This window comes from Pantoea sp. Ft-CA_14 (genome assembly GCF_024520875.1).
GTDB lineage: Bacteria > Pseudomonadota > Gammaproteobacteria > Enterobacterales > Enterobacteriaceae > Pantoea > Pantoea agglomerans.
This window is the reverse complement of the sequence record NZ_JALNPM010000001.1, coordinates 1-230,686: the sequence shown is the minus strand read 5'-3', so window position 1 is coordinate 230,686 and position 230,686 is coordinate 1. Positions and strand designations below refer to the sequence as shown.

The 230,686-nt window shown below is 53.1% G+C and carries 215 protein-coding genes, 4 pseudogenes and 2 riboswitches (1 of these 221 cut by a window edge); of the genes and pseudogenes, 113 read left to right on the top strand and 106 right to left on the bottom strand.

The window, feature by feature from the left end:
• From NR195_RS01100 to NR195_RS01090, 3 genes are all read left to right on the top strand, one after another.
• On the top strand, positions 1-1,633 hold the 3' portion of the coding sequence (locus tag NR195_RS01100; RefSeq protein WP_256843924.1) for a tyrosine-type recombinase/integrase. Its footprint begins 494 nt before the window's first position; only the last 1,633 of its 2,127 coding nucleotides appear in the window; its start codon lies off the left edge, out of view; the stop codon is at positions 1,631-1,633.
• Positions 1,634-1,761: 128 nt separating this feature from the next.
• The gene (locus NR195_RS01095) at positions 1,762-2,253 is read left to right on the top strand and encodes a GNAT family N-acetyltransferase (protein ID WP_256843923.1); all 492 of its coding nucleotides are present in this window, start codon (positions 1,762-1,764) and stop codon (positions 2,251-2,253) included.
• Positions 2,254-2,387: 134 nt separating this feature from the next.
• A complete protein-coding gene (locus tag NR195_RS01090) occupies positions 2,388-3,548 on the top strand; it encodes an IS30 family transposase (RefSeq protein WP_187495536.1) in 1,161 nt (386 codons plus the stop codon).
• Positions 3,549-3,587: 39 nt separating this feature from the next.
• Here NR195_RS01090 and NR195_RS01085 read toward each other — a convergent pair whose 3' ends face one another.
• Positions 3,588-4,208, bottom strand: coding sequence for a LysE family translocator (locus tag NR195_RS01085; protein WP_256843922.1), 621 nt, complete (start codon positions 4,206-4,208; stop codon positions 3,588-3,590).
• A gap of 5 nt (positions 4,209-4,213) precedes the next feature.
• Here NR195_RS01085 and umuC point away from each other — a divergent pair, with 5 nt between their 5' ends.
• The gene (gene umuC / locus NR195_RS01080) at positions 4,214-5,383 is read left to right on the top strand and encodes a translesion error-prone DNA polymerase V subunit UmuC (protein WP_256843921.1); all 1,170 of its coding nucleotides are present in this window, start codon (positions 4,214-4,216) and stop codon (positions 5,381-5,383) included.
• A gap of 383 nt (positions 5,384-5,766) precedes the next feature.
• Positions 5,767-7,020 (top strand): hypothetical protein, encoded by a 1,254-nt coding sequence (locus NR195_RS01075; RefSeq protein ID WP_256843920.1) that lies wholly within the window; start codon positions 5,767-5,769, stop codon positions 7,018-7,020.
• 635 nt (positions 7,021-7,655) lie between these two features.
• Here NR195_RS01075 and NR195_RS01070 read toward each other — a convergent pair.
• The 3 genes from NR195_RS01070 to NR195_RS01060 all read right to left on the bottom strand — a co-directional run bounded on the left by NR195_RS01070 (position 7,656) and on the right by NR195_RS01060 (position 9,539).
• Positions 7,656-8,153, bottom strand: a complete 498-nt coding sequence (locus NR195_RS01070; protein WP_256843919.1) for a type II toxin-antitoxin system VapC family toxin — start codon at positions 8,151-8,153, stop codon at positions 7,656-7,658.
• A 38-nt stretch (positions 8,154-8,191) separates the two neighbouring features.
• Positions 8,192-8,908 carry a hypothetical protein gene (locus NR195_RS01065; protein ID WP_256843918.1) on the bottom strand — a complete coding sequence of 239 codons (717 nt, stop codon included), beginning with the start codon at positions 8,906-8,908 and terminating at the stop codon, positions 8,192-8,194.
• Positions 8,909-9,311: 403 nt separating this feature from the next.
• Positions 9,312-9,539 (bottom strand): DUF333 domain-containing protein, encoded by a 228-nt coding sequence (locus tag NR195_RS01060; protein WP_256843917.1) that lies wholly within the window; start codon positions 9,537-9,539, stop codon positions 9,312-9,314.
• Positions 9,540-9,806: 267 nt separating this feature from the next.
• Here NR195_RS01060 and NR195_RS01055 point away from each other — a divergent pair, with 267 nt between their 5' ends.
• From NR195_RS01055 to NR195_RS01040, 4 genes are all read left to right on the top strand, one after another.
• On the top strand, positions 9,807-10,046 hold the full coding sequence (locus NR195_RS01055; RefSeq protein WP_256843916.1) for a DNA polymerase V: 240 nt from the start codon (positions 9,807-9,809) through the stop codon (positions 10,044-10,046).
• Position 10,047: 1 nt separating this feature from the next.
• A complete protein-coding gene (locus tag NR195_RS01050) occupies positions 10,048-10,371 on the top strand; it encodes a phage repressor protein (protein WP_256843915.1) in 324 nt (107 codons plus the stop codon).
• 147 nt (positions 10,372-10,518) lie between these two features.
• Positions 10,519-11,259, top strand: a complete 741-nt coding sequence (locus NR195_RS01045; protein ID WP_022624518.1) for a nitroreductase family protein — start codon at positions 10,519-10,521, stop codon at positions 11,257-11,259.
• A 166-nt stretch (positions 11,260-11,425) separates the two neighbouring features.
• Positions 11,426-12,628 carry an MFS transporter gene (locus NR195_RS01040; RefSeq protein WP_256843914.1) on the top strand — a complete coding sequence of 401 codons (1,203 nt, stop codon included), beginning with the start codon at positions 11,426-11,428 and terminating at the stop codon, positions 12,626-12,628.
• Between the two features lie 63 nt (positions 12,629-12,691).
• Here the strand turns inward: NR195_RS01040 and NR195_RS01035 are convergent, their stop codons facing one another.
• On the bottom strand, positions 12,692-12,907 hold the full coding sequence (locus NR195_RS01035; RefSeq protein ID WP_010246960.1) for a YdgH/BhsA/McbA-like domain containing protein: 216 nt from the start codon (positions 12,905-12,907) through the stop codon (positions 12,692-12,694).
• Positions 12,908-13,016: 109 nt separating this feature from the next.
• Positions 13,017-13,934 carry a LysR substrate-binding domain-containing protein gene (locus NR195_RS01030; protein WP_256843913.1) on the bottom strand — a complete coding sequence of 306 codons (918 nt, stop codon included), beginning with the start codon at positions 13,932-13,934 and terminating at the stop codon, positions 13,017-13,019.
• A 161-nt stretch (positions 13,935-14,095) separates the two neighbouring features.
• Here NR195_RS01030 and NR195_RS01025 point away from each other — a divergent pair, with 161 nt between their 5' ends.
• On the top strand, positions 14,096-14,776 hold the full coding sequence (locus NR195_RS01025) for a type 1 glutamine amidotransferase domain-containing protein (RefSeq protein WP_256843912.1): 681 nt from the start codon (positions 14,096-14,098) through the stop codon (positions 14,774-14,776).
• Between the two features lie 1,081 nt (positions 14,777-15,857).
• Here NR195_RS01025 and NR195_RS01020 read toward each other — a convergent pair.
• The gene (locus tag NR195_RS01020; protein WP_256843911.1) at positions 15,858-16,370 is read right to left on the bottom strand and encodes a LysR substrate-binding domain-containing protein; all 513 of its coding nucleotides are present in this window, start codon (positions 16,368-16,370) and stop codon (positions 15,858-15,860) included.
• A gap of 398 nt (positions 16,371-16,768) precedes the next feature.
• On the opposite strand from NR195_RS01020, the gene NR195_RS01015 reads away from it, so the two are divergent.
• Positions 16,769-17,293, top strand: a complete 525-nt coding sequence (locus NR195_RS01015; RefSeq protein WP_256843910.1) for a phenolic acid decarboxylase — start codon at positions 16,769-16,771, stop codon at positions 17,291-17,293.
• A gap of 19 nt (positions 17,294-17,312) precedes the next feature.
• On the opposite strand, the gene clcA is transcribed toward NR195_RS01015, so the two are convergent.
• The gene (clcA, locus tag NR195_RS01010) at positions 17,313-18,641 is read right to left on the bottom strand and encodes a H(+)/Cl(-) exchange transporter ClcA (protein ID WP_085978741.1); all 1,329 of its coding nucleotides are present in this window, start codon (positions 18,639-18,641) and stop codon (positions 17,313-17,315) included.
• 154 nt (positions 18,642-18,795) lie between these two features.
• Complete coding sequence (locus NR195_RS01005) at positions 18,796-19,104, bottom strand: YicS family protein (protein WP_033768839.1); 309 nt, start codon at positions 19,102-19,104, stop codon at positions 18,796-18,798.
• Positions 19,105-19,269: 165 nt separating this feature from the next.
• Here NR195_RS01005 and NR195_RS01000 point away from each other — a divergent pair, with 165 nt between their 5' ends.
• Together NR195_RS01000 and NR195_RS00995 are read left to right on the top strand one after the other, a co-directional pair.
• The gene (locus NR195_RS01000; RefSeq protein ID WP_033768841.1) at positions 19,270-20,496 is read left to right on the top strand and encodes an FAD-dependent oxidoreductase; all 1,227 of its coding nucleotides are present in this window, start codon (positions 19,270-19,272) and stop codon (positions 20,494-20,496) included.
• A 152-nt stretch (positions 20,497-20,648) separates the two neighbouring features.
• On the top strand, positions 20,649-22,415 hold the full coding sequence (locus tag NR195_RS00995) for an EAL domain-containing protein (RefSeq protein WP_033760659.1): 1,767 nt from the start codon (positions 20,649-20,651) through the stop codon (positions 22,413-22,415).
• A 42-nt stretch (positions 22,416-22,457) separates the two neighbouring features.
• Here the strand turns inward: NR195_RS00995 and NR195_RS00990 are convergent, their stop codons facing one another.
• The 6 genes from NR195_RS00990 to ascF all read right to left on the bottom strand — a co-directional run bounded on the left by NR195_RS00990 (position 22,458) and on the right by ascF (position 28,824).
• The gene (locus tag NR195_RS00990) at positions 22,458-23,393 is read right to left on the bottom strand and encodes an ABC transporter substrate-binding protein (protein ID WP_256843909.1); all 936 of its coding nucleotides are present in this window, start codon (positions 23,391-23,393) and stop codon (positions 22,458-22,460) included.
• A gap of 23 nt (positions 23,394-23,416) precedes the next feature.
• Positions 23,417-24,178, bottom strand: coding sequence for an ABC transporter permease (locus NR195_RS00985; RefSeq protein ID WP_089414733.1), 762 nt, complete (start codon positions 24,176-24,178; stop codon positions 23,417-23,419).
• The gene (locus NR195_RS00980; protein ID WP_033768848.1) at positions 24,175-24,915 is read right to left on the bottom strand and encodes an ABC transporter ATP-binding protein; all 741 of its coding nucleotides are present in this window, start codon (positions 24,913-24,915) and stop codon (positions 24,175-24,177) included. Before NR195_RS00980 ends, NR195_RS00985 begins: the two co-directional genes overlap by 4 nt.
• The gene (locus NR195_RS00975) at positions 24,912-25,613 is read right to left on the bottom strand and encodes a TenA family protein (protein WP_033768850.1); all 702 of its coding nucleotides are present in this window, start codon (positions 25,611-25,613) and stop codon (positions 24,912-24,914) included. The genes NR195_RS00980 and NR195_RS00975 overlap by 4 nt, the downstream gene beginning before the upstream one ends.
• Before the next feature lie 68 nt (positions 25,614-25,681).
• A riboswitch (TPP riboswitch) is annotated at positions 25,682-25,784 on the bottom strand.
• Between the two features lie 106 nt (positions 25,785-25,890).
• On the bottom strand, positions 25,891-27,321 hold the full coding sequence (locus tag NR195_RS00970; protein ID WP_256843908.1) for a 6-phospho-beta-glucosidase: 1,431 nt from the start codon (positions 27,319-27,321) through the stop codon (positions 25,891-25,893).
• Positions 27,322-27,357: 36 nt separating this feature from the next.
• Positions 27,358-28,824, bottom strand: a complete 1,467-nt coding sequence (gene ascF, locus NR195_RS00965; RefSeq protein WP_033787124.1) for a PTS cellobiose/arbutin/salicin transporter subunit IIBC — start codon at positions 28,822-28,824, stop codon at positions 27,358-27,360.
• Between the two features lie 256 nt (positions 28,825-29,080).
• Here ascF and NR195_RS00960 point away from each other — a divergent pair, with 256 nt between their 5' ends.
• On the top strand, positions 29,081-30,100 hold the full coding sequence (locus NR195_RS00960; RefSeq protein ID WP_062758927.1) for a LacI family DNA-binding transcriptional regulator: 1,020 nt from the start codon (positions 29,081-29,083) through the stop codon (positions 30,098-30,100).
• On the opposite strand, the gene NR195_RS00955 is transcribed toward NR195_RS00960, so the two are convergent.
• Complete coding sequence (locus NR195_RS00955; RefSeq protein WP_172608619.1) at positions 30,097-30,846, bottom strand: DNA-binding transcriptional regulator YciT; 750 nt, start codon at positions 30,844-30,846, stop codon at positions 30,097-30,099. The two genes, NR195_RS00960 and NR195_RS00955, sit on opposite strands and share 4 nt — an antisense overlap.
• Before the next feature lie 76 nt (positions 30,847-30,922).
• Positions 30,923-32,185: a DUF1479 domain-containing protein gene (locus NR195_RS00950; protein WP_129063325.1), complete on the bottom strand. Its 1,263-nt coding sequence runs from the start codon at positions 32,183-32,185 to the stop codon at positions 30,923-30,925.
• Positions 32,186-32,440: 255 nt separating this feature from the next.
• Here NR195_RS00950 and NR195_RS00945 point away from each other — a divergent pair, with 255 nt between their 5' ends.
• Positions 32,441-33,262: a Cof-type HAD-IIB family hydrolase gene (locus tag NR195_RS00945; RefSeq protein ID WP_139016403.1), complete on the top strand. Its 822-nt coding sequence runs from the start codon at positions 32,441-32,443 to the stop codon at positions 33,260-33,262.
• A 29-nt stretch (positions 33,263-33,291) separates the two neighbouring features.
• Here NR195_RS00945 and NR195_RS00940 read toward each other — a convergent pair whose 3' ends face one another.
• A complete protein-coding gene (locus NR195_RS00940; protein WP_010246990.1) occupies positions 33,292-33,684 on the bottom strand; it encodes a helix-turn-helix domain-containing protein in 393 nt (130 codons plus the stop codon).
• 111 nt (positions 33,685-33,795) lie between these two features.
• Here NR195_RS00940 and NR195_RS00935 point away from each other — a divergent pair, with 111 nt between their 5' ends.
• A complete protein-coding gene (locus NR195_RS00935) occupies positions 33,796-34,845 on the top strand; it encodes an NAD(P)-dependent alcohol dehydrogenase (protein ID WP_158132367.1) in 1,050 nt (349 codons plus the stop codon).
• 220 nt (positions 34,846-35,065) lie between these two features.
• Here NR195_RS00935 and NR195_RS00930 read toward each other — a convergent pair whose 3' ends face one another.
• The 3 genes from NR195_RS00930 to NR195_RS00920 all read right to left on the bottom strand — a co-directional run bounded on the left by NR195_RS00930 (position 35,066) and on the right by NR195_RS00920 (position 36,315).
• Complete coding sequence (locus tag NR195_RS00930; protein ID WP_256843907.1) at positions 35,066-35,752, bottom strand: hypothetical protein; 687 nt, start codon at positions 35,750-35,752, stop codon at positions 35,066-35,068.
• A gap of 93 nt (positions 35,753-35,845) precedes the next feature.
• On the bottom strand, positions 35,846-36,088 hold the full coding sequence (locus NR195_RS00925) for a hypothetical protein (RefSeq protein ID WP_033768865.1): 243 nt from the start codon (positions 36,086-36,088) through the stop codon (positions 35,846-35,848).
• Positions 36,089-36,090: 2 nt separating this feature from the next.
• Complete coding sequence (locus NR195_RS00920) at positions 36,091-36,315, bottom strand: hypothetical protein (protein WP_010246998.1); 225 nt, start codon at positions 36,313-36,315, stop codon at positions 36,091-36,093.
• Positions 36,316-36,545: 230 nt separating this feature from the next.
• Here NR195_RS00920 and NR195_RS00915 point away from each other — a divergent pair, with 230 nt between their 5' ends.
• Positions 36,546-36,854, top strand: coding sequence for a hypothetical protein (locus NR195_RS00915; RefSeq protein ID WP_010247001.1), 309 nt, complete (start codon positions 36,546-36,548; stop codon positions 36,852-36,854).
• Between the two features lie 202 nt (positions 36,855-37,056).
• Complete coding sequence (locus tag NR195_RS00910; RefSeq protein WP_256843906.1) at positions 37,057-38,151, top strand: diguanylate cyclase; 1,095 nt, start codon at positions 37,057-37,059, stop codon at positions 38,149-38,151.
• Between the two features lie 36 nt (positions 38,152-38,187).
• On the opposite strand, the gene map is transcribed toward NR195_RS00910, so the two are convergent.
• Both map and NR195_RS00900 read right to left on the bottom strand, forming a co-directional pair.
• Positions 38,188-38,973, bottom strand: coding sequence for a type I methionyl aminopeptidase (gene map / locus NR195_RS00905; RefSeq protein WP_256843905.1), 786 nt, complete (start codon positions 38,971-38,973; stop codon positions 38,188-38,190).
• The gene (locus NR195_RS00900; protein WP_033780321.1) at positions 38,970-39,215 is read right to left on the bottom strand and encodes a ParD-like family protein; all 246 of its coding nucleotides are present in this window, start codon (positions 39,213-39,215) and stop codon (positions 38,970-38,972) included. The genes map and NR195_RS00900 overlap by 4 nt, the downstream gene beginning before the upstream one ends.
• 340 nt (positions 39,216-39,555) lie before the next feature.
• Here NR195_RS00900 and NR195_RS00895 point away from each other — a divergent pair, with 340 nt between their 5' ends.
• Positions 39,556-39,972 (top strand): cell envelope integrity TolA C-terminal domain-containing protein, encoded by a 417-nt coding sequence (locus NR195_RS00895; protein WP_256843904.1) that lies wholly within the window; start codon positions 39,556-39,558, stop codon positions 39,970-39,972.
• Positions 39,973-40,497: 525 nt separating this feature from the next.
• On the opposite strand, the gene NR195_RS00885 is transcribed toward NR195_RS00895, so the two are convergent.
• Positions 40,498-41,034 (bottom strand): hypothetical protein, encoded by a 537-nt coding sequence (locus NR195_RS00885; protein ID WP_256843903.1) that lies wholly within the window; start codon positions 41,032-41,034, stop codon positions 40,498-40,500.
• Between the two features lie 31 nt (positions 41,035-41,065).
• On the opposite strand from NR195_RS00885, the gene NR195_RS00880 reads away from it, so the two are divergent.
• Positions 41,066-41,740, top strand: a complete 675-nt coding sequence (locus NR195_RS00880) for an SOS response-associated peptidase family protein (RefSeq protein ID WP_256843902.1) — start codon at positions 41,066-41,068, stop codon at positions 41,738-41,740.
• Between the two features lie 109 nt (positions 41,741-41,849).
• Positions 41,850-42,371, top strand: coding sequence for a GNAT family N-acetyltransferase (locus NR195_RS00875; RefSeq protein WP_372340737.1), 522 nt, complete (start codon positions 41,850-41,852; stop codon positions 42,369-42,371).
• A 28-nt stretch (positions 42,372-42,399) separates the two neighbouring features.
• Here the strand turns inward: NR195_RS00875 and NR195_RS00870 are convergent.
• A pseudogene (locus NR195_RS00870) lies at positions 42,400-42,678 on the bottom strand (GrpB family protein); the annotation flags it as partial.
• 299 nt (positions 42,679-42,977) lie between these two features.
• On the opposite strand from NR195_RS00870, the gene NR195_RS00865 reads away from it, so the two are divergent.
• On the top strand, positions 42,978-44,552 hold the full coding sequence (locus tag NR195_RS00865) for a methyl-accepting chemotaxis protein (protein WP_033787102.1): 1,575 nt from the start codon (positions 42,978-42,980) through the stop codon (positions 44,550-44,552).
• A gap of 276 nt (positions 44,553-44,828) precedes the next feature.
• Here the strand turns inward: NR195_RS00865 and NR195_RS00860 are convergent, their stop codons facing one another.
• Genes NR195_RS00860 through NR195_RS22930 form a run of 3 tightly spaced genes read right to left on the bottom strand, consistent with a single transcriptional unit; the run spans position 44,829 to position 46,687 of the window.
• Positions 44,829-45,335 (bottom strand): YrhA family protein, encoded by a 507-nt coding sequence (locus NR195_RS00860; protein ID WP_256843900.1) that lies wholly within the window; start codon positions 45,333-45,335, stop codon positions 44,829-44,831.
• Between the two features lie 7 nt (positions 45,336-45,342).
• Positions 45,343-46,398, bottom strand: a complete 1,056-nt coding sequence (locus NR195_RS00855; protein ID WP_256843899.1) for an HNH endonuclease signature motif containing protein — start codon at positions 46,396-46,398, stop codon at positions 45,343-45,345.
• A gap of 34 nt (positions 46,399-46,432) precedes the next feature.
• Positions 46,433-46,687 (bottom strand): helix-turn-helix domain-containing protein, encoded by a 255-nt coding sequence (locus tag NR195_RS22930; protein WP_364109869.1) that lies wholly within the window; start codon positions 46,685-46,687, stop codon positions 46,433-46,435.
• A gap of 792 nt (positions 46,688-47,479) precedes the next feature.
• Here NR195_RS22930 and NR195_RS00850 point away from each other — a divergent pair.
• From NR195_RS00850 to NR195_RS00830, 5 genes are all read left to right on the top strand, one after another.
• The gene (locus tag NR195_RS00850; RefSeq protein WP_033768877.1) at positions 47,480-48,040 is read left to right on the top strand and encodes a fasciclin domain-containing protein; all 561 of its coding nucleotides are present in this window, start codon (positions 47,480-47,482) and stop codon (positions 48,038-48,040) included.
• 61 nt (positions 48,041-48,101) lie between these two features.
• Positions 48,102-48,650, top strand: coding sequence for a sigma-70 family RNA polymerase sigma factor (locus NR195_RS00845; protein WP_033760614.1), 549 nt, complete (start codon positions 48,102-48,104; stop codon positions 48,648-48,650).
• Complete coding sequence (locus NR195_RS00840) at positions 48,647-49,324, top strand: anti-sigma factor domain-containing protein (protein WP_033760611.1); 678 nt, start codon at positions 48,647-48,649, stop codon at positions 49,322-49,324. The genes NR195_RS00845 and NR195_RS00840 overlap by 4 nt, the downstream gene beginning before the upstream one ends.
• 115 nt (positions 49,325-49,439) lie before the next feature.
• The gene (locus NR195_RS00835) at positions 49,440-49,880 is read left to right on the top strand and encodes a GNAT family N-acetyltransferase (protein WP_256843898.1); all 441 of its coding nucleotides are present in this window, start codon (positions 49,440-49,442) and stop codon (positions 49,878-49,880) included.
• A gap of 445 nt (positions 49,881-50,325) precedes the next feature.
• On the top strand, positions 50,326-51,750 hold the full coding sequence (locus tag NR195_RS00830) for a trehalose-6-phosphate synthase (RefSeq protein WP_256843897.1): 1,425 nt from the start codon (positions 50,326-50,328) through the stop codon (positions 51,748-51,750).
• A gap of 99 nt (positions 51,751-51,849) precedes the next feature.
• On the opposite strand, the gene bla is transcribed toward NR195_RS00830, so the two are convergent.
• Complete coding sequence (gene bla / locus NR195_RS00825) at positions 51,850-52,689, bottom strand: class A beta-lactamase (RefSeq protein WP_370873667.1); 840 nt, start codon at positions 52,687-52,689, stop codon at positions 51,850-51,852.
• A gap of 197 nt (positions 52,690-52,886) precedes the next feature.
• Here bla and NR195_RS00820 point away from each other — a divergent pair, with 197 nt between their 5' ends.
• Complete coding sequence (locus NR195_RS00820) at positions 52,887-53,756, top strand: LysR substrate-binding domain-containing protein (RefSeq protein WP_187495041.1); 870 nt, start codon at positions 52,887-52,889, stop codon at positions 53,754-53,756.
• A gap of 5 nt (positions 53,757-53,761) precedes the next feature.
• Here NR195_RS00820 and NR195_RS00815 read toward each other — a convergent pair whose 3' ends face one another.
• A complete protein-coding gene (locus NR195_RS00815; protein ID WP_256843896.1) occupies positions 53,762-54,688 on the bottom strand; it encodes a LysR family transcriptional regulator in 927 nt (308 codons plus the stop codon).
• Positions 54,689-54,769: 81 nt separating this feature from the next.
• Between NR195_RS00815 and NR195_RS00810 the strand changes: the two genes are divergently transcribed.
• The 3 genes from NR195_RS00810 to NR195_RS00800 all read left to right on the top strand — a co-directional run bounded on the left by NR195_RS00810 (position 54,770) and on the right by NR195_RS00800 (position 57,347).
• Complete coding sequence (locus NR195_RS00810; RefSeq protein ID WP_172608628.1) at positions 54,770-55,723, top strand: MBL fold metallo-hydrolase; 954 nt, start codon at positions 54,770-54,772, stop codon at positions 55,721-55,723.
• A 187-nt stretch (positions 55,724-55,910) separates the two neighbouring features.
• Positions 55,911-56,375: a cytochrome P450 gene (locus NR195_RS00805; protein WP_229518700.1), complete on the top strand. Its 465-nt coding sequence runs from the start codon at positions 55,911-55,913 to the stop codon at positions 56,373-56,375.
• 174 nt (positions 56,376-56,549) lie between these two features.
• A complete protein-coding gene (locus NR195_RS00800) occupies positions 56,550-57,347 on the top strand; it encodes a hypothetical protein (RefSeq protein WP_256843895.1) in 798 nt (265 codons plus the stop codon).
• Between the two features lie 106 nt (positions 57,348-57,453).
• Here NR195_RS00800 and NR195_RS00795 read toward each other — a convergent pair whose 3' ends face one another.
• Positions 57,454-58,662 carry an MFS transporter gene (locus NR195_RS00795; protein ID WP_052271364.1) on the bottom strand — a complete coding sequence of 403 codons (1,209 nt, stop codon included), beginning with the start codon at positions 58,660-58,662 and terminating at the stop codon, positions 57,454-57,456.
• Positions 58,663-58,835: 173 nt separating this feature from the next.
• Between NR195_RS00795 and NR195_RS00790 the strand changes: the two genes are divergently transcribed.
• Both NR195_RS00790 and NR195_RS00785 read left to right on the top strand, forming a co-directional pair.
• Positions 58,836-59,456 carry a TetR/AcrR family transcriptional regulator gene (locus tag NR195_RS00790; protein ID WP_052271365.1) on the top strand — a complete coding sequence of 207 codons (621 nt, stop codon included), beginning with the start codon at positions 58,836-58,838 and terminating at the stop codon, positions 59,454-59,456.
• Between the two features lie 223 nt (positions 59,457-59,679).
• The gene (locus tag NR195_RS00785) at positions 59,680-59,832 is read left to right on the top strand and encodes a DUF1232 domain-containing protein (protein ID WP_306278135.1); all 153 of its coding nucleotides are present in this window, start codon (positions 59,680-59,682) and stop codon (positions 59,830-59,832) included.
• Positions 59,833-59,993: 161 nt separating this feature from the next.
• Here the strand turns inward: NR195_RS00785 and NR195_RS00780 are convergent, their stop codons facing one another.
• Positions 59,994-60,920, bottom strand: coding sequence for a LysR family transcriptional regulator (locus tag NR195_RS00780; RefSeq protein WP_033760602.1), 927 nt, complete (start codon positions 60,918-60,920; stop codon positions 59,994-59,996).
• 192 nt (positions 60,921-61,112) lie between these two features.
• Here NR195_RS00780 and NR195_RS00775 point away from each other — a divergent pair, with 192 nt between their 5' ends.
• Together NR195_RS00775 and NR195_RS00770 are read left to right on the top strand one after the other, a co-directional pair.
• Entirely contained in the window at positions 61,113-62,276 is a 1,164-nt protein-coding gene (locus NR195_RS00775; RefSeq protein WP_050679309.1) for a mandelate racemase/muconate lactonizing enzyme family protein, read from the top strand.
• Positions 62,277-62,757: 481 nt separating this feature from the next.
• A complete protein-coding gene (locus NR195_RS00770; RefSeq protein WP_256843894.1) occupies positions 62,758-64,101 on the top strand; it encodes an MFS transporter in 1,344 nt (447 codons plus the stop codon).
• Positions 64,102-64,263: 162 nt separating this feature from the next.
• On the opposite strand, the gene NR195_RS00765 is transcribed toward NR195_RS00770, so the two are convergent.
• On the bottom strand, positions 64,264-64,611 hold the full coding sequence (locus NR195_RS00765) for a hypothetical protein (protein ID WP_256843893.1): 348 nt from the start codon (positions 64,609-64,611) through the stop codon (positions 64,264-64,266).
• A 1,315-nt stretch (positions 64,612-65,926) separates the two neighbouring features.
• Between NR195_RS00765 and NR195_RS00760 the strand changes: the two genes are divergently transcribed.
• From NR195_RS00760 to NR195_RS00685, 16 genes are all read left to right on the top strand, one after another.
• Positions 65,927-67,903 carry an alkyl/aryl-sulfatase gene (locus tag NR195_RS00760; RefSeq protein ID WP_256843892.1) on the top strand — a complete coding sequence of 659 codons (1,977 nt, stop codon included), beginning with the start codon at positions 65,927-65,929 and terminating at the stop codon, positions 67,901-67,903.
• Positions 67,904-67,969: 66 nt separating this feature from the next.
• On the top strand, positions 67,970-68,761 hold the full coding sequence (locus NR195_RS00755) for a hypothetical protein (RefSeq protein WP_256843891.1): 792 nt from the start codon (positions 67,970-67,972) through the stop codon (positions 68,759-68,761).
• A 115-nt stretch (positions 68,762-68,876) separates the two neighbouring features.
• Complete coding sequence (locus NR195_RS00750; RefSeq protein WP_256843890.1) at positions 68,877-69,170, top strand: YicS family protein; 294 nt, start codon at positions 68,877-68,879, stop codon at positions 69,168-69,170.
• A gap of 32 nt (positions 69,171-69,202) precedes the next feature.
• A complete protein-coding gene (locus tag NR195_RS00745; RefSeq protein ID WP_256843889.1) occupies positions 69,203-70,387 on the top strand; it encodes an OmpP1/FadL family transporter in 1,185 nt (394 codons plus the stop codon).
• 107 nt (positions 70,388-70,494) lie between these two features.
• Positions 70,495-72,078 carry an arylsulfatase gene (locus NR195_RS00740; protein WP_182686921.1) on the top strand — a complete coding sequence of 528 codons (1,584 nt, stop codon included), beginning with the start codon at positions 70,495-70,497 and terminating at the stop codon, positions 72,076-72,078.
• Between the two features lie 54 nt (positions 72,079-72,132).
• Positions 72,133-73,425: an anaerobic sulfatase maturase gene (locus tag NR195_RS00735; protein ID WP_256843888.1), complete on the top strand. Its 1,293-nt coding sequence runs from the start codon at positions 72,133-72,135 to the stop codon at positions 73,423-73,425.
• A complete protein-coding gene (locus tag NR195_RS00730) occupies positions 73,425-74,423 on the top strand; it encodes a MoxR family ATPase (protein ID WP_256843887.1) in 999 nt (332 codons plus the stop codon). Before NR195_RS00735 ends, NR195_RS00730 begins: the two co-directional genes overlap by 1 nt.
• Positions 74,423-75,349: a DUF58 domain-containing protein gene (locus NR195_RS00725; protein WP_256843886.1), complete on the top strand. Its 927-nt coding sequence runs from the start codon at positions 74,423-74,425 to the stop codon at positions 75,347-75,349. Before NR195_RS00730 ends, NR195_RS00725 begins: the two co-directional genes overlap by 1 nt.
• Entirely contained in the window at positions 75,330-75,767 is a 438-nt protein-coding gene (locus NR195_RS00720) for a DUF4381 family protein (protein WP_256843885.1), read from the top strand. Before NR195_RS00725 ends, NR195_RS00720 begins: the two co-directional genes overlap by 20 nt.
• On the top strand, positions 75,760-76,737 hold the full coding sequence (locus NR195_RS00715) for a VWA domain-containing protein (RefSeq protein WP_256843884.1): 978 nt from the start codon (positions 75,760-75,762) through the stop codon (positions 76,735-76,737). Before NR195_RS00720 ends, NR195_RS00715 begins: the two co-directional genes overlap by 8 nt.
• The gene (locus NR195_RS00710) at positions 76,734-78,260 is read left to right on the top strand and encodes a VWA domain-containing protein (protein ID WP_256843883.1); all 1,527 of its coding nucleotides are present in this window, start codon (positions 76,734-76,736) and stop codon (positions 78,258-78,260) included. Before NR195_RS00715 ends, NR195_RS00710 begins: the two co-directional genes overlap by 4 nt.
• Positions 78,257-79,273 (top strand): oxygen tolerance domain protein, encoded by a 1,017-nt coding sequence (locus NR195_RS00705; RefSeq protein ID WP_256843882.1) that lies wholly within the window; start codon positions 78,257-78,259, stop codon positions 79,271-79,273. Before NR195_RS00710 ends, NR195_RS00705 begins: the two co-directional genes overlap by 4 nt.
• Entirely contained in the window at positions 79,273-80,286 is a 1,014-nt protein-coding gene (locus NR195_RS00700) for an HAD family phosphatase (RefSeq protein ID WP_256844102.1), read from the top strand. The genes NR195_RS00705 and NR195_RS00700 overlap by 1 nt, the downstream gene beginning before the upstream one ends.
• Positions 80,287-80,334: 48 nt before the next feature.
• Positions 80,335-80,619: a YicS family protein gene (locus NR195_RS00695; RefSeq protein WP_256843881.1), complete on the top strand. Its 285-nt coding sequence runs from the start codon at positions 80,335-80,337 to the stop codon at positions 80,617-80,619.
• A 61-nt stretch (positions 80,620-80,680) separates the two neighbouring features.
• The gene (locus tag NR195_RS00690; RefSeq protein WP_256843880.1) at positions 80,681-81,478 is read left to right on the top strand and encodes a hypothetical protein; all 798 of its coding nucleotides are present in this window, start codon (positions 80,681-80,683) and stop codon (positions 81,476-81,478) included.
• A 64-nt stretch (positions 81,479-81,542) separates the two neighbouring features.
• The gene (locus NR195_RS00685; RefSeq protein WP_143990797.1) at positions 81,543-83,150 is read left to right on the top strand and encodes a mechanosensitive ion channel family protein; all 1,608 of its coding nucleotides are present in this window, start codon (positions 81,543-81,545) and stop codon (positions 83,148-83,150) included.
• A 31-nt stretch (positions 83,151-83,181) separates the two neighbouring features.
• Here NR195_RS00685 and NR195_RS00680 read toward each other — a convergent pair whose 3' ends face one another.
• From NR195_RS00680 to NR195_RS00670, 3 genes are all read right to left on the bottom strand, one after another.
• Positions 83,182-84,264 (bottom strand): membrane-associated sensor domain-containing protein, encoded by a 1,083-nt coding sequence (locus NR195_RS00680; protein WP_372340735.1) that lies wholly within the window; start codon positions 84,262-84,264, stop codon positions 83,182-83,184.
• 418 nt (positions 84,265-84,682) lie between these two features.
• Positions 84,683-85,285, bottom strand: coding sequence for a glutathione S-transferase (locus tag NR195_RS00675; RefSeq protein ID WP_256843879.1), 603 nt, complete (start codon positions 85,283-85,285; stop codon positions 84,683-84,685).
• Between the two features lie 4 nt (positions 85,286-85,289).
• The gene (locus tag NR195_RS00670; protein WP_256843878.1) at positions 85,290-86,141 is read right to left on the bottom strand and encodes an alpha/beta fold hydrolase; all 852 of its coding nucleotides are present in this window, start codon (positions 86,139-86,141) and stop codon (positions 85,290-85,292) included.
• A gap of 101 nt (positions 86,142-86,242) precedes the next feature.
• Here NR195_RS00670 and NR195_RS00665 point away from each other — a divergent pair, with 101 nt between their 5' ends.
• Positions 86,243-87,106, top strand: coding sequence for a LysR family transcriptional regulator (locus tag NR195_RS00665; protein WP_256843877.1), 864 nt, complete (start codon positions 86,243-86,245; stop codon positions 87,104-87,106).
• 179 nt (positions 87,107-87,285) lie between these two features.
• On the opposite strand, the gene NR195_RS00660 is transcribed toward NR195_RS00665, so the two are convergent.
• Positions 87,286-88,074 carry a helix-turn-helix domain-containing protein gene (locus tag NR195_RS00660; RefSeq protein WP_256843876.1) on the bottom strand — a complete coding sequence of 263 codons (789 nt, stop codon included), beginning with the start codon at positions 88,072-88,074 and terminating at the stop codon, positions 87,286-87,288.
• 115 nt (positions 88,075-88,189) lie between these two features.
• Between NR195_RS00660 and NR195_RS00655 the strand changes: the two genes are divergently transcribed.
• Positions 88,190-89,146, top strand: a complete 957-nt coding sequence (locus tag NR195_RS00655; RefSeq protein WP_256843875.1) for a DMT family transporter — start codon at positions 88,190-88,192, stop codon at positions 89,144-89,146.
• A 64-nt stretch (positions 89,147-89,210) separates the two neighbouring features.
• On the top strand, positions 89,211-89,453 hold the full coding sequence (locus NR195_RS00650; protein ID WP_256843874.1) for a hypothetical protein: 243 nt from the start codon (positions 89,211-89,213) through the stop codon (positions 89,451-89,453).
• A gap of 194 nt (positions 89,454-89,647) precedes the next feature.
• Here NR195_RS00650 and NR195_RS00645 read toward each other — a convergent pair whose 3' ends face one another.
• Positions 89,648-90,259 (bottom strand): TetR/AcrR family transcriptional regulator, encoded by a 612-nt coding sequence (locus NR195_RS00645; RefSeq protein ID WP_256843873.1) that lies wholly within the window; start codon positions 90,257-90,259, stop codon positions 89,648-89,650.
• A 52-nt stretch (positions 90,260-90,311) separates the two neighbouring features.
• Between NR195_RS00645 and NR195_RS00640 the strand changes: the two genes are divergently transcribed.
• Entirely contained in the window at positions 90,312-91,151 is an 840-nt protein-coding gene (locus tag NR195_RS00640; RefSeq protein WP_033773437.1) for an N-acyl homoserine lactonase family protein, read from the top strand.
• 120 nt (positions 91,152-91,271) lie between these two features.
• On the opposite strand, the gene NR195_RS00635 is transcribed toward NR195_RS00640, so the two are convergent.
• The 5 genes from NR195_RS00635 to NR195_RS00615 form a co-directional block, all read right to left on the bottom strand.
• A complete protein-coding gene (locus tag NR195_RS00635) occupies positions 91,272-92,267 on the bottom strand; it encodes a serine hydrolase (RefSeq protein ID WP_256843872.1) in 996 nt (331 codons plus the stop codon).
• 393 nt (positions 92,268-92,660) lie between these two features.
• Positions 92,661-93,044 carry a lysozyme inhibitor LprI family protein gene (locus NR195_RS00630; protein WP_256843871.1) on the bottom strand — a complete coding sequence of 128 codons (384 nt, stop codon included), beginning with the start codon at positions 93,042-93,044 and terminating at the stop codon, positions 92,661-92,663.
• Positions 93,045-93,145: 101 nt separating this feature from the next.
• Positions 93,146-94,333 (bottom strand): major royal jelly family protein, encoded by a 1,188-nt coding sequence (locus tag NR195_RS00625; RefSeq protein ID WP_256843870.1) that lies wholly within the window; start codon positions 94,331-94,333, stop codon positions 93,146-93,148.
• A 74-nt stretch (positions 94,334-94,407) separates the two neighbouring features.
• Positions 94,408-94,719: a putative quinol monooxygenase gene (locus NR195_RS00620; RefSeq protein ID WP_061703181.1), complete on the bottom strand. Its 312-nt coding sequence runs from the start codon at positions 94,717-94,719 to the stop codon at positions 94,408-94,410.
• A 122-nt stretch (positions 94,720-94,841) separates the two neighbouring features.
• The gene (locus NR195_RS00615; RefSeq protein ID WP_124890611.1) at positions 94,842-95,843 is read right to left on the bottom strand and encodes a zinc-binding alcohol dehydrogenase family protein; all 1,002 of its coding nucleotides are present in this window, start codon (positions 95,841-95,843) and stop codon (positions 94,842-94,844) included.
• Between the two features lie 171 nt (positions 95,844-96,014).
• Between NR195_RS00615 and NR195_RS00610 the strand changes: the two genes are divergently transcribed.
• A complete protein-coding gene (locus NR195_RS00610) occupies positions 96,015-96,932 on the top strand; it encodes a LysR family transcriptional regulator (protein WP_256843869.1) in 918 nt (305 codons plus the stop codon).
• Between the two features lie 201 nt (positions 96,933-97,133).
• Here the strand turns inward: NR195_RS00610 and NR195_RS00605 are convergent, their stop codons facing one another.
• Positions 97,134-98,306, bottom strand: a complete 1,173-nt coding sequence (locus tag NR195_RS00605; protein WP_163763429.1) for an EAL domain-containing protein — start codon at positions 98,304-98,306, stop codon at positions 97,134-97,136.
• Between the two features lie 817 nt (positions 98,307-99,123).
• Here NR195_RS00605 and NR195_RS22890 point away from each other — a divergent pair.
• The gene (locus NR195_RS22890) at positions 99,124-100,302 is read left to right on the top strand and encodes a PAS domain-containing protein (RefSeq protein ID WP_010247031.1); all 1,179 of its coding nucleotides are present in this window, start codon (positions 99,124-99,126) and stop codon (positions 100,300-100,302) included.
• 524 nt (positions 100,303-100,826) lie between these two features.
• On the opposite strand, the gene NR195_RS00590 is transcribed toward NR195_RS22890, so the two are convergent.
• A complete protein-coding gene (locus NR195_RS00590) occupies positions 100,827-101,426 on the bottom strand; it encodes a hypothetical protein (protein ID WP_033768909.1) in 600 nt (199 codons plus the stop codon).
• A 304-nt stretch (positions 101,427-101,730) separates the two neighbouring features.
• Between NR195_RS00590 and NR195_RS00585 the strand changes: the two genes are divergently transcribed.
• From NR195_RS00585 to fetB, 4 genes are all read left to right on the top strand, one after another.
• Positions 101,731-103,089 (top strand): esterase-like activity of phytase family protein, encoded by a 1,359-nt coding sequence (locus NR195_RS00585; RefSeq protein ID WP_256843868.1) that lies wholly within the window; start codon positions 101,731-101,733, stop codon positions 103,087-103,089.
• A gap of 430 nt (positions 103,090-103,519) precedes the next feature.
• Complete coding sequence (locus NR195_RS00580; RefSeq protein WP_010670403.1) at positions 103,520-104,008, top strand: hypothetical protein; 489 nt, start codon at positions 103,520-103,522, stop codon at positions 104,006-104,008.
• A gap of 296 nt (positions 104,009-104,304) precedes the next feature.
• Entirely contained in the window at positions 104,305-104,973 is a 669-nt protein-coding gene (gene fetA / locus NR195_RS00575) for an iron ABC transporter ATP-binding protein FetA (RefSeq protein ID WP_256843867.1), read from the top strand.
• The gene (fetB, locus tag NR195_RS00570; RefSeq protein WP_061902155.1) at positions 104,960-105,739 is read left to right on the top strand and encodes an iron export ABC transporter permease subunit FetB; all 780 of its coding nucleotides are present in this window, start codon (positions 104,960-104,962) and stop codon (positions 105,737-105,739) included. The genes fetA and fetB overlap by 14 nt, the downstream gene beginning before the upstream one ends.
• Before the next feature lie 205 nt (positions 105,740-105,944).
• Here fetB and NR195_RS00565 read toward each other — a convergent pair whose 3' ends face one another.
• Positions 105,945-106,346 carry a VOC family protein gene (locus tag NR195_RS00565; RefSeq protein WP_256843866.1) on the bottom strand — a complete coding sequence of 134 codons (402 nt, stop codon included), beginning with the start codon at positions 106,344-106,346 and terminating at the stop codon, positions 105,945-105,947.
• 201 nt (positions 106,347-106,547) lie between these two features.
• Here NR195_RS00565 and NR195_RS00560 point away from each other — a divergent pair.
• A pseudogene (locus tag NR195_RS00560) lies at positions 106,548-107,000 on the top strand (ABC transporter permease subunit); the annotation flags it as partial.
• A gap of 153 nt (positions 107,001-107,153) precedes the next feature.
• Here the strand turns inward: NR195_RS00560 and NR195_RS00555 are convergent.
• Both NR195_RS00555 and NR195_RS00550 read right to left on the bottom strand, forming a co-directional pair.
• Positions 107,154-107,453: a hypothetical protein gene (locus tag NR195_RS00555; RefSeq protein ID WP_256843865.1), complete on the bottom strand. Its 300-nt coding sequence runs from the start codon at positions 107,451-107,453 to the stop codon at positions 107,154-107,156.
• Positions 107,454-107,487: 34 nt separating this feature from the next.
• A complete protein-coding gene (locus NR195_RS00550; RefSeq protein ID WP_256843864.1) occupies positions 107,488-107,667 on the bottom strand; it encodes a hypothetical protein in 180 nt (59 codons plus the stop codon).
• Positions 107,668-107,988: 321 nt separating this feature from the next.
• Between NR195_RS00550 and NR195_RS00545 the strand changes: the two genes are divergently transcribed.
• On the top strand, positions 107,989-108,300 hold the full coding sequence (locus tag NR195_RS00545) for an antibiotic biosynthesis monooxygenase (RefSeq protein ID WP_256843863.1): 312 nt from the start codon (positions 107,989-107,991) through the stop codon (positions 108,298-108,300).
• Between the two features lie 171 nt (positions 108,301-108,471).
• Positions 108,472-109,110 (top strand): TetR/AcrR family transcriptional regulator, encoded by a 639-nt coding sequence (locus tag NR195_RS00540; protein WP_256843862.1) that lies wholly within the window; start codon positions 108,472-108,474, stop codon positions 109,108-109,110.
• 354 nt (positions 109,111-109,464) lie between these two features.
• Here NR195_RS00540 and NR195_RS00535 read toward each other — a convergent pair whose 3' ends face one another.
• Together NR195_RS00535 and NR195_RS00530 are read right to left on the bottom strand one after the other, a co-directional pair.
• Positions 109,465-109,686, bottom strand: coding sequence for a hypothetical protein (locus NR195_RS00535; RefSeq protein ID WP_010247042.1), 222 nt, complete (start codon positions 109,684-109,686; stop codon positions 109,465-109,467).
• A gap of 291 nt (positions 109,687-109,977) precedes the next feature.
• Positions 109,978-112,152 (bottom strand): TonB-dependent siderophore receptor, encoded by a 2,175-nt coding sequence (locus tag NR195_RS00530; RefSeq protein WP_187496395.1) that lies wholly within the window; start codon positions 112,150-112,152, stop codon positions 109,978-109,980.
• Between the two features lie 306 nt (positions 112,153-112,458).
• On the opposite strand from NR195_RS00530, the gene NR195_RS00525 reads away from it, so the two are divergent.
• On the top strand, positions 112,459-113,565 hold the full coding sequence (locus tag NR195_RS00525; RefSeq protein WP_122889398.1) for a site-specific integrase: 1,107 nt from the start codon (positions 112,459-112,461) through the stop codon (positions 113,563-113,565).
• Positions 113,566-113,583: 18 nt separating this feature from the next.
• Here NR195_RS00525 and pagP read toward each other — a convergent pair whose 3' ends face one another.
• Positions 113,584-114,153: a lipid IV(A) palmitoyltransferase PagP gene (gene pagP / locus NR195_RS00520; protein ID WP_033760546.1), complete on the bottom strand. Its 570-nt coding sequence runs from the start codon at positions 114,151-114,153 to the stop codon at positions 113,584-113,586.
• A gap of 443 nt (positions 114,154-114,596) precedes the next feature.
• Between pagP and fhuE the strand changes: the two genes are divergently transcribed.
• Together fhuE and NR195_RS00510 are read left to right on the top strand one after the other, a co-directional pair.
• The gene (fhuE, locus tag NR195_RS00515; RefSeq protein ID WP_256843861.1) at positions 114,597-116,819 is read left to right on the top strand and encodes a ferric-rhodotorulic acid/ferric-coprogen receptor FhuE; all 2,223 of its coding nucleotides are present in this window, start codon (positions 114,597-114,599) and stop codon (positions 116,817-116,819) included.
• A 170-nt stretch (positions 116,820-116,989) separates the two neighbouring features.
• Positions 116,990-117,400, top strand: a complete 411-nt coding sequence (locus NR195_RS00510) for a type II toxin-antitoxin system HigA family antitoxin (protein ID WP_167423156.1) — start codon at positions 116,990-116,992, stop codon at positions 117,398-117,400.
• A 114-nt stretch (positions 117,401-117,514) separates the two neighbouring features.
• Here NR195_RS00510 and NR195_RS00505 read toward each other — a convergent pair whose 3' ends face one another.
• The 13 genes from NR195_RS00505 to NR195_RS00445 all read right to left on the bottom strand — a co-directional run bounded on the left by NR195_RS00505 (position 117,515) and on the right by NR195_RS00445 (position 134,284).
• Positions 117,515-118,360 carry a VOC family protein gene (locus tag NR195_RS00505; RefSeq protein WP_256843860.1) on the bottom strand — a complete coding sequence of 282 codons (846 nt, stop codon included), beginning with the start codon at positions 118,358-118,360 and terminating at the stop codon, positions 117,515-117,517.
• Between the two features lie 20 nt (positions 118,361-118,380).
• Positions 118,381-119,520, bottom strand: coding sequence for an amidohydrolase (locus tag NR195_RS00500; protein ID WP_187484798.1), 1,140 nt, complete (start codon positions 119,518-119,520; stop codon positions 118,381-118,383).
• 2 nt (positions 119,521-119,522) lie between these two features.
• The gene (locus tag NR195_RS00495) at positions 119,523-120,623 is read right to left on the bottom strand and encodes an alkylhydroperoxidase domain protein (protein ID WP_256843859.1); all 1,101 of its coding nucleotides are present in this window, start codon (positions 120,621-120,623) and stop codon (positions 119,523-119,525) included.
• Positions 120,620-121,627, bottom strand: a complete 1,008-nt coding sequence (locus NR195_RS00490; protein WP_191938768.1) for a putative FMN-dependent luciferase-like monooxygenase — start codon at positions 121,625-121,627, stop codon at positions 120,620-120,622. The genes NR195_RS00495 and NR195_RS00490 overlap by 4 nt, the downstream gene beginning before the upstream one ends.
• Positions 121,624-123,243, bottom strand: coding sequence for an ABC transporter ATP-binding protein (locus NR195_RS00485; protein WP_256843858.1), 1,620 nt, complete (start codon positions 123,241-123,243; stop codon positions 121,624-121,626). Before NR195_RS00485 ends, NR195_RS00490 begins: the two co-directional genes overlap by 4 nt.
• Positions 123,240-124,091, bottom strand: a complete 852-nt coding sequence (locus tag NR195_RS00480; RefSeq protein ID WP_256843857.1) for an ABC transporter permease — start codon at positions 124,089-124,091, stop codon at positions 123,240-123,242. The genes NR195_RS00485 and NR195_RS00480 overlap by 4 nt, the downstream gene beginning before the upstream one ends.
• Positions 124,088-125,029 carry an ABC transporter permease gene (locus tag NR195_RS00475; protein WP_062758882.1) on the bottom strand — a complete coding sequence of 314 codons (942 nt, stop codon included), beginning with the start codon at positions 125,027-125,029 and terminating at the stop codon, positions 124,088-124,090. The genes NR195_RS00480 and NR195_RS00475 overlap by 4 nt, the downstream gene beginning before the upstream one ends.
• A gap of 12 nt (positions 125,030-125,041) precedes the next feature.
• Positions 125,042-126,676 carry a TIGR04028 family ABC transporter substrate-binding protein gene (locus NR195_RS00470; RefSeq protein ID WP_062758880.1) on the bottom strand — a complete coding sequence of 545 codons (1,635 nt, stop codon included), beginning with the start codon at positions 126,674-126,676 and terminating at the stop codon, positions 125,042-125,044.
• 347 nt (positions 126,677-127,023) lie between these two features.
• Positions 127,024-127,449, bottom strand: coding sequence for a nucleoside triphosphatase NudI (gene nudI / locus NR195_RS00465; protein ID WP_022624355.1), 426 nt, complete (start codon positions 127,447-127,449; stop codon positions 127,024-127,026).
• Positions 127,450-127,767: 318 nt separating this feature from the next.
• The gene (locus NR195_RS00460) at positions 127,768-128,994 is read right to left on the bottom strand and encodes an MFS transporter (RefSeq protein WP_062758879.1); all 1,227 of its coding nucleotides are present in this window, start codon (positions 128,992-128,994) and stop codon (positions 127,768-127,770) included.
• 77 nt (positions 128,995-129,071) lie between these two features.
• Entirely contained in the window at positions 129,072-131,426 is a 2,355-nt protein-coding gene (locus tag NR195_RS00455; protein WP_256843856.1) for a GNAT family N-acetyltransferase, read from the bottom strand.
• Between the two features lies 1 nt (position 131,427).
• Positions 131,428-132,720, bottom strand: coding sequence for a lysine N(6)-hydroxylase/L-ornithine N(5)-oxygenase family protein (locus NR195_RS00450; RefSeq protein WP_256843855.1), 1,293 nt, complete (start codon positions 132,718-132,720; stop codon positions 131,428-131,430).
• 10 nt (positions 132,721-132,730) lie between these two features.
• On the bottom strand, positions 132,731-134,284 hold the full coding sequence (locus NR195_RS00445; protein WP_187515507.1) for an aspartate aminotransferase family protein: 1,554 nt from the start codon (positions 134,282-134,284) through the stop codon (positions 132,731-132,733).
• 440 nt (positions 134,285-134,724) lie between these two features.
• On the opposite strand from NR195_RS00445, the gene NR195_RS00440 reads away from it, so the two are divergent.
• Positions 134,725-135,036 (top strand): type II toxin-antitoxin system HigB family toxin, encoded by a 312-nt coding sequence (locus NR195_RS00440; RefSeq protein ID WP_010247063.1) that lies wholly within the window; start codon positions 134,725-134,727, stop codon positions 135,034-135,036.
• Positions 135,033-135,446 carry a type II toxin-antitoxin system HigA family antitoxin gene (locus tag NR195_RS00435; protein WP_256843854.1) on the top strand — a complete coding sequence of 138 codons (414 nt, stop codon included), beginning with the start codon at positions 135,033-135,035 and terminating at the stop codon, positions 135,444-135,446. Before NR195_RS00440 ends, NR195_RS00435 begins: the two co-directional genes overlap by 4 nt.
• Before the next feature lie 115 nt (positions 135,447-135,561).
• Here NR195_RS00435 and NR195_RS00430 read toward each other — a convergent pair whose 3' ends face one another.
• Genes NR195_RS00430 through NR195_RS00420 form a run of 3 tightly spaced genes read right to left on the bottom strand, consistent with a single transcriptional unit; the run spans position 135,562 to position 137,745 of the window.
• The gene (locus tag NR195_RS00430) at positions 135,562-136,935 is read right to left on the bottom strand and encodes a PTS ascorbate transporter subunit IIC (RefSeq protein WP_033773374.1); all 1,374 of its coding nucleotides are present in this window, start codon (positions 136,933-136,935) and stop codon (positions 135,562-135,564) included.
• Positions 136,936-136,974: 39 nt separating this feature from the next.
• The gene (locus NR195_RS00425) at positions 136,975-137,247 is read right to left on the bottom strand and encodes a PTS sugar transporter subunit IIB (protein ID WP_010247066.1); all 273 of its coding nucleotides are present in this window, start codon (positions 137,245-137,247) and stop codon (positions 136,975-136,977) included.
• A gap of 48 nt (positions 137,248-137,295) precedes the next feature.
• A complete protein-coding gene (locus tag NR195_RS00420; RefSeq protein ID WP_256843853.1) occupies positions 137,296-137,745 on the bottom strand; it encodes a PTS sugar transporter subunit IIA in 450 nt (149 codons plus the stop codon).
• A gap of 576 nt (positions 137,746-138,321) precedes the next feature.
• Here NR195_RS00420 and NR195_RS00415 point away from each other — a divergent pair.
• The 15 genes from NR195_RS00415 to NR195_RS00345 all read left to right on the top strand — a co-directional run bounded on the left by NR195_RS00415 (position 138,322) and on the right by NR195_RS00345 (position 154,136).
• Complete coding sequence (locus tag NR195_RS00415) at positions 138,322-139,056, top strand: GntR family transcriptional regulator (protein WP_010247068.1); 735 nt, start codon at positions 138,322-138,324, stop codon at positions 139,054-139,056.
• Positions 139,057-139,609: 553 nt separating this feature from the next.
• Positions 139,610-140,608, top strand: a complete 999-nt coding sequence (locus tag NR195_RS00410; protein ID WP_033780263.1) for an MsnO8 family LLM class oxidoreductase — start codon at positions 139,610-139,612, stop codon at positions 140,606-140,608.
• Positions 140,609-140,631: 23 nt separating this feature from the next.
• Positions 140,632-141,783 (top strand): amidohydrolase, encoded by a 1,152-nt coding sequence (locus NR195_RS00405; RefSeq protein WP_256843852.1) that lies wholly within the window; start codon positions 140,632-140,634, stop codon positions 141,781-141,783.
• Positions 141,784-141,863: 80 nt separating this feature from the next.
• A complete protein-coding gene (locus tag NR195_RS00400; protein WP_033760494.1) occupies positions 141,864-143,177 on the top strand; it encodes an LLM class flavin-dependent oxidoreductase in 1,314 nt (437 codons plus the stop codon).
• An 11-nt stretch (positions 143,178-143,188) separates the two neighbouring features.
• Entirely contained in the window at positions 143,189-144,130 is a 942-nt protein-coding gene (locus NR195_RS00395) for an ABC transporter substrate-binding protein (RefSeq protein WP_010247072.1), read from the top strand.
• Positions 144,131-144,140: 10 nt separating this feature from the next.
• Positions 144,141-144,659, top strand: a complete 519-nt coding sequence (locus NR195_RS00390; protein WP_010247073.1) for a GNAT family N-acetyltransferase — start codon at positions 144,141-144,143, stop codon at positions 144,657-144,659.
• 9 nt (positions 144,660-144,668) lie between these two features.
• Positions 144,669-145,595, top strand: coding sequence for an amino acid ABC transporter permease (locus NR195_RS00385; protein WP_010247074.1), 927 nt, complete (start codon positions 144,669-144,671; stop codon positions 145,593-145,595).
• Entirely contained in the window at positions 145,579-146,373 is a 795-nt protein-coding gene (locus NR195_RS00380; protein WP_010247075.1) for an amino acid ABC transporter ATP-binding protein, read from the top strand. The genes NR195_RS00385 and NR195_RS00380 overlap by 17 nt, the downstream gene beginning before the upstream one ends.
• Positions 146,370-147,269, top strand: a complete 900-nt coding sequence (locus tag NR195_RS00375) for an ABC transporter substrate-binding protein (protein WP_256843851.1) — start codon at positions 146,370-146,372, stop codon at positions 147,267-147,269. Before NR195_RS00380 ends, NR195_RS00375 begins: the two co-directional genes overlap by 4 nt.
• A 156-nt stretch (positions 147,270-147,425) precedes the next feature.
• A complete protein-coding gene (locus NR195_RS00370; RefSeq protein WP_010247077.1) occupies positions 147,426-147,986 on the top strand; it encodes a non-canonical purine NTP pyrophosphatase in 561 nt (186 codons plus the stop codon).
• On the top strand, positions 147,983-148,777 hold the full coding sequence (locus tag NR195_RS00365) for an SIR2 family protein (protein ID WP_010247078.1): 795 nt from the start codon (positions 147,983-147,985) through the stop codon (positions 148,775-148,777). The genes NR195_RS00370 and NR195_RS00365 overlap by 4 nt, the downstream gene beginning before the upstream one ends.
• A gap of 158 nt (positions 148,778-148,935) precedes the next feature.
• Positions 148,936-149,280 (top strand): YebG family protein, encoded by a 345-nt coding sequence (locus NR195_RS00360; protein ID WP_022624344.1) that lies wholly within the window; start codon positions 148,936-148,938, stop codon positions 149,278-149,280.
• Between the two features lie 615 nt (positions 149,281-149,895).
• Complete coding sequence (licT, locus tag NR195_RS00355; protein ID WP_010247080.1) at positions 149,896-150,729, top strand: BglG family transcription antiterminator LicT; 834 nt, start codon at positions 149,896-149,898, stop codon at positions 150,727-150,729.
• A gap of 137 nt (positions 150,730-150,866) precedes the next feature.
• Complete coding sequence (bglF, locus tag NR195_RS00350) at positions 150,867-152,729, top strand: PTS beta-glucoside transporter subunit IIABC (RefSeq protein ID WP_256843850.1); 1,863 nt, start codon at positions 150,867-150,869, stop codon at positions 152,727-152,729.
• Between the two features lie 12 nt (positions 152,730-152,741).
• Positions 152,742-154,136, top strand: coding sequence for a glycoside hydrolase family 1 protein (locus NR195_RS00345; protein WP_191924041.1), 1,395 nt, complete (start codon positions 152,742-152,744; stop codon positions 154,134-154,136).
• Between the two features lie 68 nt (positions 154,137-154,204).
• Here the strand turns inward: NR195_RS00345 and NR195_RS00340 are convergent, their stop codons facing one another.
• Entirely contained in the window at positions 154,205-155,332 is a 1,128-nt protein-coding gene (locus NR195_RS00340) for a Fic family protein (RefSeq protein ID WP_191924040.1), read from the bottom strand.
• 522 nt (positions 155,333-155,854) lie between these two features.
• Between NR195_RS00340 and NR195_RS00335 the strand changes: the two genes are divergently transcribed.
• On the top strand, positions 155,855-157,795 hold the full coding sequence (locus tag NR195_RS00335) for a methyl-accepting chemotaxis protein (protein ID WP_187506794.1): 1,941 nt from the start codon (positions 155,855-155,857) through the stop codon (positions 157,793-157,795).
• A gap of 468 nt (positions 157,796-158,263) precedes the next feature.
• Here NR195_RS00335 and NR195_RS00330 read toward each other — a convergent pair whose 3' ends face one another.
• The 5 genes from NR195_RS00330 to NR195_RS00310 are packed head-to-tail and all read right to left on the bottom strand — an operon-like array spanning position 158,264 to position 163,293.
• A complete protein-coding gene (locus NR195_RS00330; RefSeq protein ID WP_187506795.1) occupies positions 158,264-159,346 on the bottom strand; it encodes an ABC transporter ATP-binding protein in 1,083 nt (360 codons plus the stop codon).
• Between the two features lie 2 nt (positions 159,347-159,348).
• Positions 159,349-160,296, bottom strand: coding sequence for a carbohydrate kinase family protein (locus NR195_RS00325; protein WP_033768974.1), 948 nt, complete (start codon positions 160,294-160,296; stop codon positions 159,349-159,351).
• Positions 160,297-160,298: 2 nt separating this feature from the next.
• Positions 160,299-161,138 carry a carbohydrate ABC transporter permease gene (locus NR195_RS00320; RefSeq protein WP_022624335.1) on the bottom strand — a complete coding sequence of 280 codons (840 nt, stop codon included), beginning with the start codon at positions 161,136-161,138 and terminating at the stop codon, positions 160,299-160,301.
• Positions 161,128-162,036: a carbohydrate ABC transporter permease gene (locus NR195_RS00315; RefSeq protein ID WP_061703478.1), complete on the bottom strand. Its 909-nt coding sequence runs from the start codon at positions 162,034-162,036 to the stop codon at positions 161,128-161,130. The genes NR195_RS00320 and NR195_RS00315 overlap by 11 nt, the downstream gene beginning before the upstream one ends.
• Positions 162,037-162,045: 9 nt before the next feature.
• Complete coding sequence (locus NR195_RS00310; RefSeq protein WP_010247091.1) at positions 162,046-163,293, bottom strand: extracellular solute-binding protein; 1,248 nt, start codon at positions 163,291-163,293, stop codon at positions 162,046-162,048.
• Between the two features lie 297 nt (positions 163,294-163,590).
• Between NR195_RS00310 and NR195_RS00305 the strand changes: the two genes are divergently transcribed.
• A complete protein-coding gene (locus NR195_RS00305) occupies positions 163,591-164,760 on the top strand; it encodes an ROK family transcriptional regulator (RefSeq protein WP_010247093.1) in 1,170 nt (389 codons plus the stop codon).
• A 42-nt stretch (positions 164,761-164,802) separates the two neighbouring features.
• Here NR195_RS00305 and NR195_RS00300 read toward each other — a convergent pair whose 3' ends face one another.
• From NR195_RS00300 to NR195_RS00290, 3 genes are all read right to left on the bottom strand, one after another.
• Positions 164,803-166,077, bottom strand: a complete 1,275-nt coding sequence (locus tag NR195_RS00300) for a Glu/Leu/Phe/Val dehydrogenase (protein WP_010247095.1) — start codon at positions 166,075-166,077, stop codon at positions 164,803-164,805.
• A gap of 465 nt (positions 166,078-166,542) precedes the next feature.
• The gene (locus tag NR195_RS00295) at positions 166,543-166,932 is read right to left on the bottom strand and encodes a DUF1090 domain-containing protein (protein ID WP_010247098.1); all 390 of its coding nucleotides are present in this window, start codon (positions 166,930-166,932) and stop codon (positions 166,543-166,545) included.
• Between the two features lie 122 nt (positions 166,933-167,054).
• Entirely contained in the window at positions 167,055-167,825 is a 771-nt protein-coding gene (locus NR195_RS00290; protein WP_256843849.1) for a MerR family transcriptional regulator, read from the bottom strand.
• Positions 167,826-168,186: 361 nt separating this feature from the next.
• Here NR195_RS00290 and NR195_RS00285 point away from each other — a divergent pair, with 361 nt between their 5' ends.
• On the top strand, positions 168,187-168,582 hold the full coding sequence (locus NR195_RS00285; RefSeq protein WP_010247102.1) for a hypothetical protein: 396 nt from the start codon (positions 168,187-168,189) through the stop codon (positions 168,580-168,582).
• Between the two features lie 45 nt (positions 168,583-168,627).
• Here the strand turns inward: NR195_RS00285 and NR195_RS00280 are convergent, their stop codons facing one another.
• A complete protein-coding gene (locus tag NR195_RS00280; RefSeq protein ID WP_256843848.1) occupies positions 168,628-169,101 on the bottom strand; it encodes a nuclear transport factor 2 family protein in 474 nt (157 codons plus the stop codon).
• A gap of 55 nt (positions 169,102-169,156) precedes the next feature.
• Positions 169,157-169,591 carry a 6,7-dimethyl-8-ribityllumazine synthase gene (locus tag NR195_RS00275; RefSeq protein ID WP_033768985.1) on the bottom strand — a complete coding sequence of 145 codons (435 nt, stop codon included), beginning with the start codon at positions 169,589-169,591 and terminating at the stop codon, positions 169,157-169,159.
• Between the two features lie 390 nt (positions 169,592-169,981).
• On the opposite strand from NR195_RS00275, the gene NR195_RS00270 reads away from it, so the two are divergent.
• Complete coding sequence (locus NR195_RS00270; protein WP_256843847.1) at positions 169,982-170,689, top strand: phage antirepressor KilAC domain-containing protein; 708 nt, start codon at positions 169,982-169,984, stop codon at positions 170,687-170,689.
• Between the two features lie 132 nt (positions 170,690-170,821).
• Here the strand turns inward: NR195_RS00270 and NR195_RS00265 are convergent, their stop codons facing one another.
• Positions 170,822-171,619: a MetQ/NlpA family ABC transporter substrate-binding protein gene (locus NR195_RS00265; RefSeq protein ID WP_187506797.1), complete on the bottom strand. Its 798-nt coding sequence runs from the start codon at positions 171,617-171,619 to the stop codon at positions 170,822-170,824.
• Between the two features lie 284 nt (positions 171,620-171,903).
• On the opposite strand from NR195_RS00265, the gene NR195_RS00260 reads away from it, so the two are divergent.
• Positions 171,904-172,287: a cupin domain-containing protein gene (locus NR195_RS00260; protein ID WP_010670360.1), complete on the top strand. Its 384-nt coding sequence runs from the start codon at positions 171,904-171,906 to the stop codon at positions 172,285-172,287.
• 151 nt (positions 172,288-172,438) lie between these two features.
• Positions 172,439-173,020, top strand: a complete 582-nt coding sequence (locus NR195_RS00255; protein ID WP_256843846.1) for a DJ-1/PfpI family protein — start codon at positions 172,439-172,441, stop codon at positions 173,018-173,020.
• A gap of 70 nt (positions 173,021-173,090) precedes the next feature.
• On the opposite strand, the pseudogene NR195_RS00250 reads toward NR195_RS00255, so the two are convergent.
• Both NR195_RS00250 and NR195_RS00245 read right to left on the bottom strand, forming a co-directional pair.
• A pseudogene (locus tag NR195_RS00250) lies at positions 173,091-173,777 on the bottom strand (molybdate ABC transporter substrate-binding protein).
• Positions 173,777-174,826 (bottom strand): ABC transporter substrate-binding protein, encoded by a 1,050-nt coding sequence (locus NR195_RS00245; protein WP_256843845.1) that lies wholly within the window; start codon positions 174,824-174,826, stop codon positions 173,777-173,779. Before NR195_RS00245 ends, NR195_RS00250 begins: the two are co-directional and overlap by 1 nt.
• Before the next feature lie 288 nt (positions 174,827-175,114).
• A riboswitch (guanidine-I (ykkC/yxkD leader) is annotated at positions 175,115-175,213 on the top strand.
• Between the two features lie 60 nt (positions 175,214-175,273).
• On the opposite strand from NR195_RS00245, the gene NR195_RS00240 reads away from it, so the two are divergent.
• The 6 genes from NR195_RS00240 (at position 175,274) to uca (ending at position 183,098) form a co-directional block, all read left to right on the top strand.
• A complete protein-coding gene (locus tag NR195_RS00240; protein WP_010247121.1) occupies positions 175,274-176,329 on the top strand; it encodes a putative urea ABC transporter substrate-binding protein in 1,056 nt (351 codons plus the stop codon).
• Between the two features lie 24 nt (positions 176,330-176,353).
• Positions 176,354-177,169 carry an ABC transporter permease gene (locus NR195_RS00235; protein WP_010247123.1) on the top strand — a complete coding sequence of 272 codons (816 nt, stop codon included), beginning with the start codon at positions 176,354-176,356 and terminating at the stop codon, positions 177,167-177,169.
• Positions 177,166-177,951 (top strand): ABC transporter ATP-binding protein, encoded by a 786-nt coding sequence (locus NR195_RS00230; protein ID WP_256843844.1) that lies wholly within the window; start codon positions 177,166-177,168, stop codon positions 177,949-177,951. Before NR195_RS00235 ends, NR195_RS00230 begins: the two co-directional genes overlap by 4 nt.
• Complete coding sequence (locus tag NR195_RS00225) at positions 177,948-178,676, top strand: urea amidolyase associated protein UAAP1 (protein ID WP_256843843.1); 729 nt, start codon at positions 177,948-177,950, stop codon at positions 178,674-178,676. Before NR195_RS00230 ends, NR195_RS00225 begins: the two co-directional genes overlap by 4 nt.
• 10 nt (positions 178,677-178,686) lie before the next feature.
• Entirely contained in the window at positions 178,687-179,322 is a 636-nt protein-coding gene (locus NR195_RS00220) for an urea amidolyase associated protein UAAP2 (RefSeq protein ID WP_010670353.1), read from the top strand.
• A 164-nt stretch (positions 179,323-179,486) separates the two neighbouring features.
• Positions 179,487-183,098 (top strand): urea carboxylase, encoded by a 3,612-nt coding sequence (gene uca, locus NR195_RS00215; RefSeq protein ID WP_256843842.1) that lies wholly within the window; start codon positions 179,487-179,489, stop codon positions 183,096-183,098.
• Positions 183,099-183,196: 98 nt separating this feature from the next.
• Here the strand turns inward: uca and NR195_RS00210 are convergent, their stop codons facing one another.
• The gene (locus NR195_RS00210; protein WP_256843841.1) at positions 183,197-184,105 is read right to left on the bottom strand and encodes a LysR substrate-binding domain-containing protein; all 909 of its coding nucleotides are present in this window, start codon (positions 184,103-184,105) and stop codon (positions 183,197-183,199) included.
• A gap of 99 nt (positions 184,106-184,204) precedes the next feature.
• Between NR195_RS00210 and NR195_RS00205 the strand changes: the two genes are divergently transcribed.
• A complete protein-coding gene (locus NR195_RS00205) occupies positions 184,205-184,978 on the top strand; it encodes a 2OG-Fe(II) oxygenase family protein (protein WP_050679353.1) in 774 nt (257 codons plus the stop codon).
• A gap of 2 nt (positions 184,979-184,980) precedes the next feature.
• Here the strand turns inward: NR195_RS00205 and NR195_RS00200 are convergent, their stop codons facing one another.
• The 3 genes from NR195_RS00200 to NR195_RS00190 form a co-directional block, all read right to left on the bottom strand.
• Positions 184,981-186,054 carry a DUF2817 domain-containing protein gene (locus NR195_RS00200; RefSeq protein ID WP_256844100.1) on the bottom strand — a complete coding sequence of 358 codons (1,074 nt, stop codon included), beginning with the start codon at positions 186,052-186,054 and terminating at the stop codon, positions 184,981-184,983.
• A 37-nt stretch (positions 186,055-186,091) separates the two neighbouring features.
• Positions 186,092-186,862: a transporter substrate-binding domain-containing protein gene (locus NR195_RS00195; RefSeq protein WP_256843840.1), complete on the bottom strand. Its 771-nt coding sequence runs from the start codon at positions 186,860-186,862 to the stop codon at positions 186,092-186,094.
• 452 nt (positions 186,863-187,314) lie between these two features.
• On the bottom strand, positions 187,315-188,226 hold the full coding sequence (locus tag NR195_RS00190; RefSeq protein WP_256843839.1) for a LysR family transcriptional regulator: 912 nt from the start codon (positions 188,224-188,226) through the stop codon (positions 187,315-187,317).
• Between the two features lie 126 nt (positions 188,227-188,352).
• On the opposite strand from NR195_RS00190, the gene NR195_RS00185 reads away from it, so the two are divergent.
• Together NR195_RS00185 and NR195_RS00180 are read left to right on the top strand one after the other, a co-directional pair.
• The gene (locus NR195_RS00185) at positions 188,353-189,732 is read left to right on the top strand and encodes an MFS transporter (RefSeq protein WP_256843838.1); all 1,380 of its coding nucleotides are present in this window, start codon (positions 188,353-188,355) and stop codon (positions 189,730-189,732) included.
• Complete coding sequence (locus NR195_RS00180; protein WP_167423179.1) at positions 189,729-190,121, top strand: DUF4440 domain-containing protein; 393 nt, start codon at positions 189,729-189,731, stop codon at positions 190,119-190,121. Before NR195_RS00185 ends, NR195_RS00180 begins: the two co-directional genes overlap by 4 nt.
• A 318-nt stretch (positions 190,122-190,439) precedes the next feature.
• Here the strand turns inward: NR195_RS00180 and NR195_RS00175 are convergent, their stop codons facing one another.
• Both NR195_RS00175 and NR195_RS00170 read right to left on the bottom strand, forming a co-directional pair.
• A complete protein-coding gene (locus NR195_RS00175) occupies positions 190,440-190,700 on the bottom strand; it encodes a type II toxin-antitoxin system ParD family antitoxin (protein ID WP_256843837.1) in 261 nt (86 codons plus the stop codon).
• A gap of 317 nt (positions 190,701-191,017) precedes the next feature.
• Positions 191,018-192,226 carry an aldose 1-epimerase family protein gene (locus tag NR195_RS00170; protein ID WP_256843836.1) on the bottom strand — a complete coding sequence of 403 codons (1,209 nt, stop codon included), beginning with the start codon at positions 192,224-192,226 and terminating at the stop codon, positions 191,018-191,020.
• A 368-nt stretch (positions 192,227-192,594) separates the two neighbouring features.
• On the opposite strand from NR195_RS00170, the gene NR195_RS00165 reads away from it, so the two are divergent.
• From NR195_RS00165 to NR195_RS00150, 4 genes are all read left to right on the top strand, one after another.
• Positions 192,595-193,152, top strand: coding sequence for a peroxiredoxin (locus NR195_RS00165; protein ID WP_010670341.1), 558 nt, complete (start codon positions 192,595-192,597; stop codon positions 193,150-193,152).
• A gap of 24 nt (positions 193,153-193,176) precedes the next feature.
• Positions 193,177-194,418, top strand: a complete 1,242-nt coding sequence (locus NR195_RS00160; RefSeq protein WP_033769013.1) for a protein-disulfide reductase DsbD — start codon at positions 193,177-193,179, stop codon at positions 194,416-194,418.
• 71 nt (positions 194,419-194,489) lie between these two features.
• Entirely contained in the window at positions 194,490-195,044 is a 555-nt protein-coding gene (locus NR195_RS00155) for a sigma-70 family RNA polymerase sigma factor (protein ID WP_256843835.1), read from the top strand.
• Positions 195,031-195,672: an NrsF family protein gene (locus NR195_RS00150; RefSeq protein WP_033787002.1), complete on the top strand. Its 642-nt coding sequence runs from the start codon at positions 195,031-195,033 to the stop codon at positions 195,670-195,672. Before NR195_RS00155 ends, NR195_RS00150 begins: the two co-directional genes overlap by 14 nt.
• A gap of 82 nt (positions 195,673-195,754) precedes the next feature.
• On the opposite strand, the gene NR195_RS00145 is transcribed toward NR195_RS00150, so the two are convergent.
• Positions 195,755-196,906 (bottom strand): MFS transporter, encoded by a 1,152-nt coding sequence (locus NR195_RS00145; protein ID WP_256843834.1) that lies wholly within the window; start codon positions 196,904-196,906, stop codon positions 195,755-195,757.
• Positions 196,907-197,026: 120 nt separating this feature from the next.
• Here NR195_RS00145 and NR195_RS00140 point away from each other — a divergent pair, with 120 nt between their 5' ends.
• Complete coding sequence (locus NR195_RS00140; protein WP_256843833.1) at positions 197,027-197,797, top strand: DeoR/GlpR family DNA-binding transcription regulator; 771 nt, start codon at positions 197,027-197,029, stop codon at positions 197,795-197,797.
• Positions 197,798-198,053: 256 nt separating this feature from the next.
• Here the strand turns inward: NR195_RS00140 and NR195_RS00135 are convergent, their stop codons facing one another.
• A complete protein-coding gene (locus NR195_RS00135) occupies positions 198,054-198,983 on the bottom strand; it encodes an alpha/beta hydrolase (protein WP_256843832.1) in 930 nt (309 codons plus the stop codon).
• 121 nt (positions 198,984-199,104) lie between these two features.
• Here NR195_RS00135 and NR195_RS00130 point away from each other — a divergent pair, with 121 nt between their 5' ends.
• Complete coding sequence (locus tag NR195_RS00130; protein WP_089414791.1) at positions 199,105-200,013, top strand: LysR family transcriptional regulator; 909 nt, start codon at positions 199,105-199,107, stop codon at positions 200,011-200,013.
• A 93-nt stretch (positions 200,014-200,106) separates the two neighbouring features.
• On the opposite strand, the gene NR195_RS00125 is transcribed toward NR195_RS00130, so the two are convergent.
• Positions 200,107-201,315, bottom strand: a complete 1,209-nt coding sequence (locus tag NR195_RS00125) for an MFS transporter (RefSeq protein WP_187515524.1) — start codon at positions 201,313-201,315, stop codon at positions 200,107-200,109.
• A 171-nt stretch (positions 201,316-201,486) separates the two neighbouring features.
• The gene (locus NR195_RS00120; protein ID WP_031590654.1) at positions 201,487-202,389 is read right to left on the bottom strand and encodes a LysR family transcriptional regulator; all 903 of its coding nucleotides are present in this window, start codon (positions 202,387-202,389) and stop codon (positions 201,487-201,489) included.
• A 491-nt stretch (positions 202,390-202,880) separates the two neighbouring features.
• Here NR195_RS00120 and NR195_RS00115 point away from each other — a divergent pair, with 491 nt between their 5' ends.
• Positions 202,881-203,291: a GFA family protein gene (locus NR195_RS00115; RefSeq protein ID WP_256843831.1), complete on the top strand. Its 411-nt coding sequence runs from the start codon at positions 202,881-202,883 to the stop codon at positions 203,289-203,291.
• 16 nt (positions 203,292-203,307) lie between these two features.
• Here the strand turns inward: NR195_RS00115 and NR195_RS00110 are convergent, their stop codons facing one another.
• Both NR195_RS00110 and fdhF read right to left on the bottom strand, forming a co-directional pair.
• Positions 203,308-203,793, bottom strand: a complete 486-nt coding sequence (locus NR195_RS00110; RefSeq protein ID WP_060679143.1) for a DUF1641 domain-containing protein — start codon at positions 203,791-203,793, stop codon at positions 203,308-203,310.
• The gene (gene fdhF / locus NR195_RS00105; RefSeq protein WP_256843830.1) at positions 203,793-206,765 is read right to left on the bottom strand and encodes a formate dehydrogenase subunit alpha; all 2,973 of its coding nucleotides are present in this window, start codon (positions 206,763-206,765) and stop codon (positions 203,793-203,795) included. The genes NR195_RS00110 and fdhF overlap by 1 nt, the downstream gene beginning before the upstream one ends.
• An 821-nt stretch (positions 206,766-207,586) precedes the next feature.
• Between fdhF and NR195_RS00100 the strand changes: the two genes are divergently transcribed.
• Positions 207,587-208,207 carry a response regulator transcription factor gene (locus NR195_RS00100; RefSeq protein ID WP_033760375.1) on the top strand — a complete coding sequence of 207 codons (621 nt, stop codon included), beginning with the start codon at positions 207,587-207,589 and terminating at the stop codon, positions 208,205-208,207.
• 29 nt (positions 208,208-208,236) lie between these two features.
• Here NR195_RS00100 and NR195_RS00095 read toward each other — a convergent pair whose 3' ends face one another.
• The 5 genes from NR195_RS00095 to NR195_RS00075 are packed head-to-tail and all read right to left on the bottom strand — an operon-like array spanning position 208,237 to position 215,434.
• Positions 208,237-213,777 carry an AAA family ATPase gene (locus NR195_RS00095; protein WP_256843829.1) on the bottom strand — a complete coding sequence of 1,847 codons (5,541 nt, stop codon included), beginning with the start codon at positions 213,775-213,777 and terminating at the stop codon, positions 208,237-208,239.
• On the bottom strand, positions 213,777-214,160 hold the full coding sequence (locus NR195_RS00090; protein ID WP_010670332.1) for a response regulator transcription factor: 384 nt from the start codon (positions 214,158-214,160) through the stop codon (positions 213,777-213,779). Before NR195_RS00090 ends, NR195_RS00095 begins: the two co-directional genes overlap by 1 nt.
• Positions 214,161-214,203: 43 nt before the next feature.
• Positions 214,204-214,458, bottom strand: a complete 255-nt coding sequence (locus NR195_RS00085) for a XapX domain-containing protein (protein WP_010247172.1) — start codon at positions 214,456-214,458, stop codon at positions 214,204-214,206.
• Positions 214,459-214,460: 2 nt separating this feature from the next.
• Complete coding sequence (locus NR195_RS00080; protein ID WP_256843828.1) at positions 214,461-214,682, bottom strand: XapX domain-containing protein; 222 nt, start codon at positions 214,680-214,682, stop codon at positions 214,461-214,463.
• A 59-nt stretch (positions 214,683-214,741) separates the two neighbouring features.
• The gene (locus NR195_RS00075; protein WP_010670331.1) at positions 214,742-215,434 is read right to left on the bottom strand and encodes a hydrolase; all 693 of its coding nucleotides are present in this window, start codon (positions 215,432-215,434) and stop codon (positions 214,742-214,744) included.
• A 287-nt stretch (positions 215,435-215,721) separates the two neighbouring features.
• On the opposite strand from NR195_RS00075, the gene NR195_RS00070 reads away from it, so the two are divergent.
• From NR195_RS00070 to NR195_RS00055, 4 genes are read left to right on the top strand one after another with little or no spacing between them, the layout of a single operon-like run.
• Entirely contained in the window at positions 215,722-217,599 is a 1,878-nt protein-coding gene (locus tag NR195_RS00070) for an amidohydrolase (protein WP_022624300.1), read from the top strand.
• A 2-nt stretch (positions 217,600-217,601) separates the two neighbouring features.
• Entirely contained in the window at positions 217,602-218,024 is a 423-nt protein-coding gene (locus tag NR195_RS00065; protein ID WP_033769030.1) for a DoxX family protein, read from the top strand.
• Positions 218,011-219,639, top strand: a complete 1,629-nt coding sequence (locus NR195_RS00060; protein ID WP_256843827.1) for an MFS transporter — start codon at positions 218,011-218,013, stop codon at positions 219,637-219,639. Before NR195_RS00065 ends, NR195_RS00060 begins: the two co-directional genes overlap by 14 nt.
• A 47-nt stretch (positions 219,640-219,686) precedes the next feature.
• Positions 219,687-220,508, top strand: a complete 822-nt coding sequence (locus NR195_RS00055; protein WP_010247190.1) for an alpha/beta fold hydrolase — start codon at positions 219,687-219,689, stop codon at positions 220,506-220,508.
• A 41-nt stretch (positions 220,509-220,549) separates the two neighbouring features.
• On the opposite strand, the gene NR195_RS00050 is transcribed toward NR195_RS00055, so the two are convergent.
• The 5 genes from NR195_RS00050 to NR195_RS00030 form a co-directional block, all read right to left on the bottom strand.
• On the bottom strand, positions 220,550-221,275 hold the full coding sequence (locus tag NR195_RS00050; RefSeq protein ID WP_010670327.1) for a pirin family protein: 726 nt from the start codon (positions 221,273-221,275) through the stop codon (positions 220,550-220,552).
• Between the two features lie 164 nt (positions 221,276-221,439).
• Positions 221,440-222,420 (bottom strand): LacI family DNA-binding transcriptional regulator, encoded by a 981-nt coding sequence (locus NR195_RS00045; protein WP_256843826.1) that lies wholly within the window; start codon positions 222,418-222,420, stop codon positions 221,440-221,442.
• A 54-nt stretch (positions 222,421-222,474) separates the two neighbouring features.
• The gene (locus NR195_RS00040; protein WP_256843825.1) at positions 222,475-223,536 is read right to left on the bottom strand and encodes a sugar phosphate isomerase/epimerase; all 1,062 of its coding nucleotides are present in this window, start codon (positions 223,534-223,536) and stop codon (positions 222,475-222,477) included.
• A gap of 26 nt (positions 223,537-223,562) precedes the next feature.
• Positions 223,563-224,792: an MFS transporter gene (locus NR195_RS00035; protein WP_062759246.1), complete on the bottom strand. Its 1,230-nt coding sequence runs from the start codon at positions 224,790-224,792 to the stop codon at positions 223,563-223,565.
• A 144-nt stretch (positions 224,793-224,936) separates the two neighbouring features.
• A complete protein-coding gene (locus NR195_RS00030) occupies positions 224,937-225,848 on the bottom strand; it encodes a DMT family transporter (RefSeq protein WP_010247205.1) in 912 nt (303 codons plus the stop codon).
• A gap of 231 nt (positions 225,849-226,079) precedes the next feature.
• Here NR195_RS00030 and NR195_RS00025 point away from each other — a divergent pair, with 231 nt between their 5' ends.
• A complete protein-coding gene (locus NR195_RS00025) occupies positions 226,080-227,096 on the top strand; it encodes a lipoate--protein ligase A (protein WP_010247208.1) in 1,017 nt (338 codons plus the stop codon).
• A gap of 179 nt (positions 227,097-227,275) precedes the next feature.
• On the opposite strand, the gene cspA is transcribed toward NR195_RS00025, so the two are convergent.
• Positions 227,276-227,488 (bottom strand): RNA chaperone/antiterminator CspA, encoded by a 213-nt coding sequence (cspA, locus tag NR195_RS00020; protein ID WP_003855207.1) that lies wholly within the window; start codon positions 227,486-227,488, stop codon positions 227,276-227,278.
• 424 nt (positions 227,489-227,912) lie between these two features.
• A complete protein-coding gene (locus tag NR195_RS00015; RefSeq protein WP_033760352.1) occupies positions 227,913-229,109 on the bottom strand; it encodes an MFS transporter in 1,197 nt (398 codons plus the stop codon).
• A gap of 294 nt (positions 229,110-229,403) precedes the next feature.
• Here NR195_RS00015 and NR195_RS00010 point away from each other — a divergent pair, with 294 nt between their 5' ends.
• A complete protein-coding gene (locus NR195_RS00010; protein WP_045140127.1) occupies positions 229,404-230,153 on the top strand; it encodes an NAD(P)-dependent oxidoreductase in 750 nt (249 codons plus the stop codon).
• A gap of 141 nt (positions 230,154-230,294) precedes the next feature.
• Here NR195_RS00010 and NR195_RS00005 read toward each other — a convergent pair.
• Positions 230,295-230,534: pseudogene (locus tag NR195_RS00005) on the bottom strand (hypothetical protein); the annotation flags it as partial.
• Between the last annotated feature and the right edge of the window lie 152 nt (positions 230,535-230,686).

Sequence of the window (230,686 nt, the reverse complement as noted above, 5' to 3'; positions counted from 1 at the left end):
TCAGAAACACAACCTGTCAGGTATGCTGGGTGTTCTGATGCTGATGAACAACGATCCGCGTCTTGAAACGTTCACGGCAGACCTGCTGTGGCGGGGGCAGAACTGCCACGACCGGGGGATCGCAAGAGTGACAGGAAAAATATCCTATGCACTGGCTGCTATGGGAATTATAAAAAGTCCCCTGAGAATGCGTAACTATCAGGAATGGCATGAAAAGCCAACAGAAGGTATCGCGCCTGACTGGGCCCGGTGGTGCCGGAAGTGGCGGGAAACGTCGGTACTCCGCCCCCGCTCCAGAGAAACGCAGTACAGTTTCATTCTCCGCTGTGGCCTGTGGCTTGCCCGTGAAAAACCGGAAATATGCGAGCCGTCTGACTGGACAATGGAAACCTGCGCCAGCTTTATTGCAATGGTCGGCAGCCTGAAAGTGGACGGGCTGTCACTGGAAACCGTTAAAGGGGGCCGGCGTTCAAACCGCTCAGGAGAGCCCCTGATGCCGCATTCCCGCAGCCGTTTTGTTTATGCCGTTCGCCGTTTTATGCTTGATTATGAAAGCTGGGGGTGGGGCCGGTTAAAGTTCAGTCCGGCCCGTCATCTGTCCACGCCGGACACGCCGCTGTTTCGTCAGGGCGTGAGTCCCCGTGTCATTGATGATCCGGTCTGGCTGAAACTGGTCTGGGCAAGCCTGAATCTGCGTCAGGAAGATCTGCTGAGCGAAATTCATTACCCCCTGTCTATGCTTCAGGCTATGGCGGTTATCTGGACACATGCCGGGCTGCGACAGAACGAACTGATGCGCCTGACAATCAGCTGCGTTACTTCGCAGGCGGATGACATTCCGCAGGAATACGGCAGCGCTATCCCGGCCGGCACCCTGTGCTATCTCAGCGTGCCGGCCGGCAAAACGTCTAAAGCTTTTGTTAAGCCGGTCTCGTCTGTTGTGAAAAAATATGTCGATATCTGGCTCAGTGAGCGTCCTCAGGAGCAGGCAGCACTTACGGATGAACGCACCGGTGAAAAAGTTCGTTATCTGTTTCAGAACCGGGGTAAACCGGTGGGAAGAAATATAGTAAACCTCACTGTCATTCCGCTTCTCTGCGCCAGAGCAGGAATGCCTGCAGAAGATTCACGTGGTCCCATTACAAGCCATCGGGGCCGTGCTTCTGCCGTGACAGCGCTGGCCAGTGTTGCCGGGGGTATGTCTTTACATGAGCTGATGCAGTGGTCAGGTCACTCATCCGCACAGTCGACAATGCATTATATCCGCATCCGCCCGACTCAGCTGGCAGCATCGTTCGTAAAAGCAGACAGGGTCACCCAAATGATAAGCGTGCTGATTGACCACGATCCGGAAGCTGCGAGTCTGACCGGCCCCGCGACGTACTATGATCTGGGTGACTCATACTGCACGAATCCCTTCTGGAGCAGTTGTCAGCACCGCATGGCCTGCATCGGTTGCGATTTTAACCTGCTGAAGGAGAGCGCGCGCGGGCTGGTACTGGAAAGCAAAGCCTCAGTCAGACGTTACCTTGAAGAAGTTCCGCTCACACCCGATGAGAGAGCCATAGTGGAACAGGACGCAGAGAAAATCGAACAGGCTCTTGAAAGATTGCCCCTAAAACCCGAAGGGTAAAAAGGACCACTTTGTGCCAACAGCGGACAGTGCTAATTTCTTACCATTTTGATGCGCGAAGGAGTTGGTCATCATGACCTTGTTCTTATGTTAAATTTGGGTGGCATGCTTACAGTAAAAGGATAAGTATGAGAATCGAGATCTGCGAGGTTTCGGATATTCCCGATCTAGCGAAGGTTTTTGTCGAAATGGAATCTTATTATTTCGGTAATGAGGCTGCCAGCTATGAAGATATGCTTTCTTATGTGACCCACAGGGTTTTTTCCATCTATTCCGGGGTAAGCGTCCTGGGGGCATGGAAAAACGGAGTCCTCGTCGGATTTGCCACGTTCACACTGATGTACCCTGCGCCAAAGTGCTCCGGTCAGGCATATATGAAAGATCTCTTTACCTCATCGGCGGTGAGAGGTCAGGGAGTTGGTAAATCACTTATGCGATTTATTGCGGCTTTCGCCGTTGAACATGGATGCACGCGATTTGACTGGACTGCTGAAACTACCAACCCGAAAGCTGCCGAATTTTACTTGTCCCTTGGGGCTTCCCTCATCAAAGAAAAGCAGTATTTCCGATTGGATCATCAGCGTTTAGCTGCGTTTGCTATGCAGGATGCACATTCCTGAAGCCTATCCCTGCTGCCATGAGTGAGAGTCTGCTGTTCGCTCAGAGCGGACATTGATCTATGCATCAGTCCGCTTTGTGCTGTGAGTTCAATGGCTCGATGCAACGCTATCCTTAATCAAGGGGGGACGTTGTCATGAAACGAAGAACTCGGATTAACTACACGCCAGAGCAGAAGGCGATTATCTGGGACAGATATAAGCAAGGTGATTCTCTGCATGATATCGCCAGAATGTTCGACAGATTTCATTCTTCCATCATGCCCACAATCCACCAGACAGGGGGCTACCGTCCTCCCGTTCGAAAGCGGCATCGATTAGCGCTTACGCTTGATGAAAGAGAGGAGATCTCCAGAGGACTGGTAGCAAAACTCAGTATCAGGGACATTGCTGCCAACTTATCAAGAGCACCCTCAACGATTAGCCGCGAGGTCAGGAGGCACGGAGGTGCCAAGCAATACCGTGCAGCAAAAGCCGATACTGCTGCGTGGGAAAATGCTCTGAGACCAAAACCTTGCAAGCTAATTGAAAGCCCCACATTGTGTAAAATCATTGCAGAGAAGATGCATCAGGACTGGTCGCCGGAACAGATCGCCGGTTGGCTGAAACGCTGTTATCCGGATAATCAGGAAATGCATGTGTCACACGAAACGATTTATAAAACGCTTTTTATACAAACCCGGGGGGCATTAAAAAAAGAGCTGCAGCAATGCCTCAGAAGCGGAAGAGCGGTTCGTAGATCCCGAACGTCATCACTTAAAGGGAAAGGGTTAGGGAAAATCCCGAATGCGATACCTATCAGCGAAAGGCCACCGGAAGCCTCAGACAGAGCCATCCCTGGTCACTGGGAAGGTGATCTGATCCAGGGCTCGAAAAATTCCTATATTATCAACCTCGTAGAACGCCATTCCCGCTTTGTTATGTTAGCCAAAATCAGGGACAACAAGACCATAACGGTTATATCTGCACTCATCAGACAAGCCCGGGAATTACCTGTTGAGCTATATAAAACATTAACCTGGGATCGGGGAGCTGAAATGACCAGCCACACCCGGTTTACTGTAGCAACAGACATCCAGATTTACTTCTGTGATCCTCAATCTCCCTGGCAACGTGGCTCAAATGAAAATACGAACAGGTTGCTAAGACAATATTTTCCAAAGGGAACTGACTTATCGGTTCACAGTCAGCAGAGACTAAACAGCGTTGCCAGACAGCTCAACGAAAGACCGAGAAAAACGCTAGACTATGAATCACCCGCAGAACGGTTCAATAAGTGTGTTGCGTCCATCAGTTGAACTCACAGCCAGAAGCGAACGTTTACAGTTAGCCCAAGGCTATCTCGTGCTCATAGCAAGTTTAGCCGCAAAGCATAAAAATAAGCCCCCTGTTGCTCTGTCCATCACCCGAACAACGCGACTTTTCTTCAATACGGCTGACGCAAAATGCGTGGATAAAATGAGTGTGACTGACCATACAGTCCCGATCGCAACGTGGATGCTGACCAGTATAAAAGTCCATATCAAAGGTGAGTGACCGGCAGGTATGAACTGTGGCAAAAAAGAGACATAGAAAATGCCCATTTTAGGATTGAGCACATTCCCCAGCATTCCTCTGATAAACCAGTTCCCCTGAGAACCATTGTCATCATCGCCATTACTGAAAGATGATCGGGGACGTATCAGAAGTTGTAAGCCCAGCCAGCTCAGGTAGACCGCGCCACAAACTTTGAGCACAGTGTAAGCCATCTCTGAAACCGCCAGAATAGCACCAAGACCTAACGCAACCAGCGTGCCCCATACAAAACAGCCAGCATCAATGCCAAGCGCCGCGTGAAAAGCCTTTTTGCCGCCCTCAGCACAAGCAGTGCGCAGAATAAGTGCCGTATCAAGGCCTGGAGTCAGGGTAAGTAACAGGGCTGCGAGGGAGAATGCGAAGAGGGAATCGTTAACAGTCATTTTCTTTGTCCGAAAGAGCAGATGCTAATCATTTAGTTCCCTGCAATCAATCTATCAAATATAACTTTTTAAATGTCCGCTCCTCGCTCATAGCGGTCATTCAAATTCGAACTAATCCTGTAGATTTTCCATTCCACATAAACGGGGATATGTCAGCACGCATGATGGCCATACTGGGTGAGATGGCTGCGGGTCAGGAAGTCTACTCCATTGATGAGTCTTTTCTGGACGTTACCGGGATTGGCAACATTATACCGCTTGAGACATTCGGGCAGCAGATGCGCGAGCGTATCCAGAAGGAAACCGGGCTAATAATCGGTGTGGGATTTGCGCCTACTAAAGCGCTGGCCAAACTTGCCAATCACGCGGCCAAGAAGTGGACACAGACTAACGGAGTCGTGGATTTGTCTGACAGAAGCCGGCAGCTAAAGCTCCTGCATCTGACAGATGTCAGCGATATCTGGGGAATTGGTCAGCGCATCAGTAAGCGGCTGAACCAGCTGGGAATAACGACTGCTCTGCAGCTGGCAGACAGCAACATCAGCATGATACGGAAAAATTTTGACGTTGTTGTTGAGCGTATTATGCGTGAGCTGAATGGCGAGTCCTGCATCGCGCTCGAGGACGCGCCGCCGCCGAAGCAACACATACTGAATTCGCGGTCATTTGGCGAGAGAGTCACAAAACTGGAAAACATGCAGCAGGCTATCGTGCTGTATGCCACACGTGCGGCGGAGAAGCTCAGGGAGCAGAATTCGCGCTGCCGCCATATCAGTGTGTCAGTTGCTACCGGCAGGCACGGCGATGAGCCGCGATATTCGAATACTGCATCATGCATGCTTGACTATCCGACCAATGATACGCGGGACATTATCGAATCTGCTCTTCATGGTCTTGGTACTATCTGGCAGGACGGCTACCGGTATGCCAAAGCGGGGGTTATGCTGGGTGATTTTTACCAGTCAGGCATGACGCAGTTTGACATGTTCAGTGAACAGCAACCGCGTGCGAATGCAGACTCTCTAATGGCAGCGCTGGACGGTATCAATCGATCCGGTAAAGGCAAGATCTGGTTTGCAGGGCAGGGAGAGCGTGACAGCTTATGGCAGATGAAGCGTGAAATGCTTTCTCCTCGCTATACAACCAGATTGAAAGATATTCCAATAGTAAAGTGAGTTCAAAGGCTCAAGTTAACATATGGTCGGTATACTTATAGTTAAGAGTAAAATTCATGCCAAAAGCGGAAGTTAGCAGACCTTTAAATTTTGAGATATGGTTACTTCAGCATTTTTCTAAGGAATGGCACTGTATGTATTTACAGTTTTTATGTGATTGAGCAAAAAAATTGGGATACGGACGTTAAAACTGTAATATATTTTTCAACAATGTTGAATTGATTACTAAATGGGGTTAGCTTGTATCTATTCCAATATAGATTGCATCAATCCAATTTTTAATAAAAGCATATTAATTTATTTGCCAGTCAGGTGGTGATATTCCATTATGCTATTAAAAATTTAAAACATATAGCCTGTTATCTTCATTAAAAGGAAAGTTAATGTCTAAGAACCTCCCGATTTTATTAAGCTCACCATCAAGAACTAATTTTCCAGCAACTGTTAATACAGAAATAGAGTTTCTTTCGCAAGCTAGAAGGTTGTTAGATTCTGGTTTCCCTGATCATGCTCTTTTAGATATATGGAATGCAGCTATTCATAATCTTAGGCGGCGAGTTGAGGCTTATGGGCTGGACTTATTCTTATCAGCAATCAAGGATGATAGTGGTCGTAAAAAATATGACAAAGATGGTGAAACATTAAATGAGCGATGGTCAGGCGTGGATGATTTAGTGTTAATTAGCGGATCAACCAAGCTAGGGGTGTTGCATAAAAAAGCTGGAAAATCATTAGAAATGATCAATTGGATGAGAAACCATGCCTCTCCAGCCCATGCTAGTGACAGTAAAGTAGATGCAGAGGATGTGTTTGCTTTAGCTCTTATGCTCCAGAAGAATTTGTTCGAGTCTGAGATGCCAGATCCGGGACACTCACCATCTGGATTATTTGAACCAATAAAAAAATCTGAATTATCAATCGAAAGTATTGATTTACTCAAAGATCAAATCAGAGCATTCAAGCAAGGCGATATAAGAATAACATTTGGATTTTTATTGGATTTAATTACCAAGGGTGAAGGCCCGGCTTATGGTAATGCTAGCAAGTTATTTGAAGAGGTTTGGGAAAAATCAAATGATGACCTCAAAAAATCAGCGGGAGAGAGATATTACTCATTCATGCTTGAGCCTGAATCTGACACCAGTGAGGACAAAGGAGCAAAAATAAGAATACTTGAAACTTTAGTAAAGGTTGAAGGTGTAAAGTTTATACCAGATGCTGCAAGGGCGAGCTTATACAGGCATGCAATTAAACAACTAGCTAAGGCTAAGAATACATCATACGGTTGGAATGATGAAGAAAAAGCTGCTAAGGCATTGATGCAGTTTGGGCCTCATGTCCCATCCATTGCTTTTGAAGATGTATATCAAGAAATACTTACTGTTTGGGTTGGGAATTACTGGGGAAGATCTAATGCACATTTAATACTTAAACCATTTTTAGATATATTAAATAGTAATCAGTTAATGGCCCTCTCAAGGTTGTTTATAAATAATGAAAGAGCAAATTCAGAACTGATATCAGCAAAACCAAAAAGAAGAGCAATCGAATTGCTTGAAACCATAAAAGACAATCTAACAATTCAAGCAAGTATTGATGAAGTCGATAAAATAATTGAAGAAATAGATGAGATGTAATGCAATATGATTTAATCAGGAGTTTTTTTGAAATGTATTATTTTTACTTAATTTAATCTGAGGATATAAGGGCATTGCGATTTATCAGTTTATCTTAGCGATTTTTTTAAATTTTGTCCCAAGGGCGTTTCTCGCTCTAAATGGACCTAAACAACTATAGAATAAAGCCCCGGCGACGGGGCGGATTTTAAACCTCGCTGAACTCAGCGGGCTATGGGGTGGTTTTATCAGATTAGAATGCTGCTGAAATGACAGCCAAGCGACAGGCGAAAAAAGCCCGCTCAGTAGCGGTCTCTTAGCTTTTAGAGATTAATTTGAGTATTTGTCGGAGTTCATTACTAGCTTTCCAGATGTCGTCATGAGTGTCGCCATCCCATTCGGGTGTCATTGCTCTCTCTGCCTGAAAATACCGTAATCTGATGTGTATCTCTGCGATTTCGTCCCGCCTGCATTTAGCAGCGATTCGGTGAAGACCCTCAATGGGTGTTGGCTCCCAAGGCTTCAAGTTTGGTCTTTCTCGCCTGAATAGTAGTGATAGTTTTTTGTTCATAAGGCATATTTAAAAAGCCCACTCAGTGGCGGACTATATTTGTCGCAGGCATGAAAAACCCGGCGCTGTAGCCGGGTTGCTTGGGTTAGTGCAATTCTGAAGAACTATCATGTTCCATATTAATTAATACTTGAATTGGAGCAGGGGTTATATCTGCAAGAGACTTAACTGTCATTCCCATTTCTTTGCAACGTTTAAACACACCAACATCGTGTGTCCAAATCTCGTCCACGTTTAATGATTTTGCAATAGAAATTATTTGCCTATCGAATTTAACTTTGTTAGCGGTATCCGATGACATCATAGCTTTCAATTCTTTAATAGAAGGCATCTGAGCACATTCGATCGCAGCAATTTCATCGAAACTGGCTATTTCAAAACATGATTTTTTTTGAATAATATTTAGGTGATTCTGGTGATCTTTCTTATCGACGCCTACGAGATACTCGGCCAAAACCGGGGTGGGAATTACTATAGAGCCACCACAAGATTCAACCACGTCAACTAATGCTTCAATTCTTCGTTTCGGATCAGGTATCTCTTTTCCATTCTCAGGGTCGGTGAGCTTATAACCTTCCCGCATGCCAGTCATTGCTTGTATGAGAATGTTCGTATCGAATATTATTCGCAATTTAGCGTCCTCAATGCCTTCAAGATGGCTTGCGCATCATCTTCATCTTTCCATTGATTGCCAGGGGCATTTTGAAGTGCTGTGAAAGCGGCCCTTACGTTGGACTTCTCAAGGACTTCATAAGATTCAATTACTAGCTTTTTGAGTTTCCATTTTTCATCTTTTTTAATCCACTCGCTATCACCAGATACTCTGATATACCTGAAAAGTAGAGATCCAAGTTTTGCTGCTAATTCTGGAGTGGCTTCACAATGATAAGTTTCGCCGTTTGGGCCTTCAAGCTTGACTGGTGCCGATTCATCCTTGCCGCCAACGTTATAAAGTTTGCCTTGGACTTTACCCTTCTTTCTAATAACTAAGGGGGTGGGTTGAACTAAAGATGGAAACTCAAGGATAGTGACCTTATTGTGGTTGATTATTTTAGCTTCAAAGCCATCCTGAGCAAGAAGAGTGACCAGTTTCATGTAGGAGGTGCCAGAGCTGGCAGCCTGAGAAATGGATCGCTCAATTACAGCGTTGTATGCGGCTTGACTATCAACCCAAGTGTTAAGACATGCTGACCCTTCGCTCACATCTTTAAAGTGAACGGCATCTTCCGATCCATAAAGACCAGATAATGCAGATAGATACTTCCCCAGACGATGCATAGGCAGCTCATCAGGACTAGTTCCATCAAGTTTTAGGGTCAGGCAGTTGTCTTTGCCCATTTCGAATTATTGCCTCAGAATTTGTAAAAAGTGATAGTGAAAACATATTCATTGTTGTTCACGATAGATCCGCAGTCAACGCGTTTATGACTGAATTTGCGCATCATCTCACCCAAACGTGTCTTCCGGCCATTAGCCTGAAGTAATCGCGATCACAGCATTCACTACTCCAGCCGCTAACAGAACAAAGCTCGGAATCAGGTAGTTTTTATCCCGCTTTTTGCCGGCCAAGTAGAACATTACGAACGCAATGCATAACATCGGAATCGATGTCTTCGCAAAAACTGACATGCCATCTCCTTCGCTACAATCGTCTTCCTGCTATCTAGACATAAACCAGCCGCATCTTTGTCTCGATCGGCTACACCCAGTACCTTACAGTTACCATTGTTCGGCCATTAGCCTACTTGTTATCTCTTCGGTACAGCGCCCATTCCTCTATAAACTCTCCACTTGGTAGGGTGCAGTAACCTGATTCACCATCTGGGCCTTTAACTATGTCCAGTTTGCCATCCATTTTTTCACAATAAACTGAGGCAGGATTAGCCTTGACTATCCGCTGGGGCTTGTCAGTCTGGGCTGAGCAGGCTGCCAGTAACGCAGTGGAAGCAATTAGAGTGATAACTTTCATAACGGTCCTTATACCTAAAATCTATGGGCTGAGCTTAACCTGAGCTTTAAACCTACCTGCTAGTGTGGATTTACATGAGGGATTACTGCAAGAGCAGGCTAGGCTACGGAAAAGTAATTTGAGATTAGCCATATGCCCTCCAACCCGCCAAGCTAAAAATCCCGCATCCTCAGCGACTTTACAAATTTCCCCACCGCCTCGCCTTGATCAAAACCACCATGAGCTACTACTGTTTATCCATACAGTATTTGTAATAGGGGATTTATCATGCCGCGCGACTATGAAATCAAACATTCATTTATGAACGCTATGAGGCGGAAGCCAGGGCAGGGTGTCATCGTTACTACGCAGGAATTCGTGCGCCAGTTGGAGTTACTTAACTGGCACTTCAGCCAGCGGGAGGCCAACCAGTGGATCAGGGCTAACACTGTAACGTTCCGCGACGCCTCGACCGAGGAAGGTGAAGCTAAAACCTACTGTCAGTTCAACCCGAACGGGGGAATCTGACATGGCATTTCCATCACCAGCGCAGGACCACATCGAACAGCGCATTGACCTGAACAAAATCCTGATGCCTCACACGGTTCATATGCTGATGATTGAGACGCCGTCTGGATTCGCTATTGTGGACAGAACGGTTTCAGGCAAGCCGGGCGACAAAGTGGCATTCCAACTCGGCAATTACTCTCAGCTGGGGAAACTGTTCAGTACAGGGATTATTACCCATGATGGAGAGACGATTGACGGGGAAGGGCTGGAGGGGATCATCGTGCTGGGAAAAGTGACCGCCACGATTGTAGCGGTATACGATCCGTTTAGGCCTACAATTTAAATCCAGCGACTTTCACCCGTAGATTTCAGAAGTGTACATATACGTGTACATAATAAAAAGCAGTTACAAAAGTCCGCCCAAAAACCCTCGAATTACCAAGCATGTGTGCACTGTACTGTTATAGTTGCGCTTTATATGGGAGGAACCATGAGCGAACTGATTGATATTTTTACAAGTCATAAAAGTGAACGTAGTTTCACTGAGCAACCTGTCGATGAAGCTGTGCTGGATCGGATTATCAGTACCGCTTATCGCGCACCGACATCAGTAAACTCGCAGCAGGTTTCTGTGGTGATCACGCGTGATGCCGGACGTCGCGCACAGATCGCCGCCATTGCAGGCGGTCAGCCGTGGATTGCCAAAGCACCGGTGTTTATCACCTTTGTGCTGGATATGCATAAATCAGCCGTGGGAATGGCCGCTGTCGATCAGCAGCAGATCGCCCATCAGAGCATTGAGAGTATCGTGTCGGGTTCTACTGATATCGGTATCGCGCTGGGATCGGTAATGGCGGCTGCGCGTGCCGAAGGTCTGGGGATTGTGCCCATTGGCGGTATCCGTCGCGACCCGCAGGCGATGATTTCACTGCTGGAGCTGCCGCCACTGACCTTCCCGGTAGCGGGTGTGGTAATCGGTCACGTAGACGAACCGGCTCATCAGAAACCACGTCTGCCTCTGGCAACGTTCCGCCATGATGAGACTTACCAGACGCAGGGTCTGGAGCAGCAGATTGCAGCCTACAACGATGAGATGGTTCAGCACTGGAAGACGATTGGTCGTAATGACGGTGAGAGCTGGAGCGAAAGCGTCAGCGGTTACTATAAAAACATCTACTTCCCGAATGTACTGCCAGCACTGCTGAAGCAGGGTTTTGGCACAGATAAATAGTTCGCTCTCGTTATTGAGTGAATAGAAAAAGGCCATCCGTAGCGTTTACGGGTGGCCTTTTTCATTTTGTTACTATAACGAAAGGTGACTTTCCACGTCGTAACACATAATTTCCCTTTTAACCGAAGCGCAACTGCCTCTAACACTTACCTTCCAGGGAAATAACATGTCTCAGCGTTCACTCTACGCGCTCTGTTTAATGAGCTTTTTTCTGGCCGATGTCCGCGACGGCCTGGGGCCATTTCTGGGCATCTTTCTTACGGAGCGACACTGGCAACCCGACGAAATCGGTCTGGTCATGACCTGTGGCGGTATCGCCGGATTACTTGCCACGCTACCGGCAGGGATCGCCGCCGATGCGACCCGTCATAAAAAAATCATTGTGCTGCTGGGCTGTCTGGTGATTACCGTTGCCACACTGCTGCTGTGGTACAGCAATCAGACCTGGACGGCGATGGTCTCTCAGGTTGTAGCAGGCCTGGCTGCGGCGTTTATCGGTCCGACTGTGGCGGGGATCACCTTAGGGCTCACGGGTCAGCGCGGCTTTAACCAGCAGATGGGACGCAACGAGGCGTTTAATCATGGCGGGAATACGATTGCTGCATTGCTGGCCGGTTTTTCAGCCTGGTACTGGGGCATGGGTGCCGTTTTCATTCTTATGACGGTAATGGCGATTTTCGCTGCTTTCGCTACGCTGGCAATTCGCGGAAATGAGATCGATAACGATGTGGCGCGCGGTTATGAACCGCATGAAGAGCGTCAGCCAGCGCTGCACTTATCAATGTTGTTGCGAAACCCGGCGCTGATGATCGCCGGTTTGACGCTGCTGCTGTTTCATCTTGCCAATGCCGCGCTGCTGCCGATGCTGAGCATGCGCGTCGCCTCGGCAGGCGGCCAGGCGGCGATCAGTCCGGGCCTTTACGCGGCGGCAACGGTGGTGATTTCCCAACTGGTGATGATCCCGGTCGCGCTGTGGGTATCTAAACGCGTTGATACGCACGGCTATCGCCTGTTTATCATGATCGCCCTGATGATATTACCGCTGCGCGCGGTTCTCGCCGCCGGCTTTGCCGGGCCGATTTTTGTCATTCCGGTTCAGGTTCTGGATGGTATTGCGGCCGGGATTCTCGGTGTGGCGGTGCCAGGCTATATTGTCTCCCTGCTGAGGGGTACGGGTCATGTTAACGCCGGGCAAAGCGTTATTATGCTGATGCAGGGCGCAGGTGCCGCGCTGAGTCCCGCCATGACGGGCATGATCGCCGCACGTTATTCTTACAGCACCGCGTTTGCGGTACTCGGCGCAATTGCGCTGGCAGCGCTGATTCTATGGTGGCGCACCGGTAGCGCCCCAGCCGCCCGTCTGGCCTGATCGGACACAAAAAAGGCTGCCCATTGGGCAGCCTCTTCTGGCAAATCCGTTTGCGACCATCCGTTATTTATACAGTTCTGCGGTCATGTGAACACGGTTGTTGGTGTTCGCTTCCGTAATTTTATACTGCGCACCCTGTTCCTGAGCCTGAGCAGCAATTTTTGATTCTGCGCCATCCAGTGTGGATGAGGTGACAGAAACGCTCTCGGCAAAGCTGCCAAAAGAGATCAGAGAAAGAGTTGCGAGTGCGGCGATTGAAAGTGCTTTTACGTTTTTCATGGTCATATTCCTGAGTTATGAATTGGGAGGATGTTTGCCTCCGATGAGAATAATAGTAACTCAGGTTATGATATCAATATTAACTATTAGTGCGGCAATGGTGATCGTGCTAATTGTTTATCTGGGGATCAGACAGCGACTGTGCCGTCTCTGTAATCAACGTCCTGAACCAGCGATGGGCAGGATCGTCGCGATAGCGTGCATGCCAGCCCATTTCAACCGGAAAGGTGCCCAGGTCAACCGGCGCGGGAATGATTCTGAGCCGCTGATCGCGTGAAAGGTGCTGACAAATCAAACGCGGCAGGGTCGCGCAGTAGTCCGTGACCGCAATCATTTCCGGCACGGCCAGAAAGTGGGTGACGGAGACTGCAACCTGACGACGCAGGCCCCGCTGCTCAAGCGCCTGATATAACCCGGCGCGCATACGGCCAGGCGGCAGAACGTTGACGTGCTTTAACTGCTCATATTGCTCTGCGCTGAGGTTTTCGCCCACCAGCGGATGATCGGCGCGTATTACGCAGGCCAGACCTTCATTCATCAGGTGCTGAACGACGAGATTGTCGGGCGGCTCCACGATACGGCCCAGCACCATATCGGTATTACCTGAAATCACACCGGTTTCAGTGACGTCATTGCCAAAAGGAGTGAGGCGGAGTCGGATGCCGGGCGCACAGCTCCTCAGACGAGCCACGATGGCAGGCATCATGATGAATTCGACATAGCTGTTAGGCGCAAGCGTGAAGAGCCGGGTGGCATTAAGTGGATCAAAGTCCTGCTGGCCAAGAATAACTTTGTCGATCGATGACAGCGCAGCACCGACCACCTGGGCCAGCTGTTCCGCTTTCGGCGTCGGTCGCATCCCGTAACGCTCGCGGATAAATAGCGGATCGTTGAGCGTTTCACGCAGCCGGTTTAATGCATTAGAAAGCGCCGGCTGGGTTATGCCAAGCCGTTCCGCTGCGCGGGTAACGTTGCGCTCTTCCATCATGACCAGCAAAACTGGCAGTAAATTCAGATCGTATTTCATTAAGCTATAATGCTATGTGAATAACTGAAATTGAAGAAATAAATTTCATAAATATTCGTAACCCCGCCATGATTAACGGGTCAACGCAGAAGATAGCGGCTCAGACGCTGGTTCTGGCTATCCTTACACCTGAAACCGACTAACTGTTATATGGAGCGGAAATGAAAATTTTAATGGTTTTGACCTCGCATGATGAGTTGGGCACCACTGGCAAGAAGACCGGTTTCTGGCTGGAAGAGCTTGCGGCACCTTACTATGCATTTCTTGATGCGGGCGTAGAGATTACCCTGGCTTCACCGAAGGGCGGACAGCCTCCACTCGATCCAAAAAGTGATGAACCCGATTCTCAGACTGATGAGACCCGCCGCTTCCATGCCGACTCTGCTGCTCAGGCAGTACTGGCCTCGACCGTCAAGCTTGATACTGTTGATCAGGCAGCGTTTGATGCCGTTTTCTACCCAGGCGGCCATGGTCCTTTATGGGATCTGGCAAACGACAAACACTCCATTTCGCTGATTGAGCAAACCCTGCAGGCGGGCAAACCGGTTGCGCTGGTCTGTCATGCTCCAGGTGTCCTGCGTGATGTGAAAAATGCTGATGGCATGCCTCTGGTCAAAGGAAAGAAAGTTACTGGCTTTACGAACAGTGAAGAAGAGGGCGTTGGCCTGACTGACGTGGTGCCGTTCCTGGTTGAAGATGTGCTAAAACAGAACGGCGGCCTTTACTCACGCGGTGATGACTGGCAATCCTATACGGTTCAGGATGGTTTGCTAATTACCGGTCAGAACCCAGGTTCTTCAGCCGAAACCGCGAAGGTTTTACTGGCAAGCCTGGCGAAATAAAGATCTTTACAGCATGCTGAGTGATAAGGGCGCCTGCGGGCGCCTTTTTTATTCCTACCTCTAAGTGCCAGGGCAGATAGTGACCTGCTTAATTATTCAGGTTGAATAGATTAGGGCTCAATTTTTCTTAACATTGATAATAAATTTACGGGCGTTTCAGAGCTAAATTATTGCCTGAAAAATTCACTGCAAATATAAACATGTTTTTAAAACCAGTGTTGACATCGTTTTTTATATCCGTAAAGTAGGACTCATCAGCGGCGTGCAGTTGCCCTGATAGACTGAAAACCAAAGGTGTTTTGTGTTAAAGGTGCCGACAAGTGTTTGAGTTGAAGTTGTCGGTGGTTCTGTTAAACATTGTTCTTTAAAACTGTTCGTTAGTTAAGATAACCCTGTTAAATGGAGTCGAAGTAAGTCTTTAAGAAGTATGTAGTATCGCGTCGCGATGATGTAAGGCCTCGTAGTTCTGAACGTTACGTTACGACAGGATACGATTGCGGTTTAAACGTCGTAATGAAAGTAAGGCAACGCATCAAAGAGTATATATCGCGATGGGGGTGTGCAGATTTATACGGGCCTGACCTGTCTTTGTCTCCTGAAAGACTATCAGGTGGTTGAAACCGCTAATAATAGTGACATTTCAGTATCGTGATCATTATTATCCGCAGGATCTGTTCATAAATAGCAGTACCGAAGTAGTACCTATCAATTAAGTTAGTTAATGGTAAACGTAAAATCTGTAGTACCTTAAAAGCCCTGGCTATTTCAGTCAGGGCTTTTATCATTTTACGTTGTCTGTCAGTTCTTTTCAGAACGTAAATATGAGTAATTAACATTATCAAAGCAGCTTTTATTGATAATATTTAAAGTGATTCACGCGCGATTTATTCTCCTGCTATTTTTTCCTCAGCTCAACACTCTCTTTCCTGAATTCCCCAGCATCAATTTTTACCCCGCTATCGACATAGCAAAGCGCGATTTTGCCTTTTCGACGTCGGACAGAATGCGATATAACGCCCCGTTATCCTGTCTGTTGCTTAAACAAAATCGCAAAACAGTGAGCCGGAGTCCGCTATCCCTGTTAATACACCACCGTTTTAGCCACGGACGCCAGTCGTTCACGCAGCCACTCATGCCCTTTGTGATGATGGGTTCGGTCATGCCAGGCCATGATTTTACTGAAGCCGGGGATGACCAGCGGTGGCGGCAACATGACCAGACCCGTGGTGTCGACCGCCAGTCGTTTCGGTACCACGCTTACCAAATCAGTGACGCGCAAAATTTCCGGGAGCACAAGAAAACTGCAAACTGAGAGCGTTACCCGGCGGGCCCGGCCAATCGCAGCCAAAGCCTGATCGGTAATCCCTTGAAAATTTCCACCGGGCCACGAAACCAGCGCATGATCCTGCGCACAGAACTCACCCAGCGACAGCGTCGCACTGCCCGCCAGAGGATGATATTCACTCAGCAGACAAACATATTCTTCATTGAACAGTTGCTGCGTATGCAATGTCGGCGGCGTGGTCTCTGGCGTCAGCAACGCCACATCAACGTCCCCATGTTCAAATTGTCCTGACAGGGTCTTATCTGGCAAAGTAATGATGAAAACATAATCAACCCAAAAAAGGAAAATACATCCGTTATAAATTTTTAAATTATTGAAAAATAAGCTCTATATCCAAAATATACTGAAGAAAGACTTACTCAGCATAGTGATAGATGACTGATAGATATCTCACATCAAAACTATTCATCTATAAGATTTAATTAGTAATTTATATGAAAATATCTCTTTTCTGGAGTCTATAGCCTTCAGGGAGCCGGGAAGGGTTTTTTAATGGATTTTTAATTTACCCATCGCAAACCTTTTCCGTTTCAAATGGCAAAAAAATCAATCTGCGTCATAGTCAATATTCATCGAGTTATTGCGCTATAGCTTTCTTTTGAAATTCATCTGCGCCTGTTAAGTGCGCTATTCAAACAGAGGTTAAAATGTCTGCAGAATCTGCAGAGAATATCTCCAGCGATCTTTCACAGTTCGTCGGTACGCATTTTGTCTATACCTACGATAATGGCTGGAAATATGAGTGGTACGCTCGCAATGAAACCACCTGCGACTACCGCATTCATCAGGGATTGGTAGGTGGCCGCCGGGTGACCAACCAGAAAATGCATGCGATTCAGTTCGCCCCTGGCATCTACAAAGTAGACTGGCATGAGCCCACCGGCACCTGCGTCAGCCTGCTGTTTGATCTGAATCGCACCCTGGTTCACGGCACAATTTTCTTCCCGCAGTGGATTGCCGGTGAAGGTCAGCATCCGGAAAAAACGATCTGTTATCAGAATGACTTCATTGAAGATATGCACCGCTTCCGCGATGAAGGGCCGGCCTATCCGTATGTGATCATTCCAGAGTTTGCGAAAGTGACCTATATGAAGAATGAAGGTCCAGATAACGATGAAGTGATTAATCAGGCACCTGGACAGATGCCTGCTGACTATTTTGATGGTAAGTAATTAAGCCGGTCACCCGCCCCTACGGGCGGGTAGCTTCTGCCTGACGCGCCAGCGTGCGGGCGAGGATTGATGAGTAGAGTGGTTTCCCTCCCAGAAACTGCGCCAGTAGCGTAGCGCCCAGACAGGTAATAATCATCGGCAATATCAGCTGATAGTTATCGGTCATCTCCAGCACCAGTACGATACCGGTCAGCGGTGCCCTTACCGACGCCGCAAACAGTGCTCCCATCCCCGCGATAGCAAATGTGCCCGCTTCCAGATGATAAAACGGGAACAGGTCCGACATGGCCACCCCAAAGGCTGTGCCGAGCAGCGTACCCAGCGCCAGCATCGGCGCAAAAATACCGCCCGGCGCACCTGAGCCAAAACAGAGCAGGGTGGTCACCAGCCTGACCAGAAAGATGATCAGCAGCAGGGTGAACGGAAAGACGCCATGGACCGCCTGTGGAATCAGTTCTGAACCGCCGCCTGCGCCAGGTGCAAACAGCAGAGCCAGAATACCGCAACCGCCGCCCAGCAATGCACCGGCCAGCACCACGCGTGCCGTTTTACCGGCATAAAAGCGCGCAAAAAGGTCCTGCGTGATAAATATCAGGCGGTTAAACAGGACGCCGACCATACCGATAATCATCCCGAGCACCAGATAGAGCCACAGCGTCTGCACGGGCGCATCAGCCAGCTTGCCGACGGAGATCACCGCCTGTTCGCCGTTGAAACAGCGGAACACAATGCTGGCCATAATCACACCGGTAAACACGGCTTTAATTGAAATCAGGTTATAGCGGAATTGCGGACGCATCTCCTCGATGATAAACAGGATGCCCGCCAGCGGCGCATTAAACGCCGCCGCCAGACCGGCCGCCGCGCCGGTTGCCAGCAGCGTATGACGTGCCTCATTGCTGCGCATCCCCAGAATATCAATGACCATGCGGCCAATGTTCCCGCCCAGCTGCACTGTCGGGCCTTCCCGGCCCAGCACCATACCGGCACCCAGCGTGCCCATGCCGCCAAAGAACTTCACCGGAATCACCCGCCACCAGCGCACAGGCCTCAGCTCTTCCAGCGCCCCTTCAATTTCAGGGATACCGGAGCCACCCGCTTCGGGAGCAAAGCGCCTGACGAGAAAATAGCCCACCATCGCCAGCAGAGCCGAGATGGCAAAGGCGGCGGCGTAGAGCATCCAGCCCTGAAACTGCGATGGTATAAGCGTGTCAGCACGCCACTGCTGTATTGTTTCAACGGCCCGGGCAAACGCTACGCCCGCCAGGCCAACCAGCGTACCGACCAGCGCGGCACAGAACAGCATCGCCAGCGGCGTTTTATCACGATAGAGCAGGGCGCGAAACATCCGGCTGCGCGCCGCGATGGAGCGGGGAACATAAACCGGCTGCGGTGATTCTTCATTCATTGAGAGACATTCTTGTTCAACCAGACCAGCGCCTCAGTTTACTGAGTGATAAGGTGAAAACAAACGTCAGGATCAATTTCATCGGGGTAAAGGGTTAATTCGTCTGTGGTGGACAAACCACTTGCGCCATGCGTTCGCGGTAGGCTGGATCATCCTGGTTTTTCAGCGCCTGAGCCGCCGCGGTCAGCGTGACCTGATTCTGCTTCTGGTTCTGCTTATCGTTAAGAAACGTCTGACGCAGTTTTTCATCGGAGATGGCTGGTGATAACTGGCACTTCTGGCGCAGATCGTCAGTTATCTGCTGCTGACGCAGCGCAAACTTCAGCGTGTCGTAGGGTGCGGCTGCCACAATCTGCGGGCTTAACAGCGGCAGAATAAACAGCGTGTTGCGGATCACGTTCATGATGGTCTCCTGACTGCTGAGGACAGGATCGGGTCTTCGGCAGTTTTCAGTTGATATTAATCGCATTGAGTGATTAGCCTGAGCACAATATTCCCGACCGACTGCGGCAATGTCGCCACGGTCGACGCAATAATCATAGCAATACTGGCGTGACAGGGAGCTGACATGCAGCCACATTCCACTGAAATTCTCACCGCTGACTGTTGTATCGTCGGCGGTGGCCCGGCCGGATTAATGCTGGGTTATCTGTTCGCCCGCGCAGGCCTGCGCGTGGTGGTGATCGAAAAGCACGCCGATTTTCTCCACGATTTTCGCGGTGACACCATCCATCCCTCGACGCTGGAAATTATGCATCAGCTCGGTCTGCTGGAATCTTTCCTGACGCTGCCGCATCAGCGTGCTGAAAAGCTGGAGGCGGAAATCGGCGGACAGAGTATTACGATGGCCGATTTCTCACGCCTGCCGGTTCAGTGCCGTTTTATCGCCTTTATGCCGCAGTGGGATTTCCTGAACTATATGGCTGAACAGAGCGCCCGGTATTCGGGCTTCAGCCTGCTGCAGTCGACCTCTTTTGAGTCGCTGAATGTTGAAAATGGCAAGGTCAGTGGTGTGATCGCTTCCCGCGGGAATCAGCAACTGCACATCCGCTGTAAACTGGTGGTCGGTGCAGATGGCCGCCATTCACGCGTACGCGAAGCGGCAGGACTGACCGGACAGGAATTCGGCGCAGCACGCGATGTCATCTGGTTCCGCTTAAGTAAACAGCCGCAGGATCCCGATTTGGGTATGGGGCATAAAGGGCCACGCCAGAACTTTATTGTTATCGACCGCGGCGACTACTGGCAGTGCGGACTGACTATTCCGAAAGGGGAGTTTGAAGCGAAACAGGCCGCCGGACTCGACGCATTTAAAGCGGAAGTTGCCGCACTGTCGCCGTTCGGGCCTGCGCGCATGGCGGAAATCGAGAGCTGGGAGGCGTTCAAACTGTTGACGATACGTATCGACCGCCTGGACAAGTGGGCGAAACCAGGTGTGCTCTGCATTGGTGATGCGGCGCATGCCATGTCGCCGATTGGCGGGGTTGGCGTAAATCTGGCGATTCAGGATGCGGTAGCGACGGCGAATCTTTTGACCGATCCTCTGAAGCGAGGAGAACTGCAGCTGCGCGACCTGGAAAAAGTGCAGAAGCGCCGTCAGTTCCCTACCGTCGCCACACAGTTTTTGCAGATCAAAATGAGCCGCAGCAAAGCAAAAAGAAAACCTACGGGAAGCAGCAAGGTTCCCGTGATTATCCAGCGCCTGCCGTTTCTGCGTTTTGTACTGGGACGCCTGATCGGTCTGGGCTTCAGGACGGAGTCGCCGCAGGTTGCGCACATGAAAGAAGAGCGTTAAATGATTTCGACAGCGATCAGATATCATGCGACACTGTTTCACTGTGAAAGTACTGTCAGATTGAGCCGCTATTTATCTGATAATTGGGCGCTAATTGAGCATTCCTGAGCTAAATTATTTTCGATTTTTGCGCCTGCATAGGAGAGGTTTCAGTGCATAACGAGCAAAATGGCAGCGACGTAAAACGTCTGAGTGCGATCAAGGCACTTTTGTCCCCGGATGAAGCCCGGGATAAGGTGCTGGAAAGATTCGTTAATCTCGCCAGCCAGGTGCTGGGTATTTCTGGCAGCTTCATTTCAATTATTGACGATCATAACCAATATATTAAAGCGTCCCGCAACTTCGATCTTAAGCAATCGACCCGTGATGAATCTCTTTGCCGCCACGTCATTGATGGTGAGGGACATCTGGTGGTGTATGACACCTTACTGGATGAGCGCTTTGTCACGCACCCGTTTGTGAAAGGCGATCCGCATATTCGTTTCTACGCCGGTGTCTCGCTGCAGAACCTCGACGGCGCGGTGCTGGGCACGCTCTGCGTCACCGACACCCAGCCACATCCCTTTACGGATGAGAAACTCGCTACGCTGCGCTCACTGGCTACGCTGGTCACCTCATTTCTGGATGCCTGGAACAATGCGGGTTTTGCCGACGTCATTACGCACCTGCCGAATCGCCCACGTCTGATTCGTGATATTCAGCAACTGACCCTTGTCGCACCACAGAGCCGCTTTCGCCTGATTCTTATCGACTGCCTCGACATCATTCGCGCCTATGAGCTTTCCCGTGCGGTGGGCATTGCGCCGATGGAGAAACTGCTAAAGCAGATGGCGCAGGATGTCGCTCACCGGCTCAATCTTCCGGAGAATGAAACGCTCTATACTTTCGCCCCAGGCCGTTTTGCCATTGTTCAGCCCTACTCGGGTCGTTATACCGCACATAACATGATCGACCTGTTTAAGGGCATGAAGGCCGATCTGGCGGAAAATATCACGCTCGACCTGGATGTCTTTACCGGTGAAACAGAGTTTGTACCGGGCCAGATGGATGCCAATGAAACGGTGCGACAGGCCGTGAGCGCGCTGCATGAAGCGGTTGATGAGAACATCAGTGCAATGTGTTTTGAAGAGAGTTACGACTCGCGGCGCACCGATGACTTTATGATCATGAACGATCTGGCTCAGGCGCTGAATAAAGACGAAGAGCTTTACCTGGCCTGGCAGCCTAAAGTGTGTCTCAAGAGCGGTAAAACGGTCGGGCTGGAGGCGCTTATCCGCTGGAATCATCCTGAGCGGGGCGAGCTTTTCCCATCAGAATTCATTCCGTTAGCGGGTAAAACCAACCTGATTTCCGATCTGACCAACTGGGTTATCGATCACACCATTGAGCAGCTTGCGCGCTGGGATCGCGAATACGATCTGATTCCGGTTTCGATCAACGTCAGCGAACGCGACTTCGCAAAGCCCGATTTTGCCGATCGGCTGGTGGCAAAATTAGCGGCGGCTCAGTTACCCAATTCTATTCTGGGCATTGAGTGCCTGGAGAATGAACTGATCACCAAAACCAATGTGGCGATCAGCGGGCTGGAAGCGCTGAAATCACACGGTTTTGTGATCTCGCTGGATGATTTCGGCACCGGTTACAGCAACATCAGCTATCTGCAGGATATCCCGCTGGATGTGATTAAGATCGACCGATCCCTGATCTCGCGTATGGGTGAGGATGATGCATCAAAAATCATCGTCAGATGCATTATTCAGATGCTGAAAGAGCTGAACTACACCGTGCTGGCCGAGGGCGTTGAGACGGAAGCCACCCTGACGTTGCTGAAAACTTACGGTTGCGATCAAATCCAGGGCTACTTCTTTTCAAAACCGCTGCCAGCCAGCGATATTGAACACTGGCTTTATCAGAAGTGATGCCAGGAATATGGCCCGCAGCGATCGTTGCGGGCTCTCTTATTACTCACTGCCGGTGGCGTAGCGCTCAACCGGCGTGATGCTTTTAATCAGCTTGTTATCAAACAGAAATTGCTCGTAAGCCTGATAGCGTGCGCGATCCAGTTTTGCCGGATCGGCAGCGAACAGCGGCAGGGTAGCACGCCATGCCTGATGATTCAGCGGCGTGTTCAGCTCCGGATGCGCGCGGGCAAAAGCCTGCCAGCTCTCCTCCGGGTGCGCCTGCAACTGCGCATTACCCTTCTTCAGTGCCCGCAAAAACTTTTTGATTTTCTCCGAGTGAGCTTCATCACGGTTGGCGACGATGATCAGTTCGTCATAGGCTGGAACACCATAATCCTCGACGTTGAAGACTACCGGGTTTTTACCGTGCTGTTTCATCTCCAGCGCTTCGATATTGCGATAGCCGCCGATAACGGCATCCACCTGCCCGGTCATCAGGGCACTGGTGAGCTGGAAATTGACGTTAACCAGCTTAACCTGATCGGCCTTAACGCCATCATGGTTCAGCATGGTCGCCAGCGTCGCCTGTTCAATGCCGCTGACCGAATAGCCGATACGTTTCCCTTTTAAATTGGCCGGTTTTTTTACCGTTTCGTCTAACGTCATCAGCGTATTCAGCGGACTGTTAATCAACGTCCCCACCCGCATCAAGGGCAATCCCTGATCGGCGAAGAAATGCAGCTGCGGCTGATAGGTAATCGCTAAGTCCGCCTGCCTGGCTGCCACCAGACGCGGCGGCAGCGCCGGATCGGAAGGCGGCATAATGTTAACCTCCAGCCCTTCTGCCGCAAACGCGCCGGTCTGCTGGGCCACCATAATGGGTGCGTGATCGGGGTTGATATACCAGTCGAGCACCAGTGTCAGTTTCTCCATCGCCTGAGCCTGTGTGGCTAAGATGGCGCTGAACAGCAGGGTAAACAGAGGCATTTTTGTCATGGGTTGTCTCATTGGTTTAGTCATTAATGTGTCTCGGGTGCCCAGGTAATCAGGCGGCGTAGCAGGATGTCGAGGGTCAGCCACAGGGCCAGCGTCATCAGCACCAGAATAAACAAGGCGGCGAAACAGAGGTCGCTCTGCATCCGGGCGTTGGCATTCAGCATCACGTAGCCCAGCCCTTCGGCCGAGCCGACCCATTCACCGATGATTGCGCCTATTGGCGCGACGGCTGCCGCCATCCGCAATCCTGAGCCCAGGGCGGGCAGCGCGGCTAACAGCCGGACATGGCGCAGTTGCGCTGCAGGTGATGCGCCCAGCGTGCGAGCCAGATCGAGATAGCCGGGCGTGACGCGACGCAGGCCATCAAAAAAGGCGGAGGTCACCGGGAAGAAGATTACCAGGACAGCCATCGCGACTTTGGCGCCCATGCCGAAACCAAACCAGAGCACCAGCAGCGGCGCCAGGGCAAAAACCGGAATCGCCTGGCTGGTGATCACCAGCGGCATCATCCAGCGCTGCAGCCATGGCGAAAAGGTCATGCCCAGCGCCAGCACACTCCCCAGCAGCACGCCGAGGGCCATGCCGCTGACGATCTCGGTCAGGGTAATCAAAGTGTGATGGCCGAGATAACCTGCGTTTAGCCACAGTGCGATGGCGACCGCAGCGGGTGAGGGCAGCAGAAAGGCCGGAACCGAAGTCAGTGTGGCGAGCCACCACAGCGCAATCAGTCCGGCAAACAGCATCACTCCACGGTGAAGACCGGCAAAACCTTTGTGTAATCTCATCCCGCTATCCTGCTCAGCTGCTTCAGCAATCCGGCCTGACTCTGCAATACCTGTATGTCGTCTGCAGCCCGCGGTGGCTGGCCCGCCAGGGGCGGGCAGGTTTCAATTCCCGCAGAACCGATCACCAGCATGTGGTGACTGAGCCGACAGGCTTCAGCGGCGTCATGGGTAATCAGCAGCACGGTGTGTCCGACCAGCACTTCTGCGGCCAGCGTCTGGATCTGAGCGCGGGTGAGTGCATCCAGTGCGGAGAAGGGCTCATCCATCAGCACAACGGGCTGACGGGTGTAGAGGGTGCGGGCCAGCGCGGCGCGCTGACGCATCCCGCCGGAAAGAGTCGCGGGTCGCGCATTTGCAGAATGGCTCAGACCTACCCGCATCAGCAGATGCTGCGCCCAGTCGCGATCGGCCCTTTCACCTTTCAGGCGACTGGCGAGGCAGACATTTTGTTCAACCGTCAGCCACGGATAGAGCAGATCCTGTTGCCCCATCCAGGCGGTGCGTCCGGTCAGTGGCAGGCCGTCGCTGCCGCTGACTTGCCCGGCGGTGGGTGGCGTCAGACCAGCAATGACCCGCATCAGGCTGCTTTTTCCGACGCCGCTGGCACCCAGTAAAGCGGTAAAAGCACCGCCCGCGATCTCCAGATCAAGCTGGCTGAAGAGTGGCTGCTGGCCATAATTCAGGCTGAGCTGGCGAATTGAAATGCCTGGCGGCACCGGACTGCACGGCAGGTTCATGAGCTGATCCGCTGGGCGGCAGCATGGTTGAGACCCATCTGCCAGAAAGCGGCTTCCAGCCGGGTTGCAGTGGTAAAGATCTCCGCCAGCGGGTTAAACCGGTGTTCACCGGCGCGCTGCCGGGCCAGGGTTTCAAACAGTGAAAGTGAGGAGCGAACGCCAGCCAGATAGGCTTCGTCGCCGTAATTTTCTATCCATGCCGCGTAAGGGTTCCCCTCAAAGCGGGTTGCGGGATCATGCAGTAGTGTCAGGCCAATTTCAGCGTAACCGGCAACGCACGGCATCAGCGCGGTCAGCAGCTCCAGCGCATCCCCGGTGTGACCCACGTCCAGCACGTAGCGGGTGTAGTTGAGCGTTTCCACTGCCTCGGGTTCACTCGCCATAGCCGCCTCGCTGATACCCCATTGCTGGCAGTAAGCCTGGTGAAGTGGCAGTTCGCTGACGATGGCGTTAAGCGATGCCGTTGCGCTGCGTAAGGCTGCTGGCTCGGAAAGTTTGCTGATCAGCAGGCCCCAGGCACGGGCGAAGTGCAACAGAAACAGATAATCCTGGGTGAGATAGTGGCGGAAGGCGGCGGGTGGCAGGGTGCCCTGACCGAGTTGCCGCACAAAATCGTGCCCGATATAGGCGTGCCATTGACTGCCCGCCTGCTGGCGCAGACGACCATAAAAGCCGGTGTCGAAAAGCGGATGTGACATAGGATCTCCAGTAACAGGGAGATCCGGGCATACGGTCTGGAACAGGGAATGTTGCAGGAGATGACGCAGAAAATCTGCCGACCCGTCCCTTCGCTGGCATGACCCAGATCAGGTTCAAAGGGTTCGGCTTACGCCATCTCAGCCCATTACAGGACACCCCTCGGAGACATTGGTTATACGATAATTACTGCCGGAGTACAACGGCAGAAATAAGCGTTCTGTTCCGGTGTGGTTGTCGCGCCAGTAACAGCATGACGATAGATCTTAAGTGACGTTGTCACTCAAGATCCGCGCCATTACTGCCGATGACTTTTTTGTACCACCAGAAGGATTTCTTCCGCGTGCGCGCCAGCGTGCCGTTACCCAGGTCGTCGCGGTCAACATAGACAAATCCGTAGCGCTTGCTCATTTCACCCGTTGAGGCGGCAACCAGATCGATACAGCCCCAGCTGGTGTAACCCATCACTGGCACGCCATCCTCAATTGCGTCGCCCATGGCGCGGATATGTTCGCGCAGATAGCTGATGCGGTAATCATCGTTGATCTCGCCATTTGATTCGATCTCATCGCGCGCGCCCAGGCCATTCTCCACCAGAAACAGCGGCTTCTGATAGCGGTCATACATCATATTCATCGTGATGCGTAAGCCGAGCGGATCGATACCCCAGCCCCACTCACTGCGCGGTACATGGGGATTGGTCAGGGATTTCACCACATTGGCGGCGCTGCTGTTCTGCTCGTTCATCTCGGCCGAGGCGCAACGTGAGGCGTAGTAGCTGAACGAGACAAAATCGACGCTGTTTTTCAGAATGTCGTCATCGCCGTCAGCGATCTCAAGCGTCACACCTTTTTCACGGAATACGCGGGCGGCGTAGGCCGGATAGGCCCCACGCGCCTGCACGTCAATAAAGAACAGGTTTTCGCGATCCTTTTCCAGCGCAGCCCAGACATCTTCCGGCTTGCTCGACCAGGGATAGAAGTTGCCGCCTGCCAGCATGCAGCCGACCTGGTTCATCGGATTCACTTCATGCGCGATGCGCGTCACCAGCGCGCTGGCGACCAGTTCATGATGGGCCGCCTGATACTTTACCTGATCCTTGTTCTCACCGGGTTCGAACACCAGACCGGCGCCGGAAAAGGGGCTGTGCAGCAGGATATTAATCTCATTGAAGGTCAGCCAGTATTTCACCAGGCCATCAAACGCCTCAAAGCAGCTGCGGGCATAGCGGGCAAAAAAGTCGACCATTTTGCGATTGCGCCACGAGCCATATTCAGTCACCAGATGCATCGGCACATCAAAGTGACAGAGCGTGACCAGCGGTTCGATATTATATTTCCGGCACTCCTCAAAGACCGCGCGGTAAAAGGCGATGCCTTGCGGATTGGGCGTCAGTTCATCGCCATTGGGATAGAGACGGCTCCAGGCAATCGACGTGCGGAACACGCTGAACCCCATCTCCGCCATCAGCGCAATGTCTTCCGGATAGCGGTGATAAAAATCGATGGCTTCATGGCTGGGATAAAATTCATCGTCACGCAGGGTAAAACGCTTTTCCAGACCGAGTTTGACCGGCATACGGTGCAGGCCATGTGGAATCATGTCGACGGTGGTTAAGCCCTTTCCGCCTTCACGAAAGCCGCCTTCACTCTGGTTGGCGGCCAGTGCGCCGCCCCATAAAAATCCTTGCGGAAACCTTGAATCAGACATGCAATCCTCTTTTCCGGGTCAGCGTGACCCTTTCCTTTAGTGGCTATTAATCGCGTTAGCGCGTTCGGTAACGGGCGCAGGTTGCGTTGCGCTTTCGGGTGCGGTGTTGGTTTCGGGCTCGGTTTCAGGAATATCTTCAAAACCTAACAGCAGCGTCAGCACAAATGAGAGCACCACAGACAACACCATGACCGCACCGACCCAGACAATACTCATGGGATTGGTGGGATCGAAGAACTGTACGCTGGTAAACAGGCCGGGAGAGGCCATGGAGTGGCTGGCCAGCCCGCCAATGCCCGCGACCGCGCCACAGATAAAACCACTGATCAGACAGGCGATCAGCGGTCGTTTTAAACGGACCGCAACGCCATACAGCGCCGGTTCTGAAATGCCGGCAATAATCGCTGATGCCGCCGCTGCCAGCGCGGTCTGGCGCAGTTCACGGTTTTTGGTCCGGAACGCCACCGCCAGCGACGATCCCCCCAGCGAGAGGTTGGCACCAATCTCTGACGGCATCACCATGCCCTCTTTGCCGGTTTCGGCAATGGTCTGGATGATGGTGGGGGTGAACACCCGATGCATCCCGGTCATCACCAGCAGCGGCCAGATTGCGCCCATAATCGCGACGGAAAGCCAGCCAAGATAGCCATGCACGGTGTAGACCAGCGCGGAGATGCCGCTGCCGATCCAGATACCAATCGGACCAATCAGCACAATCGCGATGGGTGCCGCAATCAGCACAATCAGCATCGGTTTCAGGAAGTTTTTAGTGACGGCAGGGGTAATACGATCCACGCCGCGCTCGATGTGCGACAGGATCCAGGTCATCACCAGCGCCGGGATTACGGTGTAGGTATATTTCACCGCGGTCACCGGGATGTAAGCAAATTCCACCGCCTGACCCTGTGCCGCTTTCGCCATCAGTTCAACAAAGTTGGGATGAACCAGTACACCGGCAATGGCGATCGCCAGCGACATGTTCGTTTTGAATTTCAGCGCCGCAGAGGCGGCCACCATGATCGGCAGGAAGAAGAATGCGCCATCGCCAATCACGTTGAGGATGACCAGCGTTGATGAGCCTTTCTCAAACACGCCCGCCATATCCAGGATCATCGCCAGCAGCTTAACCATTGACCCGCCAATAATGGCCGGAATCAGCGGCGACATGGTGCCCACCAGCGCATCAAGAATACCTGCACCGATGCCTCGCAGCGTGATTTTACGTTTCACGGGTGCAGTTGATGTCGCTGCGGGCGATCCCAGCTCCAGCACCGCCTGATAAGCCTGTGACACGTTGTTACCAATGATCACCTGGCATTGAGTGTCGTTGTGCACCACGCCCATAACGCCATTGATCGCCTTGAGCCGGGGATAGTCGACCTGAGCTTCATCTTTCAACACAAACCGCAGGCGGGTCATGCAGTGGGTTACGGCTTCGATATTGGTGAGGCCGCCTAGCGCATCGACGATGGCGCGTGACACCTCGGCATAATTTCTGGGCATGATCGCTCTTCTCTGTAGGGTAAATCGGTTAAAGTTTTTATGTTTTTGCGCCTGCGGGCAGGCAAATAGGAAACCGGTTTCACAAAATCATGAAGTGCTTTCATGGCGCCGACAAGCGCCAAAATCATCAAGATCTCTTTTTTGTGAACTCCATCACCTGATGGTGCCAGGTAACTTCGCGCAAGGGCGGGGTAAATATTTCCAAGATTGAGAGGCTTAGGTAGACTGCAGGACGACGCAGCAAAGGAGCATCACCATGGCAACGATTCAGGAAGTGGCAAACAGGGCGGGCGTCTCAAAAGCGACAGTGTCACGTGTGCTCTCGGGCAATGGCTATGTCGGGCAGGAAAAGCGTGAAAAAGTACTGAAGGCGATTGCCGAAACCGGATACCGGCCCAATCTGCTGGCGCGCAACCTGGCGACAAAAACGTCTCAGACCATTGGACTGGTGATCACCAATACGCTCTACAGCGGCAGCTACTTCACTGAACTAATGGCACACTCCGCGCGCATACTGGAGCAGCAGGGCCGCCAGCTGATTCTGGCGGACGGCAAACACACCGCTGAGCAGGAAGAGGCGGCGATTCAGTTTCTGCTCGATCTGCGCTGTGACGGCATCATTATCTATCCGCGCTTCCTGAGCATTGACGCGCTGGATGCGATTATCTCCCGGCACAAACAGCCGATACTGGTGATCAACCGGCGGCTGCGCGTCAACCATAGCTACTGCATTTACAGCGATCAGCACGCCAGCAGCGCCACGGCGGTGAGCCATCTGCTGAATCAGGGGCATCGCGAGATCGCGTTTATCACCGGTTCACTCGATTCGCCGACCGGCGTCGAGCGACTTTCCGGCTATCACGCTGCGCTGGCCGCACAGGGCATTGAAGCCGATTCCCGGCGAATCGTGACCGGTAAATGGACGGCGCAGAGCGGTATGGCGGCCGTGGACCAGCTGCTGGAACGCAGGGTGACATTCAGCGCGCTGGTGGCGAGTAATGATGAGATGGCGATTGGTGCCATCAAACGTCTGACTGAATGCAACATCGCGGTACCCGGGCAGGTTTCGGTGATTGGCTTCGATGATATTCCGCTGGCGCCCTTCATCACGCCGTCGTTATCCAGCATGAAACTGCCGGTCACCGAGATGATCGATGAGACGATTAACCGCCTGCTGAACATGCTTGATGGCGGAGACTGGCATACTCAGGCACCCTTCACGGCCAGCCTGATGCTGCGGGACTCCGTTACTAAAGGCCCCGGCCGTTCTGCTTAACCTGCGGCGATCTGTATCACCTCTATCGCCTGTTCCCTGAGCTGCGCTGCCGCCGCCGCATCCAGCGTCTCATCGGTAATCACGTGCCCGACCTGATAACCCGATGAAAGCGGATAAGGGTGAATCTGACCAAACTTGGAGGCGTCGGTCAGGGCATAGCTCTCAGCGCCTTTCGCCAGCACGGCATCCACCACATCACAGCGCAGCATGTTGCGGCCGGTAAAACCGGTCTCCGGATGCCAGCCATCCACGCCAACAAATGCCCGGTGAAAATGGACCTGCTGGATGGAATACCGCGTCAGCGGGCCGACTACCGACTCACTGCTTTTCTGCAGCAGGCCACCGAGTACAATCACCTCACAGGTGGCTTCCCGAAGAAGCTGGGCAATATAGTGACTGACGGTAATCAGCGTAAGATCGGCGCGGTCAGCCAGCGCACGCGCCAGCAGCGCATTGGTGCTGCCGCCTTCGATGAAGACCGATTCACCCGCCTGAACCAGGCTGGCCGCATGTCGTGCCAGCGCCTGCTTGATGGGATAGCGGGTATTCATGCGGGTGCCGACGTTATCGCTGTCCAGCGCCAGCGCGGAACCGTGAACCCGCCGCAGCAACCGGTCGCGTTCCAGCAGCGTGAGATCCTGCCGCACCGTCACTTCAGAAACCCCGGTAAGCTGCGCCAGTTCGCTGACCGTTACGCTGCCCCGGCTATTAACCAGTTGAATAATCTGATGATGTCGCGGGTTCATAATTGCGTTTCGCAGAAAAAAAGAAGCTCCAGTGTAACAGGGATATCCCGCGCTGGTGTACAACGCGGGATTGGGATCAGGACAAATCCAGCGACCGGCGTCCGTTAAGATTGAGATCCTGCAGCGTAAAACGCTGGTCCCACTCTGTTTCATAATCTTCCGGCGGAAAATCTCCCGGCGAACGTCCCTGCTCCAGCGCCTGTGCAACCCGCCGGGCATAGGCGCGGTTTTTGTCACACATAGGTGCAGCGGGGATATACATCACATTGCCCCAGCCCTGTTGATCTTCAACCGGTGCAACGGCGTGGATCACATCACAGTGCCACCATACCGAATCGCCAGCCTCTAAGGCCGGTATCGAACAGAGTCCTGCAATCAGGTGCGGATGCCACTGTTCATTAACGGGCAACACCCGGCCCGGCGCGACGCCGCACAGTTCATCTTCAGGTACGTCTGAAAGCAGCGGGCGCAGCAGAACATAGGCCATCGCCTGCGGCACCGGCACCACGTGCAGCAGGCCCTGACCGGGGATCATATCGGAGAGTGCGGTCCAGCCCTGAAAGGTCCGGAACACGGAACATTTGGTGGTACCCGGCAGATCATACTCATCCACTTCGGTGCGGTGAGCTGCATCCCAGGGGTCGTAAGCGGCAAAATCACCGTGAAACAGCTTACTGAAAACCTGCTGATACGCGGGGAGTAACCAGCGTTCCAGCGCGCCGGAATCGGTATGGGCGCCTAATCCCTTCGAGGTGGTGCCCGGCAAGCGGCGACGGATGCGATCGGGATAGATAACGCTGACATCCGGGTCAAACCACTGCTTGCCCTGTGATTCAGACTTCCATAACCGGTTCAGAAAAGATTGCGCGTCAGCCATTGCCGCGCTCTGCCGCGCCTGCATTTGCGCCTGTGACCAGTAAATCGGATAGATTTCGGGGCGGGAGGCAGCCAGCGATCCAAAAAAGTCATCGCCGGGGCCGCGATAGTGTTCGTCAAACCGGTTGTGATCCAGATAGTCGAGCATCGACTTATCCCATGCCAGCGCCTGCTCACGCGCGAAGTGCTGCTTAATTACCACACAGCCGCGACGTTTAATCAGCGCCCGGGTTTCATCCGAAACCTTTCCCGCTGCAATGTCCTGCATGGGCACTACCGGCCAGGCACTGCCCGTGCGCTTTTCATCTGCTTTTGCTTCAGCAATCGCAGCAGTGATGTTGTCGCAAACCTGACGGAAAAGGGCATCGACATCACCAATCTGTTGACGTAAATGCTGTTTCATCTCGCGAATAGCGGTTTTGACGTCGTCAGGTAAAGGGGTTGATCGGGAATCTTCACGCATCTCGTGCTCCTGAATATCTGGGGGTTGAGTTACGAATGTAATTAAAATAACCTTCATTCGTAATGTTCGGCTGAGGTTAACATTCTTTTAACGAAAAAAAACGTGCGTGATAACACAACTCCGGAACCGGAACGCTCTGAAAGCCGTTAGCAAAGTCACTATTTGCATTCTCATTAATCCACACAGCGAGTAAGCTTTATGAATCAAATCAATCAGCCGAAAGGACAGAACGGCGAACGTATAGGGGCAGGCGAGATGGCGGTTAAGATGATTGCGGTGGATATGGACGGCACCTTTCTGGACGACAATAAGCAGTACAACGTTCAGCGGTTTTCACGTCAGTATGCGCTGCTGAAGCAGAAGGGCATCCGTTTTGTGGTGGCCAGTGGTAATCAGTATTACCAGCTGCAGCGCTATTTTCCCGACATCAAAGATGAGATCGCTTTCGTGGCGGAAAATGGCGCATGGGTCTCTGACTGTAATGAAGAGATCTTCTGCGGAGAGTTAGCTCAGGAGAAAGTGCATAAGATCCTCGATATCCTGGCGCATGAACCTGACATCGCGGTCGTGGTCTGTGGACGCAACGGCGCCTATATGCATTCATCCACCTCTGACGAGGTGATGGCAATGCTTGCAAACCACTATCACCGGCTGGAAAAACGCGATGACCTCTATGCCATCGACGACACCATTTTCAAATTCTCGCTGAAGCTGGAGCACGAAGGGGTGGATGCACTGCTGCAAAGACTGCATTCCCGTCTGGGCGAGCTGGAAAACATCATGCATCCGGTATCCAGCGGTTTTGGCTTTATTGATCTCATTATTCCCGGCTGCCATAAGGCACACGGCATTGCGCTGCTGCAGGAAAAGTGGGGCATCAGCGATTGCGAAGTGCTGGCAATTGGTGACAGCGCCAATGATATTGAGATGCTGCGTCAGGCCTGCTTCAGTTTCTCAATGGCCAATGCCGCTGATTCGGTCGCTGCCGTGGCGCGCTATCAGACTCAGAGCAACAATGATGAAGGCGCGCTGAATGTCATTTCCCGCGTGCTGGCGCGCGAATTCCCGTTCGATTAAGCCTGCACTGCGTGAGAACTGGCGGCCTTCTATCCGCCACTCTCCTGATGGCTGCGCGCGTGATGTTCCATTTCATCCAGCGCAGCCTGATTCTCCAGTCCCCACTGATACATCTGCTCTATTGGCTGTGCGAAGGTATGTCCCAACGGCGTGAGGCTGTATTCCACTTTTGGTGGCACCACCTGCCAGACCTGACGCGACACCAGTCCGCGCTGCTCCAGCTCACGCAGCGTCTGAATCAGCATCTTCTTCGAAATACCCTGCAGGCTGCGCTCCAGTTCACCCGTGCGTGCCCGGTTTTCCGGCCAGTGATAGAGCGCATGCAGCACCATCGTGCTCCACTTCACCGAAAAGAGTTCCAGCAGGCGGCGTGGCGGTGAATCCGCATAAAAGCAAAGTTTTCCTTCAACCCAGACCGGCATAGTGACTTCCCAGATAGTATGGTAACCAAAAGGTAACTACTACCAAATGGGGTTCCGTGTGTCTATAGTGGGCCGCTTTCTTTACGACCACCAGGTGAAAAGAGGCAACAGATGAAAATTAACGCGCTGATAGCGTCCCAGGCAGATCAGCCGCTGCGGGCAGGCCAGGTAGAGTTACGCGAGCTGCAGGCTGACGATGTGAAAATCGAAATTCTTTACTGCGGTGTCTGTCACTCCGATCTGCATATGGCCCGTAATGAATGGGGAGTCAGCCGCTATCCGCTGGTTCCCGGTCACGAAATTGTCGGACGCGTAGTGGCAGTGGGCGGCAACGTCACTAAATTTGCCGCCGGGGATACGGTTGGCGTGGGCGTGATGGTCGACTCGTGTGGTGAATGCCATTTCTGTCAGCAGCAGGAAGAGCAATATTGTGAGGCGGGTTTCACGCCGACCTACAACGGCACGGATAAATACACCGGCAATACGACATTTGGTGGCTATGCGCAGCATGTCATCGCCGACCAGCATTTTGTGGTCACGGTGCCCGACAATCTGGCGCTGAATGCGGTGGCACCGCTGCTGTGCGCTGGCGTGACCGTCTGGTCACCGTTGCAGCATTTTAAAGTCAAAGCAGGCGATCGTGTGGGTGTGGTCGGGCTTGGGGGATTGGGCCATATGGCGGTTAAACTGGCCAGCGCGCTGGGCGCAGAAGTCACCCTGTTTACGACTTCTCCGGCGAAAGGGGAAGATGCACGCCGGCTCGGCGCCAAGAACGTGGTGATCTCGCGAGACGCCGCACAAATGGCTGACTGCCAGGCGTCACTGGACATCATTCTGGACTGTGTCGCTGCACCACACGACCTTGATCCTTATCTCGGTGCGCTGAAAACCAATGGTCAGCTGGTGCTGGTGGGCATACCCGATCAACCTCATCCATCACCGAATGTGACACCGATGGTGTTTCGTCGCCTGAGCATCACTGGCACCTCAATTGGCAGCATCCAGGAGACGCAGCAGATGCTCGACTTCTGTGGTCAGCACAACATCACGGCTGATGTTGAGATGATCACAGGTGAAGAGGTCGAAACTGCCTTTGAACGTATGCTGACCAGCGATGTGAAATATCGTTTTGTCATTGATATGCAGAAAACCCACTGGTGATGAATACGACCCGCTGTGAAAGCGGGCCGTCTGACTTTTACACGGGCTGAACCCAAAGGATTAAGCCCTGCCTATAGTTACAACATACTTATATACTTTAGTATCGACCGTTCTCATTGAACTCCGTGCAGCAGGGGTCTTGCAGCAAGATCGTTCTGATTAAACAAAAAAATACCCGGCTCATTGACCGGGTATCTCTTTTGCCGCTTACCAGGCGCAGTTAATCCTGCTCTTTATCCGCGTCACTCTTTTCCGCTTCTGCTTTCTCCACAGCATGGGTAAAAGGCTTAAGCAGCTGAATATCCAGAATCACATAAACCATGGTGCTGATAAACAGGGAGATGACACTGCCAAACACCCCGCTGGTGGTAAACGTCAGATAGTTATAAATCACCAGCCAGGTCAGGCAGATAAACAGCGCGAGCGAAATAGAAAGGTTGGGCACGGAGTAGTTGCTGGTACCTCCGCCCTGGGTATGCGTCGCTTTAAACAGATTTCCGATGGAGTATTTCTCCAGCACCAGAATAGTCCTTTCCCAGTTACGCTGTTTACGCGCGCTGGCGCGGGTCAGGAACAGATAGAGAATAGAGATGAAGAAGCCGGAGAAGGCGATGAGTACCGGAATCGCTTCCAGCGCATATTCAATACTCTTATGAGGCGTGCCAGTGGTGCTGAGATCAAGCGTCAGCGAGGCACCCAGCGCAGCATATAAAAAGAGAAACAGAATCAGAAAAGTCAGGCTACGTTTCCAGTCCCCATCGGCCTCTGCACTTTTTTGCTGGATGGCCAGCTGAAGCGATTGCTGAATCTGTTGTGCCTGTGGTGAGTCTGTTTCAACGGTGTGGCATGGCGCAGCAAAGAAGTTGTGCATAAACAGCTCATCTTCTTTGTGAATGGTGATTTTCATCAGAAACCTGTATTCGGGGAATTTTCTTTATTCTAATCAGCACAGCATGAATTAACAGTAACTTTGGCTTTATACCTTCAGCCCCGCACTGACTCAGCGGGATATCAGGTTCATCAGACTACTTAAAACTGAATCGTTTGCGAAACTCTGCTCAGCATTATCCTCTTCGTGACGCAGTTGCTGATAGCGCAGCAGCGCGGCATCGGCGTTATCGGCATGCACCACGTCCCACACCATCTTATAGCCATCAGCCATTAACGCGTCCTGCTGATCCTGCCGCTCAGTGTTCACGGCTCTGACTGTTTGCTCTTTCTGAAACAGACGATAGTCTGGCATGGCTATTTCTCCCCTGGATGGTCCAGCGCTTTAAACTGCTTAATGGCTTCATTGATATTGTTGGTATCGACGGTTGCAATACAGCGATCGCCGTTGAACACCTCATAGCGGGCGTTGTGCAGCTGAAACAGCAGATCCCTGCCACGGAAGTGTATACGTTTCTGTTTAACGCCAATCCCATGCCGTCGTAATAATGCCTGTGACAGGCGATCGGTCTCTTTTATCATTCCTTCAGCTCCTCGGCAGTACGTGGTCACTGCCAGTAAACCTGATGAACATTAGTTTTATATTAAGAGATAACCCTATTTTTTACAGGGCTAAGCGCAGGTTTCAGAGAAATTACCGGGCTGTGTGTGCTGACGGAATCAGCAGCTCACCGGATTAATGCCATTCCCTGCGTTAACGGACCGCAAATGCGGTACACTTGCCGGAATAACTCGCCACAGGACACGCCGCTATGAACGATAAAAAAATGATTTCCATTGATCAGTTCAACGCTGATGAACGACTGGCCGTCGAGCAAACCTATAAGGGCCTGGCCGAGAAGTACCGTCAACGAACCGGTAAAGAGCCTGATAGCAAAAAAGAGAAAGAATTCAATAGTGAAGCTCGTCAGATCATCATGACCAGCAAACTGGAGAAGGAGAGGGCGCAGGCTGAGAAGGAGAAGAAAAAACCGCTGCGTAAGAAAAAACCTTCTTCAATGACCGCCAGCGAAGTCAGCGATTTCAACTGGTCTGCCTCAGTGGTTAAAGGCCGCCGATAAAAAGCCTCCGCGCGTATTCATGGCGCGCGGTATCTTCTCACATTACTGCAATTGTTCCCTGACTGCCATCGTCCCAAGCACACAAGTCAAAGCCTGATTAGATTCCCTTCGTGACCCGCAATAAGAATATTCTGTAAATAGTTTACCTTAATTCATTAATTGCCGATAAACTGCCATAACCTGTTGCTGCTTCAGTCTGCATATGAATTACTACACTCCTGACGATATTCAGCTGAAGCGCCGATCGACGCGATTTGTGCGCCGCATGTTCATGATGCGCCAGCTCGGCACCTTTCTCTGTTTCCTGCCCATTCTGTCAGTATTGATGGAGATGGGAAAAAGCCTGGAACTCTGCGCACTGCTATTTACTAATGCGTTTGTCTGGCCCTATGCCGCCTTCAGACTGGCATTGCGATCGCGCGATCCCACGGGTTTTGAACGTAAGAATCTGACGCTGGATGCCGCTTTCGGCGGCTTCTGGGTGGCAGCCATGGCGCTGAGTCCGCTTCCCTCGATTATTATCATGGCGGTACTGATCTCTGATCGTTACTCGGCGGGCGGTTGGGTTCAGCTGAAGTCTGCTTTGCAGGCCTTTCTTTTGACCTTTTTAATGGTCTGGTTAGCGGAAAAGGCGCCTTTGCAGCTGACTTTCTCTACCCGCACCGTCTGGCTGACTCTGCCGCTCGCCAGCGGCTATCTGCTGGCGCTCAGCGTGGTTTCACACAATCTGACCCTGAGTCTGCGAAAGAAGAATCAGGAGCTGGAACGCATTGCGCTGATGGATCCTGGTCTGAAAATACCTAACCGACGTCTGTTTGAGCGGCGGCTTGAAAGCGAGTTTTTACGTACACAGCGAGGTGAGGGTAAAGCCTGGCTGATGCTGCTGGATGTCGATCACTTCAAACAGGTTAACGACACCTTCGGGCATGAAGCCGGCGACTTCCTGCTGGCAGAAATCTCGGCACTACTGCGTGACAGCGTCGGCCTGAAAGATATACCTGCCCGCTTTGGCGGCGATGAGCTGTGTGTGATTGTGCGGGATGCGGATGTAACCAGCATCATGTTGCTGGCAGAGCAGATCAGACAGGGGATTGCCCTGCTGCGGCTACCGGCTTCATCTACCTTTCAGTGCTCGGTGAGTATCGGGATTGCACCGGCATGCGATGCGGCGACAATTCATGAATGGCTTAGATGCGCCGATGAGGCGCTGTATCAGGTCAAGCGCGCCGGACGTAACGATGTGCAGGTGTGGCATTCCGGCACGCTGGAAACGCTGAGTGAAGTCAGGGGCAGTTAACAATGCAGCCTGAGGCCCCTGTCTCAGGCTGAGAGATTAAATCGCCGGGTAGTCGCCGGTGCCTTCAGGCCAGGGCGTGAGTAAATCAAAACCCTTATCGGTGACGGCGACGGTATGTTCCCATTGCGCCGAGAGCGAACGATCTTTGGTGACCACCGTCCAGCCATCTGACAGCACGCTGGTTCCGGCTTTACCGGCATTAATCATCGGTTCGATAGTGAAAATCATGCCTGCTTTCAGTGGCATTCCTTCGCCCGGCGTGCCGTAGTGCAGCACCTGTGGATCGGTGTGGTAAATTTCGCCGACACCGTGACCGCAATATTCACGCACCACCGAGAAGCCAGCCGATTCAGCGACACGCTGGATAGCCGCGCCCACATCGCCCAGCGTCGCGCCAGGACGTACGGTTTTGATACCGGCGACCATCGACTGATAGGTGATATCGACCAGACGTTTGGCACGGACTGACGGTGTGCCGACAAAGTACATCCGGCTGGTATCGCCATACCAGCCATCTTTGATGATCGCTACATCGATATTAACGATATCGCCATCCTTGAGTTTTTTGCTGGCCGGGATGCCGTGGCAGACCACATGATTGACCGACGTGCAGGTGGTACGGGTATAACCGTGGTAACCGATGTTTGCTGGCGTCACTTTAAGCTCATTCACAATAAAATCGTGACAGATATCATCCAGTTCTTCCGTGGTGATGCCGGGACGGACGTGAGGTGTAATCATCGCCAGCACCTGAGCCGCAGCCTGTCCGGCTGCCCGTGCCATTTCGATTTCCGCTGCGGTATGAATTTTAACGCTGTTCATGACACGTCTCCTTGTGTGGTGAGGCTCTCTTTAGAGAGCATATTGCGTATATCAGCGCTGCCTTCCAGTTCAAGCCGGATTAGCATCTGCGCCAGTTGATGTTGGGTCTGCTGCGGATAGAGTTCTGCCAGCATACCGAGTTTTAGCCAGTGTTCTGCCTGTGCATTAATTGAGCGGCTCATCGCCTGACTGGCGATGCGCAGATTCTCATGCATCAGGTCGGAGATTTTTACGATACCCATGCAAGCCTTATATGAAACGTATATGTTTCGTATAGCTTAACGCTATCGGCGTGATTTGAAAAGAGGGGGGAGATTGTTGCGCGTCTGAAGCAGGGTACAGAATGATGACCCACGGCCACACATTTCGATCGGAACAGAAAAATTTATAGATAATAGAGAGGCGTGTATGGCCAGGTAACAGTAGTGCAAGCTCCGCCGAAAAAGCACTGACACACTGGCTATTTGCTGAAAGGTTAGCTGATGACTGAGCAGATGAAGTACTGGGTTGTTCTGGTGGCTGTGGATATTAAGACGGTAGAATAGATGATATAAAATCCGGGCAAACATCAGGGATATAATCATGAAGAAAATAATTGCTTTGACTGCCGCATTGGCAGTTTCAGGATGCCATATGAGCACAAATCACATCCGACAAAAGGGAATTAAGACTCCCGACGCGTCAGAGATTAAAAGTCAGTGTGAATCTCAGACACCACAGCAAACTCAAGAGCGTGAAACTCAGCTTTGGCTCTGCCAGGCTGTTACAGCAATACAATATCGGTTTTTCGATGCAGATAATTATCGCGGTAAAACATGTGATGTAAGGATCAGGCAGCCGGAAGGCGAGCCTCCGGTAAGCATCAACGTTCAGGGCGGAGATCCAGCTCTGTGCGCTGCTGCAATTAAAGCAATCAAACAAGCTGCAGATGCCCACACTTTTCCAATGAGACCCGCCTTTATGAAGGATGAAATCCCGATACATTTTGCTCCGCAATAAGATTACATAGCTAAGGAAAGTGTTAAGCGTTGCACTTAAATGTCTAAACTCACAATCCCATAAGGCACCGTGCTGCTCTGAAGCTATGCCGTCAGATTCCGGCTGCTAAAACTGTGCACCGCGATGCAGTTATCCGTTGTCAGCAACAGACAGCAAACTCTTACTCCGGTACAAGCTCCATTCAGCCCAGCAACTTTCAGGGTTGATATCGAAGTAACCGCGGCATTCAGCCATGGCGAGAGCAACATCACGCGGCACTTCGATAGTTGTGGCATTATCACGGATGCTACTGACTTCCTGCTCAGTAAGCGGGCTTCCTTTCTCATTCTCAATTCTCATCAGTAATGGGATGAGGGCAGGTATAAAAACTATGGTCATGAGTTATATCTCATATTATTAAAGATTCGTGTCCCTACGAAGTCACTAAAATATGACCTCTCCGGGGTGCGGTAAGTGGCATTCTGTAAAATGTGTCTTCCTGAAAAATATCAATTCATCGTCGTTTCATCGCTACAAGGCTTGAAATCAATTAACACTGCCCAGGCATACAGGCAGGTTTGTATAGCCCGGCTGGCTTACCATAGATAAGGGTGAACATGTCGGTGCCATATTCTGGCTAACTGGCTGAGCCTGGGGCTGATTTGGATACTGGTTGTCATAGCTGTTCGTTGAGGGTTTTCTTGCGGCCTGACGGCCCTTCTCACGCACGTAGGATGACGTGTAGTTATGGGCCTGGTATGCGCCATAACCCGCCACGCCCGCAGTAGCATATCTGGCCGTTCGCTTGCTGCTGGAATATCTCTTCTTGATTCTGGGTGTCGTTGTTTGTGATGAGTAAGCTGAACTAAAACTATGGCTGTAGCTTCTATGCCCACCCCCACCACGATGGCCGCGCGCATCAGCTGTAAACGAGGCAGCCATCAGTGACGCCATAGCCAGACTTAAAATAATTCCCTTCATTACTGCTCCAGTTTTTTCATATTCATTAATCATGTTCTCGTCAAAAATCACGATATCTTCAGCCAGAAGAACAATTTTTTTAGATTTATTTAACTCGTTCAACGCTGCGCTATCCTTATGAGAGGAGGTCCCCATGTGTGGACGGTTTGCGCAGTACAGCAGCAGAGACGATTACTTTGCATCCCTGAGGCTGAAGCCCGATGAAATTATTTATGACCCAGAGCCCATAGACCGCTTTAACGTAGCGCCAGGCACCAAAGTGCTCTTGCTCAATGAGCGGGATAATGAACTGCACTTTGATCCGGTTTACTGGGGTTACGGTCCGGAGTGGTGGGACAAACAACCGCTTATCAATGCGCGTGGTGAAACCGCTGCGACGGGACGCATGTTCAAACCGCTGTGGGAGCATGGTCGCGCCATTGTTCCTGCCAATGGCTGGTATGAATGGAAGCGAGAGGGCGACAAAAAACAGCCTTACTTTATCTACCACAAAGAGAAAGAACCGCTGTTCTTCGCCGCTATCGGCAACGCTCCTTATGGTAAGGATCATGGGCATGAGGGTTTTGTTATCGTAACGGCAGCGAGCAATAAAGGCATGGTTGATATCCATGACCGACGCCCGCTGGTTTTAAGTGCGGATGCTGTACGCGAATGGCTCAGTGCCGAAACCACGTCGGACCGTGCTCAGGAAATTGCACATGAAGCCGCATTGCCGGAAAAGGACTTTACCTGGCATCCTGTTACAGCCAAAGTCGGCAATATCCACAATCAGGGTGAAGCGCTTATTAAAGAGATCAAGCCTGACTGAACAGACTGATGAGGTGAGAGATTTACATCGTTTCCCGCACCGTTTCCCGTTATAAAAACAGGATCACTCGTTTCTTAATCTGAGAGCGTTTATTTTGCAGCAAGACACTATGCGGTTGTTTCTTCGGCCAGTCACCCCATCAGATGCCGATGATCTTTACAGGATCTACGGCGACCCTGCGACGAATACGTTTAATCCCGCGGGCCCTCATCCGGATATCCATCATTCACGGGAAGTGCTATCGCGCTTTATCCGTCACTGGGAATTGAATGGCTTCGGCAGTTGGGCTATCTCGCTTCAGGATAATCCAGAAAGAATCATCGGTTTTGGGGGATTGAGCATCAGAAGCTTTGCCGATATCACGATCAATAATCTGGGATATCGTTTCTCTCCGGAATCCTGGGGGAAAGGACTGGCGACGGAATTTGCGAACTATGCAGTTAGTTATGGGTTCGAAGAGATAAAACTGGCTGAAATTTCTGCAGTCGTAAGAGCGAATCATCTGGCTTCACAAAAGGTTCTGATTAAGGCCGGACTCCGTCATACCCGGGATATTTATGATTTGGAAAATGCGCCTGCAAGCATGCTGTTTACCCTGAGTCAGGATGAATGGAATCAAAAACGGGGGTGAGGAGGATATATCCTGTCCTGCTCAGTACCTATCGTTTCAGGTCAATCAGTGCGAGCTGTAGATGATGCGCTATAAAGTTCGCTTTCAGCGCGCTGTAGCGTTGAGCATCGTTGTTACAGAGTGATGCTGCTTCACGCTTTATCTCAGCATAGGTTGCTGCGATATCTCTGTTTTCTCTGAGGTAATCACGGAAAGCAAGGTACCTTATTATCTGTTCGTCTCCAGCTGCAAACGCATGCACCTGATGGCTGCGCCGCTCTCCACCCTTAATGAAATATCTGCGGTCTGAGATTCCGTTCTCACCACGAGGACACTTCTATTGTCAGTCATCTCAAATGACGCTGAAGAGTCTGTTAAATCCGTAGTGCCACAAGCGAAGCTGGAATGGTTTTATCCGCATTCAGGCGACAAGTCACTAGAATCACACTCACTGCCTTAATGGCATCCGCCAGGGATTTACCCTTTTACTCCGTCCAGGAATCATCACTTCTTACCCCTTTCATTACTGTAATTTCTTTCCCCGCTGCCGATAACAGATCCAGTACCAGCGAGCCATAGAAGCGGAACGTCGGTGATAACCTATTAATTCAAACATCGGGGTCTCCTATGTATCGGAACAAAAAAATAAAATTAAGCGTCATGCTCACTGCAGCATTCCTCACAGTCATTTTAACGGGCGTTTTTGTGACAGGATTTGCCGGGTTTAAACTCAATACGGCCAGCGATCAGCAGGAATTGACGCGCGCGCGGCTGGGCGATCTCCAGGCCCTGCAGACGCTAAAAGATAATTTAACTCAGCAAACTGTCCTTTTACTGTCCGTGGCTTCAGACACTCAGCCTCAGGCAGAGGCCACTATAAAAACCCAGTTCTCTGCGTTGCAGACCAACAGTGATAATACCACCGCGCATTTTCGCGAACTGATCAACGGTGCCAAAAGCATTCCGGGGATCAATCTTGCTGAAGTAGAAGAGGCTTCCACGCAATTAAATAAAATTGAAGTGGCAGCGGGTCCGCTTCATCAGGCAGAGCAAAACCTGTTTAAGCAGAACGCCACTCCGTTCCCGGAAAAACTCCGTGGTGAACTGATCCCTGCGCTTTCGCACTACCGCAATGCAGTGGATGGGATGGTTGATTATCAGGCGAGGGTAACGAGTAAAACGGCCGAAACGTCCACGCAGGCGCTCTCCGGTGTTTATATGACGCTGGCAGGCCTGACCACCCTGTTTGTTGTGATGGGATTTGTGATGAGTGGGCTGATCACCCGCTGGATCAAGACTCAGCTGGGTGGCGAACCTTCGCATGCGCAGGGCCTGGCCGCTGCGATTGCGGCGGGCGATCTGACGACAAAGGTCACCCTTCGTCAGGGGGATACCGTCAGCATGATGGCTTCTCTGGATAGCATGCAGAGCAATCTGCGTGACCTGGTCTCGCAGATTAAAGATTCTTCCGCTTCGGTCGCCATGGCGGCTGATGAAATTTCTCAGGGCAATACCGAACTCTCTTCCCGTACAGAGCAGCAGGCCGCCGCTTTGCAGGAAACCGCCGCCAGTATTGAACAGCTCACGGTTACAGTGAAAAGCAATGCAGCGGGCGCGCAGCAGACTGCGGATTCAGCCCGTGAAACCGCTGCGCTGGCGCGTTCGGGTGAACACGATATGCAGCGCATGTCAGAGACGATGAATGATATTTCAAAAAGCGCGGTGAAAGTCCGGGATATCACGTCCGTTATCGAAGGAATTGCATTTCAGACCAACATTCTGGCGCTTAACGCGGCAGTCGAAGCAGCGCGAGCGGGCGAACAGGGTCGAGGTTTCGCCGTCGTCGCGGGTGAAGTCAGGACGCTGGCGCAACGCAGTGCAACGGCAGCCAGAGATATTAAACATCTGATAGAAGAGGCTGTGGCGCAGGTCGAAAGTGGTGTTGTCGTGGCAACCGGCACCGGCAAGAGCATTCTTGATATCAATGCGATGGTTGGAAAACTCGCCGTCGCGATGGATAACATCTCACTCGCCTCAGCTGAACAGATGCAGGGCATTTCACAGGTCAGCATCGCAGTGAACGAGATGGATGGCGTCACGCAGAATAACGCCGCGCTGGTTGAGGAGTCCTCTTCGGCATCACAGTCGCTTTCAGCCCAGGCACACGCTTTACGTGAAGCAGTGAATGCTTTTCGCATTTAAGCGCCTGGTTGATGGAATACGCTGAAAGATACGGGAGAAGCGCAGCTGATTTGTCCGTTTGATATTGACGGAATGGATGTCAGGGAGCGATTTCTTTCAGATTAGTACAAGCCCTCCATCGTGAACTGACCCCGTAATGTTGGACACTGTTTCATCGGAGGATCCCCTCGACCAACTTGATATAGATTGGGCGGGGGGCTTCAACAGCACTTTATAATTCTGTGTTCTATCAACTTTGGGTGTTCTATTGTCAATGCCCCTAAGACAGAGATAACATTATTTTACAATGTCGATAAGGGCCGATAAGAGGTCGCTGAAGGTTTCGTACTCTTCAATAACGTAATCAGTTGATGCTTTGTCACGAATCTGAAAACACTTCTCTTTGAAGCTGTACACGAATACGGACATTCCATCTTCACCAATCAGCAGTTTGTCTGTCAGATTGGGATCAACGTAGACGTCATTATCGCGCGTATCAATGTTCCTGATATAGATATTTGACCATGCCAACTCATCATTCTCTGCCTGCGTCAGGCTATACAGGGTGAGTCCGTTGTATTCCAGACCATCCATGACTTCGAGCATATCGGCGTAGTCCTGGCGATTCATCACTAGTTTCTGAATATCCGAGTAAACACCGCGTTTAGTTTCATCCCATTCCATTGGCGCAGGATTGCGCTTCAAGTCCGTAATAACATCTGGTGCTATTGGGCTGGCTATCGGGTAACTATCGGAAATTATCAAATTTTTGAAGATACCCATTATCTGAATTGTGTTATTCATATCGTTTTCACTTCCCTACAGGGTAAATTACGCCGTTCGGCGAAGGCCATAAAACGTTAGTGCTGGCGTTGTATGGGAGGTCTTTAGTGATTATCGCCTGTGTCTTTGAAAGCGCGGAGTGATATGGCGAGTTTTGGATCAGTATCAGATTATTCAAAGCATTTGTTCCACTGTCATCGAGTGGGATCTTGTGGTGAACCTGCCAACCGGGCGGCACTTTACCATCGGCAAGGCGTATAAGATTGTTAGAATCAAACGTTGATAGTGCATCAGGGTGCCCGGAAATCGATTTGAGGAAGTTGGGACGAACAGAACTGTTGAACTCACCACGTAGCGCGGCATATTCAGCGCGGTCACGGCGAACATAGTTCAACTCTGACACGTTGACATCATCCAGGAGAACGTGTGCCTTTTTGTATTTTCCCAGATAGCTGGTCAATTCTTCCGCAGCAACTGGGTTACGGACAACCAGCAGTGAAGCAGCTGCGACCATCATCCCGGAAGTGGTTTCGTTGAGAACGCTGTCGTATCCCTTCACCGCATCACCGCCTAACTGTTCGGCGGTCTTTCTGAATCCTTCCGGATTGCCATTATAAATCCCGCCAGCGGCCAGAAGCCTTCCCGCAGCTTTGCTGTTGATAGTATTACCTGTCTGTGGGCGCTGAGCCGGATTACCTCTGGTGGCTACGGGGCGGACAAGCTGTCGTCTTATCACATCTTCAAGGCGAGAACGCAGAAAAAGCGGCAGCGTACTGATAAGACTGCCGTCTGAGTTAGCAACACTGCCGTAAATTGTGCCACTTTCGCGCCGGAGTATAACGATATTTCCGCTTCTCACCTCATACAACGCGTCCCGGTAGGCCATATGTGGCTGCTGGAAATGCATGCTGAGATAGCGCCTTACAAGCAGCGAGTATCCATCAGGCAAATCCCACTCACGAATGATACGTCCGGGATTTGCCGTATCTGAAAGATAGCTGTACGCGGTATCGGGGGGAACAATATGGGGAATATCGTTGAGGTAGATATCATCCAGAGTTCTGGCCTGGCAGTTACGTAGCATAATATCCCTTTACGCTATATCGGTGACACTCCAATCATAGAGAATTAGCGTAGTTAATGGAAAAAATGAGCAGCGGAATACTTTTTTGGTGGTAGATCAGAAGTCTGCACCTAAATTCTGGTGCTGGCTTTTTCGGTCTTCCGCGTTTCAGGCCGGAGAGCGCCCCGGCCCCGGACGCCTGAAAGCGTTTGACCCACTGGTAAACGGTGCTCTCATTGGGAAGGTTAAACTGAGCAGTGGCATCGCGAAGCGAGAGATTATCATTGATGACGGCGCGGACAACCTTCAGCCTGAACTCAGGAGTGTAGTCACCCGTTTTCCATGTCAGCCCGTCAATGCCGGCTGCCGTGCGGAAACCCAGCGGCGAACCGCCGTGCGGCCCACGCCAGAACGGTTAGCCGTCTCACGATAACCATCCCTGCTGTTGAGATAATGCGTGACAACGGCGAGCCGTAATTCAAGGGGAAACTTAGGACTGCTCACTGAACTGCACCTTAATCAGTCGGGTTTCCAACTTTTGGGGTGCAGTTCAATCGGAGGGCTTTTCTTTTGGCGGACATTCCGGGACGCTCAGAGACTGAAATATTCAATGTAAACATATTGACCTCGCCCGTAAGTTTTAGCCTTTTGAAAAACAGGTTTGTTTATGAGGGAAATGATGATAAATCACAAGATTAACCTCTACTTCCATGGGTCGGGCGCGGTTGAATTTAAATCAACACGTGGCATCACTGGCGTCTTACCATCGTAGAAAAATGCAGAGTTTGTGAAGGAGTAAACCTTATCCGTCATTTTAACAAATATATGGTCATTAACCGCCGTTATGTCCGCATTGGCAGTATCAGCTTGAAGGAAAGGAGCCGTTTTAGTAATTACCTTCATGGCTTTATCGTTAGTCCGATAAGTCAGGCATGAGCAACATAAACAGGGCTGTTCTGTACCCGTCAATCCGCATTCTCATGAAGCAGAACACCCCCCGCTAAAAAAATTTAAATTTTTTTGCATCCGTTTTCGCTGCTCATTCGTATTAACAGATAAGGGCGCTCTCGCCCTGTCCGTTAACTCAATGAGGGAAGTGAAAATGAAACCATTCCTGCCAACTCTGATTTTTTCTGCATTAGTCTTCAGTGGCGCCAGTTACGCGGCGAGCATGGACAGCGACACGGTGATGGTCGGCGGTGCTGCTATGTACCCATCGAAAAATATTGTTGAGAATGCTGTTAACTCGAAAGACCACACCACGCTGGTCGCGGCTGTTAAAGCCGCCGGTCTGGTCCAGACACTTGAAGGGAAGGGGCCGTTTACCGTTTTCGCGCCCACCAATGCCGCCTTTGATAAATTGCCTAAGGGCACCGTCGACTCCCTGCTTAAGCCAGAGAATAAACAAAAACTCACCAGTGTCCTGACCTATCACGTGGTTGCAGGAAAACTGGACATGAAAGCGCTGGAGAAAAAAATCAAAGCGGGAGGAGGCAAAGCCGAGCTGAAAACGGTGAATGGCGAATCACTGTGGGTGATGGCAAATGGCCCGCACAATATTCAGCTTAAAGATGCTCAGGGCAATATTGCCAGTATCACCACGTATGATGTGAACCAGAGTAACGGTGTGATTGACGTTATTGATACCGTGCTGATGCCGTAAGGTATTACCTATACTGTGTGTAGCCACTTATCGCGTGGCTACATCTTTCACAGGGAAGCCGATGACAAAAAATGTGCCCCATATTCAGGCCGATTTAATGAATCAGATAGCCGTCGGCGATAAAGCTGCTCTTGAGCAGCTTTATCGCGTTCTGTCGCCCCGACTCTATGGGATCATTCTGCGAATGGTGAGACGCCGGGACTGGGCAGAAGAGATCCTTCACGATACGTTTATCCAAATCTGGCAGTCGGCTAACTATTACGACGATAAGCGCAGTGAGCCGCATATCTGGCTCAGTCACATCGCCAGAAATCGGGCGATTGATTTCCTTCGTAAACATGAAAACAGAAGCTGTTCCGTGGATGAGATCAGCGAAGCGGAAGCAGGTTTCCAGACGCCACTTCCTGCCGATGCGAGTCATGCGGAGGCGCGTCGCCTTCAGCACTGCATGGCGCACTTACCCTCTGAGCAGCGACAAAGCATTTCGCTCGCCTATTATCGTGGCCTGTCACAGAGTGAGATTGCGCTCTCTATGAGTCAGCCTGAAGGGACGGTGAAAAGCTGGATCCGTCGCGCGTTAACCCATCTTCGGGAGTGCATAGGCATATGACTGGTCAGGAACAACATGATCTCACTGCGGCCGAATATGTGCTTGGCCTTACCGACGATGAGACCCGTCATCGGCTGGATAAACGGCTCAATGACGATTCAGTATTTGCTGCAGAGGTGCTGCACTGGCAGAAAGCGTTCAGCGGCATTGACCTGCTCACACACGCCGTTATCCCGTCTTCTGCGGTCTGGCAGCAGATTGAGCAGGATCTTGGCCGGAATGCAGGCGTCTCTGGCACGACATCAATCCGCAAGCATCCTGGCTTCTGGCTCGGCTGGGGCCTGGCGGCGGCAATGGCTGGCATCCTCATTTTCACCCATTTAAGCAACCCTGATGCCCCACAATCCATGCAGCTGATTGCGGTACTCAGCGGCGCACAGCCCGATGCACAGTTTGTGGTGAATCTGGATAAGTCAGCTTCACTCCTTCAGGTTTCGGCGCTGAACATCACGCTGCCAGAGAATAAAAACCTGCAGCTCTGGCTGATCAGGGGCAGTGCTCCACCACAATCTCTGGGATTGATCAATCATAGCGACAGTAATGTTTTCCGCTTACCGCCTGGCGAGTTAGATAATCAGACGGTACTGGCGGTAAGTCTGGAGCCGGTGGGGGGATCTACGCTCAGCGGGCCGTCCGGTCCGGTGATTTTCCAGGGCAAAGTCACGTTGCTTTAATCTTCAGTACGCGGGTTCTCGGGCCGGGATTCAGCGGAAAAGGGGAGTGGATGGCTTTTCGAATGGCAGGCCTCCATGCCCTTGCCTTAACCTAATCAGGGGGAATGACAAAAGAATGGAAATCAGAACGGCGTTGGAGTCTGATGCGGCAGGCATCAGTGAGCTGATACAGCTTGTGTCTGTGCAATGTAATTTTTCAGAGACAGAGCCCTGTCCGCAATGGTTCATCGACAGCACAAAGCTCGATGTGCTTCAGCCGTTGATTGTTTCAGATGACTATCTCTGGCTGATTGCCGTGGAAAGAGGTGAGGTGACAGGCGTACTCACCCTTTTCGAAGGCAATTTAGTTAAATACCTTTTTGTACATCCGAAATTTCAGCGAAAAGGGGTAGCGAGGGCACTCTGGCAGCGGGCGATTCCCGAACTGCGTTCAGAAATTAGCGTACGTTCTTCACTCCTTGCCGTCCCTTTTTATGAGAAAAGGGGATTTAAAAAAGTCGGGGAGGTCAAATTTTTTAACGGCGTATCATTCCAGACAATGATCGCTCAGCTCTGAATTAACAAAGAGATTTTTAGGTTCTCTGTTTCCGCAATAAAACGGCCCGGCCACGCATTTATCAAACCAGCTTTAGGGGCGAGTGGAACCGGGCCAACCCGCCTTCTTTATTTTTACCTGTATTGAACTCACTGACTTTTTGCGCCATTGCTGTCCGCTAATGCTATATCGGGCGCGTGATTTGCAGCGTTTTTACACTTCATCAGACTCTTTTTACGCCTTTTTTACAGGCCGTTCGGTTTAATTAACGGTACCGGGCGTTTACGTGACAACGTTACACGATGGCGGTCACAACCCGATTTTGCAAAAAGCGTCTGCAGGCATTAAGTGGACAGGGTGCACATTCATGAGTGGTTTTCTCCAGTTTATTCTCCGACCTCCTATTAATAGCGGCTCGCTGCCAGGCACTGGTGCCTCTCCGCAGCGGGTTCTTAAGGAATACAGCATGTCAGGCCTTATTCTTGTTTCGCATAATCAATGTCAACGTTCGACGCTTACTGCAATTTATGACGGCATCCTTTCCCGTCAGGGAGGCGTCTGGATTAGCTGGGATGGTGAAAGCAGGGTGATGCCTCCGGATGCGTCAAGACCCTACGCCGTGCAGCAGATGGGTCAGTATGAAACCGTGACCTTCCCGTATACGCCTGGCGAGCTTAATGAGGGGTACCACAATTATATTCATAAAGGGCTCTGGCCTGTTTTTCATCAGCGTCCGGACATGGCTCGTTTTTCCGCCAGCGGCTATCAGGAATATAAAAACATCAATAAAGCCTATGCGCGCGCCATCTGCGAAAACGCCGCACCCGACGATGTTATCTGGATTCAGGATTACCATCTGCTAGGCTGTGCCACCTATATCCGTGAAGAAGGATTGACCAACTTAGTGGGTATTTTTCTGCATCAACCTTTCCCGGCTGGCAGAATGTTTGAAACCATACCCGAATGGCGCTGGTTCACTGACTCTCTGTTATGTTGTGATCTGATTGGCTTTCAGACCGTGCAGGATATGAATAACTTCCTGGTCTGGCTGGAGAGCGAATTCCGTATAGAACGGCTGGAAGCGCAAAGCTTTCGTGTTCATGGCCGGATTATCAGGGTGGGTGTGTTTCCTGTCGGAATAGATCTTGACGATGTCCAGTCTCTGCGTGATAGCAACAGCTGTGCTTACATGGAAATGCAGTGCCGCGAAAGCCTGCCCGAAAATACCGTGCTAAGCGGCGGCCATCTTGATGAGAGTTCAGGTCTGCCTTACCGGATCAGCACTATGGAAGTGTTGCTGCGAAAACATGATTGCTACCAGAAAAATATCACGCTGTTGCAGCTGGCGCCTCCTGCAGCCGGACACGCACATGAAGCGTCAGAACTCGGTCACGCTCTGGAAGCACTGTGTGGGGAGCTTAATGGCGTGCATGGCACAATGAACTGGTATCCGGTGAACTATCTGACTCATGGCTACAGCCGCGAAGAGCAGGCTGGCATCTATCGTGCCTCACGCGTTGCGCTGGTGACGCCGTTGATGGCAGGCATGAGCCTGATGGCCAAAATGTATATCGCCTTACAGGACCCGAAAAATCCCGGGGTGCTTATCCTCTCGCAGTTTGCCGGTGCAGCCGGGCAGATGGAGGGTGCCATCATCGTCAATCCTTATGATCCTGATGCAATGGCCAGTGCGGTACATCGCGCATTGCAGATGCCGTTACACGAACGGCGGTCTCTGCATGCCCGTCTGATGAAGGGACTGCATATGCAGAACAGCCATCACTGGGCTGAGTCATTTTTGCGCATGCTGAACGCTGAGCCAACTGACCCGGAAGCCTTGCCGTCGCCTGCCTTTTTTCCGCACCTGAGCAGTAGCCGGGCGAGGTACTGAGTTTTTGAGTTGAAGTGGTATTTCGCTGGTGCGCGGGTTAGCGGGGCGAAAGCCAGATAATCGGCCCACTCTGAGCCGATTATCTGAAGCTGAAGCTAATTATTTACTGATTGCGTCCACAACTAGTTTTGCCGCACTGGCCAGTACGTCTTTGCGCGCGACCGCGTCTTTGTCCTTCTGGGTGAAGTAGGTCGTCAGGATGATGGGTGCCTGATCCTTCGGCCAGATGACGGCAATATCATTAGTTGTGCCATAGTCACCACTGCCGGTTTTATCAGCCACTATCCAGTCAGCCGGCAGGCCTGCTTTAATACTGTTTGCACCTGTTGTATTGCCCTTCATCCATTCTGACAGTTTGGCTCGCTGCTCTCCTTTGAGGGCGGTGCCGAGAACAAGCTTATTAAGCGTGTCAGCCATCGCTGAAGGAGTCGTAGTGTCACGCACATCATCCGGGATTGCTGTATTGAGTTCTGGTTCCTTTCTGTCCAGGCGAAAAGCCTTATCGCCGATTGTTCGGGCAAAATGCGTAGCCTGTTGCGGGCCACCCAGATACGCAAGTAATTTATTCATCGCGGCATTATCGCTGTATTGCAACGCCGCAGCACTCAGTTCAGCAACAGTCATTGATGAGCCGATATGTTTCTGGGTGATGGGATTATAATTAACCATGTCGCTTTTATTTATATGAATTTTCTTATCAAGCAAACTATGGTCACTTTCATTTTTCTTTAATATCGCTGCTACTGCCATTACTTTACTTGTGCTGCACAGCGGGAATCTTTCATTGCCCCGCCATGAATATTCAGAACCATCGGATGTGTCAACGACCGTAACGCCGAGTCTGCCACCAGATTTATTTTCCAGTGTCTCAAACTGGCTCTTTAGCGTTAGCTGGTCAAAAGCAGCATGGGCTGACACTGAACAACCTGTTGCGGCCATCAGTAACATGCCGGTCAGGCTTCCTTTAAAGTTTATCATCTTGCATTACCTTATTCTGGCATTAGTAAAATCATGGGGTCTTTTAAGTCACGTAGAAAAAATGCATCCCTTAAATTATTTGCCCAAAATAAATCAATTTCCTTGTAAGAAAAAACGGTATAAATTGATGCCAGTCATAAGTTTTTCTGGGGGCTGATTTGAAAAGTGATATCCCACTCAATGCGCTGCGTGCATTTGAAGCATCTGCCCGCCACCTCAACTTTACCAGGGCAGGCATGGAACTCTTTGTCTCTCAGGCTGCGGTCAGTCAGCAGGTCAGGCTGCTGGAAGAGAAATTAGGGGTGATTTTGTTCAAAAGGCTTTCCCGGGGCCTGGAGTTGACCGATGAGGCGCGGTTGCTATTCTCAAAAATTTCAGAAGAATTTCATCGTATTGAGAAGGCTTATCGTCAGTTTGAAGGAGGTAAAGTCAGGGAGGCACTGACGATATCCTGTGTGGGCACCTTTGCGCTGGGCTGGCTTTTACCAAAAATTGAAGATTTTCAGCAGAGACATCCCGCTATCGAACTGAGTATTCAGACGAACAACAATGTCGTAAGCATTGCCGGAGAGGGAGTGGATTTTGCTATAAGATATGGTTCGGGTAAATGGGCGTCATCGCATAACCAGCTATTGCTGGATGCGCCGCTGACCCTGTTATGCCGGCCTGAAACGGCGAAGAGACTGACAAAACCTGGCGATATATCCGGCGAGACGTTATTACGTTCTTACCGTCCTGAAGAGTGGGATAACTGGTTTGCTGCGGCGGGTATTTCCCCATTCAGAATTAATGGACCTGTATTCGATTCTTCACGCCTTATTATAGATGCTGTGATGATCACTGGCGGCCTGGCACTGGCACCTGATGTCATGTTTCAAACGGAAATAAAGCAAGGTTTGCTCGCCAGACCATTTAATATTTATTCTGGTCATGATGGGTACTGGTTAACTTGGCAGAGAGCCAGAAAGATGACCCAGTCGATGGAAATATTTCGCGAATGGATTATTGAGCAAATAATTAGGCCGTAATTTATTCAGGTTCGTTTTGTCATCACGCTACGCAGTTCTTCCCTGAGCCAGCGCAGTGACAAATCGTTATCAAGCCGTTTATGCCAGAGCAGTGACAGGGCTATTTCCGGTGTTTCAATGGGTACCGGGCTACAGCATAAGCCGTAATGCGTCACCCACTCATCCGACAGCCCAGCGGGAACGGTGGCTAACGCGGGTGCGCGCGCCAGCAGCGGAGGCAGAGAGGAAAAATGCGGCGTCACGTAGCGAATCGAACGGGCCTTTCCTGATGGCGCAAGCTGGTCATCGATGGCGCTCCAGTTCGCCCCGCGATAGGAAACCAGCAGATGGTCATGCGCCACATAATCCTCCAGCGTCAGCGGTGCACGCAACGAAAGCTGTTCCGGGTGCCACAACGTACAAAAGTTGTGTGACACAATTTTCTCGCGCTGGAGCGTGGCGGGTGTGCTCTCGCCAACCGAAATGGCAAGATCGATCTCTCCGCGCGCGACCAGCTCCGCATCCCGGAAGGGATCGCTGGCCGTGACCTGAAGAGTCACGCCGGGAGCGGTGCGCGTGATGTGCGCATACAGTCCCGGCATCAGCCAGCGTTCAACCCAGTCGCTCATCCCCAGCCGAAAAACATGTGTCGCCTCAGAAGGCGTGAAGGATGCTGGCTGAAACAAGACGTTCTGCATCTGTGCCATTAACGGGCCCAGCTCAGCGATCAGCGCTTCAGCACGCGGGGTAGGCTCCATGCCTTTCGCCGTGCGCACAAACAGTGGATCGCTGAACATGACCCGCAATCGGGCCAGTGCATTACTGACTGCTGGCTGACCCAGATGCAGCTTTTCTGCCGCACGCGACACGCTGCCTTCCCGCTTCAGAACCAACAACACCGTCAGTAAATTCAGGTCGATTCGATGAAAATCATTTTCTCTGATAGTGAGCATCAGTTTAATCAATTTGAGTGATACAGGTTGCGTAAGGATACTGCTCACCACGTTGTGATGAAACTTTCTGGAGAGATATTTATGAAAATTTTACTGATGCTGGTGGCGTCTCTTATCGCGTTCAGTCCGGTCTATGCTGCCGAACAGACCTCTGTACGGGATCAGCAAGCTCCGGGTTATTACCGGATGACATTGGGGAAATTACGCATTACCGCGGTTTCCGACGGCACGGTAACCGTTCCCCTGAATAAATTACTGACTAACATTTCGCCTGAAAAACTAAACCATGCAATGGCCAGAGATTCGATGACGCCGCAGGCCGAAACATCAATCAATGCCTTCGTTATCGATGATGGTAAAAAGCGCATTTTAATCGACACCGGGGCCGGTGAGCTTTTTGGACACAATGGCGGACATCTGCTGACTAATCTGGCCGCCGCTGGCTATCCGGCAGAGTCGATCGATGCCGTACTCTTAACCCATATTCATGCCGATCATTCAGGCGGTGTTTCACGCGCGGGCAAGCCTGCTTTTCCAAAGGCCGAAGTGTTCGTGGATAAACGGGATGTCGATTTCTGGCTTAATCCGGCTAACGTCAGCAGGGTAGAGACCAGTCAGGCCCATACCTTTGCAGAATCTGAACGGACTCTTCGCCCGGTCATCAATGCTGGCCTGCTTAAAACGTTTATGGCACCAGCCACATTAACGGGGGGAATCCGTGCAGAGTCGACAGCTGGGCACACGCCGGGTAGCGTACTTTATCGCGTAGAGAGTGAAGGTCAGACCCTGGTGCTGTGGGGAGATATCATCCATGCCAAAGCGGTGCAATTGCCCGATCCTGAAGTGGCCATCCATTTTGATGTCGATCAGAAACAGGCTATCACTACACGTGAAAGGGTACTGAAACAGGCTGCAGATCAGGGCTACTGGGTGGCTGCGGCGCATATCGCCTTCCCTGGCCTGGGCCATGTTCAGCATGAAGGTAACGCTTATCGCTGGGTGCCCGCTAATTACACTACGCAGCTCGGGCAGTAGGTTGTTAACTAAAAAATGTAATAATATCAGGGAGAAAAATTTTGATGTAAGTTAACAGGCGGCGCTTCAATATTAACAAATTGAATAATGTCTTTTAGTTTAGAGGCTTCTCTGTAAGAGGGGCCAGAGCGTTGCCGTACAGATTAGTAATCAATGAGGTTATGGGGCTGATAAAGTCGACAGCGTTATGCCACTCATTGTCGCTGCGCTCTGGGCCATTTCTCACTTCAACCTGAAGGTGAATACAGTCAATGTTCGGGATATCGTTGTAGAAGCTTCTCGCTTATACAGTCCCGTTCTTTCTGTAGGTAGAGTAATAGCGCAGGACCTGATTTTCCGAGGCCAGAACCTTAAAGAAGGTGACAGGGTCATGTTTTACACGGCGCTGGCTAACTTCGATGAAAAAGTTTTCGATAACCCATTCCGTTTTATTGCGGGGCGAAAAGAAAAGCCACTATCATTCGGCACGGGCATGCATATGTGTATTGGTATGGGCATAGCACTCAGCTTTGCTTCGTCGTTTATTGGCCACATAAACTCACATTACATGCTCAGGGACGTTAGCATAATCGAATTTGCAGAGGGTGTGTCTGCGCCAGGTGCTTCAGATTTTAATATTGGAATAGACTTCAATGAACTGGCTGAAAATTAAAGATTTCCGCACGTTACTCGCTTCTCTTTTCATCTCGAAGTTGGGCGATTATGTATATGAGGTCGTTTTTGTGTTTATTGTGCTCGAGAACACGCATAATAATTATCTTCTTGCCGGCTGCGTCTATTTTTTCGTTTTATTCCTTTTCTATTTTTCGGCCCCGCTGGTGGCTGGATGGCAGACAATTGGCGCATCAAATGTTCAGTTATACTCTCATTGGCAGACAAGCCCTGGGTGCTGATGTTCAATACATTAACGTATGCAATTTCAATTGTTATACTTTGTACGTTTTCAGAAAATTCACAGAATAAAACGTCGGCGTTCAGATTGAAACAAGTATATCAGGACAATCTATCCTGCATTAAAAGTTTATTTCAGGAAGCTCCTGGCTTATTTATTGCTATTTTTGGTTCATCTGTTTGCATTCTCTTTACCGGATCATTACTTCGTTTTATTATTCCCGCTGTAGCTGTCAGTCAGGGGAATGGGGAGATATTTACCAGCTGGATATTTTCTCTAATGGCTGCAGGCACAATTACCGGGGGGCTCATTTACGGACGGTTTGCCATAAATATTTCACCATTGAATGTTATGCGCAATTGGTTCTTTTACGGAATTTTACTGATTTTAATGTCATTTATTGCCCTCTATTCGCTCGAGGCTCTGCTGCCGGTAGCATTCGTCCTTGGTATGAGTGGTGCATTCGTTGATATTTTTCTGGTGACACTCATACAGTCCTGGTCTTTTGCAGAGAACACAGGCAAGACATTCGGCACGTTTTCTACCCTGGCTAATACTGCTGAAGCACTTTCTGGTCTCCTTTCCGGACTGGCCGCCGCTGCGAGTCTGATGGTTGCTTTTGCAGGCATGAGTTCACTCATCGTACTCACTGGCATTATCTCAATGGCTTGTCTTCCAGACAAAAAACAAAAGAATATTTCGGGAAGCAACGAATCCGATAGTTCTGTTTAAAGAGTGCCCAAATGGACGACTTAAATAACTGAGGTCTCTTTTAGATATCCAAAGCAGGCGGTTGGTGCCAAAACGGGGCGTCCGTTCCGGACGTCCCTGGAAGTTACTATTTTACTAAAGGTTCTCTTGCACCTGGCCTGAAAGCATGCTTTTTCGCGCACCAGGCGATAATCAACGCAACAGCCATAAAGATCAGTAGCGCCCATGGGAAAGATACCGCACCGGCATTATTGAGAAGCAGACCACCAATGACGCCGCCGCTTGCGATAGCCAGATTCCAGGCAGTTGTCACCATTGCCTGAACGACATCGACATGATTGCCTGCCGCATCAGCGGCAGCCGTCTGCATCTGAGTTGACGCGCCGCCAAACGACCATCCCCATACGATGACGGCCAGAAAGACCACAATCTGTTCCCGCATGCCTGCGGCAAGTGCCACAGAAACCGCCGCCAGTGCCGCCAGACTGAGCAGAACCAGATTGCGCAGATGGCGATCCACCAGCATCCCGGTTATCCAGATGCCAATAAGTGCCGCAATGCCAAAAATCAGCAGGATAAGCCCGACATTTCCGGTCAGCCCCGACAACTGCAGGAACGGTCCGATGAATGTATAAAGAATATTGTGTGCCGTCATCCATAGAAAGATAACCGCCAGAACAGGTCTGACTCCGGGCATCTGGAAAACTTGCCATACCGGTAGTCGGCGGTCGGCCTGCTGTCCCGGCAGGTCAGGAACCGCCACCCATGTCCAGATGAACAGAATGACTGCCAATGCTGCCATGATACCAAAGGGGACTCTCCATCCCATCGTGCTGCCAAGCCATGCGCCAGCCGGGGTTCCAAGGGACAGGGCAACCGGTATTCCAACCATAGCAATAGCGAGAGCGCGGCCCTGCATTTCAGCAGGAACGAGGCGGCGGGCATAGCCCGCCAGAATTCCCCATGCAAGTCCTGCAGCCACACCCGACATGAATCGGGCTGCCATCGTCAGCCAGTAACTGAACGAAAGGGTGGTAATAGTGTTGAAAATCAGGAAGGTACCTACGGCGAGTAATAGTACCTTTTTACGACGCCAGCCACTGGTCAGAACCGTCAGAGGGATTGCCGCGAGTAGCGAACCCAGCGCATAAATGCTGACCAGCTGACCCGCCATCACCTGAGATACGTCAAGACCCATTCCAATTTCCGGAAGTAAACCCGCCGGAAGGGTCTCGGTCAGGATGGCAATAAAGCCTGTCATGGCAAATGCCAGCAGGGAAGCCAGTGGCAGACCCCGTTGTGTTGTGGTCTCACTGAATACTGTATTGGCGTGCACGTTGGCCCCTTTTTTAGTTTGTAACGACTAAAAATTGCGAAACCCTCCGGATAACGGGTTTTACAATATATATACCGATCGGTATATATCAGAAAGTATAGGGCACACTGAGGCTTGTCAAGTATATATGTATCGATTAGTATTTATATACGATAAGCGAAAAAGGAGCGGATATGGCTCAGATGGGACGCCCACGGACATTTGACCGGGAAGAGGCAATTCGTCAGGCGATGACCCTTTTCTGGCAGCATGGTTACGAGTCCACTTCGCTTGCCATGCTCAAGTCAAACCTCGGCAACGGCATCACCGCCCCAAGTTTTTACGCCGCGTTTGGTTCAAAAGAAGCGCTGTTTGAGGAGGTTGTCGATTGTTATATGACGACTTTTGGTCAGGTTAACGATTGCCTATGGGATGACACGCTTGAACCCCGTGACGCTATTGAACTGGCGTTGCGTCGTTCTGCAAAAATGCAGACAGAACAGGGGCATCCCAGTGGTTGCCTGATTGCGCTATCCGTTAATACCTGTTCGCCAGCGAATGAGCACATCCGTGAGATTCTGGCAGCGCAGCGCGATCGGACCAGGGCGGGATTTTTGCGATGTGTCACAAGAGCGAAAGAGGCGGGACTCCTGGCTTCCGATACCGACGTGCGGGCGCTGGCCACGACCCTTCACAGTTTTGAGATCGGCCTGTCGACTGAAGCCCGTGATGGCGCAACCGGCAATGAACTCGATTCGGCGGTATCAACCGCGATGAAAGCCTGGGATGCTAATGCACTGAACGTTGTTGAGTGACAGAGAACGGCGCTTAGTTTCAGCACGAAGCTTGTGCCTGTCAGAGAGCAACTGTGCGGAAGCGTAAAGTAAGCACGTCTCAATAAGTTAATGCCTGTTAGTGACTATCAAACTTATTGCTGACACCAGACAATGGGTGTGAAACATCAAACGGGACTGCACGCGGTATGGCTTGCCGCCCGCGATCTCCGCACGCCGATGCTCGCTAAAGTGCTGGCGTTGACTGTCGCAGCCTATACTGTTTAACCCACTTGATTTAATACCCGATTTCATTCCCATCATCGGTTATCCCGATTACCTGCTTATAGTGCCTGGGGCGTCTTACCCAGTCGATGTCATGCGTGAAAACCGGGAAACCGCAGCGCAAGCTAGTTAATCTCCGGTCGGTCGCATGAAGGCAAGCGGTGTTTATATTGACATGGGTAGTTTGTGCAACTCTGCTTGTCAGGGAACTTAGAGCGTCAGCTTGTGGTTCTGATGTGTTCTCGCTTTATTCATTTCAGCTGCCGTCGCGATCGGCGCAAAATGGTTTTCCGCTCAGATTTGGCCATCTAAGAAAATTTCCCACAACGCTTCTACCGCCCGGGACATCCTCGCTGCGGGTCTGAACAGCCGGATCTCTATGGGTATCCAGAGTGCGCTCTCCTTATTAGCTGCAACGGCAATCGAGCCAGCATCAACATCCGGTGCTGCCAGTGTTTCCGGCAGCCATGCGATGCCGTCTCCGGCTTTGACCATGGCGAGTAAGGTGGCAGCAAGATCGGCCGTGAAGGCAATATCCATTCCGCGTCTGGCCCGGTTAACCTGTGAGGTATTAGACAGGATGCGGCCCAGGCCGGACTCTGCAGAATAGGAGAGGAAAGGAAACTTCTTACCGCCTGACGCATGGAATAGAGGCTCACGCGTTGTCGGATCGCATCGTGAATACGGCTGTAAAATTTCCTGTCCAAGCCGGACGCTGAGATATTTCGACTGATCGAGATGGATGTGCATATGAGGATGGTAATAAGAAAGCAGAAATTGCGCGTCACCTTTCTCAATCATGCGTTCGCAGGCACTTAATGAGTCTGATAGCAGTCGAAAAGATCCGAAGCGGGCAATTTTTTCGTTGTTACGCATCAGTGCCGGGAAAAAAGAAAATGACAGCGCGTGTGTGGCGGAAAAAATAACATCCGGCCGGGCCTCTCCTGCGGCCTCGATAGATTCACTCCTCAGGGTATAAAGCGCACGAATAAGTTCCGGCACCTGCCTGACGAAAACCTCTCCGGCGCGGGTCAGGCTGACGCCCCGACGATTTCTTTCAAAAATTGGCGTGCCAAGCCACTCTTCTAGCGAGACGATTCTGCGGCTGAATGCAGGCTGTGTCACATATCGTGAAGCTGCCGCACGGGAAAAATTGAGTGATTGCGCCAGCGCAATACAGTCTTCAAGCCAGGTTAACTCCAGGTGATGCCGATTTTGCATTACAGGCTGCCTCTTTGGCATTAGAACGGAACCCATGTACTGCTTAGGATAATAGCAGACAGAACAATCAGGTCCCTTAACACTACGCTACTTCATTGTGCCGATGAATGCCGATAAACAGATGGCATGACATAACTGATTGCGTAGGTATTTTAGTAAAACAGTCTTTGACTGAGAACTACCGGAGAGATCATGCGCATCCTTGATGTTGTAGAAATTACCAAACCCATTGCTTCCCCTATTCGTAACGCGTACATCGATTTCAGCAAGATGACGACAAGCCTGGTCGCCGTTGTGACAGATGTTGAAGTCGACGGGCGCCGTGTAGTGGGATACGGCTTTAACTCTAACGGCCGTTATGGCCAGGGTGGCCTCATCCGGGAACGCTTCCGTGACCGCATCCTGGAAGCCGATCCCGAAAGCCTGCTGAATGCCAAAGGTAACAACCTGGATCCGCATAAAGTCTGGGCTGTGATGATGAGCAACGAAAAGCCTGGCGGTCATGGCGAGCGTTCAGTTGCAGTGGGAACCCTGGACATGGCCATCTGGGATGCAACGGCAAAAATTGCAAACAAGCCGCTGTTCCGCCTGCTGGCCGAAATGAAGGGCGTTGAGGCTAATCCGCGCGTCTTCGTCTATGCGGCTGGGGGTTACTACTATCCGGGTAAAGACCTTGGCGCACTGCGACAGGAAATGCGCGGCTACCTGAACCGCGGCTATAACGTTGTGAAAATGAAAATCGGTGGTGCCTCTCTGGACGAAGACCGCCGCCGTATTGAGGCCGTACTGGAAGAAATCGGCAGCGAAGCGCGCCTCGCCGTTGATGCTAATGGTCGCTTTGATCTGGAAACCGGTATTGCCTACGCAAAAATGCTGCGTGAATATCCGCTCTTTTGGTACGAAGAGGTTGGCGATCCGCTCGATTATTCTCTGCAGGCAGCCCTGTCGGAGTTCTATCCAGGCGCAATGGCAACGGGCGAAAACCTCTTTTCTCATCAGGACGCGCGAAACCTGCTGCGATATGGCGGTATGCGTCCGGATCGCGACTATCTGCAATTTGACTGCGCGCTCTCCTATGGGCTGGTTGAGTATCTGCGCACACTGGATGTGCTGGAGCAGTTTGGCTGGTCACCGTCACGCTGCATACCTCATGGCGGCCATCAGATGTCCCTGAACATCGCCGCCGGCCTCGGTCTGGGTGGTAACGAAAGCTATCCTGATCTGTTCCAGCCTTACGGCGGTTTCCCGGACTCGGTAAAAGTTGAAGATGGCCATATTATTATGCCTGAACTGCCGGGTATCGGATTCGAAGGCAAATCAGACCTTATCAAAGAAATGCGGGCGCTGGCTGAATAAGTTTTCGCTTACATTACGGCATGTTTAATGTCACTGCGCCCCTCGTTAAGCCGAGGGGTTGCGGAAAATATCAATCTCTTAATTAACCTGACGCCTCAGGAAGAATAAATTTATCTGAATATGAGAGGAAAGGGCGTTATTGAAGTGACAAACGGTAGCGTTGTTAATAATTTCGGGTTGAAGGGCTGGCTTTGATTCATGCACAACATCTTCTTGTGGGTATATCAGCTAACCGTTGAGTTATCGACATTCAGATATTCTTGTCGGATTAAAAATAGATCGGAACTTATTTTAAATATCAATTGTTTAGAGCCGATGATGAATCCTGGTGCCCGGCCTGTTTATCCGCGCCTTTTGCTCTCAGGCTGCTCATTTCTCCGTAACATCCTTCGGGTAATGAATAAAACATTTTGACTGATATTCAGATGGATTTGAAATCAGCATTTCCTCCCCTGCCACAGTCTTAAATGAGGAAGTTATCATGAGTGAGAAAACTCTCAAGGGTTATGCGCTTATCGGAAATAAACGCTGGACAATTATATTACCTGCCGTATTCATCATGTATACCATTTCATTTTTTGATCGGGTAAATATAGGTATGGCGCTGCCCCATATAACAGCTGAAATGGGCCTGAGTCCTGTTGAAGCCGGCTGGCTTGGCGGTGCCTTTGCCTGGGGTTACGTCGCCACGCAATTTACCGCAGGATGGCTGGCTCTCCGTTTTGGATCACGGAAAATAATAGGTATCAGCCTGTTTCTGTTTGGGGCCTGCGCAATGCTTACCGGCCTGACGCGTAACTTCGGTGAACTGGTAGCGATCCGTTTCTTACTGGGCATCGCTGAAGGTCCAATTCAGGCCGCCACGGCCATGTTCCTTGCCCAGTGGTTTATGAAGCCTGAACGGGGGCGGGCATTCGGAATCTGGAATCTTAGCCTGGGTGCGGGCGCGTTTCTGGCCGGTCCGATATCTGGCTGGATCCTTGCACATCATAACTGGCGCATGATGATGGTGATTGAAGGTGCACCGGCCTGGCTGTTCTGCATCATCTGGTTTTATCTGGTACCTAAAAGTATTCAGGCCGCTGGCTGGCTGAGTGCCGAAGATCGGGATTATATCCAGAAAGACCTGGCCGCTGAGCAGTCAAACTACAGGAATGAGAAATCCGATCCCTGGTGGACCATTCTCAAAATACCGGCCCTCTGGCTGATGCTGATCGGCTACTCCCTGCATAGCATGCTCGCTTACGGTTTTACGCTCTGGTTGCCGACAGCTCTCAAAGGGTATGGCACGCTCAGTGAATTTATGGTTGGTCTCATCAGCGGGATGCCATTCCTGATGACGATGCTGGGCATCTGGTATATCACCCGGCGTTCAGATAAGTACAACCAGGAGCGACGACTGCATGCCGCTATTCCCACCGTCCTCTGTGGTGTGGCATTACTGGCTGCCGCTTTTGTGCCGCTGTCATATTACTGGGCTCAGATAGGGTTGTTCATGTTTGTCGGCCTGACAATGAAGATGCTGGTGCCGCTGGTTTACGTCAGGCTGACTGAAATCCTTCCGACAAAGAAAGCGGTTCCTGCGGTGGCTTTTGTCGGCGCATGCAGCAACTTCATTGGACAGTCTGGCGGCCCCCTTGTTGCCGGATACCTCAAGCATCTGGGTGGTGGTAGTGATATGACGCTGGCATGGGGTGTTCTGGGGCTGTTCTCAATTGTGGGTGGCGTGCTGTTTGCCCTTGCCGTGGGACGTGAGGAACGCATCCGGGACTTCGGCAAGGCATTCTCTGTATCTGCACACAGAGCAGTATCAACACGTCAATAACAAAGCGAATCTTCACACGGGCATCGGACGCCCGATCGGGCAGGATGCGCGGATCAGCATTAAGCACTCTTGGGCACCTGTGGAATTATCATGCTCATCCCCGACGTGTATCTCTCTCAACACCTGACTGTTACAGCCCGTACTTCACGGGCTTCAGAATGCCTACAATCCCACCAGCGTGATATGTTTCTTTGTTGTCAGCGCTTTATACAACGCTTTTGCCAGCGTGCCTGGTTCCACACCTGATTGAGCGCCCTCGGAATCGGTCCAGAACGATTTGATGCGCAGTATGGTGTTGATACTCGTTACGCGTTCCATTTCCAGCACGGCCAGCACAGGATGGCGCATTTCGCCATGTTCCTCTGTTGCGTCCGCCTGGATCACTGCGGCGCGCGATGCCTGACTGTCAAAGATAACGTGGCAGCGTACGCCGTTCAGGTTGAGTATGCCGATAACTTCATACAGGCACTGAACAGTCTCTGCACTGTAGGATGCGGGCACAACAAACATAACAGATCCTTCTGAAGTGAAATTTAATGAGCAGCCAGCATAGGCGAACTGTAATCAGAGGAGAAGTTACTGTTTTTGAATGAAAAATGTAGAGTTCTAAGGTTACGATAACGCGCGTTATTTTCACTCCAGTTTTTGCTGGTACTATCAATAACTGACGTGTAACCCGATCATGGCGGTGGGGTGCGGATTTGACTTAAGGAAAGGCCAGCAGGTGGCAGTTTATTCGTTCCAGTGGGGAATGCATTTATCTATATGCGCAACGCGTTAGCTGTGTGTTTCAGCCACTTAACAGGATGAATATCAGATTAAGTTTAAGATTTTTCGCGCTCTTCAATCGCTCATCTCTCAATCTTGCCGTCACGTTTAACCGGAGATTATCATTATGAGATCATGTGCTGACTCACATACTGTTCTTATCCGTGTAGCATCGCTGCAGTCAGCTCAGTACTGACGGCACCCAACACCCAGGTGCATTACCTCTGACCTATACCCATCAACGGTAATTTTAAATTTTGAACATTCATTTCCGTTAAACATGCAGACACCATCGCCAGAGCGATCGCCTCTACGGCAACGCGAAGGATATTAAATTACTGACAGCCCAAAGTGACGGGGCGGAGATGAAGCGGATTTTATCCGCGACAAATGAAAAAGGTTTTTTATTCACCCTGACAGCCTGAATATATTATTCATCTTTATAACGAATTTACAGGCGAATGGGTACTTTGACGCCGCAGGGCTATGTTATAAAGCCTTCTGACAATCAATTCTCTCATGACGTATACCATACCGCGACACTACCAGCATTGAATTAGTCTCACAACAGAAACCGGACAAAAGCGCCATCAGCAAAGCATCTGAATTGCATGCTCTGAATTCAGGCGCGCCCGGTCATTCTGTGCGCATCAGGACCACTTAATTCTGTTTTTTATATTAATTCGTCCTGAACATTCCTCACACCATAAAAATGAGGTAATTCTCAAAAATCAAGAGGCTGACTTACATAGGAAATAAACTCAAATTCAGGGGAATAAGTAAAATATTGTTTAAAATCAGATAGATAATGCTGGCTGCATTGTAATTTTAAATTATAGATTTTTGATGCTCATCAAAGTTAGCGAATAAAAGCCGCTGTTTGACTTAACTCAAACTGGTGAATTTTTAAGATCTTGCTAACGTTAATACAAATATTAGCAATTATTGCTATCTCTTAACAGTTGCTGCTGGCGCATTATGCCGGACGCTGTAAGCACGTCTTTAATTCCGTTGTACCGGATACAGTCTTCATTCGTCTGAAATCCCGAGGAAACACATGAAATTAACACCTCTGGCCCGCAGTCTGGCCCTGGCCGGTTTACTCTCCACCGCTTCGCTTAGTGTATTTGCAGATGAGGCACAAAAGGACGCCGCGCCTGCAACCAAACAGGCCAATGATGCCCTCTATCAGCAATTACCCTTCGATAACAAAAGCGACTTTGAAGATGCCCATAAAGGGTTCATTGCTGCACTGCCTGATGCCGTCATTAAAGGCGAATCCGGCAACGTTATCTGGGATCCGAAACAGTACGCCTTTATTAAAGAGGGTGAGAAAGCACCGGATACGGTCAATCCCAGCCTGTGGCGCCAGTCTCAGTTGATCAATATCAGCGGTCTGTTTGAAGTGACACCGGGAATCTATCAGATTCGTAATCTCGACCTTTCCAATATGACCATTATTGAGGGTAAAGAGGGCGTTACCGTGGTTGACCCGCTGGTTTCGGCTGAAACCGCCAAAGTCGGTATGGATCTCTATTTCAAAAACCGCGGTAAAAAACCTGTCGTTGCGGTCATTTATACCCATAGCCACGTTGACCACTATGGCGGCGTGCGTGGGGTTGTCGATGAGGCTGACGTCAAATCGGGTAAAGTCAAAATCTATGCACCGGCCGGTTTTATGGAATCTGCCGTCTCTGAAAACATTATGGCAGGCAATGTCATGAGCCGTCGTGCCAGTTACATGTACGGTAACCTGCTGAAAGCCGATGCCAAAGGTCAGGTAGGAGCAGGGCTGGGCACTACCACTTCTGCTGGCACCGTCACCCTGATAGCGCCTACCGATTATGTGACCAAAACCGGTGAGAAACGCGTCATTGACGGTCTGACCTACGATTTTATGATGGCCCCTGGCTCGGAAGCCCCGGCAGAGATGCTGTGGTTTATCGAAGAGAAAAAGGTTATCCAGACAGCCGAAGACGTCACTCATACCCTGCATAACACCTACTCGCTGCGCGGGGCCAAAATCCGTGAGCCGCTTCCCTGGTCCAAGTACATCAATGACGCCATTAACCGCTGGGGCGACAAGGCAGACATCCTGATGGCGCAGCACCACTGGCCGACCTGGGGCAATGAAAATGTTAACAAGCTGCTGAAAAGTCAGCGCGACCTTTATCGTTACATCAATGACCAGACTCTGCGCATGGCCAACGAAGGCCTGACGCGCGATGAGATTGCCGCTCAGTTCAAACTTCCGCCGTCGCTGGCCACCATGTGGGCCAACCGCGGCTATTACGGCTCGGTCAGCCATGACGTGAAGGCGACCTACGTGCTGTATCTCGGCTGGTTTGACGGCAACCCGGCAACGCTTGATGAACTGCCGCCGGAAGATGCTGCGAAGAAATACGTTGAGTACATGGGCGGTGCCGACAGCATTCTGCAGAAAGCCAAAACGGACTATGACAAAGGAGATTACCGCTGGGTCGCCCAGGTAGTCAGTAAAGTGGTGTTTGCCGATCCGGAGAATAAAGCTGCGCGTAATCTGGAAGCCGATGCGCTGGAGCAGTTGGGCTATCAGGCCGAATCCGGCCCGTGGCGTAACTTCTACCTGACGGGTGCGCAGGAATTGCGTAACGGCGTGAAACAGCTGCCGACGCCGAATACCGCCAGTCCGGATACGGTCCGTGCCATGACGCCGGAGATGTTCTTTGATTACCTGGCACTGCACATTAACGGTGAAAAAGCGGCCAATGCCAAAGCCGTGCTGAACGTAGATTTTGGTGAAGACGGCGGCAAGTACAAGCTGGAGCTGGAAAATGGCGTGCTTAACCACACGGCAAATTCAGAAGCGCAGAACGCGGATGCAACGCTGACGCTTTCCCGTGAAACCCTGAATAAGGTGATCCTGAAAGAGGAAACGCTGAAGCAGGCGCAGGATAAAGGCGAAGTAAAAATCACCGGCAACGCCGACAAGGTCAGCGAGCTGCTGGGCTACATGGATAAGTTCGACTTCTGGTTCAACATGGTTACGCCGTAAAAACCCAGCCGGTAGCATAACGCTACCGGCTTTTTTTTAAGCGACAGAAACGCCGGGTGATATTCAATGAAAACTGCCAAGATGAGCGTCGCGTGTCTGCTTTTTTCTTCCCTTGCAGGCAATGCGTACTCAGCCGAACCGCCGGCAGACGCCGCTCAGGCGAATAACCCGCTGGCGAACATGACTGCTTTTAACATGCAGAATTATTACATCGGTGACGTCAGCGAAAGTGACAAAGACGCCAACCAGTTCTGGTTCCGCTACGCCCAGCCTTTCTCGCTGGGTGAAAGCAAATGGCTGCTTCGCGCCTCGCTTCCTGTGAATACTTATCCCTCTCCGCCCACCGGCGGACACCAGACAGGGTTGGGCGACCTGAACCTGTTTACCGCTTATCTGATAGATACCGGCAATCCGGCTGTCAGTTTTGGCTTTGGCCCGCAGATCACCGCACCCACCGCGACCGAAAACTCACTCGGCAGCGAGAAGTGGTCCGCCGGGCTGGTGAACGTGTTGTTTGATGCCAGCTCACCGAAAATTCAGTATGGCTATCTGGCCTCCTGGCAGCACAGCTTTGCGGGCGAGGGCGATCGCAGCGACGTTAATCTGGGTGCTTTTCAGCCGTTTGTTTTCTACCAGCTGGGCGGGGGAACGTATCTGCGTTCCGCGCCAATCTGGAACTATAACTTCCAGAACGACAGCTATGGCTTGCCGCTGGGTCTGGGCGTCGGGCAGGTCATCAAACAGGGTAAAACGGTTTATAACTTTTTCGTTGAGCCGCAGGCATCGGTCGCCGACGACGGTCCGGGACAGCCACGCTGGCAGATTTTTGCCGGGCTTAACCTGCAGTTCCTGAACTGATAGCCGGGGGATGCCCCAACATTTTTACCGGCGAAGAGAGAAGAATGATTCGCGCCACCGGCCTGAAGCTTTACAGGAAATCAGGCAAAATTTCACCGTTTAGCGGAGCCCGAAAATGAAACTTACCTCAGCCGCTGTTGGCTCACTGCTACTGTTATCAGCGATGCCGATTGCGGCCTCGCCCTACCAGAATCTTGAGTACGCACTAAAGGAACAGAAGATTATTTCTGACCTGCGGACACACTGCACGCTCGGAGAAAACATTTCGGATGAGAAAATCCGGTCCGTATTTCTTAGCAACGAAAGCAGTCATGACCTGATCCTTGCTGCAGCAAAGGCTCTCTCTGCGGGTAACCAGCAGGTTTACGCAGAGTCTGTAGAAAAGATTCAGTGTCCCGACATCAAATAAACCCGCCACAGCCATAATCTTCCGGAGACGCTATGCGGCGAATCACAGGACTGTTTGCACTGCTTTTAGTTTCCGCTTCATCACAGGCCAGCGGGCTGTACCTTTATGAAATTGGTACGGATGATATCGGTCTGGCTGGTGCCGGTCAGGCGGCACGTGCGCAGGATGCCTCAACCCTGTTCACCAACCCGGCGGGCATGACAATGCTGCCAGATAAAATGCTAACGATAGGTGCACAGGCCCTGTATGGCGATGCGCCTTATCATCTGGACGATGATGCCCAACTCAGCGGAAACAGCCCTGGCAATGTTATTGGCTGGTTTCCCGGTGGCAGCGCTTTTTACACGCAACGGATCAACCCAACCGTAAGTGCCGGAGTAGGATTTTACGGCAACTACGGGCTGGGTCTGCATTTCGGTGACTGGGCCGGAGAAAACCTGATCAGGGACAGTACGCTACTGGCGGTCACCCTGATGCCTGCGCTTGCCTGGCAACTCAACGACGCCGTTTCGTTGGGTGCGGGTGTCGGGATTAACTATGGCCTGCTAAAAATCAAACGCGCCCGCGGCGATGAACTCTCCGACCATGACTGGGCGCTCAATGGAAAAGTCGGTGCGTTGTGGCAGTTTACCCCGCAGACGCGTGCCGGATTAACCTATACCAGCCGGACAAATTATCACTTCAACGTTAACAACACTATCCGGCTTGACCAGCTCAATAATTCCCCGTCCTGGACATTACCCATTGCCGCCACCGTCAATACGCCTCAGCAGATCATGCTCAGCCTTTTCCACCAGCTAAATGATCGCTGGGCTGTTATGGGTGATGCGGGATGGCAGGACTGGAGCGATTACAGCAACAGTGAAATAACCGTGGCAGGCAATCAGGTGGGCGATAACGGACGTCTGCGTGATACCTGGCACCTCGCGCTGGGTACCCAATTCAGACTCACTTCTGACTGGACGCTGAATACCGGCGTTGCCTTCGACAGCAGTTTCTACCGCAACCAGCAGGATACCTCCCTGACCATGCCTTCCGGCGATACATGGCGCTGGGGGGCTGGCGCGCGTTACCAGCTCGATCCTGCCAGCAGCATCGGCGCGGCCTTCGAATACGCGCACATTGACTCCTCCCAGGTCGCATCGCCCTTGATTAAAGGGCGTTATGACAACCCTGCTCTCTACTTTTTTGGCATCAACTACAGCCGGACATTCTGACCGGGCAAACCAAGGAGGCGCATCACATAACCTGATATCGAACGATCTGACCTGATGGGCGAAATTTATGCCTTTCCTATGAGAGTCCACTTATCTGGAGCACAGAAATGTCAAAAGTGCCATTTTGCAAATCGCTGCTCGCCTCAGTGCTGTCTGTCGCCTGTTGTGCGACCAGCACCTATGCAGCCCCGGCAAGCACCACTCCGACGGCGCCGGAGCAGAATAATCAGAAGCCCAACATCGTCGTCATATTCGGCGATGACATCGGGTACTGGAACGTCAGTACCTACAATCAGGGAATGCTGGGTTATCAAACCCCCAATATTGACAGTATTGCGGCGGAAGGTGCCAAGTTCACTTCTTATTACGCGGAACAGAGTTCTACGGCTGGCCGTTCATCGTTCATTACAGGTCAGATGCCATTCCGTACCGGGATGAGTAAGGTCGGCATGCCCGGCGCCCCACAAGGTTTGCAGAAAGAAGATCCGACCATTGCCACTGTACTTAAACAGCTGGGGTATGCCACCGGTCAGTTCGGGAAAAACCACCTCGGCGATCGCAACGAGTTTCTGCCTACCGCGCATGGTTTCGATGAGTTTATGGGCAACCTTTACCATCTGAACGCGGAAGAAGAACCGGAGAATCCGGACTACCCGAAAGATCCTGAGTATAAGAAGCAATTCGGCCCGCGTGGCGTGATCAAGTCCAGCGCGGATGGAAAAATTGAGGATACCGGCCCGCTGAACACTAAGCGTATGGAAACCGTCGATGAAGAGACGCTGGCGGCGAACAACGACTTCATGGAGCGGCAGGTAAAAGCTAACAAGCCGTTCTTCACCTGGTACAACACCACCCGTATGCATAACAAAACGCACATTAAACCGGGCGACAAAGGCGTGACCGGTTTAGGTGACTATGCCGACGGCATGGTGGAGCACGACAAAATCGTCGGTGAAGTGCTGAAGAAAATCAAAGATCTTGGCATAGAAGACAATACGATTGTGGTTTACACCACCGACAACGGCCCGATGACAGCAACCTGGCCCGATGCCGGTATCACACCGTTCCGGGGTGAAAAAAATACTGGCTGGGAGGGCGGCTTCCGCGTGCCTGCGATGGTGAAATGGCCGGGACATATTAAACCCGGAACGCTCATCAACGACATCATCGGCAGTAATGACTGGTTCCCAACGCTGGTGGCAGCAGCAGGCGTGCCGGACATCAAGCAGCAGTTACTGAAAGGCTACAAAACCAGTGCCATGACCTACAAAGTGCATCTGGATGGTTATAACCAGCTTGATTTCATCACCGGTAAAACTCAGGAGGATCCGCGCAAAGAGTTCTTCTACTGGAGTGATGACGGTGATCTGCTGGCGATGCGTTACGGTCGCTGGAAAGCACACTTCATGATTCAGGAACGGTCAGGCATGGATGTGTGGAAATACCCGTTCGTCAAACTGCGCGTACCCTTGATCTTTGACCTGAAAATCGACCCTCTGGAAAAAGGCACCGATGGCATGGATTACAACCATTGGTTCTACGATCGCCTGTTCCTGCTGGGCGGTGCGCAGAAATATGCCACTGAAATGCTGCAGAGCTTCAAAGAGTTTCCGCCACGTCAGAAACCGGGTTCATTCACCGTTTCTGATGTTTCGAAACTGATTGAGGAAGGCAGTCCGGCTACCAACTGATGCTCTGACCACACTACCGGGTGAAATAGTTCACCCGGTACTCAGGAGGCGTTCATGAAATACAGCACTACGTTGCCGGTTAAACCTCTTCCTACGGCGGAAAAATTCAGTGGCAAAGGACCGGCCTACACGCGCCGTTTTCATGTGATGGCGAAACCCACCGGATCGCGTTGCAATATCGACTGCAACTACTGTTTTTATCTGCACAAAGAACAGCTTCTGGAACAGGACCGACATAGTGGGATGAGCGATGAGGTGCTGGAAACCTTCATCCGGCAGTACATAGACAGCCAGGATGGCGAGCAGGTGGTGTTCTCCTGGCAGGGCGGCGAACCCACGCTAATGGGGCTGGAGTACTTTGAAAAAATAGTAGTGCTGCAAAAGAAATATCAGAAGCCAGGCCAGCGCATAGAAAACGATCTGCAGACCAACGGCATTCTGATAAATGACCACTGGGCACGCTTTTTACGCCAGCACAATTTTCTGGTCGGCATTTCGATTGATGGGCCGGCTGAGCTGCACGATCGCTATCGCGTGACGCGCAGCGGTAAACCCACGTTTGAGAAAGTGATGGCAGGGGTTGCGGCGCTGAAGCGCCACCAAGTTCCCTTCAACGCCTTAGTTACCGTCAACCGAACCAATGCGCGCTTCCCGCTGGAGGTCTATCACTTTCTGACGCGCGAGCTGGGTGCCACCTATATCCAGTTCAATCCTTGCGTTGAGCCGGTGGATTTTAAGCAAACCGCTCCGCAGTTCTGGCGGGATGACACGATACCGGTTACCGGGACCCGCCGCGCCAGACCCGGCGATCTCGACTCGATTGTCACCGACTGGTCAGTGGATCCCGATGACTGGGGCCGCTTTCTGATTGCGGTGTTTGAAGAGTGGGTAAACAACGATTTAGGCCGCGTTCAGGTCAACCTGTTTGAAACTGCGGTGGCACAGACCATGGGCATGCCGGCGCAGATTTGTATCACTTCAGAGTTCTGCGGCAAAGGGCTGGCGATTGAAAAGAACGGCGACATCTTCTCCTGCGACCACTACGTCTATCCCGAATACAAATTAGGTAATGTGCAAAGTACCAGGCTGGCGCACATGGCCTTTTCTGAAAGACAAAAAGCCTTTGGTTTAGGTAAGCGCGATACGCTGCCCGCTGCCTGCAAACGCTGTCCCTATCTGAAGCTCTGTTACGGCGAATGCCCGAAAAACCGCATCGTCAGGAGCGAGGAGGGTGAACTGGGGATGAATTATCTCTGTCCCGGTATCAAGGCCTTCTTTAGCTATGCGCAACCGATTCTGGTTGGCATCGGGACACTGCTCAAACGTCAGACGGTGGAACCTGCATAATGAATAATCGTGAAAAGCTGCTGGCGCTGGAAGCCAGTATGAACAAACAGGTGATCGGACAGCAGGAGCTGGTGCGGATGCTAATCGTCGCCTTGTTGTGTGACGGTCATGTGCTGCTGGAAGGCTTACCGGGTCTGGCGAAAACGCGCGCGGTGCGTGAGCTGGCTCGCCATATCGAAGGGGAATTTCGTCGTATTCAGTTCACGCCTGACCTGCTGCCGTCAGACATTACCGGCAGCGAAATCTATCAGCAAAATGCCACGCGAGAAGAAGATCAGTTCCGGTTCCGTCCCGGCCCGGTGTTCGGCAACATTATCCTTGCCGATGAGATCAACCGCGCCTCAGCCCGCGTGCAGTCAGCGCTGCTGGAGGCCATGGAAGAGCGTCACGTGACCGTCGCGGGCAAAACCTGGCCGCTGCCGGGCGTATTTATGGTCCTGGCGACACAGAACCCGGTGGATCAGGAAGGCACCTGGCCCTTACCTGAAGCCCAGCTTGATCGCTTTCTGATGAAGGTGATTGTCGATTATCCGTCGAAAGAGAATGAGCTGCAGGTGATGAAACTGGTGCGCGCCGAGCAGCAAGCCAGATATCAGGCTGCACGGCATGAAAATCCGCCACCAGCTACGGACCCTTTACTGATTGGGCAACAGGATATCGCCGACTGCTGGCGTGAAATTGCCACGGTTTATGTCGCGCCAACCGTAGAGCAGTACATCGTTAATCTGGTGGAGATGACGCGTCATCCTGATCAGGTCAGCGAAGCTTTTGCGAGTTACATCAGCCTGGGCATCAGCCCGCGCGGTACGCTGGCACTGGACCGCTGTGGCCGCGCCTGCGCGTGGCTGGATGGACGTGATGCGGTGTTGCCTGAAGATATTCAACGCATCGCACCGGCGGTGCTGCGCCATCGCCTGCTGCTGAGCTATCAGGCAAATGCCGATAACTGCACGCCCGATCAGGCGATTGCCATGCTTCTTAACGCAGTGGTGGCGTGATGCCGCAGCCGCTGACGCTTGAAATGGCTGACCTGATGTCGCTGGCAGTTGATGCACAGCGACTGGATAATCCGCCGGGGCAAATCCCACCCGGCGCGTTAAGCGGTGAGCGCGTGTCCCGCCAGCAGGGACGTGGCCTGAACTTCGATAGCTTACGCCGCTATCAGCCCGGTGATGACGTCAGGCTGATCGACTGGAAAGCCACTGCGCGTCTGCGCACACCGTGGATCCGCCTCTACAATGAGGAACGCGAACGCCCGGTGTTTATCCTTGTGGATCAGCGACTGGACATGTACTTCGGCACCCGCCAGCAGATGAAATCGGTGGCCGCTGGAAAGATTGCCGGATTGCTGGCATGGCGAAGCTGGCATGACGGTGATCGGCTGGGCTGCGCGATATTGGGCGATGATGAACTGGCCCTGCATCCCTGTCGTGCACCAAAACGAAACCTGATGCCTGTTCTCACCGATATTCAGCGCGTGAACGCCATGCTTCCCGACCACTACGCGCAAAATCGCCGGCAAGCCGTCTCTTTATCAGAGGCGTTGCAGCGTATCGTCCCCCTGCTGCCATCGGGCAGTTGGCTGGGGATCATCAGTGACTTTCACGATCTGGATGCGCGCTGCGATGCAGTGCTGGCCTACCTGCGTCACCGCTGCGAGATTACCGCTTATGTCACGCTGGATGATCTTCATCGCCGCCTGCCGCCACGCGGCCAACTTGCGGCTTATTACCATGACCTGAGCACCGCACTCAATCTCACCTCACACCTCAGCGATCGCATCCAGCAAAGCGTTACCGAACGTCTGTCGCAGCAGCAGCGCCGGTTACAGCGTATGGGGATCACGGTGAAAACTGTCGTGACCGGTGAGGAAATTCTGCCTCAGCTAAAGCAGGAGGATGCACATGCTGGCAAAAGGATTTAGCACGCCGGAACTGGCACATCCTGCTTTGCCAGACGCCGCCTCGTGGTTCCCGCTCCCGCCAGGCTGGACGGTGCTCGGCGTGATGCTGTTATTGGGGCTTTTCATTGTCCTGCTGATATTGCTCGCGCGCTTTCGTCGTAATCGCTGGCGGCGTGAAGCGCGAAAACAACTCGCCCAGCAGCAGGTGGATGGCTGGATTACATGGGTTAAGCGGGTACTACTGGTGCAACACCCTCGCGCCCAGGTCAGCCAGTGGCAAACGCCGGAACAGCTTCTGGCACAGACGCCGCTGGACGAAGAACTGCGCGCGCTGATGTGTCGTCGCTACTGTCAGCCGGATAATCAACTGGAAGGCGTTATCAATCAGCGTATCGCACAGCAATTACGCCACTGGCTGGAGACGCTGCCTCATGTCTGAGTTTTTATCGCAGATCGATTTTGCCTGGCCATGGATGGGCGTGCTGCTGTTTTTGCCGCTGATTACGCACTATCTGCTCCCGGCAAAACAGCCAGTGAGTGAACAGGTGAGGGTGCCTTTTTTACCTAAACTGGCTGAAGCCCTGCAACTCTCTGCGCCAGCACCGCAGGCCAGCTGGCGCCATCGGCTACTGTTCTGGACGGTATGGATCTTAATGGTTACTGCGCTGGCCCGCCCTGAATATCTGATGCCACCGAAAACGGTGATAAAACCCATGCGCAACATCGTACTGATTCTGGACGTTTCCGGCTCAATGGAGACAAGCGACGGGCAGAATGGTCAGACGCGCTTACAGGCGGTACAGCAAACAGTGCATACCTTTATCAATCAGCGCAAAAATGATCGCATCGGTCTGGTGATTTTTGCCAGCCAGGCGTGGCCTTTTGCGCCGATCAGCGAAGATAAACAGGCGCTGCAGGCGCGCATCAGCCAGCTCGCGCCGGGCATGATTGGCCAGCAGACTGCGGTGGGGGATGCGCTGGGCGTGGCAGTGAAGTTGCTGGATCACAGCCTTGAAGCCGATGCGTCCAAAATGGCGATTCTGCTGACCGATGGCAATGACACTGCCTCTCAGCTGCAACCCACGCTCGCCGCACAACTCGCTGCCGCGCATCACGTTATGGTGCACACCATCGCCTTTGGCGATGTTAACAGCAGCGGCGAGGACAAAGTGGATACCGCGCTGCTGGATAACATTGCCAGTATCACCGGCGGTAACGCCTGGCGCGCCGCCACTAACCGTGATGCGCTGGCCCAGGTGTGGCAGCAAATTGATGCCCAGACTCCGGAACAGGTGAAAACATTGGGTTTATCCTGGCATCGTCCGCTGTTCGTCTGGCCGCTAGCGGTAGCGCTACTGATTTTACTGCTGTTCGCCATCGGCAGCACAATGATGAGGCGACGCGCATGAGCGATTTCCACTTCCTCTATCCCTGGCGATTACTGGGTTTGCTGCTCTTTCCGGTGCTCTATTTTCTGGCTCAGCGTTCGGGCAGTGCCTGGCATCGTGTTATGGAAAAGCCTTTTGCGTCGGCATTGATTAAAGGTCAGCACGTACGGGCTCGACAGGTATTACCGTGGCTCTTTGGCCTGGGGGTATTGGCTTTAGCGGGTCCGAGCTGGCAACGCGATTTGCCCGCCGCCTTCACGCCTGAAAATAATGTGATGGTGATCATGCAGCAGGATCTCAGCATGCTGGCGCAGGATGTGCCGCCTGACCGTCATCAGCGCATGCAACAGAAAATCGCCGCGCTGATGGCGCAAATGCCCGGCAGTCACTTTGGTCTGGTGGTTTACAGCGCGAATGCCTGGCTTACCACGCCGCTGACCAGTGATGCCGATTTTTATAATCTGTTCCTGACGGCTCAGCAGCCGACGCTGGTGCCGCAGGAAGCGGGTTCCGGACTGCGTCAGGCCATCGCTCTGGCGCTTAAAAATTTGCCCTCAGCGCCTGAAGCACCACGCGCGCTAATTCTGGTCGCGGATAATGTGGCACAGCAGGACGCTGAATGGCTGCGGCAGCAAAATCTGCCTCTGCAGATCTGGGTAGCAGGCACGGCGAACGGCGGCAGATTGCCGGAAGCGCAGGCATCGCAGGGCATCGATACGCGACTCAATGTCGCACGCTTCGAGCAAATCCGTGATGGCGGGATTCCGGTCACGCTGGTCTCTGCAGAAGATGATGATCTGCGTGCGGTCAGCGGCCACATTCAGCAGAGCGTGACGGCGCAGCAGAACAGCCGACAGGATTTGCAGTGGAAGAACAGTGGCTATCTGCTGGTTATTCCTATGCTGCTGCTTTTACTGCTCTGGCGACAGCAACTGCTCTGCCTGGCTGTCGTGATGCTGCCCTTACTGCTTTGGTCTCCCGGCAGTTCAGCAGCACTGCTGGATGCCTGGGTAAGGCCCGATGTGCAAGGGCAGCTTGCCTTTAATCACGGTAATTATGAAGCTGCTGCGCAGCGCTTTCAGGATCCGTTGCGACGGGGGATTGCCTTCTACTACGCCGGGGATTTCGTTTCGGCGCTGGGTGCTTTTCGTCAGGTTCCCGCTACTCCGGAAAGTCTGTTGTGGATTGGCAACTGCTACGCACAGCAGAAATCCTGGCAGCAGGCGCTGAACAACTACGATCAGGCGCTGAGTTTACGTCCCGAATGGGCTATGGCTCAGGAAAATCGGGCAAAAATTGCGCACATCATCATGCAGCTGCGACAAAAAGAACGCGACCGTCAGGCCGATCAGCATGAGCAAAAAGATGAAGATCCTGATGCCATTAAACACGATCTCAAACCCGAACAGGGCGTGAATCAGCTGGATATGAAACCCATCGCAGGCGCTGCGCCCTCGGCTGAACAGTGGTACAGCAATCTCACGCTTTCGCCTGGCGGTTTGCTGGAAAATCTCTACCGCTCAGCGCCGGCGGAGGCACCATGAAGCGACTTCTCCTTTGTCTGCTGTTGCTAATTAACCTGCCGGTTCGGGCTGAAATGGCCATGACGCGTGAGCTGGTTGCACCCGAACAACTGGTGCCAGGCCAGCCCGTAACGATTGCGGTGACCTTCTGGACGGATAGCTGGTTCAATCCACCGCCACAGTGGCCGGATATGGTGATTGAAAACGGTAATTTACTTAATACGCCGCTGCCCAACCAGCTGGTAACGCGTAATAGCGACGGAGTCAGCTGGAGCGGTATCCGCATGGAGCGTCAGGTGATGGCGTGGGATCAGGGCAAGCTGCGTTTTCCCGCTGCGGATGTGGTGATGCGTTCTGCGAATCAGCCACCGAAAACGGTATCGCTGCCGCTTCTGGAGAAACCGGTCAGCTGGCCCGCGGATGTGCGTCAGCCTGACCGCTTCTTGCCCGCCAGCAGTCTTGAACTTTCGCAACAATGGAAACTTTATCGCGCTACTGAGGATAAGCAGCTCCATGTCGGTGACGTCATTGAGCGCGTCGTGACATTGCGCGCGACCGATGTGATTGCTGTACAAATCCCGCAACTGCTTTACGCCATTCCCGGTTCCGGTGCGCAACGTTTGCCGCCGGTAAACAGCAACCTGACGCAGGGACGCGATGAAATCATCGGCGCACAGCGAGAAGAGCGGTTGCGATATCTGCCCTCTCAGCCTGGTGAACTGGTGATACCACCGTTGCGTTTACGCTGGTGGGATACACGTCAGCATCAGTGGCAACTGGCCGAATTACCCGGAACGCATTACGCCATTGCCGCTGCGCGTCCGGCGGGCAGTGAACAAACGTTGAAAGCCCACGCCCCGGTCAACTGGACGTCGTTGTTGATGGGCCCGGCCATCCTGCTGACGTTGCTGCTGTTGAGCTTCTTTTTTCGACACGCCCTTAAAAAAAGCCTGCAAAGAGTAGTGCAGCGCACACGGGAATACTGGCGGATCGTTCCGCTACCTGACCTCATTCCGACCAAAAGGAAAAGATGATGAAATTAAATCCTCTGCTGGCACTGCTGCTAACGGCGTATCTCGGTTCGGCTGTTGCGGCAGACGATCCGCTCAGTGCCTGGAATGACGGTCACGCAAAACAGGCGATTAAGACATGGGTGAATGGCGCTACGACAGCCAATAGCAAAGCGTTCATTCCTGTGAGTCAGCGTTATGTGGTGTTTGATAATGACGGCACATTGTGGCCGGAAGCCCCGCTGACCTTTCAGCTGCAGTGCGTGATTGATGAAATCAAACGCCTCGCTCCGCAACACCCGGAATGGAATAGCGATGCGTTAGTGCAGGCAGTAATTAACAACGATAAGAACGCGGTGATGCAGTCGGGCAAAAAGGGATTGATGCAGTTGATGACTCTCACGCACAGCGGCATGACGACGGAAGAATTCAGTCAGCGCGTCAGCAACTGGGTTGGTACTCATCGACATGCGCGTTTCGGCTGCCGTTATGACCAGCTTGGCTATCAGCCGATGCGTCAGCTCCTGGATTATCTGCGGGATAACGGTTTCAAAACCTGGATTGTATCCGGCGGCGGCATCGATTTTATGCGCGTACTGGCAGAAAAAATGTATGGCATCCCACCCGAGCAGGTAGTCGGCTCCTTTTCGCTGAGTGAATTCTCACTGACAGATAATGGCACGCAATTGCGTAAAACCATGAACGGGGCCTTCTACGATGACGAAGCAATGAAGCCGGTCGCCATTCATCTGTTTATGGGGCGGCGTCCGGTCGGTGCTTTCGGCAACAGCGACGGCGACGTGCCGATGCTTCAGTACACCTCCGCCAATCCGACCTATAAAACCTTTGGTTTACTGGTTCACCACACCGATGCGGTGCGTGAATATGCCTACGACACGCATCCGCCCGCCAGCGGAAAGCTTATTAGCGGTCTCAGACTGGCACCCCAAAAGGGTTGGGTGATTGTTGATATGAAAAAAGAGTGGAAAACGGTTTTTGACCCTGCGCAATGTGCCGCGGTTGCAGGCGATAAGTAAGGGATTTATCCGTGTGTGAAAAAGGCCAGAATGGGCCGGGAGATAAGAATGAAATACCTGATACCGATCGTATTAATGTTGCTGTCACAAACGCCAGCACTGGCTAACTCCGCCTACGAAAATCTGGCCTTCGCGCTGAGACAGCAGAAGATTACCGATGACCTGCGACAAAAGTGTCAGATACCGGCGTCTGTATCTGATGAACAGTTACGGACCCGCTTCCTTAATAGTACGCATGATAACTCTGCCGTGCTGTCAGCCGTAAAAGCGATGAGCGAAAATAATCAGCAGCGTTATCAGATCTCCCTGCACCAGGTTAACTGTCCTGAATGACGAAATAGCCTGGGGCGCCACGCTTCCGGGAAACCAAATCAACGTGAGCCGGAGTGTGACTATGTCAGATCATTTTGGTAAAGCATGGGTTCTCGGAGTGCTGGCACTAAGCCAGGGAGCCGTTAGCGCAGAAATTAACGATCATCGTGACAAGCTGGATGATGACCCGACAAAGGTGACAACCAAGGCTGGGGTTTCATGGTCAGATACTTACGACATGGACGACAGCAATCTCTCATTTTCTGGCTCGATCGCACTGGATAAAGCGAAGAAACTGAATGCGCGCGTTAACAGCGACGCCAGTGAATGGCGCATTGGCGGTTCATGGCTGTTTCCGGTGGGGATTATCAACTTTAACTTTGGCAAAAACGAGTACACCAACGGTGCAACCCAGACTAACTATTCCGTCGGTACCTTTATCCCCCTTAGCATTTATGGCTTCACGCCTGCGGGTTTCCAGATATTCCCGATGGCCGGCTATACCTACAACACCGGGGAGATAACGGGCTGCAGCACCGGTAATCCGGCTGACTGCAAAGCGCCTCAGTTCACCGATGCTATCCCCTCAGAGTATGGCTTCAGCACTATCACCACCTCCGGCAGCAGCGGCTATCTGGGCGCATTTACGCTGCGGCCATTGACTTCGAAACTGACCATGATTGGATTTGCGGCAGGCTCTTACGGTTCCAGAAATGAGGAAGGTGACCATTACCAGGGCTATTTTGGTGGATTGGGAGCTGGTTACCATTTTGATCAACACAGTTCAGTAAACCTGCTGACGTTCATTATGGATAACAATACCTATCTGGACGATCCCGACACACGCTTTCTGGTCTCTTATACCTGGCAGTTTGAATAGCGGATATAAAGAGTAGCCGCCGGTCTGAAACTCAGCCCGGTAATAACGTTGATCAGGAGGCGGAATGTTTAAAACACTTCTGTGTTTAGCCTGTTGCATGATGCTTTTCACCGTACAGTGTGCAACAGGTGCGGAGCCACGTCAGGCACCCTCTCCGCAGGAGCGCGCTCGTACCCTGTATCTGCTTAATCAGCCTGTTGTTATGCTACAGGCAACATTTGGCCTCACCACGCCCGAAGAGCGGGTACAGCGTATCGTGACGCTATTGCGATCGCTCAATGATCATGACCTGGCACAGCCGGTAGACACGCATAACGTGATGCGTTACCGACAGCCAGCTGTGCTTTTCTCTGTTAACGGCAAACCCTTTATGCTACTGGCGCAGGGCGATCTGGATGAGGGCGATGACCTGTCACTTGCCCAGGCGGCGGAACGCATCCGGCTGCGGCTGGATACCCTCCGTCTTTCACTGGGTGAACAGTATTCTTCCCGTTATCTTCTGCTTTCTTCGGTGAAAAGTGTGGCGGGTGTGATGCTGCTGGCTTTGTTCATTCTGTTTGCCTTCCGCTCCCATGACTGGCTGAAGCGGCGTTATGCTGCACGACGCCTGCAGCGAAAAAGCCTTATCCCTGATGCACTGCGCGCCTTCCTCGGTCCGGTTGAGGTACGGCTCTATGCGCTGGTGCTAACCGCCGCCGTACTCGTAGCATTTTACCTCTGGGTGAGTTGGGTATTACGGCTGTTTCCATGGACACGGATCTGGGGCATGGAGCTGGGTGGATATGCGACAGGCCTGCTGCAGCGTCTGGGGCTGGCGATATTTTCCGCGCTGCCAGGCCTGCTGATTGTCGTCGTTATCTTCCTCATTACAGCACTGGTGACGCGATTAATCAGACTGGTGCTAAGGCGGGTTGAGACTGGACAGTTACGCCTGCCGGGCCTGCATCCGGATACGGTGGGGGTGACGCGTAAACTGATCAGCGTCGCCATCTGGCTATTCGCGCTGTCAGCGGCATATCCCTTTCTGCCAGGCGCCAATTCACTCGCCTTCAAAGGGATCAGCGTGTTCTTCGGCCTGATGCTGACGCTGGGCTCAGCTGGCATCATGAACCATGCCATGAGCGGGCTGGTGCTGACCTACTCACGAGCACTGCGCAAAGGAGAAGTGATCAGGATTGCCGATCATGAGGGCGTGGTAAGTGAAGTGGGCATGCTGGCCACCAAAATTCTGACCCGAGAAAATTATGAAGTCACGGTTCCTAATGCGGTGGTCGTCAGTGGCAGGATCGTGAATTTAAGCGCCATGCTTAAAGGCGAAGGCATCAATATGACGACCAGCGTCACGATTGGTTATGACACGCCCTGGCGGCAGGTTGAGGCGATGCTGGAGCTGGCTGCCAGCCGCACATCGGGCATTAACCACGACATCGCGCCGCTGGTGCGCCAGCTTGCGCTTCAGGACTGGTACGTGGTTTATGAGCTACAGGTCCGGCTCCGACCGGGAGAGTCGCTGGCCGGAGTAAGGAGCGTTCTCCACGGCCATATACAGGATGTATTCAATCAATTCGGTGTACAAATCATGTCGCCAAACTTCATCAGCCAGCCCGAACAGCCTGTTATTGTGACCAGGCCGAACTGGTTTGCCCCTCCGGCTGAAGAAAAACAGGAGTGATATCCCAGTGATTAGCGCTGAGAGAGCGGATTTATTTCTCCCACCGGTTGCGTCCCTGCTGTTTTGCGCGGTAAAGCGCCTCATCCGCGCGGGCAATCACACCTTCTGCTTTATCATGCATACCTGAAAGCGCAATGCCCATGCTGACAGTGACCGACTCGCTAACTGCTGATGCTGCATGTGGCAGTGCCGTTTCACGCAGGGTTACCTGAATACGTTCAGCAACCTGCGCAGCTTCATGCAGAGAGGCCGAGGGCAGCACAACCACAAACTCTTCGCCACCGTAACGGGCCACCAGATCCGCGGGTGTCCGGACTGATGATTTCAAAATATCGGCCACTTTCGCCAGGCATGTATCTCCTTCCTGATGGCCGTAGTGATCGTTGTAGCGTTTGAAATAGTCCACATCAAGCATGATCAGCGCAAACGGCAGTGCCTGGCGAGAAGCGTCAGCAAGAAACTTCTCCATCAGACGCCGGTTAGCGGTCCCGGTCAGCGCATCCTGATGCGCCAGCACATCGAGCCGGGCGATAAGAATCCGGTTCTCCTGATAACGCAACCAGGCTTCATCAAACCAGCGCTGCAGGATAACGCGACCATAAATAAGAATAGCGGTGAGCGGAAGCCAGACCAGTAAAAACCGGATATTCACCCCCTGGTTAAGCTGCACGCTGGCCAGCAGGGCAGTGAGCCATAAGGGTGTGATAAAGAGAATTAAGGTGGGAGGATGATAATAAAGCGCAGCCAGCGCGGTGAGCATAAGGATGACACTGAGAGGCCAGGCAAAAGGCAGCTGCCACCAGACAATAAAGCAGTAGCTACAATAGCTCCACATCACGCCGAGAATCAGCAACAGCGCCGTGCTTAGCGGTATCAAACGCGCTGGCAGGCGGTAAGCAAGAAGGAGTAACAGTAGTGACAGAGCGATAATAGCGCCCGCGGTGAGATCGATTAACGGCAGTATTTCAGTGTGAGCGCCTAGCGACCGGTCAAAGTCACGAATAAGAACATGCCGGAACAGGATGATCAGAGCAAAACTGGCATTTACAAATGCAAACCATGGAAGACTTGCTGATAGCGCCTGTCTGACCATATCCTTTTGATCCTGCCACATTTTTTCTTTATTTAAAGTGCGGCGCCTGTCCGGTTTCTGCACCATCCTGGAAGCCTCATAAACGAAGTATTACCTTCCAGTGTAATAGAGAGATCTATTTCAGGAGGAAATGTCCGGACTGGTGGGGTAAGTATTATTGAGGAATGCAAAATTTTTCCCTAAGCACAAATCAGGCGGACTTTTAACTGGAACTGACGTCCGCTTCTGGCACCAGGCAGAAATGTGCGTATTACCCAGCCAATTATGAGCAAAAGCAGAAGTAAACGTTTTGTGTACTTTATCTGGAATGAAGGGTTGTTAGTCTTTTTATGGATATTCAACTGGCGTCCATATATTCGCTTTTTGCAACGCGCTGATTCTGATGCAGTAGTGTTTCACTTACACAGATACTGCATCAGTGAGGCGCAACACACTCTCTCTAACGTAAAGGCGTTGCCAGAAATTCCGGTCGCTGTTCGGCCAGCAATGTAAAGCCGTTTGCTTCCGGATACAGCGTACGGCTGACGGTATCCGGCAGCATCAATTCTGTAAAACTCCAGGCCACTGCGATGCTGATACCGGCCACGGACAGCATGTCAGGATGACTTTTCCGCAGCCCGTTCTCCAGCGTCTGCCAGGCACCATGCAATTGTTGAGTTACGCGATCCACCCAGGGCTGATGCTGTTTTTCTTCCGGCCTGAGACGCTGTTCGTACACAATCTGCACCGCTTTTTCGCAGGCGGCCAGGGCGAAGCCGGTAAGATGCAGATCCCGGAACTCTTCCACGCCGGACGCTGATGTAGGTGCAGGCGAATGACCGCAATATTTCTCAAGGTAATGAATGATTAGTGTGGAATCGATCAGCACCTGATTATCATCTGTGATAAGCGTTGGCACTTTAACGGCCGGATTAATTTTCGTTAAGGCATCAAAATCGCCGAATACCGAAAGCGGGCGATGCTCGAATTGAATACCCAATACTTTCATGTAAATAGCAACCCGTCTGACATAGGGTGAATCCAGCATTCCGATCAGGATCATGGCTCTACCTCATATTATGTTGATTAACAAAATCAATTACCTGTGCGGCGACTGGCAAGGGGGCATCTTCCATTAAAAAGTGTCCGGCCTGTTCAAAGATATGCAGCGTGGAAGAGACGATGTCGCGCTGCAAACGCCTTGCATACTCAACGGGTTGCCATTCATCTTCGGCGCCCCATAAAATCTGTACTGGCAGCCGGAGTTGCGGCAATTTTTCTGCAAAGTCACTGGTGTAACACTCATTATAGTGCGCAACCTGATGCTGATAAAATGAAGGTTGCGCTACCACACCACAAAGCGGTGCAAGATAATTTTCCAGCCGCTGCTCTGTCATACGATCCTTATTAAAAACAGCCATCTTTAACTGGCGACACATCGCGCGGTAATGCTCAGTGGCGGGGATCAGCGCATAATCCGCATAGTGATCCCGCATATCTTTCCATGTGGGCGAAGGCCAGGAATCGTAGCTCGGAATATCCGCAATCGTAAGCGTCTTCAGAAGGGATGGGTTGTCGAAAGCCAGTCTGAGTGAAATGGCCCCGCCTATATCGTGACCAAAAAGATCTGTTTTTTTGAGCTGCCAGTGTTCAAGCAGTTTCAGCAGAAAACCGACTTGAGCGGCAACCGAGGTATCAGCCGTCAAAGGGCGCTCTGACGCGCCAAACCCAGTCAGGTCATACAGATGAACATGAAAACCCGCATCGACAAATACTGGCACCAGTGACTGCCAGATTACTGAGTGTGCGGGCGTGCCATGAACCAGCACCAGAGGTGTTCCTGAACCATGGACTCCGGTCGCAATGCGACAACCATTTATCAGAACGTCGTCATTCAGTAATGGGTTATTAGCGGGCATCGGCTTTCTCCGTTGTGTTTGTTTCAGTCAGGCTATCCGTTGACTGAATATGACACCAGTGACATTATTTCCCGCTGTAATCCTACTTTTGTCATACAAAAATGAATAAACGACTCTCCGTTGACTCACTCAGAGTGTTCCGGACCGTGCTGCAAACGGGCAATATGAGTAAGGCCGCATTACTCCTCAACCTGAGCCAGTCCGCTGTAAGCTGGAAGCTCAGACGGCTTGAGGATCAACTTCAATGCCAGCTATTAACGCGCATCGCCGGAAAAGCTGTTCCGACAGAAAAGGGCAGCGTTCTGCTGCAACATGCGGAAAAAATACTCACTGAACACGATCATGCCGTAGCCTATTTTTCGCCTTCGGCGCTGCGTGGCAAGCTGCGAATCGGGGTCACTGAACACATCTCAATGACTGAAATATGCGGGGTGATTTCAACCTTCACTCACCACCATCCAGAGGTGGATATACAACTGGTGGTGGAGCAAAGTCATCTCCTGCGTCAGCATTTTTCTGAAGGAAGTCTGGAGATCATTTTACATCAGGATTTCACGGGCACGGCATCGATGGAAGATACGGTATTGTGGAGTGAAAATTTATACTGGTACGCAACGCCTGCCTGGCGACATGACTCGGATAAGAGCCTGAAGCTTATTACCTGGGGACCGGATTGCTATTATCGTAACCTGGCTGAGGAGAAACTTCGGCAGGCAAATATCCCATTTGCTGTGATGCTGGAGTGTCCTTCAGTAGCAGGTATGCTTGCGGCGATAACCACCGGGCTAGGTGTGGGAATACTCAATCAATACAGCCTTGATAAAGCGATTTGTAGCGTGTCTGAACTTGAGAAATTGATGCCTCTGCCTTCGGTTGATTGCCTGCTACGCCTGAACAAATACCGCGTTAACCCAGCAAGCGAAGCCTTCTGCGAGATGCTGACCCGGCTGATGCATAAAGATTGAAAGTGAAGTGGCTGCAATTAGTTGATGAATACAACGCGTTGTAATAAATATCCGCGTCTGGCACTAAGCAGACAAACAACAAGGATGTTGCATCTGGTGTGAGCGCAAATAGAAGCACCCATATCATTACATCACCCGAATCAGGGTCCGTTATTTTCTCACAAGCAACAACGCTGCATTCAAAAGGAGGATCGTGAACATATCGCCTGCCCGGGTGTAATCCCCGTCTGCCTTTGAAACATGGCAATAAACGACGACGCGCTGTTATAGCCGACTTCGAAGGCTACACTTTCCACTTTTCCACCTTTTTCCAGCAGGTGCATGGCTTTTACCACACGCATCCGCTGACGCCACTCGTTCAGCGGCATACCCAGTGCCTCCTGACATTTCCGGTTAAGCGTTCTTATTGTCGTCCCTGATGAAGAAGCCAGTTCTGCCAGCGGCGTATCATCCGCCAGATTTTTTTCGAGTTTTTCCAGAATCCCCTTGAGCAGTGGATCATCAGTGTAGGGCAGAAAATTTTTATAGCGCTGTGCGCTTTTCAACTGGTCACGGAGCACGTCGAGGAGCCGATGATTTTCCTCAGAAAGCGGCGACAGAAGAGGATGCAGCCGGAGATGTTCAAGCAGGGCAATCGTAAGAGGATTTACCTGCAGTGTGCAGGGCACTTCAGGCATGCCCAGGCAGAGTTCAGGCATCAGGTAAAGTGAACAGTGGGTAGCAGAGTAGCGGTTCAGCCCTTCATGTACGACGCCCGGCGGCAGCCAGTTACCATAGTTAGCCGGGGCAGTGAGGTGATCGCCTTCCAGCCTGACTTCCATAACTCCGCTGAAGGAAAAGACAAACTCACCCCAGGGGTGCGAGTGCACGGGATAGGTAGCCCCGGCGGGCATGTCAGCTACCCTGAACCATGCCGGGCCGGGTAGTTCATGTGTGAAGGGGGGAGAAATAAGCTTTTTGTTTAGCATGACTGAACCCGATTGATTCCTGTATTTTCCTGCTGTTTTACACTACAGGATGTCCTTTTCACACTATATGCTCTATCCACGTCACTGCCATACTGAATTTTTTCAGGGGGCAGAGATGACGTTCAGGCGAAAAAATGCGGATCTGCGCGCAAGCGCAATAATGACGGTGCTCTGCATCATATGGGGAGTACAGCAGGTCGCTATCAAAGGCGTGGCAGAAGAAATTTCGCCCGTGTTACAGGTAGCTCTCCGCTCCGGCATTGCCGCTCTGCTTGTGCTGGTCGTAATGACCTGCAAAAAAGAGTCGCTGCGTCAGTCCCGCCCTTATCTGATGGCTGGATGTGTGGTCGGGCTGCTGTTTGCACTGGAGTTCCTGTTTGTTGCTGAGGGGCTCCGCTATACCTCTGCCTCCCATATGGCGGTTTTTCTCTACACTGCGCCTGCCTTTGCCGCTGTCGGTCTGCAGCTTTTTCATCCTGATGAGCGGCTCATGCCTGCACAATGGGGAGGCATCGTTGTCGCGTTCATTGGGATTGCGGTGGCATTCCTGTCCGGGAGCAGCAGCACCGGCGACACAGTGAGAATGCTGACTGGAGATGTGATGGGCCTGCTGGCTGGACTGGCATGGGGAGCTACCACTGTCGTGGTGCGCTGTACTGCGCTGAGCCAGACACCGGCAACACATACACTGTTTTATCAGCTCGCAGGTGCCTGCGTTTTACTCTTTCTGTACGCATTATTCAGCGGACAGCTTCATTTCAGGCCTGGAGTCACCGGAAGCCTGAGCCTGCTTTTCCAGATTTTTATTGTCGGGTTTGCCAGCTACCTGACCTGGTTCAGCCTGATGAAAACCTATCTGGCCTCACAGCTCGGCGTATTGTCGTTTATGACGCCGATTTTCGGTGTCCTTGCGGGAATGCTGTTTCTCGACGAGCAGCCTCAGCCTGGCTTCATCTGGGGCACGCTGCTTATCCTGAGTGGAATCGTTATTGTCAGCGGTTGGCCGTGGTTAATCACTAAGATGGACCGGTCTGCTGCGCGTCGTCGTCGGTCAAAGAAGAGAAATCCTTGAAAGTTCTAATCGTTTTTGCCCACCCGGAATCGCAGTCGTTTAACGGGACTGTAAAGACAATTTTATGGCGTGGATGGCAGATAATACGTCGCAGGAAAACATAGAGGCCTGTCTGGAGCAGTGGGCTACCCGGTTGCGGCACATTGAGCAGAAAGCGTCATTGTTCTTTCATCCGCGGGAAGATTACAGCGACGAGCAACGGCTACGCCCGGGTATCGAGGCAAAGACAGGTTTTCAGTGGAATCCCCCGGCAGGCCAGACACATGACGCTGCTGCCGGTGCGTACACGAATAACCTGAAAAAATAAGGCAAACATGGTCGTTAGCCGCTGGAAAGTATTGAGCAGCTTCAGGCAATTCTGGCACCTGACCGCCAGCCACTGAGGGACTTTCCGCTATGAGTGAGGAGCGGACTTCCATCCGCTCTCAGATCTCAGAAAGTGTGTCTTTGAAAAAAGACAATTAAGACACCCAGGGGGTTGAGCCTTAATAGAACTCGGTTTCATGACATCTGCTTTAAAATTCGGTTGATGTTGGCAGCCAGATATTTCTCATCCACAGGCTGCTGAGTAATCAAAATTCTGAACCAGACAGGTGCAATCAGCGTCTCAAGTATGATTCTGCGTTGTCCCTTATAGCCAGCTTCGCCACGAAGGACTGCCTGTTCAAACATCACCTCGGCCTGCTGAAACCTTTGCTCCCAGACATCCCGAATCGCAGTATCAACCATCTCATCACCTGACGAGCTGGCGCTGATCGCGGCTTGTATCAATTTCCTTCCCTCTGATGAAGAAAGCATACTGGTTATCATCTTTAAAAATTCGTACAAATCAGAATGCAGGCTGCCACTATCTGGAATTGTAATCATGCTTTCAGCGGTAGTTCTGAATACCTCGGCAATTAGTCTTGCTCTGTCAGGCCACCGGCGATAGACCGTCGAAGCATTTACCCCGGCAATTTGCGCCACGTTGCGGTGCGTTAAGGCATTTGCTCCTTCTTCCAGCAGTACTTGTCTGGCAGCCTGCAGCACTGCCTCTCTGACTTTTGCACTACGCCCACCTGTTCTCTCTGTTACTGCGTCGAGTGATTCATTTTCTTTAGTTGTTGCTCTCATCGCGATCAAAGCCTAAGATTTAACGCAACACCTGTTGCTTTAAGAGGATGACATGAAAATACACTGCCTGCAAACCGGAGATGTTCAGATTAAATACCGTCATCAACTCGCACGTTACGAGGCTCGTCCTGCCCGGGTTGTAGATATTCTGATAGACAAAGAGTGGAGTCCTCGTCTCCCGATTGGATGCTGGCTTATTGAACACCCGGAAGGGCTTATCTTAGTGGATACTGGTGAAAGCTCACATGCGAATGATCCTGGCTATCAACCCTGGTGGCACCCATTTATGCAGAGATGTGAGAGAAGGTGGGTCAAACCTGAAGAAGAAGTTAACGCGAGAATTCAGTCCCTGGGATTTAATCCCCGGGATGTGAGATGGGTAATAATGACGCATATGCACGGCGATCATGCTGGAGGGATCGGGCATTTTCCTGGTAGCGAGATAATCCTGAGCAAAAAAGAGGCGCATGACGCCCTTGCATGGAATGGGCCAGTGCAGGGTTTCCTTAACATGCATTACCCCAAATGGCTTAAACCGACCATCACTACCCATGATGACGGTCCGTTTGAAAGCTTTGACAGAAGCATGGCGGTAACGAAAGACGGCGCGGTGAGAATCGTTCCAACCCCGGGACATACTCTTGGGCACCAGTCCGTAGTGGTCGATGCTGGCTCTCACTATATAATGATTGCCGGGGATGCTTCATACCGGGAAAGCTATATGCTGGAAGGCCGCATTGATGGTGTTGCAGTTGATGCAACGTTACATCATGACTCAACGCGCAGAATGCGCGAACTATGTAAACGTAAACCAACAATTACCCAGTTCGCCCACGATTTTGACAGTGCAAAACGCCTGGAAGAGAAAATATTCACTCTTGTCAGCGAATAGTAGATGTCTCATGTGGCTTAGTATCAAAAATGCAAATGTTATATGAGCACGTCCGCTATGAGCGAAAAGCGGACATCCTGCTTATGCCCTTATCATTGTGCCAAATAAGGAAAGGATTTTTTATGTGGTTATTGAAGTCATGCCATTAAACAATCTTACGGCCATTGAACAGACATCATAACCTTCTATGTTTGATAATACTGCCAGAGTATAGGCTGCTTCCTGTGAGCGCACAAAATATGTTTCTCTTCCAAATGTAGAACCCTGATGACAATAAAATTTTCCTGATTTATCCTCGTCCAGTTCAATGCCAAAGCAGTATGAAATATGATCTTCAATCATAATGTTGGTGTCAGTAATCAGGGGGAGTGGGGTAAGCATTTTTCTTATTAACTCCTTTCCTCCGACCAGGCCCGAAGAAAAGTTCAGGCCCCATTTCATTAAATCATTAGCGGATGAGTGCACAAGGCCTGCTCCGGTAACGCCCCATGGGCTGCGAACAGGAAAAAATATATTGTTATCTTTTTCTTGATATCCGCTTACAGATTCCTTCTCCATAGAGACTCCATCAGAAACAAAGGAATCATGCATATCCAGGGGTAAAAATATTTCCCGTTTAACAAAATCCGGATAGCTTAATCCTGAGACCTTTTCAACTATTTGGGCAAGTAAAATATATCCAGTGTTACTATACTCGTACCTGGTTCCGGGATAGAAATTTAAATTTTTCCTTTTGCTAATTCCTTTAATTATATCCTCATTTTTAAATGTTGAATAATAATCAATGCCATTATCTTCAGCGATATCAAAAAGACAAGGAAGTCCAGAGGTGTGATAAATTAAGTTCTCAAGTGTTATATTGTTTTGGGAGAGTTTAACTTCTGGAATGAAATCGAGGAGATAGTCATTTAAATGCAGTAATCCGTATTTCTCCAGGAGAAGAATGCTGAATGCTGTAAACTGCTTTGATACTGAAGCAAGATCGAATATGCTATTTTTATTGATAGCCACACCCGTCAGTATATCTTCAACACCCATTATGAACTCGATAGTTCTGCCATCATCAAATTGCATAAGTGCAATAGCACCGGGCCTGTTAAAAGATGAGTTAGTCATGATAATCCATCAAATCTGTTAATTTTATTAATTATTAATAGGTGCGCAAAAATAGTCAATGCGATTTTTTCAAAGAAATAATTACTCCTTCCTTGTAGTCTTCCTCAGTCGCGCTTGTCATACAAGCGTGGTTAATAGAGAATTAATAATCGCCTAAAGACCATTAAGTGTAAAGTTTTTATAGCTCCAGAACCGCAAACTTCTGAGGCTCGCGCGCGGTTTTCTGGTTATGCAATGTTCTGATTTTTGCATCTGGGACGAAGCAGACACGCTAAAGGTTTAATATGTCCGCCAGAGCGAAAGCGGACATAACTTTCAAGACAGGAACTCATAATTGCACTAACCCTGTCCGGGTCGAATTCGAATATCACTCAATGAACAGTGCGAATTTTTTCATAACGGACAGCTCACATCACCTTCAGGACAGTTAAGCATGTCTTTCAGTTCTTTGGTACGTTGTTCGGTTTTTGCCTTGAGGCATAGCCCGAAATTCATTGAGCTAATGGAACCGTCACGCGATGCAAAAGTCTGAGACTGACAATCAGCATCACGATATTCGATCCATTTTCTCTGGGCTTTCCGAAAAAGTGCTGTCTGTTCTCCAGCGGTGGATTTCAGTACCTGCTGGTAGGTTGAATTCAATTCCTTATCAGCTTTCTTGTAATCTGCACTTGCGCACTGGTTCATTTCAAGCTGGGTATTTGCATTGTCACAGTCTGCTGCCCAGACCTGAGATACTGGCCAGAGGAGCAGTGAAGCAAGAATCAGTTTTTTCATAAATATTCCATTAATATGATTAATTAACGTTTAATTTGACAAGCCAGATACAGGTCCATGGCAATGGAAGTTGCTGGTTTTCTGGATATTTTATTTCGATTTTATCTGGTAATGATCGGCTTTTCATCTATTTTTACACGCATAAGTGCATAGGGTTTCTGGCGCATATCTTTATTCATATGAAACACCGGCTGGCGATGCAGCTGATTTACAATAAAATACAGATAGCCATCATGGCCGACAGAAAGTGTGTCCGGCCATAAAATATCAGGCCCATGAACAATAGTTGACCATACTCCATTTTTATCCATTTTTCTGACTGAGTTTCGCTCATAATCACCAGCGTAGATATTTCCTGCGGCATCGGATTCAAGACCATCGGAGGCACCTTTTTCGCCCAAATCCCTGACAGAAGCAGACAGCTCCTTCTCACTGATATCCGGATCCCTAAGTTTCGCTGTGTCCACCGAATACAGGTGACGCCCTGCCAGAGGGCTGTAATAAAGTGTTTTACCGTCTGAAGACAATGCAATACCGTCAGATGCAACGCTAAAAGGAGTGGTTGAACCGTCAGGATGACGTTGTAAAAGGGTTTCACCTTCAACAACAGGCACAAAACCTTTCTCAGGAGAAGTGGTTAGATCGCCGGTCAGACGACGTACCGCGCTTCCTGAGTAAAGATCAACTACTATGATGCCACCCGTTCCGGAAAGCGATGAGTCGGTGATGTAGGCTATACCGGATTTACCAGCGCGATAATCAATGCGAACGTCGTTAACATAGGTTGCTGGTAACACAACGTTTTCAGATAAAACGATGGTTTTAACGACTTTGTTTGTGTTCAGGTCAATTGCAACAAGTTTAGCTCCGCCAGCAATAGGTTTTGAGAACCCTGGCGATGCTGTGTCTAACACCCAGAGTTTTCCTCTGCCATCAGCAACAACGCTTTGAACGCTCAGAAAGCTTTTACCAGGGTTATTTATATCCGCGATATTGATAACCGAATTCGGATAAGGAACAACGGCCCCTCTGTTAATCTCTGCGACAGTAAAAGGGACATCATCTCCCCATCGCGGAAAACTTACAAAAATACGGCCGGTTTCGGTCACCGTCACGCCTGTAGGCATAGCATGCCAAAACGTTGCGACTACTTCTGCTTTGCCTGTAGATTTATCTCTCGTAAGCTGAATGTTTTTTTTTGCCAGATCCGACTGTCCGGCCGAAGTGGCCGCGCAGAAGCAGCTGAGTAAAATAACGCTAGTGAGTACTATTTTTTTATTCAGTAGCAAACCATAACTCCCGTAACATATATTCTGTAGATTTAAATAATGGATTGAATGCCCCTCATAGAGGGGCTTTTTTATCAAGAAACAGGATCGTAATAGGCTACACTTGCTTCATCAAGATACTCCAGAATTGCAGCAGGCAGTCGTTCAGTTGGCTTAGCTGCTCCAAAAATCTTGTACAGAGTTTCGAAGTGAGCATGTAAGTCTTCCACGCTTTTCCACTGTTCATTCAGGAAGAACAATCTGGGGTCGTGAACGTTTTTATGCCACTGATAGACAACGGGTTTATCCTGCTGAAGCGTCGCATCCTGGCTGACTTTCGCTACTTTTTCATAAAACTCAGTAACTTTATTCTCTTTAATTTTTCCACTAAAGACCAGATATAACATTTTTTACCTTTATGGTTTGCATGGTACGGTTAACTAAATTTTTCTGCCCGGCAGAAAATCTCAGTCAGTTTTTTTAACCTTAAATAGTTAAGGTTAAATTCTTTTTTTAATCTTTAATTCAGTTAGAATCCTTCCAGTACAATTTTCCCTTTTGCTGTTCCAGCCTCAATAACTGCATGAGCCCTGCGTAAATTTTCAGCGTTGATAGTTCCATAATGTTCGCCCAGCGTTGAGCTGATAATGCCTTTATCCAGAAGATTACTTACATCCGACAATATTTCATTCTGACGCTGCATATCGGCTGTATTGAACATGGAGCGGGTAAACATCAGCTCCCAGTGGAGGGAGATTGATTTGTTTTTAAGTGGCATGGCATCAAGCATATCAGGATCATCAATGACAGCGAGTCTGCCCTGAGGAGCCATTACGTCGATTATCTGTTCATAATGCGTATCGGTGTGCGTCAGGCTGGCTACATAACGCACGTCCGAAATACCCAAAGCTTTCAGCTGCGGACCAAACGGTTTGGTATGGTCGATAATATGATGGGCGCCAAGTGACTTAATCCATTCAGCTGTTTCGCTGCGAGAGCTGGTGCCTACTACCGTAAGCTGGGTCAGACTACTGGCAAGCTGAGTAAGGATTGAGCCGACGCCGCCCCCGGCTCCGATAATAAGCAATACGTCGTTTATGCCTGTTTTTACTTCAAGGCGATCAAACAGCAATTCCCAGGCTGTGAGTGAGGTCAGGGGTAACGCTGCCGCAGCGGCCATTGAAAGAGAGGCAGCTTTAGGGCCAGCAATCTTTTCATCAACCAGCCCATACTCAGCATATGATCCGGCTCGCAGGATGGAACCCGCATAGTAAACTTCGTCACCCGGTTTGAACATGGTCACATCTTCACCAACAGCCTCCACGATACCAGCAGCATCCCAGCCAAGGACCCGCGGTTCTGTCACGGAGACATTACGGCGAACTTTCGTATCTACAGGGTTTACAGCGATTGCCTGAATTCTGACAAGAAGATCAGACCTGCCCGGCTCGGGTTTTGGAAGAATGGTTTCGTAAAGTGAGTCAGTGTTACTGATAGGTAATTGATTATCTTTATATACAATTGCTTTCATATCGCCTTTCCGGGTATTTAGTTGTATTGATTGCTTATCTGACAGGCAAATCTTAAATGAACCTTTCCTACACAAAAAGAGACTTAATAGAGTAAGATTTACACTCCAGGAGTGTAAATCCGCTCGTGGTTTTTCGTTATACGTGGTTAAAGGTTGAAGAAGGTATGCGCAATGTTAAGGATTGAGGATGTCAGAATGTTTGTGCGAGCCACGCAACTGGAAAGCTTCTCCAGTGTAGCCAGAGAGGCCGGTTTACTGCCTGCACAGGTCAGTGCGGCTATATCGAGACTGGAAAAAGAGCTCGGCGTCAGCCTTTTTGTGCGCACTACCCGAACGATAAGATTAACAAAGGAAGGAAACACGTATCTTCCCTATGCCAATGAAATGCTTGAGGTGATTAAGGCGGGTAGAGAAAGCCTTGATAGTCATTCAGGTGTTCTGAAGGGGCTAATAAAGATTTCGATGCCGTCCGATATCGGCAGAAGTACACTTCTACCGATAATTTCATCGTTTTGTAAAAAGCATACCGGTATTTCTGTACAGCTTATATTCACCGACGCTGTGAGTGATATACACCGGGACCCTGTAGATGTTGCTGTGCGCTACGGTATTCTTCCGGACAAGAGTTATGTCGCCTTGCCACTGGCTGATTACAACAGACGTATCCTGGTCGCATCCCCCGATTATCTTGAACGTCATGGAGAACCGCATTCGCTCGAGGAGGTCCCCAGCAGGGACTGCATTCTGTTTACCCTGAATGGTCATCCTTATGGGACATGGTCTTTTTATGATAAGGATAAAAAACATTCCATATCAGTAAAAAGCCGTTTTGTCTGTAATGACTCCGAAACCACACGCAGGCTTGCTCTTGAGGGAGTGGGGATTGGGTACAAGTCCTGGCTGGACGTTCATGCAGACATTGACCGAAAAGCCCTCGTTCCGGTTCTTCCGCATTTTAAAGGAGAAAGTAATCCTCTGAGCTTTATCTGCCCCCACCGTAGTCAGCTAAATCCGGCCACCAGGTCATTATATTCAGAATTCAAATCTCACTTCGACAAACTCGCGCGCCACTTTACTCTAACTGACTAAATTTTGTATTTGCCTTAAAATAACAGCAGTTTTATCTGTCTGGCTTTACCCGATACATAATTGAAAATCTGTATGCGTAATGTCCGCTTCTGGCACCAGGCGGACTTATCCCCATCTTCAGCTAACAACCTGAAACTGAAGCCTGCACCGTTAAGGTTATTTTAGCGACAGGGAAGTATCATCTGATGTCGTAAACTGGCACTAAGGCTGAACAAGGTTGTTCTGACGGTCAATGTTAAAGCCAAACACACAAAACCCCAGTAAATCTTTTGCCTCATCCTCCACCCGCGTAATCATAACCAAATCGGTGCTACCGCCGGGCAGCTTTACCTCAAACGGAGGGTAAGGAAGACCTTTTGTCCTGAAATCCTGCAACCAAAGCAGCTTCTCAGCTTGAGACGGTATCACTTCAAAAATATGGCGATGGGTAATGTCCTGCATTGGCCAGCCAACCCGCGCTGCAAAGGTATCACTTGCGTCAACAATCATCAGTTCAGGGCTAAGAAAACAGATAGAGGTGTCAGGCGCAGCATACATCGATGAAATCTGATGCGCGCGCTGCTCAAGAGACATTCGTGCCACACGACTATGAAATTTGCGGCCAGAGCCAGCGGTGAGAAAATTATGTGTTTCTTCAGCCGGGATCGGCCTGCTGAATAAGTAGCCTTGTGCATAAGCGCAGCCGATACCCCGCAACATCTCAGCTTGTTCCTCTGTTTCAACACCCTCAGCAATGACGTCCATATCCAGGCTGCGGCCCAAACCGACTACGCTGGAGATAATTTTCCGGCTATCCTTTTTCTGAAGCATTGAACGAATAAAACTGCCATCAATCTTAATCGTGCTGGCGGGAAGCTGGATAAGCCAGGCAAGGCTTGAACAGCCGGTGCCAAAGTCATCCATAGCAATCATACAACCCATTTCAGACAATGCTTCGAGTTCTGCATGAGCCGTCTCTATATCATCGATCAATGCTGTCTCGGTGATTTCAATCCTGAGCCGTGAAAGGCTGAACTGATAACGTTCAGCCAGTTTTCTTAAAATTTCGGGAAGGTGCTTACCGTTCAGTTGTGAAGGAGAAACGTTTAAAGACAGAAACTGGTGTTCTGGCCAGGTGCTCGCTGTCATGAATCCCTGAGCGGCCAGACTTGTCATCAGCTCATTGAGTAACCCATGATGTTCCATAGCCGGAATGAACTCAGCCGGAGATACGATAAGCCCTTCGGGCAAAATACGCCGTGCCAGCAATTCAAAACCTACTACGCGCTGATCCTCAAGTGAGACTATCGGCTGAAAAAAAGGTTTAAACTCGCCCGATTTAATTAGCTGCTGATAAGTTGCACGAGCATCAGCATCTTTCAATTTTTCATTCATTTAAATATCCTGAAACGTATTTCTGTAAGGCATTGATGACCTGAGCGAGAACGGAATAGAAAACCTTTTTTAAAACCCTGTTTTGTTTGCGGCGGGAAATTAATCTTTTGCAAACGTCGTTTTTCCGGAGGCCTTAAATTGTCTATGGTTATTAAGTGCGATACACATAGCTATAATGTCAGTGAGCGGGCAAGTTTCATGAACATAAAATGCCATATTTATTTAACTCACGGGTCTGCATGAGGCTGATGGTATCTGGTATGGTAAGCCAGAAACAAAGTGAAACCAATCTCATAAAAATATCGCTTAAGTTAAATATTAAACCCTCTTAATACATCCAATATGATCAGCAGCCAGTTTCTCTTATGAATTTCTGAAGTATACCTATGGATATCAATAAGTAATGTGCGGGTTTTCGCCTGCCAGCAGAAGTGACATGCCACAGCTAAACCACTCATTTAATATCCGCGATAGCCAGCTAGTATCAATCCACAACCGCGTATCAAAACTAAGAGTAACATTTCAACGTAAATTTCGTTGGGAGTCAGAGCATCGGGATTATAAGGCCTGAAATTTTCCAGATATCATAGACCAAAGATAATTTCGCGCCACATGATTTCAAAAAAATAAATTTAGCCCGCTGGCGGTGAGGCTCATCCATCACCTCAGATCCGGTAGTTGTCGCTGGCGAGCTATCTATAGCATCTTGTTACAGTATTAATTCAAACCAGCGACCTTTAACTGAATATCCAGAAAGTTCTGCCGATAACCCTTTCAGGCATATTTTTATGCCTGTATATGCTCACCAGGAGAAATAATGCTGAATTTATTCCGGAAACAGTCCGCCAAAGAGCCGACAACGATGGATATCGCTGAGAAATTTATCGATGAAACGATGGATGTGGATCATAGTGATGCCACGCTGCTGAAATGTATTATGAACCTCAGCCAGAAAGGCTATTGGTATGTTGAGACGACCGATCTTAAAAGTGACGCGCCTGCATTTGTTTCACCTGAAGCACGCCAGCTTATGGGATTGCCTCTGCAGAAGGAGGTCGGGCTCTCTTCGCTGATCCAGATGATCCATGCGGATTTCCGGGAAGCGTTCAAAGGTTTGATAAGTCATACACTCAAACATAGCGGTGATGAAAAGCTGTTACGCTGCCTGATAAAAACTGGCGCAAACACCTTTCAGTGGTTTTGCATCCGTGCATCATACAGTCGTGAATTTACGCCGCCGCGTCTGGTTGCCGTTATAGAGAATACAGAAGAAGAAACGTCACAGTCCCGCAAGTTTGATATTGTCTCCACCCGTTTTGACCTGTCGCGCGAAATGCTTAATGACGGCCTCTGGGATCTGGATATTATTGGCGGAAATCCCCTGAATCCCGACAACGTATTCTGGTGGTCACCGCAGTTCAGGAAGCTGCTGGGTTTTGAAACCATTGAAGAGTTCCCTGATGTGATGGACAGCTGGGCATCACGCCTTCACCCGGATGACAAACAGAATGCGCTCGATGCTTTCGTCAGCCACCTGATGGACTTCAGTGGTAAAACCGGTTTTGATATTGAATATCGTCTTAAACTGCGGAGTGGTGAATACCGGTGGTTTCAGGCCCGCGGGCAGACTAAACGTGCACCTGATGGTACCCCTTTGCGTGCCGTCGGTGCGCTTATTGATATTCAGGGCCGTAAAGACCGTGGCAGACATGAGGAAAGCGAAGTCAGGCGAAACATTCAGACCGCCGAAACCGCAAAAGAAATTGCCGAACTCGTCTCTGAAAACGGGATTATTGCTGCGCAGATCAAACTCATTTCACTGAACGCCAGTATCGAAGCCGCGAGAGCAGGTGTACATGGCCGTGGGTTTTCTGTCATCGCCAGTGCTATCCGGGGATTAGCAGAAAGAACGGCAGATATCACCGGGCACATTTCTCGTCTTCAGATGCGAATAAGTAATTCTGCTAGCGGCATAGAAAAATCGCCTGAACAATAAACATCACACATTGATGAACGCTTATCTCAGGTAAATACAGGGATGTTCTGGTGATGAGATACGACAGCCTGTCTCTGAGTTACTCTAACCAGAACATCAGTTCAGTTCGCAGTTTCACTCTATGAAAATTCTCCCGGAGTGGGTTCACATTTCACTATGCAAACTGGCTCTGGGAGTTACTCACCACCTCAGAGCAGAGAGTATGGCCTTGTCATCTTTTATCAGCCTGGGCTTTAAGAAATCATGTGTCTGATAGAGGTTTGTTATGGGCGGAAGGGAGACGTTGAGTCAGATTAAAGTCATTAGAAAATGCCAGCCTGCTGGTGGCTGAGGCTCTGTGTGTATAAAAATTTTCAATAAGGACTGAAAGCTTATCTGAGCTGGCTTTGTGCAGATCTGTCCCGCATCACGTTTGATAATCATCTCGCCTGAATATCACCTGCTGCTCTTCAGCCTTTGTCATAAAACCATGATCAGCGTCTGGCACTTAGCCGCCAGAAGATCATCTGGCGGCATCAGTCACTTTAGAAACCAGGTGTGCGGGTTTGTTTACTGTCCATCAGTTTAATACGGGCATTTGTCCACGATGGGTCATTCATCTCCAGGGATGTGCCTGATAATTTCAGTACCGGCTGCTCAGGATCCGGGCCGCATGCCATGGTTGCCATTTTTCCGGGCGCTTTACACCAAACCATTGGTGTATAAGGTGCATTTGACTGGACACCATATTTTTCAACGGCGGCTTTGGCCATGGCATTTTTATTCTCAGTGGAGTATGGGAGCTCGTAAGAAATCTGAGACACAGCCAGCGCATGTTTCGGATCTGCAGGAACACGGCCTTCAAAATGTACAAGCAGTTTGACGCCGTTCTTTTCGTAAGCAATATACTGTGGCTGCTTATCTCCTGTTACCACATTTAGAGCCGGGTATTTATCAACGTCTAACGATGATGCTGGCACATGAAAGTGCTCAGTCATGGCTTTTACGGCCTCATCATAATCCATACCGGTTTTTACCCCGGCAACATCAAAGGTGATTACATCGGCAGCCCGCAGGTTAGCAGCATGGGCCTGCGATATAGCCATCATTGACATTAAAAACAGAGAAGCACGGCGCATAAACATATCAAATCCTTTTTTTGAAAAGTGAGTAGCCCGCAAGCTTTCTCAACTGTGGTTCACATCCGGAAGTGCATAACGATAGCAATATGGTGATGAATAACAATCATTTTTCTGCCAATGTCAGCTCCTGGCACTGAGCAGGCAGCGTTGCGCACAAGGCAACGTTCACTCTACGTTCACCACCTCACCAGCCGGCGCCTTAACGGTGGCAAAATCAACCTGTTAGCTGTCCGTTTTTACCGCAAATATCATTTTCCTGTCATTTATGTTCTTTACGCTGTCAGCTTTCTCTCATGGATTTAATATTATGAAAATAAAAACGATTTCTTTGGTTATCAGTTGTGCGCTCTCGTTTTCTGGTCTTGCGGCGCAACCTCAGGCTGAGCACTATATCGTCAGTTTTCCGGAAGGTACGCGCGTGAGCTACAGCGGCGCGTTCGCCAGCGCGTTTCCGGATGGTTTGCCGGTGGGAATCGGCTCCGGTTTGCTCTTTACCGGTAAGCAGGGGGATGCGCTCACCTTCGCGACCGTCACCGATCGTGGGCCAAATGCCGACTCACCCGATGTGGGCAAACATGAGTCAAAAATTTTCGTCACGCCAGACTTCGCTCCGCTGCTGATGAATATTCAGGTGCAGAACGGCAAAGCAGAAGCCACGGATGCCAGACCACTACATGACGACAAGGGCAATATTAACGGATTGCCGCTACAGGATGGTGTCATCGGCTCAACCAATGAAGTCGCGTTAAGCGACACACTGAAGGTGCTGAAGGGCGATAACCGTGGTCTGGATACGGAAGGCATTACGCCGGACGGGAAGGGCGGGTACTGGTTGTGCGACGAATATGGCCCGTTTCTGATTAACGTTGATCAACGCGGCAAGATTCTGGCGATTCACGGGCCGCAGGCTATTGAAGGGGAAAAATCCATTGCGGGCGGACTGCCTAATATTCTTAAGTGGCGTCAGCCTAATCGTGGTTTTGAAGGGCTTACCCGTATGCCGGACGGGCGCATCATCGCCGCGGTGCAGAGTACGCTGGATATCAACGGTAAAAGTAAAAAGCAGGCGCGCTTTACCCGCCTGGTGAGCTTCGATCCGGCGACCGGGAAAACCGCGATGTATGGATACCCTATCGACAGCGAGGCTTATAGTAAAAACAGCGACGCCAAAATTGGCGATATCGTGGCGCTCGATAATCAGCATATCCTCTTAATTGAACAAGGCAGCGATAAAAATGACGCGATGCGCAACCTTATCTATAAGGTGGACCTCAGTGCGGCTACCGATCTTGCCGCATTCGATAAGCCTGGTGAGTATCCGGAGTCGGACGACGAGAAAGCGCTGGCGCAGCGAGGCATTAAGCTCGCAGCTAAAACGCTGGTGGTCGATTTACGTCAACTCGGCTGGCAGCAGGAGAAGGCCGAAGGACTGGCGCTTATCGACAGTAAAACCCTGGCGGTCGCCAATGACAATGACTTCGGCGTGAAAACGGTCATGCAAAATCCGGTGGAAGGTAAGAAGCGCAAGGATTATCGGCTGAACGAAAAGGGGGAACTTACTGTAGAGGGTGAGCCGGTTGCAACGACGATCGGCGTGAAGCCGCTGAAGAAACCGGAGTCGGACAGCGAGTTGTGGATCGTAACGCTGCCGGAACCGCTGAAATAAACGTTCCCCTTGCCCTGGGCTGTCTGCGCTTAGTGCCTGATTTTCTGTAAAAGAGCAGGATTCAGCCCGGATTTGCCAGCGAAAGATCGGTCTGCGCCGTTTTGTTATAGCGGCCGGCAGCAGACCGATATTCGTTTAAGCAGTTAAACAGCTTTCCACCGCGTTGCGGCATTAAGCGTCACTGGCGAACTTTAAACGTCAGCCTGGCGTTTATTTTTTATTTTCAATGCGATAACCGCTTCCTTCTGCATCCGAGCGCTTTCGATACCTGGCAACCCGGTCAACTACGGCTCAAGTCGCCAGGTTACAGGGCGTGATTATAACATTGTGTAATAATGTGTTATCTGCCTCTTCAACAGATACTCACCACCGTGTAAGTTCTGGGGTCTTATACGCTTGTTGTCCCCATAATCCGCTGAGGAGAAAGAGAGTGAAAGCAACCGCAATGGCCGCTACAAGTCTGTTAATGCTGATGAGCAGTGTTCACGCTGAAGGTCTGACGACGTCGGCAGATGGTAAAAACCTCACCGTCAGCTTCGGCCAGCCCACCATCAAACAGGTGCTGCACTACCGAAAAATGTATGACAAAAAGCCGTTTCCGGATGCTGAGATTTATTATTACGACAACGGTACCTATAAAATCATTTCTCAGGGCGAAAACCACTACGGTGTTTACGTCATGCAGGGCAAGTTTGATGATGAAACTTTCACGGTGCGTTTTATCTCTCTGCCTTCTGCTGACTGGGGCAATAAAACGGCTTTTCATCAGTTAACTTTTATCAGGGGTGACGAGCAGAATGTCTTTATTCAGAATGCCATTGTGGATACCGGTGAAGCCATTGCGCAGCAGAACGGCACCTATACCCAGGAAAAAAACACCGTTACCAACCCGGTCTCTACCAGCTGGAAAAACAAATAATTGTCGGGTGGCAGCGTGTCTGCCACTCTGATTCAAACCCGGTTCCTGTCACTTCCTCGCGCAGGATCATATTGAATTTTGGCTGGCGGACACCTTTACACACTGACTTTTTACTCAGAAGATGCATAGCCGCAATTAAATGCCTTATATTTCCTAGTCTGATGTAAATTTGCCGCGCCCACGACAGCAGTGCGATCGCGCTGCAACATGCAGTACCGGTAATCTGACTGTGAAGGGTAACTCCTGCTTTTTTTGATACTGACAACACTCAATTTGTCAGGTCCTGAGGCGTAAATATGGACAGAGTTTCGCTCCTGCTGGATGTGCAGGACGTCGCTTTTTCAGTCGGGGATCGTCAGCTACTGAAACCGCTCTCCCTGCAGTTATATCAGGGTGATTGCGTCTTGCTGACCGGTCCATCCGGAAGCGGAAAAAGTACCTTCCTCAAAATCCTTGCTTCGCTGATTACCCCCACCTCCGGGCAACTTTTCTTCAGGAACAGTGATATCACCACGCTGAGAGCAGAGGCCTATCGCCAGCAGGTCTCGTACTGTTTTCAGACGCCGCAACTGTTTGGTCAGACGGTATATGACAACCTGGCGCTGCCATGGCAGATTCGACGTCAGAAACCTCAGCGGGACAAACTTGTTGCTGCGCTGGAAAGCGTAAATCTCTCTCCGGATATGCTGAATAAACCTGTTGAACAACTATCAGGCGGAGAAAAGCAGCGTGTTGGACTACTGCGCAATCTGCAGTTTATGCCTGAGGTACTGTTGCTGGATGAAGTCACCAGCGCACTTGATGAAGAGAACAGACTATCAGTACTTTCACTGATTAACCGGATCTCAGCTGAAGAAAAGGTAGCCGTGGTGCGGATTAGCCATGACGTTAACGATATCCAGCAGGCTGAGCAGGTGCTTCGGCTTGAGCCGCCAGAAAAGGAGAATAAGCGTGAATCAGCATAATATCAGTGACACCTCTCTATTGCTGTCACTGACGCTGGTGGCCATAGCGCTGCTTATCAGCCAGAAAGAAAAGCTCGGCATGAGCAAAGATATTCTCTGGAGTGTATCCCGGGCGATAATTCAGCTGGTCATTGTCGGCTTTGTATTAAAGTCGATCTTCGATGTTAATAACAGCTGGCTCACGGTATTGATGGTGCTGTTTATCTGCGTTAATGCCGCGATCAACGCCCGTAAACGCGGACGAAATATTGATAACGCCTTTACGATATCGTTTATCGCTATTTTTAGTGGCACCGTTATCACGCTAACGATTCTGGTGCTGAGCGGGGCGATAGCGTTTGTTCCGATGCAGGTCATCCCCATCACGGGCATGATCGCCGGTAATGCCATGGTCGCAGTAGGGCTCTGTTACAGCAACCTGAACCAGCGCTTCAGCGACAACCAGCAGAAAATTATGGAGATGCTGAGCCTTGGCGCATCGGTGAAGCTGGCATCGGGCCGCATCATTGCCGACAGCATTCGTACAGCTATGATGCCGACGGTGGACGCTGCCAAAACCGTCGGACTGGTCAGCCTGCCAGGGATGATGTCCGGACTGATTTTCGCCGGAATAGATCCGCTCAAGGCGATTAAGTATCAGATTATGGTTACGTTTATGCTGATAGGAACTGCCAGTCTGTCAACGATCATTGCTGTCTATTTATCCTATCGTCGTTTTTATAATGCCAGGGCGCAGCTAAAAATATCGGATAGATCGCTGGATTAGTGATACTGATTGGCGGATCTGAAGGTTATAGCTTGTGAGGAAAGTAAGTCTGCTATCACACGCGCTCGGTTGCTTGCGAGCGCTTAACTGACAGCTGAGTGCTCAGGGGATGCTGCAAAAAACTCCCCGCTGATCTGAAATATCCCTGCAGGGTTCGTGCTTTGATTGTTCATCTGAATGCCTGATACACAACTGGCTTTGGTGTTTAATTCTGCCTGTTCTGATAAAGGTCCCAGCGGTTGCCGTACAGATCTTCAAAAACCACCACGGTTCCGTACTCCTCTTCATGAGGCTCCTGGGAGAATGTAACGCCTTTCGATTTCATGGCTTTGTAGTCTCGCCAGAAGTCATCCGTCTGCAGAAAAAGGAATACTCTTCCGCCGCACTGATTGCCAATAAAACCTTCCTGTCTGTCATCTGAAGCGCGAGCCAGAAGAAGATTGCAGTCGCTTTCAGGGTCAGGTGTAACTACAACCCAGCGTTTACCTGGCTGCGGAGTATCCTCAACAAGGGTAAAACCCAGCTTTTCGGTGTAATACTCAATTGCCCGATCATAGTCATCAACCACGATGGCCACATATCCCATACATCGCTTCTGCGTTCTCATTTCTGCTCCGTCATGTTTCAGGCCTGGTTGCCTTGAAACATTGTTTTAACACAAACGAGTATCCCTGGTTTAAGTGAATTGATTCAGTCATCACAGTATTCAGCCGTTGCAATAAAGATACATCAGCTGACTTCAGCCTATAATTTTTATAAATTTATGGCGCGGGTATAAAAAAATGTTTGAGGGATTTACTCATACACACTCGATATTCTGCAATCCGTTCCGGTGCTAGGCTAAATCTCTTTTACCGTGACGTTCTTTATTGCGCTGTTTCCTGGACAGGTACTGGGCATAGAGCTGGCGGCGATCTTCGCATTGTTCACCAGCCAGGCATGGAACATGACCTTTAGCTTCTATCAATCGTTACGCACCGTATCTGCGGATTTGGTGGAGGTTTCCCGCAGTTTCCATCTGACAGCATGGCAATGTTTCTGGAAACTGGACGTGCCTTTTGCCGTTCCGGGGCTGATCTGGAACATGATGATGTCAATGTCTGGTGGCTGGTTCTTTTTCGTGGCCTCCGAAGCGATCACCGTGGGCAATAACGCTTATACGCTGCCCGGCGTAGGCGGCTATCTGGCTCAGGCTATCATGCATAAAGATATTCACGCCATAGGCTGGGTATTGCTCACGATGGTGATTGTGATTCTGGCATAATTTTTTCCTACAATGATCAGACTGAAATCTTCAGCCTGGAAGATATCGAGTTCTGAGTTTTAACAAAAGAATGACGGCTGTTGTATAAAGAAATCATGCTGTTTATGTGTGGGCCTGAAGGTACTCAGGCCCCGAGCTGCGTAATGACGTTTACTCTTTGATTTTAGCGTTAACAATGCTCATGCCTGCCGCATTGCTTCGTTTAGTCACGTGAACCGTTCCGCCGGCAAAATAATTGCCCACGGGTTCACAGACCTTTATCCGTCTTTGCAGATCCGGGTCGTTAACCTCAACACCCGAACAGTCGTGACGCCCGCCGCCCGAAAACTCGCTATAAGCGGTATACTTGCTGAGGGTGCCCGGAAGAAGCCAGATAACCGTGGTCAGCAGCATATAGCTAAAAAAGGCCATCAGCAGAACGGACCCTGCGAAAAGTTTGATGTTATTCATTATGCCGTTGACAGCCTCACCTTTACCCCATTTTTTAATAATAAAAAAAAAGAGCCAGTCCCAGCGGCAGGACGGCACACCATAATGCGTCGAGCACAGGTTGAGTCAGAAAGGTATTACGGTCAATTTCATTGCGCCACACAAAAAAAGTAAATAAGCAGCCAAGCACTCCGGTAATTAACAGCGCGAAACGGCGGGTTGAATAGGTATTCATTGGCAGCTCTCTCCCTGAGTCTTAAGTATTTGGCGCTGATAAGCGGCAGTTCCCTGAACCGGTTAGTTCTCATGGTAAACCAAACGTCAGGCGAAATTATCGTATGTTCGAAGGTTATCACGTCGGTCTTTCTTAAGACAAAAAGCATGAGCTTTATGATGGTCAAAATGGGCGATTGTTTGTATGCCCGACGCTCTGTTTATGGTCAACTAGCCGATAAGTAATTTATTAATATTCCATCTTACACTCCCAGAAAACGAATCGTTGTTCCTGCATTGTCATATTATGGTTAAAACTCTTCAACAACATGAGGATAGCAACATGATTGTCAGAACATGGCACGGATGCGTACCGGTCAGGCACGCCGAAGGTTTTGCAACTCACTTGCAGGAGACTGGTGTTGAACATTCAGAAGCGACGCCAGGGAATCTGGGAGCCTATGTACGCAGAGAAACGCAGGGCGAATGGGAGCATTTCTTCCTTGCGACGTATTGGGAAGATTTAGAAGCCATCAAAGCCTTTGCAGGCGACCAGTATCAGATTGCCGTTACCTATCCGGATGATGAACAATATGAGTTGCTATCAGATCCCTACGTTTTTCAGCATCAGGTCCAGACTGTAATCCCATTATAAGTATTTGCCTGCCGCCGCCAGAAGGCGGCCAATGACTCACCTGTGCCTGTCCACTGACTCAGCATTAAATTTTACCAGGCAAAAAGCATGACTTTTAACACAAGGTTTAGATAAAGCCTTTTAATTGTAGATTGATCGATCTACAATAAATCGTCAGCACAGGAGAACCTTATGAAAGCATCAGCAGGCAGACCCAGAGAATTCGATCCAGAGGCGTTCCTCAACACCGCACTCGAATGCTTCTGGCAGAAGGGATATCAGGCAACATCTATGGCTGATCTTATGAAAGCATCGGGTCTGGCAAGTGCCAGCATCTATAAACTTTATCCCGATAAGCGCGCTATCTACCTGGCTGCTTTGCAGCGATACATGGATGAAGGCATTTCAAGGACAGTGAAACGAAATGCAGAATTGTCGCCAGAAGCTGCATTGCGAGAAACGCTCGAATTTGTGGCTCAGTTATCATCTGCTCCTGCCGGAGAGAAAGGGTGTTTTACTATTGCGGCAGCCAGCGAGCTTTTACCCGGAGACGAAGAGGTTAAAGGCAAAGTTTCCTTTAAATTTAACCGTTTAATTAACGAGTTAGAGAATATCTTAAAAAGAGGCCAGGATCAGCGGGTATTTCGCCAGGATGAAGATGCGCGAGTCATGGCTCAAAGCATTTTCATGATGATGGAAGGTATGCGGATATATGGAAAACTCCAGCCAGAGATTGGAGATCTGAGAAAAAGTAATGACTTCATTGTCAGAACGATACTTACAGATACTCATGACGTAACCGGCAATAGTGCGGTTAAGGCATCCGCATGATTGAAGTGGGCACCATTGTTCGGCGAAAAAAAAGAAGAAGAATAATGGTGGTAATTGAATATTCAGATGGCATGGCATTGTGCGGCTGGGTCGAGAAAGGACGTTTTTTCAAAAGACGTTTTCCACTGTCTGAATTAAAAATATGCGTACCTTATTCAAATTTCTGGTCACTCACCTAAATCACTGCACCTTTAAAGACATCGAGTTCAAATAAACATAATTACCATAACCGGCCGCCCTTAATGCGCCATACTTTAGCGATGCAACAGAGTCAGAATAGTTATCACTCAGCGATCACCGGACATCATCATTGCCCGGTAATCGGCTGATTTACATCGATGCTACAACCTCAGCTTATTTTTGAGACTGCTGATTTTGCTCAGCCTCTTTCTGTTTTTTCTTCGCCATATGATGACCGACTGCGCAGCCCGCTGCGGCACCGGCCACACCATGATGAGCAACATGACCTGCGACGCCGCCTACTGCGGCTCCCTTAAGACAGCCCTGGGCATTAGCCTGTAAATTCACCGACAAAAACAGTCCGGTAGCAATAACGATAACTGATAATTTTTTCATCACTTAATATCCTGATAGTTAGTTATAGTTGCAGGTTGAACCCGACAGAGCATAGCCGCACTCTGGGGTGTTTCGCTGGCCGGGATACAGGAATCACGACATTAGTTACCTGTCGTTACGCTTTCCAGAGGGAATGTAAGTATTTAATGCCATACCCGTGAGTCAGATACTTTCCGGCTCGTTAAGCGGCAGCCAGAGATCAGCATTGAGAAGATAAAACGGGGAGAGTGTAAACCGGAGGTTAGTCGATGAAGATAAAACAGCGCCTCCACCGGGAAGCGCTGCTGCAGATCAGAAGGACATTGTCAGCCCGGCATAATAAGCGCGTCCCGGTTCGTTATAGGTCGATGCGCCATCAGCCTCGCGATATAGCTGTTTATCCAGCAGGTTATTAATCCCGGCATTGGCACGCAGATTTTTGGTGATGTCATAATTAAAATTGACCCCAAATACTGAATAAGCGCCGACTTCGCGATTCGACATAGAATTGTTTTCTGTGCGGGATTCCGCATACTGGCGTGGTTTCTGACGACCATACATTGTCCAGTTCAGATTAGTGGAGAAATCCTGCGTCACCTGCCAGTCCAGCATTGTATTGATGGTGTATTCAGGAATAATCGACAGCGGATTGCCGGTCTTTTTATCCTTCGACTCGATCATATAAGTTGCGTTAGTCCGCCACTCAAGCTCGTCACTGACCAGCGGGATAGTGAAATTGCCTTCAAGACCTTCCACTACCGCTTTGCCGCCGTTACTCCATTGCAGGATATTGTTACCATTAGAGGCGTAACCCAGCACCTCCGTCCCGGAGACGATTTTGTTTTTATAGTCATTGCGGAACCAGGTGATACCCGCAATATAGCCATCCTGGCTGAACTCAATACCCAGCTCTTTATTAACGCTGACTTCAGGATCGAGATTTTCATTACCCAGCAGATAACAACTGCCACGGGTAACGTTGATCGGACAGCCATTTCCCCGCGTCGCCAGTAAATAGCCTTCGCTGGACTGATAAAGGTTAGGGGCTTTAAACGCACGGGCGATACCCGCTTTCAGGGTAAAACTTTCTCCCAGAGCCTGAGAAATATTGAGCGACGGACTCCAGTTCGCACCAAAGGTGTCGTGATAATCAAAACGCAGACCGGGGATCACTTCAGTGCTATCGGTCGCAGCAATATTATCTTCAAAATAGAGTGAGCTCAGCGTTGCGCTGTTTTTACTGTTGCGGCTGCCCGCATCACCACTGACACCGTCGATGGATACGCCAGGCGCACTGGTGCCGTTCATTGAATTTGGATCGTTCAGCTCATCACGGTTCCACTCGGCTCCCAGCGTAACGGTCTGCTCACGCAGCAGTTCCAGCGGGAAGCTGACTTCACCTCCGGCCCGGTAACTTTCAAAGCGACTGGTTGAGAACGTGTTGCTGTTGATCCGGCCTTCACCCGCACCCGCCGTGCCTTCATTCAGGCGGGTGTTATTGGTTTTTTCATAGTTAAAGGTGAGCTTAGATTGTCCCCAGTCCCAGATGCCATTATGCGCAAGGCCCCAGGTCTGACGATACAGACGGTTGGTTTCTGAACCATCGAGAGATTCGATCAAGGCATTACCGGCACCGTTGCTGTACTGGGTATCACCGGTATAAATGTTGCCCTGACGGCTGTATCCGTAGCTGAAATCCAGCACCTGTAATGGCGTAATCTTCCACGACAGCACACTGTTGATGTCTTTATTGCGAACGCCTTCGCGACCGGCGGCGCCGGAGCCATTGTGCGACTGGTTAATGTCGAAAGCATCGCTGTCGGTTTTGTTGATGTTGCCATAGAGCCGCATGGTCAGAGCATCGCCCGCCAGCGGACCACTCAGGTTAAAGTTAGCGCGGCGGGTTGCGCCTTCTTTATCATCTTCGGGCTGGTTGGTATAAAGCGACAGCGATCCGCTCCAGTCATTGGTCGGGCGTTTGGTAATGATATTAACCACGCCACCGGCCGCGCCGGAACCGTAACGCGCTGCCGCCGGTCCACGAATCACTTCAATCCGTTCAACCATTTCTGGTGGTACCCAGTTTGAGTCACCGCGGGAATCGCGCTCGCCGCGCCAGCTATAACGCACCGAATTGCGCGAGGTGGTCGGCACACCATCAATCAGAATCAGCGTATTTTCCGGCCCCATGCCGCGAATATCGATCTGACGATTGTTACCGCGTACACCGTTGGCGCTATTGCCGGTAAGGTTAACGCCTGGCATTTTACGGATAATGTCGGAAAGGTCGTTGACCGGCGGGTTTTTCTCAATGTCCTGCGAGGTGATCACCGAAACGCCAGGCTGCTGTTTCAGCTCCTGTTCAGCGGTGACCAGCATCGTCTCATCATCAGCCAGCTTTTCTGTCTCTTCCTGATTAGCGCCGTTAGCAGAGGTACTCAATAAACCGGCCAGCAGTAGCGCAACAGGGCGCTTATGGACACGCATGGTTACATTCACTTAGAAAATCTCCCTGAAGTATTAAGGCATGTAAGCAAATGCGTATGATAATGATAATAGTTATCATTGTATATCGCGGTAAGCCACCTTTACATTCCATAACAATGGGCTATTTATTCGCCATAACCATGACCAGAAGGGAGAAGAGACGTTAGTTTTACTTGTTGGTCATCACCCGAAAACTTCCTCAGATTTCATCATAACGCGTCTTTATGACTCCAGACTTATTAGGTCTGGAGTCATAGATAAACAATGGATAGAATGGCCCGCTCTTCATGTCTAACAGGTATAAATGTGACCCCAGATCTGACACAGATCCCTGCGCGTTCAGCCCACGTAGGCCGCCATGTATTGCTCTGGCTGGAGCAGGTTAAAAAGGCTTCACTTAGCGAGCTGGATAATTTTGGCGATGAAGGCACGGTGGAGCAGGTGATGAAGGTCTGGGTAAAACTCTCGCTGCTGATCAGTCGGCGTCGTCCTGAGATCGCCATCTCCTCATTGCTGAAACATGTCCTGCCGAACATCGGTTCGCAGCCACTCAAAACGCTGAACCGCTTACGCCTTAACCGGCTCTATAACATTCTGATCGCCGACGGTAAAAAAGAGGAGGCGCGGCGGGTGTTCGCGCTGACCAAACAATTTCTTGCCTGGGCCGAGATGCAGGGCTATCTCGATCATTCACCCATCGCTTCAATGAAAAAGCGTGATGTCGCGGGTCGCGCTACGCCGCCGCGCAGTCGGCAACTTACCGATGCAGAAATCTGGGTGTTCTGGCACGGGCTGGATAACTGGGCACTCTCGGAACAGGCGCGCTGGGCGCTGCGTTTATGCCTGGTCAGCGCCCGGCGGCCGGATGAAATTGTGCAGGCGCAGAAAGCGGAGTTCGATCTGCAATTAGGATTGTGGATGCAGGGTACGCGCAATAAATCGCAGCGGGAGCATGTGCTGCCCATTTCACCGCTGATGCGTCAATGCATCGAAGCATTGCTGCGCGCCGCCGAACCAGCCTCACCCTGGCTGGTGCCCGCGCCACGCGATCCGCAACAGCCGCTGTCAAAAGGCGCGCTGAATCAGGCACTTCGCCGGATGATCCGCGCTCCCCGTGGGCTGGGACTGGAGGCGTTTACCCCGCGCGATCTGCGCAGGACTGCGCGTTCAAAACTCTCAGCGCTCGACACGCCTAATGACGTCGCCCGAAAAATCATGAACCATGCGCTGGAAGGAATCGATCGGGTCTATGACACCCATGACTATCTGAGCCAGATGCGCAGCGCCATGACTATCTTTTCGGACGCGGTTGAGCAGATTATTGAATGCGAAAGCTACCATCTCCTGCGTCATCGCTATGATGGCGAAACCCTCACGCTGGACGATCTCTCGCTCATGGCGATGTCACGCTAACGCTTATATCGGCAACTGTCAGAAGTGGTAGCGCAGCCAGGCAAAATAGACGTTGCCGTTGTTATGGGTGCCGGGAATATAGGTCATCTGGAAATCGAGATCGCCATAGCCGACAGAGGCCAGCGGCAGTATCGCTGGCACCGGAATATAATCCCAGTTGTGCCGTGCGGTAAAGCCCGCCGTGTAACCCGCACCCCAGTGAAAATTCTGGTCGGCCAGCGGACGCCAGGTTGCCACCCAGCCATAGCCACCAAAGGGTTCCCATTTATTAAAGGAGTCCTTAAACGCCATTAAGTAGATGCCGTTCCAGTTCCCTTTTTCATCGTAGCGGGAGATACCTCCGCCCGCGCCCCAGGGTCTTTCATTATATTTATTGATGTGTTCACGATCGTAAGTGGCACGGTTGTGCCAGGTAATCGCGGGCAGATAAAAGTCGTAACCTTCAGGCTGCTGCCAGGTTGTGGCGACTTTATCACTGAAATTATCCCAGCCCGCACTCACGGTCTCCACAAGTGTGGCGGAGTGGGCTGAAAAAACACTGAAAACGGTGGTCGTTATCAGCGCTTTAAGCATTGAAATTTTGCGCACGTACGAATTCCTGCAATATCTGGTGTTAAATAAGGTGATAAAAGATTTAAGGCAGATATTGTGGCATCAGGAGTGACAACTACAGTTCAATGAACGGCCATTACAGGATTTTATCTTTATTAAAAATGATGCAGCAGCCCTGTTTCTCTGACAAGTCAGCAGGTGCGCTGACCCCATAAACGCCTCCCTGTCTTTATCATCTTCCAGTCGTCTTTCACACGCAGACAATTCCCTGAAAAAATTCGTATTGTTTGCTAACAAAATCTTGCAATGATAATCGCAATGCGTATATTTCTCATTTGTTTTAGAAGTTCATCACACCCGCGCGCAGGCGCTCAGGGAAAGGTTTCTGGTTCCTCAAACCATAAGCAGGGCAGCGATGTCCGCAGGAAGCATGGTCGTGACAGTGGCAGCATAAAAACATAAATATAATTGAGGAATTAATGAACGCTTTCGATCTTCAACACCCCAGGGCAATGGATACTTCTGCTCTGCAACGTCCATTCCGCTTCTCCTTGCTGGCTGTCATCGTCGCCTCGTCGCTGGCGCATAACGCTGCTCATGCAGCAGAGACCGGCGCATCCGCTGCCAGCGATAACCAGACTATGACGGTCAGCGCGTCAGCTGATGATGCCGTAGCCGCTTCGCCCGCCACCGATTACAGCGTACCGGTTACCCGTGCGGGCACTAAAATGCTGGGCACCGTGCGTGATGTCCCGCAGTCAGTCAGCATTGTCAGTAAGCAGCGTATGGCCGATCAGCAACTCCAGTCGCTGAATGATGTGCTCGCAAATACCACCGGTATTCGCGGTATCAGTGGTGATATGGATCGCACCAACTACTATGCTCGCGGCTTTATGATCGACAACTACATGGTCGATGGTATCCCTACTGCCTTTGCCGCTCGCTGGAACCTGGGCGATGCGCAGACCGATATGGCAATGTATGAGCGCGTTGAAGTGGTGCGCGGAGCGACCGGTCTGTTAACCGGACCGGGCAATCCATCAGCTGCCATCAATATGGTGCGCAAACACGCCGACAGCAAAGAGTTCGGCGGCACCGTCTCCGCCAGTTACGGCAGCTGGAATAAGCAGCGTTACGTGGCCGATCTCTCTGCTCCGCTCAGTGACTCCGGCAATGTTCGTGGCCGGCTGATCGCGGGCTGGCAGGATAACAACAGCTTCATAGAGCGCTATGGCGCCAAAAAACAGTTCATCTATGGCGTGGTTGACGCTGACCTGACCGACTCTGCCACGCTTTCGGTCGGCTATGAATTCAGCCAGGTCAATACGGACTCCACCATGTGGGGTGGCGCGCCGCGCTGGTACACAGACGGCACGCAGATACATACCCGACGCGGCTACAACACCGCACCTGACTGGGCCTACAACGATAAAGAGAACCGTAAAGTCTTTGTGAACCTGAAACAGGACTTCGACAACGGCTGGAACATCACACTGAACGGCGCGCACAACGAGATGCGCCTCGACAGTAAGCAGATCTATCTTGATGGCTATTTCGATCGTAACACCGGGGCGGGCGTCTCTTCCTATGCCAACTATCCGGTGGTAGGCGGGACTGGTTACAACACCGGTAAACGCAAAGTGGATGCCGTTGATGCCTTCGCCAGCGGTCCTTATGAACTGCTGGGTCGTCAGCATGAGCTGATGGTCGGCGTCAATTACACCCGCCAGGATAACAAGTACTTCAGTACCTTTGAGAATATCTCATCGGAGTCGCTGGGCAACTACAACGAGTTTAACGGTCAGTATCCGGAATCAGCCTGGACGCCGCGTCTGCCTGCCAGCGATACCCAACTGGTTCGCCAGAAATCGACTTATATGGCGACCCGTCTGTCGCTCGCCGATCCGCTGCACCTGATTATCGGTGCCCGTTACACCAACTGGAACCGTGAAACGCCTGGTGGTGAAATGGAAGAAAATAACACCACCCCTTACGGCGGATTGATTTATGACTTCGCTGAAAACTGGTCGGCTTACGCCAGCTATACCTCGGTGTTCCAGCCACAGGACTATCGCGATGCCAGCGGCGCTTTCCTGTCGCCCGTTATCGGCAAAAACTACGAGGCAGGCCTGAAATCTGACTGGATGGATAGTCGCTTCACCACCTCGATTTCGGTGTTCCGCACCGAGCTGAATAATGTCGGTGAAGCAACTACTCAGACGGTTCAGGGGTCAGGTGATGTCGCGTACATTGGCCGTAAAGGCGTGGTGAGTCGTGGCGTGGAGTTTGAAGTCAACGGCGCATTAACCGACAACTGGCAGATGACCCTGGGCGGCACGCGCTACATTGCGGAAAACCGCGATGGCAGCACCTTTAACCCGCAACTGCCGCAGACCAGCTTTAACCTGTTCAGCAGCTATCGCCTGCCGACGTTGCAGCAGCTGACGCTGGGTGGCGGTGTGAACTGGCAGACACATATCTGGAATGATGTCGGTGGCCCGGAAGGCAATGGCACCTGGCGTGCCCGTCAGGGCAGCTATGCGCTGGTTGATCTCTTCGCCCGTTATCAGGTGAACAAAAATCTGTCGCTGCAGGGCAACCTCAATAACCTGTTCGACAAAGAGTATGACACTAATGTGGCCAGCTCTGTAGTCTACGGCGAACCGCGTAATTTCTCAGTGACCGCCAGCTACACCTTCTGATTTGTGTCGTTGTAAAGCCTGTGAAAAACGCCTCAGTTGAGGCGTTTTTTTATATTAAGATCGGAGAGTTTAATTTTATGGCCTTTGTCTGCTGAAACGATCGGCTGAAAGGCTTCACAGCATGTGCAGAGCGATCAACAGTTGTCCGCGAAATATCGGGAGGTTACCGAATGAATACTGAAGCTATCAGGCTGTCAAATGAGCTCGCTGAAGCGGTACCGCTGCTGGCTGGCAGCAGCCAGCGCGAGGATTATGAAGAAGCACTGGAACTGGTCGAATATCTGATTGAACATGAGCCGGATAATCCGCTGGTTGACCTGCTTTGCGCGCGCATTGCTCACTATGAAGATAAAGATCCGGAGCTGGCCGAATTTAATGCACGTCAAAATGAAATCAGCACAGGCCCCGGCATTCTGCGCGTGCTTATTGAGCAACACAATCTTAGCCTGAGCGACTTCGAAAATGAGATCGGTAAAAAATCGCTGGTTAGCCGAATCCTCAGCGGCGAACGTCAGTTGACTGTGTCGCATATCCGGGCATTATGCGCCCGGTTTGGCCTGTCGCCATCTCTGTTTTTCTGATTTAAGCGTGCTGCGATGGACTATTAAGATTCGATAAGTCTTTATATTTTATCGGTCCGTGCTCTGAAGAAACGCCTCACTTGAGGCGTTTTTCATCACCTCCTGAATCTGCACTCAGGTAAAACGCAGTGCCAGGTTAAAACCTTCTGCCGACTCCACCACAATCGCCTCGGGCTGCTCCTGAAAGGCAATTTCACCCTTCACCAGCGCGCGTTTCACCAGGCCGAGATCCTCCGTCTCAAAACCCAGCGCGACCATCCGGGCGCTGCCATCATAGTCTTCCGGCAGCGGGCCAAATCGCTGCTGCGCATAGTCTGCCGAAGCAAAACGAACCGTGGCAGCACCCGCGCGCAGGACAAAGGCGCCTTCGGGACAGGCGAGCACCTTAGCGGCCCCAAACAGGCGGCTATAGACCAGCGCTGAAAGCGCCGGATCCTGCGCGACAATCACAAACTCACTGATATTACGCACGCCATTGGGGTGACGCTGCCATGCCGGCTGCCATACCGCTTCGGGCGTCAGATGCTGGCAAAAAAAGCTGCGGCCATTGGGTACCAGCGAAGGGCGAATCCGTACGGTCCGAAAGTGCGCTTCACTCACCGAACCGTCGGGCAGGGTGACCGGTCGATGAAAGGCCGCTGGCGGATCGCCATCCAGATCCTGCCGTTGCAGATGCTGAAACTCACTCTCTGCATCGCTGCTTTTCCACACCAGACCGCTCAATCCCTGCGGCGACTGCCAGAGATCGGCGCGCTGGCTCCCTTTGCCCGTCTCATAGCCCAGCAGTTCCAGGTAATTCTCACCAAAAATCGCCAGGTGATTACTCGATCCCAGCGAGTGATGACCCCGTTCAGTGAGCTGAAAGCCGAGCCTTCGGAAGCGCGCGCTGGCGCTGTCGAGCTGGTCGGCCACGTTAATCACCGCATGATCAAGAATCGGTTGTGGAACCTGAACTGACATAGCAGCACTCCTTTTTTTCGTCATTGCGCCGCCACAATCTGCAACGCGCGTGGCACCAGCTGCGTGAAGTAGTCCACCGCCGGGCCAATCAACGCTTCATCAGGATCGAAGGCGGCGTGATGCAGACCAAATTCGCTGGCACTGCCGATGCTGACAAACGCCCCCGGAACCTGCTGCAGATAGAAGGCAAAATCTTCTCCTCCCATTTGCGGCGACTCAGCGTGCTCCGCGAGATAGCCACTCTGTTGAGCAACGTCCAGCGCAACATCCACCCAGCCTGGCGTGTTAATCAGGGCCGGCGGTCCTTCAGTCCACTCCAGTTCGGCGGTCGCACCAAACCCGGCGGCAATACCCTGAATCAGGGATCGCATGCGGTGCGGGATCTGCGCCCGGATTTCGCCGTTGTGGGTGCGTACGGTGCCCTCCAGCTCAACGCTTTGTGGCAGCACGTTCCAGGTATTACCGGCGGTAAAGCGCGTCACGCTCAGCACCACCGTTTCCAGCGAGCTGAATACCCGGCTCGGCAGGGTCTGCAGAGCCGTTACGATATGGCTGGCAATCACAATCGAATCGATGCCCTCCTGCGGTCGCGCGGCATGGGCGCCTTTGCCCTCAATGCGGATAACAAAGCGGTCTACGTTGGCATAAAACGCACCCGCCCGGCTACGCAGTGTGCCCAGTGGCAGGTCGGGTGCGTTGTGCAGGCCAAATATCGCCTGAACGCCTTCCAGCGCACCAGCATCAATCAGCTGACGTGCGCCATTAAAGGTCTCTTCAGCGGGCTGAAACAGAATCCGTACCCGGCCTTGCAGTGTGTCTTCCTGCTGTTTCAGCCGTAACGCCACGCCGAGCATCACGGCGCTGTGAACGTCGTGACCACAGGCGTGCATCACGCCCGGCTGCTGTGATCGCCACGGGCGCTCGGTGGTTTCTTCAATCGGTAACGCATCAATATCCGCGCGCAGGGCGATCAGGGGTTCGCCATGACCGATTTCTGCCACGACGCCGGTTTTCAGCCCCAGCGGCAACAGCCGGATCCCGGCCTGTTCCAGCCAGCGGGTAATACGTTCCGTGGTGGCAAATTCATGATTCGAAAGTTCAGGATGCTGATGCAGTTCGCGACGCCACTGCACCAGTTGGTCGGTTAAAGGCAAAGTCATGATTATCCCTGTTGTTCCGGCAGAAAAGGTTCGCCCAGCGTCAGCATCAGGCGATTAGCCCAGGCAAAAAAGGCGGTTGATTGAATCAGGTCGAGCAGGGCGAGCGTATCCAGACCCTGTTCACGCAGTGCAGAGAGCTGCGACTGTGTCGGCTGGGCAGGGGTCAGCGACAGCGCTGCTGAGAATGCGATGATCGCCTGCCAGCGTGCGGCGTGTCCGTGAGATAACACCGCGCCAGGTGCAACATTCAGCAGCTTCTGTACCGCTTCATCCTGCTTTGAGAGCTGGCTGGCTTTACGCGCATGGACTGAGGCGCAGTAAATGCAGCCGTTGACCTTACTCACCACGGTGGCAGCCAGTTCGCGCTCGGCGCGTGGCAGCCCTCCTGCGGTATAAAAAATGCCTTTATCGGTCAGGGTGCGCTGCTCCAGCAACGGCAGATTGCGCGCCAGCAGGCGAAAATAGTCGGAGTCGGTGTGACCGAATTTTGCCAGTGTCGCCTGCTCTTCCTCGCTGAATTCCGACAGCGGTTTTGCCGGCAGCCAGGGCTCCCAGCCGAGTTCCTGTTGCGTAAACGCGGTCAGGGCAGTTTTGCCGCTGGCGGTATGTAAGGCCTCGTGCCAGTGACCGGCGACTACCGGGGCAACCTCACCCGACGCCTCATCGCCCTGTAAGCTGCGCAGACCCGCCAGCAACCGGCTCTGAAAACTGACAAATGCCACCAGCTGTGCCAGTGTGACAATGCCGCGCAGGCTCCAGCCCGCCTGTTTCAAAGCCTCCAGATGCGCGGGAGCAGCAGTAACCGGCTCAAAGGTCAGGCGATGGGCAAAAGCCTGTGCCGCGTTGATCCGATCACTCCCGGCCAGACTCTCCTGTGGCTGGTAGTGCGCCTGCAGGCCGGGTTGTGCATGCCAGCCGGCAACCTGTGCGGCCAGCAGACGTCGCTCCGCCAGCGGAAAATCCTCATCACCCTGGCTAAACAACAGGGTGTAGCTACCCTGAGCATGTTGTGTGGCGGCGTGACGTGTCTGGCGCGCATGGGCCAGTTCGGAATCGGGATCGATATCTACTAATGTGGCGATCAAATCGTCAGGTTGATTCATGAAATTCTCCTGTGAGGTTCGCCAGCGGCACGAAGCGCGGGCGCAAGATGTTGAGCAATGAGTTCAATCGAGCGCAGCGTGTCGGCATGCGTAGGCTCAACCGAATGCACCTGAAATGAGATGTCGGTGACGCGCGCCAGTGCGCTGTCCTGCGCCAGCGAGTGCTGCACCTGATCGATGCCGCCAACATGGGCATCAAACTGCGCCAGCAGATCATCAAAGCGTTCACCGCGTAATTCACCACGATACTGCGCAGCCTGCTGACGAATTCCCGGTTCAGCTACCTGCCGGGCATAGCGGTCAGAATCGGCCACGAATGCGGTACGGGAGGCGAGGATGCGCGGAGGGGTTCCCGCAGGAAGTGCCGCAAGATAGGCATCGATCAGCGGATTCTGCAATGCATCCAGCGGCAGCTCAGGCTGGCCCGCCGGGCGCGGCTGGGTGCGGGACAGCATCAGGCCATGGCCGCCCTTAGCGGCACGGATTGCGCCCTCAACCGAGAAGGTGGCGATCCACACCCGTCCGGCAAGCTGCGGCGCGGCGGGATAGAGATGATTATCAGGATGCCCCAGTGAATCCCCGCGCCAGGCGCTGAGCAGCGTATGCAGATGGTCGGCAAAAGCGGCACCGCGCTCGGCAAAGGTCAGACCAAACGGCAAAAACGAATCCGGCGTGCCACCGGAGCCCAGCCCGATCTCCAGCCGCCCATCTGCCAGCAGATCCAGTACTGCGGCATCTTCAGCCACCCGCAGCGCATTTTCCATTGGCAGGGTGATGATGGCGGTGCCGAGCCGGATGGTGCGGGTCTGCGCGGCGACATGCGCCAGGAAGAGCAGCGGCGACGGCAGACCCCCCTCATCCTGATGAAAATGGTGCTGAGCAATCCACGCATTATCAAATCCGCAGCGTTCGGCATGCTGAATCTGTTCGGTGGCCAGCTGATAGCGCTGTTTCGCCGGCACCTTATCCAGCAGCCGGGTAAAAAATCCGAGACGTCGGCTCATGCTGACTCCTTGTGGGTTAAGGGAATAAGCGGAGGAATGGCAGCCATTAATTCCCGGGTATAAGGATGCTGTGGCGAACTGAAAATCGTGACAACGTCACCTTGCTCTGCGACTTCGCCCGCTTTTAACACCGTGACGCTGTCGGCAATCTGCCGCACCGTCGCCAGGTCGTGCGTGATAAACAGATAGGTCAGACCCAGTTCGGCCTGAAGCTGCTGCAACAGGTCGAGGATTTGTGCCTGCACCGTGACGTCCAGCGCCGAGGTCGCCTCATCCAGTACCAGAATCTCCGGCTTGCAGATCAGCGCCCGCGCAAGAGCCACACGCTGCCGCTGACCGCCGGAAAGTTCGTGAGGATGACGTGACAGAAGAGAGAGCGGCAGCGCCACCCGCGTGGTCATCGCTTCTACGCGCTCACGGCGCTGACTGCGGCTCAGCCGCTCAAAATTACGCAGTGGCTCTTCGATAATTGCAGACAGCGTCTGACGCGGATCGAGCGAGGCAAATGGGTTCTGATAGACAAACTGGATCTTCCGCCGCAGCTGACGCAGCGCCTCGCCGCGTAATCCGTTGACCACGATGCCATCCAGCGTCACCTCGCCGCTGTCTGCGGTTTCAAAACCCATAACGATGCGCGCCAGCGTGGTTTTGCCGGAGCCGGATTCGCCTACCAGTGCATGCGTAGTGCCGCGCGCCACCTGAAAGCTGACCTGGTTCAGCGCCTGCAAACGCTGCTGTTTGCCCAGCGAAAAGCTTTTCATCACGCCGGTTGCCCGTATGGCGGGGGCAGAAAAACGGGCGGTTGCAGATTTAACTCTGGCGGGTCGCTGCGGTGCCGCATCATTCAGTAACTGACGGGTATAAGGATGAGCAGGCGCGCTGATAACCTGTTCAGTGCGGCCCGATTCCTGAATCTCGCCGTGACGAAACACGATAATACGATCTGCGCGTTGCGCCGCCAGCGCCAGGTCGTGGGTGACAAACAGCACGGCGGTGCGGGATTCCTGCCGCAGGTTGTCCAGCAGATCGAGAATGCGCTTTTGCACCGTGACATCCAGCGCGCTGGTCGGCTCATCCGCAATAATGATCTCCGGCTGCAGGGCGAGGGCAATGGCGATCAATACCCGCTGCTTCATGCCGCCCGACAGCTGATGCGGATACTGCTTAACCCGCTGTTCCGGATGGCTGAGGCCGACGCGCGTCAGCAGGTCAATCACCCGCTGCTGGCGCTGCGCTGACGGTAATTTCAGATGCAGTCGCAGGATCTCTTCCACCTGTTCGCCGACCGTTTTCACCGGATTCAGGGAATTACCGGGATCCTGCGGTACCAGACTGATGCGCGCACCGCGCAGGGTATCGAAGCGCTTTTGCGACCACTGACTGATATCCACGCCGTTGAGCAGGATTTCGCCCCCTTCGCGGCGGCCATTTTCCGCCATCAGACCCATTATCGCCTGTGCGGTAGTGGTTTTACCGGAGCCGGACTCCCCGACCAGCGCCACCATCTCACCGGGCTGCAGCTCGAAGCTGACGTTATGTACCACCGGCTGCCAACGGTTGCCGCTGCGATAGCTTAGCGTCAGATTATTGACCGCGAGTAACGGCTGAGCGCTCATCGGCTTCCTCCTGAAAGTTGCTGGCTGATGCGATTGGCTGCGAGCACAACAGCGACCACCACCACACCAGGAAAAGTGGTCAGCCACCAGGCGGTAGCCAGATAATTACGCCCTTCAGCGATTAACAGACCCCATTCCGGCACCGGCGGTGGGGTGCCGTAGCCGAGGAAGCTCAGAGTCGACAGCGCCAGAATCGCCTGACCAAATTGCAGGGCGGCATAGGCGATCACCGGCGTCAGCGCATTGGGCAGAATGTGACGCCACAGCACGCTGAAAAAGCGGCCGCCGCTGCCGTAAGCCGCTTCGACATACTCATTGTGACGAATGCGCACCACTTCGGCGCATGCCAGTCGGGCGAAGCTGGCGATGGAGGCGATGCCCACCGCTAATGCGGCATTCAGGGTGCCGAAGCCGAGTAAAATCAGCACGCTCAGAGAGAGCAGCAACGCCGGAATCGCCAGCAGGACATCCACTGCGCGCATCACAATTGATTCAGTTTTGCCGCCGATAGCTCCTGCCACCAGACCCAGCGCGGTACCTGCCAGCAGTCCGATCGCCACCGCCATGACGGCGGCGGAGAGCGAATGGGACGCGCCGTAAACGATGCGGGCAAAAAGATCGCGGCCAAGCTGATCGGTGCCGAGCCAGTGTCCGGCCTGCGGTGCGAGTCGCTGTGCACCCGCAATTCCTTCAATCGGGCTGGCCTGGGTAAAGAGGGCCGGGAACAGGGCTGCCAGTACGGCCAGCAGCATGACTGAAACGGCGAGCCACAGGCCCGGCGAAAACTGTAAAGTGCGCCTCTTTGCCGCCACGGGTTGCCGCGCAGCAGCGTAATCAACCAGACTCATGTTGCACCTCGTAACAGCTGTAAGCGCGGGTCAAACAGCGGCATCAGCAGATCCACCAGCAGGTTGATCACCACAAAACCCAGCGCAGAGATCATCACCACCGCCTGCAACACCGCCACATCCTGATTGTTCACCGCCTGCTGCGTCAGCTGTCCCAGACCGCCCAGGCCAAACACCGTTTCGGTGATCAGCGCACCGGCAATCAGTTCTCCCAGCAGCAGGCCCGCCACGGTGAGCACCGGCAGCATGGCGTTGCGCAGGATGTGCCGCCACAGCACATAGTGCTCGCTAGCTCCTTTGGCGCGCGCCACCGCCACAAAAGGCCGGGTTGAAACCTCATCGATGCTGCGCAACAGAATCTGAGCCAGCGGTGCTGAGATCGGAACGGCGACCGTAATAATGGGCAGAATCAGTCCCTGCCACGGTGAGGGATTGATTACCGGGATCCAGCGCAGCTGGAATGAGAAGAGCTGAATCAGGGCTATGCCGAGCCAGAAGGTCGGCACTGAGATAAATAGCGCGGGCAGTGACTGCAGCAGATTACGCAGGCCGCGCAGGGCAGGCAGCCGCGATAGTGTCGCCAGCACGAATGCCAGCAGTGTCGCCAGCAAAAAGCCGCACAGGGCCAGTCGCAGCGTGCCAGGCAGATTGCTGGTCAGCAGTTCACTGACCGGCACGCCCGCCTGCACCGAATAGCCGAAGTCGCCGTGCAGCATCGCCACCAGCGTGTGCAGATATTGCTGCCACAGCGGGCTGTCCGCGCCATAGGCCTGACGCATCTCAGCAATCTGCTGCGGACTCAGGCCGAGATCCGGATTCTGAAATTTGATCAGGACCGCATCGCCTGGCAGCACCTGCAGCAGCACAAACGACAGGGTAAACGCGGCCCACAGGACCAATACCCCCAGGCCAGCGCGTTGCAGCAGATAATGACGCATCCTCACCTCCGGTTACTGTTTTTCCAGCCAGGCGCCATAGAGTGCCGGACGGCCCACCGCTTCAAAACTGACCCCTTTCAGCCAGGGCGCACCGGCATAGACCTGCGGCTCTTCAAAGATCGGAATCACATAGGCCTGGTCCAGCAGATACCGCTGAACGTCACCGGTCAGCTGTAATCGTTTTGCCGGGTCAACTTCAGCGGAGATGGCGACCAGCAGCTGGTTCAGCTTGTCATCACGGAAGTTTTTCACTTTGTCGCTGGAGCCGCCTTTCTGCAGCAGGTTGTCGCGGTTAGCCGGATAGAAACTGCTTTTGATCACGTCGGGATCGGCGCGGCCGACTTCGGTGACGTTCAGCGGGGTCTTAAGGGGGTCGAGATTATCCAGCGTTTTGCTGCCGGCATCGCCCGCTTTAACGCTGAGGGCGACGCCCGCCTGGCGCCACTGCTGTGCCACCAGTTGCAGCACCTCTTTGTTTTGCGGCTGCGGCAGTGATTCATAGACGGTTAGCGCCAGTCGCTGGCCTGCTTTTTCACGGATGCCATCGGCACCCGGTTGCCAGCCCGCCTGGTCCAGCAGTGCCTTCGCTTTTGTCAGATCAAAAGTGAGTTTGTCCGCCAGATTGACGTAGCCGGCGGCGGTGGTGGCCACGACCGAGGTTGCCTGCGGATAGTTCGGCGAGAAGAGCGTATCAACCACCTGTTTCGCATTGGTGGCGTGCAGCAGCGCCTGACGCACCCGGATATCGCTGACCAGCGGATTATCCGGACGGAAGCTGAGGCTGTCGTTTACACCACGGGTCGGCGCGGCATAAACCGGGAAGTTCTGATCTTTAGCCTGCTTCTCGTCGTAGGCCTGCACCTGACGGATCAGGCCTGCCTGGCCCGCCAGCAGTGCACCGATACGCACGCTGTCTTCCGGCGTCACGATCACTTTTATCGCATCCAGATTGGCCGGACCTTGCTGCTGAATGTTTTTCGGTCCCCACTGATAATCTTTACGCGCTACCAGATCCACCTCCCGACCGAGCTTCTCATCACTGACCACAAACGGGCCGGAGCCGACAATGTGACGCGCATCGCCCAGCTGATCGAAACTGCGCGCCAGGGTACTCAGCGAGACCAGGCCAGAGCCAATGGTGGCGGTGCCCTGTAAAAATCCGGGCGAGGGTTTTTTAAAATAGAATTTCACCGTCAGCGGGTCGATCACTTCGCTGCGTTCATAGTTATTAATCACTTCCGATACCGGCAGGCGCAGCGCTTTATTTCCCAGCCCGTAGGTATCAAAGTTTTTCGCCACCGCGTTCGCATCTAATGGTGTGCCATCGGAAAAAGTCACGCCAGGCCGTAATTTAAATGTGTATTCGGTTTTGTCGGCGTTGGTAGTCCAGCTTTCTGCAATCCAGGGTTCAACCTGCAGCGTTTCGGGATTCTGCCAGGTTAATTTATCGGTGATCTGATTGAGAATGCCGCCATTAGGGTAAAAGCCACCGGCAGGCGGATAGAGGTTGGTATGTGCCTGCTGTTCAAGATAAATCAGCGTACCGCCTTTGACCGGTGCAGCCACCGCGTTAAAGGTCAGAGTCCCGGCAAGTAAAGTAAAAACCAGCGTTTGTGCGCGTGGTTTAAGGGGAAATAACGTCTTCATGGTGAATTCCTTTGTTATCAATTGCCTCAGCAGGCGGAATCATCATCGAATGACGCAACACACAGATAAAGTAACGATTTGGTCAAAGCTTATCTGAAAAAAATAAATGCGGGATTGGGTGGTTGATATTAGTCTGAATGGGATGACCTAAGATAAACGTTCAAAGTGTAAATCGGCATCCATTGCCAGAGCAGGGAGCCCATGAATAGAGTGTAAGATGAGGCAGTGTTGAAACACTGGACATGCCAGAAAACGCTGAAGTTTTCCATTGCATAAGCACTGCCCCGTTTAGCTAAAATCGTACTTAAGTTATCGATAGACTTTTAAGGAGATCCTGCAATGCATATTCAGATAAGTCCTTTTTGGCTAAACGTAATCCGGGTGGCTTCATTCAGATCAATGTTTTTTAAAGCCTCAGGTTCTACCCAGATAATCTCCTGAAACTCTTCATTGAAGGTTATTGTTCGGTTTGCGCTCAGACAATCAAAGATAAGATAGATCATATAAATTTCTTCAGTCATTCCATCAGAATAGGTTTTGATTCTGACATCATCCCGAAACGTCCAGGGTGTGATATTTGTTATCTTGAGCGCCTCGCCTAATTCTTCCCTGATTTCCCGCTTTAATGCTTCTTCGATTGTTTCACCTGGCTCCATTCCGCCGCCTGGCAAAGCCCACTGTCCAGGAAAAACACCCCTGTCAGATGCCATTTTACATAGCAAATATTTACCCTCATTTTGAATGACCGGGCACACAATGACTCTCTGTCGCATTACTTCTCCTTATTGATGTTAAAAATTCCAGATCTGAAATGGGCGGTTCAGAAGGCCGATAGTTGTTTTGTCATTTTTCTGGTCATACTTACCGCTCAACAGCTTAGCGAGACAATGCTTCTGACACCGATGTCACAAAAGTGGCATTCCTGTTATAAAAACCAGGAAGCACTCTTAAGAATCCTCAAATCAGAAAGATTATAACCATGGATATTGTAAGGGTATGGTGCGGCGATCACGCTTTAATGATGCCGTAATCGGATTCTTTATGGTTAGCAGTGCGGGCAAGTACTATATCGCACTGCTAAATATATTCGATTATTCCGTGCACAATTTCCGCTGGTCTGCTCGTAGAAAAGCGCTGACCAGAACCAGCCACAGCAGACCGCAGATCAGGTTCACCACACTGAAGCCGCCGGTGCCGTAACTAAAATAGGCGGTTTTGGCTGCTTCAATGCCCAGCGCGATGATCAGAATACTCACCATGCCGAGCATCGCTGCCACGCTGCCTTTTCCGGCGCTGCTGGAAAAAAGCGTCATGCGATAGAGTCCGGCGCTGACCAGCCCGGCGCCGAAGCCGTAGAGGCTAATTCCGGCAGTCAGCCACAGATAGCTTTGCGGATTTAGCACGGTAGCGGTTACTGCGATTGCCAGCCCGCAGACCACCGGCCAGGCCCCGAGCCGTAACGGCTGTTCAATGGGCAGACGGCTGGATAAGCGTCCCAGCGTCAGGTTGCCCGCAATCATGGCGGCGAAGACCGGCAGCTGTAATAACGCATAGTCGATGCGGCTGAGTCCCGCATCGTGGATTAATATCACCGGCGACAATGCGACCCAGGCGATGCAGGGCACAGTGACCAGTCCGATGGCCAGCGAGCCGCGCATCACCTGACGATCCTTCAGCAATGCCGCGTAACCGCTGATAATCGATCGCAGCGACAGCGGTTTCTGCCGGTCACCTGCGGTTTCGGGCATCGCATACCACAGACCTGCCAGCGCCAGCGCCGCAATAGCGCCAATCAGCCAGAACAGGGTGCGCCATTCACCCACGGTAAGAAAAGCCGCGCCCGCCAGCGGACCGGCCAGCGGGGCCAGCAGGGCGACGTTGGCCATCAGCGCCATCATTTTGATGCTGAGCGATTCCGTAAACGCCTCCTGCACCGCCGCGTAGCCTACCGCGCCAATAAAACAGAGGCTGACGCCCTGCAGAAAACGCAGCAGGACGAACTGCTCAATGCTTTGCACCCAGTGCGTCGCCACACACGAGAGCATAAAAAAGGCCACGCCGCTGAGCAGCACCGGACGTCGTCCGATGCGGTCAGAGAGGGGGCCAAGCAGCCATTGCAGCATAATGCCACCGGCCAGATAGGCAGTGAGCGAAGTAGAGACCCACTCCGGCCCGACCTTAAATTCCTGAGTCACCAGCAGCATGCCGGGCTGGATCATGTCGTGAGCGATATAGGTGGCGAACTCAAACAACACCAGCGACAGCGGGAAGATCAGATGTCGTCGGGTCAGTTGCGCGACCGGTTCGAAAGAAACCATTACGGATACCTGCGATAAAGCCATTAAAAAAGCGGCCACCAGGGTGACCGCATAATTTCAGCGTGACGGTGTAACGCTTATCGCCAGCGGGCGATCGGGTTATTCAGCGTTCCGGCGAACTTGAGGTTCTCAGCGGGATCGGCGAGGTTTATCATCTGCTGGTTATTCGCCAGCTGCAGGCGGTTCAGACAGGAGCGGGTAAACTCCGGCGCGAACATGTCATAGCGCGCGAACTTAGTGGCATGCTCCGGGTGCGCCTGCTGGTAATCCTTCACGCACCGCGCCACCGCCTGCCAGAACTCTTCCTCCGGCAGCGTTCCTGACTGATGCAGAATCGCGCTGATAAAGCGGAAGATGCAGTCAAACACATCGGTGAAGATCGAGAGCAGCTTCAGGTTCTCCGGCACATCCACCGCCAGACGCTGCACGCCTTCCGGCAGCACCGCATCCGGATTCATCACGGCGATCTCTTCGCCGATATCCTTCATGTATGCACTGACCGGCACGTTGTTCTCCAGCAGCATGATGAGGTTTTCACCGTGCGGCATAAACACCAGGTCATGCTGATAGAAGCAGTGCAGCAGCGGGCTGAGATAGCAGGTCAGGTAGCGTTCTATCCACTGCTTCGCGGGCAAACCAGAATCCGCTATCAGTGCTGGCAGCAGTGCCTGCTGATGGTGATCGACGTGCAGGAAAGAGGCCATGGTCATCAGACGCTGGCCGGGCTGCAGGCTGGCCGCAGGATTATCCCGCCACAGCGCAGCGAACATCTTTTTATAGGCGGAGTCGCCTTTGATCGCCTGCTCATAGTAGCGGTTGTGATAGCCGACCGCCGCGACTTCGCGCAGGATGCGGAAATCACAGCGATTCAGCCACGCATCGCCAGCAACCAGTTGTTCCAGCCAGCCGTTTATCGCAGGCGTTGTCGCCATATAGTAGGGGGACAGTCCGCGCATAAAGCCCATGTTCAGCACCGACAGGGCGGTTTTCACGTAGCGCTTCGCGGGCTGGCTGCGGTTAAAGAAGGTGCGGATCGACTGCTGCGCCTGGTAAGCATCGTCTCCGGTGCCGAGATAAACAATATCGTGACTGGCGATGTCTGCCGCAAACACGGTCAGCAGCTTGTTCTGCCACTGCCACGGATGCACCGGCATCAGGATATACTCCTCAACCGCCAGCCCTTTATTCACCAGCTGCGCAGTAAACTGCTCCAGGGTGGTGTCGCCCAGTTCATCACGCATCAACTGCTCATAGCTCAGCTCGCTGAGGCTGGAGAAATGGGCGTTGCGGCGATGGACCGCGACCCAGATGAGGTGAACGGGCGCGGCGGCCTCGGGCGCATACGCCAGATAATCATGGGCATCGAAGCCAATACGCCCGTTGTTGGCAACAAAGCAGGGATGGCCTTCGGTCATCGCCGCTTCCACCGTCTGGAAATCGGCTGAGACCAGCGCCTGGCTGTCAGGATTATTCTTCTGCAGCTTATAAACGCTGCTGCACAGCGTGCTGCTGATCTCTTCCATGTAGGTCGCCAGCAGTGCCTGTGTAATACCGATCTCCCCGTTAAACTCCACGATAAATTTCAGCGCATCCAGCGGCAGATCACGACCGTTCTCCTGCTTGCGCAGTGAGTCGGCGTCGATTTCCCAGTGATCCAGCGCCAGCCGCGACGCCCGGAAATGGTAGCTCGCTTCACCGCCTGGCACCGCAAGCTGATAGCTGCCGTCGCCCGACTCCTGTGGCGTAATGATTTTCTCATGCGCGAACTCGGCAATCGCTTTACGGATCAGCATGCGGTTTGCCTGCGCCCATTGGTCGCCCGTCAGATGTGTACCGTTCATCAGCGAAGAGGGGGTGTTCATAGTCTGCGACTCCTGCAGTAACGCGTGTTGATAATCTTCCCGCTGGCAAAAGGCCAGCCAGGCGGTTTTATGACCCATGTCGATGGTGTGCTGATAGCGGAACCCGGCACGCTTATTCAACACGTGAATCTTCTCATTGCGCACATCTGGCTCTACCACCACGCGGCGCACCTCGGGGCGGCTGAACATGTGGTCCATCACCAGCGTGAAGACCTGCCAGCTGAAGGCTCTGATCGGCTGGCTGGCGGGGGCAATCAGAATATGCATGCCGTAATCATCGGGTGCGGCAGGATAAAATTTGCCGACCTCATCGTCGCAGGCGCGATAGCACTCAATCAGGCAGACCGGCTGGTCGTTGCAGCAACCAATCAGCGCAGCATGGGGATCGGCTGCAGTCAGCGTCTCATAGAACTCAGCGACCTGATTCAGGCTCTGCTGCTGCATACCCCAGAAGCGGGCGTAATCGCGGGTGACCCAGCTATGAATCAGCGGCGCATCGCTGGCGAGCATGGGCCTCAGGGTGAACTGGCCTGCGGGGCGGGCGGCGCTGAACAGTGTTTGTGAACTCATCTCAGTGCTCCGATTTAGCCGGGAAGGTCTGGAAGGCAATCTGACGCTCGATCGGGTAGACCTCGCGTCCGGTCAGTTCGCGCAGCAGCACCGAGTTGCGGTAGCAGGCCATGCCGAGATCCGGCGTAACAAAGCCGTGGGTGTGCAGTTCGGCGTTCTGCACGAAGATCTGATTGTGATAATCGATGCTGTAGTTGCGCTGCACGTCGTAGCGGCCTTTGTCATCCCAGCGCAGGCGGGCGTTTATGCCCTCTAAAAACATCGGTGGCTGGTAGTGATAGCCGGTCGCCATCACCAGTCCTTCGGTGCGACGGGTGAAGGTGCAATCCTGCTCCTCCTGATGCAGCGTCAGCTCAAAATCTCCCTGCGGCAGCCAGCGCATAGCGGTCAGCGCCGAGTGAGTAAACAGGTTAACGTTCAGATCGCCGTCGAGCTGTTTGACATACATCAGGTCATAAATGTCGTTAATCAGGCTGCTGTTGATGCCTTTGTAGAGATTCTTGTGGCGCGCATTCAGTTCGTCGCGGGTGCTGGCGGGCAGCGCGTGGAAATAGTCGACCCACTCCGGCGAAGTCATCTCCAGCGTGAGCTTGGTGTACTCCAGCGGATAGAAGCGCGGCGCGCGGGTGATCCAGTTGAGCTGATAGCCAAAGCGGTCGATATCGGTCAGCAGGTCGTAATAGATTTCTGCCGCGCTCTGGCCGCTGCCCAGCACGGAGATGGAACGCTTCTGCTGCAGTTCCGCTTTGTTGACCAGATAGTGGCTTGAGTGCGTCAGGCGCTGGCGGTGCGGCTGGCTGCACTCCGGCATCCAGGCTTTAGGCCCGGTGCCGAGGATCAGATGTCGTGCCAGATAGTTCTGTTTCTGACCATTCCGGATGTCGGTCACCTGAAGGTGATAGACGCCAGCCGCCTCATCGTAGCTGACATACTCAACGTGGCTGTTCCAGCGCAGATTAGAGAGCCGCGAACTGGCCCACTGGCAGTACTGATTATACTCTTTGCGCATCAGGAAGAAGTCTTCACGGATATAAAAAGAGTATAATTTCCCCTTTTCCTTCATGTAGTTAAGCAGGCTGTAAGGGCTGGTCGGATCGGCGAGCGTCACCAGATCGGCCATAAACGGCGTCTGCAGATGGGCATTTTCCAGCATCATGCCGGTGTGCCAGTCAAAGCCCGGGTTCTCATCCAGGAAAAGACCGTTCAGTCCCTCAACCGGCTCACTCAGACAGGCCAGACTCAGGTTGAAAGGGCCGATACCGATACCAATAAAATCGTAAACGGAATTATTCATTTCAGAGCTCTCACTGTTTCGCCGCGTTCAGCGCAGACGCACGTACCTGCTCGCGGCCATAGTGCGCGATCAGGCTCAGCACATCTTCGATGTCGGCGATGGTCGTGGTGGGATTTAACAGGGTGAATTTCAGGTACTGACGCCCATCGACTTTGGTTCCGGCAATCACTGCGTTGCCGGAGCGGAAGAGCGCTTTACGGATAGCGGCGTTGATTTCGTCGATCTGTACGTCGCTGGCGTTTTTGCCGGGCACGTAGCGGAAAATCTGGGTGGTCAGCTCAGGCGCGTGCAGCACTTCGATAGCAGGATGCGCAGTTAACCGCTCATGAGCCGCCTGTGTCAGCTCTATCAGCGTATCGAAAGCGTCACCCAGCGCCGCCGGACCCATCACGCGCAGGGTCAGCCACATTTTCAACGCATCAAATCGGCGGGTGGTCTGAATGCTTTTGTTGACCAGATTCGGTGTGCCTTCCTGCTGGGCACTGAGCGGATTCAGGTAATCTGCATGGTGCGTGACATGCTTCAGGTTGTGGCTGTCCCGCACAAAGAACGCACCGCAGCTGACGGTCTGGAAGAAAGATTTGTGATAATCGACGGTGACGGAATCAGCCCGTTCAATGCCATTCAGGCGTGAGCGATGATTCTCAGAGACCAGCAGCCCACAGCCGTAAGCGGCGTCAACGTGCATCCACAAACCATAATTGTCACAGAGACGGGCAATCTCCGGCAGCGGATCGATGCTGCCAAAGTCCGTGGTGCCGCTGGTGGCAACCACAGCAATCGGGATCAGCCCTTCACTGCGACATTTTTCGATCTCCTGCGCCAGGCACGCTGCATCCATACGGTAGTGGGCGTCGTGATCAACGGCGATAACTGCGTCATAGCCCAGCCCTAAAATCGCCATCGATTTCTGGATGCTGAAGTGGCTGAGTTTTGAGGTAAACACTCGCCATTTCGACGCGGTCTCAGGCAGGCCGCGATGTTTAATCAGATGCCCCGGATGATGTGCCGCGCACCAGCTATCACGCGCCAGCAGCATTGCCATCAGGTTGGACTGGGTGCCGCCGCTGGTGAAGATCCCATCAGATCCGGCAGGCAGGCCGATGCGGCCAAGCGTCCAGTCGATCACCTTCTGCTCAATCAGCGTACCGCCTGCGCTCTGATCCCAGGTGTCGACCGAGCTATTCACTGCCGCCATAATCTGCTCAGCCATCAGAGAGGGCAGCACGACCGGGCAGTTCAGGTGCGCCAGATATTTAGGGTGGTGAAACCAGACGGCGTCACGCAGATAGAGCTGACTCAGCTCTGTCAGGGCGTCATCGTTGTTACCCAGCGGACGATCGAGATCGACCTCACTGAATTCCGCCGCCAGTTCATGGGGCAGGATACCGCTGAAAGGCTTCTCAACGCCGGTAACGGTACGGGTCATCAGCGCCAGCACCTCCTGAGTCTGCTGCGACCAGGCCGCCAGTTGCTGATCGTTAAAAATAGCCGTTTCGGCACCGCTGGCATTGGATGCTGGCGCGAGATCCTGTGCCGCCTGAGTGGATGAGCGTAAAAGCATGTTCAGTTCCTGTGCGTTAATACCAGTGACCCTGCCGACGTAAGGTCAGCAGCGTTGGATGTCCGCTCAACAACTCCAGTAAACATAAAACTAACTAACCAGATAAAAACCCTGACCATTAAATGGATTAGTGTTTTCACCTTAAAAAGAGTAAATACCGCATATTATTTGTGGATTTGGCAGCGTTAAACGCTTTGTTATATGCGGATGAGAGTGTAAATGTTAATCATTATCATTCAAATGTTTTGTTGTTAAATTTTATTTATTAGTATGTCTAATGTTGAAAATGTGATGTTGATCACTTTTCTGGATCGGAATAGTCCTTTTTTTACTAGGTTTAGCGCCAGCAATTCATTCAGAACTCATCTGCGTGTGTTCCATGTTGGAAACATTAGCTTTGTGGGTTAGAATGTTTCCAACATGGAAAGTTTGAGAGAAAAATGCATATCATCTCAAGAGGGCCGTTCAGGGAAGCGGCAATAATTTATCCAAATCATGCCTCCGCACTGGATGCGGCTTATCTGGTCCTAAGGGACGAAAACTTTGCCACGCCAGATGCGCTGAAAATTCGCTTTCAGAGCCTTGACCGCATGAAGTACCGGGAAAAGTGGTGGGTAATCGATGTGGGCGGAAACAGCCTGAGAATCATGTTTTATGCTGACTTTGATCGCGGCAAAATTTTTATCAAACACATCGTGACGCATGCGGAATATGACAAGCTGGTGAAGAAGTACCGGGAGAGTAAAGAATGATTACCGAAGCAATCCAGGCGACCAATGACCTGGTCAGAATTGTTCCCTTTCTGGGAGGCAGTACCGATAAAAGGGACTACGAGCAGGCGCTGGAACTGGTTGAATATCTGGTTGAGCACCAGCCGGACAGCCCGTTAGTAGAGATACTGTCTGATAAAGTCGCCCGATACGAAAACAGCGCCCCTGAGTTCGCTGCGTTTAACGCGCGTACTGATGCTATTCCGCGCGGAGTAGCACTTTTGCGAGTCATCATGGATCAGCACGGCCTGACTCAATCCTCTTTTGCGGATGAAATAGGGCAGCGCTCTTATGTCAGTCGTATCATGCGTGGTGATCGTCCTTTGACGGATAAACATAAAGCCCGACTGGCAGCGCGTTTTAACCTGCCGTTTGAAGCATTCGCTGAATAACTTAGCCTGAACTTATATGAGTGCGGTTTTTTTTCTGGAAACTGAATGATGAAGGTATTCCGCAAACAACCAGAAAGCGCTCATTGCCCTTTCTGGTTGCCATTAAGCGTTACTATTACCCTGCATTCGTTTCTACAGGCACCTTCTTTTTAGCCGTAAAGTTATAAATCACTAACAAGCCAAAAATGCCGGTGATAATCATAGTAATGGTTCCCTTATCCATAAAGTGAGCCATATTACCCAGCAGGATGCCGGTGACGCCGAAGTCGGTATCCGAGAAGGTGGTGTTGGTCAGCCCTATCTGTCCGAGTACCGGCAGCAGGGCGACAGGCAGGAAGGTGATTAACAGGCCATGAGCAAAGGCACCGCAAATCGCACCACGCTTGCCGCCGGTCGCATTACCAAACACGCCAGCCGTAGCGCCACAGAAGAAGTGAGGAACCACACCCGGCAGAATCAATACCCAATGCAGCTGACCGAGAACAAACAGCCCCACCAGGCCACCGACAAAGCTGGAGATAAAGCCAACCAGCACCGCATTCGGGGCGTAGGGGAAGACAATCGGGCAATCCAGCGCCGGTCTGGCTTCCGGAACCAGTTTTTCTGAAAAGCCGGTAAAGGCAGGGACAATTTCAGCCAGGATTAAGCGCACACCCTGCAGAATGATAAAGACACCCGCCGCGAAAGTAATGGCCTGGATAAAGGAGTAAACCAGGTAGTTCTGACCATTGCTGAAATTAGCCTCTACATAGTCTTTACCGGCAGATACCGACAGGATTAAGTAGATAATCATCATCGTCAGAGATATTGAGATGGTACTGTCGCGCAAAAAACTGAGGTTTTTTGGCATGTTCATCTCTTCGGTGGATTTAGATCCTTTACCTACCAAAGAGCCGATCCAGCCTGATAAGACATAGCCAATTGTCCCGGTATGCGCCAGCGCGACATGATCGCCACCAATGATCTTACGCATATAGGGCTGGGCGATTGCCGGGAAGGTGGCCATCAGAATGCCCAACAGCAGTGACCCGGTGTAAATAAGCTGAATACCTTCAAAACCGGCAACCGATAAAATAATCGCGATCATACAGGCCATATAAAACGTCACATGCCCTGACAGATAGATATATTTCAGTCGGGTGAAGCGGGCGACAACGATGTTGGCGACCATGCCGAAGGCCATGATCATCGTGGTAGGCGCACCATATTTTGCCAGAGCGATAGAGACCATCGCTTCGTTATTAGGAATGATGCCCTGAACATCAAACGCATGTTTGAAAATGTCGCCCAGTGGCGTCAGTGAACCGACCAGAACGGTCGCACCGCCTGCCAGCACCAGGAAGCCCAGAATAGTTTTTACCGTGCCCTTGATAACATCAGGAAACGGCTTCTTCTGCGCAATCAGTCCGAAAAATGCCACCAGTCCGACTAATATAGAGGGCACTTTCAGCACGTCGACGACGAACTGCAAAAGATTTTGAGTAAACATATTAACCTCGAGGGTAAGGTGTTTATCTAATTATTAGCGTCACTTTTTCTCAAAATACTCACGTATTTTCTGCTCCACTTCTTTCAGGTCAATGATGTTATTAATGATGATGACCTTCTGTTCAGGAAGGTTTGCGCTATAAGCAATGTCTTTGGCCATAACAAAAACATCTGCCACATCGGGGGTGACAGAGCCGAGATCCGAATGTTCCACTTCAGCTTCAACACCGATCGTTTTAAGCACTTTCTTGATGTTCATTTCCATCATGAAGCTGCTGCCTAAACCTGAACCACACACCGCCATAATTTTCATATCAAACCTCATTAACTAATGATTAAAAGTCGCGTTTCAACGGGCAGACTAAACGCCTGATAAAATCGTCATGAGCGCTTCTTTGCTGCTCGCATTGAATATCTGCGCCATGATCTCTTCATCGGACAGCACTTCCGCCAGATGGGAGATCATTTCGATATGGCTATTACTGTCCGGTGCGGCAAACATGAAAATAGCCTTCACCGGGTCGTTCTCTTCGGAGTCAAATTTCACTGCTGTACCCAGCAGCACAATCGACAACCCCAGTTTGTGTGCGCCTTGTTCCGGGCGTGCGTGGGGCATGGCAATCTGCGGCGCGATGACAAAAAAGGGGCCGATCTCCTTTTTTTGCTGAATAATCGCATCAATATAATCCTGCGATATTGCGCCCTCACTGAGCAGAGGACGTCCCGCAATAACTAACGCTTCCTGCCAGTCAGTCACGCTTTCGACGTACTGGATTTTCTCGTTATTTAACCACTTAGCCAGGTGTGACATCGTCTTACTCCTCCTGTTTAAATGCGCAATAAAATTTAACTAAACGCATAAACCGTGTGGCGTTTGCCTGCTCCCGGTTGCGCATAACCCATCTCTTATGAAATTTTCTCAACCGGAACAGGACCTGTTATGCATTCCGATTTTTCATAAATTCCTGAGTATGTACAGTCAGTTTCCCTCAAAACCCCCGTTATCACTTTTTTAGATAAACTTTTTGTCAGCAGAGCGACACAAAAATCGAATGTAGTAAAAGGAGGTAACATCCTTAAAAGTCATTATTTTCATGGAGTTATTAAAAAAATATTTTCTCATTGTTCAGATGGAGTTATATTTCACAACGGTCATCACATCTGTACATGTTAAAGGTGTCTAGTCATCCTGATGATGTCCTTCGACGTGTACGGACACAACATGTAAAGTTAAAATATTGCTTATCAGGCTTAACATCAGTGCCAATTTGATAAGTTGATCACATATTCAGCTAGCGGAAGTGGTACTCATCCGGCAATGTCAGGCAGAACTGTACTGACACGGATTAGAGGGAGTCTGTCCTTCACTCAAACGGGAAGAAAGCCAATGGTTGATGGCATTACTGAAAAACAAAAAGAGGTTGTTGATTACATCCTCAATAAAATTAAGGATGATGGCCTTCGACCCGGAGAGAAACTGGATACCGAAATATCAATTGCCAAAAGTATCGGCATTACTCGCGCAACGGTGCGTGAAGCCACACGCATTCTGGTGGAGCAGCAGAGAATTTACCGGGTTAAAGGGTCGGGTATTTTTGTCGGTTCCACGGAGATGAGTAGCCAGGCGAACCGATATCATGTGCTTTCACCTTTTGATTACCAGGCGCAAAGAAATGGCCATAAAGGTGTAAGAAAAATCATATCGGTCAGCATAATCAAGGTTCCTTCTGCTGATATCGCTCAGGCGCTGCGTATTAAAAACAGCGATCAGATCTATAAAATTTTACGCCTGATGTGTTTCGATGACATCCCGGTAGCTCTGGAACATATTCACCTGCCGGTTAATATGTTTAGCAGCATGGAGTTCAGCAAGCTGGAACTGTCAAAATATGCCTACATTGAAGAAGTTACCGGTAAGAAAGTGCAGCTAAGGGACCAGCATTTAACGGCCGTCAATCTTACGGATACACAGTCGCTTACACTGCTTAATTTAGCGGAAGGGGATGCTGTCATTCAGCTTAATGAAACTGTTTATCTCGACGACGGCGTTCCATGTGAAGTCAATGTGGCGCTTATCAACACCCGATTTTTCCCGTTGAAACAAAATTCGCAACGGCCTTAGAAAAATAATCTTGTTTCTGGGCTCAATGCTTTGCTGTGCCCGGATATGACCCTATCAGACAGATTCATGCCCGGTTTACACCTCTCATTACAGTAGAGGATCTTAATTCCGGATAATGTATAAGGTCCTGTAAATCATCTGGCAGTTGCAATGAGTTATCTCTGACTCAATTGCATTCTTCATATGCTTATTTATCTATCTGGCGACCCGTGCTTCAACATCCTGTGAAGAATGTATTTCAATGCCATGAATTCAGGCTGTCTGAATTTCTGCAGTCGCGGCTAACAACAGCTGTCATCTCTCCATACGTAAGACGATTTTCTGCAAACCTTTGCCAGTTCGCCGATTTTACTCACCTGAATATCAGGCAACAAATAGCGTTATACGCAAAATATCTGCCTGATTACCTGTTTCAGAGCCCGTTTTCCCTCTTTCACTTCTCACTGTTCTCCATTATGACGAAATCAATAATACATAAAACAATATGATGTTTTACCAATGATCGACTGCGCAGCACACTGGTCTGCAACCGGAATAAACAAGGACCAGGTGAATGGCATATCGATTAAGTCTGTTAGATAAAGCGCCCGTGTTGCAGGGTGAATCACCCACTGCGGCGCTGCAGCGCACGCTGCAGATGGCGCAGCGGGCAGAGGAGTGGGGTTATCACCGCTTCTGGCTGGCGGAACATCACAACACCGCGCAGCTGGCCAGTCCTTCACCTGAGGTATTGATTGCCTGGATCATTGCCCAGACACGACATATTCGCGTCGGATCGGGCGGCGTGATGTTGCAGCACTACAGCCCTTATAAAGTGGCAGAGAATTTTAACCTGCTCGCTTCGCTGGCACCGGGCCGTATTGACCTCGGCGTGGGCAAAGCGCCGGGCGGACTTCCACTCTCCACCCATGCGCTGCAACAGGGTGTTGATGCCGCTAAAAAAGGGAGCTTTGCCGAACAGCTTCAGCTGCTTGATAGCTGGCTGAAGCCCGGTCAGGCTGATCCTGATGACGAGGGTTTAGCCGCCACGCCACTGCCGTCACGTCCGGCGAACCGTTTTCTGCTGGGTGCCAGTGAAGAGAGCGCCCGGCTGGCCGCCAGTCTGGGCTGGCAGTTTGTCTTTGCCGCTCACCTTAATGGCGACCGCCAGTTACTGGAGCATGCGCTGAGTACCTACTCCCGCCTGAGCCAGGGTCAGCGCGCCCTGGTGGCCGTGCAGGTGGTGGTGGCCGACTCACCCGCCGGGGCTGACCTGCTGGTAGCCAATCTTCGTCACTACCATGTAGCGGTGAAAGATGGCCCGAGCGTCAACGTCGCCAGCCTTGAGCAGGCGGAGCGCTATGTGCGTCAGGGTGGATACCGCGATTATCAGATTGAGCCGCGCACGCCGTCACTTCTGAAAGGCACGGCGGCGCAGGTTCATGCCCAGCTGGACGCGCTGCATCATAATTTTGACATTGATGAGTTTGTTATCGACACGCCGATTACCGAGCCGGTTGCACGTCTGCAGTCACTTGAACTGCTGGCCACGCATCATCTGGTCGCAGCCTGAATCCCCGTCAGTGGAGAGTCATCATGAACCCTGAGTCACAACTGATTGAATGGCGACGCGAACTGCACACCTGGCCGGAGCTGTCGGGTCAGGAATTTGCCACCACCGCGCGACTGCGGGGCTGGTTGCAGGCGGCGGGCATCCGGCTGCTGGACTATCCACTGGAAACCGGCCTGGTGGCAGAAATTGGCAGCGGAGAGACGGTGATCGCGCTGCGCGCCGACATCGATGCGCTGCCGATCCATGAGGCGAGCGGGGTGCGTTTTCACTCCCGCCATCCTGGTGTGATGCACGCCTGCGGTCATGACCTGCACAGCGCGGTGATGCTGGGTGCGGCCTTAAAGCTCAATTCACAAGCCGATCGGTTAGCTGGCCGGGTGCGCATCCTGTTCCAGCCCGCTGAAGAGATAGCGCGCGGTGCGCATCAGTTCATTGAGGCGGGGGTACTGGATGAGGTGCAGGCTATCTTCGGGATGCACAACGAGCCTTCGCTGCCCGTCGGCACCTTTGCCACCCGCAGCGGGGCGTTCTACGCGAATGCTGACAAATTTATTATTCGCGTCAGCGGCAAAGGCGCACATGCCGCGTATCCGGAGCAGGGTGTCGACAGCATTGTGACGGCCAGCCAGATTATCCAGGCGTTACAGGGACTCACCAGCCGCAGTTTCAGTGCCCTGGACAGTCTGGTACTGAGCATTACCCGCATCGACGGCGGCAAAAGCTGGAATGTATTACCCGGCGGCGTTGAGTTTGGCGGCACGGCCCGAACCCACGATTTACAGGTGCGCGCCGAACTGGAACAGCGGGTGCGCACGCTGGTTGAGCACTTCGCCGACGCCAATTGCGCGCAGGCAACCCTGAGCTGGCATCCTGGCCCGCCAGTGCTGATCAACGATGCGCACTGGGCGACCTTCAGCAGCGAAGTGGCGCAGCAGGCGGGCTATCGGGTGCAGACCGCCGATCTCCATCTGCTGGGTGAGGATTTTGCCTTCTATCTGCAACAGGTGCCGGGGGCGTTTGTCAGCATCGGCAGCGCCAGTGACTTTGGTCTGCACCATGCCAGCTTTACCCCGGATGAGGCGCTGATTGCGCCCGCCGCCGACTACTTCGCCCGACTGGCCCGCCAGGCGCTGCAACATCTTAACGCGCGATGTCGGGAAGCCATTCTGAACTGAATTCATCTGCAACCCGCTAAAGCACGACGGTTCTGACCACCGTCGTCGGGCATCGCTACGACTAAAAAAGAGAGAGCATCATGACCACAAGACAACTTCGGCTGGGTACCATTCTGCATGGCGCATCGGGAAACATGTCTGCCTGGCGCCATCCGGCGGCGCAGGCCGATGCCAGTATTAATCTGGATTACGCCAAAAAAATCGCCCGCAAGGCGGAGCAGGGCAAACTCGATTTTCTGTTTGTCGCCGACGGGTTGTTTATTAATGAAAAGTCGATCCCGCACTTTCTGAATCGCTTTGAGCCGCTGACGCTGCTCTCGGCGCTGGCGGGCGTCACTGAACATCTGGGGCTGGTTGGCACGGTATCGACCTCTTACAGCGAGCCCTTCACCGTGGCGCGTCAGTTTGCCAGCCTTGATCATCTCAGTGGCGGGCGTGCAGGCTGGAACGTGGTGACGTCACCGCTGGAAGGCTCGGCCAAAAACTTCTCACGCCAGCAGCACCCGGAGCACGCATTGCGTTACCGCATTGCCGATGAGTATCTGCAGGTGGTGAAAGGATTGTGGGATTCGTGGGAGCAGGATGCTTTTGTACGTGATAAGGCCAGCGGACAATTTTTCGATCCGGCGAAGCTGCACACGCTCGATCATCACGGTGATTTCTTCCAGGTACAGGGGCCGCTGAACATCGCCCGCACGCCGCAGGGTCGTCCGATTATCTTCCAGGCGGGCGCGTCCGACGACGGTAAAAAACTGGCGGCGCGTCATGCTGACGCCATCTTCACCCATCAGCCGACGCGTGAAGAGGCGCAGGCATTTTACCAGGATGTGAAACAGCAACTGGTGGCGAATGGCCGTCAGCCAGACGATTTGCACATCTTCCAGGGTGTCAGCGTGATTGTTGGCGATGATGCCGAGGACGTGGAACGCCAGTATCAGACCACGGCGGCGCTGGTGTCGATTACCGATGCGCTTAACTACCTCGGGCGTTTCTTCGACCATCACGACTTCTCACAGTATCCGCTGGATCAGCCGTTCCCGGATATCGGTGACATCGGTCAGAACAGCTTCCGCAGCACCACCGACGAGATCAAACGCAAAGCACAGCAGCATGGGCATACCCTGCGCCAGGCCGCACTGGAAGCGGCAACGCCACGCCCGCTGTTTCACGGCACGCCGGAAGAGGTGGCGGATGGCCTGCAGCTCTGGTTTGAAACCCACGCCACTGACGGCTTCATCATTAACGGCGGCACGCCCGATACCTTTGAACGTTTTGTCGACCGCGTGGTGCCGATTTTGCAGGCTCGCGGCCTGACGCGCCGCGACTATCCGGGCAGCACGCTTCGTGACAGCTTCGCCCTGAAACAACCTGTTAATCAGTTCACCTCACAATAAGAGCACAAGCCATGAACAAAACATCGCGTCTTATCGCCCTGCTTATTCTGGCGGCCAGTAGCCATGCGCTGGCTGAAGATACCAGCGTCTCCTATAACGGCCAGCGCGTCAGCCTTGAAGCTAACAAAGCGCCGATCAATACCGTGAAGAATCCGGAGGCGATCGCGCAACTGCCTGCGGGTCATCGTTTTGTGGTGCCGGGTTCCTTTACCGTGGCAGTCGCAGCGCTGAACTCCCCGCCGTTAACGGTGTTTTCCGATGACAACAAAACCCTGCTTGGCAGCGAAGTGGATATTGCCCGGCTGGTGGCTGACAGCCTGGGATTAAAACTCAACGTGGTGCCAGCGTCCTGGGAAGACTGGCCGCTGGGCGTGGCCTCGGGCAAGTATGACGCGGCGATCTCCAACATTACCGTGACCAAAGATCGTAAAGAGAAGTTCGACTTCGCCACCTACCGCAAAGATTCACTGGGCTTTTATGTCAAAACCAGCAGCCCGATAAAGTCACTGACCAAAGCAGAAGATATTGCCGGGCTGAGGATCATTGTGGGATCCGGCACAAATCAGGAGGCGATTCTGCTGGCGTGGGATAAAGAGAATCAGGCAAAGGGACTGAAAGCCTTTACGCCGGTATATACCAAAGATGATGCCGCACAGACGCTGGCGCTGCAGGCTGGCCGGGCTGATGCCTACTTTGGTCCCAATGTGATTGGTGCCTGGAAAGCGGCACTGACCGGTAAAACCCGTCTGGTCGGCAGCGTCGATGGCGGCTGGCCCAAAGCGGCGCACATTGCCGTTACCGTGAAGAAAGGCAGCGGCCTGGCGGAACCGATCAGCACCGCGCTGAACGGCGTGATCGGCAACGGTGACTATCAGAAGGTGTTGAACCGCTGGGGTGAAGGTGTTGAGAAGATCGATCGTTCTGAAATCAATCCCGCCGGGCTGGGCGACTAAGGAGCTGACCATGAGTGAATCCACTTTTCGCGAAGTTTCACCCGACGCGCCGGAATTGCAACCGATCCTGGGCGGCCTGTTTGGCGAATATTCCGCACGCTATGGCGACTATTTTTCCCGTCGTAACGAGCTGGAACAGGAGCTGACCGAATGGTATCTGCCGCCGCAGGGGCTGTTTATCGTGCTGGAGCGTGACGGCGAGATCATCGCGATGGGCGCTTATAAACCCTATGACCCGCAGACCGCCGAGCTGAAGCGCATCTGGACCCGCAGCGATCTGCGGCGTCAGGGGCTGGCGCTGGTGGTGTTACAGGAGCTGGAGCGTCGCGCCTTACAGGCGGGATATCAGCGGCTGTTTCTCACCACCGGCTTCCGTCAGCCGGAGGCGGTGCGGCTCTATACCGGTCACGGTTATCAGCCACAGTTCGATCTCAGCGGGGATCTGGAGCGTTATGGCCAGCCGCCGCACGACGGACGACTGCGTTTTATCAAAGTGATCGGCGTCTATAACGTCGCCGCGGCAAGTTAAGAGGTGACCATGAGCAAACATCAACATCTGCAGGTGGTGCCGGCACGCTACCCGGCACGCACGGCAGGGGCTATCGTTGCGCTGTTTATTCTGGCAGGCGTGGTGCAGTCAGTGGCCTTTAATCCGCGCTGGGAATGGAGCGTGTTTGCCCGCTGGTTCTTTGACCCGGTGATCCTGCACGGTCTGGGCCAGACGCTGCTGCTGACGCTGCTGGGTACGATATTCAGTCTGTTTCTGGGTGGTCTGCTGGCGCTGGCACGTCTCTCCTCATCGTGGCTGCTGAGCACGCTGGCATGGGGTTATATCTGGCTGTTCAGGTCACTGCCGCTGATTGTGGTGCTGATCATTCTTTATAACTTCTCCTATCTCTACGACACCCTGTCTGTCGGCATTCCGTTTACCGGCCTCTCCTGGGGGGCGTATCAGACGATTAACGTGCTGGGGCAGTTTCAGGCAGCCGTTATCGGTCTGACGCTGGTGCAGGCGGCCTACAGCGCGGAAATTATTCGCGGCGGGATCCTCGGCGTCGATCACGGTCAGGTAGAGGCCGCGTCCGCGCTGGGTCTCTCCGCCACACGCCGCACCTTCCGCATCATTCTGCCGCAGGCGCTGCGCGCCATTATTCCCACCGCGTTCAACGAGATCATCAGTCTGGCGAAAGGCACATCCGTGGTTTATGTGCTGGCGATGCCGGAGCTGTTCTACACCATCCAGATGATCTACAACCGCAATCAGGAAGTAATCCCACTGCTGATGGTTGGTGCCGCCTGGTATCTGATTATCACCACCGTGTTGTCCGTGATTCAGTACAACGCCGAACGCTGGATGGCCCGCAGCGTCACCCGTGAACCGCAACCGTCGCGCTGGCGACAATGGCGCAACCGCGTCACGCCACTTCATCCGACCGAGGAGATCAGCCATGTCCGAAGCCATTGATTACCGCACCTCACACACTACCGGTGCCATCAGCATCACCGGCGTCAGTAAACGATTTGGTAAACATAAAGCGCTGGATGATGTATCGCTGTCACTGGCACCGGGGTCCGTCACGGTGATCCTCGGGCCGTCCGGCTCCGGTAAATCCACGCTGCTGCGCACCATCAATCATCTGGAACGGGTCGACGAAGGATTTATTCAGATTGATGGCGACTACATCGGCTATCAGCAGCGCGGCAATAAGCTGTATGAACTGAAAGAGAAGGCGATTCTGCGCCAGCGCATCAACGTCGGCTACGTGTTCCAGAACTTCAACCTGTTCCCACACCTCAGCGTGCTGGATAACCTGATTGAAGCGCCGATTGCCCATCGTCAGTTAACGAAACCGGAAGCGATACAGCGTGCAGGCGAACTGCTGGATATTGTAGGGCTGCGGCATAAAGCCGATGCGTGGCCGCGTCACCTGTCGGGCGGGCAGCAACAGCGCATCGCGATTGCGCGTGCGCTGATGCTCAATCCACGGGTCATGTTGTTCGATGAGCCAACCTCGGCGCTGGATCCTGAACTGGTGGGCGAAGTGCTGGATGTAATTAAAAAGCTGGCGCGTTCCGGCACTACGCTGGTGATTGTGACGCATGAGATCGGCTTTGCCCGTGAAGTGGCGGACAACGTGGTCTTTATGGTGGATGGCCGGATTGTGGAGCAGGGCAGCACCACCCAGGTGCTCAATAATCCGCGTCATGAGCGCACCCGACGCTTTCTGGCGCGCGTGTTATGAGGGCATTAACGTTAACGGTTCTGACGCTGCTTCCGGCGCTGGGCTGTTCTGCGGCTGAGAAGCTCGATGTCCTGCAAAACGAGACGCCGATTCATGCCCCGGCCAATCCGCAGGCTATTGCTCAAATTCCGGCCAATTACCGTTTTATCGAACCGGGCACCCTGACGGTCGCTACCTCGGCGACCAACTCGCCGCCGCTGTCGCTGCTGGCGTCTGATAACGTCACGCGGATCGGCAGCGATCCCGATATCGCCCGACTCCTTGCTGATAGCCTGGGGCTGAAACTCAGGCTGGTTCCGGCTTCCTGGGAGGACTGGCCGCTGGGCATCAGCGCCGGACGCTATGATGTCGCGATGTTCAATATTGCCGTGACCGAAGAGCGCAAGAAGAAGTTCGATTTTGCGACGTATCGCGCCGACAACCACGCTTTTGCGGTGAAAAGCGACAGTCATATCAGCAAGATTAACAGTCCGGCGGATATTGCCGGTAAGCGGATTATCGTTGCCTCGGGCACCAATCAGGAGCGTATTTTACTGAGCTGGGATGAGCAGAACCGGGCTAAAGGTTTGCCTGCGGTAACGCCGATTTACCTGACTGATGATGCCTCCGCGACGCTGACGCTGCTGTCGGGACGGGCAGATGCGATGTTTGGCCCTCACTCGATGGCGGCCTGGAAAGTGGCGTCACGCGGACAGACAAAGCTGGTTGGCAGCGGACCGTTTCGCGCCTGGGTCGCCGTGACCACCAAAAAGGGCAATGGCCTGGCACCCGCGTTGCAGGCTGCGCTGGATGGCACCATCGCAGGCGGGCAGTATCAGCAGGTGCTGGCACGCTGGGGCGAACAGGATGAGGCCATCACTCAATCCACGGTGAATCCACCCGGCATTGTTTACTGAGTCTGCAGAACCGGCTCGCCTGCTGCAGCCGGTTCTGCGCACTTCAACCTGATGAGCACAGAATTGAACTACACTCTCCAGCGTTAGTGATTTATCCTGCCCACTTGTTTCCGTAAAATCCTCACTGCGTGGCGGAGTAATTGACCTGGAAGCCCCATGAAAATCAGATTCCTTTCTGCCAATGAGCAAAAGCTGGCGGAGGTGCGCAAAATACTCGAACCTGTCGGGGTCGAAGTTCTGCCCATCGCCCGTCGCATCGAAGAAATTCAGACTGAAAACGAACTCGACCTGGTACGCGACAAACTGACCAAAGCCTTTTCGCTGATTGGGCGACCGCTATTTGTAGAGCATACCGGCCTCTATCTGGATGGCCTCAATGGCCTGCCCGCCGGTCTGACCCGCATCTTCTGGAACCGCCTGGACGCTGAGCGCTTTACCGCGCTGGTGCAGGGGCTCGACAGCCAGGCCGTGACGGCCAAAACGGTGCTGGGCTACTGCGATGGTCGCAAAATGTACCAGTTTTCGGGTGAACTGCGCGGCACCATCGCCGCGAAACCTGCCGGAACGCGTGGCTTCCAGTGGGACTGCGTCTTTATTCCCGAAGGCTATGAGCAGACGTTTGCTGAAATGGGCGAACTCAAGAATGAGATCTCGATGCGGCGCATCGCGCTGGATCGCTTCGCCACCTTTTTAAAAACCTCGCGGGGCATGGCATGAAACCTGAACTCAAACGCGCCTATGATTCCGGCAAACTGATTCTGTTTGCCGGTGCCGGTATTTCGCGCAATTTTGGCCTGCCCGAGTGGCATGAACTGATTGCGCATCTTGCTAATGAGCTGGGTTACGATCCAAAAATCTTTAATACCTATGGCACGCACCTGTCGCTGGCGGAGTATTACAAACAGAAAAAAGGTTCGCTTGGCCCGCTGCGCAGCTGGATGGATCGCGAATGGCATCGCCCCGATATTGATGTCCGCTCTTCTGAAATTCATACCATGATTACCCAGGGTAACTTTTCGCGTATCTACACCACCAATTACGATCGCTGGCTGGAAGCGGCGCATGAAGCGCACGGCGTACCCTATTACAAAGTGGCCAACGCCGCGGACCTGGTCTCTCTCACCGAAGATAAGCGTCACATCATCAAGCTGCACGGTGATTTTGATGATGACACCTCAATCGTGCTCGATGAGAGCAGCTATTTTGAACGCCTCTATTTTGATTCGCCGCTCGACATTAAACTGACTCACGATGTGATGGGCAACTCAGTACTGTTTGTCGGCTACAGCATCAGTGATTTCAATATTCGCCTGCTGTTTTACCGTCTGACCAAGATGTGGGGCCGCACCGGGCTGGCAACCGCCCGGCCAAAATCGTACCTGTTCACTAACCGGAACAACCCGGTGGCCAAAGAGGTGCTGGGGCAGTGGGGGATTGAGGTGATCGTCTCGGAAGAGGACGATCCCCGTAAGGCATTGGCGATGTTTCTTGAAGAGCTGCTGGTGTAGCCGCCGGCCCTCGCGGCGGAGAATGCGTCAGGAAAAATGAAAAAAGCCTGTGCCAGGTTAAGGTTAGCCCGTGCACAACCGATAAACTCTATTCTCTGCTGGCAAAGCAGGATCGGCATGATATACTGTATGTATACACAGTACCTGAGGGCGAAAAGATGGCTGTTGAAACAAAATTTGTAGTAGTCAGAAAGGGTGAAGAGAAGATGACGTTTGCCAATAAGAAAGAGGCCGATGCCTACGACAAAATGCTCGATATGGCCGAAGCCTTCACCGACTGGCTGTTACAGCATCAACCTGCACTGGATGAATCTCAGGCAGAAACGCTGGGCCTGCTGATTGCAGAGCAAAAAGATGCGGTTCAGCATATTCTGCGCACCAGCAAACTGCCGGAAGCGGCAGCAGCACCCGTCTCTCAGCCAGAAGCTGTCTCAGACGATAGCGCGGATGAGCCGCAGGAAGAGCCTGCTGCAAAGAAAGTGCGCGCCGTTAAAGCCGCGTAATCTCAACAGCGCCGGAAGCGAACCTTCCGGCGTTGCTGTTTCTGAATAGCGGTTTGAGCTGTTCTCCTGCTAACTTCTTTACAGATAGTCTTCCTTCCACTCTTTTACCCTGCATAACGGGCTCTGACGATCAACAGAACGATTTCACACATTAAAAACTTTTCGTCCGATAAATCAAAACATTGTGATCAGTGACAAAAGCGTTCAAAGCGGTGTGTTTTTAATCGCTAAATGGCAGTTAATGAACACTGCAGTCCATTAGCCGATTTTTCAGACGACCTTCCTCGCATGACTATCTTCCTCCCATAACGTGAGTTTTCATTCCACTGAGCGTCATACCCCTTTTGCTGCCCGGAACCGCACCCCCGGCTTTAATACTGGTCTCGTCCGGCGGGTATCGCCACACGCAGGATGCCTGGGTGACTGAACTCAACACGGTAGTCACTTTTTAAGTTAATAAGAGGATTTCGATCGCTGTCACGCTTTTTGCCCTGACAGATTGAGGTCACGACTAAAACTGATAGAGTTCCCGAACTGGATTGTTACTGCTTAGGCAGGCAAAACCTGACTTCTGGCCTCTGTCGGATGTCAGGTTTTTTTGTTTCTGGGGTTCCGATGAAAATCGCCAAAATTCTTAATAACAACGTGGTGATGGTTCAGGATGAGCAGGGACGCGAACAGGTCGTGATGGGGCGTGGACTGGCTTTCCAGAAGCGCATCGGTGACAGTCTCAACGCTGCGCACATTGAGAAGGTATTTGCGCTGCAAAGTGATCTGCTGGTACGTCGTCTGGAGGAGTTGTTACACCAGATCCCTCCTGAAGTGATGACCACCTGCGACCGCATTATTGATCTGGCAACACAACGTCTGGGGACATTGCAGGAGAGCTTGTATATCACGTTGACCGACCACTGCTACTTTGCCATTGAAAGGCAGAAAAAAGGTCTGGCAATTAAAAATGTGTTGCTATGGGATATCAAACGCCTCTACCCCAAAGAGTTCGAACTGGGTCAGGAGGCCAGGGCTATCATTTCACGTCGTCTGAATGTCGAACTGGCGGAGGATGAAGCCGGCTTTATCGCGCTACATCTGGTGACGGCGCAGCTCAATAATGAAATGCCGGAAGTGATGCATGTCACCCGGGTTATGCAGGAGATTCTGCAACTGGTGAAGTATCAACTGCAGCTGGAGTACATCGAATCGTCGCTGAGTTACCAGCGTTTTGTCACTCATCTGAAGTTTTTTGCTCAGCGGATGCTGACGCGTACCGTGGTGGACGATGACGATGTATCGCTGCATACAGCAGTAAAAGATAACTATCCCAAAGCCTGGAAATGTGCGGTGAAAATCGCGCAGCATCTGCAACAAAGCTATCAGCGTGATCTGACCGCAGAAGAGATCATGTTTCTCGCCATTAACATCGAACGGGTGAGAAAAGAGGGGCAATAAGCTCCATAAACCGGATTGTTACTGCTTTACGCAGGCAAAACCTGAGCGCGGCCTCTGAAAGGAGGACGTTCTCAGGTTTTTTTCATTTTTGGCTCAGTTAACTGATGTCCGCAGGCATCGGTTGTAAGGAAATCGAGATGGAATATCACACGCTGGCGCAGGATATCCTCAGCCATATTGGTGGCCGGGAGAACATCGTTAGTCTGGTTCATTGTGCCACCCGGTTACGCTTCAAACTGAAAGACAACCATAAAGCCGATGCTGAAGGGCTAAAGAAAAATCCGGGCGTTATTATGGTCGTTGAAAGCGGCGGGCAGTTTCAGGTGGTGATTGGCAACCACGTTCATGATGTCTGGCAGGCTGTGCGTAGTGAAGCTGGGCTGGCTGATGAGCTTTCTGCAGCAACAGAAGGGGAAAAGACCGGGGGTAATGTTTTCAACCATCTGATCGACATTGTGTCAGGCATTTTTACCCCGTTTATCGGCATTCTCGCCGCCTCCGGGATCCTAAAAGGTTTACTGGCGCTGGCCGTGGTCTGTGGCTGGCTTTCTGTTGAAAGTGGAACGTATAAAATCTGGTTTGCAGCCAGTGATGCCCTGTTTTTCTTCTTTCCTCTGGTGCTGGGCTACACCGCCGGGAAGAAATTTGGCGGCAATCCCTTTATTACCATGGTGATTGGCGGGGCGCTGACCCACCCGACGATGATTGCAGCTTTTAATGCCAGCCAGCAATCCGGTGAAATGACGGACGCGTTTCTCGGCATCCCTGTAACCTGGTTTAATTACAGTGCGTCGGTTATCCCGATTATTCTCGCTGCCTGGGTAAGTTGCTGGCTGGAAAAACAGAGCAGCCGGCGACTTCCCGCCTCCATGAAAAACTTCTTTGCGCCATTAATCTGCCTGAGCGTCACCGTGCCGCTGACCTTCCTGGTGATTGGCCCACTGGCCACGGGCTTAAGTCAGATACTGGCGAACGGCTACCAGTGGATTTATGCGCTGGCACCCTGGCTGGCTGGTGCCGCCCTGGGCGCGTTGTGGCAGGTCTGTGTGATTTTTGGTTTGCACTGGGGACTGGTGCCACTGATGATCAACAATCTTGCCGTACTGGGGCATGACTCAATGCTGCCTATGCTGTTGCCTGCTGTCATGGGCCAGGTTGGCGCGGCGTTGGGGGTGTTTCTGCGCAGTCGGGATGCACGACAGAAGATGCTGGCGGGTTCATCCGTGACCGCAGGGATCTTTGGTATCACTGAACCGGCTGTCTATGGCGTTAATCTGCCGCTGCGCCGTCCCTTTATCTTTGGCTGCGTGGCGGGCGCTATTGGCGGTGCCATTGTCGGCCTCAGCAGCACCCACGTTTATTCATTTGGTTTTGCCAACATCTTTACCATCGCACAGATGATCCCACCTGGCGGTGTGGATTCCACGTTATGGGGCGGTATTGCCGGGACGCTACTCGGGCTGATACTGGGTTGCGGCATGACGCTGGTAGCCGGTATGCCCCGAAACACGGCGCCAGACGCAGCGCTCCCGATTACCCCTGGCGAAGATGACATTCTGTCACCGATGACAGGCACCGTTTTGGGGCTTGGTCAGATTCCCGATCCAACCTTCGCCAGTGGCCTGCTGGGACAGGGTGTGGCCATCATCCCTTCCGACAACAAAGTGATTGCGCCTTTTGCGGGTGAGGTGGCCTCCCTGTTTCAGACCCGACACGCCATAGGACTGCTGAGTCACAGCGGGATTGAGCTGTTGATCCATGTGGGTATCGATACCGTCAGGCTCGACGGCAAACCTTTCACGGCACATGTACAAGTGGGCGACACATTCAGGGCCGGCGATCTGCTGCTGGAGTTCGATCGTCAGGCCATTCTTGATGCCGGATATGACCTGGCAACACCGATCATTATCACTAACAGCGATGAGTATCCTGAGGTGATGACTGTGGCAGGGACCGCGGTCACTGCAGGTACGCCTTTACTCAGCGTCACTCGTCAATAAAAGGAGAACAGGATGAAAACTTTCCCGGATTCATTTTTATGGGGCGGTGCTGTTGCCGCTAATCAGGTTGAAGGCGCATGGCGTGAAGAGGGCAAAGGCCTCTCAACCTCAGACGTTCAGCCACAGGGAATCTTTGGCCCGGTATCGGAGCGCGTTGAGGGCAGCCGAAGCCTCAAAGACATCGCGATCGACTTTTACCACCGCTATCCGGACGATATCAGGCTGTTTGCAGAGATGGGGTTCAGCTGTCTGCGGGTTTCAATCGCATGGACGCGCATCTTTCCGAACGGTGACGAGCAACAACCTAACGAGGCCGGTCTGGCCTTTTATGACCGGTTATTCGATGAGCTTGCCGCACATCACATTACTCCACTTGTTACGTTGTCACATTATGAGATGCCCTGGCACCTGGTGAAGCAGTATGGTGGCTGGGGTAACCGCCAGGTGATTGGCTTCTTTGAGCATTATGCCCGTACGGTGTTTGCCCGCTACCGGCAGAAAGTCAGACTCTGGCTGACCTTTAACGAAATTAACATGTCGCTTCACGCGCCGATGACCGGTGTGGGTCTGCCGGAAACCAGCAGCAAAGCTGAGGTGTATCAGGCAATTCATCATCAACTGGTCGCCAGTGCGCTGGCGGTGAAAGCCTGCCGCGAGATTAACCCGGACGCCAGCATTGGCAATATGCTGCTGGGAGGGCTGGTCTATCCACTCAGTTGTAAGCCTGATGATGTGCTGGAAGCGCTGCAGGAGAACCGGAAATGGCAATTTTTTGGCGATGTTCAGTGCCGTGGTGTTTATCCGGGCTATATGTTGCGGTTCTTTCGTGAGAATAATATTCAGCTGGATATCACGGATGCCGATCGTCAGATACTCCAGTCGACCGTCGATTTTATCTCGTTCAGCTATTACATGTCCGGCTGCGTGACCGCCGATGAAGCACTGAATCAGCAGATGCGGGGTAACATTCTGAGCATGGTGCCCAATCCTCACCTGCAGAGTTCTGAATGGGGCTGGCAGATTGACCCGGTGGGCTTGCGGACCTTACTGAATCTGCTGTGGGATCGTTATCAGAAGCCGCTGTTTATTGTTGAGAACGGACTGGGCGCCAAAGATATACCGGATGCAACGGGTGTCGTGCAGGATGATTATCGCATCAGCTACCTCAACGATCATCTGGTTCAGGTGCGTGAGGCCATTGACGATGGCGTGGAGGTCATGGGTTATACCAGCTGGGGACCTATCGATCTTGTCAGCGCATCAAAAGCCGAATTGTCTAAGCGTTACGGTTTTATTTATGTTGACCGCGATGATACTGGTGAAGGTTCGCTGGCCCGCAGCCGGAAGAAAAGCTTTTATTGGTATAAAGAGGTCATTGCGACCAACGGGGCTTCACTTAAAGAGTAATTCCCGCACTCAGGAGTACATCACAACGATCGCGATGTACTCCCGGTTAGCAGTCAAAACAGCCCGGCTCAGGGCGTCTCGTGGGTGTTAACCTGATAGCGGGTACTCCTGCCTCCGCCTTCGAGCCGGTAAAGGCAGCCTTTTTCAACCAGATCGGTCAGATGACGGGTCGCGGTGGCTTTACTCACTTTGGCGACCTTCTGGTACTGACTGGCGCTGATCCCCAGTTCGAAACCCTGCTCGCCGCCATCCAGCAGCCGGTTCAACACTTTCACCTGTTCCGGACTCAATCCCATCCCCTGATGCCGCAGCCAGAAACGCGCTTTCATCTGAGTGCGATCGATGACGTTCATCGCCTGTTGCAGACTCTCATCCAGGATATCAAGAAACCACACCAGCCAGTGAGTGATATCCAGGCCGCCTTTCTGCGTCTGCTCAAGGATGCGGTAATAACCGGCACGCTGCGTCAGAATGGCGGGTGACATGGCATACAGCCGGATGCTCTGACTGTCGGCCTGCGCCAGCGCCAGATCGGTTAACGCACGCGTGATACGACCATTACCATCATCAAAAGGGTGCAGGGTGACAAACCAGAGGTGGCAGATGGCGGCGCGCAGCAACGGGTCCAGCATCACATCATGCTGACTGCTGTTGAACCACTCAATAAACTGCGCCAGCTGCGGCTCCAGTCCCTGTCGCGGCGGCGCTTCAAAATGCACCGTGGGACGATCGATGCGACCTGAGATGACCTGCATCGGCTCACTGCCGCGCAGCGTGCCGACGCTCAGGCGCTGCACCGTCCACTCATCGGCAGGGAAAAGCCAGCGATGCCACTGACAGAGACGCTCAGGCGTCAGCGGCTGGCTGCGGTTGTTGATGGCATCGAGCATCATGGCAGCCAGGCCTTCTGAACGATCGGAGACCGGATAGGGCTGCTCTTCCGTCACGCCTAACCGACGCGCCAGCGATGAGCGGACCGATTGCACGTTGACCCGCTCCTCTTCAATCGCGGAAGAGGAGAGGATATTGCTGAGCAGGGTATCCAGCGTCTGGGTTTCACTGTCTGAATGCAGGCTGGCACGGCCCAGCAGCAATCCGCGCTGCTGCTGCAGATGGCGCAGGCGCGGTAACAGCACGGCGTCCTGCCACTGAAAATGGGGCCAGTCCGGCTGTTGCCAGATCCAGGTAACGCTCATAATCGGCTCACGCTAAGGGTGGATGAGCCGAATAAAGGAGGTTATTCGGCTCACAGAATGAGTCGATAATAGCGAATATTTGGCTCACAGGCCAACCCAGCTGAAGTGAGGGCAAAAAAAAGGACCCGAAGGTCCTGTTTGCTTAGCGGGAGAACTGCATAAAGGTGTCTGAATAGTAGTGAACGATCCAGGCGACATACGCCAGCCAGACAACCATCCCAACAGCTAATCCTGATTTACCGATCATTGTTCTATCTCCACTGCGATAAGGGGGCTACAGCAACTGTTGACATAAACTGACAGTAATGGCGGGCACCAGTATTGTTGCAGATCAAAAAAAGGCCGTTCATTCGCAGCGCGATAATCCCTTTGCGATCAACTTCCCGTAATCACGCGCTGTGAGACCCCCATCACGGCGGGGAAATGGCCATTAAAGTTCAAAAAAACGCCGCCGATAGATGATCTCAGGAGCACCATAACTACAAGGAGGTATTGAGCCAGGTAAATTTCAGGGGAAGCACTATGGTCAGTCAGTTAACACATAAGAAAAGAATGAGTACCCGTGCCCAGATGCTGATCATGGGTGGTTTAACGATAGTGCTGGGATTTACCGTGACGATTGGCGTCCTCAGCTGGCAATCCGGTAAAGAGCAGAAGGCGCTGGCCGAACAATATCTGCAGCAGATTGCGCAGAGCCGTGCCTTACAGGTGCAGCAGGAATTGAGCCATGCACGTGATGTCGCGAGTCACCTCGGACAAAGTCTGATTGCCTTGCCCCACGTCGGCATTACCGATCGCAAAGCGGCCGATAAGGTGATGGAGTATGCGCTGCGTGCTAACCCTGACTATCTGTCGATGTCAGTGATATTTGAACAGAATGCGTTTGATGGCCGTGATGCCGAGTTCGCTTCACAGCCAGGTCAGGCACCGCAGGGCCGCTATGCCTTTTTTGTCGATCGTGACGCGTCAGGTACTTACTCGATGCATCCGCTGCTCTCCTATCTGACACCGGGTCAGGGCGATTACTATCTGATCCCGCAAAAAACACAAAAAGATACGCTCACCGAACCCTATAGCTATGCCTATAACGGCGTACCGACGTTGCTCACCTCCGTCGCCGCCGCGATTATCGATCAGGGCACCTTAAAGGCGATCGTTACCTCTGACATTTCACTGGCATCACTGCAACAGAAAGTGAATCAGATCAAACCCTGGCAGGGAAGCGGCTATGCGCTGCTGCTTTCTCACGGCGGGAATGTGGTCTCTTCGCCGGTGAAAGATGAAGCCGGGAAGCCCTGGAAAGGCGAAAAAGAGGGTTTTACGTCAAAAGTCGTCCAGCGATTTGATGCCGTGCTGGGTGAAGACGCTTTAGTCACCTGGCAGCCGGTGATGATAGGTAACAGTGACAAACCCTGGTATCTGGGCGTGGTGGCACCGGTCAGTCAGGTGATGGCCGCCTCAAACCGGCAGCTGATGTGGGCGGTGATCCTGATGGTCGTGAGCGTTCTGCTGGTCGGGACGGTGCTGGGCATGCTGTTCAGCCGTAAAGTGCTGCGTCCGATTGGTGGCGAGCCGGCTGAAGCGGCGCATATTGCGCTGGCCGTCGCCGATGGCAAGCTGGATAACGCGATTGTGGTGAAAAACGGCGATCGCAGCAGCCTCTTTTTCGCTCTGAATACCATGCAAAGCCAGCTCCGGCAGATTGTCGGGCAGATTAAAGATTCCAGTGAATCAGTACGCCAGGGAGCGGGTGAAATTGCCAGCGGAAACCTCAATCTGGCGTCACGCACCGAACAACAGGCTGCCGCACTGGAGCAGACCGCAGCCAGCATGGAGCAGATCAGCGCCACGATTCGCCTGAATGCCGATAACGCGCAGCAGGCGACCAGCCTGACTGAAAACGCTACCCACATCGCCAGTCGTGGTGCCTCGCTGGTGGGTGAGGTGGTGCAGACCATGGCGCAGATCGACGACAGCTCGAAAAAGATCGGCGACATTACCACCATGATCAACAGCATCGCCTTCCAGACCAATATTCTGGCGCTGAATGCGGCGGTGGAGGCTGCACGTGCCGGTGAGCAGGGACGCGGTTTTGCCGTGGTGGCTTCTGAAGTGCGTAATCTGGCCCAGCGCAGCGCGAACGCGGTGAAAGAGATCGGCGCACTGATTGAAGAGTCGAGCGTGCGGGTCGAGAGCGGCGTCCGGCTGGTAAACGATGCCGGTAAAACCATGCAGGAGATGATGCAGGCGGTGAATTCGGTGCAGGGGATTATCGGTGAGATTGTCACAGCATCAAGCGAACAGGCGCGTGGCATCAGTCAGGTAACGATTGCCGTCAATGAAATGGATGGCGTCACCCAGCAGAATGCCGCGCTGGTGCAGCAGATGTCGGCTGCCGCCAGTTCGCTGGAGGATCAGGCGCAGCAGCTGTCACAGACGGTAGAGCAGTTTCATCTGGCGTAAGCAGGCGTATGTTTCCTGATCCAGACTCTGCTTCACAAAATAAAAACCCGCCGCTGGCGCAATGCTGATCAGTTAAGATTGGATTTGTAAAGGCTGTCACGGTCAAACGTGGCAGCTTTTTTTTCGGGCGAGCGAGCCGCAGTGCGGGCCAGCGCACCTCTGCTGCTGCCGGGCCGTCCTCGCGCCGCTCACGCGGTACCTTCGGCTTTGACGTCGTGCCGACGAACCGTTCGGGGATCGGCCCTCCCTGGCCGGCCCCGACCTGTCCACGCTTCCCGGCGTGGACTTCTGGCCCACCGTCACGCCTCAGCGCTGCGGATAGCCCTTTCAGCAGCAGAGGCGCTCAGGCCTCCATTCTCGTGCCCTTTTTAACAATACACGCTGAAGTTTCAGAGCAGGCCGGCACCAGACTGCGTTATCATCTGTCGCTTAACAGACTGGCATTAGCCGCTGGCGGGTTTATTTTTATCACTGCTCCGTCAGCCGCACACCGCTGCTGGCATCAAACAAGTGCATTTTATCCGGGTTAACGGTCACCGGTAGCGTGCCGCCAGGCACGGCATCGCTGCGGCCTGTCAGTTGCATATGCAGCGGGAAACCCTGCCAGTTCAGATGTAGCAGGGTCGATTCGCCGGTGATCTCAACAATATTGACCGCCGCCGGTTGCCCGCTGGCATCAAAAATCAGATCGTGGGGTCGTACGCCAAGCGTGACCGGCTGATCGGCCTGCTGCTGTGCCGCACTGTGCCAGCGACGCGGTAACGGCAGCCACTGCTCGCAACAGCAGACGCCAGGCAGCCCATCGCGTGTCTGGAAACGGGCATCCAGCAGATTCATCGGCGGTGACCCGATAAACCGCGCCACGAAGGTGTTAACCGGGCGGTCATAAATCGCCAGCGGTGCACCCTGTTGCACAATGATCCCTTCTTTCATCACCACAATCTGATCCGCCAGCGTCATCGCCTCGACCTGATCGTGGGTAACATAGACCATAGTGGTTTTGAAACGCTGATGCAGCGACTTGATCTCGGCCCGTAGCTCCATGCGTAACTGCGCGTCAAGATTAGAAAGCGGCTCATCAAACAGAAACACCTGCGGATTGCGCACCATGGCGCGGCCCATCGCCACGCGCTGCCGCTGTCCACCCGACAACGCTCTTGGATAACGCTGCAGCAGCTGATCGATGCCGAGAATGCCGGCAATACGGGCGATTTTGCTTTTTTGCTCCTCGCGCTTCACCTTTTTCACCTGCATGTGAAACGCCAGATTCTCCGCGACGGTGAGATGCGGATAGAGCGCATAGCTCTGAAACACCATGGCGATATCCCGGTCAGCAGGATCGAGATCGTTAATGCGTTTTTTATCCAGCATGATCGCCCCGTCAGAGACGGTATCCAGACCGGCAAGCAGCCGCAGCAGGGTTGATTTGCCGCAGCCGGAGGGGCCGACCAGCACAGTGAAACTGCCATCAGGGATAGTCAAATCCAGCGGGTGCAGCACGCTCTGTTTACCATAGCGCTTCGCCACCTGTACAAGTTCAACACTGGCCATGTTCAACGCACCTCATTTGATAGTTGGAGTTGTTGCCAGCTGGGATAGCGGCGCGGAGAGCTGCTTATCGCCTGTGATGCCACTTCAATGCCCCAGCGCAGCGCCGTGTGCGATGGCTGGTGATAGAGCAGTGCAGTAAGAAAACCGGCATTAAAACTGTCACCGGCTCCAATGGTATCTACCACCGTTACCGGCTGGGCAGCAGCATACTGCACAGAGGCGGCAGACCAGAGACGCGCGCCCTCTGCGCCACACTTAATCACACAGCCGCCGCGACCACTGAGCCGGGCTGCCAGCTGTTTACCGCTTTCATCCAGCAGTTCTGCGCCCGATAAGCCCAGCGCTTCCACCTCATTCAGCAGCAGCCAGTCACAGTCCGCTAACCAGTTGCCAATCTGTAAGCGAAGCGCATCGCTCCAGCCCGCAGGCGGCCAGCCGGTATCCACGGCGACACAGAAGCCACGCTGTTGCAGCGCGGCCAGCAGCGCCGGGTAGTGATCATAGAGTTCCAGACAGAGAAAGGTGCCGCACAGCAGGACGATGTCGCCCGGCGTCGCCTGCGACGGCAACTGGGCCAGCACATCGTCCGCGGTCAGCACGGTAATATGGCCGTGATTGCTGAGAAACGAGCGTTCGTTATCGGGATGGGTCACGCCTACCGTCAGCGAGGTTTCACAGGCATAGCGCGGCCAGTATGCAGCGCTATGAGGAAAGTGACTGGCGAGCCAGTGACTGAAGCCATCGTCGCCCTGATTGGCAATGGCCCGATGCGGCACCTGCATCGCCTCCAGCGCCAGCGCACAGTTACCTGCGGACCCGCCGGGACGTAACTCGCTGTGCTGCAGCATCACTTCCGTGCCGCGCTGCGGCCAGTCGCTGAGCGTACTCATGATTAAATCAACATTTATATTGCCCACCACATAGAGGGTGGGCGTGAGGGTAGTGACCATAATTATCCCTTACTTCCGCCGCTGGTGAGACCGCTGACCAGCGTCTTCTGCAACCAGATGGCAATAAACAGTGGCGGCACCGAAGCCAGAATGCCGATTGCCGCGATCAGCCCGTCATCGGTCGCGCGTCCTGCGGTAAAACCGGCAATGGCGACCGGCAGGGTCTGTGCCGAAATATTGCTGGTGAACAGCAGCGCGTAGAAAAACTCATCCCAGGCGAGCAGCCAGCCGAACAGCGCGGCAGCGCCCAGCACCGGCTTTGCCAGCGGCAGCGTAATGCGCAGCAGAACCTGCCAGAAGCGCAGGCCATCAAGCCGTGCTGCCTGTTCGATATCACGTGGCAGTGAGTCGAACTGGTTCTTCAGCATCCAGGTCAGAAACGGCAGGATCAGTGAGCAGTAGACCATCACCAGGCCGGGACGGGTGTTGAGCAGCCCCAGTTGTTGCAGCAGAAAGTAGAGCGGCAGCACAAACGCCACGGGCGGCACCATATAGATTGCCAGAGCGCCGGAAAGCCAGGCATCACGACCACTGTAGCGTGAGAAGCTGAACGCCGCGGGTATCGCCAGCAGCAGCGAGATCGCTGTGGCCACCGTCGCCACCAGCAAACTGTTACCCAGCGCGTGCAGGAAAACGTTGCCGGGCTGATTTGGTGCCAGCGAAATCAGCCCCTGATAGCGGCTGAAATCCCATTGACGCGGCAGCCACTCCAGCGGCACGCGGGAGAGATCGCTGGCAGAACTGACGCTCATCAGAAACAGCCAGCCCATCGGGGCCAGAATGCTGACGGCGACCAGCAGCGCAGCCCCGTAGCGCAGCACCCGTCGCAGTTTAGTTTTCATAAGCGGTACTCCGGCGGCGCTGATGCCATAACATCAGCAGATAGAGCGTGATCAGAAGGGCGCACATCAGGGTCATCAGTATCGCGTAGGCGGCACCGCTGCCGGCACGCAGATAGCTGAACGACTCCTGATAAACGAAAAAGCTCAGGGTTTTGGTGCTGTCCACCGGGCCGCCGCGCGTCATCACGTAGATGATGTCGAAGATTTTAAAGGCATCGATGGTGCGTAACACCAGCGCGACGCCGAGCGGTGCAACAATCGCCGGGAAGGTAATCGCCCGGAAACGCCGCCAGGCGGAGGCACCGTCCAGTCGTGCCGCTTCAAACAGATCCTCGGGGATCGACTGCAGCGCCGCCAGCACCAGCAGGGTGACCAGCGGATAGTTTTTCCAGATATCCGCAAACATCACCGCGTTGAGCGCCGCCTCCGGCGATCCCAGCCAGCTGCGATAGCCGTCAATGATGCCGAGCTGGCTGAGCAGGGCGTTGATGCTGCCGTAATCAGGGTTGAAGTTGAGCCGCCACATCATGGCGTTGACGATGGTCGGCAGCGCCCACGGCAGAATCACCAGCACCCGCAAAACGTTGCGCCCGATGAATTTCTGATTCAGCAGCAGCGCCACCAGCACGCCGATAATTCCTTCAATGGTGACAGACACAAGGGTGAAATAGAGTGTGCGCCAGATCGACGCCCGAAAGTCGGGATCGCTAAGCGCATAGAGATAGTTTTCCAGCCCAATCCAGGCAGGCGTTTCACCACTGCCAATCAGCGCAGCATCGGTAAAGCTGAGCCAGATGGTACGCAGCAGAGGCCAGGCGGTTAACAGCAGCATCACCAGCAACATGGGTGCCAGCAGCACCCATGCCTGACGCTGTTCGCGTTGACGCAAACTCAGCATCATAACTCCTTAACGCAGCCGGGCGGCGCTTTTATCAACCGTCGCCATCGCGTCCTGCGCCGGGGCTTTACCCAGCAACACCTGCTGTAACTGCTGTTGCAGCTGGTTCGACAGACGGGAATAGTCAGCGGTCTCCGGACGTGACAGCATCACGTTTAGCGATTTGTCCGCCGCGGCAATCAGGCTCTCCTGATCCTTTTTCACTGCTTCATCCTGATAAGAGGATTTCCAGATCGGCAGGCTGAGCTTCGCATACTGATTCTGTACCGGCTGTGAGGTCATGTACTGAATGTACTGCCACGCCTCGTTGGCATGGGTGCTGCCTTTGGTGATCCCCAGCCCCATTGAGCCGTTTACCGCCCCCACTTTTCCTGGCGCATCGCCGGGCGCAGGCATGATCCCAACGTCGCCCGCCACTTTGCTCTGCTTCGGATCGTTCGCCATGTTGTACATGTAGGTCCAGTTCAGCGCGAAAGCCGCATCGCCATTAGAAAACGATTTACGCACATCCTCTTCCAGATATTCACGCGACGCCGGGTTACTCAGGCCCTCATCGAGCGAGCTTTTCATCAGGTTAAGCGCCTTGAGTGAAGCCGGGCTGGAGAAGTTAAGTTTGCCGTTCTGATAGAACTGACCACCAAAGCCTGAAACAAGCGTGGTGTAGTCACACACCAGCGCCTCAGCCTGGGACCAGCTCCAGACCAGCGGCCAGGTGACAATCTTTTTATCCTTGATGATCTTCGCGTCATCCAGCACCTGCTGCCAGGTCTGTGGCGGCGTGGTGATGCCCGCTTTAGCCAGCATCGCTTTGTTGTAGTAAAGGTATTTGGTGTCGAGGATCCACGGCATACCCAGCGTTTTACCTTTGTAAACCACGGTGTTCATCGCGCCCGGGAAGACCTTCTCTTTATCCTCTGGCGTAATGCGTGCGCTGACATCCTGCAGCAGATCGAAACGGGCGAATTCCGCTGGCCAGATGGCATCGAACAGCACCACATCATAGCCATTGCCGCCCGCGCCACGCGCCGCCACAATCTTGTCGTGCAGCGCCTCATAAGGAACAAACTCCAGATTGACGCTGACATCCGGGTGCTGCTTCTGAAAATTTTGCGTCATCGCGCGGATATCATTTTCGCTGTAAGCCGCCTGGGTCATAAACAGGGCATTGATCTGGCTGGCCGCCGCCGCGCTGCCTGCGCTTAACATCAGTAAGGCGGCAAAACCGGCTTTTAGTTGGGGTGTGTAACGCTGTGACATGGTCTTCTCCACTGTGCAGCAACAGGCTGTCGGTTAATTAAATCAATTTGATTGATTTAATCGGGGGCGTAATTTTGGTCAGTGGGTGAACTGACCTGTCTGAATCTAAGCAAACGGCGTGCCACAGTGCCGGAGGGCATAGCAACAAAGCCGTAACAACGCTGAAACTCAGACTGCGCTTTTATGGCAAAATTGCCTATCCTGATGCACGAGAATTGCGTGCAGCATCAAAGATATTGTTTGCCCGAATGCATTCGGAGACCAATACTGTCGGGTCCCGCTGAAATGGAAAACAACATGAAAACCTCGGGTACCAACCTTGAACATGCGAGGGCGCACAACCGGCGTGTGGTGATTGAAGCCATTCGCCTGCACGGTGAACTGACCCGTGCCGAACTGGCCCGCATGACGGCGCTGACGCCGCAGACCGTCTCGAATATCGTGGCGGAACTGGAGCAGGCCGAACTGCTGACCAGCCGCCAGCCGCGCCGCAGCGGGCGTGGTCAGCCCTCAATTCCGGTTACGCTCAATCCCACCAGTGCCTGGTCGATCGGCATTCATCTTGATCACCAGACGCTGCTGCTGGTTCTGGTCGATCTCAGTGGTGAAGTGCGTTTCCGCCGCCTCGTTCTGGTGCAAAAGCCTCAGCCTGCTGCCACCCTGGCGTGCATTGCCAGCGTGCTGGAGGAGATGCGCGCCTTCCTGGGTACTCAGTGGCAGAAAGTGCTGGGGATTGGCGTGGTGATGCCAGGGCCTTTTGGTGTGGAGGGCATTTCATCAGTGGGGCCGACCACGCTGAACGGCTGGGAGCAGGTCGATATCGAGGCTGAACTCGCCACCATTAGCGGTCTGCCGGTGACGCTGGAAAATGATGCTACGGTCGCCGCCATAGGCGAACGCTTTCACGGCACAGCGCGCCACCTGAACTCCTTTATCTATCTCTATATCGGCACCGGCCTGGGCGCGGGGATCTTCACCGATGGTCATATCTATACCGGCCACGCTCATAATGCGGGCGAAATCGGACACATTGTGGTCGAGCCGGGCGGTCGCGACTGCTACTGCGGAAATCAGGGCTGCCTCGAGCGTTACGTCTCGCTGCAGGCCGCTTATGAATTTTGCGGTCTCGATCCAATGCGGGCGCTGCCCGAAGATCTGTTGCAGATTGAACCCGCGCGTTTTACCGCATGGATTGAGAATGTGACGACGCCGTTACGTCAGGCAATCAATATTCTGGAGTCGGTGTTTGATGCTGAGGCGGTAATTATTGGCGGGATGATGCCTGCGCCGTTGCTGGAGCAGATGGTGCAGCGATTGCCGCCGCTTTATCAGTCGGTGCGCGGACGCTATCTTAACGATATGCGACTAAAAATTGGCATGACCGGCAGCGATACAGCCGCTCTCGGCGCCGCCGCTTTACCGATTTTCGATGAATTTAATCCGAAGTTTCAGGTGCTGATGAAGTAGTCAGGGAAAAGGGCGCTGCTGCAGGCAACAGCGCCACAGGCATTAACCCGGGTAGATACCGCGATCTTTACGCGCCATCAGAATACGCTCACAGGCCACGATATAGGCCGCGGTACGCAGCGAGCAATCTTTCTCCTTCGACTTTTCCCAGACGTGTACCATCGCTTCCGTCATGATCTTGTCTGAGCGACGATTGATCTCATCTTCGCTCCAGAAGAAGCTGGCCATGTCCTGAACCCACTCGAAGTAGCTGACGGTCACGCCACCGGCATTACAGACCACGTCCGGCACCACGATAATGCCGCGGGTGGCCAGCATGTCATCGGCATCCGGATAGGTCGGGCCGTTTGCGCCTTCCAGCACGATTTTGCAACTCAGGACTTCAGCTCGCTCACGGGTAATCTGGCCTTCCAGTGCCGCCGGGATCAGAATATCCATCCCTGTGGTCCAGAACGCCTCTTTATCAATGCTCTGCGCACCAGGGAAACCGGCAATCTGCTTATTGGCGATCTGCCATTCGGTCAGGGCAGCCATGTTGATGCCATCGGCATTAAACAGCGTCGCGGTGTGATCCTGAATCACTACCACACGAGCACCCGCCTCATCAAACAGGCGTGCCGCTTCGCTGCCGACGTTACCGAAGCCCTGGACCGCAACGCGTGCGCCTTCAATTTCAATACCTGCACGGCGTGCCACTTCGCGTCCGGTAATAAACACGCCGCGACCAGTGGCTTTTTCACGCCCCAGTGAACCGCCCAGATGAATCGGTTTGCCCGTGACAACGCCGGTAATCGTTGTGCCGTGGTTCATGGAGTAGGTATCCATCATCCACGCCATCACTTTGCTGTTGGTCCCGACGTCTGGCGCAGGAATATCTTTTTGCGGCCCGATGATGATGCCGATCTCGCTGGTGTAACGGCGGGTCAGTCGCTCAAGTTCTCCGTCGGACAGTTTGAACGGATCAACGCGGATGCCGCCCTTAGCGCCGCCATAAGGCAGGTTAACCGCCGCACATTTGATGGTCATCCATGCGGAGAGCGCCATCACTTCATTAAGGTCGACATCCGGATGGTAGCGAATACCGCCTTTTCCTGGGCCGCGAGAAAGGTTGTGCTGAACGCGATAGCCTTCGAAATGGCGAATTGAGCCATCATCCATCTGGAGAGGAATATCAACAATCAACGCACGTTTTGGATGACGCAAAGTATCTATCCAACGTGAAAGATCGCCCAGATAGGGCGCAACCCGGTCGATTTGCTGTAAATAGGTGGACCAGGCAGATGTGCTGCTTTCAGACGCATAAGATAACTTATCCATAAAAAACCTTTCTTAATGAAGTTATTTATTGTGTGGAGCCGTGGATGGAGAGCGCATTGCATTGCGCCGACATAATCTAACACTCCTGAAACAAATAAGATGTGGCATCAACCATGCCACAACGCCGTAATGCCCTGTTTTGGGGCAGGCTGAGTGAATAGATTAGTATTACTGACCCCCTGCAGGCGAATAAAGATGCGCGTGGAGTGCGTAATTTCTGCATAGGACAGGAAATATCGCTATCTTTCAAATCTTTGAGGGCGTTCAAAAAGTTAAATAATTGATCGTAACCATGTTGACTTTACTGCACCAATTAAGTGCATGAGAATAAGTAATCAAAGGATTACATAAAGTAATGGATTGGACGTTAATAGCGCAGGCTAATCAGGTATTTAGAAAGGAGAGAGGGTCAGGGCTGGGGAAGGGAGAATAACGGGCCAGCGCAGTGGCTGGCCAGAATGAGTTTTACTGATGCAGAGCCTGCTCGGCTTCTTTCAGTTCCTGGCGAGCGTCAGCCAGTTTATCTTCGCGCTTCTGGATCTTGCTGGCGCTGCGGCCTTCAGCTTTCGCTTTAGCCAATTCCTGTTCGCGTTCCTGTACCTTCAACTTTTTCTCTGCCACTTTTTCCTGACGCTGCTTTAGCAGACTGCTTTCGGTACAGTTCTGATTTACTTCGCTCAGCGCTTTTTCAAGGCCGGCAACCTGATGGGTATTATTGTGCTGGCGGGCAAAAGAGAGCTGGGTCTCAATTTCCTGCTTTTTGGCTGCACAACCGGTCAGGCCAGAGGCCGCGTGAGCAGCAGTAAAAGTGAGTGGTAACAGGAGAAGGCTGAAGGTCAGTAAGGTCTTTTTCATCTTAGTCTCGTCAATGAGTCAGGGTTGTGGCACCAGTATACGGAACCACCTTAAGAGATTCTTAACGAAAAAAATTATTTACTGGCGCGGAAAAACAGGGGTAAAGAAGGCGCTGCCTGCTGTCAGGCAGCGCTGGAGGCGTTGGATTGGGCAAATTGCAGGTTACAATCAGGTCCACTGAGCATTACCGGATGACCATCCAGACTCTGCTGTTCAAAATAGTCCTGCATCTGCTGGCTGATGCCGGCACCACACCACATCACATGATGCTGATGGAGGTCAGTTTTAACGGCTGGCTGTCCGGTTGCACGCGAGTCAACCTCGACATTAAAGCCCATCGCAGTAAGACGAATGGCTTCAAGCCAGATTTCGGTTTTATCAAGTACGCTCACCGCTTCCAGAAACAGAGGAATAGAAGATTCCTTGCGCGATGAGGCGCGCATGACTTTATCCGCCTGCTGCTGCACGCTTTGCTCAAAACGGTTGAGGCGACGTGACGCTCCCCGACGGAGATCGGCGTAAAGCCAGGCGCTCAGCGGCCGCAGCAGATTAATGACGAAATCATCACCGCTATAGTGGCTAGACATCGTGTGCATCTGACGTGAAAGCGACAGCGGTGTGCCATATTCCAGCTGCCAGAGCAGGTCACCTTTGCGCGCCGCCCAGCCAAAGGTGGTGACCGTCGAAGCAGCCTGCTGACCTTGCCAGATTTCGTCGAGCGTCGCGCCAGTGGCCGTTAAGCCAACCAGGGTCTGGATTTCACTGAGGTGATGCTCACTCCAGCGTTCCTGATACTGCTGCGGCGTCAGTAATCCCTGCTTCATCCAGCTCTTCAGGTTAGCGGGATGGGTGCCGGTTATGGCGCAAACAGTATCGGTGGTATAAGAATGCATATCGTGCCCTCTGTAGAGGGGAAGGCCGCCGGGATTAACCGGGGATGAACCACCACTATGAACCTTATAACAGCCAATTAACAGAGGCAGAGTTAAGGCAAATCGGCGCTATGTGCCTGTGACGCTACGCTTATTCGTTGTTATTCTCCGATTAAATTTATGCTGATCAGCAGGTTAAAAGCGCTGCGATCAGGCAATAAAAATACTGTGTATTTATTCAGTAAATATTCTTTACGCAAATATACCGGGAAATCGGTACTTTTAAGCCTATTTTAAGAGCATGCCGACTCTTATCCCCCTTACATCCTCCCGCTAAATCGCTAAAATAGCGGGTTCTGATGATCAGGAGAAAGAGTGCCCAATGCGTTATCGTTTTAGTCTCGCCGTTGTAACGGTTGCTGCTGTACTGACTGGCTGTGCAAAACATGCCGCCAGCGATGCGCCAGATGAATTTGCTGCTGGCCCGACGCAGATTGATGTCTCACACATCAAGACCCGCGCAGATGATGGCTCCAGTGTATTCCTGACTGTAGATGGTAAAGACGCCGGCAGATTGCCTAACGGCGAAAGCATGCTGCTGCATGTTCCGGCCGGAAAACACCAGGTCGGTGGCTATGTCCCCACTCTGTTTGGTATGGGTCGGGTGACCATTGCACCGGTAGAAGTGACCACGTCACCGGAAGATGTTAAAAAAGTGGCTTATACGGTCACACGCAACAAAGCGACCTTTGTTGAGAACAAGGACGAGCAGGGCTGAGTGGATGACGGCGGAGAGCTGCGCTCTCCGCTGGAAGGGCTGGCGCTATAAGCCCAGTTCACTCAGTGAAGGATGGTCGTCAGGGCGTCGGCCCTGCGGCCAGTGAAACAGCCGCTGTTCTTCACTGATTTTCAGATCGTTGATGCTGGCATAACGCTGCTGCATTAAACCCTGCTCATCAAAGGCCCAGTTCTCGTTGCCATATGAGCGATACCACTGCCGTTGCTCGTCATGCCATTCATAGGCGAACCGCACCGCAATCCGGTTCTGGTCAAAACTCCACAACTCTTTAATCAGCCGATACTGCCGCTCCCGCTGCCATTTTTGCTGCAGGAAGGCGATAATTTCTGCCCGGCCGGTCAGAAAGGTATCGCGATTGCGCCATTTACTGTCCGCTGAATAGGCCAGAGCGACCCGCTCCGCATCCCGGCTGTTCCAGCCATCTTCAGCCAGCCGGACTTTTTCAATCGCCTGTGCAGCCAGGGTAAATGGCGGTAGAGGCGGACGTGTATTTTCCAACTTTCTCTCCTTAACTGCGCAGGCAAACGCATTGTCAGCATTCGTTACAGTCGTATCAGAGTTCCAGGGCGTGAATCTGGCAGACGGCACGCGCCGCTTCCTGACCTTTTTTCACGAAATGCTGAGTATAGAAGTCGATAAACTCGGCCGATGGCTGGAAATTATGCGGCGTGAGTGACACCGAGAAGACGGGCACATTGGTTGCCAGCTGTGCCTGCATCAGACCACTTACCACAGCCTGCGCGACGAAATCATGGCGATAGATGCCGCCATCCACCACCAGTGCTGCACAGACAACCGCATCGTAGTTGCCGGTCTGCGCCAGGCGTTGCGCCAGCAGCGGCATTTCAAAAGCGCCCGGAACATCCCATGTCTTAATCTCATATGAGGTACCGCGGCTTTCCAGTTCCTGTTCGAATCCTGTCAGAACCTGAGAAACGATTTCGCTGTGCCAGTTAGCTTTAATAAAGGCGACTTTCAACGGCTGCATGACTTACTCCAGTAAAAGGTGACATTCAGTGGTAACGGGCCAGATTGCGCCCCTGCACCCCGAATCAAAAATAGTGCGCCCGGCAGGCCAGTAACCTGCTGACAGCCTTCACTATACTGTAATGTAAAGAGTCTGTGTCCATCATTGTGATTATATGTAAATAACTTAGCGATGGATTACCCGCTTATGCTGCCGCAAAAGCCCGCAACGCCTCCTGCAAGGCATTCAGCACGCACTCTTCAGCCCGCCAAACCGCCTCACACCCTGTTGTTTGCGTAACAGCTTCCAGTCACGTTATTGCTTAAATAAAATACTGGATATTTGAACAGGTGTTTGTATAATTAATCGACTGCCCGCCGGGTATTGGTAGCGTTAGCGAGGGGTGAACCCATGATGATTTCAACTGAAAGCCTCAAATCTCTGGAAAAATCGGTCACAATGAGCAGTCGTGAACTGGCTCAGATGACCGGTATTACACACGGAGAAGTGAAGCGGTTAATCAAAAGTCTGGAGACGGCTCAGCGTCTCTCCCAGCCGCTCAGCGTGAATGAGTATGAGCGGGAAGGGGAAGTGCGTCAGGAGTACCGTCTGTGCAAGCGTGACTCGCTGCTGGCCGTGGCACGCCTGTCGCCAGGCTTCACTGCAGAAGTGCTGGATCGCTGGCAGGACCGCGAGAAGACGACCCATCTGCCTGACTTTACCAATCCGGCTGAAGCCGCTCGCGCCTGGGCTGAGCAGTTTGAACAGCGTCAGGCGGCGGAGCAGCAACTGGCTCTCTCGGCACCCAAGGCGGCGTTCTTTGATAACTTCGTTGAGGTTGATGACTCGCTGGGCTTTCGGCAGCTCTGCAAAATGCTGAAAGTGAAAGAACCGGAGTTTCGCCAGTTTCTGCTGGAGCGCAACATCATGTATCGCGCAAAAGGCACCCTGACGCCGCAGCACTACCATATGCAGGCCGGCTACTTTACGCTGCATACCGGCACGGGTGAAAATCAGCACGCTTTCTCTCAGGCACGCTTTACGTCTAAAGGGGTGAAATGGGTCGCCAGTCTGTGGGCAGGGCATCTCTCTGCTCAGCCAAAAGGCGCAGCTGCGTAACCGTTCCTGTGATCTTGCGGGCTGGCGCGGATGTATAAGTGCTGGCAGATGTGCTGGTAAAAGTGCAGATATGAAAGAGGCCGCAACAGAGTGCGGCCTTTTTGGATCGTTAATGATCGATAATCGGGCGAATTACCAGCCTTTAATCGCATCACCCTTGTAAACTTCTTCGGCTTTGGCCGCGACTTCCGGTGACTGCAGCGCTGACTTCAGCTTCTGAATTTTATCGCTGTCTTTATTATCTTCACGTGATACCAGCGCATTGACGTAAGGCGATGAGGCACTTTCCATAAATAAGCCATCGCGGTGTGCTGATAATCCAGCCTGGGCTGAGAAGTTGGTATTGATTATCGACAGAGTGACATTTGGATCGTCTAATGTGCGGGTCAGCTGTGGTGTATCCACTTCAACCAGCTTCAGATTTTTTGGATTTTCGACGATATCCAGTGAGGTCGGTAAATAACCCACATCCGGTTTAAGTTTAATCAGACCCTGCGCCTGCAGCAGCAGCAGGCTGCGTCCCAGCGTGGTGGCTTCGTTAGAGATGGTGATAGTGGCACCATTCTGCAGCTCACTGATGTTCTTGATTTTGTGCGAATAGGCAGCAATCGGGAAGACGAACGTTTTACCCACTACCGCAAACTTATAGCCGCGCTCTTTAGACTGTGATTCCAGATAAGGCAGGCTCTGGAAGGCGTTAGCATCAACTTCTTTGTTATTCAGCGCTTCATTTGGCAGCACATAGTCATTGAAGTTAAGCACTTCGACATCCAGCTTGTATTTATCCTTCGCCACCTGCTTTACCACCTGCCAGATTGCTTCATCAGGCCCGGTATTAATCGCAACTTTTACTTTGTTATCGTCATCTTTTGAGCAGGCGGATAATAGTAGAACAGAACTGGCGAGTAATGCCGTAAACAGACCTTTCATTATCAGAAATCCCTCAGGTGGTTGATGACTTCAAAGATAATACAGAACTCACAGGTTGCGTACTGACTGAGGAATATATCTTATAACCACAACGCAAATATTGAACATTAATTAATCAGTCATTCAGCCAGTCCGCTAATGGCCGGTTTTCATCCCTCTGTTCGCTTGCGGAAAATTCCTGTTAACAGGCTTATTAAAACGCAGGCGGGCATCAACACAGTTTTCTTCTAAGCTTACTTATCGGTCACTACTGGCATTCTATTGATTATTAACAGGGATTAACCATGTCGAAGCAAGATAACGAAATTAACGCGGTTGAAGTGATGCGCAGCAGCCAGGCCTGGAACGGTGACGTTCTTGAGGCCTATCCCACCGGCGAACCTGAGCTGACTGTTATGCGGCTCTCACTACCTGCCCATACGTCATTGCCCTGGCATACCCATCCAATGCCGAATGCGGCGTTTATTCTTTCCGGCACCCTGATTGTTGAGGATAAAGAGAGCGGCGAACAGCGCACCTTCCATGCGGGTGAAGCCCTCAATGAGACGGTCAACAGCGCGCATCGCGGTTACACCCTGGATGAGCCAGCCGAACTGGTGATTACCTATGCCGGTGTAAAGGGGCAGGAACTGACCGAGCCACTGCCGGGCGAGCCGGAAGAGTTTTAAGCGCACTTACTTCATGACGCACCACGGTAGTGTCGCCCGCTGCCGTTTAAAAACCCTGCTCAGACTTGATTCGGATCAGTAAAGGGTGCGCCTGCACAGACCAGGATTAAACGCTCTCTGCTTCATCCACACCAATTAAAAAGGAATTTTCATGGATAAGAATGTTGCTCTGCTGCTTGCCCCTGGCTTTGAAGAAGCTGAGGCTATTATCACTCTCGACATCCTCTCACGCCTGGGCGTTCAGGTTACAACCCTGGCCTGTCAGCCCTATCGCGAAGTGAACAGTTATCATCATGTGAAGGTTGTCGCCGATGAGCTGCTGGAGGCGAATCGGGACAGGCTGTTTGATGCGGTGATTGTGCCGGGTGGTCCTGACGGCAGCAAAAATCTGGCGGCAAATGCGGCAGTGATAGATTTTATTCGCCGCCATGATGAGGCGGGCCGCCTGGTCTGCCCAATCTGCTCCGCAGCGGCCAGAGTGCTGGCGCCACAGGGTCTTTTAAGGGGGCGTCGCTATGTCAGTTCTGGGACGTCATCAGAAGGTGTCACCGATGGCGTTTACGTTAATGCCTCGGTAGTGAAAGATGGCAATCTGCTGAGTGGACAGGATCTGGGCGCGGCGTTTGATTTCGCCTTCGCGATCGCTTTTGTCCTGACTGGCGAGGCTGATAGTGCTACCGAGCAGGCTGAACATATCAGTCATAAGCTTAAGGTGGATTTCGCTAAGCTTTAATGAGCGATGTTTCGCGCCCTTAAAGCGAGATGCTGGCAGGGCGCAAAGTCATCCGCGACAGAAAAGGCATTTACTCCCCGCCAAACCCCGCTTCCCGCAGTACCTTTTTTGCCTGCTCCGATTCTAAAAAATCCGCCAGCCGACGCGCCTCTGGCGTAATGACTGCACAGGCGTAGCGCGCAACTGAATTGAAAGCCGCAGGGATATCAACGACTGTCAGCCCGGCAATCTGGCTCAGGGCAGCCCGATGGCTGGCATAACCGATAAACAGATCCGCCAGATCCTCCAGGATAATCCATTCTGCCGCCAGCCTGCCTGCGGGAATCGGTGCAGAGTCGCGCCCACCCACCAGTGCCTTTGCGCGCTGGCGCACCGCTTCACCGGCTTTGCCCATCCGGGTGAAAAGGGCCTGCGCGTAGTCGCCAGAGGGATCGGCTGTGGGCGTAGAGGTTGCGATCCGCAGTGTGTCGCGGGTCACTAGCTGATGCCAGTCGTCTCCCGCCTATAGCCGATCGCTGCGAACCGTGATGCAGAGTTTATTAGTTGTGAACGGTATGACTGCCAGCGCTCGCCCAGCGTTCAGCAATTTTTGCGGATGCTCCTCACTGGCTGAAGCAAAGAGATCGCAGGGCTCACCGGCTTCAATCCGTTCGCGAAGCAAACCGGCGGGGCCAAACCGGGTTTCAACTGGCTCAGGAAAGTACGCCATCAGCGCGGGCCAGACCGCTTTCAGGCTGCCCGCCGCCAGTACGCGCATCACTCTGTTCCCTGATAAGCGGTGCGATAGAAGCGCTGATACCACTTATTGGCCAGCTTATTCATGTTCACATCCTGAAATTTCTGCGGATAGAGTTTTTTCGCCATCCACAATTCGCCAATCCCCATCGCTTCCGGCATTGGATAACCCCATGCTTTGGCGTAGTCCGGCATCAGCCAGACGCGATGATTTTTTACCGCGTCGATAGCCTGCCACTGTGGTGAACTGTTGATTTCATTCACGACGGAGGGATAACGGTCCTGCACAAAAATCACCTGTGGATCCCAGGCGATGACCTGCTCCATCGACACGGTTTTAAATCCCTTTACGGTCGCTGCGGCGACATTGACCGCGCCCGCATGCAGCATCATCAGGCCGGTATATTTTCCTGAGCCGTAGGTGGTCAGTTCCGGGTTCGCCATATAGGCGCGAATGCGTTTTTCCGCCGGAACATCCTTCAGGCGGTCGCTGACGATTTTGCGGCCCTCATCGGTGGCCGTAATCAGCGCTTTTGCTTCTGCCGGTTTATTGATGATCTCGCCGATAAGCGTAATCCCTTCACGCAGTCCTTTGTCATATGCCATTTCCTCGTCGCGGATAGAGGGGTTCATTTTTGCCTTTTCACCCGGCTCGTCATGACGCAGTGAGATAGCCACCACCGGAATGCCCAGCGCGGTAATGCTGTCGATCATCTCCTGCGGTGCGTAGTTGGTCACAAACACCACCTGCGGATGCAGCGCCACCAGTTTTTCGGGATCAACATGCGTCAGATCCCCCAGTGTCGCTTTCTGATTCAGCTCAGGAGCCAGGCGGGCATAGCTGTCGCCAAGTTGCTGCTTCCAGTTCGCCATCACACCGACGATTTTATCGGTCGCGTTCATCTGCACCAGCAGGTTCAGCGTCTGATGCTGAAGCACCACAATACGATCAACACGATCAGGAATCGTGACCTGGCGGCCTGTCTGATCGGTTATCTGGCGCGATGCCTGGGAAGAGAGCGGAAGGAGTATCAGTAAACCGAGTGTGCATGCCTGCCAGAAGCGCTTCATTAACTATCCTCAAAATTCGTTATGCAGTGAATTATATAACGATAAGTGACAGGCGTCACGGTCCGGGTCTGCATTCCGGCATAGATGTGAGTACGAAAAGAGACTGAGCGCGGGTTCTGATATCTCTTGCCTGTCCGGCACTGATAATGTGCAACGCCCGTTACTGACTCACCATCCCGGTGCCTTCTGGATTCTGCTCTCTCTATTTATCTGATTTATCATGATTTAATTTCTGGCACGCCATTTGCTGAACTCTGAACAGTAAGCAGCGTTCGACACAATTGATAGCAAATAGCTGGCTAGGGTTCCGGTTCACGCAGGTGAATGTCTGGTCCGAGAGCTGGCGACCTCTGTGAGGTTACACGGCGGGACAAAAGCCCGGGAGACAGCGGCACCAAATGGTGTCTTGCGCTGCTCCCGTTTTTTTGTGCCAACCAGAGGTTAACCATGAAGAAATCACCCCTCCTGACGCTTATTCTGTCGCTGACGCTGCTGGTCAGCGCGCCATCTTTCGCCGCGGTCAAAAAAGAGTTCAATATCTGCTGGACCATCTATGCGGGCTGGATGCCCTGGGGCACCATCAGCAACGAGAAAATCATCGATAAATGGGCCAGCAAATACGGCATCAAAATTCATATCACCCAGCTCAATGACTATATCGAGTCGATCAACCAGTACACCGCGGGTCAGTTCGACGGCTGCACCATGACCAACATGGATGCGCTGACCATTCCTGCTGCGGGGGGCATTGATTCCACGGCGCTGATCACCGGCAGCTTCTCCGATGGTAATGACGGAGTGGTGCTGAAAGGCGCAAACAAAAAACTTAGCGACCTGAAAGGGATGTCTGTCTATCTTCCTGCGCTGTCGGTTTCGCACTACCTGCTGGTTCGCGGTCTGGAGAAGGCCGGTTTACAGGAAAAAGACGTTAAGGTCGTGAACACCTCCGATGCCGATATTGTCTCCGCCTTTGGTACCAGCGGCGTGCAGGCGGCGGTTGCCTGGAATCCACAGCTTTCAGTGATCAAGAAGACCCCACAAACCACAGAGGTGTTCAGCTCTTCGGCCGTGCCGGGCGAACTGATTGACATGATGGTGGTGAACACCGAGACCCTGAAAGATAACCCCGCGCTGGGTAAGGCACTGACCGGGGCCTGGTTTGAGATGATGGCGAAAATGCAGGCCGGAGATGCGCAGGCGCTGAGCGCGATGGCTGCCGATTCCGGTACTGACCTCGCCGGATACAAGGCGCAGCTGAAAACCACCCACCTGTTCTGGACCCCAGCCGAAACCCAGACATTTGTTTCTTCCCCCGATCTGGCGAAAACCATGCAGCGCGTCGCCGCGTTCTCCTTTGATAAGGGATTACTGGGCGAGGGTGCACAAAGCGCTGACTTCATCGGTATGAGCTTCCCTGGCAACATCACCGTCGGTGATACAGCGAACATCAAACTGCGCTTTGACGACAGCTATCTGAAGATGGCCGCTGCGGGCAAGCTGTAATCACCGATCTCAGGAGTATTTGCCATGCGCCACATCAACCGCTATCCCCGGCAGGGAATGCGCCTGACGCTGATGCTATTACCTTTTGTGCTGCTGATCGCCGTCTGGTTTATCAGTTCGGCGGTGCGTCTTGAAGCCAACCCACACGACAAACTTCTGCCCGGCCTGTCACAGATGATCGCCGCCATTGATCGGATGGCCTTCACGCCGGACAAGCGAAGCGGCGAATATCTGCTGTGGGCGGATACGTGGATTAGCTTAAGCCGTCTGCTGACTGGCCTGGCGATCTCTTCACTGATTGGTCTCTGCATCGGTGTTGCTGCGGGCGTCTTCCCGATGAGTCGCGCGGCGCTGTCACCCTTTATGACCGTGGTGTCGATGATCCCGCCGCTGGCGCTCCTGCCGATGCTGTTTATCGTCTTCGGGCTGGATGAGCTGTCAAAAGTGATGCTGATTGTTATCGGGATTACGCCGATGCTGGCGCGCGACCTTGAACATCGGGCGCGGGAAATCCCCGCAGAGCTGTTTATCAAAGCACAAACCCTGGGGGCGAACAGCTGGACGGTGGTGCTGCGGGTTGTGCTGCCGCAGCTCTTGTCGCGGCTGATCACCTCGCTGCGGCTGTTGCTGGGATCCGCATGGCTCTTTCTGATCTCCGCCGAGGCGATTTCCGCAACCGCCGGACTGGGCTATCGCATTTTCCTGGTTCGTCGCTACATGGCGATGGATGTGATCATTCCCTATGTCATCTGGATAACGCTGCTGGCGTGGCTGATGGATCTCGCGCTGCGTCAATTGCACAAAGCCTGTTTCCCCTGGGCGGAAGGAGGCCGGGAATGAGTTTTATCGATATCAAAAATATCTGGCAGGAGTATGGCGACCACGTGGTGCTGGAACGCATCAATTTGCAGGTCAAAGAAGGTGAATTCTGCTCGCTGGTGGGCGCGTCCGGCTGTGGTAAGTCGACGTTTTTACGCCTGCTGCTGGGGCAGGAAAGGCCGACACGGGGAACAATCACGCTGGATGGTGAACAGCTGCGCGCGGAACCCGATCGCAGCCGTGGCGTGGTGTTTCAGCGTTACTCCGTTTTCCCTCATCTCAACGTGCTGGATAACGTCGCCATTGGCCTCGAACTTCCGGCTTCACCGTTTACTGGCCGACTGTTTGGCACCCGAAAACGCCATGCCCGTGAGCAGGCAAAACAGATGCTGGAGAAAGTCGGGCTGGGCCATTCTCTCGATAAATATCCGGCGCAGCTTTCGGGCGGGATGCAGCAGCGGCTGGCGATTGCGCAGGCTTTTGTGATGCAGCCGCGCGTACTGCTGCTTGATGAGCCCTTCGGCGCGCTGGACCCCGGCATCCGCAAAGATATGCATGCGCTGCTGCTCCAGCTCTGGAGCGAAACCCGCATGACGGTGTTTATGGTCACTCACGACCTTGCCGAAGGCTTCAATCTTGGCACCCGGCTGCTGGTTTTCGACAAAGTGCGCATCGATCCTCAGGCCCCCAATGCCTGGGGCGCGCGTATCACTTACGACATCCCGCTTAATGAAACGCGGCTGTCGCAGCTGGCAACCCACAACAAAAACAACATTTATCCCCTCAAGGAGACCGCTCAATGACCGCACTTTTTCATTCAGCTCCGAGCCTGCGCGAAGAGCAGCTGCCTGGCGGAGGGCACACCTCGCTGATTCTGCGCAAAGGGCAAATCCTGCGCCTGACCGACATCGAGGGCGGCGCGAACGTCAGCATGATGATGCTCAATCCCCACGAGAAAAGTGAACGCCTGAATCTGCCGGATACCCTGAAAGGCCAGCATACGGCTCGCCTGACCACCGGGCACTGTTTCTACTCCGACATGGGACGCGTACTGGCCGCGATTGTGGCGGATAGCTGCGGCTGGCACGACCCTTTTGGCGGCGTTCTCAACGCGGCGGAAGCGCACGATAAGTATGGAGCCGGACGCTATCAGGAGCTGCGCAACGGCTTCTACCGCAACGGCACAGATAATCTGCTGGTTGAGATGGGCAAATGGGATCTGGGCCTGGAAGATCTGCTGATGGTCGTCAATTTTTTCAGCAAGGTCACGGTTGATGATAAGGGCCGCTTCAGGTTCAGCGCTGGCAACAGCCGCGCCGGCGATTTCACTGAACTGTACGCACCCATGGACGTGCTGATGGTGCTGACCGCGCTGCCACATCCGCAGGATCCCGCCGCTGACTATCTCCCGCGACCGGTTCAGCTGAGCTGGTATCAGGCCGACGATATGCAGGCCGTCAGCGAAGCGATGGTCACGCGTGGTGAAAACCAGCGCGCGCTTCATAACACCCAACTTTTTGCCCTGTAAGGAGGCTGCGATGACCCTTATCAACTCTGATCGTCGTCCTGAAGATGCCGTCTATCGCCACGTGATACCGGCAGGCGAGCCGTGGCTGTTCGAAGTGAAAAAAGGGCAGACGCTGCGCCTGCTCGACCTCGAAGGGAATCAGGCAATTGATACCCTGTTCTATAACAGCGATAACCCGCGGGAACGCTACGATCCTCAGCGCACGCTGCGTCGTCAGGGAAACGTCTATCTGACCACCGGCAGCGTGCTCTATTCGAATCTCGGCAATCCGCTGCTGACTATCGTCGCCGACACCTGCGGTCGTCACGATACCCTGGGCGGAGCCTGCTCGCAGGAGAGCAACACCGTGCGCTATGCCCAGGATAAGCGCTACATGCACAGCTGTCGGGATAACTTTCTCTGTGCCTGCCTGCACGATGGCCGCCTTCACAAACGTGATATCGGTGCCAACATCAATTTTTTCATGAACGTTCCGGTCACGCCGGAAGGCGGTCTGACCTTTGAGGATGGGCTATCGGCGCCCGGCAAATACGTTGAGCTGGTAGCCGAATGCAATGTGATGGTGCTGATCTCCAACTGCCCGCAGCTGAATAACCCCTGTAACGGCTGGAACCCGACGCCCGCCGAAGTGCTGGTGTGGAACTGAGTCAGCGTTGCCATGGCGACAAGCGGGACTGAGTTTCTCAGCCTTTTGCGTCAGACCTCTCAACACACCACCGGCGTACGCCTGTTACGTGCCGGTCAGCCCCGGGGACGGCCCCAGGGAATATCGAATTTTGCGGGACGACCCGCATCCCTGAGAGTTCGCTTATGTTTGATACCTTACTGATTGCTAATCGCGGTGCTATCGCCTGTCGCATCCTGCGCACGCTGCGTGCCATGCAGGTGAAAGGGGTCGCCGTTTACTCCGAAGCCGATCTGAGCAGTTTACATATCCGCGAGGCGGATGTGGCGCTAAGCCTTGGCGAAGGCCCGGCTGCACAAACCTATCTGGTGACGGAAAAGATCATCGCCGCCGCGCAGCAGAGCGGGGCGAAAGCGATTCATCCTGGCTACGGTTTCCTTTCGGAAAACGCCGCCTTTGCTGAGGCGTGCGAGGCTGCCGGTCTGATTTTTGTCGGCCCCACACCGCAGCAGTTGCGGACTTTTGGCCTGAAACACACGGCCCGCGCGCTGGCGGAAGCCGAAGGGGTGCCGTTGCTGGAAGGCAGTGAACTGCTGGCAGATATCAGTGAAGCCCGCCGCGCCGCAGAGAGGGTCGGCTATCCGGTAATGCTCAAAAGCACCGCGGGCGGTGGTGGCATCGGTATGCGCGTCTGTCGTGATGCGAATGCGCTGTCAGAGGCGTTTGAAACGGTCCAGCGCCTCGGCCAGAACAACTTCAGCGATGCCGGGGTATTTCTCGAAAAATATATCGAACGCGCCCGTCATCTTGAAGTGCAGATTTTCGGTGACGGCAAGGGCGAGGTAATCGCGCTGGGCGTACGCGACTGCTCGGTACAGCGGCGTAACCAGAAAGTGATCGAAGAGACGCCAGCGCCGAATCTGCCCGCAGGTATGGCGGAGGCTTTATGCGCGGCGGCTATCGCGCTGGGAAAAGCGGTGAACTATCGCAGCGCCGGAACGGTTGAGTTTGTCTATGACAGCGGGGCGCAGCAGTTCTATTTTCTTGAAGTGAATACCCGGCTGCAGGTTGAACATGGCGTCACGGAGCAGGTGTGGGGCGTTGACCTGGTGCAGTGGATGATTGAGCTGGCAGCAGGCGATCTTCCTCCGCTTCATGCGTTAGCCGCCGCGCTGAATCCTCAGGGCCATGCCGTGCAGGCGCGAATTTATGCGGAAGATCCGGGGCGTCAGTTCCAGCCTTCGCCAGGGCTGTTAACCCAGGTCCTCTTTCCGGCAGCCGACGGTAAAACCCTGCGTATTGACCGCTGGGTGGAAGCGGGGTGCGAAGTCCCGCCATTCTTCGACCCGATGCTGGCAAAAGTTATCACCTGGCGCCCCACTCGCGAGGAAGCCATCGCCACCCTGGCACAGGCGCTGGCGGAGACCCGTTTCTATGGCGTAGAAACCAATCGCCTCTATCTGTTGCAGATTCTGGCCTTCTCGCCCTTTACAGCTGGCGAACCCTGGACCCGCTGCCTGGAGCAGCTCGCCTATCAGGCGGCAACGGTTGAAGTGGTGAGTGCCGGAACCCAGACCAGCGTTCAGGACTATCCCGGACGTCTGGGATACTGGGCGGTAGGCGTGCCGCCATCGGGGCCGATGGACGATCGCGCACTGCGTCTGGGCAACCGTCTGCTGGGCAATGAGGAGGGTGACGCCGCGCTGGAAATCACCCTGAATGGACCCACCCTGAAATTTAACACTGAGATTCAGGCGGTGATCTCTGGCGCGCCGCTCACTGTCACACTGGATGGCGTCGGACAGTCAATGAATTCTGTATTTACCATTCCGGCCGGGACAACGCTGAAGCTGGGCGCGATAAGTGGCGCGGGCGTCAGAAGTTATCTCTGTCTGAGCGGCGGCATTCAGGTGCCGGACTATTTAGGCAGCAAAAGCACCTTCACCCTTGGTCAGTTTGGCGGACATGCCGGACGGGCACTGCGTAGCGGTGACGTGCTGCATCTCGCTCCGCGTTCTGCAAGCGCAACCGGATCGGAACTGCCCGTCGGACTGCAAACAGAGCTTGCCACGGTGCGCACGCTGCGCGTCATTTATGGTCCGCACGGTGCGCCTGAGTTTTTTGCGCCGGAGTATATCGAGACGTTTTTTGCCACAGAATGGGAAGTGCATTTTAACTCCAGCCGCACCGGCGTTCGCCTGATCGGGCCAAAGCCAATCTGGACCCGCGACAGCGGCGGTGAAGCAGGGCTGCACCCCTCAAACATCCATGACAACCCGTACGCGATCGGCGCGGTCGATTTTACCGGTGATATGCCGGTGATTCTGGGGCCGGATGGCCCGAGCCTTGGCGGGTTCGTCTGCCCGGTGACGGTAATCGAGGCTGACCTCTGGCAACTGGGACAGCTCAAAGCCGGTGACAAAGTGCAGTTTGTCGCGGTGGATATTCTTACCGCCCGCCGACTGGCAGAGGGCCGACGCACCGAGCTGACCACGCTCCAGCCACAGGAAACAGACTGGCAGCCTGCGCCGCTGATTTCGCCCATCGTGATGACCTGCGGCGCAGCGGATAAACGCCTGGTGGCGCGCCTCTCTGGTGATACGCATCTGCTGCTGGAGGCTGGCGAGCCGGAACTGGATCTGGTGTTACGTTTTCGCATTCATGCGTTGATGCAGGCGCTGGAAGCGCAATCCCGCAACGGTATTATTGATATCACGCCGGGGATCCGCTCGCTGCAAATCCACTTTCAGCCGGAGACGCTGACGCCCGACGTGCTGCTGATGTGGGTGCGCGGTGAGTGGGAGAGGGTCTGCATGAGTGATGACCTTCAGGTTCCCACACGCGTGGTGCATCTGCCGCTCTCCTGGGACGATCCGGCCTGTCAGAAGGCCATCGAAAAATATATGACCACCGTGCGGCAGGATGCGCCGTGGTGCCCGAGTAATCTTGAATTTATCCGCCGTATAAACGATCTGCCGGATGAGCAGGCTGTCTGGAACACGGTCTTTGAAGCCAGCTATCTGGTGATGGGGCTGGGCGATGTCTACCTCGGCGCGCCGGTCGCCACGCCGCTGGATCCCCGGCATCGGCTGGTGACGACAAAATATAATCCGGCCCGCACCTGGACGGCGGAAAACTCGGTTGGCATCGGCGGTGCCTATCTGTGTGTGTATGGCATGGAGGGGCCAGGCGGCTATCAGTTTGTCGGCCGCACGCTGCAGATGTGGAACCGGTATCATGAAGTCGCTGATTTTGGCGGTAAACCCTGGCTGCTACGCTTTTTCGATCAGATCCGCTTTTATCCGGTTTCAGCCAGTGAGCTGTTGCAGATTCGCCGCGATTTTCCCCTCGGTCGCTATCCGCTGCGCATCGAGCACAGCACGCTGCGGCTGGCGGAATATCAGGATTTCCTCGCCCGTGAAGCGCAGAGCATCGGTCTGTTTCGCCATCACCAGCAAGCCGCGTTCCATGCGGAACGTGACCGCTGGATCGCCAGCGGACAGGCCCATTTTGACAGTCAGGAAAGTGTGGCCGATGAAGGCGGCGACGCGCCGCTGCAGCCAGGCGAGCAGGGGGTTGAAAGCCCGGTTTCCGGCAATTTATGGCAGGTGCAGGCGACGGCGGGCAGCCGGGTGAAGGAAGGGGATACACTGGTGGTGCTGGAGTCGATGAAGATGGAGATCCCGCTTCTGGCGCCGTGCGACGGCATTGTTCAGCAGGTCAGCGTGCAGCCAGGCAGCGCTGTACGTGCAGGGCAACGCGTGGCGGTGATTGTTGAGGATAATGCGGAGGGATGATGACACCTGATCGCCTGGTGGCGCAGTAATAATCTGACCCTGTGCCTGCTGATGGTTCCAGACTGGCGGGCGCAGGCGAGTCCGATCACGGCGAAGGGCTATTCGCAGCTCGCGCCCAGTTGGCTTAACCAGCTGATCATCGCCTCACTGCCTGGCTGGCTCAGGGTGCGTTGCGGCCAGACAAGGTAATAGGGTTTGCTCAGCGGCAGGCAAAGATCATCCACTACCACCAGATCGCCCCGTGCCAGTTCCGCCGCGATAAGGCGTCGCTGCCCCAGCAGCACACCAGCTCCCGCGACAGCCGCATCAATCGCCAGCGAGGTAAGATTAAAGCTGAATGCGGGCTGCGGCAGAGGTTCGTCCATGCCTTTAGCCTGAAACCAGCTTCGCCAGTCCGGCAGAAAGCGGCCTTCATTACCCCAGTCGAGGTGGATCAGCGGCGCCTGGCTTAAGATCGTTTCCGGCGTAAAGCGATGTAACAGAGCAGGACTGGCCACCGGCAGTACGTCATCATGAAACAACTTCAGCTTATCTGACTGCGGGTAACGATCCTCACCAAAGCAGATCACAAAATCGGCGGGCATCGCGGTGAAATCGACCTGAGAATGCGTACCGTGTAACGAGAGATCGATATTCGGGCAATGGTCGCGCCAGCTCGCCAGCTGGGGCAACAGCCATTTGGACGCCAGCGCCGGTAATGTGTAAACGGTGAGTTTTGGCGCGCTGGCCGCATGGCGGATGGTTTGCTGACCGAGATGCAGAATATCAAACGCCTCAGTGACATAGCGCAGATACTCTTTTCCGGTTTCGGTCAGCATCACGCCGCTCTGCGTACGTAAAAACAGGGCGCTGCCGAGTTGCTCCTCCAGCTGGCGAATCTGCTGACTGACTGCCGCCGGGGTTAAGGCCAATTGAGCGGCCGCTTTTGCCAGGCTGCCCAGTTCGGCAGCCACTTTAAATGACTGTATGACGCTGATCTTTGGCAACCTTGGCAATTGGGCAGGCATTAACACTTCCTTATCAGGGCATTAAGTTTTTATCGTTACGCAGCGTTGCAGGCGACCGGTAGAGTAACATCACACCTGCTCATCATGAGAATTGTTGCTATGTCTGGTTCCCTTGTCCGTCTCGATCTTCATCCACTGGCCGATCATGGCTGGCGTCAACGTTGTCGTGAGCAGTTAAACCAGTCCGGCGCGCTGGTACTGCGTCAGTTTTTAAAACCATACGCTTTAGAGGCGATCATCGAAGAGGGCAATGCACAACGTCACCAGGCTTATCACACCCGCAGCAAGCACAATGTCTATCTGATGAAACCTGATGACGCTTTCAGTGCTGAGCATCCGCGTAACAGAGATGTGATCAGCACCAAAGGCTGCATCACTGATGATGTTATCGCTGCCGACTCGCCGCTGCGTCAGCTTTATAATGATGAGTTGTTCAAACATTTCCTGTGCGATGTACTGGGTGAAAAAGCGCTCTATCCCTATGCTGACCCGCTTTCCTCGATCAACCTGCACTATGCATCACACGGTCAGGAGCTGGGCTGGCACTTCGACAACTCCTCATTTGCGATCACCTTACTGGTACAGAAACCGCTGGCGGGCGGCGTGTTTCAGTATGTGAAAGATCTGCGGGATGCTGATGCCGGTGAGATGAACTTTGCCGGTGTCGACGCAGTGCTGGAAGAACGCCAGACCGTTGACGCGCTGGAGATAGATGCCGGGGATCTGGTGCTGTTTCGTGGCCGTAATTCCCTGCACCGCGTGACCCCAACTGAAGGCGAGGTCACCCGGATGCTGGCCGTGCTGGCTTATAATACGCAGCCGGATATTGCGTTGTCAGAAACCGCGCGTATGACCTTTTACGGCAGACTATGACATCATGGCGTGTCTGCAAGGGTACGCCAGCCGCGCAGAAAGATTTGCTGCGTGCGGAAAGCCACCAATGCACGCCAGTCCGCATCTTCTGGCCAGAACCCTTCGACCAGTTGCTGCTTTATCACCTGGCCGCCCGCACTGGCAGGATCGCCACAGAGGTGCAGCCAGTGATCTTCACGCACCCGCTGATGCATATCCTGCCCATCGTAAGTCCCGCATTCCACCACCAGAGGCAAAATCCGGGTGTCAGCCAGCGATGTCAGCAGATAGTGCGACAGATAGCCTGTTGCCGTTGCTGTCACACCAGTTACGCTGTCACGTCCGGCGCCAGTAAACAATAAGGTCAGCCACTCACCGTAAATGACTTTGCCCCAGTCATGCGCCGGATAACGCTGCTCCGCAATAGAGAGCAGCATCGGATGCCCCCATGCGCCAGCCCCGGTATGAAGGTCAAAGCTGATGATGGTTTTCGCTACAGAGAGATGCTGGTCAACGATCGCCGCCATCGTAAGGTGTGACCAGCAGGGCTTCTCACCGCCGAAAAAAAAGCCGTCAGCAAAACTATACTGTCCGGCTTCTGTGACACGTTTAACCGCCTGCCAGCCTGCGCCCTCGAGTGCGTCGGCCAGTTGCCGATCGGCGCTTGCACGGTCGCCATGATAAATACCGTGCCACTGTGCATAATCCGGATTAGCAGGAGGTGGCTGACTGAAATCGATAAAGTTACGGTTCAGATCAATATTGTCTTCGTTCACGCGCCGTAAATGCGCCGCGCCCCATGGATTGAGCAGATGAATCAGCAACAGCGCGGTATCAGCGGGCAACGCTTTTTCATCCAGCGTCTCAAGCCAGGCTATCTGACAATCGGAACCATAATAGCCTTCAACGCCGTGAGTGCCGGAAACGACCAGCATCAGACGTGATGCGCTGGCCGGTCCTATCCGTGCCACGTCTGTATACAGGGCTTCTCCCAAAGGACCAGGCAGAGGATGCGGATACGAGGTCGTTTCAGCACCTTTGCTCTGCGCCGCTGCCATAAAGCGCGCGCGCTGAACGTGGTAGTCGGGCAACGCCATAGTCTTCATACTCCTGCGATTCTTCACGTTGTGAGGATCAGGGATAAACACTGAATTTAAAATATTCTTTGGTGAGCTGGTCATAAGTCCCGTTTTTATGAATCTCCGCCAGTGCCGCGTTAATCATCTTCAGGTTTGCCTCATCTCCTTTGCGTAGCCCGATACCTACGCCATCACCAAAAATCACTTTATCCACCAGGGTCCCTTTGATGGCGTACGGCTTGCCTTCGGCTGAGGTCAGGAATCCCTGTTCAGCAGAGACCGCATTAGCCAGGCTGCCATCAAGACGCCCGGCGACCAGATCCGGATAAACTTCCATCTGGTTAGGATAGGAGATGACTTTAACGCCCTCCGGCTCCCATTTGGTTTTGGCATAGGTTTCCTGGATGGTGCCCTGTGCCACACCGATCGTCTTACCGCGCAATGAGGCAACATCGGTCGTCAGCGTGCTGGCAGCCGGTGCCAGTAAAGCACTGGGCGTGTTGTACAACATATCGCTGAAAGCCACCTGCTGACGACGCTTATCGGTCATCGACATCGCTGACAGGATGGCATCAAATTTCTTCGCCTGAAGGGCAGGGATGCTGCTATCAAAACCCATTTGCACCCACTGGCACTTCACCTTTGCCTGAGCGCAGATGGCATTGCCCAGATCAACATCAAAGCCCTGCAATGATCCATCAGCCGCCTTGAATTCAAACGGCGGGAATGTAGGGTCAACGCCAAAGCGCAGGGTTTGCTGCGCCAGTGCCGCGTGACTAACTGTTGTGAGCGAAAACAGTAATGCGAGGGATAAGCTCTTTTTCATGTTTTAATTCCCGGATGTAAATGAATTTAAGCGCGACATTCAAATTTAATAACATGCGACCTGTTTTCCTGCCAGCGAATAAATCGCAATCATCCAGATTGAAATCTTATGTTATTAAGCGACTGTGCGAATTATTTATACGGCATTAATTTTTACTTAATGCGTGCATTAAATGACTGAGGGCGGCCAGGATGTGGCGCAGGTCCGGATCTGAATCAGCAGGCTGTGGGGCTGGGATAACAAGTCAAACCCCAGCGCCTGTTTTGCAGGTTATCGCGCAGCAGTGATTTATCAGGGCAGGGAATTAAGTAATGCGCCTGCGTTAAACTGAATTGTCATTAATCAGACAGTAAATATTTACCTTCCCGCGCTGCATAAAATAAAGTTTATGGGATTTAAATCAGTTCAGATAAATTAACGCTTAGCCCATCAGAATAATGTGATGGATGCGCTTATTTTCTGCTGGAGTGCGCCAAACGTTCATGCAGGAAATCTATAAACGCGCGTACTTTTTCTGGCACATGACGCGTATTAGGGTAGAGCGCGTAAATTCCCTGACGGGGGAATTGATGATCGGGCAGTAGCCGTACTAATCCACCTTTTTCAATCTCATCCTGTACCAGCCAGGCGGGCAGAATCGCCACGCCAGCACCGGCTAAAGCAAAAGCGAGTAAAGAAGAGGCACTGTCAGCTGTGATCATGGCAGGCTGAAATGCGCTCATCAGCACAGACTCACCTTCGGGCGTGGTCACCTGCCAGCTGAGTGGCGTCGATAAACGGCTATGCGCAATCCATTTTGCTGACGCGAGATGTGAAAGATCCCGGATAGACGCTTCATTCAGTCTGTTGAGATAACAAGGTGCAGCGACCGCCAGGATATCAAACTGATCGATAAGGCGGGCGTGATGACTGGAATCGGCAAGATGCCCAAGTCGTATCGCCACATCGAAGCGGCCGGCAATCAGGTCGTCATTTTTTGATGAAGAGACGTGATGTATGCGTAACTGCGGGTGTTGGGCTGCAAAGTCAGCCAGGGCAGGGACGATCACACGAGCGCCATATTCCAGAGTGGTTGTAATCCGGAGTGTCCCGCTTAATCCAGCGTGATCACTTCTCACATCCTCTAATACGCTTTCCGCATCCTGAAGAAGCTGAAGGCAGCGATGGTAAAATCTTTCACCCGTATCCGTGGCTGAAACGCGTCTGGTGCTCCTGATGAGTAACGAGACACCCAGCTCCTCTTCGAGATGTTTAATATTGAAACTCACAACGGCTTTGGTTAACCCGAGCGTCTGAGCTGCTCCTGTAAAACTGCCTGCCTCGACTACCGCGACAAAGATCCCCAGCCGCTGCATATTGATCATCGTGAACTCCGTTAGCGACATCTCATTGTCAAAATATCTTTGACAGTGTAACAACGGAAAGTGAATTTATCCCAATAATTTAAGCACCTATACTGCGCGCCTTACGCTGATCTGTCTGGGAAAAAAATGAGCTATCGTGTGCGCGTAGCCAGTGTCTATCTGCTGGGATTTTTTATTGATCTGGTCAACATGTTTATCGCCAATGTTGCTTATCCAGAGATTGGCAGACATTTTGATGCCCCCGTTAACCAGCTGGCATGGATCAGTAATGGCTACATCTTAGGCCTGACGCTGGTCATACCGCTCAGTAGCTGGCTGGTACGGCGCATGGGCGCAAAACGTCTGTTCATGCTCTCACTGCTTATTTTCATTGCGGGCACCTGTGGTGTGTGGGCATCAGCGTCAGTTTCTCAGCTCATCGCCTTCCGATGGATACAGGGCATCGGCGGCGGACTGTTGATCCCCATCGGTCAGACGATGACCTATGCGTTATACAGAAGCAATGAACGTGCGAAGTTATCGTCAGTCGTGATGTTAATTGCATTGCTGGCACCCGCCTTGTCGCCAGCTGTTGGTGGAATAGTGGTTGAGAGCCTTAGCTGGCGCTGGGTTTTTCTTGTGAGCCTGCCGCTCGCGGTTGGGGCATTGCTGCTGGCGGGATGCTGGCTCAAAGCAGACAAACCGGCGAACTCATCTGACCCGCTGGACCTGGTGGGTTTAGTCAGTGGTTGTGCCGCGCTCACGCTGATCCTTCTCGGACTGACATACCTGGGCGATGCTGACAGGCTTTATCAGGGGGCGATGATGCTGCTTGCTGGCGTCCTTACTCTGGCGGGCTATGTGTGGGACGCACTTCGAAAAAGCCATCCACTCATTAACCTGCATCTGATAAAGGATCCGCTCTTACACACCGCAATGCTGATCTATCAGTTTATACCAGGCGTGTTCACCGGCGTCAGTATGATCACTATGCTATACCTGCAAAATCAATTAGGTATGCATGCCAGCATTGTCGGCGCGCTCATGCTGCCATGGTCTCTGGCTTCCTTTGCGGCAATTAGTCTGACAGGTAAGACGTTCAACCTCTGGGGACCACGCCCGCTATTTATCACCGGCTGTCTGTTTCAGGCGCTGGGTATTGGCCTGCTGGCGCTGACTGGCCAGACATCGGACACCTTAGTCTTTGTACTTGCTTTCGCCTTGATGGGATTTGGCGGCAGCCTGTGCAGCAGCACGGCCCAGAGTTCTGCTTTTATTCACATCACCGACAGCGAACTTGCTGATGCCAGCGCACTCTGGAATATCAATCGCCAGCTCAGTTTTTGTCTCGGCGTTACGCTGGTCTGCCTGCTGTTCAATCTGATTGCGAATAGCGGCATGCCTGAAGAACACGCTTATCACCTCTGTTTTGTTATAGCGGCATTCAGCGCTGTGATTCCGCTTCTGTGCTGTTTACGCATTTCAAATCAGAAGGTTATTTCTATGCTTAAAAGGGACCAAAAATGAACCGTTATTTTAAGGAAGTACTGGACGCCCACGAATTGATTCGCAACTGGCTGGGTAACAAAGAAGCACATGATGAGGTTTGTGAGGAACTTTTAGCGCGTTTTAGTCCTGCATATTCCATGGTGACACCGGGCGGTGCCTTACTGGATTTCACGACACTAAATGGGTTTTTCCGCACTCAGCGCGGTGCACGTCCGGGTTTAGCGATTGATATCTGCGACATGCAGATGGTTGCTGAGAGTGAAGGAAATGCCACTGTGGTATATAAGGAGTTGCAGCAGCTTCCGGGTCAGGAGGCCACGCTGCGGTTTTCTACGGTTGTGTTCGAGGTAAATAATGCTGGCAAGGTTTTGTGGCGACATCTGCACGAGACTTCATTGCCGCAGTGATAGAGGCTGTCGATTCGCAGTGTGTCAGGGCGCGACGGGCTGAGAGCAACAGCGTGCAGGCTGAACCGCGTTTCTTAAACCAGCGATGATTGCCGCTGTCTATCCTGAACCGATCGCCGTGAGAGATACAGCGGTGGTGAGGCGACGGCTTTATTGATCGCGAAAATCCCGCACCAGAGGCCGTCATACAGGGGCTTCAGCAGGTTGTCTGAAGTCCACGGATAAGGTTAGCTTAGAGCTTTAGCCTTTATCTTAGCGCTTTGACTTAAGTGCGTATAATCTATCTTATGTTAAATAACATATCACACATGTACCTCACTACGCTTTACCACCTTCGGCCTGCCGCCGATATTTTTGCGAAAGGCGATCAAATACCTCTTCCGCGTTTTTGCTTTCGCCGCTGTTTATACCTGCGCTGACCGCTGTTTGCAGAGCATCAAGTTTCATCTGCTGCTCCCGTTCTTCCAGAGCCCTGAGGCCCGCACGGATCACTTCACTGATGTTGTTATATCGCCCGCTTTCAATCTGTTCGCGGATGAACGCTTCGAAATAAGGACTGAGTACTACGCTGGTTGGCATGATTCCTCTCCCGCTGAGTTACTATCAGTTATTAACTGTTAGTATTTCAGAGTTACTCTTTTCCATCAACTTTCGGCTTAAAACCCTCCCACAGCTATGCCGAATATTTACCTGTGATGTCCAATGCTACGATGTTATCGCATCGCCAGTATCCATCGCAGGTCTGCGCTATTCTCCCGCATCGGTATTGTCATCTCGTGACGGTACAATTAACAACGCCCTATGTCGATTACTGCCATTATCAGTTATGGCAAAACATAACTGACTGACCAGTTAAGTAAAAACCCCAACAATTTAGCTGGGGTTATGAAGGGTCGTTACTCTTTCGCTATCGGCGTCTCGCTTACATCAATCTTCGTGTCACCCTGAATGCCCTTAATGCGTTTCTCAACGTCATTAACCTGCTCGCTGCTGTGCAGCAAGGTGTACGTCAGATCAAATGTTGTGCTCGCACCTGGTTGCAGCTGCTTCACACGTTTTTGTTCACGTTCAATGGTGACCGGATAGGCGTAACTGGTACCAGGTTCGATGCCGGTCACGTAGCCCTGTTTCAGGGTGTCGGTATTTTTCCATAAGGTCAGCATCGGGAGCTGACGCGTATCGAACTGAATGGATGCGCCGCTGTTGCCCGCTTTATTTATCACCGCAGCAATGGTCTGATGATTGCTGTCTGAAAGCGGCTTGATGTTGAACACCATCTCATCGAAGTCTTTGGTCGGACCTTTATAGGTCTGCCACTCTTTTAACCCGGCTTTCGCGTAGTCATTGAATGGGCTGATGCCGGACATCGGCGCCAGGAAGCGTGCGCCCTCTTCCAGAATAGGTTTGCCGAAGTTGCTGTGATAGATGATCTGGTAATCGTGCGGATAGTCGGCATGGTTGGTTAACACATCATGCAGGCTGAAACTGTTGCTGCCTGGCACGTAACGCAGTTCGGTCATGGTCTGCAAATCAGCTTTCTTAAAGGTGCTCTCTTTAATCAGGCCGCGAATACGAATTTCGTGTGGTGCCGTATCGGCCACTTCAACTTCCAGCTGAGAAACCGGCGTATTCCCCGCTTTACCGTGCAGCGTATAGATTCGGCCTTCATCGGTGACCGGATGGCCGGTCCATTCGTAGCCGCAGCGCACCATCATCTCGTTGAAACCATCCAGCCAGCCCAGACCGTTGCGGCTCTCAAGATTGATGAAGGCAGGATTGACGACCTCTTTAACCGGTGAATCCCAGCCCATGCGGGTGCCAAAGCCTTCAACACGCAGTAAGTTCATGCCACGTGTCGGGCTTAGCGTAATCGTCAGGCCATCCTCACTGCGGATCGTCAGTATTTTACTGCCTTCCTGCTTGCCGCCATGCAGGACTTTCTGTTCGATGCTGAACGGTTTGCCCTGAGACTTCAGCTCACTACTGGAAATCTTCCAGTTTCCCTGATCGGTGCCCTGTTCAGCACTCGTCAGCACCCAGGTTTTTGCCGCTGCAGAGCCTGAAACCAGCACTGCAAGTACCGTTAACGCCAGTTTAATCTTCATATGTCATCCCATTGGCTGAATCGTTTTTTCATTCCGTAAGGGAAATTTACTTAATGGGACTGAAGATAAACGTGATGATGCTCACCTGTTGAGAAAAGGCAGTGAGTTAGCCCTGTTATTGTGGGCCAAATCACAGTGATTACGGCCAGAGAGGAATAAGTACATCGAATCGGGTGAAATTTGCTGACATTAGCTTTATTCGATTCAGCTCAAAAAGAGGGATCTGATAAAAGATGGTGGATGAAGCGCTATTTAAAAAATAATTTAAAAAAAATCTTCAACCGCGCAACTTTTTCCATTTTTAAACGAACCTGTTATCAGGGACGTCAGACAACTCCGTCTGTTCGTCAATGGAGAGAGTAAAGCCAATGAAAAACACCCTGAAAACCCTGGCCGTCGCTACGCTGCTGGCACTGAGTGTTCCGGCAACATCTGCTTTTGCAGCGTTACAGGTCGGTGAAAAAGCGCCGGACTTTAAACTGGAAGCCGCGCTGGCCGGTAAATCGACCACCTTCTCATTGCAACAGGCGCTGCAGAAAGGCCCGGTTGTCCTCTACTTCTTCCCTGCTGCTTTCAGTGCAGGCTGTACGCTGGAAGCACACGATTTTGCTGAAGCGACCGATGAATTTAAAAAGCAGGGTGCGACCGTCATTGGCGTGACGGCGGGCAATACCGATCAGATTGCGAAATTCTCGCAGCTTGAATGCCGTGACAAATTTACCGTCGCAGCCGATCCCGGTGCCAAAGTGGCGGCAGAATATAAGAGCACCATGGAGATGAAAGGTCAGAAGCTTTCAGACCGTACCTCTTACGTGATTGCGCCCGATGGCAAAATCCTGCTGAGCTTCACCGATAAAAATCCTGATACGCATATCCAGAAAGCGATGGATGCCGTTAAAAAATACCGTCAGGCCAATCCGGCATAACTTCATTTTCAGAGCAGGTACATCATGCTGACTGCGATTGCAGCCGCCTTCCTGGGCGGCATTATTCTGAACCTCATGCCCTGCGTGTTTCCGGTGATCTCGCTGAAAGCACTGAGCCTGATCCGCCATCACGAATCACCTTCCCACGCCAGAGCCGAAGGCCTGGCCTTTTTGCTGGGCGTAGTCGTGACGATGGTCGCTCTGACCGCAGTTCTGCTGCTGGCCAGGGCGGGCGGTGCATCGGTGGGCTGGGGATTCCAGCTGCAATCGCCGCTGGTCATCGCCGCGCTGATTCTGGTGATGCTTGGGTCGGCACTGAACCTGCTCGGTCTGTTTGAAGTAGGATTATCGGTACAGCGGGTTGGCGAAGTGGGAGGCGATCGCGGTGGTTTAGTCGGTTCAGCACTGACTGGCGCTCTGGCCATCATTGTCGCGACTCCCTGCAGCGCGCCCTTCATGGCCAGCGCGGTAGGCTATGCGCTTACCCAGCCTCCACTGATCAGTCTGGTGATCTTTATTTCACTGGCGCTGGGCTTTGCTGCGCCCTTCACTCTCATCTCATTCTTCCCGGTGCTGGCGCGAATTTTGCCAAAACCGGGTGCCTGGATGATCACGTTAAAGCAGGGGCTGGCGTTTCCCATGCTGGGCGCGGTGGGCTGGCTGATCTGGGTACTTGAACGTCAGGCGGGATCGGCGGCGCTGGCTGCCATTCTGGCCTGCTGTTTACTGTTTAGTTTCGCCGCCTGGCTGTATGGCATGGCGCAGAAACGCCGTATGATGGGACAGCGTCATTGGGTGCTGCATGTGGCGACCGCATTCTTCCTGGCGCTGGTCGTGGTGCCGTTACTGAACCTGAACAGGTTTGCCGAAGCTCCGGCTGAAACGGCAACCGCCTCAAAGGCTGCCGCCGCTGTGGCGTGGTCGCCTCAGAACGTTGATGCCATCAAAGGTCAGGGCAAGCCAATACTGGTGAACTTTACCGCATCATGGTGTATTACCTGCCAGGTTAACGATCGTACTTCGCTTTCGACGCAGGCGGTAAAAGCGGCGATGGCGCGAACCAACACCATTTATATGGTCGCGGATTCCACCAAATACAATCCCGATGTTGAACAGGCGCTGAGCGATTTCGGACGCGGTGGATTACCGCTCTACGTGGTCTATCCGGCTGACGGCGGTAAACCTGAGGTACTGCCGCAGGTGCTGACGCCAGGCATTGTGATTTCAGCGCTGGATCAGGCAACAGAAAAAGGAAATAAATCCTGAGATTACTGATGAAACGATTGCCTGGTGCGTGGTCAGGGCGCGGCGACAGCGTGCTGAACTGCTGATGATCGATGCCAGAAACTGATCAACGCGCACAGCAGTGGCCAGCATTAATGGCCCGGGCGCAGGCGGGTGACAGAGCTGCCTATAACCAGTTACTGAAAGCGATGGTTCCGGCCATCCGGGCATTGGTATGCAAAAAAATTAGTGATGAGGGACTGGTTGAGGATGTCATTCAGGAGACATTGCTGGCGATTCATCGGGTGCGGCATACCTACGATCCGCAGCGTCCGATACTCCCCTGGGTTGCTGCCATCGCCTCTGCCCGCGCCATAGATGCGCTGCGCCATCGCGGCCGTCGCCGGGAAGTACAGGATGAGGAAGAGCTGCAACGACAACCCGCTGCAAGTGCAGAGTCCTCAGCCGATATGGATATCCTCTCCGGGTATCTGGATAACCTTCCGCAGCGCCAGCGGGAGATCGTTGAATCCGTGCATCTGCGCGAGCAGAGCCTGGCGCAGGCAGCAGCTGAAACCAATCAGTCGCTCTCTGTGGTTAAATCTCTGTTGCATCGCGCAATGGTCAACCTTCGTAAATATGGACGGGGTCATCATGAGAAATCATGACCAGTTAATTAATCAGCTCAGCGCGTCTGCCCAGCCGGTGCAGCGCGTCTGGCCCACCGCCTGGCGCGTTGCGGGCTGGATTGCGCTTGCCCTGCCCTGTGGCGCGCTGACCAGCTGGGCATTTCACAGCCGTTTCACTGACTGGTCGCAGCCTGGCGCGTTTTTCGCGCTGGTTGCCCTGCTGCTGTCACTCATCATCGCGGGCAGCACGCTGGCGGCAGCCTTTACGCTGAGTATTGCAGGCAGAAAACCGATCAGCCTGCGCTGGCCGCTGCTGATGGCGATGATGTGGCTGGTTCTGAATCTGATCAATATGTCATCTTCAGCACCGCCATCGGGCGCGAACCGGTTGGGTGAAGGGATGCACTGCTATCTGTTTATGCTGTCGGCCAGTGTCCCGATGATGCTGATGTCCGTGTTCGCCCTGCAGCGCACCCGATCCCTCTATCCGGCGCGCAGTCTGGCGCTGAGCGGCTGCGGCAGTGCGTTTACCTCATCGATGCTGCTGTCGTTGTGCCACGATACCCATCTGCACGCCATCGATTTTTCTATGCATCTGGCTGCGGGCATCACCATCGTGGCGCTGACGGTGCTGGCAGGCCGCCGCCGGGTCAGGCTGGGAGAGTAATGGCACGCCGCTTCCGTTCCTCCTGAAGATGACTCCGCGCCCCGTTCAATGAAATTCTGTCAGGAGCGCGGATTGGGTAATTTTATGCATTCTCCCCCGCGCGGCTACGGCCCAGATCCAGGGTCAGAGAGACCGCACCGACAACCAGCATCAGCGCCATAATCAGTGAAAACGAGAAAGCGAGATGCGTGTAATGCGCCACGTAGCCAATCACGGCTGGCCCGCTCAGGACCCCCAGATAGCCCAGAGTAGTAATGGCAGGCACGGCGACCGCCTGCGGCATCACCGTCTGACGCCCAGCGGCGGAGAACATTACCGGCACGATATTGGCGCAGCCTGCGCCGACAAGGGTATAGCCCAGTAACGCCAGCGGCCAGGAGGCGATAAAGGTCACCATCGCCATGCCAGCGGCGGCAACCAGTGCGCCGCCCAGCACAACCGGTAAACGTCCCAGCGATGAGATAATCCGGTCCCCGGTCAGACGCGCCACGGTCATCGCAATGGCAAAGCAGGTATAGCCCAGCCCACCCAGTGACGCCGGAATGGCCCGGACGTCGGTCAGATAGACAGCACTCCAGTCCAGCACGGTGCCTTCGGTCAGGAAGACGGCAAAGCAGATGATGCCGATAATCAGTACGCTGCCGCGCGGAACAGCAAACACCGGGCCTTCAGCGGGGTTCGCGTAGGTCAGTAAGCCCGATGCGCTGACCAGCGTCATGATAATCACCGCCGCGACCGCCAGCAAACAGCCGGTCAGCACGCTAAATCCCATCGCCAGCAGCAGCGTCATAAAGCCCGCGCCGGCAATGCCGCCCACGCTGTACATGCCGTGAAAGCCTGACATGACTGGCTTTTCCGCCTGCTTCTCCACCAGGATCGCCTGGATGTTCATGGCGCAGTCGGTTACTCCGATGCCGACGCCAAAAACCAGCAACGCCAGCGCCAGCAACAGCGGGTCGCTGAGCACCGACAGCCATGGCGTACTAATGATGACCAGCGCGACAGCGACCAGAATCACCCGGCGGCAGCCAAAGCGGCTGGTCAGCCAGCCCGTCACCGGCATCGCAATCAGCGCGCCGACGCCAAGACAAAGCAGCAAGGTGCCGAGTTGCGCCTCATTAACGCCGGTATTGCCGCGGGCGAAAGGCACAATCACCGCCCAGGTCGCGGTGATAAATCCGGCTATAAAAAAGATGATGCGTGTTGCCAGCGTGTAAGAGACGTTATTAGCCATTGCATTCCTTTGAGGGATGTCGGGGAGAGCTGACAGGACCGAGAGATCGCTATTGACTCCCTGCCCGGCAGTGAACGATTATGCTCACTATAGCTCGATTGTGAATATTTTGAGGTTTATATGCTCGATTATGCAGCTTTCCCGCAGCAGCGACAAGCGCTGATTCGTGAGATATTGCAGGACAAAGGACGGGTGGTCTGCGCTGACCTGGCACGGCAATTGGCTGTATCAGAGCACACTATCCGCCGCGATCTCCATGAACTCAGTAAAGAGGGTTTATGTAAAAAGGTCTATGGCGGTGCGGTGTTACAGCTTCAGGAGGCGGGCAGCTTTGTCAGCCGGAAAGCTCACGATCACGCAGCAAAAGCCCTGATCGCGCAGCGCTGTGCCAGCCTGGTGAAAGCCAATAGCTGCATCTTTATTGATGCCGGTACAACCAATCTGGCGCTGGCACAGGCGCTATCACCAGATTTGAATATCACCGTCGTCACCAATGCACCCGATATTGCTGCGCTACTGATCAACCATCCTGCTGCGGAGGTGATTATGCTGGGCGGGCAGATACAGAAGAGCACCGGCGGCGCGGTCGGGCAAACCGCGATCAACCAGATCCAGAGGATTCTGTTTGATCAGGCGTTTATTGGCGGCTGTGCCATGAGCCCGGAGGCCGGTCTGACCGGTTTTAACTATGCGGATTGCGAATTCAAGAAAGTTGCCATGGCGCAAAGCAATCAGGTCATTGTCGGGCTGACAGCGGATAAAATCCCCGCAGTAGCGCGATTCAGCGTGGCGAAATGCCGTGAAATCTCAACGCTCGTCGTGGAAGAGAAGCTCGATAAAGAACTGCTTGAGGCGTTTGAAGCGGAAGAGATGACGCTTATCACGGTCTGATATGGGCGCAATCTTCAAAAGCGGGTTGCAGTCAAAATAAACAAGCTCGCACTGCCACATTCATCGGAATGCGGGGCTTAACCTGTTCATGAATATGATTAAGTACCGCAGGGGTAACTCCAAACCCGTTGTATCCAGCATTATGCGTTTAATTTAAGAGGCAGGTCTGGCGGATAAGTGAATTGTGTCTGTAAAGGGCTTTTCATTTTCGACGGGCGCAGTCAGTCGCGCCCGTTATTTAATTCCTCACTGATAATTAGCTTGCTGCATCCCGCAGCGCCTGCTTCATAAAGACGACGGAGCTCTCCAGCGCCTGCACCGCTTCTGGCTGCAACGTGGAGAAGAAATGCCAGGCGTGGAACATACCCGGCCAGACTTCCAGATTTACACGAACGCGGTTATCACCCAGATGAGTTGCCAGACGCATCGCGTCGCTTAGCATCAGTTCGTTTTCGCCAATCTGAACCAGCACCGGCGGCAGACCCGTTACATCGGCAAACACCGGTGATGCCATTGGGTGATTAGGCAACGCATCGCCCAGGAAGGTGCGTGCCAGGAAATCCAGGCCAGCCTTGGTGTTCAGAGGATCAAGGCCTTCCCGGTTGGTCATTGAGACGCCCGTGTGCTCAAGGTTGGCCCAGGGTGAAATAGATACACCGCCGGCTGGAAGTGGCAGGCCTTTATTACGTGCAGCTACCATAACGGTAACCACCATCGCGCCGCCCGCTGACTCGCCCGCCAGTAGGATTTTGCTGGCGTTAAATCCTTGTTCAATTAACCACTCATACGCACGAACGGTATCGGTGACGGGCGCAGGGAAAGGATACTCCGGTGCCAGTCGGTAATCAGGCATGTAAACCCGTGCGCCCAGCATGCTGGCATAGTTGCCACCAATACCGTGATAGCCCGCAGATTCACCGACAATGTATGCCCCACCGTGGATGTACATCACGATGGCATCAGTTTCAAGGTTGTCGGGGGTTACCAGCGTTCCCGGCACGCCTCCCATATCGACCTCAGTAAAGCCAACACCTGCAGGTGCAGGATTTTTCGCCAGCATACGGGTATAGGCGCCACGCACTTCACTCATTGGCGTTAATTTGTCTGCACCGGTAAGAATTGGCCCCAGACCGGCCAGGCTTTCTGACCATTCTTTTACGGCTTGCCTGGTTTGTTGATTCAGCATTTTTATTCCTGTTTGTATTTGCGATAAAAAATAACAGGAAACTATATTATATAAACATTTAGGGAATGTGCTTCCCATATCAGGGTACGTTAAAGCCCATATCAAAAGAGATAAATAAAGAATGGAAATCAACAGCATTGGGGATATTGCCGCATTCGTCGCGGCTGTAAAAGCCGGGAGTTACACCCACGCAGCGGGTTCCCTCGGGCTCACACGTTCTGCCATTGGCAAGAGTATTGTCAGGCTCGAAACACGTATGGGGGTTCGTCTCCTTAACCGTACTACCCGAAGCCTGAGTCTGACCGATGAAGGAAGGGTCATGTTCGATCGATGCCGACAGATACTGGATGACCTGGAAGAGGTTGATGCCGCCATGGCGATGCGCAGAGATAAGCCAACGGGGACTCTCCGGCTGAGTGCACCACTCTCTTTTGGGCAGCGCCATATCCTTCCCATTCTGGATATTTATCTGAAAAAGTGGCCGGAACTTCGTGCGGAGGTCTCCTTTAGCGACAGGTTTGTTGATCTTATTGAAGAAGGCTATGATATTGCCATCCGCATCGGTGAACCTCGAGATGACTCCCGCATTCTTACCAGAACGATTGCTTCGCAGCACATTGTTACTTGTGCCTCGCCCGAATATTTGTCCTCACGGGGTGTTCCGGAAACACCCGCAGACTTAACCAGGCATGACACTATTTTTCTTCTGAGTGCGGAAAAGAGACGTAGCTGGCGGTTTACAACTCCAGAAGGCACTTTTGTGTATGATGGGCCCGGGCGGCTAAACCTCGACAGTTCGGAAGCCATGCGGGCATCAGCAATTTCCGGATTTGGTATAGTCCATCTACCGACCTATTTGCTTGGAGAAGATTTGCGTAGCGGGAAATTGATACCCGTGCTTGAGGCGTACCCCTTCCCTCCGGAACCTGTTCGGATCATTTATCCCAGTAAACGACATTTATCCCCGCGAATTCGCTCCTTTATCGACTTGCTTGTTGAAAGCTGGGATCAAGGGTTACCCTGGGAATAATGCTCTGATGATAATCTTATTATTTTAATCTCATCCGGCAGCACAGGATCGGGAGATTACTTCAGGTTAAATTTATGCGGTATGCATTTTTTCTCATCCGGTCCGTAATTTCCTTTGGTTTCTTACCGTGAAATAAACTGATAATAAAATAGACGCACTTAAAATACAGCACAGTATAAGATAGGCATTTAGGGCTGTTTCCTGGGGAAAATGATCCATCATCATGCTCAGTGAAAATGGCAGCCAGTTACCCACGTAACCCACAATGTAAAGCAGGTTTATCAGATGATGTCGCTGACTCTGCCTGGCGACCACATTAACGATAGTGGCAGCCCCGACAAGTATTGCCCCATAGGCAAACCCTTCCAGCATAACGGATATGAAGAGAAGAGACGGGGCGATTGTGTGCACACTGCAGAGGGCCAGAAAAACGGCAACAAACTGGGCAATAATCCCGATTTTTAGTGACGAATAGTGGTGCTTTTTCCTCATCACTATCTGGGTGATACCTGCAACCAGCAGAAATGCCGACAGTGAATAGCTTACCAGCTGCACGCTGGTGACATTGAAATAGGTGCGAGCGAGAGTTGGCCCCTGGGACATAAACGTAGACGCCATCGCCCAGGAAAGAAATATGGCCATGCAGCAGACGATAACGTCCCGGAAAGAGAGTCCCCTGTAACTTTGAGCAACAACACTTTTCCGTTCAATGGTTACTGGGGTGCTGTCCCTGTTGATCATCAGGCGACTGCTCCAGATCCCAAACATTGAGATTACAACCAGAATAAAAAGAATTACGTAGGGAGTCTTAAGTGCATAAAAACTACGATGTACGATTTCCCCCGTGATTAAAGGACCAATAGCCTGTCCAAGGATTAATGAGGCAGAAGCGGTTAATGCAGCACTATTACTGACTTCTGTATCAAATAATTTAATCAGCGAGCGGTTGATATAGGCCATTAAAATACCTGAGCCAAGACCGGTAACAAAACGGCCAAGGATAAGTATCATAAATTTATCTGCAAACATCATTAATAGTGACGACAGTAAAACGCAGGCCAGACCTGCATAGAGAGGTCTTGTATACCGGTTAGTCATGATATTAACCCTGGCAGTAAATATCAGCGCTAAAAGAACACCTGCCGCATAAACACCAAATACCGCCATTATTTGAGAAGCACTGAAGCTATATAAACTGATGTACACGGGATAGAGAGGAGTAGGAAGACTGCTGCTCAGCATGCCGGTAAAGAAAGTCAGGGCCAGTGCGATCGCTGCCCGTGATGTTTGTCTGTCTGACATAGTAATTTCTTCTGTTTTGGAAAATGGATTCGTTCTGTGGAAATCCATAAAACAGTATCATGTTCCGTTAGCGAGGGGATTCGAGCAGCAGGAATACCCATTGTGACGTAGTTTCACAGCAGCAATTCAAATTGGACATAGGGAACAAGTGGAGGTGAGCTGACTGGAAATTCAAACACTCCAGGGATGAAGCGCTATCTGTTTTTCAATGAATTCAATAAAACAGCGGATGCGTGGGCTCAGATGCTGCCTTTTCGCGTAAATTATATAGAGCGGCTCTCTGACAGGAGACTGGAATGCCTTCAAAAGCGGTACTAATCTTCCTTCTCTGATATCCTGGTTTATGTGGAAGTCAGCCAGCCGGACGATACCTTCTCCTTTAATAGCCAGATCGCGCAGCAAATCACCCTGCGACAACGAGGCAACCGGTTTTACCGGGACTATCATGCTTTGGCTGCCTTCGGTAAATAACCACTGGTTCCAGTGGCTTTCAAAATTAAAGTGAAAACAGCGATGATCCATCAGTTCACGTGGATGGGAGGGTATGCCGTACCTGCTGAGGTAGGCTGGCGAGGCGCAGGTAATCCACTGGCTCTCACCGATACGACGTGCTATACGGGAAGAACTCGCAAGTACACCACCATAAATGGCCAGATCCAGCCCTTTATCAAAGTCATCCCGGTAAACCGGCCCCGTTTCAATATCAACGTTGAGGTCAGGGTAAGCTTCAATAAACTCGGGCAACCATGGAAGGATATGATAACGGGCAAAGGTGGTCATGGTACGGATTTTCAGCTGCCCGCTGATGCGTGATGGCATATCTTCAGCCAGTGAATCAGCCTCCGTCATTGCGTCAACGACTGCTCTGGCACTTTTAAGATAAACGTGTCCCTCTTCGGTCAGCGTTAACGTTCTCGTCCCGCGATAGAAGAGTCTTACCTGTAATCTCGTCTCCAGTCGGCTGATAAGTTTACTCATCGCTGAAGGCGTTAATCCGTTTGCCCGGGCGGCAGAAGAAAAGTTGCCGTATTCATACGCCCATATGAATGCAAGCAACTGATTATAATTATCCATATTGTCCCCGGTTATTGATGTAAAGATGTCTGGACTTTCCGATATAACCATCGTTCATTTAGAACTCAGCCTTTTCTCCAGCAACCTGATAGTTATGCCTTTTTTATAACATGTATCTCAAGCATTTGTGAAAGCGCAGGGAACTTTGGCGCACGTCTTTGCCTTGGATGTGCTGGACATGCTGATTATGGATATCTCTCGTTCTGCGAAAAATATCGATCAGAAATAGCTGCTCATGACGCTGCAGGAGCCGGGACGTGCTGCGCTATTACTTGATGAGAACACCAACGAGACAACTCTGCGGCAGGCTATTTTTCGCCGTATACCAGTAGCGAAACGGGCTGAACCGGTCCGCAAGGTAAAACCTCTTTCCAGATCAGACGAGTGAAACTTTCACTCTGAATAGTCGACAAATGCGTCCCCGATGCTGCCAAATCCCAGGCTTTGGCGTAGGCTGAAAGCTGGTTGGTTTCACTACACAGGAGATCACGATGCAAACTGAAATGACAGCACAATGCCACTGTGGCGCGGTGGCGTACCGGGTGACGCTGAAGGATGGATTTAATACGGTGCGCCGCTGCAACTGCTCGTTTTGCCGGATGCGCGGCGCGGTGGTGGTATTTGCGACAAAGGTGGAGCTGACCTGGGGTGAAGCGCAGCTCACAGAGTATCGTTTCAACAGCAAAGAGGTGGGCCACTACTTCTGTTCCGTTTGCGGCATTTACACCTTTCATCAGAGCCGCTCACAGCCCGATCAGTTCGGGGTGAATGTCGCCTGCCTTGAGGGGGTTTCGCCGTTTGATTTCACCGATGTCCCTGTCTCCGATGGTATCAATCATCCAAAAGATGGCGGCGCGGGCGGTGTAGCCGGTCATCTGATCTACACCCCCACGCAATCCTGAACGATCGCAGGCTGAACTACTCCCGTGTGGGCTTGCCACTGAAGCGGGTAATCGGCTTCTGCTCTTCACGGTCAATCTGTTGTGAGAAGACTTCAAGCGCCGCGAATATGGGGCGCAGTCCGCGCCACAGATCCTCATCATTGAGTAACCGGATAATGCCGCGGATGCCCGGCGCGGCTTTATCCTGACGGGCCTCATCGCGCGCGGGTTTAACGGCCATCGCGGCATCGCGAACGGCCAACAGCAGATGATTAAACCGTTCTGGCGGCACGCTGCCCAGCGTCATCATGAGTAGCGAGAGATTCTGCAGCGCGTTCTGCGTACCCGGCTGATTAAGGCCCGAAACCAGGATTTTCCCCACCTCGCTATTTGATTTAACCAGGTCGTTCGCCAGCCGCAGAAAACCGTGCTGGTGAAGATTTTCGATTAGCTCATCCATCGCCTCCCGGGCGGTCGGCTCAGTGCGTGTTGGCGGGACCTGATATTTCATCCGTTCTGCCATTAGAATTTCTCCGGTTTTTCGACATGTTCAGGCGGTTCCCGATAGCCAGCCTGCTGCCATTTTTGCTCTATCGGCAGGTGATCCAGCGGCGTACGACTGCCGTGACGGAAGTTGTGTAGTGGCACCGGATTAGGCTGCGACCGGCGATCAACGCGCTTCATATTTACGGCAATCTCTTTATAAGCCGGTGTGTTGACGTCGGGATCGTGATGTTCGCCAGTCAGAGCGTTGACGCCATCTTTGCCGTGATGAATCGGCATAAACAGCACGTTGCCTGCCACGCGCTCAGTGATCACAACAGGCACATCCAGCGATCCGCGCCGCGAGGTAATGCGTACCCACTCTCCTTCGTTCAGCGCGCGCTCGGCGGCCAGCTCCGGTGAGATCTCAACAAAGGCATTAGGCGACAGCGACATCATGCGGCCACCCTGCCCGGTCTGATTCATCGACTGGAAATGCTCCAGCATCCGCCCATTATTCAGTAGCAGATTATACTGTGAATCCTCCTGCTCGGCGGGCGGCTGCCAGCTCAGCGGATAGAGTCGTGCTTTGCCATCCGGGAAATTAAACCGTTCCGTGTAGAGTCGCGGCGTGCTTTCGCCTGCGGCGCTGACGGGCCAGAGCTGAGACTGCCAGCCGACCAGTTGCTCATAGCTGACACCCGCGAAAATCTCTGCGATGCCTGCCGCTTCCGCCATAATCGCGCCTGGGTTCGGGTAATGCCACGGATGACCGAGACGGGCGGCGAGATCGGTAAAGATCTCCCAGTCGGGCCGACAATCACCCAGCGGCTTCATGGCGGGTGAAAAGTGCTGGATCCGCCGCTCGGTGTTCACAAAGGTGCCCTCCTTCTCCACGCTGGGCGCACCGGGCAGCACCACATCGGCAAATTCGGCAGTGCGTGACATGAAAATGTCCTGTACGACCATAAATTCCAGCTTGCTGAAGGCGGCATGCACCGAAGTGGCATCGGCATCCGCAAACGCCGTCTCTTCACCGGTGATATACATCGCACGAATTTTGCCTTCACCGGCCTGCTGCACCATTTTGAAATTATCAGCACCAGGCTGATCGGAAAGCGCTTCAGGCGAGACGCCCCAGGCGTGCGCCCATTTTTCGCGCACCGCTGGGTCAGTGACTTTTTCATAGCCGGGATAGAGATTACTGAGGCAGCCAAAGTCGCTGGCGCCCTGTACGTTGTTGTGTCCGCGCATCGGATAACCGCCGGTGCCAGGCCGGCCATAGTTGCCGGTGACCAGCAGCAGGTTCGACAGCGCCGTACTGGTGTCTGCCCCGTGGCTGTGCTGGGTAATTCCCATCGCCCACAACACACAGGCACTGCCCGCCTGGCCGATCATTTCCGCTGCTTCAATCAGTTCTGATTCACTCAGTCCACATGTCTCACTGGCAAAGGCCAGCGTAAAGGGAGCGAGTGAGGCGCGGTACTCATCAACCTGGTTGACCCGCTGGGCCAGAAAAGCCTCATCCGCATAACCGTGATCGAACATATATTTTGCCATCGCCGAGGCCCAGACCAGGTCGGTACCGGGCCGGATACGCAGATAACAGTCAGCACGTTCCGCCATTTCATGACGGCGCGGATCAACGACCAGCAGTTTCTGACCGCGATGTTTGTGGCTCTGTTTGATGTGAGAAGCAATGACCGGATGGTTCTCGGCCAGGTTGCTGCCGACCAGCACAATCAAATCGGTCTGTTGCAGATCCTCAATCGTCCCGGCATCTCCGCCGTAGCCCACCGTGCGGAACAGCCCTTCTGTGGCCGGGTTCTGACAATAGCGCGAGGAGTTATCAACGTTGTTGGTGCCAAAAATTAAACGGGCGATTTTTTGGGTCAGATAGGCTTCTTCATTGCTGGCCTTGCTGGAGCCGATAAAGCCAATCGCATCGCCTCCATAATTCTGAGCGATACCCTGTAAACCTTCGGCTACCCGCTGCAAAGCTTCATCCCAGCTGGCGGGCCGGAAACGACCATGCTCGCGGATCAACGGCGTAGTCAGGCGCTCCGGGCTGTTGACGAAGTCCCAGCCGAACTTACCTTTAACGCAGGTCGAGATGCCGTTGGCCGGGGCTTCGGCGACCGGCTGAACTTTCAGGATATGGCGGTCGCGGGTCCAGATCTCAAAGCTGCAGCCTACACCGCAATAGGTGCAGACGGTTTTGGTGCGTTTGATCTCAGACTGGCGCAGCGCCACATCGATTTTCGAAACGCCGGTAATCGGCTCCATGCCGATGCTGTTTTCCAGCGTTTTAACAAAGTCGATCAGCGGACGCTTCAGCCCTTCATCCATCGCGGTAAAGGGGCCTGCATCTGGCTGCATGGTTTTTTCCAGCAGCGCATTGCATGGGCAAACTGTGACGCAATGTCCGCAGCTAACGCAGCTGGAACCGGCGATTTCCGTTCCGCCATCCCAGAGCACGCGAGGATGCGCCTGGGTGTAGTCAATCGACAGCGTCTCATTGACCTCGACATTCTGACACGCTTCGACACAGCGACCGCATAAGATGCACTGGTCAGGATCGTAGGTGTAAAACGGATTGGAATGATCTTTTGCGTAGGGCTTGGGCTCATGAGGATAGTACTGAATCGGAATGTGCATATCTGCCACGGCATTATGCAGCGTGCAGTCACCGGTGTTGTGCTCACAGACGGTACAGTAAAGCTCATGACGGTTGAGCAGCCGATCCATTCCCTCCTGCTGCGCGGCCTTAAGCGCACTGCCTTCACTCTGCACCTCCAGCCCCTCTTCAGTGCGGAGCGTGCAGCCGCGAACCCGCTCGCCGTTGGCATCTACCCAGCAGACATCACAACTTTGCAGCGGCGGCAACGCCGGGTGGTAACAGACATGAGGTAGTTTTTTCCCTTGAGCATCCAGAAAATCGATTAGCGGTTGATCAGCTAACCCTTTTAACCGTTCACCATTGTAGATAATGGTGCAGTAATTTTGACTCATATAAGCCTCATGACGACATTGCGACGAGCTACCGAATGGAAAATCTCCCTCTATTTAAAGGGTTGCTTCACAAGCTTAGTGAGGATTAGCAGCCACGCCATGAATACCGCTACGCTTATCAAGGTTACTTGCTGACAGATAAGGCTTTTTTAAATGTAATGACTTCTTACCGGCTAAATACGGGTCAGGTTTTACCCGGCTGATCGTCAGAATCTGGCACAGAGGCTTCGCGTTGATAAGCACTGGCCGCACAATGGTGAAGTTGAGGGTTAATAACCAAGCATAATGTATGTTGTAACTATATAATCAACTATATTCTTTCGCTATAAGACGCAGGGTAAAGATCGGTACGCTTATCAATCCGTCGTTTTGCCCTCAGACAAATTAATTATCAGGACCGCCGCGAGTTAACAGACTACTTCCGAATTAATTACGTACCGCCACTAACTTATTCCGGTACATATCAGGCTGAAACGATTTAATCTGGATAACGGGTTTATGGATTATTTTAGCTATTAAACGGGACTATTCTCCTGGCCGTGAGTGAGCGAATAATTTATGGCATAGCTATGTCGATCAAATGACAGTTATCAGCATTGACGCCCAGAACAGTGGCGCTCCACCCCAGAGTTGACGCTCACATTTTAGTCATACCTATCAGCCATTTATCTTAATTTTAACAAGCTGATAATTATAAGATGATAATGATAACTGTTATGGTAATATCCTGTTAACCCTGCCCGACACTTTCTCATCAGGGCCTCTTTACGCGTCATGCTTAATTAAATTATCAGTAAATACCTGGCTGAAATGAGGTCCCTATGAATCCCATCGTTTATATCGTTGACGACGACGCTGCTGTGACTGCTGCACTGCGTAATCTGCTCACTGCCGACGATTACACGGTTATCTCTTTTTCTTCGGCTGATGATTTCCTGGCTCACGCTTTTACTCCCCTTCCCTGTTGCCTGATTCTGGATATTAATCTGCCTGGTGCAGATGGATTTGATGTCGCACAGGCATTGATCGATCGTGGCTACGCCATTCCCACTATCTTCTTAACCGGCTTCGGGACTATTCCGGTCACAGTGCGGGCGATGAAAACCGGTGCTTATGAGTTTCTGACTAAACCTGTCGATCCCGATCGTATTTTGCAGGCGGTTGCAGAAGCCTTACAGATCGCCGGGCAGAATATGGCCTCTTCCGAGGAGCGAAGGGAGATACTGGAGCGACATCAGACCCTTACACCGCGTGAAAGCGAGGTCATGCTGCTGGCGATTAGCGGCCTGCTGAATAAGCAGATTGCCGCCGAAATGGGCGTCAGTGAGATCACGGCAAAAGTCCACAAGCGGCGGGTGATGGAGAAGATGAAGGCGCGGTCATTAACCGATTTGGTGCGGGCGGCAGAGCGGCTCAATATTGATCATACCCGACGCCGCTAAGGCCAGGCAGACACCTGGTCTCAATACGATTATCCCAGTGGCAGAGTGAACCAGAAACGGCTGCCGCCTTCCGCCCGGTTCTCTGCGCCTAATTCACCACAATGCTTTTTGATAATCCCTTTGCTGATGGTTAATCCCATGCCCATGCCACTTTTCTTCGTGGTGTAAAACGACTCAAAAATCCGTTCACGCACGCCATCCGGCAAGCCGCAACCACTGTCCAGCACCTCAAAACGCAGCGTGTCCGGCGTCGGGTTCTCTGACGTCAGCCGCAAAAGCGCCGCGCGCGGTAAATCGTCGGACATGGCATCGATGGCATTGATCACCAGATTCAGCAGCACCTGCTGAATCTGAACGCGGTCGCAATAGATATCCGCCTTTCCGGCCCTCAGTTTCAGCTCCAGCGAAATTCCGCGTCGCTCCAGCTCCACCCGGGAGAGCGCCAGAATATCGCGGGCGATCAGATGCAGGTTTTCCGAGGCAAAGCTTGATTCATGATTGCGGGTCAGCGCCTGCAGGCCACGAATTATCTCTCCGGCACGTTTTCCCTCTTTGATAATTTCATCCAGACTGCTGCTGGCATTCTCCAGCATCACCGGTTCACGCTTTAACCAGCGCAGGCTGGCACCGGCATTGGCCACGATCGACATCAGTGGCTGGTTAATTTCGTGGGCGATTGAGGCAGTCAGTTGCCCGACTGTGGTGGCGCGGGTTACACGGGCCAGATCCGCCTGTGCCATGCGCGCGGCATCTTCTGCCTGGCGCTGCAAGGTGATATCTGAAATGGTGCCGAAGTACTCTTTCACCTCGGGGAAGTTTTCTACCGGCTCTCCGATGCCTTTGATATAACGGCATTCACCATCCGGCCTGAGCACACGGAACTCAGCCTGCATACTACGTCCCTGACTGACGCTGTGCGTCACCAGTTCGCTGATGCACTCATAATCATCGGGATGAACGCGGGTCAGAAAATCTGCCATCGACAACCCTTTTTGATGGGCTGGCAGGCCCAGAATACGGCCATACTCTTCAGACACCATCATCATGTCCTCTGCCACTTCCCAGCGCCAGGTGCCGGTATGACTGATCTTCTCGCCGAGCATCAGCGAGGTTTTGCTGGCGCGTAGCTGCTTCTCAACCCGTCGCCGATGGTTGTTCTCCTCCAGCAGTTCAGCGTAGAGGCGCGCCGTCTCCAGCGAAACTGCCGCCTGAGCACTCAACGTTTTAACAATGTGGGAGTGCTCAGCCGTGAACGCATCGGGCATCAGGCGATTCTCCAGATAGAGCACCCCAACCATATTGGCCTGCCTGAACATCGGAACACATAACACCGCAGCGCCCGAGGCCACCAGGTAAGGATCCTGACTGAACGGACTGAACTCTTCCGGCTTGCCAGTACGTATCTCCTGACCGGTACGGATCACCGCGGCCAGTACCGATAGCGGCAGGTCAGTTGCGACGGGGCGCTCTTTGACAATCTGCACCCGCACGCCATCAGCCGTGCTTTCTGCCCAGGCCTGGGTTTCCGGAAGCGTACCATCCAGAATCCGGATAAGCCGACAGCGCTGGGCACCGGCCCGCTCCAGCAGGATGCGCATCAGGGTATGAATCAACCGATCAAGGTTGATCTCCTCCGTCAGGGCGCGCACGGCGGTCAGCACACTCTCCAGGTCGTAGAACGAGGCATCCTGCGTAAAGGGAATGGTCGCCACTGCACTGTTTTGCATCGGCGTGGTCAGATGCGGATAGTGCTGCTCAAGCTGGCGCACCATCGCCAGCGCGCCCCAGCTCTCCCAGCTTCTCATCGACGCTTTAACGTAGGCATCGGCGGCGGTATCTAGCTGTAATGCTTTGCAGTAGCGGCCAGCCAGCTGATTCGCCAGCGCATGAATGTGCAGATATCCCCCCTGGCGGGAGAGACAGATCGCATTTTCATACTGTTTCAGCGCCTCGCCCGTGTTGCCCGCAAGACGGGCACACTCTGCCCTGAGCAGGGCATATTTATCAGCAAAGAGTCCGGGATTGAGGTCGGCCCAGCCCGCAAATTTGTCCAGATCGCAGCGCAGCGTGTTGCTGTCAGCCGCACCGGGCTGCAGGCTTAGCGATAGTGCGCTGTAAAAATGCATATCCATCAGGTAGATGTAAGCGGGCACTGCGCTGGTCAGCGGACGAATTTCTGCAAAACAGCACAGCGCCTCCCGGTATTCTGCCGCAAAGAAATGCGCCATTCCCCGATACAACCCCGCCCAGAACAGCACCATCGCTTTTGGGCCAGAGATCACGCCCGGCTCGCTGCCCGCCACCATCGGCAAAGCGCCATCGCGATCGCCTGCCCTGAACCCGTTGCTGTTCCGCAGTTGCATCACCAGCTGCTTCTGCATGACCAGCACGTTCTCAACATCGGGATAAAAGGTTTTGCGGGTAAAAGCGAGTCCGCGCTCAATGGAGGTCATGACCGACTCCAGGTGATCGCCGCGTGTCAGCGTGTTCATGATCTGATGGCGCAACGAGAGGCAGGCAAAGGAACGGTCTCCGTGCATCACCGCGACGCGAAAACTTTCACGGGCACTTTCTACGGCGACATCCAGCGGCTGCGTCCAGATCCCCAGCTGATCCAGAGGCAGCAGCGTGCGGGCTTTGTAGCGGGTAAAGTCATGCCGCTCCACCAGCTCACGGGCCACCCGACCGCAGGCATAGCCAAAATGCCAGGCCTGATAGCGTTCGCTGATCAGCACGCTGAACCAGGCGAGACCAAACGCAGAGGCACCGGTCACGCCGTGATCCAGCGTCATCTCCAGCATCCGGCAGACCAGTAACAGATGCAGCTGCGGGCAGTCGTAGGCGGAGACAAAGATGGTGCTGGCCATCAGGTTCAGCACCGACTCAGTTTCCTGATCGGTGTTGCGTGGCAGTCGGGAAAAAGCCGCTTGCGGGGAATCACCAATCCGCGCCCTGATCGCCTGCCAGGCGGCGTCAATCTCCGCGTCGTCCGGATCACGCCTGAGATGCACACCAAATACTGCCAGCCAGGCGAGCGCAGTTTCCAGCGCCAGATGGTTGTCGGACTGACGCATATGAATTTCAGCAGAGAGACAGGCTGCCATCGATTTTTCACTGAGCGTGCCTGGCTCACTCAGCAGTCGGGTACAAAGCTTTTGCGCGGTCGTGAGATTACCGTGCAGAAATTCGCACTCCGCCTCATCGATGCCCAGCATAAAATCATTGCCGGTCACCATCCGCTGGCTGAGTTGCTGGGCGCTGCGCAGATAGCGCAGCGCCGAGAGATAATCTCCGGCACGTTTCGCTCCCTGCGCAGCACGTAAACAGAGGGGATAATAGCGTTCACGATCTGCGACGCTAAGTGGCAGTTCAGCAATCATGCCGATGTGATAAGCCGCGCGGAACAGCGTCTCACTGTGATCGGCATTTACAACCGCGGCCGACAGCCATGCCGCCGCCTGCTGATGAAGAGAGTGTTGCTGCAGGAGGTCGAGCAGTAAAAACGCTGCGTTATGCACGCGGTCGTGGGTAAAGGCGTAGTTCCCGCCAGTCAGGGTTATAAAACGGCCGCTGACGGCAGGCTCAAGCTGCTGCTGAATCCGCGATACGGACGTCGCGTTGATATGACTTAACAGCGACAGTTCACCGCTGGCCCCCAGACAGGCCAGTGAACCCAGCAGCTGGCGTGTAGCCTCCGGCATCCGCGCCAGCTGATTTAATACCAGCGTCGCCACATTGTCGGTGTACTGACGCGCAATCAGCGCCTGGCTGTCGTAATGCCACTTCAGCGGGTTCTGACGATAGACAATCACCCCATCATCCACCGCCTGACGGAAGAACTCCTGCATCGAGAGCGGATTACCACCGGTTTTCTCAAAGATAATCTGTGCCAGCTCACGATTGCCACCGGGACGGGTATGCAGCATTCCCGCCAGCCAGCGGGTGATGCTTTTAACACTGAGCGGCTGCGGCGTCAGCGCCACGACCCGTGCCGCCGATGCTCTGAGGCGCAGCAGAAACCCGGCAATCATCGGACAGGGCATCGACTCACCCTCCCGGAAGGCGAGCACCAGCATAAAAGGCAGATGCTCATTACGGGTAATCAGATTTTCCAGCAGTTGCAGCGTGGCATTGTCTGCCCAGTGAACATCATCAATCAGCATCACCAGCGGACGGCCCGGCGTGGCAAAGGCCTGGATAAGCGCAGACGCCATCTGATTAAACTGCTCGCGGGCGTCCGGGGCATGGCGCACCACCGGCTGCACTGTCCGGATATTCAGCAGCTGTTTTAGTTCAGGCACCAGTTCAATGGCTAAATCGGTATAGCCACCCAGCAAGCGCAACAGGCGAACCCGCCATTTGCTTAGCTCCAGGGCTGACAATCCCAGCAGATAAAGCGTGACCGTGCGAAACGCTGAGGCGACTGCGGCATAAGGTGCGGCAGGCGAATGTTGATCGGCCTTGCTGGCGGCCAGCAGAATCTGACGGTGCTGCAGGGTTTTCAGGGCGGAAGCGATAATGGCGGACTTTCCCGAGCCGGGCGCACCGCTCAGCATCACCAGGCTCTGCGTGCCAGTACGGTTGACCGCATCCAGCGTCGTCAGCAGCACGCGAGCCTGCGAATGTTGCGTGAACAGTGTCTCGGGCCGGAAACTGGTGCTGAACCGCTCCTGCAGACCGGGCGTGAACGGCGCAATGGTGTTTTCTGCGGTCAGCGTCGCCTGACAGCGGCGTAAATCAGCCATCAGCCCCTGCACGGTCTGATACCCGTCAGCAGGTGACTTTGCCAGCAGACGCAGCAGAATCACAGAGAGCATCAGCGGCACATCCTCTCTGACCTGGCCGGCTGGCCGGGGTGCGCTGGCGATGTGATGATGAATCCACTCCGCCTCCCCCGCATCCGGTGAGCCAAACGGCAACTTACCGGTGAGATACTCATACAGCACGACACCCAGACTGTAGAGATCGCTGAGGCTGCTGACCGGATGCGGCGTGCGGCCGGTATGTTCAGGTGACATATAGGCCAGCGTACCGCCTGAGACGCGCAGGCTGTTTTTTTCCGCCGACTGCGCCGCCAGCGAGGAGAGGCCAAATCCGCCCAGCCGGAACCGGCCATCGTCACTAATAAAAAAATGGCCCGGCTTGATATCCCCATGCACGATGCCCTGATGATGCGCCTGGCCGAGCGTGTAGCAAAGCTGCAATGCAACCTGCAGGAAGTCAGCGATTTTATCGGGAGGGGTCGCGAGGTTATTCGCCAGGCTGCGAAACGGAAACGTGGGGTAGATCAGCGCATAGCGGTTGAGGTAACGGGTGGTGCCCGTCGCGGTGATGGCCCAGCGGGGCGAAAGATAAGCGGCCAGCGCTCGTTCATTTTTCAGCCGCTGCGTCGCCTGAAACGTGACGTCGTCACTCTGTCCGGTGGCGATTATCAGCGACTCACCTGAGTGACGGCGCGCCAGCATCCAGAGCAGGCAGCCATCCTGCGCCAGCGGCGTCAGCGTGTCGAAATCTTCAATCGCGATCCCTGCGTCGTCACTCTCCTGAAAATTAACCGAAAGCATGCTCATCAGCGCACCTTTCCCTGAGATAACTCGCAACGGATCAGTGTCAGCAGCGTATCAACATCAATCGGCTTTCGCAAAAAAGTCACGGCACCTAAGGCAATGGCATACCACAGGGTGGTCTCTTCCAGATCTGCCGAGATAAAAATCACCGGTGGCAGACCTGCCCGCTGTTTCAAAATAGTGAATAGCTCAAAGCCGGACATGCCCTTGAGTCCGACATCAATGATCAGCATGCCCACCTCTGAAAGCGCATCGTCATCGCTCAGCAGCGCCTCACCTGACTCAAATAGTCGGGTCGAATAGCCGTCTGAATGCAACAGATTGCTGAGTCCACTGCGGACCGCGCGTTCATCGTCCACAATGACAATACGCTGTGACAGCGCCATGCAGTTATCCTCTGAAACGCCTCATCGTACGGCACGCGAGGACTTAAGGGTGGTCATCGCCATCGGGTGGCGGTGTCCCACTGATTTTTGGCACACACTCATGGCGAAACCACTTCAGCGTCACCGGCTGCCGGCGGAACAGACGCGTACCCAGCGGAATCAACTGCTCGCCCACCAGCATGCCAAACAGCCCCACTAAAGCAATAACCGGCGGTGCCGGAGAGTTCACGTTGATCAGGGCATAGATTACCCCGGCAAGCAGCCCCACCGTGAGAGAAATAATGTAGGATTTCAACATGTTCAGCTTACCCGCGAAACAGGTGTAACAAACGGCGCATCGGATCGCTGCAGGGTGGTCGCATGCTCTGCGGGCAAGACTGCATGAACCAGCGCCCCACCCAGCAACATCCCCAGCAGCCCCACCAGCGCAATCGCGGGCGGAGCCGGTGAATGCACCTTTAGCAGGCCGTAAAGCAGGCCAATCAATACCCCTGCAGCCAGAGAAAGTAGTAAAGGATTCATAACCGGACTCCTGTTATGCCTGCTGACCGGCAGACGTAAGCCGATCAGCAGGACGCCCCTTAGCGGACCGGTGCGTGAACCGGTGCCAGAGTACGATGTTCACTTTTCTGACGTGACGGCGCTTTGTGTACCATGGTGTAGGCATAATCCACACCAATGCCATAGGCACCTGAATGCTCTTTGGCGATGTTCATCACCGCATCGTAAGTATCACGGTTGGCCCAGTCACGCTGCCACTCCAGCATCACCTGCTGCCAGGTGACCGGCACCACACCCGCCTGAATCATGCGCTGCATCGCGTAGTCGTGCGCTTCTTTGGTGGTGCCGCCTGACGCATCCGCCACCATATAGATCTCGTAATCCCCTTCCAGCATTGCGCACAGCGCAAAGCTGTTGTTACACACTTCCGTCCAGAGACCGGACACCACCACTTTTTTCTTGCCGTTCGCGGCCAGCGCATCACGCACTTTCTGGTCATCCCAGGAGTTCATTGAGCTGCGCTCCAGAATGTCCTGACCCGGAAACACATCCAGCAGTTCAGGATAGGTGTGGCCCGAGAAGCTTTCGGTTTCGACGGTGGTAATGATGGTGGGGATATTGAAGACTTTCGCCGCCTTCGCCAGCGCAACGGTGTTGTTTTTCAGCACCTGGCGGTCAATCGACTGCACGCCAAAGGCCATCTGCGGCTGCTGGTCGATGAAAATAATCTGGCTGTTATGTGGCGTGAGGACTTCAAGCTTAGCGTTGGACATGCGTTCACCCATAGAGGTTATGTAACGGAATTTTCGCCAATTGGCGCGGAGCAAAAGGACGGTCAGTGCAGGTTTAACGTCCTGCTGCTGGCTGTCTGGTCGCAGTGTAGGGCGACGGGCGAAGGCAAACTATTATCTCTGCGTATAACTATACGAAGGTATAGGTATCCCTCTGTATAACTAGACGACGCATTAACCCGCTCACCATAATCCGGCTTATTCGTGCCCTGTTATCTGCGGCACTTCCTGTCCCGCACTACGTCGGACAACCCCGTTGAGGAGGATCTATGGTTACGCTGGGTAAAGCAGAACTGATACTGACCCATGGCAAATTTCATACTGTTGACCGCAGCAATCCGGTGGCAGAAGCGGTTGCGATTCGTGATGGCAAATTCGTTGCGGTAGGCACACTGGCAGAGGCGATGGAGTATCACTGCGACGGCACCAAAGTGATCGATCTTAAAGGTCACACCGCCGTGCCGGGCCTGAACGATTCCCACCTGCACCTGATACGTGGTGGTCTGAACTACAACCTTGAGCTGCGCTGGGAAGGGGTTCCGTCGGTTGCCGATGCGCTGCGAATGCTGAAAGAGCAGGCGCTGCGCACGCCGTCACCGCAGTGGGTGCGTGTGGTAGGCGGCTGGACCGAGTTCCAGTTTGCCGAGCGCCGGATGCCGACGCTGGATGAGATCAACGAGGCGGCCCCCGACACGCCGGTCTTCGTGCTGCATCTTTATGACCGCGCCCTGCTCAACCGCGCAGCGCTGAAAGTCGTCGGCTACACCAAAGAGACACCGAACCCGCCGGGTGGCGAAATCCAGCGCGACAGCAACGGCAATCCCACCGGCCTGCTGATCGCTCGTCCCAATGCGATGATCCTCTACGCAACCCTGGCCAAAGGACCGAAACTGCCGCTGGAACAGCAGATCAACTCGACCCGTCAGTTTATGCGCGAGCTGAATCGACTGGGTCTGACCAGCGCCATTGATGCGGGCGGCGGCTTCCAGAACTATCCCGAAGATTACGAAGTGATCGCTGAACTGCATCAGAAAAAGCAGATGACGCTGCGTATCGCCTACAACCTCTTCACTCAGCGTCCGGGGCATGAACTGGAAGATTTTGAGAAGTGGACGGATATGCTGACGCCAGGTCAGGGCAGCGACTATTTCCGTCACAACGGCGCAGGCGAAATGCTGGTGTTCTCGGCCGCCGATTTCGAAGATTTCCTGGAGCCACGTCCGGACTTAGCGCCTGGCATGGAGGATGAACTGGAGCGCGTGGTGCGTCATCTGGTGGAACATCGCTGGCCTTTCCGTCTGCATGCAACCTATGACGAGTCGATCAGCCGGATGCTGGATGTCTTTGAGAAGGTCAACCGCGATATCCCGTTTAATGGTCTGCACTGGTTCTTTGACCACGCGGAAACCGTTACTCAGCGCAATATCGATCGTATCAAAGAGCTGGGCGGTGGCATTGCGGTGCAGCATCGCATGGCATTCCAGGGCGAATACTTTGCCGAACGCTACGGCATTGAAGCCACCCGCCATACACCACCGGTTCAGAAAATGCTGGAAACCGGCGTCCCGGTCGGACTCGGCACCGATGCAACCCGCGTCGCCAGTTATAACCCCTGGACCGCGCTCTACTGGCTGGTTTCCGGACGCACCGTGGGCGGCATGCAGATGTATGACGTCAATGCCCGCCTTGACCGCGAAACGGCGCTGATGCTCTGGACGCAGGGCAGCGCCTGGTTCTCCAGCGAACAAAATAAAAAAGGTCGGATTCAGGTAGGTCTTCTGGCGGATCTGGCCGTGCTGAGCAAAGATTTCTTCAGCGTGCCGGAAGAGGAAATTAAAGGCATTGAGTCAGTGCTGACGGTGGTGGATGGCAATATTGTCTATGCCGCCGGATCGTTCAGCGCGGATGCGCCGCCCGCCATTCCGGTTCTGCCTGAGTGGTCGCCGGTGGTGAATGTGCCAGGTCACTATCGCAGCGCTCCGCCGGTTGCGCAGAGCCGTGCGGGTATGATGCCCGCCGTGCACCACTGTAGCGGCCCCTGCGGTGTTCATCGCCACTCGCATGAGATCGCCCGTGGTTCCAGCGTTCCGGTTGCCGAAGATAACGCCTTCTGGGGCGCGCTCGGCTGCAGCTGCTTCGCGTTTTAATCATGAATAACGCTATCACTCAATCGCCCCGCATCAACGCGGGGCTGTTCTTCCTGCGCCTGACCGGCAGCCTGCTGCTGTTACAGGTGCATGGACTGCCGAAAATTCTGCATTTCAGCGAAGAACTGACGCGTATAGAAGACCCGTTTGGTCTGGGACCGATGATGAGCCTGCTGCCAGCGATAGTGGCAGAAGTCATCTGCCCGATCTTTATTATTCTCGGCTGGGGTACCCGGATTGCCTGCCTGCCGATCATCGCGGTGCTGCTGGTCGCGATGCTGGTGGTACACCCTGGCTGGTCACTGGCGGAAGGCCAGTTCGGCTGGCTGCTGCTGATTATCTTTACCACGCTGGCACTGACCGGGCCTGGCGGCTGGCGAATCGGCGCGGTGAAACATCAGGGGGTTCGTCATGGCGCAGGTTAATGATATCCACCAGCTGGAGCAGGAGCAGCCTGAGGTCCAGGCCGCTGGCGAGATTTCGCCGTTACAGCCGCTACGCAGGCCGGTGTTCCGCATGCTGTGGATCGCCACCGTCGTCTCCAATATCGGTTCATGGATGAACGATGTGGGTGTGAACTGGAGCATGCTGACGCTGAGTGCCGATCCGCTGGCCGTGGCGCTGGTGCAGGCGGCCAGCAGTTTGCCGATGTTCCTGTTCGCGCTGCCCTCAGGCGTGATGGCGGATATCGTTGACCGCCGCAAATATCTGCTGTTTTCCCAGCTATGGACCTTTATCGCCGCCTGTGGACTGACGGTGCTCGCCTGGACCGGCCATGTCACTCCCGAGGTGCTGCTGGTGGCAGCCTTCTTGCTGAGCGCCGGTGCCGCCATGAGTTCACCGCCCTTTCAGGCGGTAGTGCCGGATCTGGTGTCGAAACCAGAGCTGGGTGCGGCCATTGCCCTTAACTCACTCGGTATTAATATCAGTCGTGCCATCGGCCCGGCGCTGGGTGGCCTGATCCTCTCGTTCACTGGTCCCTGGATGGTCTTCCTGCTGAATGCGCTCTCAGTGCTGGGCGTCACCTGGGTGCTCTGGCGCTGGAAGGCGGAGCCAAGCGTGCAGCGCCTCCCGCCCGAGCACTTCTTTCCGGCGGTGCGTGCCGGACTCCGCTACGTTCACGCGGCACCGGTGTTACGTAATGTGCTGGTGCGAACCTTTGCCTTCTTCCTGTTTGGCAGCGCGGGCTGGGCATTGCTGCCGCTGGTGGCGCGTCGTGAACTCGGCCTTGGCCCTGGCGGCTACGGCATCATGCTGGCCTGTATCGGTGTCGGCGCGATTACCGGCGCGGTGCTGCTGCCACGCCTGCGTCGTCGCCTGAGTTCCGATCGCCTGATGGTACTCGCCAGTCTTGTTTTCGCCCTGACCATGCTGGCTCTGGCTTTTGTACGTCACTTCTGGCTACTGAATGCGTTTGAATTTTTTACCGGATTTGCCTGGATTGCCGTGCTCTCGACGCTGAATCTCGGCGCACAGCGCAGCGCCGCGAAATGGGTGAAAGCCCGCGCGCTGGCGGTCTATCTGACGGTGTTCTTCGGCTCCATGACCGCTGGCAGCGCACTCTGGGGACAGCTCGCCTCGCACTTCAGCATTCCGCTGTCGCTCTGCATCGCCGCACTGGGCATGGTGCTGGCCAGCAGCACCGTCTGGCGCTGGCGTCTCGACCAGGATCCCGACCTCAATCTCGATATGATTGGTGATGGCGTTAACGCGCCCGCACTGGATATTCGTCACGAACGCGGCCCGGTGATGGTGAATTACGAATACCGGATTACTATTGATGATACACATGCCTTTACCGTCTGCATGCAGGATATGCGGCGGGTCAGGCGTCGCGGTGGCGCCATCAACTGGTCACTGTATGAAGATATTCTGCAGCCTGGCATTTTCGTTGAGACGTTTGTCGTCGGCTCCTGGGTCGAGCATCTGCGTCAGAAAGAGCGCTACACCATCAACGACAAAAAGATAGAGCGACGGGTTTTCGCTTTTCATCAGGGTGAACATTCACCCGAGGTTCGCTATCTGGTGGCGCCAGCGTGACTGGCACACCATCTTTTCATCCATCACGTCATACAGAGGGCAATACCATGAGCACCTTTAAAACGACCGACGGCACACAGATCTACTTTAAAGACTGGGGCACCGGTAAGCCGGTTCTGTTCAGCCACGGCTGGCCGCTGGATGCCGATATGTGGGACAGCCAGATGAACTTCCTGGCGGAGCACGGTTATCGGGTTATCGCCTTTGACCGTCGTGGATTTGGTCGTTCTGATCAGCCCTGGACCGGTAATAACTACGATACCTTTGCTTCTGACATCAACGATTTAATCACCCATCTCGACCTGCAGAATGTGACGCTGGTGGGTTTCTCAATGGGTGGCGGCGACGTCACACGCTATATCGGCAGCTATGGCAGCGATCGCGTCGCGGCACTGGTGCTGCTGGGTGCCGTCACGCCAATCTTTGGCAAAACGGCAGACTACCCGCAGGGTGTCGATATGTCGGTGTTTGAAGGGATTCGTGATGGCCTGCTTAAGGATCGCGCGCAGTTTATCAAAGAATTCGCTACGCCGTTTTATGGTACCAATGCCGGACAGACCGTTTCTGATGGCGTCATGACGCAGACGCTGAACATCGCGCTGCTCGCTTCGCTGAAGAGCACTGTTGATTGCGTCACCGCTTTTGCTGAGACCGATTTCCGTGCTGACGTAGCGAAAGTGAATGTGCCGACGCTGGTGATTCATGGCAGCAACGACCAGATCGTTCCGTTTGAATCCACCGGCAAAGTGGCGGCGGAGATGATTGAGGGTGCTGAACTCAAGGTTTATGACAATGCGCCGCACGGTTTTGCGGTGACGCATCAGGATCAACTGAATCAGGATCTGCTGGCGTTTCTTAACGCACAGTGATGCAAAAAAAACTGCGCGGTGGAAGCCGCGCAGTTTTCGCCTTAACGGGTTGGATGATTCACTTCGTTGGGACGCAGATCGAATAACAACACCTCCGCTCCTTCACCGTGACTGAACGACAGGGTTTTCTCATTGCGAACCCGCGCACCGTCTCCGGCACTAAATTGCAGGCCATTTACCCTGACACTGCCGCGCGCCACATGAATATACGCATAGCGGTCGTCCGGCAGTGTGATTGTCTGCTGCTCATCCCCCTGGAACAGTCCCGCATAGATGCGAATATCCTGGCGCACCCGCAATGCCCCGTTTTCACCTTCCGGCGAAATAATCAGTCGCAGATTACCGCGTTTATCCGCTTCGCTAACGGAGACCTGCTGGTAGCCTGGCGGGCTATTTTTCTCTGCCGGCACCACCCAGATTTGCAGAAAGTGAACACCCTCGGTGCCCGAGTGGTTGAACTCACTGTGAGTCACACCGCTACCGGCACTCATCAACTGCACATCCCCGGGAACAATCACAGAGCCGGTGCCCATAGAATCTTTATGCTCCAGCGCGCCCTCCAGGACATAGGAGATAATCTCCATGTTGCTGTGAGGATGGGCGCCAAAACCGCGACCTTTGGCTACCCGATCATCGTTGATCACCAGCAGATCTGAGAAGCCCGCCTGCTTTGGATCCCAGTAATTTGCAAAAGAGAAGGTGTGACGTGAATTCAGCCAGCCGTGATCGCCCACGCCGCGTTGCTCTGACAATCTTTGCTCAATCATATTCTGCCCCTTCGTTGATTCGGGAAGTGCGAATGCCCTTCGATGGAAACAGCATATAAGTAAACCAGGTAGTCACACAATGGCGTGAATTAGCAATGACTGTCGCGTTTTAGTAGACAATAAGGACGAGTTTATAGCGGGGCCAGGTTTTGCGGATTAATCCTTCAGCTACTGGCTCGCACCACCAGCTCTCCCTGCATGATCACACATTGTGGCGGAGAGTCTGGCCGGATGATTTTTTGCAGCACCAGCTCACAGGCACGACGGCCAATCTCCCTGGAGGGCTGAGCCAGAGTCGTCAGCGGCGGCGATACCATGTCGGCCAGTTCACTGCCGTCAAAACCCACCACGGCAATCTCCTGAGGTATCCGCAGACCCGCCTGCTGTATCGCCGCCATGGCACCCGCTGCCAGCGTATCTGAAACCGCAAACACGGCGTCAGGTCGTGTCTCGCCCGCCAGCAGCTGATTCATCGCGGCTTTTCCGGCGCTGAAGCTTAACTCACTGGCGTAAGCGATGGCCTGCCATGCGAGTTGTTGCTCTTTGAGTTGATATGCGTAGCCCTGCTGACGCAGGCGGGCATATCGGTAGCGGAGGTCGTGATTGATCAGCGCAATGCGCTGACGTCCCTGTCCGGCCAGATAGTGCACCACTGACTGCGCAGCGACGTCATCATCAATCCCGACGCAGGAGATCTGGCCATTATCATCATGTTCGGCGCACTGAACCCAGGGTGCCTTGCCTATCAGCTGGCTCAGCTCCGGCAGCTTGCTGAAAGCATCCATGGTGATAATGCCATCCACCATCTTGCCGGAGAGCAGTTGCAGGCTGGATCGCGAACGGGCAATATCCGCGCCCGAGTTACACAACAGGATGCGATAGCCATTTTTCTCCGCCTGCTCCTCAATGCCTTTGACCACCTCTGCGCAGAATGGGTTAGAGATATCGGAAACCAGTACCAGAATCATCGAGCTGCGCGCCGTACGCAGATGGCGCGCCAGCAGGTTAGGCTGATAGTTGCTCTCTTCGATTGCCTCAAGGACTTTCTGCCGGTTAGCCGGTTTTACGCTGTCGCTGTTATTCAACACACGGGAAACGGTGGCAACCGACACACCCGCCATCCGGGCGATTTTCTGAATAGACATAGCGATCCCTCTGTTTTTAACTCACCCGCAGAAAACTTTTGAATCCATGCCGCCTCAGACGTCGCGATCCAGACCCAGCTGATGGCGCACCGCAGGGGCGTTCTCTGATAAAGCAAAATCATCAAAAGCGCGGTCAGCCACCGGGATGATATGCCGGCGGATGAATTCTGCCCCTTCACGCGCCCCGGTCTCGCCATCCTTCAGACAGCACTCCCACTCCAGCACCGCCCAGCCGTCATAGTCGTACTGGGCCAGTTTGCTGAAAATGCGGCTGAAGTCGATCTGGCCATCGCCCGGCGAGCGAAAGCGTCCGGCGCGCGCCAGCCACGGCTGATATCCGCCATATACTCCGCTGCGTCCATTTAACTGGTACTCCGCATCCTTAACGTGAAAAGCTTTGATACGCGGATGATAGAGGTCGATGAACTGCAGATAGTCGATGTGTTGCAGAAGAAGATGGCTGGGATCGAACAGGATATTGCAGCGCGGGTGGTGATTCACCTCTGACAAAAAGCGCTCAAACGTGACACCGTCATGCAGGTCTTCGCCGGGATGTATCTCATAGCAGAGGTCCACACCGTGATGGTCAAAACTATCCAGCACCGGCAGCCAGCGGCGCGCCAGCTCAGCAAACGCCTCATCAAACAGGGCTTCGTGGTGTGGCGGCCAGGGATAGAACCAGGGCCAGGCGAGCGAGCCGGAAAAGGTGGCATGTGCGCGCAGGCCGAGTTTTTCAGAAGCAGCAGCCGCACGCTTTAGCGTAGCGATGGCCCAGTCGGTGCGCCGGGCGGGATCGCCTCGCAGCGCGGCAGGCGCAAAATTATCAAAAGCGAGATCGTATGCGGGGTTCACGGCAACCAGCTGCCCTTCCAGATGCGTTGAAAGCTCACTGATCTCCAGCCCGAAACTGGCCAGTGTTCCCCGCACCTCGTCGCAGTAAGTCTGGCTGACCGCTGCCTGCTCAAGGTCGAAAATAGCGGGCTGGTGGCAGGGGATCTGCAGTGCCCGGTATCCCAGCCCGGCGGCCCACTCCGCCAGCCCCGCCAGTGAGTTAAAAGGCGGCTGGGTGGCAATGAACTGAGACAGGAAGATGCCGGGTCCCTTAACTGTTTTCATCTGTGACTCCTGAGTTCAGTTACCGCTTAATCACGGTATTTGAATGAGAAGAAGAAAATAATCGCAATCACCGCAGCAGCCACGGCAGGGATCCACCAGAATATCGCCCAGCTCTCTGGGCTGGCGTTACCCGCCACCAGCTGATTGTAGAGCGCACCGGAGATTTGCGATCCCAGCAGCATGCCGATGCCGTAGGTGAACATCACCACCATGCTCTGCGCCTGCCCCTTGACCTTTTCACCGGCGATCCGATCGGTGTAGATGAATCCCACCACAAAGAAGAAGTCATAGCAGACGCCATGCAGCAGAATGCCAAGGTAAATCAGCGTGCGCGTCTCATCACTCATGCCCAGCGCAAACAGTGCATAGCGGACAAACCACGCTGTCATGCCAATCAGCAGCATGACTTTCACGCCAAGACGGCGGAACAGCAGTGGAATGATCAGCATGAAAACAATTTCAGACATCTGACCCAGTGACATCAGGGTGCTGACTTCCCGAATGCCGGCATCCGCCAGCCAGGAGGCGGTAAAGGCGTAGTAGGTGCCGAGCGGAATAGAGATCAGGGTGGCACATACAGCAAAGACCAGGAAATGACGCAATCGCAGCAGTGCGAAGGCATCGGCGCAGAAGAGATCGCGGACTTTTAACGGCAATCCTTTGGCTGGTGCGGGAGTATGTGGCAGCGTCAGGCTGTAGATCGCCAGCAGTACCGAACAGAGCGCCGCCAGCTGGAACACTGCCACGCTGTCAGCAATGCCCGTTACACCGATAAAGATCCCCGCCACGATCCAGCCGATGGTGCCGAAGACTCTGACGATGGGAAAGCTTTTCTCGCTGCTGGCGAGGCTGTGAAAGGCGATGTTATTTGAAAGCGCCAGCGTCGGCATAAAGCAGAGCGTATAGCCAAACAACAGTGCGATCAGCTGCGCCCCATTCTCCGCGATTAGCGCCTGGGGCACGAACCAGAGAATCGCTGCGCCCGCCAGGTTCATCACCGCCATTACTTTCTGTGAGGGAAAAAAGCGATCCACCAGCATGCCGAGCACAAACGGCGAGAGAATTGAGGCGATGGGCCCGGCCGAAAACGCATCCCCAATCAGCAACGGCATGTTGTGACGAGTCATTACCAGCCCCAGCGTCACCGACCAGCTGCCCCAGATAAAGAACTGCATAAACATCATCAGAGAGAGGCGCGGCACCAGCAGCTTATGCTGCACCTGCTGGCCTGCTCTCTCCTGCACTGTTGCAATCATGGGAACCTCACGAAAAAGTAATCGATTACATTCTGATTGCTCACAACGTAAACGAATGCAGCCGACTGTTCCTTCGCCGCGATCACAAATTATTAACTCTGCGTTATCACTCGGTAAATAACAAGGCGATGCCGGGCGGGCCGATCAGCGACTGGCATTAACTATCCGCGCTTTACGGAAGCGGTAACGCTCATACAGCACCGAGTAAAGGCCGCCTGCCACCACCAGAATCGCACCCATCACCGTGGTGGAGGTTGGCAGATTGCCGAGCAGCAGATAACCCACCGCCACTGACCAGATTAACGTGGTGTAGTCGAACGGGGCCAGCAAGGACGCTTCAGCATAGCGCAGGCTCAGAGTCATCAGAATCTGAGTAATACCGCCCAGCAGCCCACATCCCACCAGTAACGCCAGCTGATTGCCATGCGGCACTTTCCAGCCGCCTGGCAGCGTGACCAGCGACGTTAAGGCCGTGGTGATAGCGAACCAGAAAGCGATGGCGCCCGGCTTCTCTTTGCCGTTAAGAAAGCGGATCTGCACCAGCGCACAGGCGGTACAGAAGGCTGCCATCAACGCCAGCAGAATACCCGCCGATGCAGAAAGGGAAAATGTTGCCTGGCGCGTCAGTGTGAGATGCCCGGAGAACATCACCAGAATACCACTGAAACCGGTAAAGACCGCGACCCAGCGATGGTGACGCACTTTTTCGCGCAGAAATAGCGCCGCCAGCAGCACGGTAAACAGCGGCGCGGCATAGTTGATAGCCGTGGCGTCGGTCAGAGAAATGTAGAGCAGCGACAGATAACTGAAATAGAGTCCACCGGTTCCGGCCAGCCCGCGCACAAAATGCCCCCGGATATTGCGGGTCCGAATGCCGTCCAGCACGCTGCCCTGCAAGCGCAGCCAGATTAACAGCGGCACCAGTGCCAGTAGCGAGCGAAAAAATATTACTTCGCCGACCGGTATCGCCCCATCGAGTTCTTTTACGCAGGCCAGCATCAGCGTGCTACTTAATGCAGCGGTGATCTTCATCGCTATGCCAGCGGAAGCGTTCATACGGTTTTTGTTCTCTCAAAGGGAAAATAAGCAGGGGAATCAGCACACTCCTTATCCATATTGTCATAATGTCGTACACCAATCTGCCGCGATTACTCTGCAGACGGCATTTTATCTTTTTTTGCCGCAGCATCACGGCATGAAGAGGCATGTAGTCCCGTTTCCCGGCTGGTACACTCTGCCTTCTGCCCTGCTTTATGGGCCTCTTCTCTTAAGGAACGGGAGTCACCGATGTCCACGCTGCGTTTACTGTTATCTGAATCCAACGATCCCTGGTTTAACCTGGCGGTAGAAGAGTGTATTTTCCGCCAGATGCCGGCCACCCAGCGGGTGCTGTTTTTGTGGCGTAATGCGGAAACGGTGGTGATCGGGCGGGCACAGAATCCGTGGAAAGAGTGCAATACCCGACGCATGGCGGAAGATGGCATCCGGCTGGCACGTCGCAGCAGCGGCGGTGGCGCGGTGTTTCACGATCTCGGCAATTGCTGTTTTACCTTTATGGCCGGCAAGCCGGAGTATGATAAAAGCGTCTCGACTGAGATCATCCTGCGCGCACTGACTTCGCTTGGCGTACCCGCGGAGGCCTCTGGCCGTAATGACTTAGTGGTGAACACCGCTGACGGGCTGCGCAAAATATCCGGTTCAGCCTACCGTGAAACGCCGGATCGCGGTTTCCATCACGGCACTATTCTGATGGATGCCGACCTCTCCCGCCTGGCGGATTACCTTAATCCGGATGTGAAGAAATTGCAGGCGAAGGGGATTACCTCAGTGCGCGCCAGAGTGACCAATCTGGCGGAGTTAACGCCGGGTATCAGCTATCAGGCGATCTGCTCCGCGGTGACGGACGCATTTTTCAACTATTACGGTGAGCGCTGTGAGCCAGAGAGGATCTCTCCCGACGCCCTGCCCGATCTGCCGGGTTTCAGAGAGCAGTTCGCAAAGCAGAGTAGCTGGGAGTGGAATTTCGGTCAGGCACCCGATTTCTCGCATCTGCTGGACCAGCGTTTTGTCTGGGGTGGTGTGGAGATTCATTTCGATGTAGAACGCGGCGTGATCAGCCGCTGTCAGATTTTCAGCGACAGCCTCAACCCTGCGCCGCTGGAAGCGCTGGCGCAGCGGTTGCAGGGTGTGACCTATCGGCCCGATGCCCTTGAACCGGTGCTGAATCAGCTTATTGCGGATTTTCCGGAGCAACGCGCGGAGCTGACAGAATTGCAGCAGTGGCTGGTCGCCAGCGTGCGCTGAACATTTTTTTACTGGCCCGCGCGGATATCTGGCGCGGGCAAAAAACATCGCGTAAGCATCTGGCAAACCATAAACGCAAAAAACCCGCACAAGGCGGGTTTTAATTAATTATCAATATCAGGCTTATCTGCTCAGGCTATTGCCATCACGCGTTGATAAGCACCATTGATAATTAAGGCTTACATAGGGACAACGTTTGCCGCTGAAGGACCTTTAGCGCCGTTTTCAATAGTGAATTCGACCTGCTGACCTTCGTCCAGAGTTTTATAATCGTTGCTCTGAATTGCAGAGAAATGTACGAATACATCTTTGCTGCCATCCTGAGGAGAGATAAAACCGAAACCTTTACCAGCGTCAAACCATTTTACTAAACCAGTCATTTTATTAGACATCGATAATTCCTTAATTTATGAGCCACAAAGTGGCGAAGATGGCCTGTCTTTCAGAAGGTAACTTACCAGGCTTTTAGGAGGAGACTCATGAATAAGGGTATCTTGTGATATCGCTTGCACTGAGGACTGCTTTACTAAAACTGCTTTGATAAGGTCTGTGTTCCAAACCGATGACGCTATTAAGCCACGCCTCGCCGACATTAGCAAACATTATTTTAATTTACTTTTAACATCCAGACGTCCGGAGCGCCCTTGTTGATTTTCCGAGCATTTTGAAATATCAGGGCTGACAGAATGATAATTTTCGCTGAACGGTCAGAGAGTAAATAATAATGCGGTTAATTATTGCTGAAAAATAATACGGCGGCCCTGTACTAATAAAGCGCAGCGATAAACAGTATCGCTGCGCCCTGCTTTATAGAACTCAGGCCAGTTGAGTCTGCTGACGGGCAGCATGTCGCGCCGTGAGCACAAACACCATCAGACCGGCCACGCCCAGCGCAACACCCACCCACGCTGTTGAGATCCAGCCATAGCCAAGCGACACCGTCAGGCCCCCAAGATAAGCGCCCATCGCATTGGCAATGTTCAGCGCCGAGTGATTCATCGCAGCCGCCAGGGTTTGCGACTCATTGGCGACATCCATCAGGCGAATCTGCAATGACGGCAGCAACACTGAGCAGGTGCCGATCAGGAATGTGGCCAGCAGGCCGGTTGCCACATGCTGAACCAGCACCGGGAAGGCCAGCATCACCAGCACGTTCCATAACAGCGTCCAGCCAATAATATTCAGCACCGGGCCATCAGCCAGACGGCCACCCACCAGATTACCGATAATCATTCCCAGCCCAAACGCCACCATCGCCCAGGGGATCAGCGAGGGAGAGATGCCAGCAATGTTAATCAGCGTCGGCGCGATATAACTGAAGATAGCGAACATCCCGCCAAATCCTACCGCCCCTACCAACAGGGTCAGCAGCACCTGCGCGTTTTTCAGCGCGCCCAGTTCCCGCAGCGGATGCGCATCCACATCGCCAGGCGTGTAAGGAACATAGCGGCCAATCAGCAGGCAGGTCAGCAGTCCAATTGCGCCCACAAAGGTGAACACCACGTGCCAGCTAAATAATTGACCTATCCAGGAGCCCAGCGGCACACCAATCAGGGTCGCTACCGTCAGTCCCAGCATCAGTGACGCCAGCGCGCGGCCACGACGTTCAATCGGCACCAGCGAGGCGGCTACCAGCGATGCCACACCAAAGTAGGCGCCGTGAGGCAGCCCGGTCAGAAAACGCGCCACGAGCAGGCCGTGATAGCTGTCGGCCATCGCGCTGGCAACATTACCGATGCTGAACAGCGCCATCAGGATCAGCAGCAGCGATTTACGTGCCATTCGCGCCGCCAGCACCGCAATAAACGGCGCACCGACCACCACGCCCAGTGCGTAACTGGCGATGGCGTTGCCCGCCTGCGGCTCGGTAATCGCAAGGGAGCGTGAAACATCTGGCAGCAGGCCCATCATGATGAACTCACCGGTACCGATGCCAAAGCCGCCCAGCGCGAGGGCCAGTAATGCCCAGCGGACAAAACCGGCATCGTCGGTTTTATGATTTTTTCTTAACAAAATTGATTCCCAATGGCCAGAACTGAAAAAACTGAAGTGAGGCGGAGAGAGAAAGCAGAGCGTGTTCCCGTCCGGTTTAAGCGGGCAGACTATAAAAAGTCAGGCTGCGCATAGCAACCCATTTATGTGATCTGGCGCACAGTCAAGGCTGCGGTAACATGGGTCTTTATCCGTGCAACTCTGGCGCATAGCGACCTGTTTAAGATCACAATCCGGAAAGCTACGCAGGCCTGAGTCGTGAATCTCTGTTTAACTGACCTCTCAGCGCTTCTTTTGCATAACAGGAATCAGCAGATGACGACCAGAGTTATCCTTCTTACCGGTGCCAGCGGGCGCATCGGGCGCACTTTCTTTGCGGCCAGCCAGAACAACTACCGTTTTATCCTGACCGATTTACGTGAGCCGGATTACATGATACCCGCACCCCATCGGTTTATTGTGGCGGATCTGTCACAACCTGGTGCGGCGGAGAAATTACTGGCTGAAGAGCCTGTCGATACCGTCATCCACCTCGCCGGTATCCCGGATGCGCAGGCCAGTTTCGACGATCTGCTGCCCGCCAATATTCTCTCTACGACCTGGATACTCAAGGCAGCAGCTGAGCACCGCTGTCGTCGTCTGGTCTTTGCCAGCAGTGCGCAGACCATTGAGGGCTACCCGGCGGATGTCCAGATACATCCCGGCATGGCTGTCTCTCCCGCGAATCTGTATGGCGTTACCAAATGTTATGGTGAAGCACTTTGCGCCTTCTATGCCAGCCAGCACGGCTTGAGCTGTGTGGCATTAAGAATCGGGGCGTTTGAACCTGCACTGGATAACAGCCTGCATAATGCACGGGATTACAGCGCATGGCTGAGTCCGGAAGATGCCGTCAGATTGCTGACTGGCGCTGTCGAGGCAGAGAAGATCACCTTCTTTATTGGCTACGGCATTTCCGATAACCGCTTTAAGCGCTTTGATCTGACACAGACGCGAGAAGTGCTGGGCTATACGCCATCTGATAACGCATTCAGAGCATTTGCGCCAGGTGAGCTGGATTATTAGCCCCTCCCCTGAGCCGTGATCGCTTTCGGTCCCGAGTCGGCTCGTTATTCTTCACCTCCGTTGCCGCCGGTCCCTCCGGCGGCTGCTTCAGCCCTCAACTGAGACAACGCCCAAAAGAAGGCAGCGCCTGAATCGGCCAAATCAGTGTGTGCCGGTATTCACCCGGCGACCTATGTCTTTCAGCTGGGAATATTTTTCCAGCAGTTGTGGGCCATCATCCAGGCTCATGGCAAACATCCACATATAGGTCATCACCGAATAGATGTGACCCGCATTGGTCCCGCCACGGTTCGACATTACCGCAATGGTGACAGCAAATAGCAGCGCTGCCACGCTACCGATGGCCAGATAACCCCAAGCTTCCCGATCGGAGAGACGGAGCACACCGCTCCGGCGCATATTATCCGGCAGATTTCATCTGTCGGTGTCACCATCTGCCGTAGGGATAGGTTTTCTCTTTGATAAAATCCTTTATGTCCTGATCATAACCATCCGGAATGCTGTAGTTAAAGTCAATGCGCGAAGGCACGTCT

Coding starts and splice junctions, on each gene's coding strand:
- NR195_RS00715 (WP_256843884.1), top strand. CDS start 75,760: ATGTCTGAGTTTTTATCGCAGATCGATTTTGCCTGGCCATGGATGGGC.
- NR195_RS00055 (WP_010247190.1), top strand. CDS start 219,687: ATGAGCACCTTTAAAACGACCGACGGCACACAGATCTACTTTAAAGAC.
- NR195_RS00750 (WP_256843890.1), top strand. CDS start 68,877: ATGAAACTTACCTCAGCCGCTGTTGGCTCACTGCTACTGTTATCAGCG.
- fdhF (WP_256843830.1), bottom strand. CDS start 206,765: ATGAGTCAAAATTACTGCACCATTATCTACAATGGTGAACGGTTAAAA.
- NR195_RS00440 (WP_010247063.1), top strand. CDS start 134,725: ATGCATATCATCTCAAGAGGGCCGTTCAGGGAAGCGGCAATAATTTAT.
- ascF (WP_033787124.1), bottom strand. CDS start 28,824: ATGCCCAGAAATTATGCCGAGGTGTCACGCGCCATCGTCGATGCGCTA.
- NR195_RS00345 (WP_191924041.1), top strand. CDS start 152,742: ATGAAAACTTTCCCGGATTCATTTTTATGGGGCGGTGCTGTTGCCGCT.
- NR195_RS00060 (WP_256843827.1), top strand. CDS start 218,011: ATGGCGCAGGTTAATGATATCCACCAGCTGGAGCAGGAGCAGCCTGAG.
- NR195_RS00400 (WP_033760494.1), top strand. CDS start 141,864: ATGACCACAAGACAACTTCGGCTGGGTACCATTCTGCATGGCGCATCG.
- NR195_RS00480 (WP_256843857.1), bottom strand. CDS start 124,091: ATGAGTCTGGTTGATTACGCTGCTGCGCGGCAACCCGTGGCGGCAAAG.
- bglF (WP_256843850.1), top strand. CDS start 150,867: ATGGAATATCACACGCTGGCGCAGGATATCCTCAGCCATATTGGTGGC.
- NR195_RS00530 (WP_187496395.1), bottom strand. CDS start 112,152: ATGCGTGTCCATAAGCGCCCTGTTGCGCTACTGCTGGCCGGTTTATTG.
- NR195_RS00170 (WP_256843836.1), bottom strand. CDS start 192,226: ATGAAGATTAAACTGGCGTTAACGGTACTTGCAGTGCTGGTTTCAGGC.
- NR195_RS00730 (WP_256843887.1), top strand. CDS start 73,425: ATGAATAATCGTGAAAAGCTGCTGGCGCTGGAAGCCAGTATGAACAAA.
- NR195_RS00840 (WP_033760611.1), top strand. CDS start 48,647: ATGACTGGTCAGGAACAACATGATCTCACTGCGGCCGAATATGTGCTT.
- NR195_RS00705 (WP_256843882.1), top strand. CDS start 78,257: ATGAAGCGACTTCTCCTTTGTCTGCTGTTGCTAATTAACCTGCCGGTT.
- NR195_RS00630 (WP_256843871.1), bottom strand. CDS start 93,044: ATGAAAAAACTGATTCTTGCTTCACTGCTCCTCTGGCCAGTATCTCAG.
- NR195_RS00975 (WP_033768850.1), bottom strand. CDS start 25,613: ATGTCACATCCGCTTTTCGACACCGGCTTTTATGGTCGTCTGCGCCAG.
- NR195_RS00695 (WP_256843881.1), top strand. CDS start 80,335: ATGAAATACCTGATACCGATCGTATTAATGTTGCTGTCACAAACGCCA.
- NR195_RS01005 (WP_033768839.1), bottom strand. CDS start 19,104: ATGAACGTGATCCGCAACACGCTGTTTATTCTGCCGCTGTTAAGCCCG.
- NR195_RS00670 (WP_256843878.1), bottom strand. CDS start 86,141: ATGCCCGCTAATAACCCATTACTGAATGACGACGTTCTGATAAATGGT.
- NR195_RS00415 (WP_010247068.1), top strand. CDS start 138,322: ATGGTTGATGGCATTACTGAAAAACAAAAAGAGGTTGTTGATTACATC.
- NR195_RS00445 (WP_187515507.1), bottom strand. CDS start 134,284: ATGCTTTTACGCTCATCCACTCAGGCGGCACAGGATCTCGCGCCAGCA.
- NR195_RS00805 (WP_229518700.1), top strand. CDS start 55,911: ATGCCACTCATTGTCGCTGCGCTCTGGGCCATTTCTCACTTCAACCTG.
- NR195_RS00300 (WP_010247095.1), bottom strand. CDS start 166,077: ATGGATAAGTTATCTTATGCGTCTGAAAGCAGCACATCTGCCTGGTCC.
- NR195_RS00755 (WP_256843891.1), top strand. CDS start 67,970: ATGAAAACTGCCAAGATGAGCGTCGCGTGTCTGCTTTTTTCTTCCCTT.
- NR195_RS00880 (WP_256843902.1), top strand. CDS start 41,066: ATGTGTGGACGGTTTGCGCAGTACAGCAGCAGAGACGATTACTTTGCA.
- NR195_RS00845 (WP_033760614.1), top strand. CDS start 48,102: ATGACAAAAAATGTGCCCCATATTCAGGCCGATTTAATGAATCAGATA.
- NR195_RS00500 (WP_187484798.1), bottom strand. CDS start 119,520: ATGACTTTGCCTTTAACCGACCAACTGGTGCAGTGGCGTCGCGAACTG.
- NR195_RS22890 (WP_010247031.1), top strand. CDS start 99,124: ATGCTGAATTTATTCCGGAAACAGTCCGCCAAAGAGCCGACAACGATG.
- NR195_RS00935 (WP_158132367.1), top strand. CDS start 33,796: ATGAAAATTAACGCGCTGATAGCGTCCCAGGCAGATCAGCCGCTGCGG.
- NR195_RS00470 (WP_062758880.1), bottom strand. CDS start 126,676: ATGAAGACGTTATTTCCCCTTAAACCACGCGCACAAACGCTGGTTTTT.
- NR195_RS00145 (WP_256843834.1), bottom strand. CDS start 196,906: ATGGCTAATAACGTCTCTTACACGCTGGCAACACGCATCATCTTTTTT.
- NR195_RS00365 (WP_010247078.1), top strand. CDS start 147,983: ATGAAACCTGAACTCAAACGCGCCTATGATTCCGGCAAACTGATTCTG.
- NR195_RS00780 (WP_033760602.1), bottom strand. CDS start 60,920: ATGCAAAATCGGCATCACCTGGAGTTAACCTGGCTTGAAGACTGTATT.
- bla (WP_370873667.1), bottom strand. CDS start 52,689: ATGGCCGCAACAGGTTGTTCAGTGTCAGCCCATGCTGCTTTTGACCAG.
- NR195_RS00295 (WP_010247098.1), bottom strand. CDS start 166,932: ATGAAAAAGACCTTACTGACCTTCAGCCTTCTCCTGTTACCACTCACT.
- NR195_RS00485 (WP_256843858.1), bottom strand. CDS start 123,243: ATGAGCGCTCAGCCGTTACTCGCGGTCAATAATCTGACGCTAAGCTAT.
- NR195_RS00220 (WP_010670353.1), top strand. CDS start 178,687: ATGACCCTTATCAACTCTGATCGTCGTCCTGAAGATGCCGTCTATCGC.
- NR195_RS00425 (WP_010247066.1), bottom strand. CDS start 137,247: ATGAAAATTATGGCGGTGTGTGGTTCAGGTTTAGGCAGCAGCTTCATG.
- NR195_RS01095 (WP_256843923.1), top strand. CDS start 1,762: ATGAGAATCGAGATCTGCGAGGTTTCGGATATTCCCGATCTAGCGAAG.
- NR195_RS00640 (WP_033773437.1), top strand. CDS start 90,312: ATGAAAATACACTGCCTGCAAACCGGAGATGTTCAGATTAAATACCGT.
- NR195_RS00305 (WP_010247093.1), top strand. CDS start 163,591: ATGAAAACCTCGGGTACCAACCTTGAACATGCGAGGGCGCACAACCGG.
- NR195_RS00260 (WP_010670360.1), top strand. CDS start 171,904: ATGTCGAAGCAAGATAACGAAATTAACGCGGTTGAAGTGATGCGCAGC.
- NR195_RS00635 (WP_256843872.1), bottom strand. CDS start 92,267: ATGACTAACTCATCTTTTAACAGGCCCGGTGCTATTGCACTTATGCAA.
- NR195_RS00925 (WP_033768865.1), bottom strand. CDS start 36,088: ATGCCAGACTATCGTCTGTTTCAGAAAGAGCAAACAGTCAGAGCCGTG.
- NR195_RS00330 (WP_187506795.1), bottom strand. CDS start 159,346: ATGGCCAGTGTTGAACTTGTACAGGTGGCGAAGCGCTATGGTAAACAG.
- NR195_RS01055 (WP_256843916.1), top strand. CDS start 9,807: ATGCCGCGCGACTATGAAATCAAACATTCATTTATGAACGCTATGAGG.
- NR195_RS00035 (WP_062759246.1), bottom strand. CDS start 224,792: ATGATTGCAACAGTGCAGGAGAGAGCAGGCCAGCAGGTGCAGCATAAG.
- NR195_RS00800 (WP_256843895.1), top strand. CDS start 56,550: ATGGCAGACAATTGGCGCATCAAATGTTCAGTTATACTCTCATTGGCA.
- NR195_RS00460 (WP_062758879.1), bottom strand. CDS start 128,994: ATGGTTTCTTTCGAACCGGTCGCGCAACTGACCCGACGACATCTGATC.
- NR195_RS00915 (WP_010247001.1), top strand. CDS start 36,546: ATGAACGATAAAAAAATGATTTCCATTGATCAGTTCAACGCTGATGAA.
- NR195_RS00095 (WP_256843829.1), bottom strand. CDS start 213,777: ATGAGCATGCTTTCGGTTAATTTTCAGGAGAGTGACGACGCAGGGATC.
- NR195_RS00745 (WP_256843889.1), top strand. CDS start 69,203: ATGCGGCGAATCACAGGACTGTTTGCACTGCTTTTAGTTTCCGCTTCA.
- NR195_RS00290 (WP_256843849.1), bottom strand. CDS start 167,825: ATGCATTCTTATACCACCGATACTGTTTGCGCCATAACCGGCACCCAT.
- NR195_RS00680 (WP_372340735.1), bottom strand. CDS start 84,264: ATGTGGCAGGATCAAAAGGATATGGTCAGACAGGCGCTATCAGCAAGT.
- NR195_RS00585 (WP_256843868.1), top strand. CDS start 101,731: ATGAAAATAAAAACGATTTCTTTGGTTATCAGTTGTGCGCTCTCGTTT.
- NR195_RS00165 (WP_010670341.1), top strand. CDS start 192,595: ATGAAAAACACCCTGAAAACCCTGGCCGTCGCTACGCTGCTGGCACTG.
- NR195_RS00565 (WP_256843866.1), bottom strand. CDS start 106,346: ATGAGAACGCAGAAGCGATGTATGGGATATGTGGCCATCGTGGTTGAT.
- NR195_RS00380 (WP_010247075.1), top strand. CDS start 145,579: ATGTCCGAAGCCATTGATTACCGCACCTCACACACTACCGGTGCCATC.
- NR195_RS00285 (WP_010247102.1), top strand. CDS start 168,187: ATGCGTTATCGTTTTAGTCTCGCCGTTGTAACGGTTGCTGCTGTACTG.
- NR195_RS00265 (WP_187506797.1), bottom strand. CDS start 171,619: ATGAAAGGTCTGTTTACGGCATTACTCGCCAGTTCTGTTCTACTATTA.
- cspA (WP_003855207.1), bottom strand. CDS start 227,488: ATGTCTAATAAAATGACTGGTTTAGTAAAATGGTTTGACGCTGGTAAA.
- NR195_RS00360 (WP_022624344.1), top strand. CDS start 148,936: ATGGCTGTTGAAACAAAATTTGTAGTAGTCAGAAAGGGTGAAGAGAAG.
- NR195_RS01045 (WP_022624518.1), top strand. CDS start 10,519: ATGAGCGAACTGATTGATATTTTTACAAGTCATAAAAGTGAACGTAGT.
- NR195_RS00610 (WP_256843869.1), top strand. CDS start 96,015: ATGTTAAGGATTGAGGATGTCAGAATGTTTGTGCGAGCCACGCAACTG.
- NR195_RS00815 (WP_256843896.1), bottom strand. CDS start 54,688: ATGCTCACTATCAGAGAAAATGATTTTCATCGAATCGACCTGAATTTA.
- NR195_RS01015 (WP_256843910.1), top strand. CDS start 16,769: ATGTCTGCAGAATCTGCAGAGAATATCTCCAGCGATCTTTCACAGTTC.
- NR195_RS00085 (WP_010247172.1), bottom strand. CDS start 214,458: ATGTTGAAATCCTACATTATTTCTCTCACGGTGGGGCTGCTTGCCGGG.
- NR195_RS00135 (WP_256843832.1), bottom strand. CDS start 198,983: ATGCTGAATCAACAAACCAGGCAAGCCGTAAAAGAATGGTCAGAAAGC.
- NR195_RS00725 (WP_256843886.1), top strand. CDS start 74,423: ATGCCGCAGCCGCTGACGCTTGAAATGGCTGACCTGATGTCGCTGGCA.
- NR195_RS00645 (WP_256843873.1), bottom strand. CDS start 90,259: ATGAGAGCAACAACTAAAGAAAATGAATCACTCGACGCAGTAACAGAG.
- NR195_RS01090 (WP_187495536.1), top strand. CDS start 2,388: ATGAAACGAAGAACTCGGATTAACTACACGCCAGAGCAGAAGGCGATT.
- NR195_RS00205 (WP_050679353.1), top strand. CDS start 184,205: ATGTCTGGTTCCCTTGTCCGTCTCGATCTTCATCCACTGGCCGATCAT.
- NR195_RS00710 (WP_256843883.1), top strand. CDS start 76,734: ATGAGCGATTTCCACTTCCTCTATCCCTGGCGATTACTGGGTTTGCTG.
- NR195_RS00700 (WP_256844102.1), top strand. CDS start 79,273: ATGAAATTAAATCCTCTGCTGGCACTGCTGCTAACGGCGTATCTCGGT.
- NR195_RS00660 (WP_256843876.1), bottom strand. CDS start 88,074: ATGCTAAACAAAAAGCTTATTTCTCCCCCCTTCACACATGAACTACCC.
- NR195_RS00025 (WP_010247208.1), top strand. CDS start 226,080: ATGTCCACGCTGCGTTTACTGTTATCTGAATCCAACGATCCCTGGTTT.
- NR195_RS00335 (WP_187506794.1), top strand. CDS start 155,855: ATGGTCAGTCAGTTAACACATAAGAAAAGAATGAGTACCCGTGCCCAG.
- NR195_RS00830 (WP_256843897.1), top strand. CDS start 50,326: ATGTCAGGCCTTATTCTTGTTTCGCATAATCAATGTCAACGTTCGACG.
- NR195_RS00210 (WP_256843841.1), bottom strand. CDS start 184,105: ATGCCTGCCCAATTGCCAAGGTTGCCAAAGATCAGCGTCATACAGTCA.
- NR195_RS00430 (WP_033773374.1), bottom strand. CDS start 136,935: ATGTTTACTCAAAATCTTTTGCAGTTCGTCGTCGACGTGCTGAAAGTG.
- NR195_RS00110 (WP_060679143.1), bottom strand. CDS start 203,793: ATGGCAGAACGGATGAAATATCAGGTCCCGCCAACACGCACTGAGCCG.
- NR195_RS00420 (WP_256843853.1), bottom strand. CDS start 137,745: ATGTCACACCTGGCTAAGTGGTTAAATAACGAGAAAATCCAGTACGTC.
- NR195_RS00195 (WP_256843840.1), bottom strand. CDS start 186,862: ATGAAAAAGAGCTTATCCCTCGCATTACTGTTTTCGCTCACAACAGTT.
- NR195_RS00455 (WP_256843856.1), bottom strand. CDS start 131,426: ATGAGTTCACAAACACTGTTCAGCGCCGCCCGCCCCGCAGGCCAGTTC.
- NR195_RS00620 (WP_061703181.1), bottom strand. CDS start 94,719: ATGTTATATCTGGTCTTTAGTGGAAAAATTAAAGAGAATAAAGTTACT.
- NR195_RS00865 (WP_033787102.1), top strand. CDS start 42,978: ATGTATCGGAACAAAAAAATAAAATTAAGCGTCATGCTCACTGCAGCA.
- NR195_RS00340 (WP_191924040.1), bottom strand. CDS start 155,332: ATGAGCGTTACCTGGATCTGGCAACAGCCGGACTGGCCCCATTTTCAG.
- NR195_RS00310 (WP_010247091.1), bottom strand. CDS start 163,293: ATGTCACAGCGTTACACACCCCAACTAAAAGCCGGTTTTGCCGCCTTA.
- NR195_RS00675 (WP_256843879.1), bottom strand. CDS start 85,285: ATGATCCTGATCGGAATGCTGGATTCACCCTATGTCAGACGGGTTGCT.
- NR195_RS00495 (WP_256843859.1), bottom strand. CDS start 120,623: ATGAATCAACCTGACGATTTGATCGCCACATTAGTAGATATCGATCCC.
- NR195_RS00555 (WP_256843865.1), bottom strand. CDS start 107,453: ATGAATAACATCAAACTTTTCGCAGGGTCCGTTCTGCTGATGGCCTTT.
- NR195_RS01035 (WP_010246960.1), bottom strand. CDS start 12,907: ATGAAAAACGTAAAAGCACTTTCAATCGCCGCACTCGCAACTCTTTCT.
- NR195_RS00775 (WP_050679309.1), top strand. CDS start 61,113: ATGCGCATCCTTGATGTTGTAGAAATTACCAAACCCATTGCTTCCCCT.
- NR195_RS00875 (WP_372340737.1), top strand. CDS start 41,850: ATGCGGTTGTTTCTTCGGCCAGTCACCCCATCAGATGCCGATGATCTT.
- NR195_RS00850 (WP_033768877.1), top strand. CDS start 47,480: ATGAAACCATTCCTGCCAACTCTGATTTTTTCTGCATTAGTCTTCAGT.
- NR195_RS00320 (WP_022624335.1), bottom strand. CDS start 161,138: ATGAAAACTAAACTGCGACGGGTGCTGCGCTACGGGGCTGCGCTGCTG.
- NR195_RS00950 (WP_129063325.1), bottom strand. CDS start 32,185: ATGCGTGAAGATTCCCGATCAACCCCTTTACCTGACGACGTCAAAACC.
- NR195_RS00140 (WP_256843833.1), top strand. CDS start 197,027: ATGCTCGATTATGCAGCTTTCCCGCAGCAGCGACAAGCGCTGATTCGT.
- NR195_RS00475 (WP_062758882.1), bottom strand. CDS start 125,029: ATGCGTCATTATCTGCTGCAACGCGCTGGCCTGGGGGTATTGGTCCTG.
- licT (WP_010247080.1), top strand. CDS start 149,896: ATGAAAATCGCCAAAATTCTTAATAACAACGTGGTGATGGTTCAGGAT.
- NR195_RS00835 (WP_256843898.1), top strand. CDS start 49,440: ATGGAAATCAGAACGGCGTTGGAGTCTGATGCGGCAGGCATCAGTGAG.
- NR195_RS00410 (WP_033780263.1), top strand. CDS start 139,610: ATGGCATATCGATTAAGTCTGTTAGATAAAGCGCCCGTGTTGCAGGGT.
- NR195_RS00930 (WP_256843907.1), bottom strand. CDS start 35,752: ATGAAAATCACCATTCACAAAGAAGATGAGCTGTTTATGCACAACTTC.
- NR195_RS00175 (WP_256843837.1), bottom strand. CDS start 190,700: ATGCCAACCAGCGTAGTACTCAGTCCTTATTTCGAAGCGTTCATCCGC.
- NR195_RS00740 (WP_182686921.1), top strand. CDS start 70,495: ATGTCAAAAGTGCCATTTTGCAAATCGCTGCTCGCCTCAGTGCTGTCT.
- uca (WP_256843842.1), top strand. CDS start 179,487: ATGTTTGATACCTTACTGATTGCTAATCGCGGTGCTATCGCCTGTCGC.
- NR195_RS00160 (WP_033769013.1), top strand. CDS start 193,177: ATGCTGACTGCGATTGCAGCCGCCTTCCTGGGCGGCATTATTCTGAAC.
- NR195_RS00325 (WP_033768974.1), bottom strand. CDS start 160,296: ATGGTCACTACCCTCACGCCCACCCTCTATGTGGTGGGCAATATAAAT.
- NR195_RS01025 (WP_256843912.1), top strand. CDS start 14,096: ATGAAAATTTTAATGGTTTTGACCTCGCATGATGAGTTGGGCACCACT.
- NR195_RS00450 (WP_256843855.1), bottom strand. CDS start 132,720: ATGAATAATTCCGTTTACGATTTTATTGGTATCGGTATCGGCCCTTTC.
- fetA (WP_256843867.1), top strand. CDS start 104,305: ATGGACAGAGTTTCGCTCCTGCTGGATGTGCAGGACGTCGCTTTTTCA.
- NR195_RS00225 (WP_256843843.1), top strand. CDS start 177,948: ATGACCGCACTTTTTCATTCAGCTCCGAGCCTGCGCGAAGAGCAGCTG.
- NR195_RS00375 (WP_256843851.1), top strand. CDS start 146,370: ATGAGGGCATTAACGTTAACGGTTCTGACGCTGCTTCCGGCGCTGGGC.
- NR195_RS00270 (WP_256843847.1), top strand. CDS start 169,982: ATGATGATTTCAACTGAAAGCCTCAAATCTCTGGAAAAATCGGTCACA.
- NR195_RS00030 (WP_010247205.1), bottom strand. CDS start 225,848: ATGAACGCTTCCGCTGGCATAGCGATGAAGATCACCGCTGCATTAAGT.
- NR195_RS01000 (WP_033768841.1), top strand. CDS start 19,270: ATGCAGCCACATTCCACTGAAATTCTCACCGCTGACTGTTGTATCGTC.
- NR195_RS00115 (WP_256843831.1), top strand. CDS start 202,881: ATGCAAACTGAAATGACAGCACAATGCCACTGTGGCGCGGTGGCGTAC.
- NR195_RS00980 (WP_033768848.1), bottom strand. CDS start 24,915: ATGAACCTGCCGTGCAGTCCGGTGCCGCCAGGCATTTCAATTCGCCAG.
- clcA (WP_085978741.1), bottom strand. CDS start 18,641: ATGTTTCGCGCCCTGCTCTATCGTGATAAAACGCCGCTGGCGATGCTG.
- NR195_RS00510 (WP_167423156.1), top strand. CDS start 116,990: ATGAATACTGAAGCTATCAGGCTGTCAAATGAGCTCGCTGAAGCGGTA.
- NR195_RS00985 (WP_089414733.1), bottom strand. CDS start 24,178: ATGAGATTACACAAAGGTTTTGCCGGTCTTCACCGTGGAGTGATGCTG.
- NR195_RS00315 (WP_061703478.1), bottom strand. CDS start 162,036: ATGCTGAGTTTGCGTCAACGCGAACAGCGTCAGGCATGGGTGCTGCTG.
- NR195_RS00910 (WP_256843906.1), top strand. CDS start 37,057: ATGAATTACTACACTCCTGACGATATTCAGCTGAAGCGCCGATCGACG.
- NR195_RS00395 (WP_010247072.1), top strand. CDS start 143,189: ATGAACAAAACATCGCGTCTTATCGCCCTGCTTATTCTGGCGGCCAGT.
- NR195_RS00855 (WP_256843899.1), bottom strand. CDS start 46,398: ATGCTACGTAACTGCCAGGCCAGAACTCTGGATGATATCTACCTCAAC.
- NR195_RS00190 (WP_256843839.1), bottom strand. CDS start 188,226: ATGATCAATATGCAGCGGCTGGGGATCTTTGTCGCGGTAGTCGAGGCA.
- NR195_RS00155 (WP_256843835.1), top strand. CDS start 194,490: ATGCCAGAAACTGATCAACGCGCACAGCAGTGGCCAGCATTAATGGCC.
- map (WP_256843905.1), bottom strand. CDS start 38,973: ATGAACAGCGTTAAAATTCATACCGCAGCGGAAATCGAAATGGCACGG.
- NR195_RS01050 (WP_256843915.1), top strand. CDS start 10,048: ATGGCATTTCCATCACCAGCGCAGGACCACATCGAACAGCGCATTGAC.
- NR195_RS00685 (WP_143990797.1), top strand. CDS start 81,543: ATGTTTAAAACACTTCTGTGTTTAGCCTGTTGCATGATGCTTTTCACC.
- NR195_RS00235 (WP_010247123.1), top strand. CDS start 176,354: ATGCGCCACATCAACCGCTATCCCCGGCAGGGAATGCGCCTGACGCTG.
- NR195_RS00810 (WP_172608628.1), top strand. CDS start 54,770: ATGAAAATTTTACTGATGCTGGTGGCGTCTCTTATCGCGTTCAGTCCG.
- fhuE (WP_256843861.1), top strand. CDS start 114,597: ATGAACGCTTTCGATCTTCAACACCCCAGGGCAATGGATACTTCTGCT.
- NR195_RS00245 (WP_256843845.1), bottom strand. CDS start 174,826: ATGAAGCGCTTCTGGCAGGCATGCACACTCGGTTTACTGATACTCCTT.
- NR195_RS00615 (WP_124890611.1), bottom strand. CDS start 95,843: ATGAAAGCAATTGTATATAAAGATAATCAATTACCTATCAGTAACACT.
- NR195_RS00405 (WP_256843852.1), top strand. CDS start 140,632: ATGAACCCTGAGTCACAACTGATTGAATGGCGACGCGAACTGCACACC.
- NR195_RS00690 (WP_256843880.1), top strand. CDS start 80,681: ATGTCAGATCATTTTGGTAAAGCATGGGTTCTCGGAGTGCTGGCACTA.
- NR195_RS00540 (WP_256843862.1), top strand. CDS start 108,472: ATGAAAGCATCAGCAGGCAGACCCAGAGAATTCGATCCAGAGGCGTTC.
- NR195_RS00970 (WP_256843908.1), bottom strand. CDS start 27,321: ATGTCTGATTCAAGGTTTCCGCAAGGATTTTTATGGGGCGGCGCACTG.
- NR195_RS00735 (WP_256843888.1), top strand. CDS start 72,133: ATGAAATACAGCACTACGTTGCCGGTTAAACCTCTTCCTACGGCGGAA.
- NR195_RS00255 (WP_256843846.1), top strand. CDS start 172,439: ATGGATAAGAATGTTGCTCTGCTGCTTGCCCCTGGCTTTGAAGAAGCT.
- NR195_RS00665 (WP_256843877.1), top strand. CDS start 86,243: ATGAATAAACGACTCTCCGTTGACTCACTCAGAGTGTTCCGGACCGTG.
- NR195_RS01060 (WP_256843917.1), bottom strand. CDS start 9,539: ATGAAAGTTATCACTCTAATTGCTTCCACTGCGTTACTGGCAGCCTGC.
- NR195_RS00080 (WP_256843828.1), bottom strand. CDS start 214,682: ATGAATCCTTTACTACTTTCTCTGGCTGCAGGGGTATTGATTGGCCTG.
- NR195_RS00790 (WP_052271365.1), top strand. CDS start 58,836: ATGGCTCAGATGGGACGCCCACGGACATTTGACCGGGAAGAGGCAATT.
- NR195_RS01075 (WP_256843920.1), top strand. CDS start 5,767: ATGTCTAAGAACCTCCCGATTTTATTAAGCTCACCATCAAGAACTAAT.
- NR195_RS00185 (WP_256843838.1), top strand. CDS start 188,353: ATGAGCTATCGTGTGCGCGTAGCCAGTGTCTATCTGCTGGGATTTTTT.
- NR195_RS00760 (WP_256843892.1), top strand. CDS start 65,927: ATGAAATTAACACCTCTGGCCCGCAGTCTGGCCCTGGCCGGTTTACTC.
- NR195_RS00390 (WP_010247073.1), top strand. CDS start 144,141: ATGAGTGAATCCACTTTTCGCGAAGTTTCACCCGACGCGCCGGAATTG.
- NR195_RS01085 (WP_256843922.1), bottom strand. CDS start 4,208: ATGACTGTTAACGATTCCCTCTTCGCATTCTCCCTCGCAGCCCTGTTA.
- NR195_RS00050 (WP_010670327.1), bottom strand. CDS start 221,275: ATGATTGAGCAAAGATTGTCAGAGCAACGCGGCGTGGGCGATCACGGC.
- NR195_RS00720 (WP_256843885.1), top strand. CDS start 75,330: ATGCTGGCAAAAGGATTTAGCACGCCGGAACTGGCACATCCTGCTTTG.
- NR195_RS00070 (WP_022624300.1), top strand. CDS start 215,722: ATGGTTACGCTGGGTAAAGCAGAACTGATACTGACCCATGGCAAATTT.
- NR195_RS01065 (WP_256843918.1), bottom strand. CDS start 8,908: ATGGGCAAAGACAACTGCCTGACCCTAAAACTTGATGGAACTAGTCCT.
- NR195_RS00860 (WP_256843900.1), bottom strand. CDS start 45,335: ATGAATAACACAATTCAGATAATGGGTATCTTCAAAAATTTGATAATT.
- NR195_RS00010 (WP_045140127.1), top strand. CDS start 229,404: ATGACGACCAGAGTTATCCTTCTTACCGGTGCCAGCGGGCGCATCGGG.
- NR195_RS00505 (WP_256843860.1), bottom strand. CDS start 118,360: ATGTCAGTTCAGGTTCCACAACCGATTCTTGATCATGCGGTGATTAAC.
- NR195_RS00435 (WP_256843854.1), top strand. CDS start 135,033: ATGATTACCGAAGCAATCCAGGCGACCAATGACCTGGTCAGAATTGTT.
- NR195_RS01070 (WP_256843919.1), bottom strand. CDS start 8,153: ATGCGGGAAGGTTATAAGCTCACCGACCCTGAGAATGGAAAAGAGATA.
- NR195_RS00545 (WP_256843863.1), top strand. CDS start 107,989: ATGATTGTCAGAACATGGCACGGATGCGTACCGGTCAGGCACGCCGAA.
- NR195_RS00945 (WP_139016403.1), top strand. CDS start 32,441: ATGGCGGTTAAGATGATTGCGGTGGATATGGACGGCACCTTTCTGGAC.
- NR195_RS00240 (WP_010247121.1), top strand. CDS start 175,274: ATGAAGAAATCACCCCTCCTGACGCTTATTCTGTCGCTGACGCTGCTG.
- NR195_RS00275 (WP_033768985.1), bottom strand. CDS start 169,591: ATGCAGCCGTTGAAAGTCGCCTTTATTAAAGCTAACTGGCACAGCGAA.
- NR195_RS00100 (WP_033760375.1), top strand. CDS start 207,587: ATGAATCCCATCGTTTATATCGTTGACGACGACGCTGCTGTGACTGCT.
- NR195_RS00960 (WP_062758927.1), top strand. CDS start 29,081: ATGGCAACGATTCAGGAAGTGGCAAACAGGGCGGGCGTCTCAAAAGCG.
- NR195_RS00940 (WP_010246990.1), bottom strand. CDS start 33,684: ATGCCGGTCTGGGTTGAAGGAAAACTTTGCTTTTATGCGGATTCACCG.
- NR195_RS00655 (WP_256843875.1), top strand. CDS start 88,190: ATGACGTTCAGGCGAAAAAATGCGGATCTGCGCGCAAGCGCAATAATG.
- NR195_RS00900 (WP_033780321.1), bottom strand. CDS start 39,215: ATGGGTATCGTAAAAATCTCCGACCTGATGCATGAGAATCTGCGCATC.
- NR195_RS00045 (WP_256843826.1), bottom strand. CDS start 222,420: ATGTCTATTCAGAAAATCGCCCGGATGGCGGGTGTGTCGGTTGCCACC.
- NR195_RS00650 (WP_256843874.1), top strand. CDS start 89,211: ATGGCGTGGATGGCAGATAATACGTCGCAGGAAAACATAGAGGCCTGT.
- NR195_RS00090 (WP_010670332.1), bottom strand. CDS start 214,160: ATGGCGCTGTCACAGCGTATTGTCATTGTGGACGATGAACGCGCGGTC.
- NR195_RS00895 (WP_256843904.1), top strand. CDS start 39,556: ATGAAGAAAATAATTGCTTTGACTGCCGCATTGGCAGTTTCAGGATGC.
- NR195_RS00370 (WP_010247077.1), top strand. CDS start 147,426: ATGAAAATCAGATTCCTTTCTGCCAATGAGCAAAAGCTGGCGGAGGTG.
- NR195_RS00125 (WP_187515524.1), bottom strand. CDS start 201,315: ATGTCAGACAGACAAACATCACGGGCAGCGATCGCACTGGCCCTGACT.
- NR195_RS00990 (WP_256843909.1), bottom strand. CDS start 23,393: ATGACAAAAATGCCTCTGTTTACCCTGCTGTTCAGCGCCATCTTAGCC.
- NR195_RS00200 (WP_256844100.1), bottom strand. CDS start 186,054: ATGGCGTTGCCCGACTACCACGTTCAGCGCGCGCGCTTTATGGCAGCG.
- NR195_RS00230 (WP_256843844.1), top strand. CDS start 177,166: ATGAGTTTTATCGATATCAAAAATATCTGGCAGGAGTATGGCGACCAC.
- NR195_RS01030 (WP_256843913.1), bottom strand. CDS start 13,934: ATGAAATACGATCTGAATTTACTGCCAGTTTTGCTGGTCATGATGGAA.
- NR195_RS00130 (WP_089414791.1), top strand. CDS start 199,105: ATGGAAATCAACAGCATTGGGGATATTGCCGCATTCGTCGCGGCTGTA.
- NR195_RS00955 (WP_172608619.1), bottom strand. CDS start 30,846: ATGAACCCGCGACATCATCAGATTATTCAACTGGTTAATAGCCGGGGC.
- NR195_RS00770 (WP_256843894.1), top strand. CDS start 62,758: ATGAGTGAGAAAACTCTCAAGGGTTATGCGCTTATCGGAAATAAACGC.
- NR195_RS00765 (WP_256843893.1), bottom strand. CDS start 64,611: ATGTTTGTTGTGCCCGCATCCTACAGTGCAGAGACTGTTCAGTGCCTG.
- NR195_RS00150 (WP_033787002.1), top strand. CDS start 195,031: ATGAGAAATCATGACCAGTTAATTAATCAGCTCAGCGCGTCTGCCCAG.
- NR195_RS00075 (WP_010670331.1), bottom strand. CDS start 215,434: ATGTCCAACGCTAAGCTTGAAGTCCTCACGCCACATAACAGCCAGATT.
- NR195_RS00040 (WP_256843825.1), bottom strand. CDS start 223,536: ATGAAAACAGTTAAGGGACCCGGCATCTTCCTGTCTCAGTTCATTGCC.
- NR195_RS00180 (WP_167423179.1), top strand. CDS start 189,729: ATGAACCGTTATTTTAAGGAAGTACTGGACGCCCACGAATTGATTCGC.
- NR195_RS00120 (WP_031590654.1), bottom strand. CDS start 202,389: ATGGATAATTATAATCAGTTGCTTGCATTCATATGGGCGTATGAATAC.
- nudI (WP_022624355.1), bottom strand. CDS start 127,449: ATGCGACAGAGAGTCATTGTGTGCCCGGTCATTCAAAATGAGGGTAAA.
- NR195_RS00065 (WP_033769030.1), top strand. CDS start 217,602: ATGAATAACGCTATCACTCAATCGCCCCGCATCAACGCGGGGCTGTTC.
- NR195_RS00385 (WP_010247074.1), top strand. CDS start 144,669: ATGAGCAAACATCAACATCTGCAGGTGGTGCCGGCACGCTACCCGGCA.
- NR195_RS00605 (WP_163763429.1), bottom strand. CDS start 98,306: ATGAATGAAAAATTGAAAGATGCTGATGCTCGTGCAACTTATCAGCAG.
- NR195_RS00535 (WP_010247042.1), bottom strand. CDS start 109,686: ATGAAAAAATTATCAGTTATCGTTATTGCTACCGGACTGTTTTTGTCG.
- NR195_RS01040 (WP_256843914.1), top strand. CDS start 11,426: ATGTCTCAGCGTTCACTCTACGCGCTCTGTTTAATGAGCTTTTTTCTG.
- NR195_RS00590 (WP_033768909.1), bottom strand. CDS start 101,426: ATGTTTATGCGCCGTGCTTCTCTGTTTTTAATGTCAATGATGGCTATA.
- NR195_RS00490 (WP_191938768.1), bottom strand. CDS start 121,627: ATGAGCCGACGTCTCGGATTTTTTACCCGGCTGCTGGATAAGGTGCCG.
- NR195_RS00920 (WP_010246998.1), bottom strand. CDS start 36,315: ATGATAAAAGAGACCGATCGCCTGTCACAGGCATTATTACGACGGCAT.
- NR195_RS00550 (WP_256843864.1), bottom strand. CDS start 107,667: ATGAATACCTATTCAACCCGCCGTTTCGCGCTGTTAATTACCGGAGTG.